This window comes from Streptomyces sp. NPDC032198 (genome assembly GCF_040636975.1).
Taxonomy (GTDB): domain Bacteria; phylum Actinomycetota; class Actinomycetes; order Streptomycetales; family Streptomycetaceae; genus Streptomyces.
The window spans coordinates 292,068-519,252 of sequence record NZ_JBEZVL010000006.1 but is presented as its reverse complement, the minus strand read 5'-3'; the positions used below and the strand labels follow the sequence as shown (position 1 = coordinate 519,252).

The 227,185-nt window shown below is 70.3% G+C and carries 209 protein-coding genes, 3 tRNA genes and 1 riboswitch (1 of these 213 running past the window's edge); of the genes, 93 read left to right on the top strand and 119 right to left on the bottom strand.

Going from position 1 to position 227,185, the window contains the following annotated elements:
• From scy to AB0E78_RS19090, 7 genes are all read left to right on the top strand, one after another.
• A protein-coding gene (gene scy / locus AB0E78_RS19120) for a polarized growth protein Scy (RefSeq protein ID WP_361833666.1) crosses the window boundary here: on the top strand, positions 1-3,725 show its 3' portion. 193 nt of this gene lie to the left of the window's left edge; 3,725 of the gene's 3,918 nt are visible here — the last part of the coding sequence; its start codon lies beyond the left edge, outside the window; the stop codon is at positions 3,723-3,725.
• Positions 3,726-3,907: 182 nt separating this feature from the next.
• Positions 3,908-4,843, top strand: a complete 936-nt coding sequence (locus AB0E78_RS19115; protein WP_361833664.1) for a cellulose-binding protein — start codon at positions 3,908-3,910, stop codon at positions 4,841-4,843.
• Between the two features lie 68 nt (positions 4,844-4,911).
• Positions 4,912-5,904, top strand: coding sequence for an ABC transporter ATP-binding protein (locus AB0E78_RS19110; RefSeq protein WP_361833662.1), 993 nt, complete (start codon positions 4,912-4,914; stop codon positions 5,902-5,904).
• Positions 5,905-5,907: 3 nt separating this feature from the next.
• Positions 5,908-6,678 carry an ABC transporter permease gene (locus tag AB0E78_RS19105; protein WP_361833660.1) on the top strand — a complete coding sequence of 257 codons (771 nt, stop codon included), beginning with the start codon at positions 5,908-5,910 and terminating at the stop codon, positions 6,676-6,678.
• A gap of 22 nt (positions 6,679-6,700) precedes the next feature.
• A complete protein-coding gene (locus AB0E78_RS19100) occupies positions 6,701-7,498 on the top strand; it encodes a hypothetical protein (protein WP_361833658.1) in 798 nt (265 codons plus the stop codon).
• Positions 7,499-7,606: 108 nt separating this feature from the next.
• A complete protein-coding gene (locus AB0E78_RS19095) occupies positions 7,607-8,797 on the top strand; it encodes an ABC transporter ATP-binding protein (RefSeq protein ID WP_361833656.1) in 1,191 nt (396 codons plus the stop codon).
• A 161-nt stretch (positions 8,798-8,958) separates the two neighbouring features.
• Positions 8,959-9,744 carry an ABC transporter permease gene (locus AB0E78_RS19090; protein WP_361833811.1) on the top strand — a complete coding sequence of 262 codons (786 nt, stop codon included), beginning with the start codon at positions 8,959-8,961 and terminating at the stop codon, positions 9,742-9,744.
• A gap of 3 nt (positions 9,745-9,747) precedes the next feature.
• Here AB0E78_RS19090 and AB0E78_RS19085 read toward each other — a convergent pair whose 3' ends face one another.
• A complete protein-coding gene (locus AB0E78_RS19085) occupies positions 9,748-10,080 on the bottom strand; it encodes an ATP/GTP-binding protein (protein WP_361833654.1) in 333 nt (110 codons plus the stop codon).
• A 209-nt stretch (positions 10,081-10,289) separates the two neighbouring features.
• Here AB0E78_RS19085 and AB0E78_RS19080 point away from each other — a divergent pair, with 209 nt between their 5' ends.
• Positions 10,290-11,342, top strand: coding sequence for an LLM class flavin-dependent oxidoreductase (locus AB0E78_RS19080; protein WP_361833652.1), 1,053 nt, complete (start codon positions 10,290-10,292; stop codon positions 11,340-11,342).
• A 70-nt stretch (positions 11,343-11,412) separates the two neighbouring features.
• Here the strand turns inward: AB0E78_RS19080 and AB0E78_RS19075 are convergent, their stop codons facing one another.
• Positions 11,413-11,805 (bottom strand): SCO5389 family protein, encoded by a 393-nt coding sequence (locus AB0E78_RS19075; RefSeq protein WP_361833650.1) that lies wholly within the window; start codon positions 11,803-11,805, stop codon positions 11,413-11,415.
• Between the two features lie 212 nt (positions 11,806-12,017).
• On the opposite strand from AB0E78_RS19075, the gene nucS reads away from it, so the two are divergent.
• A complete protein-coding gene (nucS, locus tag AB0E78_RS19070) occupies positions 12,018-12,689 on the top strand; it encodes an endonuclease NucS (protein ID WP_361833648.1) in 672 nt (223 codons plus the stop codon).
• Between the two features lie 92 nt (positions 12,690-12,781).
• Here the strand turns inward: nucS and AB0E78_RS19065 are convergent, their stop codons facing one another.
• The 4 genes from AB0E78_RS19065 to AB0E78_RS19050 form a co-directional block, all read right to left on the bottom strand.
• Positions 12,782-15,295, bottom strand: a complete 2,514-nt coding sequence (locus AB0E78_RS19065) for an ATP-binding protein (RefSeq protein ID WP_361833646.1) — start codon at positions 15,293-15,295, stop codon at positions 12,782-12,784.
• 215 nt (positions 15,296-15,510) lie between these two features.
• The gene (locus tag AB0E78_RS19060) at positions 15,511-15,834 is read right to left on the bottom strand and encodes an STAS domain-containing protein (protein WP_160507247.1); all 324 of its coding nucleotides are present in this window, start codon (positions 15,832-15,834) and stop codon (positions 15,511-15,513) included.
• Between the two features lie 163 nt (positions 15,835-15,997).
• Positions 15,998-16,846: a 3-hydroxyacyl-CoA dehydrogenase family protein gene (locus AB0E78_RS19055; protein ID WP_361833644.1), complete on the bottom strand. Its 849-nt coding sequence runs from the start codon at positions 16,844-16,846 to the stop codon at positions 15,998-16,000.
• A 203-nt stretch (positions 16,847-17,049) separates the two neighbouring features.
• Positions 17,050-17,691: a TetR/AcrR family transcriptional regulator gene (locus AB0E78_RS19050; RefSeq protein ID WP_361833643.1), complete on the bottom strand. Its 642-nt coding sequence runs from the start codon at positions 17,689-17,691 to the stop codon at positions 17,050-17,052.
• Between the two features lie 118 nt (positions 17,692-17,809).
• Between AB0E78_RS19050 and AB0E78_RS19045 the strand changes: the two genes are divergently transcribed.
• The 3 genes from AB0E78_RS19045 (at position 17,810) to AB0E78_RS19035 (ending at position 20,019) form a co-directional block, all read left to right on the top strand.
• Entirely contained in the window at positions 17,810-18,592 is a 783-nt protein-coding gene (locus tag AB0E78_RS19045; protein ID WP_361833641.1) for an ATP-binding cassette domain-containing protein, read from the top strand.
• Between the two features lie 85 nt (positions 18,593-18,677).
• Positions 18,678-19,433, top strand: coding sequence for an ABC transporter permease (locus AB0E78_RS19040; protein ID WP_361833639.1), 756 nt, complete (start codon positions 18,678-18,680; stop codon positions 19,431-19,433).
• Positions 19,434-19,446: 13 nt separating this feature from the next.
• Positions 19,447-20,019 carry a cob(I)yrinic acid a,c-diamide adenosyltransferase gene (locus tag AB0E78_RS19035; RefSeq protein ID WP_361833637.1) on the top strand — a complete coding sequence of 191 codons (573 nt, stop codon included), beginning with the start codon at positions 19,447-19,449 and terminating at the stop codon, positions 20,017-20,019.
• Here the strand turns inward: AB0E78_RS19035 and AB0E78_RS19030 are convergent.
• Entirely contained in the window at positions 20,016-20,591 is a 576-nt protein-coding gene (locus AB0E78_RS19030; protein ID WP_361833635.1) for a hypothetical protein, read from the bottom strand. The genes AB0E78_RS19035 and AB0E78_RS19030 overlap by 4 nt on opposite strands.
• Before the next feature lie 153 nt (positions 20,592-20,744).
• Between AB0E78_RS19030 and AB0E78_RS19025 the strand changes: the two genes are divergently transcribed.
• From AB0E78_RS19025 to AB0E78_RS19015, 3 genes are all read left to right on the top strand, one after another.
• A complete protein-coding gene (locus AB0E78_RS19025) occupies positions 20,745-21,971 on the top strand; it encodes a histidine kinase (protein ID WP_361833633.1) in 1,227 nt (408 codons plus the stop codon).
• Positions 21,968-22,624, top strand: coding sequence for a response regulator transcription factor (locus AB0E78_RS19020; RefSeq protein ID WP_361833631.1), 657 nt, complete (start codon positions 21,968-21,970; stop codon positions 22,622-22,624). The genes AB0E78_RS19025 and AB0E78_RS19020 overlap by 4 nt, the downstream gene beginning before the upstream one ends.
• A 193-nt stretch (positions 22,625-22,817) precedes the next feature.
• Positions 22,818-24,653, top strand: coding sequence for a glycoside hydrolase family 18 chitinase (locus tag AB0E78_RS19015; protein WP_361833809.1), 1,836 nt, complete (start codon positions 22,818-22,820; stop codon positions 24,651-24,653).
• 64 nt (positions 24,654-24,717) lie between these two features.
• On the opposite strand, the gene AB0E78_RS19010 is transcribed toward AB0E78_RS19015, so the two are convergent.
• The 25 genes from AB0E78_RS19010 to AB0E78_RS18890 all read right to left on the bottom strand — a co-directional run bounded on the left by AB0E78_RS19010 (position 24,718) and on the right by AB0E78_RS18890 (position 51,152).
• On the bottom strand, positions 24,718-25,167 hold the full coding sequence (locus AB0E78_RS19010) for a DUF2550 domain-containing protein (RefSeq protein ID WP_361833629.1): 450 nt from the start codon (positions 25,165-25,167) through the stop codon (positions 24,718-24,720).
• Positions 25,168-25,296: 129 nt separating this feature from the next.
• On the bottom strand, positions 25,297-25,671 hold the full coding sequence (locus tag AB0E78_RS19005) for a F0F1 ATP synthase subunit epsilon (RefSeq protein ID WP_361833627.1): 375 nt from the start codon (positions 25,669-25,671) through the stop codon (positions 25,297-25,299).
• Positions 25,672-25,781: 110 nt separating this feature from the next.
• Positions 25,782-27,224, bottom strand: a complete 1,443-nt coding sequence (gene atpD, locus AB0E78_RS19000) for a F0F1 ATP synthase subunit beta (protein WP_361833625.1) — start codon at positions 27,222-27,224, stop codon at positions 25,782-25,784.
• Complete coding sequence (locus tag AB0E78_RS18995) at positions 27,224-28,141, bottom strand: F0F1 ATP synthase subunit gamma (protein WP_361833623.1); 918 nt, start codon at positions 28,139-28,141, stop codon at positions 27,224-27,226. The genes atpD and AB0E78_RS18995 overlap by 1 nt, the downstream gene beginning before the upstream one ends.
• A gap of 20 nt (positions 28,142-28,161) precedes the next feature.
• On the bottom strand, positions 28,162-29,760 hold the full coding sequence (gene atpA / locus AB0E78_RS18990) for a F0F1 ATP synthase subunit alpha (RefSeq protein WP_361833621.1): 1,599 nt from the start codon (positions 29,758-29,760) through the stop codon (positions 28,162-28,164).
• Between the two features lie 126 nt (positions 29,761-29,886).
• On the bottom strand, positions 29,887-30,708 hold the full coding sequence (locus AB0E78_RS18985) for a F0F1 ATP synthase subunit delta (RefSeq protein WP_361833619.1): 822 nt from the start codon (positions 30,706-30,708) through the stop codon (positions 29,887-29,889).
• Complete coding sequence (locus AB0E78_RS18980) at positions 30,705-31,253, bottom strand: F0F1 ATP synthase subunit B (protein ID WP_361833617.1); 549 nt, start codon at positions 31,251-31,253, stop codon at positions 30,705-30,707. The genes AB0E78_RS18985 and AB0E78_RS18980 overlap by 4 nt, the downstream gene beginning before the upstream one ends.
• A gap of 38 nt (positions 31,254-31,291) precedes the next feature.
• On the bottom strand, positions 31,292-31,534 hold the full coding sequence (gene atpE, locus AB0E78_RS18975; RefSeq protein WP_361833615.1) for an ATP synthase F0 subunit C: 243 nt from the start codon (positions 31,532-31,534) through the stop codon (positions 31,292-31,294).
• Between the two features lie 76 nt (positions 31,535-31,610).
• Positions 31,611-32,378 (bottom strand): F0F1 ATP synthase subunit A, encoded by a 768-nt coding sequence (atpB, locus tag AB0E78_RS18970; protein WP_361833613.1) that lies wholly within the window; start codon positions 32,376-32,378, stop codon positions 31,611-31,613.
• Between the two features lie 276 nt (positions 32,379-32,654).
• Positions 32,655-33,092 (bottom strand): hypothetical protein, encoded by a 438-nt coding sequence (locus AB0E78_RS18965; RefSeq protein WP_361833611.1) that lies wholly within the window; start codon positions 33,090-33,092, stop codon positions 32,655-32,657.
• 259 nt (positions 33,093-33,351) lie between these two features.
• On the bottom strand, positions 33,352-34,686 hold the full coding sequence (locus AB0E78_RS18960) for an MraY family glycosyltransferase (RefSeq protein WP_361833610.1): 1,335 nt from the start codon (positions 34,684-34,686) through the stop codon (positions 33,352-33,354).
• Between the two features lie 130 nt (positions 34,687-34,816).
• Entirely contained in the window at positions 34,817-36,088 is a 1,272-nt protein-coding gene (glyA, locus tag AB0E78_RS18955) for a serine hydroxymethyltransferase (RefSeq protein ID WP_361833608.1), read from the bottom strand.
• Between the two features lie 121 nt (positions 36,089-36,209).
• Positions 36,210-36,851 carry a protein-tyrosine-phosphatase gene (locus tag AB0E78_RS18950; protein ID WP_361833607.1) on the bottom strand — a complete coding sequence of 214 codons (642 nt, stop codon included), beginning with the start codon at positions 36,849-36,851 and terminating at the stop codon, positions 36,210-36,212.
• A complete protein-coding gene (locus AB0E78_RS18945; protein WP_361833605.1) occupies positions 36,848-37,495 on the bottom strand; it encodes an L-threonylcarbamoyladenylate synthase in 648 nt (215 codons plus the stop codon). Before AB0E78_RS18945 ends, AB0E78_RS18950 begins: the two co-directional genes overlap by 4 nt.
• Positions 37,496-37,542: 47 nt before the next feature.
• Entirely contained in the window at positions 37,543-38,388 is an 846-nt protein-coding gene (gene prmC, locus AB0E78_RS18940; RefSeq protein WP_249587746.1) for a peptide chain release factor N(5)-glutamine methyltransferase, read from the bottom strand.
• Between the two features lie 48 nt (positions 38,389-38,436).
• On the bottom strand, positions 38,437-39,513 hold the full coding sequence (prfA, locus tag AB0E78_RS18935) for a peptide chain release factor 1 (RefSeq protein WP_361833602.1): 1,077 nt from the start codon (positions 39,511-39,513) through the stop codon (positions 38,437-38,439).
• A gap of 134 nt (positions 39,514-39,647) precedes the next feature.
• Complete coding sequence (gene rpmE, locus AB0E78_RS18930; RefSeq protein WP_361833600.1) at positions 39,648-39,866, bottom strand: 50S ribosomal protein L31; 219 nt, start codon at positions 39,864-39,866, stop codon at positions 39,648-39,650.
• A gap of 149 nt (positions 39,867-40,015) precedes the next feature.
• Positions 40,016-41,140, bottom strand: coding sequence for an LCP family protein (locus AB0E78_RS18925; RefSeq protein WP_361833598.1), 1,125 nt, complete (start codon positions 41,138-41,140; stop codon positions 40,016-40,018).
• A 327-nt stretch (positions 41,141-41,467) separates the two neighbouring features.
• A complete protein-coding gene (gene rho, locus AB0E78_RS18920) occupies positions 41,468-43,597 on the bottom strand; it encodes a transcription termination factor Rho (protein ID WP_361833596.1) in 2,130 nt (709 codons plus the stop codon).
• 373 nt (positions 43,598-43,970) lie between these two features.
• A complete protein-coding gene (thrB, locus tag AB0E78_RS18915; protein ID WP_361833594.1) occupies positions 43,971-44,888 on the bottom strand; it encodes a homoserine kinase in 918 nt (305 codons plus the stop codon).
• Positions 44,889-45,205: 317 nt separating this feature from the next.
• On the bottom strand, positions 45,206-46,264 hold the full coding sequence (gene thrC / locus AB0E78_RS18910; RefSeq protein ID WP_361833592.1) for a threonine synthase: 1,059 nt from the start codon (positions 46,262-46,264) through the stop codon (positions 45,206-45,208).
• Positions 46,265-46,270: 6 nt separating this feature from the next.
• Positions 46,271-47,563 carry a homoserine dehydrogenase gene (locus AB0E78_RS18905; RefSeq protein WP_361833590.1) on the bottom strand — a complete coding sequence of 431 codons (1,293 nt, stop codon included), beginning with the start codon at positions 47,561-47,563 and terminating at the stop codon, positions 46,271-46,273.
• 149 nt (positions 47,564-47,712) lie between these two features.
• Positions 47,713-49,104, bottom strand: a complete 1,392-nt coding sequence (gene lysA, locus AB0E78_RS18900) for a diaminopimelate decarboxylase (RefSeq protein WP_361833588.1) — start codon at positions 49,102-49,104, stop codon at positions 47,713-47,715.
• 121 nt (positions 49,105-49,225) lie between these two features.
• Positions 49,226-50,482 carry an ArgS-related anticodon-binding protein NrtL gene (nrtL, locus tag AB0E78_RS18895; RefSeq protein ID WP_361833586.1) on the bottom strand — a complete coding sequence of 419 codons (1,257 nt, stop codon included), beginning with the start codon at positions 50,480-50,482 and terminating at the stop codon, positions 49,226-49,228.
• 133 nt (positions 50,483-50,615) lie between these two features.
• On the bottom strand, positions 50,616-51,152 hold the full coding sequence (locus AB0E78_RS18890; protein ID WP_361833584.1) for a response regulator: 537 nt from the start codon (positions 51,150-51,152) through the stop codon (positions 50,616-50,618).
• Positions 51,153-51,330: 178 nt separating this feature from the next.
• Here AB0E78_RS18890 and AB0E78_RS18885 point away from each other — a divergent pair.
• Together AB0E78_RS18885 and AB0E78_RS18880 are read left to right on the top strand one after the other, a co-directional pair.
• A tRNA-Arg gene (locus AB0E78_RS18885) sits at positions 51,331-51,402 on the top strand.
• A gap of 402 nt (positions 51,403-51,804) precedes the next feature.
• Positions 51,805-52,383, top strand: coding sequence for a dihydrofolate reductase family protein (locus AB0E78_RS18880; protein ID WP_361833582.1), 579 nt, complete (start codon positions 51,805-51,807; stop codon positions 52,381-52,383).
• A gap of 676 nt (positions 52,384-53,059) precedes the next feature.
• On the opposite strand, the gene AB0E78_RS18875 is transcribed toward AB0E78_RS18880, so the two are convergent.
• A complete protein-coding gene (locus AB0E78_RS18875; protein WP_361833580.1) occupies positions 53,060-53,743 on the bottom strand; it encodes a response regulator transcription factor in 684 nt (227 codons plus the stop codon).
• Positions 53,743-54,732 (bottom strand): sensor histidine kinase, encoded by a 990-nt coding sequence (locus AB0E78_RS18870; RefSeq protein WP_361833578.1) that lies wholly within the window; start codon positions 54,730-54,732, stop codon positions 53,743-53,745. The genes AB0E78_RS18875 and AB0E78_RS18870 overlap by 1 nt, the downstream gene beginning before the upstream one ends.
• Before the next feature lie 327 nt (positions 54,733-55,059).
• On the opposite strand from AB0E78_RS18870, the gene AB0E78_RS18865 reads away from it, so the two are divergent.
• The 4 genes from AB0E78_RS18865 (at position 55,060) to AB0E78_RS18850 (ending at position 57,519) form a co-directional block, all read left to right on the top strand.
• Positions 55,060-55,386: a TraR/DksA C4-type zinc finger protein gene (locus tag AB0E78_RS18865; RefSeq protein WP_361833576.1), complete on the top strand. Its 327-nt coding sequence runs from the start codon at positions 55,060-55,062 to the stop codon at positions 55,384-55,386.
• Between the two features lie 73 nt (positions 55,387-55,459).
• On the top strand, positions 55,460-55,906 hold the full coding sequence (locus tag AB0E78_RS18860) for a TraR/DksA C4-type zinc finger protein (protein WP_361833574.1): 447 nt from the start codon (positions 55,460-55,462) through the stop codon (positions 55,904-55,906).
• Positions 55,907-55,962: 56 nt separating this feature from the next.
• Positions 55,963-56,808: a rod shape-determining protein gene (locus tag AB0E78_RS18855; RefSeq protein WP_361833572.1), complete on the top strand. Its 846-nt coding sequence runs from the start codon at positions 55,963-55,965 to the stop codon at positions 56,806-56,808.
• A 30-nt stretch (positions 56,809-56,838) separates the two neighbouring features.
• A complete protein-coding gene (locus AB0E78_RS18850; RefSeq protein WP_361833570.1) occupies positions 56,839-57,519 on the top strand; it encodes a hypothetical protein in 681 nt (226 codons plus the stop codon).
• A 25-nt stretch (positions 57,520-57,544) separates the two neighbouring features.
• On the opposite strand, the gene AB0E78_RS18845 is transcribed toward AB0E78_RS18850, so the two are convergent.
• The 3 genes from AB0E78_RS18845 to AB0E78_RS18835 form a co-directional block, all read right to left on the bottom strand.
• Positions 57,545-58,903 (bottom strand): DUF1254 domain-containing protein, encoded by a 1,359-nt coding sequence (locus tag AB0E78_RS18845; protein ID WP_361833568.1) that lies wholly within the window; start codon positions 58,901-58,903, stop codon positions 57,545-57,547.
• Between the two features lie 188 nt (positions 58,904-59,091).
• Positions 59,092-59,358 (bottom strand): type B 50S ribosomal protein L31, encoded by a 267-nt coding sequence (locus tag AB0E78_RS18840; RefSeq protein WP_361833566.1) that lies wholly within the window; start codon positions 59,356-59,358, stop codon positions 59,092-59,094.
• Positions 59,359-59,461: 103 nt separating this feature from the next.
• Positions 59,462-60,487, bottom strand: coding sequence for a Ku protein (locus tag AB0E78_RS18835; RefSeq protein ID WP_361833564.1), 1,026 nt, complete (start codon positions 60,485-60,487; stop codon positions 59,462-59,464).
• Positions 60,488-60,555: 68 nt separating this feature from the next.
• Between AB0E78_RS18835 and ligD the strand changes: the two genes are divergently transcribed.
• The 3 genes from ligD to AB0E78_RS18820 all read left to right on the top strand — a co-directional run bounded on the left by ligD (position 60,556) and on the right by AB0E78_RS18820 (position 62,931).
• Positions 60,556-61,500: a non-homologous end-joining DNA ligase gene (gene ligD / locus AB0E78_RS18830; protein WP_361833562.1), complete on the top strand. Its 945-nt coding sequence runs from the start codon at positions 60,556-60,558 to the stop codon at positions 61,498-61,500.
• A complete protein-coding gene (locus AB0E78_RS18825) occupies positions 61,497-62,378 on the top strand; it encodes an ATP-dependent DNA ligase (RefSeq protein WP_361833560.1) in 882 nt (293 codons plus the stop codon). The genes ligD and AB0E78_RS18825 overlap by 4 nt, the downstream gene beginning before the upstream one ends.
• A 124-nt stretch (positions 62,379-62,502) precedes the next feature.
• A complete protein-coding gene (locus tag AB0E78_RS18820; RefSeq protein ID WP_361833558.1) occupies positions 62,503-62,931 on the top strand; it encodes a nuclear transport factor 2 family protein in 429 nt (142 codons plus the stop codon).
• Between the two features lie 17 nt (positions 62,932-62,948).
• Here AB0E78_RS18820 and AB0E78_RS18815 read toward each other — a convergent pair whose 3' ends face one another.
• Complete coding sequence (locus AB0E78_RS18815; protein ID WP_361833556.1) at positions 62,949-63,752, bottom strand: NERD domain-containing protein; 804 nt, start codon at positions 63,750-63,752, stop codon at positions 62,949-62,951.
• Positions 63,753-64,054: 302 nt separating this feature from the next.
• Between AB0E78_RS18815 and AB0E78_RS18810 the strand changes: the two genes are divergently transcribed.
• The 7 genes from AB0E78_RS18810 (at position 64,055) to AB0E78_RS18780 (ending at position 70,615) form a co-directional block, all read left to right on the top strand.
• The gene (locus AB0E78_RS18810) at positions 64,055-64,348 is read left to right on the top strand and encodes a hypothetical protein (RefSeq protein WP_361833554.1); all 294 of its coding nucleotides are present in this window, start codon (positions 64,055-64,057) and stop codon (positions 64,346-64,348) included.
• A 77-nt stretch (positions 64,349-64,425) separates the two neighbouring features.
• Entirely contained in the window at positions 64,426-65,088 is a 663-nt protein-coding gene (locus AB0E78_RS18805; RefSeq protein ID WP_361833552.1) for a class F sortase, read from the top strand.
• Between the two features lie 102 nt (positions 65,089-65,190).
• Positions 65,191-65,943 carry a hypothetical protein gene (locus AB0E78_RS18800; RefSeq protein WP_361833550.1) on the top strand — a complete coding sequence of 251 codons (753 nt, stop codon included), beginning with the start codon at positions 65,191-65,193 and terminating at the stop codon, positions 65,941-65,943.
• Positions 65,940-67,241, top strand: a complete 1,302-nt coding sequence (locus tag AB0E78_RS18795; RefSeq protein WP_361833548.1) for a HAMP domain-containing sensor histidine kinase — start codon at positions 65,940-65,942, stop codon at positions 67,239-67,241. The genes AB0E78_RS18800 and AB0E78_RS18795 overlap by 4 nt, the downstream gene beginning before the upstream one ends.
• 129 nt (positions 67,242-67,370) lie before the next feature.
• Positions 67,371-67,730, top strand: a complete 360-nt coding sequence (locus AB0E78_RS18790; RefSeq protein ID WP_361833546.1) for an SH3 domain-containing protein — start codon at positions 67,371-67,373, stop codon at positions 67,728-67,730.
• A 63-nt stretch (positions 67,731-67,793) separates the two neighbouring features.
• The gene (locus AB0E78_RS18785; RefSeq protein WP_361833544.1) at positions 67,794-69,158 is read left to right on the top strand and encodes an FtsW/RodA/SpoVE family cell cycle protein; all 1,365 of its coding nucleotides are present in this window, start codon (positions 67,794-67,796) and stop codon (positions 69,156-69,158) included.
• On the top strand, positions 69,155-70,615 hold the full coding sequence (locus AB0E78_RS18780; protein WP_361833542.1) for a penicillin-binding transpeptidase domain-containing protein: 1,461 nt from the start codon (positions 69,155-69,157) through the stop codon (positions 70,613-70,615). Before AB0E78_RS18785 ends, AB0E78_RS18780 begins: the two co-directional genes overlap by 4 nt.
• Before the next feature lie 84 nt (positions 70,616-70,699).
• Here AB0E78_RS18780 and AB0E78_RS18775 read toward each other — a convergent pair whose 3' ends face one another.
• Complete coding sequence (locus AB0E78_RS18775) at positions 70,700-71,818, bottom strand: ferritin-like domain-containing protein (RefSeq protein ID WP_361833540.1); 1,119 nt, start codon at positions 71,816-71,818, stop codon at positions 70,700-70,702.
• 185 nt (positions 71,819-72,003) lie between these two features.
• Here AB0E78_RS18775 and AB0E78_RS18770 point away from each other — a divergent pair, with 185 nt between their 5' ends.
• From AB0E78_RS18770 to AB0E78_RS18755, 4 genes are all read left to right on the top strand, one after another.
• Complete coding sequence (locus tag AB0E78_RS18770) at positions 72,004-72,942, top strand: diiron oxygenase (protein WP_361833538.1); 939 nt, start codon at positions 72,004-72,006, stop codon at positions 72,940-72,942.
• Between the two features lie 59 nt (positions 72,943-73,001).
• The gene (locus AB0E78_RS18765; RefSeq protein WP_361833536.1) at positions 73,002-73,730 is read left to right on the top strand and encodes a TetR/AcrR family transcriptional regulator; all 729 of its coding nucleotides are present in this window, start codon (positions 73,002-73,004) and stop codon (positions 73,728-73,730) included.
• 10 nt (positions 73,731-73,740) lie between these two features.
• Positions 73,741-74,019 carry a hypothetical protein gene (locus tag AB0E78_RS18760; RefSeq protein WP_361833534.1) on the top strand — a complete coding sequence of 93 codons (279 nt, stop codon included), beginning with the start codon at positions 73,741-73,743 and terminating at the stop codon, positions 74,017-74,019.
• Between the two features lie 150 nt (positions 74,020-74,169).
• A complete protein-coding gene (locus tag AB0E78_RS18755) occupies positions 74,170-75,336 on the top strand; it encodes a C40 family peptidase (protein WP_361833532.1) in 1,167 nt (388 codons plus the stop codon).
• 61 nt (positions 75,337-75,397) lie between these two features.
• Here AB0E78_RS18755 and AB0E78_RS18750 read toward each other — a convergent pair whose 3' ends face one another.
• From AB0E78_RS18750 to AB0E78_RS18730, 5 genes are read right to left on the bottom strand one after another with little or no spacing between them, the layout of a single operon-like run.
• Positions 75,398-76,633 (bottom strand): styrene monooxygenase/indole monooxygenase family protein, encoded by a 1,236-nt coding sequence (locus AB0E78_RS18750; protein ID WP_361833530.1) that lies wholly within the window; start codon positions 76,631-76,633, stop codon positions 75,398-75,400.
• 40 nt (positions 76,634-76,673) lie between these two features.
• Positions 76,674-77,303: an ATP/GTP-binding protein gene (locus tag AB0E78_RS18745; RefSeq protein ID WP_361833528.1), complete on the bottom strand. Its 630-nt coding sequence runs from the start codon at positions 77,301-77,303 to the stop codon at positions 76,674-76,676.
• A complete protein-coding gene (locus AB0E78_RS18740; RefSeq protein WP_361833526.1) occupies positions 77,284-77,688 on the bottom strand; it encodes a DUF742 domain-containing protein in 405 nt (134 codons plus the stop codon). Before AB0E78_RS18740 ends, AB0E78_RS18745 begins: the two co-directional genes overlap by 20 nt.
• Positions 77,685-78,218 carry a roadblock/LC7 domain-containing protein gene (locus AB0E78_RS18735; RefSeq protein WP_361833524.1) on the bottom strand — a complete coding sequence of 178 codons (534 nt, stop codon included), beginning with the start codon at positions 78,216-78,218 and terminating at the stop codon, positions 77,685-77,687. Before AB0E78_RS18735 ends, AB0E78_RS18740 begins: the two co-directional genes overlap by 4 nt.
• An 8-nt stretch (positions 78,219-78,226) precedes the next feature.
• Positions 78,227-81,130, bottom strand: a complete 2,904-nt coding sequence (locus AB0E78_RS18730) for a nitrate- and nitrite sensing domain-containing protein (RefSeq protein WP_361833522.1) — start codon at positions 81,128-81,130, stop codon at positions 78,227-78,229.
• Between the two features lie 356 nt (positions 81,131-81,486).
• Between AB0E78_RS18730 and AB0E78_RS18725 the strand changes: the two genes are divergently transcribed.
• Entirely contained in the window at positions 81,487-82,332 is an 846-nt protein-coding gene (locus AB0E78_RS18725) for a protein phosphatase 2C domain-containing protein (RefSeq protein WP_361833520.1), read from the top strand.
• A gap of 172 nt (positions 82,333-82,504) precedes the next feature.
• On the opposite strand, the gene AB0E78_RS18720 is transcribed toward AB0E78_RS18725, so the two are convergent.
• Complete coding sequence (locus AB0E78_RS18720; protein ID WP_361833518.1) at positions 82,505-82,993, bottom strand: MarR family transcriptional regulator; 489 nt, start codon at positions 82,991-82,993, stop codon at positions 82,505-82,507.
• Between the two features lie 278 nt (positions 82,994-83,271).
• On the opposite strand from AB0E78_RS18720, the gene AB0E78_RS18715 reads away from it, so the two are divergent.
• Positions 83,272-84,114, top strand: a complete 843-nt coding sequence (locus AB0E78_RS18715; RefSeq protein WP_361833516.1) for a lysozyme — start codon at positions 83,272-83,274, stop codon at positions 84,112-84,114.
• Between the two features lie 110 nt (positions 84,115-84,224).
• On the opposite strand, the gene lon is transcribed toward AB0E78_RS18715, so the two are convergent.
• Positions 84,225-86,648 (bottom strand): endopeptidase La, encoded by a 2,424-nt coding sequence (gene lon / locus AB0E78_RS18710; protein ID WP_361833514.1) that lies wholly within the window; start codon positions 86,646-86,648, stop codon positions 84,225-84,227.
• Positions 86,649-86,807: 159 nt separating this feature from the next.
• Positions 86,808-87,602, bottom strand: a complete 795-nt coding sequence (locus AB0E78_RS18705) for a rhomboid-like protein (protein ID WP_361833512.1) — start codon at positions 87,600-87,602, stop codon at positions 86,808-86,810.
• Between the two features lie 169 nt (positions 87,603-87,771).
• On the opposite strand from AB0E78_RS18705, the gene AB0E78_RS18700 reads away from it, so the two are divergent.
• From AB0E78_RS18700 to AB0E78_RS18680, 5 genes are all read left to right on the top strand, one after another.
• Entirely contained in the window at positions 87,772-88,476 is a 705-nt protein-coding gene (locus tag AB0E78_RS18700) for a spermidine synthase (protein WP_361833510.1), read from the top strand.
• Between the two features lie 66 nt (positions 88,477-88,542).
• Positions 88,543-89,283: a response regulator transcription factor gene (locus tag AB0E78_RS18695; protein ID WP_190081978.1), complete on the top strand. Its 741-nt coding sequence runs from the start codon at positions 88,543-88,545 to the stop codon at positions 89,281-89,283.
• A 13-nt stretch (positions 89,284-89,296) separates the two neighbouring features.
• Complete coding sequence (locus tag AB0E78_RS18690) at positions 89,297-90,385, top strand: HAMP domain-containing sensor histidine kinase (protein WP_361833508.1); 1,089 nt, start codon at positions 89,297-89,299, stop codon at positions 90,383-90,385.
• Positions 90,386-90,645: 260 nt separating this feature from the next.
• Positions 90,646-94,446 (top strand): multifunctional oxoglutarate decarboxylase/oxoglutarate dehydrogenase thiamine pyrophosphate-binding subunit/dihydrolipoyllysine-residue succinyltransferase subunit, encoded by a 3,801-nt coding sequence (locus tag AB0E78_RS18685; protein WP_361833506.1) that lies wholly within the window; start codon positions 90,646-90,648, stop codon positions 94,444-94,446.
• 152 nt (positions 94,447-94,598) lie between these two features.
• Positions 94,599-94,781 carry a DUF6104 family protein gene (locus tag AB0E78_RS18680; RefSeq protein ID WP_003961784.1) on the top strand — a complete coding sequence of 61 codons (183 nt, stop codon included), beginning with the start codon at positions 94,599-94,601 and terminating at the stop codon, positions 94,779-94,781.
• Positions 94,782-94,820: 39 nt separating this feature from the next.
• Here AB0E78_RS18680 and AB0E78_RS18675 read toward each other — a convergent pair whose 3' ends face one another.
• On the bottom strand, positions 94,821-95,681 hold the full coding sequence (locus AB0E78_RS18675) for a hypothetical protein (RefSeq protein WP_361833504.1): 861 nt from the start codon (positions 95,679-95,681) through the stop codon (positions 94,821-94,823).
• A gap of 139 nt (positions 95,682-95,820) precedes the next feature.
• On the opposite strand from AB0E78_RS18675, the gene AB0E78_RS18670 reads away from it, so the two are divergent.
• Together AB0E78_RS18670 and AB0E78_RS18665 are read left to right on the top strand one after the other, a co-directional pair.
• Complete coding sequence (locus AB0E78_RS18670) at positions 95,821-96,723, top strand: DUF4097 family beta strand repeat-containing protein (RefSeq protein WP_361833502.1); 903 nt, start codon at positions 95,821-95,823, stop codon at positions 96,721-96,723.
• A 1-nt stretch (position 96,724) separates the two neighbouring features.
• Positions 96,725-97,834: a helix-turn-helix transcriptional regulator gene (locus AB0E78_RS18665; RefSeq protein ID WP_361833500.1), complete on the top strand. Its 1,110-nt coding sequence runs from the start codon at positions 96,725-96,727 to the stop codon at positions 97,832-97,834.
• 36 nt (positions 97,835-97,870) lie between these two features.
• On the opposite strand, the gene AB0E78_RS18660 is transcribed toward AB0E78_RS18665, so the two are convergent.
• The 4 genes from AB0E78_RS18660 to AB0E78_RS18645 form a co-directional block, all read right to left on the bottom strand.
• Positions 97,871-98,491 carry a Clp protease N-terminal domain-containing protein gene (locus tag AB0E78_RS18660; RefSeq protein ID WP_361833498.1) on the bottom strand — a complete coding sequence of 207 codons (621 nt, stop codon included), beginning with the start codon at positions 98,489-98,491 and terminating at the stop codon, positions 97,871-97,873.
• A complete protein-coding gene (locus tag AB0E78_RS18655) occupies positions 98,491-98,700 on the bottom strand; it encodes a helix-turn-helix domain-containing protein (protein WP_361833496.1) in 210 nt (69 codons plus the stop codon). The genes AB0E78_RS18660 and AB0E78_RS18655 overlap by 1 nt, the downstream gene beginning before the upstream one ends.
• Positions 98,701-98,782: 82 nt before the next feature.
• Positions 98,783-99,745: a zinc-binding dehydrogenase gene (locus AB0E78_RS18650; protein WP_361833494.1), complete on the bottom strand. Its 963-nt coding sequence runs from the start codon at positions 99,743-99,745 to the stop codon at positions 98,783-98,785.
• 173 nt (positions 99,746-99,918) lie between these two features.
• Positions 99,919-101,133, bottom strand: a complete 1,215-nt coding sequence (locus AB0E78_RS18645) for an NADP-dependent malic enzyme (RefSeq protein ID WP_361833492.1) — start codon at positions 101,131-101,133, stop codon at positions 99,919-99,921.
• A 539-nt stretch (positions 101,134-101,672) separates the two neighbouring features.
• On the opposite strand from AB0E78_RS18645, the gene AB0E78_RS18640 reads away from it, so the two are divergent.
• The 3 genes from AB0E78_RS18640 to AB0E78_RS18630 are packed head-to-tail and all read left to right on the top strand — an operon-like array spanning position 101,673 to position 104,373.
• Positions 101,673-102,635 carry an ABC transporter substrate-binding protein gene (locus AB0E78_RS18640; protein ID WP_361833491.1) on the top strand — a complete coding sequence of 321 codons (963 nt, stop codon included), beginning with the start codon at positions 101,673-101,675 and terminating at the stop codon, positions 102,633-102,635.
• Between the two features lie 35 nt (positions 102,636-102,670).
• A complete protein-coding gene (locus AB0E78_RS18635; protein WP_361833489.1) occupies positions 102,671-103,609 on the top strand; it encodes an amino acid ABC transporter permease in 939 nt (312 codons plus the stop codon).
• Positions 103,609-104,373: an amino acid ABC transporter ATP-binding protein gene (locus AB0E78_RS18630; RefSeq protein ID WP_361833487.1), complete on the top strand. Its 765-nt coding sequence runs from the start codon at positions 103,609-103,611 to the stop codon at positions 104,371-104,373. The genes AB0E78_RS18635 and AB0E78_RS18630 overlap by 1 nt, the downstream gene beginning before the upstream one ends.
• Positions 104,374-104,433: 60 nt before the next feature.
• Here AB0E78_RS18630 and AB0E78_RS18625 read toward each other — a convergent pair whose 3' ends face one another.
• Complete coding sequence (locus AB0E78_RS18625) at positions 104,434-105,195, bottom strand: class I SAM-dependent methyltransferase (RefSeq protein ID WP_361833485.1); 762 nt, start codon at positions 105,193-105,195, stop codon at positions 104,434-104,436.
• Positions 105,196-105,299: 104 nt separating this feature from the next.
• Here AB0E78_RS18625 and AB0E78_RS18620 point away from each other — a divergent pair, with 104 nt between their 5' ends.
• Positions 105,300-105,929, top strand: a complete 630-nt coding sequence (locus tag AB0E78_RS18620; protein WP_361833483.1) for a CGNR zinc finger domain-containing protein — start codon at positions 105,300-105,302, stop codon at positions 105,927-105,929.
• Here AB0E78_RS18620 and sodX read toward each other — a convergent pair.
• Positions 105,833-106,273, bottom strand: coding sequence for a nickel-type superoxide dismutase maturation protease (gene sodX / locus AB0E78_RS18615; RefSeq protein WP_361833481.1), 441 nt, complete (start codon positions 106,271-106,273; stop codon positions 105,833-105,835). The genes AB0E78_RS18620 and sodX overlap by 97 nt on opposite strands.
• A 144-nt stretch (positions 106,274-106,417) precedes the next feature.
• On the opposite strand from sodX, the gene sodN reads away from it, so the two are divergent.
• Positions 106,418-106,813 (top strand): superoxide dismutase, Ni, encoded by a 396-nt coding sequence (gene sodN, locus AB0E78_RS18610; RefSeq protein ID WP_160507177.1) that lies wholly within the window; start codon positions 106,418-106,420, stop codon positions 106,811-106,813.
• An 84-nt stretch (positions 106,814-106,897) separates the two neighbouring features.
• On the opposite strand, the gene AB0E78_RS18605 is transcribed toward sodN, so the two are convergent.
• Positions 106,898-107,191 (bottom strand): DUF3303 family protein, encoded by a 294-nt coding sequence (locus tag AB0E78_RS18605; RefSeq protein WP_361833479.1) that lies wholly within the window; start codon positions 107,189-107,191, stop codon positions 106,898-106,900.
• A gap of 213 nt (positions 107,192-107,404) precedes the next feature.
• Here AB0E78_RS18605 and AB0E78_RS18600 point away from each other — a divergent pair, with 213 nt between their 5' ends.
• Positions 107,405-109,426, top strand: a complete 2,022-nt coding sequence (locus AB0E78_RS18600) for a translation factor GTPase family protein (protein WP_361833477.1) — start codon at positions 107,405-107,407, stop codon at positions 109,424-109,426.
• Between the two features lie 7 nt (positions 109,427-109,433).
• On the opposite strand, the gene AB0E78_RS18595 is transcribed toward AB0E78_RS18600, so the two are convergent.
• The gene (locus tag AB0E78_RS18595) at positions 109,434-110,330 is read right to left on the bottom strand and encodes a sigma-70 family RNA polymerase sigma factor (RefSeq protein WP_361833807.1); all 897 of its coding nucleotides are present in this window, start codon (positions 110,328-110,330) and stop codon (positions 109,434-109,436) included.
• A 128-nt stretch (positions 110,331-110,458) separates the two neighbouring features.
• Between AB0E78_RS18595 and AB0E78_RS18590 the strand changes: the two genes are divergently transcribed.
• Positions 110,459-110,926 carry a pyridoxamine 5'-phosphate oxidase family protein gene (locus tag AB0E78_RS18590; RefSeq protein WP_361833475.1) on the top strand — a complete coding sequence of 156 codons (468 nt, stop codon included), beginning with the start codon at positions 110,459-110,461 and terminating at the stop codon, positions 110,924-110,926.
• Between the two features lie 25 nt (positions 110,927-110,951).
• On the opposite strand, the gene AB0E78_RS18585 is transcribed toward AB0E78_RS18590, so the two are convergent.
• The 7 genes from AB0E78_RS18585 to AB0E78_RS18555 all read right to left on the bottom strand — a co-directional run bounded on the left by AB0E78_RS18585 (position 110,952) and on the right by AB0E78_RS18555 (position 118,420).
• Positions 110,952-112,061 (bottom strand): HAD-IA family hydrolase, encoded by a 1,110-nt coding sequence (locus AB0E78_RS18585; RefSeq protein WP_361833473.1) that lies wholly within the window; start codon positions 112,059-112,061, stop codon positions 110,952-110,954.
• On the bottom strand, positions 112,058-112,582 hold the full coding sequence (locus AB0E78_RS18580) for a hypothetical protein (protein ID WP_361833471.1): 525 nt from the start codon (positions 112,580-112,582) through the stop codon (positions 112,058-112,060). The genes AB0E78_RS18585 and AB0E78_RS18580 overlap by 4 nt, the downstream gene beginning before the upstream one ends.
• A 107-nt stretch (positions 112,583-112,689) precedes the next feature.
• A complete protein-coding gene (locus tag AB0E78_RS18575) occupies positions 112,690-113,508 on the bottom strand; it encodes a hypothetical protein (RefSeq protein WP_361833469.1) in 819 nt (272 codons plus the stop codon).
• Between the two features lie 603 nt (positions 113,509-114,111).
• Positions 114,112-114,876: a GAF and ANTAR domain-containing protein gene (locus tag AB0E78_RS18570; RefSeq protein WP_361833467.1), complete on the bottom strand. Its 765-nt coding sequence runs from the start codon at positions 114,874-114,876 to the stop codon at positions 114,112-114,114.
• 56 nt (positions 114,877-114,932) lie between these two features.
• Positions 114,933-115,574, bottom strand: coding sequence for a GNAT family N-acetyltransferase (locus tag AB0E78_RS18565; RefSeq protein WP_361833465.1), 642 nt, complete (start codon positions 115,572-115,574; stop codon positions 114,933-114,935).
• 263 nt (positions 115,575-115,837) lie between these two features.
• Positions 115,838-116,896 (bottom strand): family 2 encapsulin nanocompartment cargo protein polyprenyl transferase, encoded by a 1,059-nt coding sequence (locus tag AB0E78_RS18560; protein WP_361833805.1) that lies wholly within the window; start codon positions 116,894-116,896, stop codon positions 115,838-115,840.
• Positions 116,897-117,013: 117 nt separating this feature from the next.
• On the bottom strand, positions 117,014-118,420 hold the full coding sequence (locus AB0E78_RS18555) for a family 2B encapsulin nanocompartment shell protein (RefSeq protein WP_361833463.1): 1,407 nt from the start codon (positions 118,418-118,420) through the stop codon (positions 117,014-117,016).
• A 254-nt stretch (positions 118,421-118,674) separates the two neighbouring features.
• On the opposite strand from AB0E78_RS18555, the gene AB0E78_RS18550 reads away from it, so the two are divergent.
• The 3 genes from AB0E78_RS18550 to AB0E78_RS18540 all read left to right on the top strand — a co-directional run bounded on the left by AB0E78_RS18550 (position 118,675) and on the right by AB0E78_RS18540 (position 120,650).
• Entirely contained in the window at positions 118,675-118,923 is a 249-nt protein-coding gene (locus AB0E78_RS18550) for a hypothetical protein (protein ID WP_361833461.1), read from the top strand.
• Positions 118,924-119,060: 137 nt separating this feature from the next.
• On the top strand, positions 119,061-119,651 hold the full coding sequence (locus tag AB0E78_RS18545) for an N-acetylmuramoyl-L-alanine amidase (RefSeq protein WP_361833459.1): 591 nt from the start codon (positions 119,061-119,063) through the stop codon (positions 119,649-119,651).
• 60 nt (positions 119,652-119,711) lie between these two features.
• Positions 119,712-120,650 carry a pyridoxal-phosphate dependent enzyme gene (locus AB0E78_RS18540; RefSeq protein WP_361833457.1) on the top strand — a complete coding sequence of 313 codons (939 nt, stop codon included), beginning with the start codon at positions 119,712-119,714 and terminating at the stop codon, positions 120,648-120,650.
• On the opposite strand, the gene AB0E78_RS18535 is transcribed toward AB0E78_RS18540, so the two are convergent.
• A complete protein-coding gene (locus tag AB0E78_RS18535) occupies positions 120,629-122,227 on the bottom strand; it encodes a Na+/H+ antiporter (RefSeq protein WP_361833455.1) in 1,599 nt (532 codons plus the stop codon). The two genes, AB0E78_RS18540 and AB0E78_RS18535, sit on opposite strands and share 22 nt — an antisense overlap.
• A 45-nt stretch (positions 122,228-122,272) precedes the next feature.
• Here AB0E78_RS18535 and AB0E78_RS18530 point away from each other — a divergent pair, with 45 nt between their 5' ends.
• The 3 genes from AB0E78_RS18530 (at position 122,273) to AB0E78_RS18520 (ending at position 124,254) form a co-directional block, all read left to right on the top strand.
• Positions 122,273-122,533 (top strand): UBP-type zinc finger domain-containing protein, encoded by a 261-nt coding sequence (locus tag AB0E78_RS18530; protein WP_361833453.1) that lies wholly within the window; start codon positions 122,273-122,275, stop codon positions 122,531-122,533.
• A gap of 246 nt (positions 122,534-122,779) precedes the next feature.
• Positions 122,780-123,193 (top strand): anti-sigma regulatory factor, encoded by a 414-nt coding sequence (locus AB0E78_RS18525; protein WP_135332116.1) that lies wholly within the window; start codon positions 122,780-122,782, stop codon positions 123,191-123,193.
• On the top strand, positions 123,190-124,254 hold the full coding sequence (locus tag AB0E78_RS18520; protein WP_361833451.1) for an RNA polymerase sigma factor SigF: 1,065 nt from the start codon (positions 123,190-123,192) through the stop codon (positions 124,252-124,254). Before AB0E78_RS18525 ends, AB0E78_RS18520 begins: the two co-directional genes overlap by 4 nt.
• A gap of 90 nt (positions 124,255-124,344) precedes the next feature.
• Here AB0E78_RS18520 and AB0E78_RS18515 read toward each other — a convergent pair whose 3' ends face one another.
• The gene (locus tag AB0E78_RS18515; protein WP_361833449.1) at positions 124,345-124,797 is read right to left on the bottom strand and encodes a hypothetical protein; all 453 of its coding nucleotides are present in this window, start codon (positions 124,795-124,797) and stop codon (positions 124,345-124,347) included.
• A 92-nt stretch (positions 124,798-124,889) separates the two neighbouring features.
• On the opposite strand from AB0E78_RS18515, the gene AB0E78_RS18510 reads away from it, so the two are divergent.
• Positions 124,890-125,858 (top strand): diacylglycerol kinase family protein, encoded by a 969-nt coding sequence (locus AB0E78_RS18510; RefSeq protein ID WP_361833447.1) that lies wholly within the window; start codon positions 124,890-124,892, stop codon positions 125,856-125,858.
• A gap of 320 nt (positions 125,859-126,178) precedes the next feature.
• The gene (locus AB0E78_RS18505) at positions 126,179-126,436 is read left to right on the top strand and encodes a WhiB family transcriptional regulator (RefSeq protein ID WP_016639615.1); all 258 of its coding nucleotides are present in this window, start codon (positions 126,179-126,181) and stop codon (positions 126,434-126,436) included.
• Positions 126,437-126,621: 185 nt separating this feature from the next.
• Here the strand turns inward: AB0E78_RS18505 and AB0E78_RS18500 are convergent, their stop codons facing one another.
• Positions 126,622-128,088 carry a PAS domain-containing sensor histidine kinase gene (locus AB0E78_RS18500; RefSeq protein ID WP_160510515.1) on the bottom strand — a complete coding sequence of 489 codons (1,467 nt, stop codon included), beginning with the start codon at positions 128,086-128,088 and terminating at the stop codon, positions 126,622-126,624.
• Positions 128,089-128,433: 345 nt separating this feature from the next.
• Complete coding sequence (locus AB0E78_RS18495) at positions 128,434-129,030, bottom strand: TetR/AcrR family transcriptional regulator (RefSeq protein ID WP_361833445.1); 597 nt, start codon at positions 129,028-129,030, stop codon at positions 128,434-128,436.
• A gap of 93 nt (positions 129,031-129,123) precedes the next feature.
• Here AB0E78_RS18495 and AB0E78_RS18490 point away from each other — a divergent pair, with 93 nt between their 5' ends.
• Together AB0E78_RS18490 and nagB are read left to right on the top strand one after the other, a co-directional pair.
• Positions 129,124-129,882 (top strand): SDR family oxidoreductase, encoded by a 759-nt coding sequence (locus tag AB0E78_RS18490; protein ID WP_361833443.1) that lies wholly within the window; start codon positions 129,124-129,126, stop codon positions 129,880-129,882.
• A 194-nt stretch (positions 129,883-130,076) separates the two neighbouring features.
• The gene (gene nagB / locus AB0E78_RS18485; RefSeq protein ID WP_361833441.1) at positions 130,077-130,862 is read left to right on the top strand and encodes a glucosamine-6-phosphate deaminase; all 786 of its coding nucleotides are present in this window, start codon (positions 130,077-130,079) and stop codon (positions 130,860-130,862) included.
• 128 nt (positions 130,863-130,990) lie between these two features.
• Here the strand turns inward: nagB and AB0E78_RS18480 are convergent, their stop codons facing one another.
• From AB0E78_RS18480 to AB0E78_RS18465, 4 genes are all read right to left on the bottom strand, one after another.
• Positions 130,991-132,484: a glycoside hydrolase family 3 protein gene (locus tag AB0E78_RS18480; RefSeq protein ID WP_361833439.1), complete on the bottom strand. Its 1,494-nt coding sequence runs from the start codon at positions 132,482-132,484 to the stop codon at positions 130,991-130,993.
• 7 nt (positions 132,485-132,491) lie between these two features.
• Complete coding sequence (locus tag AB0E78_RS18475) at positions 132,492-133,349, bottom strand: carbohydrate ABC transporter permease (protein ID WP_361833437.1); 858 nt, start codon at positions 133,347-133,349, stop codon at positions 132,492-132,494.
• On the bottom strand, positions 133,346-134,326 hold the full coding sequence (locus tag AB0E78_RS18470; protein WP_361833435.1) for a sugar ABC transporter permease: 981 nt from the start codon (positions 134,324-134,326) through the stop codon (positions 133,346-133,348). The genes AB0E78_RS18475 and AB0E78_RS18470 overlap by 4 nt, the downstream gene beginning before the upstream one ends.
• Before the next feature lie 107 nt (positions 134,327-134,433).
• Positions 134,434-135,708, bottom strand: a complete 1,275-nt coding sequence (locus tag AB0E78_RS18465; protein WP_361833433.1) for an extracellular solute-binding protein — start codon at positions 135,706-135,708, stop codon at positions 134,434-134,436.
• Between the two features lie 286 nt (positions 135,709-135,994).
• Here AB0E78_RS18465 and AB0E78_RS18460 point away from each other — a divergent pair, with 286 nt between their 5' ends.
• From AB0E78_RS18460 to AB0E78_RS18425, 8 genes are all read left to right on the top strand, one after another.
• Positions 135,995-136,768, top strand: coding sequence for a GntR family transcriptional regulator (locus AB0E78_RS18460; RefSeq protein ID WP_361833803.1), 774 nt, complete (start codon positions 135,995-135,997; stop codon positions 136,766-136,768).
• Positions 136,769-136,870: 102 nt separating this feature from the next.
• Positions 136,871-138,985 carry a carbon starvation CstA family protein gene (locus tag AB0E78_RS18455; protein ID WP_361833431.1) on the top strand — a complete coding sequence of 705 codons (2,115 nt, stop codon included), beginning with the start codon at positions 136,871-136,873 and terminating at the stop codon, positions 138,983-138,985.
• Positions 138,982-139,179, top strand: a complete 198-nt coding sequence (locus tag AB0E78_RS18450) for a YbdD/YjiX family protein (protein WP_361833429.1) — start codon at positions 138,982-138,984, stop codon at positions 139,177-139,179. The genes AB0E78_RS18455 and AB0E78_RS18450 overlap by 4 nt, the downstream gene beginning before the upstream one ends.
• A gap of 132 nt (positions 139,180-139,311) precedes the next feature.
• The gene (locus tag AB0E78_RS18445) at positions 139,312-139,581 is read left to right on the top strand and encodes a DUF3311 domain-containing protein (protein WP_361833427.1); all 270 of its coding nucleotides are present in this window, start codon (positions 139,312-139,314) and stop codon (positions 139,579-139,581) included.
• A complete protein-coding gene (gene mctP / locus AB0E78_RS18440) occupies positions 139,578-141,227 on the top strand; it encodes a monocarboxylate uptake permease MctP (protein WP_361833425.1) in 1,650 nt (549 codons plus the stop codon). Before AB0E78_RS18445 ends, mctP begins: the two co-directional genes overlap by 4 nt.
• A gap of 111 nt (positions 141,228-141,338) precedes the next feature.
• Positions 141,339-141,476: riboswitch (cobalamin riboswitch) on the top strand.
• A 136-nt stretch (positions 141,477-141,612) separates the two neighbouring features.
• A complete protein-coding gene (locus tag AB0E78_RS18435) occupies positions 141,613-144,015 on the top strand; it encodes a ribonucleoside-diphosphate reductase subunit alpha (RefSeq protein WP_361833423.1) in 2,403 nt (800 codons plus the stop codon).
• On the top strand, positions 144,015-145,037 hold the full coding sequence (locus AB0E78_RS18430; protein WP_361833421.1) for a ribonucleotide-diphosphate reductase subunit beta: 1,023 nt from the start codon (positions 144,015-144,017) through the stop codon (positions 145,035-145,037). Before AB0E78_RS18435 ends, AB0E78_RS18430 begins: the two co-directional genes overlap by 1 nt.
• A gap of 243 nt (positions 145,038-145,280) precedes the next feature.
• Positions 145,281-146,297: a helix-turn-helix domain-containing protein gene (locus tag AB0E78_RS18425; RefSeq protein WP_361833419.1), complete on the top strand. Its 1,017-nt coding sequence runs from the start codon at positions 145,281-145,283 to the stop codon at positions 146,295-146,297.
• Here the strand turns inward: AB0E78_RS18425 and AB0E78_RS18420 are convergent.
• From AB0E78_RS18420 to AB0E78_RS18375, 10 genes are all read right to left on the bottom strand, one after another.
• Complete coding sequence (locus tag AB0E78_RS18420) at positions 146,251-147,570, bottom strand: cytochrome P450 (RefSeq protein WP_361833417.1); 1,320 nt, start codon at positions 147,568-147,570, stop codon at positions 146,251-146,253. The genes AB0E78_RS18425 and AB0E78_RS18420 overlap by 47 nt on opposite strands.
• 26 nt (positions 147,571-147,596) lie before the next feature.
• Positions 147,597-148,718, bottom strand: coding sequence for an epi-isozizaene synthase (cyc1, locus tag AB0E78_RS18415; protein WP_361833801.1), 1,122 nt, complete (start codon positions 148,716-148,718; stop codon positions 147,597-147,599).
• Positions 148,719-149,023: 305 nt separating this feature from the next.
• Complete coding sequence (gene def, locus AB0E78_RS18410; RefSeq protein WP_361833415.1) at positions 149,024-149,674, bottom strand: peptide deformylase; 651 nt, start codon at positions 149,672-149,674, stop codon at positions 149,024-149,026.
• Between the two features lie 64 nt (positions 149,675-149,738).
• Positions 149,739-150,719 (bottom strand): hypothetical protein, encoded by a 981-nt coding sequence (locus AB0E78_RS18405; RefSeq protein ID WP_351163657.1) that lies wholly within the window; start codon positions 150,717-150,719, stop codon positions 149,739-149,741.
• 103 nt (positions 150,720-150,822) lie between these two features.
• Positions 150,823-152,088, bottom strand: coding sequence for an HD domain-containing protein (locus AB0E78_RS18400; RefSeq protein WP_361833799.1), 1,266 nt, complete (start codon positions 152,086-152,088; stop codon positions 150,823-150,825).
• 35 nt (positions 152,089-152,123) lie between these two features.
• Positions 152,124-153,473, bottom strand: a complete 1,350-nt coding sequence (locus AB0E78_RS18395) for an HD-GYP domain-containing protein (RefSeq protein ID WP_361833413.1) — start codon at positions 153,471-153,473, stop codon at positions 152,124-152,126.
• 185 nt (positions 153,474-153,658) lie between these two features.
• Positions 153,659-154,003 carry a mycothiol system anti-sigma-R factor gene (rsrA, locus tag AB0E78_RS18390; protein ID WP_361833411.1) on the bottom strand — a complete coding sequence of 115 codons (345 nt, stop codon included), beginning with the start codon at positions 154,001-154,003 and terminating at the stop codon, positions 153,659-153,661.
• The gene (locus tag AB0E78_RS18385) at positions 154,000-154,680 is read right to left on the bottom strand and encodes a sigma-70 family RNA polymerase sigma factor (protein WP_361833409.1); all 681 of its coding nucleotides are present in this window, start codon (positions 154,678-154,680) and stop codon (positions 154,000-154,002) included. The genes rsrA and AB0E78_RS18385 overlap by 4 nt, the downstream gene beginning before the upstream one ends.
• Positions 154,681-154,901: 221 nt before the next feature.
• The gene (locus AB0E78_RS18380; protein WP_361833407.1) at positions 154,902-155,543 is read right to left on the bottom strand and encodes an alpha/beta family hydrolase; all 642 of its coding nucleotides are present in this window, start codon (positions 155,541-155,543) and stop codon (positions 154,902-154,904) included.
• 1 nt (position 155,544) lies between these two features.
• Entirely contained in the window at positions 155,545-156,360 is an 816-nt protein-coding gene (locus AB0E78_RS18375; RefSeq protein WP_361833405.1) for an SOS response-associated peptidase, read from the bottom strand.
• A gap of 61 nt (positions 156,361-156,421) precedes the next feature.
• On the opposite strand from AB0E78_RS18375, the gene AB0E78_RS18370 reads away from it, so the two are divergent.
• The 4 genes from AB0E78_RS18370 to AB0E78_RS18355 all read left to right on the top strand — a co-directional run bounded on the left by AB0E78_RS18370 (position 156,422) and on the right by AB0E78_RS18355 (position 159,969).
• Entirely contained in the window at positions 156,422-157,144 is a 723-nt protein-coding gene (locus tag AB0E78_RS18370; protein WP_361833403.1) for a M50 family metallopeptidase, read from the top strand.
• A gap of 44 nt (positions 157,145-157,188) precedes the next feature.
• Complete coding sequence (gene aroA / locus AB0E78_RS18365; protein WP_361833401.1) at positions 157,189-158,505, top strand: 3-phosphoshikimate 1-carboxyvinyltransferase; 1,317 nt, start codon at positions 157,189-157,191, stop codon at positions 158,503-158,505.
• Positions 158,506-158,522: 17 nt separating this feature from the next.
• Entirely contained in the window at positions 158,523-159,536 is a 1,014-nt protein-coding gene (rsgA, locus tag AB0E78_RS18360; RefSeq protein WP_361833399.1) for a ribosome small subunit-dependent GTPase A, read from the top strand.
• A 109-nt stretch (positions 159,537-159,645) separates the two neighbouring features.
• Positions 159,646-159,969, top strand: a complete 324-nt coding sequence (locus tag AB0E78_RS18355) for a multidrug efflux SMR transporter (RefSeq protein ID WP_361833397.1) — start codon at positions 159,646-159,648, stop codon at positions 159,967-159,969.
• A 39-nt stretch (positions 159,970-160,008) separates the two neighbouring features.
• Here the strand turns inward: AB0E78_RS18355 and AB0E78_RS18350 are convergent, their stop codons facing one another.
• The gene (locus AB0E78_RS18350) at positions 160,009-160,614 is read right to left on the bottom strand and encodes a TetR/AcrR family transcriptional regulator (protein WP_361833395.1); all 606 of its coding nucleotides are present in this window, start codon (positions 160,612-160,614) and stop codon (positions 160,009-160,011) included.
• Between the two features lie 162 nt (positions 160,615-160,776).
• Between AB0E78_RS18350 and hisN the strand changes: the two genes are divergently transcribed.
• Together hisN and AB0E78_RS18340 are read left to right on the top strand one after the other, a co-directional pair.
• Positions 160,777-161,577 carry a histidinol-phosphatase gene (gene hisN, locus AB0E78_RS18345; protein ID WP_361833393.1) on the top strand — a complete coding sequence of 267 codons (801 nt, stop codon included), beginning with the start codon at positions 160,777-160,779 and terminating at the stop codon, positions 161,575-161,577.
• A gap of 147 nt (positions 161,578-161,724) precedes the next feature.
• Entirely contained in the window at positions 161,725-162,126 is a 402-nt protein-coding gene (locus tag AB0E78_RS18340; protein WP_361833391.1) for a CBS domain-containing protein, read from the top strand.
• Positions 162,127-162,217: 91 nt separating this feature from the next.
• Here AB0E78_RS18340 and AB0E78_RS18335 read toward each other — a convergent pair whose 3' ends face one another.
• Complete coding sequence (locus AB0E78_RS18335) at positions 162,218-163,687, bottom strand: catalase (RefSeq protein ID WP_361833389.1); 1,470 nt, start codon at positions 163,685-163,687, stop codon at positions 162,218-162,220.
• A 147-nt stretch (positions 163,688-163,834) separates the two neighbouring features.
• Between AB0E78_RS18335 and AB0E78_RS18330 the strand changes: the two genes are divergently transcribed.
• The 4 genes from AB0E78_RS18330 (at position 163,835) to AB0E78_RS18315 (ending at position 167,338) form a co-directional block, all read left to right on the top strand.
• Entirely contained in the window at positions 163,835-164,251 is a 417-nt protein-coding gene (locus AB0E78_RS18330) for a Fur family transcriptional regulator (protein ID WP_361833387.1), read from the top strand.
• Positions 164,252-164,413: 162 nt separating this feature from the next.
• On the top strand, positions 164,414-165,235 hold the full coding sequence (locus tag AB0E78_RS18325; RefSeq protein WP_361833385.1) for an ABC transporter ATP-binding protein: 822 nt from the start codon (positions 164,414-164,416) through the stop codon (positions 165,233-165,235).
• Entirely contained in the window at positions 165,232-166,110 is an 879-nt protein-coding gene (locus AB0E78_RS18320; protein ID WP_361833383.1) for an ABC transporter permease, read from the top strand. Before AB0E78_RS18325 ends, AB0E78_RS18320 begins: the two co-directional genes overlap by 4 nt.
• Positions 166,111-166,192: 82 nt before the next feature.
• Positions 166,193-167,338: an ABC transporter substrate-binding protein gene (locus AB0E78_RS18315; RefSeq protein ID WP_361833381.1), complete on the top strand. Its 1,146-nt coding sequence runs from the start codon at positions 166,193-166,195 to the stop codon at positions 167,336-167,338.
• A gap of 61 nt (positions 167,339-167,399) precedes the next feature.
• Here AB0E78_RS18315 and AB0E78_RS18310 read toward each other — a convergent pair.
• The 4 genes from AB0E78_RS18310 to AB0E78_RS18295 all read right to left on the bottom strand — a co-directional run bounded on the left by AB0E78_RS18310 (position 167,400) and on the right by AB0E78_RS18295 (position 172,686).
• Positions 167,400-167,473, bottom strand: a tRNA-Met gene (locus AB0E78_RS18310).
• 148 nt (positions 167,474-167,621) lie between these two features.
• Positions 167,622-169,427, bottom strand: a complete 1,806-nt coding sequence (locus AB0E78_RS18305; RefSeq protein WP_361833379.1) for a tetratricopeptide repeat protein — start codon at positions 169,425-169,427, stop codon at positions 167,622-167,624.
• Between the two features lie 219 nt (positions 169,428-169,646).
• Positions 169,647-169,720 (bottom strand) — tRNA-Met (locus AB0E78_RS18300).
• A 50-nt stretch (positions 169,721-169,770) separates the two neighbouring features.
• A complete protein-coding gene (locus tag AB0E78_RS18295; RefSeq protein ID WP_361833797.1) occupies positions 169,771-172,686 on the bottom strand; it encodes a UPF0182 family protein in 2,916 nt (971 codons plus the stop codon).
• Positions 172,687-172,832: 146 nt separating this feature from the next.
• Between AB0E78_RS18295 and AB0E78_RS18290 the strand changes: the two genes are divergently transcribed.
• Positions 172,833-173,375, top strand: coding sequence for a PPA1309 family protein (locus tag AB0E78_RS18290; RefSeq protein ID WP_361833377.1), 543 nt, complete (start codon positions 172,833-172,835; stop codon positions 173,373-173,375).
• 75 nt (positions 173,376-173,450) lie between these two features.
• Here AB0E78_RS18290 and AB0E78_RS18285 read toward each other — a convergent pair whose 3' ends face one another.
• The 4 genes from AB0E78_RS18285 to AB0E78_RS18270 form a co-directional block, all read right to left on the bottom strand.
• Positions 173,451-174,542: a PDZ domain-containing protein gene (locus AB0E78_RS18285; protein ID WP_361833375.1), complete on the bottom strand. Its 1,092-nt coding sequence runs from the start codon at positions 174,540-174,542 to the stop codon at positions 173,451-173,453.
• A 94-nt stretch (positions 174,543-174,636) separates the two neighbouring features.
• Entirely contained in the window at positions 174,637-174,807 is a 171-nt protein-coding gene (locus AB0E78_RS18280) for a hypothetical protein (protein WP_361833374.1), read from the bottom strand.
• Positions 174,808-174,967: 160 nt separating this feature from the next.
• Complete coding sequence (locus tag AB0E78_RS18275) at positions 174,968-175,432, bottom strand: molybdenum cofactor biosynthesis protein MoaE (RefSeq protein ID WP_361833372.1); 465 nt, start codon at positions 175,430-175,432, stop codon at positions 174,968-174,970.
• Positions 175,433-175,543: 111 nt separating this feature from the next.
• Positions 175,544-176,656, bottom strand: a complete 1,113-nt coding sequence (locus tag AB0E78_RS18270; RefSeq protein ID WP_361833370.1) for an SDR family oxidoreductase — start codon at positions 176,654-176,656, stop codon at positions 175,544-175,546.
• A gap of 191 nt (positions 176,657-176,847) precedes the next feature.
• On the opposite strand from AB0E78_RS18270, the gene AB0E78_RS18265 reads away from it, so the two are divergent.
• Positions 176,848-178,332 (top strand): zinc-dependent metalloprotease, encoded by a 1,485-nt coding sequence (locus AB0E78_RS18265; protein ID WP_361833368.1) that lies wholly within the window; start codon positions 176,848-176,850, stop codon positions 178,330-178,332.
• Positions 178,329-178,859, top strand: a complete 531-nt coding sequence (locus AB0E78_RS18260; protein ID WP_361833366.1) for an NUDIX hydrolase — start codon at positions 178,329-178,331, stop codon at positions 178,857-178,859. Before AB0E78_RS18265 ends, AB0E78_RS18260 begins: the two co-directional genes overlap by 4 nt.
• Positions 178,860-178,919: 60 nt before the next feature.
• Here AB0E78_RS18260 and AB0E78_RS18255 read toward each other — a convergent pair whose 3' ends face one another.
• From AB0E78_RS18255 to AB0E78_RS18240, 4 genes are all read right to left on the bottom strand, one after another.
• Positions 178,920-179,675 carry an AIM24 family protein gene (locus AB0E78_RS18255; RefSeq protein WP_361833364.1) on the bottom strand — a complete coding sequence of 252 codons (756 nt, stop codon included), beginning with the start codon at positions 179,673-179,675 and terminating at the stop codon, positions 178,920-178,922.
• Positions 179,676-179,691: 16 nt separating this feature from the next.
• On the bottom strand, positions 179,692-180,372 hold the full coding sequence (locus AB0E78_RS18250) for an AIM24 family protein (protein ID WP_361833362.1): 681 nt from the start codon (positions 180,370-180,372) through the stop codon (positions 179,692-179,694).
• Positions 180,373-180,383: 11 nt separating this feature from the next.
• Positions 180,384-182,069, bottom strand: a complete 1,686-nt coding sequence (locus AB0E78_RS18245) for a TerD family protein (protein ID WP_361833360.1) — start codon at positions 182,067-182,069, stop codon at positions 180,384-180,386.
• 117 nt (positions 182,070-182,186) lie between these two features.
• The gene (locus tag AB0E78_RS18240) at positions 182,187-182,783 is read right to left on the bottom strand and encodes a M48 family metallopeptidase (protein ID WP_361833358.1); all 597 of its coding nucleotides are present in this window, start codon (positions 182,781-182,783) and stop codon (positions 182,187-182,189) included.
• Positions 182,784-182,988: 205 nt separating this feature from the next.
• Here AB0E78_RS18240 and AB0E78_RS18235 point away from each other — a divergent pair, with 205 nt between their 5' ends.
• Positions 182,989-184,137: a ThiF family adenylyltransferase gene (locus AB0E78_RS18235; protein WP_361833356.1), complete on the top strand. Its 1,149-nt coding sequence runs from the start codon at positions 182,989-182,991 to the stop codon at positions 184,135-184,137.
• A gap of 41 nt (positions 184,138-184,178) precedes the next feature.
• The gene (locus tag AB0E78_RS18230; RefSeq protein ID WP_361833354.1) at positions 184,179-185,567 is read left to right on the top strand and encodes an AarF/ABC1/UbiB kinase family protein; all 1,389 of its coding nucleotides are present in this window, start codon (positions 184,179-184,181) and stop codon (positions 185,565-185,567) included.
• A gap of 33 nt (positions 185,568-185,600) precedes the next feature.
• Here AB0E78_RS18230 and AB0E78_RS18225 read toward each other — a convergent pair whose 3' ends face one another.
• The 5 genes from AB0E78_RS18225 to AB0E78_RS18205 all read right to left on the bottom strand — a co-directional run bounded on the left by AB0E78_RS18225 (position 185,601) and on the right by AB0E78_RS18205 (position 189,574).
• Positions 185,601-185,801 carry a hypothetical protein gene (locus tag AB0E78_RS18225; RefSeq protein WP_361833352.1) on the bottom strand — a complete coding sequence of 67 codons (201 nt, stop codon included), beginning with the start codon at positions 185,799-185,801 and terminating at the stop codon, positions 185,601-185,603.
• Positions 185,802-185,966: 165 nt separating this feature from the next.
• Positions 185,967-186,290 carry a hypothetical protein gene (locus AB0E78_RS18220; protein ID WP_361833350.1) on the bottom strand — a complete coding sequence of 108 codons (324 nt, stop codon included), beginning with the start codon at positions 186,288-186,290 and terminating at the stop codon, positions 185,967-185,969.
• Positions 186,287-186,655 carry a WhiB family transcriptional regulator gene (locus AB0E78_RS18215; protein ID WP_160507109.1) on the bottom strand — a complete coding sequence of 123 codons (369 nt, stop codon included), beginning with the start codon at positions 186,653-186,655 and terminating at the stop codon, positions 186,287-186,289. Before AB0E78_RS18215 ends, AB0E78_RS18220 begins: the two co-directional genes overlap by 4 nt.
• 167 nt (positions 186,656-186,822) lie before the next feature.
• Positions 186,823-187,203: a hypothetical protein gene (locus tag AB0E78_RS18210; protein WP_361833348.1), complete on the bottom strand. Its 381-nt coding sequence runs from the start codon at positions 187,201-187,203 to the stop codon at positions 186,823-186,825.
• A gap of 163 nt (positions 187,204-187,366) precedes the next feature.
• Positions 187,367-189,574 carry an ATP-dependent DNA helicase UvrD2 gene (locus tag AB0E78_RS18205; RefSeq protein WP_361833346.1) on the bottom strand — a complete coding sequence of 736 codons (2,208 nt, stop codon included), beginning with the start codon at positions 189,572-189,574 and terminating at the stop codon, positions 187,367-187,369.
• Positions 189,575-189,725: 151 nt separating this feature from the next.
• Here AB0E78_RS18205 and AB0E78_RS18200 point away from each other — a divergent pair, with 151 nt between their 5' ends.
• Entirely contained in the window at positions 189,726-189,968 is a 243-nt protein-coding gene (locus AB0E78_RS18200) for a mycoredoxin (protein ID WP_249587883.1), read from the top strand.
• Positions 189,969-189,999: 31 nt separating this feature from the next.
• On the opposite strand, the gene nudC is transcribed toward AB0E78_RS18200, so the two are convergent.
• The 6 genes from nudC to AB0E78_RS18170 form a co-directional block, all read right to left on the bottom strand.
• Positions 190,000-190,947: an NAD(+) diphosphatase gene (gene nudC, locus AB0E78_RS18195; protein ID WP_361833344.1), complete on the bottom strand. Its 948-nt coding sequence runs from the start codon at positions 190,945-190,947 to the stop codon at positions 190,000-190,002.
• A gap of 59 nt (positions 190,948-191,006) precedes the next feature.
• Positions 191,007-192,428, bottom strand: coding sequence for a dipeptidase (locus tag AB0E78_RS18190; protein ID WP_361833342.1), 1,422 nt, complete (start codon positions 192,426-192,428; stop codon positions 191,007-191,009).
• 10 nt (positions 192,429-192,438) lie between these two features.
• On the bottom strand, positions 192,439-196,026 hold the full coding sequence (locus AB0E78_RS18185) for a UvrD-helicase domain-containing protein (RefSeq protein ID WP_361833340.1): 3,588 nt from the start codon (positions 196,024-196,026) through the stop codon (positions 192,439-192,441).
• A gap of 122 nt (positions 196,027-196,148) precedes the next feature.
• The gene (locus tag AB0E78_RS18180; RefSeq protein WP_361833338.1) at positions 196,149-196,844 is read right to left on the bottom strand and encodes a hypothetical protein; all 696 of its coding nucleotides are present in this window, start codon (positions 196,842-196,844) and stop codon (positions 196,149-196,151) included.
• Positions 196,845-196,959: 115 nt separating this feature from the next.
• Positions 196,960-200,304 carry an ATP-dependent DNA helicase gene (locus tag AB0E78_RS18175; RefSeq protein WP_361833796.1) on the bottom strand — a complete coding sequence of 1,115 codons (3,345 nt, stop codon included), beginning with the start codon at positions 200,302-200,304 and terminating at the stop codon, positions 196,960-196,962.
• Positions 200,305-200,540: 236 nt separating this feature from the next.
• The gene (locus tag AB0E78_RS18170) at positions 200,541-200,960 is read right to left on the bottom strand and encodes an MGMT family protein (RefSeq protein WP_361833336.1); all 420 of its coding nucleotides are present in this window, start codon (positions 200,958-200,960) and stop codon (positions 200,541-200,543) included.
• 161 nt (positions 200,961-201,121) lie between these two features.
• On the opposite strand from AB0E78_RS18170, the gene AB0E78_RS18165 reads away from it, so the two are divergent.
• The 3 genes from AB0E78_RS18165 to AB0E78_RS18155 all read left to right on the top strand — a co-directional run bounded on the left by AB0E78_RS18165 (position 201,122) and on the right by AB0E78_RS18155 (position 207,332).
• A complete protein-coding gene (locus AB0E78_RS18165) occupies positions 201,122-204,019 on the top strand; it encodes a lysylphosphatidylglycerol synthase transmembrane domain-containing protein (RefSeq protein WP_361833334.1) in 2,898 nt (965 codons plus the stop codon).
• 90 nt (positions 204,020-204,109) lie between these two features.
• The gene (locus AB0E78_RS18160; RefSeq protein WP_361833332.1) at positions 204,110-205,648 is read left to right on the top strand and encodes an alpha/beta hydrolase; all 1,539 of its coding nucleotides are present in this window, start codon (positions 204,110-204,112) and stop codon (positions 205,646-205,648) included.
• 124 nt (positions 205,649-205,772) lie between these two features.
• Positions 205,773-207,332, top strand: coding sequence for an alpha/beta hydrolase (locus tag AB0E78_RS18155; protein WP_361833330.1), 1,560 nt, complete (start codon positions 205,773-205,775; stop codon positions 207,330-207,332).
• Between the two features lie 147 nt (positions 207,333-207,479).
• Here AB0E78_RS18155 and moeZ read toward each other — a convergent pair whose 3' ends face one another.
• The 12 genes from moeZ to AB0E78_RS18095 form a co-directional block, all read right to left on the bottom strand.
• Positions 207,480-208,658, bottom strand: a complete 1,179-nt coding sequence (moeZ, locus tag AB0E78_RS18150) for an adenylyltransferase/sulfurtransferase MoeZ (protein WP_361833328.1) — start codon at positions 208,656-208,658, stop codon at positions 207,480-207,482.
• 63 nt (positions 208,659-208,721) lie between these two features.
• The gene (locus tag AB0E78_RS18145; protein WP_361833326.1) at positions 208,722-209,471 is read right to left on the bottom strand and encodes a spherulation-specific family 4 protein; all 750 of its coding nucleotides are present in this window, start codon (positions 209,469-209,471) and stop codon (positions 208,722-208,724) included.
• The gene (locus AB0E78_RS18140) at positions 209,459-210,412 is read right to left on the bottom strand and encodes an NAD-dependent epimerase/dehydratase family protein (protein WP_361833324.1); all 954 of its coding nucleotides are present in this window, start codon (positions 210,410-210,412) and stop codon (positions 209,459-209,461) included. Before AB0E78_RS18140 ends, AB0E78_RS18145 begins: the two co-directional genes overlap by 13 nt.
• Before the next feature lie 154 nt (positions 210,413-210,566).
• Complete coding sequence (locus AB0E78_RS18135) at positions 210,567-211,814, bottom strand: hypothetical protein (protein WP_361833322.1); 1,248 nt, start codon at positions 211,812-211,814, stop codon at positions 210,567-210,569.
• Positions 211,811-213,577, bottom strand: a complete 1,767-nt coding sequence (locus AB0E78_RS18130; protein WP_361833320.1) for a DUF3492 domain-containing protein — start codon at positions 213,575-213,577, stop codon at positions 211,811-211,813. The genes AB0E78_RS18135 and AB0E78_RS18130 overlap by 4 nt, the downstream gene beginning before the upstream one ends.
• Before the next feature lie 201 nt (positions 213,578-213,778).
• Positions 213,779-215,416, bottom strand: coding sequence for an ABC transporter ATP-binding protein (locus AB0E78_RS18125; RefSeq protein ID WP_361833318.1), 1,638 nt, complete (start codon positions 215,414-215,416; stop codon positions 213,779-213,781).
• Complete coding sequence (locus AB0E78_RS18120; protein WP_361833316.1) at positions 215,413-216,411, bottom strand: ABC transporter permease; 999 nt, start codon at positions 216,409-216,411, stop codon at positions 215,413-215,415. Before AB0E78_RS18120 ends, AB0E78_RS18125 begins: the two co-directional genes overlap by 4 nt.
• Positions 216,408-217,400, bottom strand: coding sequence for an ABC transporter permease (locus AB0E78_RS18115; RefSeq protein ID WP_361833314.1), 993 nt, complete (start codon positions 217,398-217,400; stop codon positions 216,408-216,410). The genes AB0E78_RS18120 and AB0E78_RS18115 overlap by 4 nt, the downstream gene beginning before the upstream one ends.
• A gap of 20 nt (positions 217,401-217,420) precedes the next feature.
• Positions 217,421-219,148, bottom strand: a complete 1,728-nt coding sequence (locus AB0E78_RS18110; protein ID WP_361833312.1) for an ABC transporter substrate-binding protein — start codon at positions 219,146-219,148, stop codon at positions 217,421-217,423.
• A gap of 130 nt (positions 219,149-219,278) precedes the next feature.
• On the bottom strand, positions 219,279-219,371 hold the full coding sequence (locus tag AB0E78_RS18105) for an Ms4533A family Cys-rich leader peptide (protein ID WP_344520500.1): 93 nt from the start codon (positions 219,369-219,371) through the stop codon (positions 219,279-219,281).
• A gap of 78 nt (positions 219,372-219,449) precedes the next feature.
• The gene (locus AB0E78_RS18100) at positions 219,450-220,928 is read right to left on the bottom strand and encodes a DUF3152 domain-containing protein (RefSeq protein WP_361833310.1); all 1,479 of its coding nucleotides are present in this window, start codon (positions 220,926-220,928) and stop codon (positions 219,450-219,452) included.
• An 8-nt stretch (positions 220,929-220,936) separates the two neighbouring features.
• Complete coding sequence (locus tag AB0E78_RS18095) at positions 220,937-221,926, bottom strand: alpha/beta hydrolase (RefSeq protein WP_361833308.1); 990 nt, start codon at positions 221,924-221,926, stop codon at positions 220,937-220,939.
• Positions 221,927-222,094: 168 nt separating this feature from the next.
• On the opposite strand from AB0E78_RS18095, the gene AB0E78_RS18090 reads away from it, so the two are divergent.
• The 4 genes from AB0E78_RS18090 to AB0E78_RS18075 all read left to right on the top strand — a co-directional run bounded on the left by AB0E78_RS18090 (position 222,095) and on the right by AB0E78_RS18075 (position 223,939).
• A complete protein-coding gene (locus tag AB0E78_RS18090) occupies positions 222,095-222,310 on the top strand; it encodes a hypothetical protein (RefSeq protein ID WP_361833306.1) in 216 nt (71 codons plus the stop codon).
• Between the two features lie 144 nt (positions 222,311-222,454).
• Positions 222,455-223,096 (top strand): TetR/AcrR family transcriptional regulator, encoded by a 642-nt coding sequence (locus tag AB0E78_RS18085; protein WP_361833304.1) that lies wholly within the window; start codon positions 222,455-222,457, stop codon positions 223,094-223,096.
• A 163-nt stretch (positions 223,097-223,259) separates the two neighbouring features.
• Positions 223,260-223,487: a DUF3107 domain-containing protein gene (locus AB0E78_RS18080; RefSeq protein WP_055565193.1), complete on the top strand. Its 228-nt coding sequence runs from the start codon at positions 223,260-223,262 to the stop codon at positions 223,485-223,487.
• A gap of 179 nt (positions 223,488-223,666) precedes the next feature.
• Positions 223,667-223,939 (top strand): hypothetical protein, encoded by a 273-nt coding sequence (locus AB0E78_RS18075; protein WP_361833302.1) that lies wholly within the window; start codon positions 223,667-223,669, stop codon positions 223,937-223,939.
• A gap of 299 nt (positions 223,940-224,238) precedes the next feature.
• Here AB0E78_RS18075 and AB0E78_RS18070 read toward each other — a convergent pair whose 3' ends face one another.
• On the bottom strand, positions 224,239-224,976 hold the full coding sequence (locus AB0E78_RS18070) for a ferritin-like fold-containing protein (RefSeq protein ID WP_361833300.1): 738 nt from the start codon (positions 224,974-224,976) through the stop codon (positions 224,239-224,241).
• A gap of 463 nt (positions 224,977-225,439) precedes the next feature.
• Between AB0E78_RS18070 and AB0E78_RS18065 the strand changes: the two genes are divergently transcribed.
• Positions 225,440-227,185, top strand: a 1,746-nt coding sequence (locus AB0E78_RS18065; protein ID WP_361833298.1) for a DEAD/DEAH box helicase, incomplete at its 3' end; no start/stop codon positions are given.

Sequence of the window (227,185 nt, the reverse complement as noted above, 5' to 3'; positions counted from 1 at the left end):
ATGACGGCGCGGACATCGGCTACCAGGCCGAGCAGTTGCTCCGTAATGCCCAGATCCAGGCCGACCAGCTGCGCCAGGACGCCGAGCGGGAGCTGCGCGACGCACGTGCGCAGACCCAGCGCATCCTCCAGGAGCACGCCGAGCAGCAGGCCAGGCTCCAGTCCGAGCTGCACTCCGAGGCGGTGTCACGCCGTCAGCAGCTCGACCAGGAGCTGTCCGAGCGCCGCCAGACCGTCGAGTCGCACGTCAACGAGAACGTGGCGTGGGCCGAGCAGCTGCGGGCCCGCACCGAACAGCAGGCGCGCCGCCTGCTCGACGAGTCGCGCGCCGAGGCCGACCAGGCCCTGGCCGCCGCCCGTGCCGAGGCCGAGCGCGTGGCCGAAGAGGCCCGCCAGCGCCTGTCGAGCGACGCCGAGTCGGCCCGCGCCGAGGCCGAAGCGATCCTGCGCCGGGCCCGCTCGGACGCCGAGCGCCTCCTGAACGCCGCGTCCACGCAGGCGCAGGAGGCCACCGACCACGCGGAGCAGCTGCGCTCCACCACGGCCACCGAGTCCGAACAGGCGCGCCGCCAGGCCACCGAGGCGAGCCGGGCCGCCGAGCAGCGCATGGCGGAGGCCGAGACGGCTCTGCGCGAGGCGCGCGCGGAGGCCGACAAGGTCGTCGCCGAGGCCAAGGAACTGGCGTCCAAGCAGCTCTCGGCCGCCGAGGGTGCCAACGAACAGCGCACGCGCACCGCCAAGGAGCAGGTCGCCCGGCTGGTCGGCGAGGCCACGAAGGAAGCCGAGGCCACCAGGACCGAGGCCGAGCAGCTCGTCGCCGACGCCCGCGCCGAGGCCGAGAAGCTGATCAAGGAAGCCGCCGAGAAGGCGCGCACGATCACCGCCGAGGAGACCGCGGGCCAGCTCGCCAAGGCCGCCCGCACCGCGGAGGACGTACTCGACAAGGCGTCCAAGGACGCCAAGGAGACGACGAAGGCCGCCACGGAGGAGGCCGAGCGGATCCGCACCGAGGCCGAGACCGAGGCGGACCGGCTGCGCGCCGAGGCGCACGACATCGCCGAGCAGCTCAAGGGCACGGCGAAGGACGACACCAAGGAGTACCGCGCCAAGACCGTCGAGCTGCAGGAGGAGGCGCGCAGGCTGCGCGGCGAGGCCGAGCAGCTGCGGGCCGACGCGGTCACCGAGGGCGAGCGGATCCGCAGCGAGGCCCGGCGCGAGGCCGTCCAGCAGATCGAGGAGGCGGCCAGGTCCGCCGAGGAGCTGCTCGCCAAGGCGAAGGCCGACGCGGAGGAGCTGAAGTCGGCCGCGGCCACCGAGAGCGACCGGGTCCGCACCGAGGCCATCGAGCGCGCCACGTCCCTGCGCAAGCAGGCCGAGGAGACCCTGGAGCGCACCCGCGCGGAGGCCGACCGGCACCGCGAGGAGGCAGCCGAGCAGGCCGAGGCCACGAAGACCGAGGCAGAGGACGCGGCACGGGCCCTGCACGAGGAGACCGAGCGGGCGATAGCGGCACGTCAGGCGGAGGCCGCCGACGAGCTGGCGCGCCTGCACACGGAGGCCGAGGAGCGTCTCGCCTCCGCCGAGCAGGCGCTGACCGACGCCCGCGCCGAGGCCGAGCGCATCCGCAAGGAAGCGTCGGACGAGACGGACCGCCTGCGTGCGGAGTCCGCCGAGCGGATCCGCACCCTTCAGTCGCAGGCCGAGACCGAGGCCGAGCGGCTGCGCACCGAGGCCGCCGCCGACGCCTCGCAGGCACGCGCCGAGGCCGAGAACATCGCCGTGCGGCTGCGTTCGGACGCCGCCAACGAGGCCGAGCGGCTCAAGACCGAGGCCCAGGAGTCGGCCGACCGTCTCCGCTCGGAGGCGGCCGCCGCCGCCGAGCGCGTGGGTGCGGAGGCCGCCGAGGCGCTGTCCGCGGCCCAGGAGGAGGCCGCGAGGCGCCGCAGGGAGGCCGAGGAGACCCTCAGCTCCGCGCGTGCCGAGGCCGACCAGGAGCGCGAGCGGGCCCGCGAGCAGAGCGAGGAGCTCCTCGCATCCGCCCGCAAGCGCGTCGAGGAGGCCCAGGCCGAGGCCGTCCGCCTCGTCGAGGAGGCCGACCGCAGGGCGACCGAGATGGTCTCCAGCGCCGAGCAGACCGCCCAGTCCGTACGGGACTCGGTGGCGGGCCTGCAGGAGGCGGCACAGGACGAGATCGCGGGCCTGCGCAGCGCCGCCGAGCACGCGGCGGAGCGCACCAGGACCGAGGCACAGGAGGAGGCGGACCGCGTCCGCGCCGACGCGTATGCCGAGCGGGAGCGCGCCACCGAGGACGCGGGCCGCGTCAGGCGCGAGGCGCACGAAGAGACCGAGGCCGCCAAGTCCCTGGCCGAGCGCACCGTTTCGGAGGCGATCGCGGAGGCCGAGCGGTTGCGTTCGGACGCCTCCGAGTACGCCCAGCGTTCGCGCACGGAGGCCTCGGACGCGATCGCGTCGGCCGAGCAGGACGCGTCCCGTACGCGTGCCGACGCCCGCGAGGACGCCAACCGCATCCGCGGCGACGCGGCGAGCCAGGCCGACCAGTTGATCGGCGAGGCGCGCAGCGAGGCGGAGCGGCTGCAGAACGAGACGGTCGCGGAGGCCGAGCGGCTGCGGGCCGAGACCGCGGCGGAGGCCGAGCGGCTGCGCGGCGAGGCGGCTTCGGAGGCCGAGCGGGTGCGCTCGGAGTCGGTGGCCAAGGCCGAGAAGCTCATCTCGGACGCGACGGGCGACGCCGAGCGGCTGCGCGCGGACGCCGCCGAGACGGTCGGCTCCGCCCAGCAGCACGCCGAGCGCATCCGGTCCGAGGCCGAGCGCGTCAAGGCGGAGGCGGCGGCCGAGGCCGAGCGGCTCACCTCGCAGGCGCGGGAGGAGGCCGAACGGACCCTGGACGAGGCGCGCCAGGCGGCCAACAAGCGCCGCTCCGAGGCGGCCGAGCAGGTCGACACGCTCATCACGGAGGCGGCGGCCGAGGCCGACAAGCTGACGGCGGACTCCCAGGAGAAGGCGCTCAAGGCGACCACGGACGCCGAGGCGCAGGCCGACACGATGGTCGGCGCCGCCCGCACGGAGGCCGACCGTCTGGTGGCCGAGGCGCGGGTCGAGGGCAACTCCCTGGTGGAGAAGGCCCGTACGGACGCGGACGAACTGCTCGTCGGTGCCCGCAGGGACGCGACGGCCATAAGGGAGCGCTCCGAGGAGCAGCGCGACCGCCTCACCGCGGAGATCGAGGAGCTGCACGAGCGTGCGCGCCGCGAGTCCGCCGAGGCGATGAAGTCCGCGGGCGAGCGCTGTGACGCGTTGGTGAAGGCCGCGGAGGAGCAGCTCGCCGAGGCCGAGGCGAAGGCCAAGGAGCTGGTGTCGGACGCGAGTTCCGAGGCCGGCAAGGTCCGCATCTCCGCCGTGAAGCGGGCCGAGGCGCTGCTCAAGGAGGCCGAGACGAAGGTCGCCGAGCTGGTGCGCGACGCCGAGCGCGTCAAGGCGGAGGCGCAGGCCGAGGCGGAGCGTACGGTTGACGAGGGCAAGCGCGAGCTCGAGGTCCTCGTCCGGCGCCGGGAGGACATCAACGCGGAGATTTCCCGTGTCCAGGACGTGCTGGAGGCGTTGGAGTCTTTTGAGGCCCCACCGATCCCCGGCGCGAAGGACGGTGGCGTCAAGGCCGGTGCAGCCGCGGGGTCGACTCGATCGGGTGGCAAGCCGTCTGAGGGCTAGCCAAAGAACATCTCGCGTGCTTTGTAAGGACCTTCGGCACTGTCGCTGGCAAGTGCTCCGGCGGTTAGCCACTCAAAAGGGGTGTCATTCTCCAGATCAAACGGGCATCTGCTCGATGACACGCCGCTTGGACCCCTAGGATTCCCCCTATCACCTCACCGGTCTCATTCGACAGGAACCCCATGAGCGACACTTCCCCCTACGGCTTCGAGCTTGTGCGGCGTGGGTACGACCGCGCTCAGGTGGACGAACGTATCTCCAAGCTCGTCTCCGACCGTGACAGCGCTCTTGCTCGTATCACTGCTCTGGAAAAGCGCATTGAGGAACTGCACCTCGAGACGCAGAACGCGCAGGCGCAGGTAGCCGACGCCGAACCGTCGTACGCGGGCCTCGGTGCCCGTGTCGAGAAGATCCTCCGCCTCGCCGAGGAGGAGGCGAAGGACCTGCGCGAGGAGGCCCGTCGCGCAGCCGAGCAGCACCGCGAGCTCGCCGAGTCGGCGGCCCAGCAGGTGCGCAACGACGCCGAGTCGTTCGCGGCCGAGCGCAAGGCCAAGGCGGAGGACGAGGGCGTCCGGATCGTCGAGAAGGCCAAGGGCGAGGCGGGCACGCTGCGCAGCGAGGCCCAGAAGGACGCCCAGCAGAAGCGCGAGGAGGCGGACGCCCTCTTCGAGGAGACCCGCGCCAAGGCCGCCCAGGCCGCGGCCGACTTCGAGACGAACCTCGCCAAGCGCCGGGAGCAGTCGGAGCGTGACCTGGCCTCGCGTCAGGCCAAGGCCGAGAAGCGTCTCGCGGAGATCGAGCACCGTGCGGAGCAGCTGCGCCTCGAGGCGGAGAAGCTGCGTACGGACGCCGAGCGTCGCGCGCGTCAGACCGTCGAGACCGCTCAGCGGCAGGCCGAGGACATCGTCGCGGACGCGAACGCCAAGGCCGACCGGATCCGTTCGGAGTCCGAGCGGGAGCTCGCCGCTCTGACGAACCGTCGCGACAGCATCAACGCGCAGCTCACCAACGTGCGCGAGATGCTGGCCACCCTTACGGGTGCGGCCGTCGCCGCCGCGGGTACGCCCGCCGACGACGAGCCCGTCTCCCGTGGGGTTCCGGCGCAGCAGACCCGCTGACGTTCGGGACGCTTTCAGAGCCCTCTGCCCAAGTGGCAGGGGGCTCTGTCCCGTTTTAGCGTGGCCGCATGATCGAGCTCGAGGGGCTGACCAAGCGGTACGGCGAGAAGCTGGCCGTCAACGACCTCACCTTCACCGTGCATCCGGGCATCGTCACCGGCTTCCTCGGGCCGAACGGTGCCGGCAAGTCCACGACGATGCGGATGATGCTCGGGCTCGACAACCCCACGGCGGGCGCCGCGCGGATCGACGGCAAGCGGTACGCCCAGCTGAAGGAACCGCTCAAGTACATCGGCGCCCTGCTCGACGCCAAGGCCATGCACGGCGGGCGCAGCGCCTTCAACCATCTCCTCTGCCTCGCGCAGAGCAACGGCATCCCGCGCGCCCGCGTCCACGAGGTCCTCGACACCGTGGGCCTGACGCAGGTCGCCAAGAAGAAGGCCAAGGGCTTCTCGCTCGGCATGGGCCAGCGGCTCGGCATCGCTGGGGCGCTGCTCGGCGACCCCGAGATCCTGATGTTCGACGAGCCGGTCAACGGACTCGACCCCGAGGGCATCCACTGGATCCGCAACCTGATGAAGTCCCTCGCCGCACAGGGCCGTACGGTCTTCGTCTCCTCCCACCTGATGAGCGAGATGGCGCTGACCGCCGACCACCTCGTCGTCATCGGGCAGGGGCGGCTCCTCGCGGACACCTCCATGGCGGACTTCATCCAGCAGAACTCACGCTCGTACGTCCGGCTGCGCTCCCCGCAGCGCGAGCGGCTCCTCGACGTGCTGCATCAGGAGGGCGTCACCGCCGTCGAGGCGGGCAACGGCACCCTGGAGGTGGATGGGACCGATGCCGCGGACCTCGGTGAGCTCGCCGCCCGCCATCAGCTCGTGCTCCATGAACTGAGCCCCCAGCGGGCCTCGCTCGAAGAGGCCTTCATGCAGCTCACCGCGGAGTCGGTGGAGTATCACGCGCACGCCGACCACACGGGCCCCGGCGCCGCACCGCCACCCCCCGCGCGGGCCGCGGGCTGGGGCGAGAGCTGGCAGCAGCCGAAGAAGGGGTCCTGAACGATGGCCGCGGCACAAGTACTGAAGTCGGAGTGGACCAAGATCCGGTCGGTCTCGTCGACCGTGTGGACGCTGGGTCTCGCGCTGGTCGTCACGGTCGGGCTCGGCCTGTTGATCAGCATTCTGGCGAAGAACGACTACGACAGCCTCAACGCCCAGGACCGCCGGGTCTTCGACCCGACCTTCACCAGCTTCGCCGGCATGAGCCTCGGCCAGCTCGCGATGATCGTCTTCGGTGTGCTCGTCGTCTCGAACGAGTACAGCACCGGCATGATCCGCACCTCGCTCTCCGCGGTCCCGCAGCGCGCCACCTTCATGGCGAGCAAGGTCGCGGTCGCCACCGTGCTCTGTCTGGTGGTGGGCCTGGTCACGAGCTTCATCGCGTTCTTCGTGGGACAGGCGGTGCTCGGCGAGCACAAGGCCATGATCGGCGACCCGGGAGTGCTGCGTGCGGTGATCGGCGGCGGGCTGTACATGACGCTCATCGCGATGTTCTCGATGGGTGTCGCGACGATGCTGCGCAGTCCGATGCTGTCGCTCGGCATCCTGATGCCGTTCTTCTTCCTCATCTCCAGCATCCTGGGCAACGTCTCCGCGACGAAGAAGATCGGCCGCTTCCTCCCCGACCAGGCGGGGAACAGGATCATGCAGGTGAAGACACCATTGGACGACGACGTCCCGTACGGTCCCTGGGGCGGGCTCGCGATCATGGTGGTGTGGGTCGCGGTGGCCCTGATCGGCGGCTACGCGCTGCTGAAGAAACGGGACGCCTAGTCCCGCTCGGGGGGGGGATGCCATGGCCGTGGATCTGAGTCTGGCCGCGCTCGGGCTCGATGTCGTGCCCGCCCTGCGGCCGCTGGCCTACCCGGGGCGGCCGGTCCGGCAGCCGTCCCTCCTGGCCGGCGGTGAGCTGCTCCCCCTCGGTGTACGTCCGCTCCCGCTCGGTCAGTGGCTCGTGGCCGGGCAGCCGCTCGACGAGGCGCTTGCCGAGCGGGGCGCGGCCCCCGTCAGCGGCAGGCACCCCGTCATCGCCGTCGGGTCGAACGCCTCGCCCGCGCAAGTCGCGTACAAACTCCTGAGAAGCTCCCTCCCCGCCACGGTGCCGATGGTCCCGGTCCGGGTGCGCGGCATCGCCGTGGGCTGCTCGGCGCACATCGGGCGGGCCGGTTATGTGGCGGCGGCGCCCTACCTCGACCCGGCGGCCGAGACCTCCCTCGTGGTGAGCTGGCTCGACGAGGACCAGTTCAGGGCGGTCGACGAGACGGAGTTCCCCAACTACCGGCGCTCGCTCGTCCCGGGCGACGGCTTCGGGCTCACCCTGCCGTCCGGGGAGAGGCTCGGCAGTGCCTCGCTCTACGTCAGCTCGTACGGGGTCCTCATCGATCCGGAGTCCGGCCTGCCGCGCCCCGGCGGCGGTGACCAGGCGGCGCTCCTCGCCTCGCTCATCGGGGGTTCGGCGGCGCTGCGCGGGCTGCTCGGGCCCGGCCCCGCGGACTGGGTGCGCAAGGCCGCCGCCGACCGTGGGCTGCGTGAACTCGGCACCCGTGCCTTCGCCGACGCGGGCTGGGCGCTGCCGCAGCCGGGCTTCCCCTGACCGAGAGTTTTACCCGCTCTTGGCTGGAACCGTCAGCTCCCCGATATCCTCCTAACCCTTACGGGGGCGTGTGCCCCGACGTCCTGAACCATTCGATGGGTGCGGAGAATGATCGAGGCAGTCGGCCTGACGAAGCGCTACGGCGCCAAGACAGCCGTGTACAACCTTTCCTTTCAGGTGCGACCCGGCACGGTAACCGGCTTCCTGGGCCCGAACGGCTCCGGCAAGTCGACGACCATGCGCATGATCCTCGGGCTCGACCAACCCACCACGGGCCAGGTGACGATCGGCGGCTACCCGTACCGCAAGCTCCCCAACGCCCCCCGCCAGGTCGGCGCGCTGCTCGACGCCAAGGCGGTGCACGGCGGCCGGCACGCCCGCAACCACCTCCTGTGCCTCGCGCAGCTCTCCGGCATCCCGGCCCGCCGGGTCGACGAGGTGCTCGGCGTCGTGGGCCTCCAGGACGTGGCGAAGAAGCGCTCCAAGGGCTTCTCGCTCGGCATGGGCCAGCGCCTGGGCATCGCCGCGGCGCTGCTCGGCGACCCGCAGGTGCTGCTCTTCGACGAGCCGGTCAACGGCCTCGACCCCGAGGGCATCCTCTGGGTGAGGAACCTGATGAAGTCCCTCGCCGCCGAGGGCCGCACGGTCTTCGTCTCCTCGCACCTGATGAGCGAGATGGCGCTGACCGCCGAGCACCTGATCGTGATCGGCCGGGGGCAGATGCTCGCGGACATGAGCGTCAAGGACTTCATCTCGCACAACTCCGCCGACTTCGCCCGGGTGCGGGTGCCGGACGGCGAGGCCCAGCAGCGCGAGAAGCTGTCGGCCGCGCTGAGCGAGGCGGGCGGCCAGGTCATGCCCGAGCAGGACGGCGCACTGCGCGTGACCGGGCTCCCGCTCCCCCGCATCAGCGACCTCGCGCACGGCGCGGACGTCCGCGTGTGGGAGCTCTCCCCGCACCAGGCCTCGCTGGAAGAGGCGTACATGCGGATGACGCAGGGCGCCGTCGACTACCGCTCCACGGTCGACCAGCGCGCGGGACTACAGCAGCAGCTGCCGCCCGGTGCGATGCCGCAGCCGCCGATGCCGGTGCCCGGCCAGGGCCAGCCCGGGTGGTACGCACCGCCGCCGCCCCAGCAGGGCGGCCAGCCGTTCGCGATGCCGCAGGGCGCGCCCCAGGGCACTCCCAACCCGTACGCGGCCGCCGTCCCGCAGGCGCCCGCCGCTGCTCCTGCCCCCGCCCCTGCCCCTGCCCCTGCCCCCGACATGACCAAGCGCGACAGCGAGGACCCGCGATGACCACGCCTCCGACTCCGCAGCCGCAGGCGCAGCCCCAGCAGGCACCCCAGCAGGCATACGCACAGACCGGTGCTCCCGTGCCGCAGGGCGCCCCGATGCAGGGCGCCCCGATGGCGCCCCCGCCGGCCGCCCCCGCGCCGCCCTCCGCCTGGCAGCAGGCGATGAACAACGCCTACACCTCGCCGATCCCGGTCAAGAAGACCCACCTCGGCAACGCCCTCGCCTCCGAGTGGACGAAGATCAAGTCGGTCCGCTCGACCATGTGGACCCTGGGCGTCTTCTTCCTCCTGGTCGTCGGCATCGGCCTGCTCGTGGGCGTGAACACGCAGGACCGGGACTACGCGGACGTGCCGTTCACGATCCCGGCGTTCTTCGGTCTCGTGCTCGGCCAGATCTGCCTGATCACGCTCGGCGTCCTGGTGACGTCGTCCGAGTACGGCACGGGCATGATCCGTACGACGTTCACGGCGTCGCCGCAGCGCTACCGCGTGCTCGCCGCCAAGATCCTGATCTTCTTCGTGATCGCCTTCGTCGTCTCGGCGGGCTCCATCCTGCTGGTGGGCCTGATGACGTCGGGGATGCACAGCGGCCCCGAGGCCGGCGACGTCGACTGGGCGGGCACGGTCCTCAAGGGCGGGCTCTACGTCTCGCTCCTGGGCGTCCTCGCGCTCGTCGCAGGATCGATGCTGCGCCACTCGGCGGGGGCGATCACCGCGATGCTCGGCGTGGTCCTGGTGCCCGCGATCCTGCCCGTGTTCCTGATGATCTCCGAGGGCACGCGCCCGCTGGGCGAGAAGATGATGGACTACAACGCCATCAACTCGCTCGCCAAGATCTTCGAGATGGATGGCGAGGGCGGCGGCACCTCGCAGCTCATGCTGCTCGTCGGCGTGACCGCGGCCGCGATCGTCGGCGCCTTCGCCCTCCTGGAGAAGCGCGACGTGTAGCCCTCAGTACCTCGGCGCGTTACGGGACCGCTGCACCCGCGTGGTGCGGCGGTCCTTCGCGTTCCAGCAGGCCTTGTGCCAGTGCCTGCGCTCGTCCACACCCGAGTGCTCGGGCCAGGCCACCACGTGCGCGACCCCGGAGGGGATCTCCTGGTCGCAGCCGGGGCAGCGGTAGCTCTTGCCCGCCACGCCGGCCCCCGCCACGTGGCGCAGGCTCCACTGCTCGCCCTGCCAGGACTCGGTGGACTGGAAGCCGCCGTAGCGGCCCGTCGGGTCCCCGTCCGTGCGCGGGCTGTCTTCTCCGGCGCCCTTCGGGCGGTTGCGACGCGGGGACACGGGACACCTCACGGGATGTACGGGGGCGGGGTACGTCCAGCCTACGCGGCGCGGACCCGGGTAGGCGTCCGTCACCAACCCCCACAGATCCCCCCTGCATTTCGCAGAAAATCCGTCAATCTTCATGCCAAGCCGTGCCTTTGGCACGTGTCATGCGTTGTTGCCCGTAGGGGGAGTGCCTGCGTCGGCGCCAAGGAGGCAGGAGTGCGATGCGTGTAGGTAGTTTTGTTCTGGCCGCCCAGTTCCCCGGACAGGGGCAGGGGGAGGCGCTGCACCGTGCGGTGCGGTCCGCCGAGGTGGCCGAGGAGGCGGGCCTGGACTCGGTCTGGCTCGCCGAGCACCACTTCGTGCCGTACGGCACGTGTCCGTCCGCCGTGACCCTCGCCGCGCTCCTTCTCGGGCGTACGCGGCGCATCGGGGTCGGCACCGCCGTCAGCGTCCTGCCGACCGTCCACCCCGTGGCCCTGGGCGAGCAGGCGGCGCTGCTGCACCTGACGTCCGGCGGGCGCTTCTCGCTGGGCGTGGGGCGCGGCGGGCCGTGGGTGGACCTGGAGGTCTTCGGGACCGGCCTGGACGCGTACGAGAAGGGCTTCCCGGACTCGCTCGACCTGCTGCTGCGGTGGCTGAGCGAGCCGCGCGTCGCGAGCGAGGCGGGGCGTTTCCCCTTCCGTGAGGTGGCCGTGGTGCCACGGCCGCAGGAGGCGCTGACCGGCTCGCGCGAGGACGCCGGGGAGGCGTCCGGCGGCCCCGAGGTGATCGTCGCCTGCACCTCGCCGTCCAGCGTGCGGCTCGCGGCGGAACGCGGTCTGCCGATGCTGCTCGGCATGCACGTCGGTGACGAGGAGAAGGCCGAAATGGTGGCGTTGTGGCAGCGACACGCGCGCGCCGCGGGGCGCACGCCGGAGGAGGTCCACCGCGCCGCGCACGTCTCGGCCGGGGTCGCGCAGATCGCGGACCGGCGCCTGGACGCGGCGGAGACGCTGCAGAAGGCGATGCCGGGGTGGCTCAAGCAGGGGCTCGACGCGCACGTCACGGTCGACGGCCGCGCCCGGGCCGTGCGGGACCCGCTCGCGTACACGGAGCTGCTGTGCGGACTGCATCCGGTGGGCACCCCGCAGCTGTGCGCCGACCGGATCGCGGCAACCTCGGAGCGCACGGGGATCACACGCTTCGCGCTGCTGGTCGAGGGCTCGGGCGATCTGGCGACGACGGAGGAGAACGTCCGAAGGCTGGGTGCCGAAGTGCTGCCCCAGCTCGGGTGAGCGTGAGGGCGGGGGAGCTGCCGCTCCGGTACTAGAACACCTCCCGCGTACGGAGCGGCAGCAAAAGGCTTCAGCAGTCCCGCAGTTCGGGCGACTGGTTGAGCAGCTGACCCCGGATCGATGTGAACCGGGCGAGCCTGTCGTCCACGGACGCGTCCAGCGGGAAAACCGCCACACGGTGGCAGTTCTGGAATGCGAGCCGCACTCCGAAGTGGCGCTGCAGAGCGCCGCGAATCGCGTCACTCGCCAGCGCCCGCAGGAGCTGGCCGCGCGCCTGCTCGGTGGGTGGCGGCGTCTGGTTGTCGGCGAACTCTCCGCCGTCAACCTTCAGCTGGGCCACCAGGGAGCTGATCATCTCCCATGCGTAAGGCAGGGAGGTCCGGACGCAGTCGACGAATTCCGCTTCATCGACCTCGCCTCGCTCGGCCTGTTCCAACAGCGCCGGTGAGACGTCGAGCGACATGGGTTCTCCTCTCGCGCCCCCGGGGAGCGGGGGCTTCCGGACAGGGCGGGAGTCCGCACACGCAGCGTGCACGCACGGCGACCTCCTGCTTATACGTTAAGCACCGGACCCGCGCTGCACCAGGAGATTGGGAACATAACCGGCCAGGATCGAACAGGACCATCGATGGAGGAATCGCGCGGACCACCCGGGGTCGAGTAGCGTTGCGCACCATGCGTCTCGTCATTGCCCGTTGCTCCGTGGATTACGCGGGCCGGCTCACCGCCCATCTCCCGTCGGCCCCCCGCCTGATCCTCGTGAAGGCGGACGGCAGTGTCTCGATCCACGCGGACGACCGGGCCTACAAACCCCTCAACTGGATGTCCCCGCCCTGCACCTTGAAGGAGGGGACGGGGGACGACGCGGGCGTCTGGACCGTCGTGAACAAGGCGGGCGAGAAACTCATCATCACGATGGAAGAGATCCTGCACGACTCCTCGCACGAGCTGGGCGTCGATCCCGGCCTCATCAAGGACGGCGTGGAAGCGCACCTCCAGGAGCTGCTCGCCGACCGGATCGAGACGCTCGGTGAGGGCTACTCGCTGATCCGCCGTGAGTACATGACGGCGATCGGCCCGGTGGACATCCTCTGCCGTGACGCCGACGGGCAGACCGTCGCGGTGGAGATCAAGCGGCGCGGCGAGATCGACGGCGTCGAGCAACTCACCCGCTACCTGGAGCTGTTGAACCGCGACCCGCACCTGGCCCCCGTCAAGGGCATCTTCGCCGCCCAGGAGATCAAGCCGCAGGCCCGCGTGCTCGCCACGGACCGCGGCATCGGCTGCGCCGTCCTGGACTACAACGCGATGCGCGGCATCGAGGACGACAAGCTGCGGCTGTTCTAGAAGTTCTCCGTACAGCTTCCCCCTACGCGAGAGGGCCGGGTCCACCAGGACCCGGCCCTCTCTTTCGTACCTGCGTCAGTCCGTCACATGCCTCAGATCGTCGACTCCGAGCCCGACGCGCTGTCGCTCGTCGCCGGGCTGCTCGCGGGGCCGCTGGCCGAATTCGAGGTGACCGGGGACGACGGCGGGTCCGGCGTCGGATCCGTGGTCGGCGGCGGGGTCGTCGGCGGCTTCGTCGTGGGCGGCTTGGTGGTCGGGGGCTTCGTGGTCGGGGGCTTGGTCGTCGGAGGCTTCGTCGTGGGCGGCTTCGTGGTGGGCTTGTCCGTCGGCTTCGTCGTCGGCTTGCCCGAGGTGTCGTCGGACGGCTTGCCGCTGTCGCTCGGCTTGTCCGACGGTCCGCCGCTCTCACCGGTCCCGCCGTCGTCCGCGGTGCCGGGAATGTTGTCCGCGCCGTCGTCGTCCGGGCGGCTCGTCGAGTCCTTCGCGGGCTTGTCGGCGGTCAGGCCGTCGTCGCCCTGGTCCTCGGTCGCCGACTGCTCCGTCTTGACCTTGTCGGGCGGGTTGTCGTTCTTGTCCGACGTGGCCCCGAGGGTCACCACGGTGCCGAGCACGGCCGCGAGCAGGGCGCCCGCGCCCGCCGCGACGAGGTTGCGCCGGGTGCCGTTGACGATGGAGCGGCGGGTCGGTGCCGGGCCGACGCCCACCGCAGGCGCCGCCTTGCGGGTGACCAGGGTCTCGGGCTCCGGGGGCGGTGTGGGCAGCGCGAACGCCGCCGGTACGCCGCCCGGGGGCGACGCCGACTCCTCGTGGCGCGCGTCGGGCATCTCCTCGCCGGCGGCTGCGGTGCTTCCGCCGGGCATCACGCCGCCCGAGCGGTCGGCGACCAGGGCGAGAGCCCTGCGCCCCGCGATCATGCCCCGCTTGTCGGCGAGCGCGCCACGCAGGCCGATGGAGGCCTCCAGCTCGACGCGGGCCCGGTCGAGCTGTCCGCCGCAGAGCGCGAGGACGCCGAGCTCATGGTGGAAGTACGCCTCTTCGGCGACCTCTCCCGCGGTCCGTGCCGCCTCCTGGCCCGACCGCAGGGCACGCTCCCAGGCGCCCCAGTCGAGCCCTCCCGCGAAGGCGGGCGCGACGGTGCGGGCGAGCAGCACGGCGGCGCTCTCCTCGCTGCCCATGGACCCGCCGCCGGCCGGTGCCCCCGAAGCGGACTGTCCCGCGACCAGGACGCCCAGCGCCGCGAGCACGGCGTCCGCCTCGGCCACGACCCGCTCCGGGCCGACCGAGGGGTGCCCCGCCCACCAGGCGTAGTGCCGGGCGGCGCTCTGGGCGTGCTCCGCGGTGTCGTCCCCGTACCCGGACGCCACTAGCTGGGTACGCACCCCGGCGGCGAGCCGGTAGTGCGAGCCGACGGCCGTGACGAGCGCGGTGGAGACCAGCTCGGCGAGGGCCGCGTCCGCGTGGGTGTCCCCCACGAGGGCGGGCAGATGGGCCTGGTGCGGCAGTTCCCCGCCGAGTGCGACGGCGAACCGCAGCGTGGTGCGTGCCGACGGGCTCAGCCGTGAGGCGAGCAGCGCCGCGGGCGCCGCGCCGTCGGCGAGCGAGGGCAGCGGGACGTCGTGCCCCTCGGCGTCGAAGGGCGCGTCGACCGGTCCCTCGGCGAAGTAGCCGTACTCGTCGAAGGCGTTCGGGTCGGCGCGCAGCTGGTCGCGCTGGCGCAGCAGGGCGCCCGCCTGGACGAAGCGCAGGGGCAGCCCCTCCGACTCGAACCAGAGGTCGCCCGCCCAGCCCGCCTCGTCGTCCGTCAGGACGCGGCCGACGGCGCGCTCCAGGAGTTCGAGGCCGCCGCTGCGGCCGAGGCCGCCGAGGAAGACCTCTTCGAGGTGCGAGTCGGGGGACGGCGCCGCGACCTCGGGGGTCGCGGAGATCAGGAAGGCGCACTCGGGTGTGGCGTCGAGCAGCTCTTCCAGGGCGGCCGCGCCGAACTCCAGGTCGTCCAGGACGACGACCGCGCCGATGTCGTGGACCAGTTCGAGCAGCAGTGCGCGGTCGGGGCGGTGCAGCGGGGCGTTGTAGACCGCGGCGAAGAGATCCTGGAGCAGGTCGCCGGGCGACTTGTGATAGCCGGAGAGCCGGATGACGCCGTCCGGGGCGAGGTCCGCGCAGTCCTCGGCGACGGCGTTCAGGAGCGAGGTGCGCCCCGAGCCCGCGGGACCCGTGAGCCGCACCGAGCGCCCGCGTGCGAGCAGGCGCACGAGCCGCTCGCGCTCCTCCTGCCGCTCCAGGAGCGGCATCCGGGGCAGTGCGGGACCCGGCGGCACGGGCGGCGCCGATGAGCGGCGCAGCTCGGCACGCTCGGCGGCGGTGCGCTTGACGGGCCGTGCGGGACGTTCGCCGGGCGGGCAGGGCTCGATCTCGCTGCCGTCGACGGGGTTCACGGTGAGCAGGAAGTCGCCCGAGACGAGCTGGACGGTGCGGGCGAGCGTGGGCGCGGGCTGACCGAAGTCCGGTGTCAGGGGATCGCGCGGTGGCCGCACGGGACGCGCCGAATCGTCGTCGTTGATGCCGTCATGGCCGTACTCTTCCGGTCCCCGGTTCATCGGGTCCATGGTCAAAGCCCCCCAGATGCGTCGTGTACACAGCCCCCTCCGGCCTTGTGCACACTGCGCTGTCGCTTCTGGTCCGGTGCCCCCGCTCGGGCGTCTGTCTTCGTCATGACGGTGGGCGACCGAACCCTAGACCTTCGCTCAGTATCTCCGAACGGGCGGGGTACCGCTCCGTCCGAGACGTCACAGTCTCGTGAGGATTGCGCGCGAAATGCGTTTCACACCCGCGGAAGCGATTCCACCCCGATGCCGCCCTCGATGGCGAGGATGCGGTGGAGCCGGGTGGCCACCAGCAGGCGCTGCATCTGGGGCGGCACACTGCGCAGCACGAGACGGCGTCCGCACCGTCCCGCGCGCCGGTGCGCGCCCATGATGACGCCGAGTCCCGTGGCGTCCCACGAGTCGAGTTCGGAGAGGTCGAGCACCAGGTCACCGGCTCCGTCGTCGACGGCCGAGTGCAGGACCGTTCGGGCGTCCGCCGCGCTGCGTACGTCGAGGCGTCCCCCGACGACCAGCTGGGCCTGGTCGCCCCTGATGTGCATATGCGCTCCCCGAGAGTGCTGAGTTTCCTGTGACGTCTGTTCCGTATGGCGTCTGCGTATGTCACTGCAACTGACTGCCGCATGGGCAAGGAAGTTGCCGTCTGTAAGCGAACCGATACCGAATTCACTCCGAGGGGTGACCCCGCACGGGTGGAAGCAGACTTCAGTGCTTGTAGAAGCCCTGCCCGCTCTTGCGGCCGATGTCACCGGCGTCAACCATCCGGCGCATCAGCTCGGGCGCGGCGAACTTCTCGTCCTGGGACTCCGTGTAGATGTTGTCCGTGGCGTGCAGCAGGATGTCGACGCCCGTCAGGTCGGCGGTCGCGAGCGGTCCCATGGCGTGCCCGAAGCCGAGCTTGCAGGCGATGTCGATGTCCTCGGCGGTGGCGACGCCCGACTCGTGGAGCTTGGCGGCCTCGACGACGAGCGCCGAGATCAGACGGGTCGTCACGAACCCGGCGACGTCGCGGTTCACGACGATGCAGGTCTTGCCGACGGACTCGGCGAACTCACGCGTGCGGGCGAGGGTTTCGTCGCTGGTCTTGTAGCCGCGCACCAGTTCGCACAGCTGCATCATCGGCACGGGCGAGAAGAAGTGCGCGCCCACGACCCGCTCCGGACGCTCCGTCACGGCCGCGATCTTCGTGATCGGGATGGCCGAGGTGTTGGAGGCGAGCACCGCGTCCTCGCGCACGATCTTGTCGAGCGTACGGAAGATCTCGTGCTTGACCTCGAGCTTCTCGAAGACGGCCTCGACGACGATGTCCGCGTCGGCGACGGCGTCCATGTCGGTGCTCGTCGTGATGCGCCCGAGCGCCGCCTCCGCGTCCTCGGCGGCGAGCTTGCCCTTGCTCACGAACTTGTCGTACGACGCCTTGATCCCGTCGGTGCCACGGGTCAGGGCCTCATCGGTGACGTCGCGCAGGACGACGTCCCAGCCCGCCTGGGCGGAGACCTGAGCGATGCCGGACCCCATGAGTCCGGCTCCGATGACGGCGAGCTTCCGTGCCACTGTTACGACTCCCCTACCGCTTATCACGCCTGGCTTACACGCTGTTTACGTAAGCCCTTCCGGCGGACATTAGCGGTCGTGAGCACGACTGTGGCCGTGAAGAGATGCGCGTCACGCCCACCCGTCACCCGACCACCGCCCCTCAACGAGGCCCTTCGGGCCAAAGCGCCCATTTTCAATGACGGACATCACACTGGTACGGGTCATTCGGCGCCGCGCACCGCGTAGTTGAGGACCTTTTCGCCGAGCAGGTCCTCCATCTCGTCCAGCAACGCGAGGGCATCCCGGGACACTTCGGCGGGCTTGCGGCACTTGACCATCTCGTCGCCGATCCACGCCATGAGCGTGCTGTGGACCCAGGAGAGCTGACCCGCGATCAGACCGGGCATGGGGTCTCCGTCGGCGGCCCCCGTCTCGTCGGCGAGGGTCTTCGTGAGGTGGTCGAGCGCCTCCTGCTGGATCTCCCAGAGCCGGGAGCGCAGGGCGTGCGCGTCGGTGATGACCTTCATGAAGTCGGCCCAGCCGGTGAAGAGACCGATGGAGGGCGAGACGCCCTCCACGTCCGCGCGCAGCTGGCGCAGGACCGCGGCGGCGGCGGACTCCCCCACGCGCCGTCCGCGCACGTAACCGGAGAGCCGGTCGACGACGGCCTCGCCCCGGTCGAGGAAGAGGTCCTCCTTGGCCGGGAAGTAGTTGTAGACGGTGTTCACGGAGACGTCGGCGGCCTCCGCGACGTCCGCGACGGTCACCGTGACGAAGCCGTGCTCCAGGAAGAGCCCGGTCGCGATGTCCGAGATCCGCTGCTTCGTCTGCCGCTTCTTGCGCTCCCTGAGCCCTTCAGCCATGCCCTCACCCTACGGCCACTGGCTAGGGCGACTGAAAACTTGGCCCCATGTAAAACTTGCCCACATGAAAAACTTGGGGCGGTTGCAAAATTTAAGAGGCTCTGTTTTTGTGGTCGCCATGGCAATCATCAGCACGGCCGGCCTCACCCGGACCTTCCGGACCAAGCGCGCCACCGTCGAAGCCGTGCGCGGCATCGACCTCACCGTCGCCCCCGGCGAGATCCTGGGCTTCCTCGGACCGAACGGCGCGGGCAAGACGACGACGCTGCGCATGCTCACCACCCTCCTGCCGCCCACCGGCGGCGCCGCCACCGTCGCGGGCATCGACCTGGCCCGCGACCCGGCCGCCGTACGGCGCAGGATCGGGTACGTGGCCCAGTCCGGCGGTGTCGACCTCACCATCTCCGTACGCGAGGAGCTGGTCACCCAGGGGCGGCTCTACCGTCTGACCAAGCCCCAGGCCACCGCCCGCGCCGAGGAGTTGGCCACCGATCTGGGCCTCACCGAGTTCCTGGACCGCAAGTGCGCGAGCCTCTCCGGCGGCCAGCGGCGGCGCCTCGACATCGCCATGGGCCTGATGCACCGGCCCGAGGTGCTCTTCCTCGACGAGCCGACCACGGGGCTCGACCCGGGCAGCAGGGCCGACCTGTGGGCGCTCGTGCGGCGGCTGCGCGACGACCACGGCACCACCGTCGTCCTGACCACCCACTACCTCGACGAGGCCGACGCGCTCTGCGACCGCCTCGTCGTCATCGACAAGGGCGTCGTGGTCGCGGAGGGCACCCCGAGCGCGCTCAAGCTCCGGTACGGCGGCTCCATCGACGCCTCGCTCCAGGACACGTTCCTGGCCGTCACCGGACGCGACCTCACCCCCAAGGACACGGCGCCCGTCGCCGTCTGAAGCGTCTGAACCCCCAGGACCTCAATCCTCAGGACCTCGACCCCCAGGACCTCGACCCCCAGGACCTCAACCCCCAGGACCCGACATGTCTGCGTTCCTCTCCGACACCGCGCTGATCTTCGGGCGGTACGCCCGCCAGACCCTGCGCTCCAAGTTCCAGATCCTCTTCGGCGTCCTGATGCCGCTGCTCTACCTGCTCTTCTTCGGCCCGCTCCTGACCGACCTGCCGCTCGGCTCGCGCGGTGACTCCTGGCAGGTGCTCGTACCGGGCCTGCTGCTCCAACTCGGCCTCTTCGGCGCCTCGTACAGCGGATTCGCGATCATCATCGAGAAGCAGTTCGGCGTGGTGGAGCGGATGCGGGTGACGCCGGTCAGCCGGCTCGCGCTCCTTCTCGGACGGGTCCTGCGCGACGCCGCGCTCTTCGTCTTCCAGGCCGTGCTGCTGGTCCTCGCGGCCGTGGTGATGGGGCTGCGGGCACCGCTCGCGGGCATCCTCATCGGCTTCGCGTTCGTGGGGGTCCTCACCGTCGTCCTCGCGTCCCTCTCGTACGCGCTCGCGCTGCTCGTCTCCAAGCCGCACGAGTTCGGGCCCGTCATCAACGCGGTCAGCATGCCCTCGATGCTGCTCTCCGGTCTGATGCTGCCGATGGCGCTCGCGCCGGGCTGGCTGGACGTGCTCTCGCACTTCATGCCGTTCCGCTATCTCGTGGACGCGGTGCGGGCCGCCTACGTGGGCGAGTACGCGAGCACGGCGATGCTGTACGGCGTCCTGATGGCCGCCGCGCTCACCCTCGGGTCCGTGACGGTCGGCACACGTGTCTTCCGGAAGGCGGGCGCGTAACTAGGCTGACCTCATGGTCAATCTGACGCGCATCTACACCAGGACCGGCGACAAGGGCACGACGGCCCTCGGCGACATGAGCCGCACTGCCAAGACCGATCCGCGGATCTCGGCGTACGCCGACACGAACGAGGCCAACGCCGCGATCGGCACCGCGATCGCGCTCGGTCAGCTCGACGAAGAGGTCGTGAAGGTCCTGTTCCGGGTCCAGAACGACCTCTTCGACGTGGGCGCCGACCTGTCCACACCGGTCGTGGAGGACCCCAAGTACCCGCCGCTGCGCGTCGAGCAGTCGTACATCGACAAGCTGGAGAAGGACTGCGACCGCTTCCTCGACGAACTGGAGAAGCTGCGCAGCTTCATCCTGCCGGGCGGCACGCCCGGTGCGGCGCTGCTGCACCAGGCGTGCACGGTCGTGCGGCGGGCCGAGCGGTCCACCTGGGCGGCGTTCGAGGCGCACGGCGAGGTCATGAACCCGCTGACGGCCACCTACCTCAACCGCCTCTCCGACCTGCTGTTCATCCTGGCCCGTACGGCGAACAAGGCGGTCGGCGACGTGCTGTGGGTGCCGGGCGGCGAGCGCTAGAGCTTGCTCAGGAAGCTCGGCTTCTCCTCGTCGTCCCGCACGGCCGGCGCCTTCTTCGGGAAGACCGTGTAGGTCGCCGCGATGATCACGTTGATGCCGATCAGCCACAGCATCCTCTGCTGCCACATCCGCAGGGAGTCGGCGTCCCCGTCGCCCCCGACGTACCAGACCGCTCCCTGCAGCAGCGCCATGGCGATCAGCGCCGCAAGGACCCAGCGGGCGGCGATCTTCCACTCGTGGACGGCGCGGGGCGTGCCGTACTTGGGGGTCGAGGGCGGCGGGCCGCCCGCGAAGCGGTGGGCGACGCGGACGTCCACCCACTTGATCGTGTAGTGCCCGAGCGCGATGGAGTAGCCGATGTAGACGGCGGCGAGGCCGTGCTTCCAGTCCGGCTCCGCGCCGTTCTTCAGGTCGATCGCGGTGACGACGAAGAGGATGACCTCCAGGACCGGCTCGCACAGCAGCACGGCGACACTCGCGCGCGGCATCTTCGCCGCGTAGCGCAGGGCCAGGCCGCCGGCCAGCAGCACCCAGAATCCGACCTCGCAGATGATGATCAGTGTGACGATCACGGTTCGCTCCTCTCGGTCACCTCTCCAGGCTCCCGCCGGACCGGCCGCGGATCATCGTCGCCAGTGACGAAGTGGCACTGCATCCTTCGATGTAGCGCGCGGTTCCTCCCTCAGGATCAGGCACGGCCCCCGCGCGCCGTGTTGGATGGAGGCATGGCCCTGTCCCTCCCCCGCCCGCACCGCGTCGACGTGCAGATCTCCGTGGGCAGCACGCTCGCCGGGCTCGCGTTCTGGGGGCTCGGACTGCACATGCAGACCGACCGGCTGCTGGGCGCCACCTGGGCGCTGATCCCGCTCTTCGTCCTGGCGGGGCTGGAACTGCTGCGCAGGAGCAGGCCGCGGATCGCCCTGATCATCGGCACGTTCGCGCTGATCGCCGATCAGTTCACGGACGGCAATCTCGCGTCGGTCATGATGTTCACGGACATCATGTACGCGGCCGTGGTGTACGGCACCCCGGCCGCCGCCCGGCGGCTCCCGGTCACCACCGGCCTGATCACGGTGGCCGTGACGATCGGCTTCCTGGCCTGGTGGCGCGACCCGGAGGCGATCCTCATCGGCGTCGTCACCGGCCTGGTGTCCTTCGGCCCCGCGACCACCGGCGTCCTCGTGCGCACCCACCGCGAGGCCGCCGTCGCCGCACGGCTGCGGGCCGAACAGACCGCGCTGCTGGCCGAGATGGACCGCGTACAGGCCATCACGGCGGAACGCGCCCGGATGGCCCGCGAGCTGCACGACATGGTCGCGGGCCACCTCTCGGCGATCGCCATCCACTCCACGGCCGCGCTCTCCCTGGACGACCCGAAGACCACCCGCGACGCCCTCGCCGTCATCCGCGAGAACAGCGTCGAGGGCCTGGCCGAGATGCGCCGCCTCATCGGCATCCTGCGGGACTCCAGCGACGACCGGGAGCCGACGGCCTCACCCACCCTGGACGGCCTCGCCGCCCTCGTCGGCAACGCCCGCACCAATGGTCTGGACGTCACCCTCGTCGACACCCGCGCCCCGGACGACTCCAAGCTCCCCGCCCCGGTCGAACTCGCGGCGTACCGCATCATCCAGGAGTCCCTGACCAACGCCCTGAAGCACGCCTCCCCCGGCCCGGTGACGGTGACGCTCACCCAGCGGCGGCTCGCTCTCGAAGTCGGCGTGACCAGCCCTTACGGCTCCCCGTCCGGCCCCCGCGCACCGGGCTCGGGAGCCGGCCTCGTCGGCATGCGGGAGCGCGTCGAACTCCTGGGCGGCGCCTTCGAGTCGGGGCCCGAGAGCAGCGCTTCCCCCCGTGGCGGCGGCAGTGACGGGAAGGTCTGGGTCGTGCGCGCGACCCTGCCCGTCGACCCCTTGGACCTCGACCCCTCAGATGAAGGAGTGACCGAATGATCCGCGTGCTCGTCGCCGAGGACCAGTCCGCCGTACGGGCGGGGCTCGTCCTGATCCTGCGCAGCGCGCCGGACATCGAGGTGGTCGGTGAGGCCTCCGACGGCGAGGAGGCGGTGGCGCTCGCCCGTGAACTGCGGCCCGATCTGGTGCTCATGGACATCCAGATGCCGCGCCTGGACGGGGTCTCCGCGACCCGTCAGGTCGTCGCCGAGGGGCTCTCGGACGTGCTCGTCCTGACCACCTTCGACCTGGACGAGTACGTGTTCGGGGCGCTGCGCGCGGGCGCCTCCGGGTTCCTCCTGAAGAACACCGAGGCCAAGGACCTCCTGGAGGCGGTCCGTACGGTCGGCAGCGGCGAGGGCCTCATCGCCCCCGCCGTCACCCGGCGGCTGATCGCCGAGTTCGCGGCCCCCAGGACCACGCGGGCCGCCCGCCGTGCGAACGGACCCGATCCCGCCATCCTCGACGCCCTCACCCGCCGCGAGCGCGAGGTGCTCGCCTGCCTCGGCGAGGGACTCTCGAACGCGGAGATCGCGGACCGCCTCGACATGGCGGAGGCGACGGTGAAGACCCACGTCAGCCGCCTGCTCGGCAAGCTGGAGCTGCGCAGCAGGGTGCAAGCGGCCGTCCTCGCGCAGGAGTTGGGTGTATGAGCCCGGCCCCGGTGCGCCCGACCGACATAATCCGGCCAATGGTTCAGACCTCTTGACCGCTGGTCCAGACCTTTCTATTCTCACCGGCACTGCGGTGAGCACTCCCCCACGTGTTCCACGTGCTCACGGGCGGCGCAGGGATCCACCCCCTCTGACCCCCCGGATCTCACCCGAGGAGCACACCTTGCGCACCTTGCGCTTCAGACACCGAGCCGTGGCAGGCCTCACCACCCTGCTGCTCCCGCTCGCCACCCTGGTCGCACTCGGCGGTCCCGCCGAGGCCGCGCCGGAAGCCGCCCCCGCGGCCACCGCCACGTACGCCAAGACCCAGGACTGGGGCAGCGGCTTCGAAGGCAAGTGGACCGTCAAGAACACCGGAACCACCACCATCAGCTCCTGGGCCGTCGCATGGGACTTCCCCACCGGCACGAAGGTGTCCTCCGCCTGGGACGCCACCGTCACCAACTCCGGCAACCGCTGGACCGCCAAGAACCTCGGCTGGAACGGGACGCTCGCCCCCGGCGCCTCGGTCTCCTTCGGGTTCAACGGCGCCGGGCCAGGATCCCCCTCCAACTGCACGCTGAACGGCGCCAGTTGTGACGGCGGCAGCGTCCCCGGCGACAACCCGCCCTCGGCACCCGGCACCCCCACCGCGTCCGACATCACCAACACCTCGGTGAAGCTGGCCTGGAAGGCGGCCACCGACGACAAGGGCGTCAAGAACTACGACGTCCTGCGCGACGGCTCCAAGGTCGCCACGGTGACCGGCACCTCGTACGCCGACAGCGGCCTCACCGCGGGCACCGACTACTCGTACACCGTCCAGGCCCGCGACACCGCGGACCAGACGGGACCGGCCTCCGGCGCCGTCAAGGTGCACACCACGGGCGGCGGCGACCCGGGCCCCGGCCCCGGTGACAAGGTCAAGCTCGGCTACTTCGCCCAGTGGGGCGTCTACGGACGCAACTACCACGTGAAGAACATCGACACCTCGGCCTCCGCCTCCAAGATCACCCACATCAACTACGCCTTCGGCAACGTCCAGGGCGGCAAGTGCACCATCGGTGACGCCTACGCCGACTACGACAAGGCCTACACCGCCGACCAGTCCGTCGACGGCGTCGCCGACACCTGGGACCAGCCCCTGCGCGGCAACTTCAACCAGCTGCGCAAGCTCAAGGCCAAGCACCCCAACCTCAAGGTCCTCTGGTCCTTCGGCGGCTGGACCTGGTCCGGCGGCTTCACCGACGCGATGAAGAACCCGGCGGCCTTCGCCAAGTCCTGCCACGACCTCGTGGAGGACCCGCGCTGGGCCGACGTCTTCGACGGCATCGACCTGGACTGGGAGTACCCCAACGCCTGCGGCCTGACCTGCGACACCAGCGGCCCGGCCTCGATGAAGAACATGATGCAGGCCTTCCGCACCGAGTTCGGCAAGGACGCCCTGGTCACCGCGGCGATCACCGCCGACGGCTCCAGCGGCGGCAAGATCGACGCGGCCGACTACGGCGGCGCCTCGCAGTACGCCGACTGGTTCAACGTCATGACGTACGACTTCTTCGGCGCCTGGGCGGCCAAGGGCCCGACGGCCCCGCACTCCCCGCTCACCTCCTACCCCGGCATCCCGCAGGACGGCTTCAACACCGCCGACGCGATCACGAAGCTCAAGGCGAAGGGCGTCCCCGCCGCGAAGCTCCTGCTCGGCATCGGCTTCTACGGCCGCGGCTGGACGGGTGTCACCCAGAAGGAGCCGGGTGGCACGGCCACCGGCGCGGCGCCTGGCACGTACGAAGCGGGCATCGAGGACTACAAGGTCCTCAAGAACAGCTGCCCCTCGAACGGCACCATCGCCGGTACGGCCTACGCCCACTGCGGCACCAACTGGTGGTCGTACGACACCCCGGCGACGGTCAAGAGCAAGATGGCCTGGTCGAAGCAGCAGGGCCTGGGAGGCGCCTTCTTCTGGGAGTTCAGCGGCGACACCACCAACGGCGAGTTGGTGAGCGCCATCAATGACGGCCTGAAGTAGCCCGTCCCAGAACGAAGCCGGGGAGAACAGGAACGCCCCCTGTTCTCCCCGGCTTCTTCATGCGTTACGCGACGTTGACCCGTTGCCCCGGAGGCGCCGCCTCAAGCCACGCCAGGAAACCGGTGAGCGCGTCCTCGCCCATCGCGAGTTCGAGGCGGACACCGCGGTGCAGACAGCCGAGGACGATCGCGTCGGAGAGCAGCGCGAGCTCCTCCTCGCCGTCCGGGGCTCGGCGGTCGACGACCTCGATGGCCGAGCGCTCCAGGGTCCGGCGCGGACGGGGAGCGTACGAGAAGACGCGGTACCACTCGATCCGGTCGCCGTTGTAGCGGGCGACGCCGTACCCCCAGCCCTTGCCGGAGGTGTCGCCCTTCTCCGGGGCGTTCCAGCGCAGGCTGCAGTCGAAGGTGCCGCCGGACCGCTGGATGAGCCGGCGCCGCAGTCCGAAGACGAAGAGCCCCACCAACACCAGAACGACCAACACGAGTCCGCACACGAGCAGAGTGAGGATCATCGGCACCGACCTCCTCGCCTCTTCGAAACGGACCAACAGAATTGCACCCGCATTGCCTCAGCCGCGACCCGGTCCGGATTGCTCCGGACCTGGCCGCGGCTGAGTCACGTCAACGCCGTCGCGCAGGTTTCAGCGCGACGAAACCGCCCGCAGTCGGACGTCCGCGCGACGCTCGGCGGAGGCGTCGGCCTCCGACTTCGCGCGCTCGAGCGCCCGCTCCGCACGCTGTACATCGATCTCGTCCGACAGCTCGACGATCTCAGCAAGCAGTGACAGCTTGTTGTCCGCGAAGGAGATGAATCCTCCGTGGACGGCGGCGACGACAGTGTCGCCGTCGCTCGTACGAATGGTCACCGGGCCCGATTCCAGCACACCGAGCAGCGGCTGGTGACCGGGCATGACGCCGATGTCGCCGGACGTGGTGCGCGCGACGACCAGGGTGGCCTCGCCGGACCAGACACTGCGGTCCGCGGCGACCAGCTCGACATGCAGCTCAGCAGCCAAGGGTGGCTCCTCGGGTCACCACCCGGCGGCTTCGCCGGGTGTTGGGTCAAATTCTAGTGGGCGTATCGGGAGGGGCGGGACGCACCCACCCCTCCCGGGGAGAATCGGGGTCAGGAGACGCCGAGCTCCTTGGCCTTCGCCTTCAGGTCCTCGATGCCACCGCACATGAAGAACGCCTGCTCGGGGAAGTGGTCGTACTCACCGTCGATGATCGAGTTGAACGCGGCGATCGACTCGTCGAGCGGCACGTCCGAACCGTCCAGGCCGGTGAACTGCTTGGCGGCGTGGGTGTTCTGCGACAGGAAGCGCTCGACGCGACGGGCGCGCTGAACGACCAGCTTGTCCTCTTCGCTGAGCTCGTCGATGCCGAGGATCGCGATGATGTCCTGGAGGTCCTTGTACTTCTGCAGGATTCCCTTGACGCGCATGGCGGCGTCGTAGTGGTCCTGCGCGATGTAGCGCGGGTCCAGGATGCGGGACGTCGAGTCCAGCGGGTCGACCGCCGGGTAGATGCCCTTCTCCGAGATCGGACGCGACAGCACGGTCGTCGCGTCGAGGTGCGCGAAGGTCGTGGCCGGGGCCGGGTCGGTGAGGTCGTCCGCGGGGACGTAGATCGCCTGCATCGAGGTGATCGAGTGACCACGCGTCGAGGTGATGCGCTCCTGGAGGAGGCCCATCTCGTCGGCCAGGTTCGGCTGGTAGCCCACCGCGGAGGGCATACGGCCGAGCAGGGTCGAGACCTCGGAACCGGCCTGCGTGAAGCGGAAGATGTTGTCGATGAAGAACAGCACGTCCTGCTTCTGCACATCGCGGAAGTACTCCGCCATGGTCAGACCGGCCAGGGCGACGCGCAGACGCGTGCCCGGCGGCTCGTCCATCTGGCCGAAGACCAGGGCGGTCTTGTCCAGAACGCCCGACTCTTCCATCTCGTCGATGAGGTCGTTGCCCTCACGGGTGCGCTCGCCGACACCGGCGAACACGGAAACGCCCTCGTGCAGCTTGGCCACACGCATGATCATTTCCTGGATGAGGACGGTCTTGCCGACGCCCGCTCCACCGAACAGACCGATCTTTCCACCCTTGACGTACGGGGTGAGAAGGTCGACGACCTTCAGGCCGGTCTCGAACATCTCGGTCTTGGACTCGAGCTGGTCGAAGGCCGGGGCCTTGCGGTGGATCGGCCAGCGCTCGGTGACGTCGGCCTCGGCCTCGGGGTGGTTCAGGATCGCGCCGAGGGTGTTGAACACCTTGCCCTTGGTGATGTCACCGACGGGGACGGTGATGCCCTCGCCCGTGTCGGTCACCGCGGCCTGGCGGACCAGACCGTCGGTGGGCTGCATCGAGATGGCGCGGATGATGCCGTCGCCGAGGTGCTGGGCAACCTCGAGCGTCAGCGTCTTCTTCTCGCCGTCCTTGGCCGGGTCGGCCACCTCGACGTGCAGGGCGTTGTAGATCTCCGGCATCGCGTCGACGGGGAACTCCACGTCGACGACCGGGCCGATCACCCGGGCGACGCGGCCCGTGGCAACGGCCGTATCAACAGTGGTCGTCATTACTTGTCACTCCCCGCGGAAGCGTCGGCCAGGGCACTGGAGCCACCGACGATCTCGCTGATTTCCTGGGTGATTTCGGCCTGGCGGGCCGCGTTGGCAGAACGGGTGAGAGCGTTGATCAGGTCACCCGCGTTGTCGGTCGCCGACTTCATCGCGCGGCGCGTGGCGGCGTGCTTGGAAGCAGCCGACTGGAGCAGCGCGTTGTAGATACGGCTCTCGACGTAGCGCGGCAGCAGGGCGTCGAGGACGTCCTCCGCCGACGGCTCGAAGTCGTACAGCGGACGGGCCTCGTCACTCTGGCCCGCCTCTTCCGCGACCTTGTCGAGGCTGAGCGGGAGCAACCGGTCACCGGTTGCTTCCTGCGTCATCATCGAGATGAACTCGGTGTAGACGATGTGGAGTTCATCCACGCCGCCCTCGGCCGTGTCCGTCTCGATGGCCTCGATCAGGGGTGCGGCGATCGCCTTGGCGTCCGCGTAGGAAGGGGCATCGGTGAAGCCCGTCCACTGCCCGGAGATCTTCCGCTCACGGAAGTTGTAGTGCGCGATGCCACGGCGGCCGACGATGTACGTGTCGACCTCCTTGCCCTCGCGCCGCAACGTCTCCGTGAGCTTCTCCGCACCCTTGATGGCGTTGGAGTTGAAGGCACCGGCCAGACCGCGGTCGCTCGAGAGGAGCAGAACAGCGGCCCGGGTCGGCGCCTCGGCCTCGGTGGTCAGCGGGTGCTTGTTGTTGGCACCCGTGGCCACCGCGGTGACCGCGCGCGTGAGCTCGGTCGCGTACGGAGTGGAGGCGGTCACCTTGCGCTGTGCCTTGACGACACGCGAGGCGGCGATCATCTCCATCGCCTTGGTGATCTTCTTGGTCGCTGTGACGGATTTGATGCGACGCTTGTAGACCCGGAGCTGGGCTCCCATGAGTCAGGTCCCTTCCGTCGTCACTTGGACGCGTCGACGGCAGCCGGAGCGTCCTCGCCGAGCAGCTTGCCGTCCGAGGTCTCGAACTGCTTCTTGAACTCGGCGACGGCGTCGGCGATGGCCGTGATCGTGTCGTCGGTCATCTTGCCGCCCTCCTTGATGGAGGTCATCAGGCCCTGCTCCTTGCGGTGCAGGTAGTCGAGCAGCTCGCGCTCGAAACGCCGGATGTCGTTGACCGGTACCTCGTCCATGCGGCCCGTGGTGCCGGCCCAGATGGAGATGACCTGGTCCTCGGTGGCCATCGGCTGGTACTGAGCCTGCTTGAGCAGCTCGACCATCCGCTGACCGCGCTCGAGGGAGGCCTTCGACGCGGCGTCCAGGTCGGAACCGAAGGCGGCGAACGCCTCCAGCTCGCGGTACTGGGCGAGGTCCACGCGGAGCCGGCCGGACACCTGGCGGATCGCCTTGTGCTGGGCGGAGCCACCGACACGGGAGACCGAGATACCGACGTTCAGGGCCGGACGCTGGCCGGCGTTGAACAGGTCGGACTCCAGGAAGCACTGACCGTCGGTGATGGAGATGACGTTGGTCGGAATGAACGCCGACACGTCGTTCGCCTTGGTCTCGACGATCGGGAGGCCCGTCATCGAGCCCTTGCCCATCTCGTCCGACAGCTTCGCGCAGCGCTCGAGCAGACGCGAGTGCAGGTAGAAGACGTCACCCGGGTAGGCCTCGCGCCCCGGCGGGCGGCGGAGCAGCAGGGACACGGCGCGGTAGGCGTCGGCCTGCTTCGAGAGGTCGTCGAAGATGATGAGGACGTGCTTGCCCTCGTACATCCACTGCTGGCCGATGGCCGAACCGGTGTAGGGCGCCAGGTACTTGAAGCCCGCCGGGTCGGACGCCGGGGCGGCGACGATGGTCGTGTACTCAAGCGCGCCGGCCTCTTCGAGGGCACCGCGCACGGAGGCGATGGTGGAGCCCTTCTGACCGACGGCGACGTAGATGCAGCGCACCTGCTTGTTCACGTCGCCCGAGCGCCAGTTGTCGCGCTGGTTGATGATCGTGTCGACGGCCAGGGCGGTCTTGCCCGTCTGGCGGTCGCCGATGATCAGCTGACGCTGGCCACGGCCGATCGGGGTCATGGCGTCGACGGCCTTGTAGCCGGTCTCCATCGGCTCGTGGACCGACTTGCGGTCCATGACCGTGGGGGCCTGCAGCTCGAGGGCGCGGCGTCCGGACGTCTCGATCTCGCCGAGGCCGTCGATCGGGGCGCCGAGCGGGTCGACGACGCGGCCGAGGTAGCCCTCGCCCACCGCGACGGACAGGACCTCGCCGGTACGGGTGACCGGCTGGCCCTCTTCGATGCCGCTGAACTCGCCGAGTACGACGGCGCCGATCTCGCGCTCCTCAAGGTTGAGGGCGAGACCGAGAGTGCCGTCCTCGAACTTCAGCAGCTCGTTGGCCATGGCCGAGGGGAGGCCCTCGACCTTCGCGATACCGTCACCGGCAACGGTGACCGAACCGACCTCCTCGCGCGAGGCCGCGTCCGGCTTGTACGCCTGGACAAAGTTCTCCAGTGCGTCCCGGATCTCCTCCGGCCGGATCGTGAGCTCCGCCATCTGGGTTCCCTGCTCTCCTTGTTGGGCCCGAAGTTTCACTTTGGGGGTCTGGGGACTCCCCCCAAGTAAGGGTGAATCCTCTGCACGGCCCAACTAGGGCCGTCATTCCTACGTTTTGAGTTACTGCTAGCGCGCCATGCGGCGGTGCGCGTCCTCGAGGCGGTCCGCGATGCTGCCGTTGATGATCTCGTCGCCGACCTGCACCGTGATCCCGCCGAGGACCTCGGGGTCCACGTCGAGGTTCAGGTGCATCTGTCGGCCGTAGACCTTCGCGAGGGCGGCACCGAGGCGCTGCTTCTGCCGGTCCGAAAGCGGAACGGCGGAAGTGACGACGGCGACCATCCGGTCCCGGCGGTCCGCGGCCAGCTTGGAGAGGGACTCGAGTCCCGCTTCCAGGCTACGTCCACGGGGCGCGGTCACGAGGCGCTCGACGAGCCGCTCCGTGACCTCGTTGGCCCGGCCACCGAGCAGGCTGCGCAGCAGCTCGCTCTTGGCCGCACCCGTGGCGGCGCGGTCGGTCAGCGCGGACCGGAGACCGGTGTTCGAGCCGACGATCCGGCCGAACCGGAACAGCTCGTCCTCGACGTCGTCCAGCGCGCCGGACTTCTGCGCACCGGTCAGGTCGGCGAGGTTGGTGAGCTCCTCGAGGGCGTCCACCAGGTCACGCGACTGCGACCAGCGCGAGCGGACCATGCCGGCCACCAGGTCGGCACTCTCGCCGCTCACCTGCCCGCCGAGCAGCCGCCCGGCGAGCTCCGCCTTGGCCTCACCGGACTGCGACGGGTCGGTCAGGACCCGGCGCAGGGAGACCTCACGGCTGAACAGCGCGGTGACCGAGGCCAGCTCGTCCGCGAGCCGCTTGACGTCGACCGACGTGTTGTCGGTCAGCGCGTCAAGACGCTCGCGCGCGGCGGCCAGGGCCTCGCGGCTAGCTCCGTGGGCTGTCATCGAGCAGCCTCGGCCTTCTCCTCGAGGTCATCGAGGAAACGGTCGATGGTGCGGCTCTGCCGTGCGGAGTCCTCCAGGGACTCACCGACGAGCTTGCCGGCCAGGTCGGTGGCCAGCTGGCCCACGTCCTGACGCAGCGACTGCGCGGCGGCCTTGCGGTCGGCAGCGAGCTGCGCGTGACCCGCGGCGACGATCTCCTCGCGCTGCCGCTGGCCTTCGGCACGCATCTCAGCGATGAGCTGGGCGCCCTGCTCCTGCGCCTCCTGGCGCAGACGCGCGGCCTCGTGCCGTGCCTCGGCGAGCTGAGCCTTGTACTGCTCGAGCACGCTCTGGGCCTCGGTCTGAGCGGCCTCGGCCTTCTCAATACCGCCTTCGATCGCCTCCCGGCGCTCTTCCAGAACCTTGTTGATGTTCGGGAGGAGCTTCTTCCAGAAGAAGAAGAAGACGATGGCGAAGGCGATGGCGCCGACGAGCAGCTCGGGGCCCGGCGGGACGAGCGGGTTCTGCTCTTCCTCGGCCGCCAGCTGAACCAGGTTGGCGATCACATCAATGCCTTTCGTCGAAAAGTGTCAGTAAGCAGTGACTACTTACCGAACACGAACGGCATAACGATGCCGATGAGGGCGAGCGCCTCACAGAAGGCGAAGCCGAGGATCTGGTTCGAGCGGATCAGGCCGGCAGCTTCGGGCTGACGGGCCAGGGCCTCGGTGCCCTTACCGAAGACGATGCCAACACCGATGCCGGGGCCGATCGCAGCGAGGCCGTAACCGATGGAGCCGGTGGAACCGTGGAGGCCTTCGGCGGCGAGGGTCTGGAGAGCGGACATGCCGGTTCTTCCTTCTCTTTCAAGGACCGGTGGGGGTTGGCCACCGGGCGATCTGGGGGTTAGGGGGTCAGGGAGCTCAGTGATGCTCGGCGACAGCGCCCTGGATGTACGAGCAGGCGAGGAGTACGAAGACGTACGCCTGGACGGCCTGCACGAAAAGCTCGAAGAGGATCATGACCATCGTCATGACGAACGAGACGCCCGCAGCCGGGATCATGACGCTGTTCAGCAGGTACCAGGAGGCGACGGTGAACATCACCAGCATCAGGTGACCCGCGAACATGTTGGCGAAGAGTCGCACCGCGTGCGTGAAAGGACGCACGAGCAGGTTCGAGAAGAGCTCGATGAACGAGACGAGCCACTTGATCGGACCGAGCGAGTTGTCGTAGCCGGTGATGTTCTTCCAGCCGCCGACAAAGCCGTGGCGCTTGAACGTCAGGGGCACCCAGATCAGATATACGACGAGTGCCAGCACGGCCGGGTACGCGATGACCGACGAGACCGGGAACTGGGTCAGCGGGATCACGGACCAGATGTTCATGATCCAGATGAAGAAGAACATCGAGACCATCAGGGGGACGTACTTCTCGCCCTCCTTCTTGCCCATCGTCTCGTAGACGATGCCGCGGCGTACGAAGTCGTAGCCGGCCTCGGCTGCCATCTGCAGCTTGCCCGGGACGACCTTCGCCTTGCCGAAAGCGGCGTAGAAGAAGCTGACGACGACGAGCGTGGTCAGAAGGGCGAGCAGCATGACCTTGTTGAACTCGAACCCGCCGACTTCGAACATCGGCTTGAAGAGGAACGAGTGCAGGCCCGGAGCCGGGAAGCCGCATCCGTCGGACATGATCCGACAGCTCCAGTCAAAGGCGAGCTCAGTTTGGTCAGCACTCACCGCGGGCTCCTTCGGCGTGACGCATAGGTACGGCAACCTCGTTGTCGTGTCGGCGCGGCGCGCAGCCGCGGTTCGGCACCAGACTGGTGTTTCGGATGTGGGCGCGGCGTTCAGGCATCGAGCCTCGCGATCGTGCAGGCGTCAGCTCGGATGCCCGCGCCAGCAGTGCCGCAGTTGGCACCGGACGATAGCAGCATCTCGAACGCGCATTTATCCCGGCCCTACCCATCACGTCGAAGACCCCGACTTCTCCGGCTTGTCCTTCTGCTCGGAGTCGGGTTCGACGTAGAGGATCTTGGCTTTCATGTGCGCGCGGGCCTGCGTGGCCATCCAGACGACGGTCGCCAGCACAAGCCCGACGGCGAATGCCTTCGGGTTGAACAGGGTGGTGTCCTTGAACAGGCCCACGAAGATGAGAAGCAGCAGGAGTTGGGCGACGTAGAGCAGCAGGCCCATCATCTGGAACAGATGAGGGAGCGCCTTCGCCGTGCGCTGCAGCACGAACATCCCGACGCCCATGAAAGCGATGACCACCAGGGTGCCGACGACAGCACCGATAGCCCCCTTGCCGCCCGCGACCACACCACTGACCACTGCGGCGATCGCGCCGACGGCAGCGGTGGGTACGGCGGACTGAAGGAGAGTTCGGGTGTCTTGAGACGGCATGGCGGCGCTCCGCTTACTGAAGGGGGCAGGGTGTCGTCATGGACGAGCGTAGTCCGGGGTCGAGAGTGTCCCTCGGGCCAATGGACCGTCGCACTACGGTCCTTCGGCTCTATCCCCTGGTTTCGTGAACGGTATCACAAACTATTTGATGAGGTCTTTACCTGCTAGGTGTGCTCGCTGTCACACATGAGAGTTAATCCGCGCGTCTGTGCACGCAGCGCGGCAACTTGTCTGGTATTGGGCGAGTTTGGCGATCGCTTCAGCTCGACGAGCCGGCCTTGCGCCGATCCTCGAAGCGCGAGCGAGTGCCAACGGCCGTCGCCCCGTTGACGCCTGACCCGACCGGAGGACGGTCGTCAGCTTCCGCGTCCGCCTCATCCGTCACGGCGGCCCCGTCGCTCGCGGACTCCTCCGCGGTGGCCCGCTTGCGCCGCCGGTATCGCGGCGGCACGAAGGACTCCGCCCAGCGCGGGATGTGCGGCCGGAACCGCGGCAGCATGAGCAGCACCAGACCCACCGCGCTCAGGGCGACGATGGCGAACAGGATCCACATGCTGGCGGAGTGCACCGAGTAGGCGACCGTGCCGAAGCCGATCAGCGCCGACCAGAAGTACATGATCAGCACCGCGCGGCTGTGTGAGTGGCCGATCTCAAGGAGGCGGTGGTGGAGGTGGCCGCGGTCGGCGGCGAACGGCGACTTGCCGTTCCACGTACGCCGGACGATCGCGAGGACCAGGTCGGCGAACGGGATGGCGATGATCGTCAGCGGCATCAGGAGCGGGATGAAGACCGGGAGCATCGCGTGCGTGGCATCGCGGCTGCCCCCGAAGTTCAGGCTCAGGGCGTCACCGTCGATCTGCCCCGTGGCGGAGATCGCACCCGCCGCGAGGACCAGGCCGATCAGCATCGAGCCCGAGTCCCCCATGAAGATCCGGGCGGGATGGATGTTGTGCGGCAGGAAGCCCAGGCACATGCCCATCAGGATCGCGGCGAAGAGCGTGGCAGGGGCCGCTGCCTCGATGCCGTAGCCGTACCAGATGCGGTAGGCGTAGAGGAAGAACGCCGTCGCCGCGATGCACACCATGCCCGCGGCGAGCCCGTCGAGGCCGTCCACGAAGTTCACCGCGTTGATGGTGATCACGACGAGCGCGACCGTCAGGAGCGTGCCCTGTCCCTGGTCCAGGAGGACCATGCCGTAGCCGGGAACCGGGATCCACAGGATCGTCAGGCCCTGGAGGACCATCACGCCGGCGGCGATCATCTGGCCGCCCAGCTTGATCAGGGCGTCGATCTCGAACTTGTCGTCCAGGACGCCGATGATCCAGATCAGGGCGGCGCCGGAGAGCAGTGCGCGCGGTTCGTTGGACCGCTCGAAGACGTCGTTCAGGTTCGGCAGGTGGTCGGCGACAAGGAGACCGGCGCACAGCCCGAAGAACATCGCGATACCGCCGAGCCGGGGCGTGGGCTCCCGGTGTACGTCGCGGGCGCGGATCTCCGGCATGGCGCCGGCCACGATCGCGAACTTCCGCACCGGGCCGGTCAGCAAGTAAGTCACCGCGGCCGTGATGCAGAGCGTAAGGAGGTATTCACGCACGGGCTTCCCCACAGGTATCGCTGGCCATCTCAGCCCCACACCCTAGCTCTGCGTGCATATGGTTGGGGACTTCCGGGTAGCGACGATGGTTGCACGAGTACGCGCCTTCCCCTGACGCACCTACCCCGACCTAGGCCGTATACGGCGGAAATCTGCCCACCAGTTCACGCACTTCCTCTCGTGCCTTCGAGCCGTTCGCCTCCTTGGACTGGTCGCGCACCGCGTCGGCGAAGAGGCCCGCGATGCGCACCATCTCCGCGTCCCCCATGCCCTGGGTGCTCACGGCCGCGGTGCCGAGGCGCAGTCCCCGTCCGTCGGCGTAGGGCAGGGCGCAGGTGTCGAGGACGATTCCGTGGGCGGCGAGTCTGCCGCGGGCGGTGTGCGCGTCGACGCCGAGGGGCGTGGGGTCGGCCAGGATCAGGTGCGTGTCGGTGCCGCCGGTGGTGATCGCGCAGCCCGCGGCGCCGAGGGCCTGGGCGAGGATGCGGGCGTTGGCGACGACCTGGTGGGCGTAGGCCGTGAAGGCCGGGGTTTCCGCCTCGCCGAACGCGACGGCCTTGGCGGCGATCGTGTGCATCTGCGCACCGCCCTGCGTGAAGGGGAACACGGCCCGGTCGATGCGGGAGGCGAGCTCCGTGCCGCACAGGATCAGGCCGCCGCGCGGGCCGCGGAGCACCTTGTGGGTCGTGGCGCAGACGACGTCGGCGTACGGCACGGGGTTGGGGGCCGCTCCCCCGGCGATCAGGCCCATCGGGTGGGCGGCGTCCGCGATGAGGTACGCGCCCACGTCGTCGGCGATGTCGCGGAAGGCCGCGTAGTCGATGTGCCGGGGGTAGGCGATGGAGCCGCAGACGATCGCCTTCGGCTGGTGTGCGCGGGCCAGCGCACGGACCTCGTCGTAGTCGATGAGGCCGGTCTCCGGATCGATGCCGTAGCCGACGAAGTCGAACCAGCGCCCCGAGAAGTTCGAGGGCGAGCCGTGCGTGAGGTGCCCGCCGTAGGGCAGGCCCATGGCCAGGACGGTGTCACCGGGGCGCAGCAGCGCGGCATACGCGGCGAGGACGGCGGAGGAACCGGAGTGCGGCTGTACGTTCGCGTGCTCGGCGCCGAAGAGTGCCTTGGCGCGGTCGATGGCGATGCGCTCGGCGACGTCCACCAGCTCGCAGCCGCCGTGGTGGCGGGCGCCGGGGTAACCCTCGGCGTACTTGTTGGCCAGGGGCGATCCCAGCGCGGCGAGCACGGCGGGCGAGGTGAAGTTCTCCGCGGCGATGAGCTGGAGGCTGGACGCCTGCCGGTCCTGCTCGGCGAGGAGGATCTCCGCCATCTGGGGGTCCGCACGGCGGAGCGCGCCGAAGTCAGCGGGCGCCGTCGGGGCGGCGGTGGGTGCGGTGCTGACCGGCATCTTGGGCTCCGGGCCTCGCGAGGGGTGAGGGTCCCTCCAATGTAGGCCTGCCACACGGTGCCCGCGCGGTGTCGGGCCGGATCTTTCGCGTACGGCCCGCGCCGGGAGCGTAGAGAAAGGTTTAAGCCTTGGCGCGCACGCCCGTCAGCGCCGTCACCACGGGGTCGAGCGCCTCATGGATCTCGTCGCCCACCGAGCGGAAGAACGGCAGCGGCGCACCGTAGGGGTCGTACACCTCGTCCGCCTCCGCCGTGGGTGCCAGGAGCCATCCCCGCAGCGCCGCGGCGGCCCTCACCAGGGCCCTGGCGCGCTCGATCACGCCACCCTCGGGATCAGGCAGCGTCGCCGGGTCTATGGCCCGTACGAGACGCGTGAACTCCTTGAGCGTGAACGTGCGCAGCCCGGCCGAGTGCCCCATCGAGATGACCTGCGCCCGGTGGTCCCGGGTCGCCGTCAGGACGAGGTCGGCGCGGATGACGTGCTCGTCGAGGAGCTCGCGTCCTTTGAAGCCGGACGCGTCGGCGCCGAAGTCCGCGAGCACCGCCTCGGCGTTGGTCTCCATGGGGGCGCCCTCGTGCCCCCACGTGCCCGCGCTCTCCACGATCAGACCGCCGGTGAAGGGATCACCCAGGCGGTCGGCCAGGGCATGCCTGGTGAGCCGCTCAGTGATCGGCGAGCGGCATACGTTGCCGGTGCTGACGTGGAGGATGCGGAACGAGTCGGGATAAGCCGCTATGCCACGCCCCGTCTCAGGGGCTGTCAATTCGCCACCTCGAGGTCGGGTACCACCTTGCGGAGCTCCTCCGCGTCGAGGGCACCCGCGCGCAGCAGGACCGGCACCTTCCCGGTGACGTCCACGATCGACGACGGGACGATGCCCGGCGTCGGACCGCCGTCGAGGTATACGGAGACGGAGTCGCCGAGCATCTCCTGCGCGGCGTCACAGTCCTCGGGGGCCGGGTGGCCCGTGAGGTTCGCCGAGGAGACGGCCATGGGGCCCACCTCGGTGAGCAGTTCGATGGCGACGGGGTGCAGCGGCATCCGGATCGCGACGGTCCCACGGGTGTCCCCGAGGTCCCACTGGAGCGACGGCTGCTGCTTGGCGACCAGGGTCAGCGCACCGGGCCAGAAGGCGTCGACGAGCTCCCAGGCCGACTCGGAGAAGTCGGTGACCAGGCCGTGCAGCGTGTTCGGGGAGCCGATGAGGACGGGCGTGGGCATGTTGCGGCCACGGCCCTTGGCGTCGAGCAGGTCGGCGCACGCCTCCGGCGAGAAGGCGTCGGCACCGATCCCGTAGACGGTGTCGGTGGGCAGCACGACCAGCTCGCCACGACGGACGGCCGACGCGGCCTCGCGCAGACCGGTCGTACGGTCGGTCGCGTCGTTGGTGTCGTATCGCCGTGCCATTTAGCTGGCCTCCTCGTACACGTACAGCTGACTTGAAGTGGATGTGCTCACGGCATTGCCTTGCGGGCCGTCGCGAACCTCGGCCGGTTGTTCAGGTCGGGGTGGTCGGCCGCGTCCGCCCAGCCCCGCTCCTCGGTGAAGATCCACGGCACCTGGCCGCCCTGCGTGTCCGCGTGCTCGATGACGACGACGCCGCCGGGCCGCAGGAGACGGTGGGCGGTGCGCTCGATGCCGCGGATCAGGTCGAGGCCGTCCTCGCCGGAGAAGAGCGACAGCTCCGGGTCGTAGTCGCGGGCTTCCGGAGCGACGTACTCCCACTCGGTGAGCGGGATGTACGGCGGGTTCGAGATCAGCAGGTCGACCTGGCCGTCGAGCTCCGGAAGGGCGTCACGCGCGTCGCCCTGGGAGAGCTTGACCCTGGACCCCTCGACGTTCTTCCGCGTCCACTTCAGGGCGTCCTCGGAGAGCTCCACGGCGTGCACACGCGAGCGCGGGACCTCCTGGGCCATGGCGAGGGCGATGGCGCCGGAACCGGTGCAGAGATCGACGATGAGCGGCTCGACGACGTCCATCGCGCGCACGGCGTCTATGGCCCATCCGACGACCGACTCGGTCTCGGGGCGTGGCACGAAGACACCGGGGCCGACCTGCAGTTCGAGGTAACGGAAGAAGGCGCGCCCGGTGATGTGCTGGAGCGGTTCGCGGGCCTCACGGCGCGCGATCGTCTCCCAGTACCGGGCGTCGAAGTCCGTGTCCTTGACGGAGTGCAGCTCGCCCCGCTTCACGCCGTGCACGAAGGCGGCGAGCTCCTCCGCGTCGTTGCGCGGCGAGGGCACGCCGGCGTCGGCCAGCCGCTGGGTGGCCTGGGCCACTTCCGCGAGCAGCAGGTTCACGCTGGTCCTCCGGGGCTGAGCTGAGCGATGGGCGGGTGCGGTCGGGGCTCAGGCCGCGGCGAGCTTGGCCGCGGAGTCCGCGTCGACGCAGGCCTGGATGACCGCGTCGAGGTCGCCGTCGAGCACCTGGTCCAAGTTGTACGCCTTGAAGCCGACGCGGTGGTCCGAGATCCGGTTTTCCGGGAAGTTGTACGTCCGGATCTTCTCGGAGCGGTCGACGGTGCGGACCTGGCTGCGGCGGGCGTCCGCGGCCTTGCTCTCCGCTTCCTCCTGAGCCGCGGCAAGGAGCCTGGAGCGCAGGATACGCATCGCCTGCTCCTTGTTCTGCAGCTGGCTCTTCTCGTTCTGGCAGGAGGCGACCACGCCGGTCGGCAGGTGCGTGATGCGCACCGCGGAGTCGGTCGTGTTGACGGACTGGCCGCCGGGGCCCGACGAGCGGTACACGTCGATGCGCAGGTCGTTGGCGTGGATCTCCACGTCGACCTCCTCGGCCTCGGGCGTCACCAGGACGCCGGCCGCGGAGGTGTGGATCCGGCCCTGCGACTCGGTGGAGGGCACGCGCTGCACACGGTGCACGCCGCCCTCGTACTTCATCCGCGCCCAGACGCCCTGGCCGGGCTCGGTCGCGCCGTTGCCGCCCTTGGTCTTCACGGCGACCTGGACGTCCTTGTAACCGCCGAGCTCGGACTCGGTGGCGTCGATGATCTCGGTCTTCCAGCCGACGCGCTCCGCGTACCGCAGGTACATGCGAAGCAGGTCGCCGGCGAAGAGCGCCGACTCGTCGCCGCCCGCGCCCGCCTTGACCTCGAGGATGACGTCCTTGTCGTCGTTGGGGTCCCGGGGCACCAGGAGGAGCCGCAGCTTCTCGGTGATGTCCTCGCGCTGCTTCTCCATGTCCTTGACCTCGGCGGCGAACTCCGGGTCCTCGGCGGCCAGTTCACGGGCCGTCGCGATGTCCTCGCCGGTCTGCTTCCAGGCGCGGTACGTCGAGACGATCGGGGTCAGCTCGGCGTAGCGCTTGTTGAGCTTGCGCGCGTTGGCCTGGTCGGCGTGGACCGAGGGGTCCGCGAGCTTCGTCTCCAGATCGGCGTGCTCGCCGATCAGTTCCTCGACCGCCTCGAACATCGGGGTCTCCTGAGTTTTCTACGCGAAGGTGCTGCGCAAGGGTTCTACGCGAAGGTGGCTGCTGCGTCAGACGGCAAAGCGCCGGTCCCAACCGCCCCCTCCCGGGAGCGGCCGAAGACCGGCGCAGTGGCTCGCTACTTGTTGGCTGCAGCCTTGCCGAAGCGGGCCTCGAAGCGGGCCACGCGGCCACCGGTGTCGAGGATCTTCTGCTTGCCCGTGTAGAACGGGTGGCACTCGGAGCAGACCTCGGCACGGACGGTGCCGCTGGCGATCGTGCTGCGGGTGGTGAACTCCGCGCCACAGGTGCAGCTGACCTGGGTCTCGAAGTACTCGGGGTGGATGTCGCGCTTCAAGGTGTCTCCTAGTTTCGGGAGGGCGCCGGGTCGTACGCGCGGATTGCTCATACGTGAACCGGGGCCGACGGACCAGTCTGCCAGGACTGGTCGCATCTGCCCAAACCGGGGTGGGTTCCGTTCTATTCCCGGCGGGGCCGGGAACGCCCTCAGTCGCTGGTCACGACGTCGCGCGCGTCACCCTTGTCGCCCGCGGACTTTTCCGTGGCGGACTTGGGGATGGCCTTGTCGGCCTTGAGCGCGTCCCAGACCTGCTGGTCGGCCTTCTCCAGGGGCAGGACCCGGTTGGGGTCCGCCGGGTCGTACTGGATGGGCAGCGTGACCATCTTCATGTCGCCCGCGCCGATGCCCTTGAGGCCGCCCGCGAAGCCCGCCAGGCTCTTGACGTCGTTCAGGTCGGAGTCGGTGGTGATGGCGCTGGTGGCGTCGTTCGCGAGGTCGTAGAGCTTCTTCGGGTTGCTGAAGACGCCTACGTCCTTGACCTGGTTGATCAGGGCCTTGATGAAGGCCTGCTGCAGCTGGATGCGGCCGAGGTCGCTGCCGTCGCCGACGGCGTGCCGGGTGCGGACCAGGCCCAGTGCCTGCTCGCCGGTGAGCTGGTGCGTGCCGGCCTTGAGGTTGAGGTGGCTGTCCTTGTCGTTGATCGCCTTCTTGGTGGTGATCTCGACGCCGCCGAGGGTGTTGATGAGCTTCTTGAAGCCCGTGAAGTCCACTTCCACGTAGTGGTCCATCCGGATGCCGGACATCTTCTCCACGGTCTTGACGGCACAGGCGGGGCCGCCGACCTCGTACGCCGTGTTGAACATCTGCCGCCGGCCGCCCGGGTCCGTCTCACCGTCGTCCGTCTTGCACTCGGGACGGGATATGAGGGTGTCGCGGGGTATGGAGACGACGCTGGCCGACTTGTGACCCTTGTTGACGTGCACGATCATCGCCGTGTCCGAGCGGGCGGCGCCCTCGTCCCTGCCGTACTTGGCGTTGTCGCCGGAGCGGGAGTCGGAGCCGAGGACGAGGATGTCCTGCGAGCCGTTGTCGACGTCCTCGGGGCGGTCCGTGCCGAGGGCAGCATTGATGTCGACGCCCTTGATGTTGCCGTTGAGCTTGAAGTACACGAAGCCGAGACCGGCACCGCCCAGGACGACCACCGACGCGGCGGTCCACGCGGTGACGACGAGGACCTTGCTGCGCTTTTCGCGCGGCTTACGCCGCCGGCCGCCACCACCCCGGGAGCGCTTCGGTGCCGTATCCGCCGCAGGTGCGCTCTCGTCGCTCATGTGCTCCTCGGTCCTCGTCTGGGGTCGGGTACCCCCTGCTTTCAGGGTCAGGCGCGGTTTGTCGTCACTTGTCAGACGTGGAAACCGAAAGAAGGGTTGCACGACGCTTTGTGAGCGCCCCGGCGCGCGCTCGTGACACTTCGTGCACTCCTTCCCCGCTCTTCCAGCTTCTCACCTGCGGTTTTTACCGCCATGGGGCTACTGCCCGTGACCGTAAGAATCTCTTAGGTGTGTGGCCAAGGTCATTCACCGCCCCCTTCACGCCCCCCGTCCACGCAAAGGGCCGCCCCCGTCGGATGACGGGGGCGGCCCTTTGCGGCGCGGTGACTAGTCGTTGCCGTTGCCCGGCGTCGGGGTCGTCTTCGCGATCTGCATGAGGAACTCGGCGTTCGACTTCGTCTGCTTCATCTTGTCGAGAAGCAGCTCGATGGCCTGCTGCGAGTCGAGCGCGTGCAGCACCCGGCGCAGCTTCCAGACGATCGCGAGCTCTTCCGCGTTCAGCAGGATCTCTTCCTTGCGGGTGGAGGACGCGTCGACGTCCACCGCCGGGAAGATGCGCTTGTCGGAGAGCTTCCGGTCGAGCTTGAGCTCCATGTTGCCGGTGCCCTTGAACTCCTCGAAGATCACCTCGTCCATGCGCGAGCCGGTGTCGACGAGCGCGGTGGCCAGGATGGTCAGCGAGCCGCCGTCCTCGATGTTGCGCGCCGCACCGAAGAAGCGCTTCGGCGGGTAGAGCGCGGTCGAGTCGACACCACCGGACAGGATGCGGCCGGAGGCCGGGGCCGCCAGGTTGTACGCACGGCCCAGACGGGTGATCGAGTCGAGGAGCACGACCACGTCGTGACCCAGCTCGACGAGACGCTTGGCGCGCTCGATGGCCAGCTCGGCGACGGTGGTGTGGTCCTCGGCGGGACGGTCGAAGGTCGAGGAGATGACCTCGCCCTTCACCGACCGCTGCATGTCGGTGACCTCTTCCGGACGCTCGTCGACCAGGACGACCATCAGGTGGCACTCGGGGCTGTTGACGGTGATCGCGTTCGCGACCGCCTGGAGGATCATGGTCTTGCCGGTCTTCGGCGGTGCCACGATCAGGCCTCGCTGGCCCTTGCCGATCGGCGCGACGAGGTCGATGATCCGGGTCGTGAGCACGCCCGGGTCGGTCTCCAGGCGGAGCCGGTCCTGCGGGTAAAGGGGCGTCAGCTTGTTGAACTCCGGTCGCCCGCGCCCGGATTCGGCCGCCATGCCGTTCGCCGAGTCGAGGCGGACGAGCGCGTTGAACTTCTCGCGGCGCTCGCCGTCCTTGGGCTGACGGACGGCGCCGGTGACGTGGTCACCCTTGCGCAGACCGTTCTTGCGGACCTGGGCCAGCGACACGTACACGTCGTTCGGGCCGGGGAGGTAGCCCGACGTCCGGATGAACGCGTAGTTGTCGAGGATGTCGAGGATGCCCGCGACGGGGATCAGTACGTCGTCGTCGGCGACCTGCGGCTCGTTGGCGCCGCCGAACTCGTCGCGGCCACGACGGCCACGGCGATCGCGGTAACGGCCACGGCGGCCGCGACGGCCCCCCGCCTCGTCGTCGAAGTCGTCCTGCGGGCCGTTGTCGCGCTGGTCCCGCTGCTGGCGGTCGCCGCGGTCCTGACGGTCGCCCCGCTCCTGGCGGTCCTGACGGTCTCCCCGCTCCTGGCGGTCCTGACGGCCGCCCCCCTGCTGGCGGTTGCCGCCCTGCTGCTCGTCGCCCTTGTTGCCACGGCGGTCGCGGTCGCGGCCACGGCCCTGGCGGTCACGGCGGTCGCGGCGGCCGTCGGCGTTGTTGTCGCCGGAGCCGTCGCCCTTGGCCTCGGACGACGCGTCCGTCCTGGCGTCGCCCTTGTCGTTCTTGTCGTTCTTGGCGTCGCTCTTCGGCTCGTTCTTCGCCTCGGCGGTGACCGTCTCCGGGCTGCCCGCGTCGGCGGTGGCACGACGACGGCCGCGGCGCTCGCCCTTGTCGGCACCCGCGGGCTGGCCCGGGATGTCGATCTGCTGCTGGGCGGCCTCTTCGGCCTTGGCGCTCGCCGGCTGCTCGGCCTTGTCGGCCTTGCTCGCCTTGGCGGCCTTGTCCGTGCCGGTCGAGCTTGCTGCGGTGTCCTCACCCGTCCGGGCCTTCGAGGTCGCGCGGCGCTTGGGCTTCGTCTCGGCCTCGGCCGACGAAGCGGAGGGCGCGGCAGCCTTCGCGGGGGCGCCCCCGCCGGCCTGCGCCTCCTTGATGACCTCGATCAGCTGGCTCTTGCGCATCCGCGCAGTGCCCTTGATACCGAGGCCGGATGCGACCTGCTGCAGTTCCGCCAGCACCATGCCATCGAGGCCGGTGCCGCGGCGCCGCCGGGACCCGGCCGAAGCACCGGTGGCAGGCGCCGCAGAGGCGTCCGTGGCGGGCGTGTCGGCAGTCACGCCCATCAGATCGGTGGTGTCGCTCACGAAGGGTCCTTCCCTGGAGCGGACGTCGGCCTGTCTGGCTCGGCGACCGGTTGTGCTGTCCGGAGGTCCTTTGGTGTGTGGACCGTGCCGGGGCGGTGGTCCGCCAACGCGCGGCGGAAGAATTCACTGGTGATGACGATTCCCGGTGCGGTGCCACTGAGGTGCGGTGTCACTCGGCTCGGTCACGCCGGTTCCGGAGCGTGCTCGGCACCGCTCAGTGCGGGGCACAGAGCAGTTTGGGAGGCTCCCGGAAGGATGGATGTCCCGGACGGGGACACAAAGCACCTCGCCATGGTGGGGTCGGGTGCAGACTTGAGGTTAACACTACCGGATCCAACAAACATTCCCCCTCTCTCATCCGGCTACCAGCTGTTCAAGGCGCAAGCGGCAGCACGCTCGCGCCGGTCGCGTCGAGTGCCAGACGGTTGGCCGCCCAGCCCTCTCCCGCGAGGCGTGCGACCTTGTCCGCCGCGCTCTCGTCGGCCAGCGCGAGGACCGTGGGTCCCGCGCCGGAGATCATCGCCGGGACACCGTCCGCGCGCAGGCGTTCCACCAATGCGGCGCTCTCGGGCATGGCGGGTGCGCGGTACTCCTGGTGGAGCCGGTCCTCGGTTGCGGGGAGCAGCAGCTCGGGGCGCCTGGTCAGGGCCTCTACGAGCAGTGCGGCCCGGCCCGCGTTGGCGGCCGCGTCGACGTGCGGGACGGTGCGCGGGAGCAGTCCGCGCGCGGTCTCGGTGAGGACGGGCTTTCCCGGTACGAAAACCACCGGAACGATGGAATCAGCGGGCTCCATCCTGATCGCCCGCGCCGCTCCCCCGTCCATCCAGGAGAGCGTGAAGCCGCCGAGCAGACAGGCGGCGACATTGTCGGGGTGGCCCTCGATCTCGGTGGCGAGCTCGAGCAGGGCGTTGTCGTCGAGCCGGGCGTCACCGCCTATCGTCACGGCGCGCGCGGCGACGATGCCCGCGCAGATGGCGGCGGACGACGAGCCGAGGCCCCGGCCGTGCGGAATGCGGTTGGCGCAGACGATTTCGAGCCCGCGCGGCTGTCCGCCGAGCAGGTCGAAGGCGGTGCGCAGGGAACGTACCAGCAGATGCGACTCGTCGCGCGGGAGCGTCTCGCCGCCCTCACCTGCGATGTCGATGTTCAGTCCGGTGTCGGCCACCCGCACGACGACGTCGTCGTACAGACCCAGCGACAGGCCGAGGGCGTCGAAGCCCGGGCCGAGGTTGGCGCTGGTGGCGGGGACGCGCACCCGGACGGCGGCGGCGCGGAACGCGGGACCGGCCATCGCTCGATGACTCTCCTTGAGCTGCGATCTTTTGAGGACTTGCCACGTGATGAGGCACTACCCGAAGGCCGCTCTGCGGCAGCACCGCGGCATATGCGGCGGGGCGGGTTCGGTACAGCCTATCGAAGGAAGGTTCTGTGGCGACATAGGGCGCACAGGAGGCGCACGATGCGTGTCGTAAGCCCCCTGTGCACCCCCTATGCGGAGTTGCGGGTTTTCCAGGCGGTTATGCCCGCCGTCCGGTGGCGGTTATCCCCGACCGGGACGGTTATGCCAGATCCGGCGGAGTTCCACCAGGCCGGACCCGGCCAGTCCGGCTAGGCCAGACCCAGCCGCTCGGCCGCGGCGGCCGAGTCGACGGGGACCGTGACCGGCTGCGGTGCGCCCGCGACGGCCCAGTCCGGGTCCTTGAGGCCGTTTCCGGTGACGGTGCAGACGATCTTCTGCCCCTTGTCGACCTTGCCCTGCTCGGCCGCCTTCAGCAGACCGGCGACGGAAGCGGCCGACGCCGGCTCGACGAAGACACCCTCCTGGGACGCCAACAGCTTGTAGGCGCGCAGGATCTCACGGTCCGTCACCTCGTCGATGAAGCCGTCCGACTCGTCGCGCGCGTCGAGGGCGTACTGCCACGACGCGGGGTTGCCGATGCGAATCGCGGTGGCGATCGTCGAGGGGTCCTTGACGATCTCGCCGCGCACGATGGGCGCGGAACCGGAAGCCTGGAAGCCCCACATACGAGGAGTGCGCGTCGAGATCTTGTCGGCGGCGTACTCCTTGTAGCCCTTCCAATAGGCCGTGATGTTGCCCGCGTTACCCACCGGGAGCACGTGGATGTCGGGGGCGTCACCGAGCGCGTCCACGATCTCGAAGGCACCGGTCTTCTGGCCCTCGATGCGGAACGGGTTGACCGAATTGACCAGCGCCACCGGGTAGTTCTCGGAGAGGGCGCGGGCCAGGTTCAGGCAGTCGTCGAAGTTGCCGTCGACCTGGAGGATCTTCGAGCCGTAGACGAGCGCCTGGCCCATCTTGCCGAGCGCGATCTTGCCCTGCGGCACGAGGACCGCGCAGACCATCCCGGCGCGTACGGCATAGGCGGCGGCCGAGGCCGACGTATTGCCGGTGGAGGCGCAGATGACGGCCTTGGCGCCCTCCTCCTTGGCCTTCGTGATCGCCATCGTCATGCCGCGGTCCTTGAAGGACCCGGTCGGGTTGGCACCCTCGACCTTGAGATGGACCTCGCAGCCCGTGCGCTCGGAGAGCACCTGCGCGGGGACGAGCGGTGTGCCGCCCTCGCGGAGCGTCACGACCGGCGTCGTGGCGGAGACGGGGAGACGATCCCGGTACTCCTCGATGATTCCGCGCCATTGGTGGGTCATTGCTGACTACTCCCCTTCAACCCGCATGATGCTGGCGACACCACGCACGGTGTCGAGATTCCGCAGTGCCTCGACGGTGCCGGTGAGGGCGGCGTCGGGCGCGCGGTGGGTGACGACGACGAGAGAGGCCTCGCCGTCCTTGCCCGTCTGACGGACCGTATCGATCGATACGCCGTGCTCGGCGAAGACCGTCGCGACCTGGGCGAGAACACCCGGCTTGTCGGCTACGTCGAGGCTGATGTGATAGCGCGTGACGACCGCGCCCATGGAGCTCACGGGCAGCTGGGTGTACGCGGATTCGCCGGGCCCGGTGGCTTCGCCGAGCTTGTTCCGGCAGACGGCGACGAGGTCACCGAGAACGGCCGACGCGGTGGGGGCGCCGCCCGCACCGGGGCCGTAGAACATGAGCTGGCCCGCGGCCTCCGCCTCGACGAAGACGGCGTTGTACGCCTCGCGGACCGACGCCAGCGGATGGCTGAGCGGAATCATCGCGGGGTGCACGCGCGCGGTGACGGAACCGCCGTCGGCGGCCCGCTCACAGATGGCGAGCAGCTTGATGGTGCAGCCCATGCGCTTCGCGGACGCGAAGTCGGCGGCCGTCACCTCGCTCATTCCCTCGCGGTAGACGTCGTCGAGACGCACGCGCGTGTGGAAGGCGATGCCGGCGAGGATCGCGGCCTTGGCGGCGGCGTCGAAGCCTTCGACGTCGGCGGTCGGGTCGGCCTCGGCATACCCGAGGGCGGTGGCCTCGTCGAGGGCTTCCTGATAGCCGGCACCGGTGGTGTCCATGGCATCGAGGATGAAGTTGGTCGTGCCGTTCACGATCCCGAGAACGCGGTTCACCTTGTCGCCGACGAGGGACTCGCGCAGCGGCCGGATCAGCGGAATGGCACCGGCGACGGCGGCCTCGTAATAAAGATCCCGCCCGTGCTCCTCGGCGGCGGCGTGCAGCGCGGCGCCGTCCTGCGCGATGAGCGCCTTGTTGGCGGAGACGACGGAGGCGCCGTGCTCAAAAGCGGTGGTGATGAGGGTCCTGGCGGGCTCGATGCCGCCGATGACCTCGACGACGACATCAATGTCACCGCGTTTGACCAGGGCGGTCGCGTCGGTGGTGACGAGGGAAGGAGCGATTCCCTCGCGCACCTTCGACGGGCGCCGGACAGCGACCCCGGCGAGCTCCACCGGGGCGCCGATCCTGGCCGTGAGGTCGTCGGCGTGCGTCGTCATGATGCGCGCCACCTCTGAGCCGACAACCCCACAGCCCAGCAGCGCCACCTTCAGCGGACGCGTACGCATCATCCGACCTCACTTCTCATACATCTACAGTGGGACCAGTCTCACCCACCGGATCGCAGTTTCTGTCCACGGTCCGGATGATGAGACATCTATTTCACTGGCCGATACTCTGCCAGACGCCGTCGACGACGTCCTCGCGGCCGGTTCTTTCCTCAGCCGACATCGAGACGCAGGAGATCTTCCTCCGTCTCGCGCCGGACGATGACCCGCGCCTCACCATCCCGCACGGCGACGACCGGCGGCCGGAGGGCGTGGTTGTAGTTGCTCGCCATGGAACGGCAGTACGCGCCGGTCGCGGGCACGGCGATCAGGTCACCGGGCGCCAGGTCGGCGGGCAGGAAGGCGTCCTTGACGACGATGTCCCCGCTCTCGCAGTGCTTGCCGACGACGCGGACGAGCATCGGCTCGGCGTCGGACGTCCGCGAGACCAGCGCGACGCTGTACTCGGCGTCGTAGAGGGCTGTACGGATGTTGTCGGACATGCCGCCGTCGACGGAGACGTACGTACGCAGTCCTTCGAGCGGCTTGACGGTGCCGACCTCGTACAGGGTGAAGGCGGTCGGCCCGACGATGGCGCGCCCCGGCTCGACGGAGATACGAGGGGTGCGGAGGTTGGCGGCCTCGCACTCCCGCGTCACGATCTCGCCGAGCGCCTTGGCGATCTCGTGCGGCTCGCGGGGGTCGTCGTCGGAGGTGTAGGCGATGCCGAGGCCGCCACCGAGGTCGATCTCGGGCAGCTCGACGCCGTGCTCGTCCCGGATCTCGGCGAGCAGCTGGACGACGCGCCGCGCGGAGACCTCGAACCCGGCCATGTCGAAGATCTGCGACCCGATGTGCGAGTGCACGCCGATGAGCTCGAGCCCGTCGAGCTGCAGGGCCCTGCGCACGGCCTCGGCGGCCTGTCCCCCGGCGAGCGCGATGCCGAACTTCTGGTCCTCGTGGGCGGTGGCGATGAACTCGTGGGTGTGCGCCTCGACGCCGACGGTCACGCGGATCTGCACGCGCTGCCGGACACCGAGCCGGTCGGCGATGTGCGCGACACGCACGATCTCCTGGAAGGAGTCGAGCACGATGCGCCCGACACCGGCCTCGACGGCCCGCTCGATCTCGTCCTCGGTCTTGTTGTTGCCGTGGAAGGCGATGCGGTCGGCGGGCATCCCGGCGGCGAGGGCGGTGACAAGCTCACCACCGCTGCACACGTCGAGATTGAGCCCTTCCTCGTGCAGCCACCGGACGACGGCACGCGAGAGGAAGGCCTTCCCGGCGTAGAAGACGTCGGCGTCGGTCCCGAAGGCGCCGCGCCAGGCGTGGCAGCGGGCGCGGAAGTCGGCCTCGTCGAGGAAGTAGGCGGGGGTGCCGAACTCCTCGGCGAGCCGGGTCACCGTCATCCCGCCGACGGTGACGACACCGTCGGTGTCGCGGCCCACGGTCTGCGCCCAGACCTTCGGGTCGAGGGAGTTCAGGTCATCGGCCGGGGCGGTGTAGTGCCCTTCGGGCACTACGTCGGCGTGGCGGGGCCCGGCGGGGTGTGCGGAACGGCTCATGTCGCGGTCGTCTCTCTCACTTCGTTCACGTCATGCACGTCAGTCACGTCTGGGACGTCCGTTGTGTCTGGCACGGCTGGCACGTCTGTTGTGTCTGGCACGTCAGTCGCTTCTTCATGTGTCACAAGTACTCGGGGGCGCTGATGCCGAGCAGGGACAGGCCGCCTGCGAGCACCGTCCCGGCGGCTTCGGCGAGGGCGAGCCGGGCGCGGTGGGCGGCCGAGGGTTTCTCGTCGCCGAGCGGAAGCACGGCGGGCTGAAAGGCGAGGAAGGCATCAGCGACAACGACGAGATGCCGGGCAAGCCGGTCGGGCGCACGGTGACGGGCGGCTGCGGCGAGGATGCGGGGGTGGTCGGCCAGGGCGTCGAGGAGGGGCCGGCCGGGTGAGGGTATGCGGCTGGGGAGGGCTGTTACGTCACCGGGGGCGCTGGTGAAACCGAGCGCGGCGGCGTTGCGGGTGAGGGCGCGGGTGCGGGAGTAGGCGTACCGCACCCGGAAGAGGGGGTTGCTCGCGCGCTGGACCAGATGCTCGTCGCTGATGCGGGGCCGGTCGTGGGCGGCGGGATACAGCAGGGCCCAGCGGGCGGCGTCGGGGCCCAGGGAGAGGAGGGGGTCGGGGGCGGCGGCTGGGGCGGGGAGGGGGACGGGGACGGGGACGGGGACGGGCCGGATGATCTCCACGGCTGCGTCTGTGTCTGCGTCCGTGCCTGCGTCCGCTGGTGGGGTCCCGTGGGTGTCGACGTGTACGCCGAGGCCGGCTGCCGCCCAACGGGGGTCCGGGGCTTCGTCGCAGGTGAGGCGGACGAGGGTGCCCTGGGAGCGGAGGATGCGGCGGAGGGAGTCGGCGAGGACGGCGGCGCGGGGCTCGCACGGGAAGCGGAGGGTGTGGAGTGCGAGGGGGGCTCGGGGAGCGTCCACGGGCTCGGGGTCAACGTGCCCGTAACGGGGGCCGCGCTCCAGTACGTCACGCACGAGGGCGGCACTGCCACTGCTCCCGAGGTGGCTTGCGGTGTCGGTGCCGCGGTCCAGGGTGATGTTGAGGAAACCGGGCCCGGTGATGTCGATGGCCGCGATGCCGGGCTCCCCGGCGAGTCGCGGGGAGAGCACTTCGGCCACCTCCCGGGGCGACTGCCCGGCGGCGCGGGCGACCTGCAGGGCGACGTTGGTGGCGTAATCCCCACACCCGCCGGGCCGAGGCCGCTCGACGACGACCCGCCAGGGGGTGGGGGCAGTGCCGTCACTCTCACCACCGCCGGGGCCGCCGAGGCCTCCGGGCTCGCCGAGATCACTCAGCTCGCCAAGGCCCCTGAGCTCGCCGTCATCGACGGCACGACGCATGGCGCGCAGCACGGTGCGGGAGAGCTCGACGGGGGTCACGGGTCAAGCGTATGGGAGGAGGGGGGTGGGGACGCGACCTGGTTTCCCCGATGGTCCGGGATGTGGACGGTGGCGGGCCGGCCGGAGGCAGCCACGGGGTCACCGGGGGCAGCCACGGGGTCATGGGTGAGACTCAGCCGCTGGGGCGACCGGCGCGCTCGGCTTCTCCAGTGGCTCCGGCGGCACCGGCGGTTCCACGCTCACCACTGAGCGCACCCCCGCCACTCCCACCCGCACCACCGCTACTGCCGCCCTCCATCAACTGCCGTACGATTCCCAGCAGTTCGGAAGGCTCAAAGGGCTTGGCAAGGAAGGCGTCCACCCCGACCTCGAGCCCGCTCTCCACCTCGTACTGGGTGCAGGCGCTGACAATGACGAGGGGCAGATGCCGGGTCCTCGGATCGGAGCGCAGCCGAGCGGCGGTACGCAACCCGTCGAGGCGGGGCATCACCACGTCGAGCGTCACGACATCAGGTCTGACCTGGTTCACCACGTCCAGGCACTCGACACCATCGGCCGCGGTCACGACCTCGAAGCCCTCCAGCTCGAGGTTGACCCTGATCAGCTGCCGGATGACCTTGTTGTCGTCCACAACAAGCACGCGGCCTGACACGCCTGACACAACTCGAGAGTAGGTCCGCGCCCGCCACCGCGTCCGGGTTTTCCCCACTTCCGCCCCGTGCGGGGCAGCGCACGACGGAACAGGCGACGAAGCCGAGGGTGCCCCCTGGGACGCAGGGTGCGGATGCGGCGGACCTGACAGCCATGGAGTGCGGAAATACCTGTTCATGGGGAGCCGTTCGGAGCTGGTAGGGTTCTACACGTCGCCGCGCAAGCCGCGCCGATACGCCCCCGTAGCTCAGGGGATAGAGCAACGGCCTCCGGAGCCGTGTGCGCAGGTTCGAATCCTGCCGGGGGCACCTTGTATTGGGTGCCCAAGACCCCGTCACCAGCGGAAACGCTGAGGCCGGGGTCTTCGCGTATGCCCAGGCCTTCCTGCGAGCCGCCGAACGTGGCCGCCTCATCGCCGGGCTCGACGCTCGACACCTGACGCTCAGAGAGATGAAAGCGCCAGCGCACCCTTCTGTGGGTGAGGACTGAGTGAGTGAGCGAGCTAGCGAATTGCAGATTTCTTTCGCGATGGTTCGCGTGATGCTCCTGCTGTGCTGGTCATGGGCTCCAGTGGGGGCGGATCTTGGGAAAGATTTGTAGTCGATCAAGGCGTTCGGGGGTTATCTGGATCCAGGGTCGCGTGGGCGATGAGTCTCGGCGGGGTTGTCGGTCTGTATTTACGACATGCGATCAACCGTGAGGAGAGCGTCATGACCGCCACCTACACCTTCGACGTCTTTTCCAGCCTCGACGGCTTTGGGGGTGCCAGCGGCAATTGGACCGGTTACTGGGGCAAGCAAGGGCCCGAGCTCCTCGACCACCGTCTCGATCTGTACCGCGAGGAGCAGCGGATGGTTTTTGGGGCCAATACGTATCGGGCGTTCGCGGAGATGCTGGCCTCGAGCAGCGCGGAGTCCGAGGTGCGTGACCCGTGGGTCACGCGGATGAGGAGCCTGCCGGCCATCGTCGTGTCGAGCACGCTGGAAGGCCCCCTGGACTGGCCGGATGCGAGCGTCGCGCCTGGTGATGCCGTCGACGTCGTCGCTCGGCTCAAGAAGGAGTCCGACGTGCCGCTGCGCTCGCACGGCAGCCTGTCGATGAACCGGGCGCTGATGGCCGCCGGTCTGGTCGACCGCGTACAGGTGACGGTCTTCCCGGTGATCACCGGTCAGAGCGGTCTTGACCCGATCTTCCAGGGTGCGGCCGATTTCGACCTCGAACTGATCGAGCAGAGGACGCTCGACGGCCGCACCCAAGAGCTCATCTACCGGCCCGCTCTGCATGTCTGATGGAAGGGGGGTGTTCAGGTGCCGGGAGGTGGGGGTGGTGCGCGTACACCGGGAGAGCCCGCTGCCCCTGGGGAGGAGCCGGGGCCTTGAGGCGGTCGGGAGGGGCAGGCCGTGGCCGGGTTCGGTCGGGCTGCCAGCCGTTGGGGGCGGGTGCGTCGGATGTGCCGGGTGGCAGGGGCCTTCGTACGAGTCAGGCGGGTAGGCAGGCCGTGCTGATCGGGCGGCGGGTCCGGCGGAGTTGCTGCGTCGGGCCTCCGGGGAGGAGGTCAGGTCGGGGCAGACGGGCTGGTCGGGGCGGCAACAGGTCTAAGTCAGCGGACCAACTGAGCAGGGAGACAGGGCAGGTGGGTGAGGTAGGGCCGTCGGGCGGCAGGTCAGGACCGGCGTACCGATGGAGCTGGGCAGGGTGGAGCCCGCAGGTGGGTGCGTAGCCCGCCGGGCGGCCTACGGGGGTGGGTCGGGGCCGACAAGCCAGCGGGGCGGGGTGGGGTGCTGGGTGAACGGGCAGGGGCCTCGTGCCTGTCGAGTTGGGCAGGGTGGTCGAGCCCCGTGGAACCGACGCGTTCGGTGGTGGCAGGGCGGGCAAGGTTGGTGGGGCTCGGGCAGCGGGGCGATGGAGAGCGGTGGAGCGACCTAGCGTGGGTGGGGTGGTGAGTGCCACGGGCGCAGGGGGAGGTCAGGGTTCGATCAGGCCTGCTCTGATTGCGTAGCGCGTTAGTTCCAGGCGGTTGCGCAGGCCCAGTTTGTGCAGCAGGTTCGCCCGGTGTCTGTGGACCGTCTTGATGCTGATGAACAGCATTTCCGCGATCTCCTTGGACGAGTGGCCCTCCGCCACCAGCTTGAGGACCTCCTCCTCCCTCGCCGTCAGCACCTGGTCCGGCGGCTCCTCGCCCTGCCGGACCCGGTCGAGGTAGTTGCGAATCAGCGCGGTGACCGCCCCCGGGTACAGGAACGGCTCGTCCCGCATCGCCGCCCGGCACGCGGCGACCAGGTCCCGGTCGGCCACCGACTTCAGTACGTATCCGCTCGCGCCCGCCTTCAGCGCCTGGAAGAAGTACTGCTCGTTGTCGTGCATCGTCAGCATCAGCACGCGTACGCCGGGCTTCAGCGCGGACAGTTCGCGTGCGGCCTGCAGGCCGGTCATCCGGGGCATCGCGATGTCCAGGACCGCCAGGTCGACCTCGTTCGTGCGGGCCAGGGCGATGGCCTCCGCCCCGTCCCCGGCCTCGGCGACGACCTCGAGGTCCGGCTCACCGTCGAGGATCAGCCGCACCCCGCGACGCACCAGCGCGTGGTCGTCCGCCAGGAGGATGCGGGTCCTGGGTGATGCGGTGTTGGTCGTGGTGTGCGTCGTGCTCATTACTGGTTCCCAGGGGTGGGCGGGGTCGAGGGAGTGGGCGAGGGCTGGGTCGGCGTTGGCACCTTCAGTCTGACCCTCGTTCCTGCCCCCGGCCGTGATGTGACGTCCAGTGCCGCCCCGATGAACAAGGCCCGTTCGCGCATCCCGCGGATCCCCGCCCCCTCGTGGGCGATCCCGGTCCCCCGGCCGTCGTCCTCGACGGACAGCACGACCGCGCCGTCGGACCGGGACAGGCTCACCTCGACCCGGCCCGCATCGGCATGGCGGGCCGCGTTGGTCAGGGCCTCCTGGGCCACCCGGTACAGGACCAGTTCCGCCTGCTGATCCAGCGGCGGCAGATCGGAGTCGAAGCGGCGTACCACCCGCAGTCCCGCGTGCGTGGCGAACTCCGTGGTCAGCGAGGTCAGGGCGCTGATCAGACCGAGGTCGTCCAGCACGCCCGGCCGCAGCCTGCGCACCAGGCGGCGTACTTCGTCCAGGCTCCCCCGGGTGATCTCCTGCGCCTGCCGCAGCTCGCCGCGCAGGGGTTCGTCCGCCCCGTCCGACGCCCGTTTGAGGGCCAGCAGGACCGCGGTCATGGTCTGGCCGACCTCGTCGTGGAGCTCCTGGGCGATACGGCGCCGTTCGGATTCCTGGGCGAGCAGCACGCGGGCACTGCTGGCTGCCCGTTCCTGCTCCAGCCGTTCGAGCATCGCGTTGAAGGTGCGGATCAACTCGGCGGTCTCACCACCGCCCTGCTCCGGCAGCCTGTGCCCGGGGCGCAGCAGGTCGACGGTCGTCATCAGCCGGGTGAGCCGCTCCAGCGGGGCCAGGCCTATCCGCAGCAGGGCCGCGTTGGCGACCAGCATGACGGCCAGGCCTCCCACGAGGATGACCGCCTCGGTCAGTACCACCGGCACGGAGACGGTCACCGGCGCCCACAGCAGCAGGGCGGTGGCGCTCCCCAGCACCACCGCGTTGAGCGCGAAGATCCGCCAGAACAGGGACAACGGGGTGGCGCCTTTCTCTCGTAATCGCTCGTAATCGGTCGTAATCGCTTGTGCTTGCTCGTGCTTGCTCGTGCTTGCTCGTGCTTGCTCGTGCTTGTGGGCTCGATCTTGATCGGCTGCCGTCCAGCCTGCCCGTTTCCGTTCCGTCCGTCGATGGGGTCCAATGCCCATTTCCTGACCTTGGACCGCCCACGCCCGGATGGGCCTCCGGCCCCGCCACAGATGGGTATCGCGCCCGATGGGTTTTACGTCGCGTACGGGCGACGGTGGGGGCATCCAGGCCCCGCCCCCCTGGCGGCGGCCACCTTGCCGGAAGAAGGACCCGCCATGTCGCTCGACACTCCCGCGATCGAAGCCCGCACCGAGCGTCTGACCCCGCACGACGCGCGCCGGCGCCTGGAACACGAACGTGCCTCCCGGCTGACCCAGTTGCAGGCCATCGACCGGGCCGGGCACGAAGCCGATGAACAGGTGATGTCTGCGCAGAAAGACACCATCGAGCGGGTGCTCGGAGAGATCGAGGCCGCTCTCGCCCGCGTCCGGGACGGCAGTTACGGGACCTGTCCTGGCTGCTCCAAGTCCATCCCGGTCGAGCGCCTGGAGATCCTGCCCTACACGCAGTTCTGCGTCCCCTGCCAGCACAGGGCCGCCTGACCGGCCTGCCCCCGCGACCGACTGTCGCCCGCTCTCCGTCTCCCGCCCTGCCAGGCCCTGCCCGAGGGGTGAAGTGGTGAACCAACAGATCATTCAGCTCGCCGACGACCGAAGTACGCAGCCGTCTCACCCGTCCTGCCCATCCCCCCTGGTCCAGCTGCCCCAGCTGTCCCACCTGTCGCTCGAGGACCTCGCCTCCCTGCGCGAGAACCTGCGCGAGCAGTCCCTGTTCCGCCGCGAACAACTGCAGCAGCTCTCCCCCTCCGCGCTGACCCGTACGGACGCGCTCCTCGACCGGCAGAGCCCTTCGCGGATCGAGGTCCGGGTGAAACTCGCCGCATCCGCCCGCATGGTCCTCGCCGACGTCGAGGCGGCCCTCGTACGCATGGACCGCGGCGACTACGGTGCCTGCCACCTGTGCCGGCACCCCATCGACCGCGAGCGCCTGCTGATCGTGCCGCAGGCCCGCTACTGCGCTCGTTGCGCCCGCTGCCAGCAGGCCCGAGGAGCCGACCGATGACCTCGACACCCACGCCACGCACGCCACCCACGCCACGCACGCCACCCATGGCACCCATGGCACCCACGACACCCGTGCCGGGCCGGCACCGCTCCTGGCCCTGGTGCCGCCAGTGCTCCGGCATCGCACTCGACCTCGGCAGCGCCCGGACCCGCGCCTGGACGTCCGGACGGCGGATGATCCTCGACGTCCCCACGGTGACCTTTCACGGCGGCGGTGCCGTGTACCCCATCCGGCGCGGCGCCATCGTCGACACCCCCGGGACCGCCCTGATGCTCGACCGGCTGCTCGGCCACCGGCTGCCCCGCTTCGGACGCCCGTTGCTCATCCTGACCGCCCCCGTCCTGGGCGGAGTCGCCTACCGGGCCGAAGCCCGCGTCGCCGTCGAGGTCCTCCGTCCGCGCGCCGTCCTGACCATCCCCACCGCGCGCGCCGTGGCCTCGGCGGTGGACGCCGATCTGTCCCGCCCCCTGCTCGTCGTGGACATCGGCGCCCACCTCACCGAGGTCGCCCTCCTCTCCGACGGCGATGTGATCGACGCACGGCACACCGCCCTGGGCACCAGCGACGGAGACGGGCCTGCTGCGTCCGCGCCCACCCGGATCACCGACTGCGTCCTCGCGATGGTGACCGCGATGCTCGAACAGGACCGCACCTCCCGGACCTTGGAAGCCGTACGGAGGGGTGCGCTGCTGGCCGGCGGCGGCGCACTGCTTCCCGGCATCAGCTGCGGTCTCGCCGGTGTGCTGCACGCTCCCCTCCAGCCCGTGCCCGCCCCGCACACCGCAGCGGTCCGCGGAGCCTCGAAACTCCTCCGGGCCGCCCACGCCCACCCCTCCGCGACCGACAGCCGCACTGACACCAACACAGACACCGACACCGACACCGCCCGCCCCCGTTAGCCCCATTGACCCTTATCTAAGGAGCCTCCCGTGGCCGGCCACATCCCCCCGGCACAGCCGCCCCCCGAAGAACACGACGACCACGACAAGCACGACAAACACCAAAACCCCCGCACTCCCCGCTCACGGCCCCGCCCACTCCTCTGGCGCTGGCGGCGCAACCCCCTGCGCCGCCGCAACGACCTCGTACAGGGGTGGATCGCCGTCGGTCTCTTCCTGGCCGTCCTCACCGCCACCCCGGCCGCCGTCGTCCTGGTCGGTGACACGGCCCGCCGCCACTTCGAACAGGCCGCCCGGCACCAGGCCGACACCCGCCACCGCACCACCGCCGTCCTCGTCCACGACGCGCCCCGCCACCCCGACCCCGGTTCGGCCGAGGCGAAGAAGGCCCGGTACCCGGTCACGGTCCGCTTCACCGACCGCCACGGGCACAGCCACACCGCGCAGGCGGACGTCGAACCCGCCCTGCCCGCCGGGAACTCCGTCCGCGTATGGGTGAGCGACGACGGGAAGGTCACCGAGCCGCCCCTCACCAAGGACGAGGTCCGTGACCACACCATGGGTTACGTCGTCCTGGCCGCCCTGGCCGTCCCGATCCTGGGCGCCGCCGCATACGCCTGCGCCCACCGCAGGCTGGAGCGGCACAACCTCGCCCGCTGGGAAGCGGCTTGGGCCCGTACCGCCCCTCGGTGGACCACCACTCCCCCCTGACGACGACGGGCCGGGCCGGGAAGTCTTAACTCCGTTGGATCGGCGGCAGCTCGTACGTCCCGTCGAAGACCGCCGCGCGGGGCGTGTACATCCGCAGGACCGGGCGGAAGCGGCCCTCCGGTGTGGGCAGCCAGTTCGCGGCCGTCTTGTCGTCGGCGGGGCGCTGGGCCTGGAGGCGGAGGGTGAGGGAGCCGTCGTCGTCGTAGCTCAGGCCCGGGGTGCGGTCGCCGATGGAGTAGCGCTCGACGGGGTTCTCGACCAGGTTCCGGTCCGGCAGGCCGTACATCGTCACCGCCCAGAACGCGTCCACGGGCGGCGGCTTCTCGAAGCGCAAGGTGTAGGAGTGCTCGCCCTCCAGGGGCCGGCCGTCGCCGTCGTCCCACGCCATCGCGTGCGCCTCTTCGTACCCGTGTCTGCCCCAGAGCGCGGTGTGCGCCGAGGTGGCGCGCAGCATGCGGCCCAACTCCCTGTCGGCGCAGATCCATTGGGGATCCTTGAGCGTGCCGACCTCGAAGTGATCGGCGTTGTAGTCGAAGGCGTGATACGTGAGCTGCCAGCCGTTCTGCCGCTGCGCGCCCTCCCCGCGGGCGGCCTCCTGCTCGACCTGCTCCTTGCCCGCGGCGAACCCCGCGCGCAGCGCTTCGGCGAGCTCCGGTTCGGGGTGGGTGTAAGGGCTCTCGGCGTCCAGCAGACCCAGCGGCGCGAACCGCTTCTGGTACGTGCTGTCGGCCGGCGCGGGCGGGAAGGCGGCCATGCGGGCCCGCAGCTTCTCGTAGAAGAGGGTCTCCGGTTCCTCACCGGGGATGTACGTGTGGGTCGGCAACCCGCGGAGCTCTCCGGACGCCGTCCAGTACGGCTCCAGGTGCGTGTCCTCCTGGAGCTCCCGCACCGCCGCCACGTCGTCCGGACCCGCGCAGGCCCATCGCCCGACGATCGTCGCCATCTCGGTCGGCGCGGCGATCCGGGTGGCGCCCGGCGGGACCTCCTCGTCCCAGCCGGGGGGTGTGAGCAGGTAGCTGGCCGCGCCGGTGCCGGTGGCGCGGCGGCCCACGTAGGCGAAGTTGTTGGTCCATGCGTCCACGAACTGCAGGACGTAGTAGCGACCGTCGGTGTCCGGCACGGTCAGGAGCAGGGCTCCGCCGGAGAGGTCGAGCTGTGCCAGCGAGTGGATGACGTCGTTGTTGGCGTCAGCCGCGGTCGCCGGGGAGCCGTCGGGGCTTGCGGGCTTGCTGCCGTGGCTGAACTCGTTGAACGGCGCGGGGGCCACCGAGCCCATGCCCTTGCGGGAGACGTGGTCGACTTCGTCGAGGTTCCGCACCATCGGGTAGCCGTAGATGTACGCCTCGGCCGCCAGCGCCTGGAGATCGGTCGTGCCGTCGGTCATGCCCGCCGCCTTCTCGTGATCAAGCTCGCTCGTCGTTCTTCGTTCGTTGCTCGTCGTTCGTTGCTCGTCGTGCGCAGTTCGTGATCAAGGTTCTAGGGCCATGGTCGGGCCGCCGTGCCCCTCCTGCCACTCCTGCCGCTCACGCGGCGTGGCGCGGGCGGGGGGCCCGGGGGGTGTCGGCTGGTCGCTCACTCCTGCGCGTCCGGGGGTGCCTGGTCGCCGTAGCGGCGCTCGAACTTGGCCACCTGGCCCTCGGAGTCCACGACGCGGGCGCGGCCCGTGTAGAAGGGGTGGCTCTCGGAGGAGATCTCCACCTCCACCAGCGGGTACGTCTCTCCGTCGTCCCACTCGATGGTCTGGTCGCTCTCCGCGGTGGAGCGGGTGAGGAAGGCGTAGCCCGCCGAGCGGTCACGGAAGACGACGGGCCGGTAGTTGCTGTCCTTGTCCTGGGTCATGCCTCCAGGTTCCCCGCGTACGGGCGCTGCGGCGAGCCTGGACGGCCACGCGGGCTACGGGCCGCGGGCCCCGTTCACCGCCCGAACAGCCCTCCCCAGCAACCTAAGCCGGAGCCCGCTTCTTGGCGGAGGGCTTCTTCGCCGTCGTTGTCTTCGCCGTCGTTGCCTTCGCCGCCGCCGTCTTCGCAGTCGTCTTCTTCGCCGTCGACGCAGTCGACTTCTTGCCCCCCACCTCCTTCGGCGTCGTCCGCGACCCCGTCGTCTTCTTCGCCGTCTTCTTCGCCGCAGCCCGCTTCCGTTGGCCGCCGCCCGCCAGTGGTGTCACCTCCGCCACCGACCCGTCGCCCCGGTCCTTCTTCTTCGCCGCGCGCACGCTCTTCTCCAGCGCCGCCATCAGGTCGATCACCTTGCCCTCGCCCGAGTCACCCTCAGCGGCGGGCTCCGTGGGAGCGGTGCCGGAGGCCTTCGCGGTGATCAGTTCCTCCACCGCCGCGCGGTAGTCGTCGTGGAGGGCGGACACATCGACCTCCCCCAGCGTGTCCATCAGCGCGTCCGCCAGGTCCAGCTCCGCGTCCCGCACCTTGACCCGGGCGTCCGGGGCCACGCCCTCCGGTGCCCGGATCTCGTCCGGCCACAGCAGTCCGTGCATGGCGATGACGTCGTCCACCACCCGCAGCATCCCCAGCCGCTCCCGCCCCCGCAGCGCGTACCTGGCGATCGCGACCTTCTCGCTGCGCTTCAGCGCCTCCCGCAACAGCGTGTACGGCTTCGCCGCAGGCACTCCGTTGGCCGACAAGTAGTACGCCGTGTCCATCTGCATCGGATCGACCCCGTCCGCCGGCACGAAGGCGACGATCTCGATCGTCTTGGCCGTCGGGAGGGGCAGGGCCGCCAGATCCTCGTCCGTGATCGGGATGATCGAGCCGTCCGCGTCCTCGTACCCCTTGCCGATCTCGGCGGACGGCACCTCCCGCTCCTCCAGCTCGCACACCTTGCGGTAGCGGACCCGGCCCCCGTCCTCCGTGTGGATCTGCCGGAAGGAGACGGAGTGGTTCTCGGTGGCGTTCATGAGCTTGATCGGGATGCTGACCAAACCGAAGGAGATCGCACCGTTCCATATGGATCGCACGTCAGGCACCTCTCAGCAGCCGAGCATCGATTTATCCATATTCGACACATTCGTGGGATTCTCATCGTATGACGCCGATCACCGAGGTGGAGGGGCGGCGGCTGGCCCTCAGCAATCTCGACAAGGTCCTCTACTCCGCATCCGGCTTCACCAAGGGCGAGCTGCTGCACTACTACGCCAGCACGGCCGAGGCCCTCCTGCCGCACCTCCGCAACCGGCCCGTCTCCTTCCTCCGTTTCCCGGACGGGCCGGACGGCCAGCGCTTCTTCTCCAAGAACGTTCCCCCGGGCACCCCCGACTGGGTGCACACCGCCGACGTATCGCGCTCGGACGGCAACACCCGGCAGGTCGTCGTGGACGACCTGGCCACCCTGATGTGGGCGGGCAACCTCGTCACCGAGTTCCACACCCACCAGTGGCAGGCCGCCGCCCCCGCCATGGCCGACCGGCTCGTGCTCGACCTGGACCCCGGCGAGCCCGCCACCGTCGTCGAATGCTGCCGGGCGGCCCTCTGGCTGCGCGAGCGCCTCCGAGCGGACGGCCTGCAGGTCTACGCGAAGACCTCGGGCTCCAAGGGGCTGCATCTGCTCTGCCCCCTGGAGCCCACGCCCTCCGAGCAGGTCACCGCGTACGCGAAGAAGCTCGCCCAGGACGCCGAGGCCGAGCTGCCCGCCCTGGTCGTCCACCGGATGACCCGCAGCCTGCGTCCCGGCAAGGTCTTCGTCGACTTCAGCCAGAACGCCGCCGCGAAGACGACCGCCACCCCCTACACCCTCCGCGCCCGCCGGGACCCCACCGTCTCCACCCCCGTGACCTGGGACGAAGTCGAGGAGGCGGCCTCCCTCGCAGACACGCCTCCAGCCAATCGGGCAAGCGACACCGCAGGTGCCCCGCCACCGCTCGTCTTCCTGGCCTCCGACATCGCCCCCCGACTCGCGCGCCACGGCGACCTGCTGGCCCCCCTCACCGATCCGGACCGGGCCCGCCCCCTCCCCGACGCGACCGGCCCATGATCAATCCACCCCTCCGGGTCGCCCTCGCCGATTCCGTGACCGCTCTGCCGCAGGGTGGCGGCTGGGCCTACGAGCCGAAGTTCGACGGTCACCGCCTGGTCGTCTTCGCCGACGGCCATCGCGTACGGCTGCAGGCCCGCTCCGGACGCTTCGTCACCACCGCGTTCCCCGATCTCGCCGAGGCCGCGGCACGGCTGCCCGCCGGGACCGTGCTCGACGGCGAAGTGGTCGTCTGGGCCGACGGACGCATCGATTTCGGCGCCGTCCAGCAACGCGCCGCCGCCACCCGCGCCCGCTCCAGGCACCTCGCGCGCACGCTCCCCGCTTCGTACGCCGCCTTCGATCTGCTCGCCGACGGGGGCGAGGACTGCCGCGCCCTGCCGTACGAGGAACGGCGCGCACGCCTCGTACGCGTCCTCGAACCACTCGGCCCGCCGCTCCAGCCCGTACCGATGACGACCGACCGCGAACTGGCCCTGACCTGGTACGAGACCCTGCCCGCCACCGGCATCGAGGGACTCGTGATCAAGCGGCTCGACGGGGCCTACCGGGGCGGCACGCGCGCGTGGCTGAAGCTGCGGCACAGCGGCACGCGGGACGCGGTGGTCGTCGGGTTCACCGGGAGCGGCGCACGGCCGCAGGCCCTCGTGCTCGTCCTGCCGGGGGACGGAACGCCCGTGGTGTCGTCACCGCTCTCCCCCGCGCTGCGGACGGCGGCCGGGGCCGCGCTGCCGGAGGCCAGGGGCGAGGGGACCGCGATCGCCGCCGGGATCGGCGAGGTCTCGTATGCCGCCTTGCCGTCCGCGCCGCCCGTCACGGTGGAGGTGCGGCAGAACACGACCCGGCACGCGACAGCGGTGGTCGTCCGCTTCCGCTGAGCTTCGCACGCCCCCCCAGGCGAGAAGGCGTGACCGGCATCACATCTAATCAAGTTTGACTAGCAGCGCCATCGAGCATAACTTTCCTTGCGCACCCCGTAGTCAAACTTGATCAGGAGACCGCATGACCGTTGTGCCCGAGACCGGATACGTCCCGACCGACGAGGACCGCGCGAGCCTGGCCGCCTGGTTCGCCGAATACGACGCACACAGCGCCAAGCGCGATGTGGAGCGCATGGCCGACCTGGCCGTCTTCCCGCTCAACCTGGTCAGCGACGACTCCGCGGGCGACGGGCGCTCCGCGCAGTGGGACCGGGAACAGTTCGTCGCGACCATGACGCACGTGATGGGGGACGGGAGCGAGGACATCACCTTCGAGTCCACGCGTACGCCCGTCTTCCTCTCCCCCGCCATGGCCGTGGTCTTCACCGACTCGGCGATGACCGCGAACGGCGAGACACAGCAGCTGCGGTACGCCGACATCCTGCTGAAGCGGGGCGGGGCCTGGGCGTTCCAGACCATGATCCAGGGCGGCTGGGGCGACAACCTCTAGACCCGCAGCCGCAACGCCTATACCCGCAGCCACGTACGCCGGTCGCGGGCCATCGCGTGCAGCGCCTCCACATCGGCCGGTTTCAGTACGCCGCCGTTGCGCGCGAGGGCCGACACCTCCCCGTCGCGCACGATCCGCACCTCGCGCGGCGGGGACGTGACGTCCAGGTCCGTCGCCCCGGAGAGGGCGAGGACCGGACGGATCTCGGCGGTCAGCGCGAAGGACGCCCGGTCGGCCTCGGCGCGTAGCTCCCGCAGAAGTGGACGCGGGTCCGCGCGGCCGACCGCGACCATCGGGTCGGCGACGCGCACCCGCTGCTTGCGGGCGGGGAGCGTGTGGACGCTGAACAGGCCGCCGGGCCCGATCAGGAGGTGGTGGAGGCGGGCGCCGCCCGGCAGCGGCACCGAGTGCAGGGTGTGCCAGCCCGCGCCTTCGAGGCCGTCGAGCACCTCGCCGATGGACTGCTCGGCGGTGAGCGCCCGCTGCCGCGGGTCGGCGCGCAGCCTGCGGGCGGGGGCCGGGTCGCGGTCCAGCGCGATCAGGAGTGCCTCGCCGGGGCGGTTCGGGGCCAGGTCGTCGTCCGGGTGGAGGGCGAGGCGGGCCAGCTCGGCGGGGGTCGGGACGGGTGGTGGGCCGACCGAGTAACCGCCGGTCAGGAAGGGGGCGAGGGCGCGCAGGACGGCTTCCCTGTGCTCCTCGCCGAGAAGGTTCACGCGGGACGACTCCCTCTCGTACCACGCCACGTTCCTGCCGTCCGCGAGGCAGACGTACAGCCGCTCCTGTCCGTGCCGCCAGGCCGGTATGACGCGCAGTCCGCTCATGCACCATCACCCCACGGACCATGGGAGCAGCAAGGACATGCCTTGGGCAAGAACCTGGGCGCCGCGGAAGGAAGTTGAGCCACTCGTAGCCGGGCGAAGTTGAGCCACTCGCCGCCGGGTGGAGTCGGGACACTCGTAACAGCACCGCCTCCGCAGTTACGGCCCGCTGTTACATAGACGACTAAAGGCCGCAATAGCGGACACATAGCTTCGGAGGTGTCCCCTTCGCTCCCTCACAGCGATCCGCCTCCGTCAGGCTCCGTCAGGCTCCGTCAGCCTCCAGCCGTAAGGAACGACCGCTCATGAGCAGCCACCGCCGTCGCACCCTTCTCCGTTCCGCCGCCGTGACCACCGTCGTCGGCGGCGCGCTCCTCATGCCGGCCGTGGCCGCCGTCGCGGACACGCCGGAACACTCCGAGGGCACGCGGACGGTGGCACCACTCGCCCCCGGCACCCCCGAGGGCGGGGTCAAGGCCGGTACCGAGGGGTTCCACAGCGGTGACCCGGTGTTCATCGCCGCCGGTGGCGCCATGGCGGCGGCCGGTGCGGCCGGTCTCGGGTACGCGATGCTGCGCCGCGGCCGCACCGACGCCTGAGCCCGCCGCCCCCTCCGCGACCAGCCGCACCCAGACGCACCCAGGCGCGCGACCAAGGCGCCACCCCAGGAGCCCCCATGAGCACCCCCACCGAAGAAGCCCCCACCCCCGCACCCGCGCCCACCCCCGCAAAGCCCCGCCACACCACCCGCATAGCAGCCGCCGCCACGCTGACCGTCGCCCTCGGCATCGGGCTCATCGCCTGCGGTCAGGGCTCCGGCGACCCCGCGCCCGACGTCAAGGTCGACAACGCCACCGCCGCACCGGCGGCCGACCCGCACGCACCGCTGGGCAAGTCCCGGCCGACGGGCCTGCGGATCCCGGCGGCCGATGTCGACGCGAAGTCGATGCTCGACCTCGGCGTGGGCGCGGACGACGCGCTGGAGGTGCCGCCCGTGGACAAGGCGGACGAGCCCGGCTGGTGGACCGGCGGCGTCACTCCCGGGCAGAAGGGAGCGGCCGTCCTGGTCGCGCACTACGACACCGTGCGGGGGCCCGCGCTGATGAAGAACGTGGCGAAGGTGAGAATGGGGGACGAGATCGAGGTGCCGCGAGCGGACGGGAGTACCGCGACGTTCAAGGTGCGCGAGATTCAACAGGTGGACAAAAAGAACTTCCCCACCCATAAGGTATATGGGGCGACCGATCGTCCCGAGCTGCGCCTGCTGACCTGTGGCGGGCCGATCAAGGACGGTCACCGCACCGACAACATCATTCTCTACGCCGACCTCGCGCCGTAGCCGGACCCGGGCAACGGGACCCGGACCCTGCGGCGCCGCAACCGAACCTCGCGCCGCAGCCGAGCAGCCACCCGGGCCGCTCCACCGGCAGGCAGGAGTGCAGTGCACCGGAGCCGTCTCGCGCTCGCCGCGGTCCTCGTGCTGCCCGCCGTCCTGCTGGCCGGCGGCTGCGGCGACCCGGGCGGCCTGCGCGGCGCGGGATCCACTCCCACCGCCGAGGCCCCCACGCGCCTGTGGCCGAAGCTGCCGCCCCCGTCGGCGCCCGCCGAGGACTACGGCACGATAGAGAGCGTGCCGGTCAAGGGCGTGGACGTACCGGGCGGGGACCTGCACAAGGTGAATCCGGTGACCGTCGTCAAGGCCGACTTCGACAAGAATCCGGGGATGTACGACCGTTCGGACGCGGTCTACAAGCAGACGGCCGCCCAGCTCGCCAAGTGCGGCACCGCGCACGCCGACGACGAGTGTCCCGTCCTGAACGCCTACTACCGCGACCTCACCGGCGACGGCGAGGACGACCTCATCGTCGGCATCCGGCTGGCCAAGGGGCACGCCGAGAATCTCGACATACGCGCCTACGCCGTGGAGAAGCGCCAGCTGACGCAGATCATGGAGATGGGGGACGCGGTGCTCGGTGTCGAGCTGGCCGGTCATGAGGTGATCGTCCGCGCCGTGTCCGGCATGGCGGGGTACGAGTACCGCACCGTCTGGTCCTGGGACTCCCACCAGAAGTCCATGCTGCCGACGACCGACGAGATCGTGCGCTCCCCGAACGCGCCCAAGAGGAAGCCCTCTCGCAAGCCCGAGCCGGCCGCGAGCGCCCGCCCGCTTCCCTCCGCGAGCTCGGGCCGATGAGCCACCGGCTGCCGCGCGGGCCGCGGCTCCCCGCCTGGACGGCGACGCTGACCTGGAAGGCCGCGGTCTTCATCACCGTCATGTGCTGCGCGCTCGCCGCGCTGCTCGGCGCGCTCGTGCATGTCTCGGTGACCAACCAGACCGTGGGCCAGGCCCGTGAGCACGCCCTGGCCCGGCTCGACGACGCCACCGAGGCGTTCGAGGCGGGCGACGACCTCGGCCCCGGCGCGGGCGTCGATCCGCCGGGGCTTCCCGCGGGGCTGCGGAAGCTCGCGGCGGGCGGGGAGCGCGGGACGATGGTCGACGCGCGGGACTCCCGGCCGACGATGTGGGCGGCGGGGCCGGCCACGGGCCGGCGTGCCGTGGCCGTGCAGGTCGACTACGCCCAGGGGGCCCGCACCATCGACGGGCTCGACCGCGCGATCCTCGGCTCGTCGGCGCTCGCGATCGGGGCGACGCTCCTGGTCGGGGCGTTCGCCGTGACGCGCGTGACGCGGCGCCTGCACCAGACGGCGACGGTGGCCCGCCGGATCAGCGCGGGTGACCTCGACGCCCGCGTGAACGACCCGCGCACCCGTGAGCCGTCGCGCCGCCAGGACGAGGTGGCGGCGGTCTCCGGGGCGCTCGACACGATGGCGTCCTCGATGCAGGGCAAGCTGCAGAGCGAGCAGCGGTTCACCGCGGACGTGGCGCACGAGCTGCGCACGCCGCTGACCGGTCTGCACGCGGCGGCCGAGCTGCTGCCGCCGGGCCGCCCCACGGAGCTGGTGCGCGACCGGGTGGCCGCGCTGCGGACCCTCACCGAGGACCTCCTGGAGATCTCCCGGCTCGACGCGAAGAGCGAGCGCGTCGACCTGGACGACCACCATCTCGCCCCACTGGCCGAGCGTGCCGTGCGGGGTTCGGCGGTCGCCGCCGAGCTGGTCGTCGTACGCGATGTCTGCGTGGTGACCGACCGGCGGCGCCTGGAGCGGGTGCTCGGGAATCTCATCGCCAACGCGGCCAAGCACGGCAGGCCGCCGATCGTGGTGACCGTCGACGGGCCGGTGGTCTCGGTGCGCGACCACGGCGACGGATACCCGGATTACCTGGTGGAACACGGCCCGCAGCGGTTCCGCACGGAGGGCACGTCGCGGGGGCACGGGCTCGGTCTGACCATCGCGTTGGGCCAGACGGCGGTGCTCGGCGCACGGCTCACGTTCGCGAACGCGGCGGACGGCGGGGCGGTCGCGACGCTGACGCTGCCGTACGAGGAGTCCGCGGACGACTGCGCCAGGGGCGCCGACGGGGCGGCTTGAGGGGCAGTTTGACGCCGCGTGACCTTTTGCGCGCTCAGCATGCCGATTTTACTGTGAATTGCGGCCTATGACCCGGATTGCAGGGAGTCGAGGGCTGCATCGCATCCGCCCTTTCCCAGAGGAGACCCCATGTCCCTTCGGCCCACCGCTCTCAGCACCCGGCTCGGCATACTCGCCGCAGGCGGTGCGCTCGCCGCCCTCACCCTCAGCGGCCCCGCCTTCGCGGCCGACGACGCCAACAGCGGGAACCCGCGCATCTACAAGGGCCGCGTGACCGCCAAGAGCGGGCTGCTGCTGCGCACCGCCCCCACCCGGGGCAGCAAGGTGATCCGCAGCGTGCCGTACGGCAGGGTCGTCTCCATCTACTGCAAGACGACCGGCGACCACGTGGCGGGCAACAACCGCTGGTACCTGCTCACCAACGGCACCTGGGCCTGGGGTGCCGCGCACTACATCTCCAACATCGGGCCCGCCCCGCGCTGGTGCTGACGCACCACCAGCACACGGTGACATAAACGGACATTGAGGCCTATCGCTTGCTACGTTCCGGGCATGACCGGAACAGCAGCGGCGCCCCCGTCCGTACCCGCTGTTCGCGTGCCCCGACGCCGTGGCACCGAAGCCGCCCTGATCGTCGTGGCCGTCCTGCTCTCGGTCTACGGCTACTGCGACGTCGGCCTCGCCAAGAACGGCACCGTCCCGCCCGGCGCCGCCGGTTACGGCGCCGGGCTCGGCGTGCTCGCGCTGCTTGCCCATCTCGCGGTCCGCTTCCGCGCGCCCTACGCCGATCCGCTGCTCCTGCCGATCGCCGTGCTCCTCAACGGCCTGGGCCTCGTCCTGATCTACCGGCTCGACCTGGAGACCCCGGGCGACGAGGCGGCGCCCACACAACTCGTCTGGTCCACCGTGGGCGTGGCCCTCTTCATCGCCGTCGTGGTCTTCCTGCGCGACCACCGGGTGCTCCAGCGGTACGCGTACATCTGTGTCGTCGCCGCGCTGGTCCTGATGATCGTGCCGATCTTCTTCCCCGCCGTGAACGGCGCCCGGATCTGGATCCGGGTCGGCGGATTCTCCATCCAGCCCGGCGAGTTCGCGAAGATCCTGCTCGCGATCTTCTTCGCCAGCTATCTCTCCGCCAACCGCAACGCCCTCGCCTACACCGGCCGTACGGTCTGGAAGCTGACGAAGCTCCAGCTGCCGACCGGCCGTGTGCTCGGCCCGATCGTCGCGATCTGGCTCCTGAGCGTCGGGGTCCTCGTCCTGGAGCGGGACCTCGGCACCTCGCTGCTCTTCTTCGGCCTCTTCGTGGTCCTGCTGTACGTCGCCACCGGACGCACCGGCTGGATCGCGGTCGGCCTGGTGCTGGCCGGGGTCGGGGCGTTCGTCGTCGGCTCGCTCGAACCCCATGTGCACGGCCGGGTCGAGGACTGGCTGCACCCCTTCGCCTCCATCGACGCGGGCGATGGGCCGAACCAACTGGCCCAGTCCCTCTTCGCGTTCGCGGCGGGCGGGATGCTCGGGACCGGGCTCGGCCTCGGGCACTCCATCCTCATCGGCTTCGCCGCCAAGTCCGACTTCATCCTGGCCACGGCGGGCGAGGAGCTCGGCCTCGCCGGGCTCGCCGCGATCTTCCTGCTGTACGCGCTCCTGGTGGAGCGCGGCTACCGGGCGGGGCTCGCGCTGCGGGACTCCTTCGGGCGGCTCCTCGCGGTGGGGCTCGCCTCGATCGTCGCGCTGCAGGTGTTCGTGATCGCGGGCGGGGTGACCGGGCTGATTCCGCTGACGGGCATGGCGATGCCCTTCCTGGCGCAGGGCGGATCGTCCGTCGTCACCAACTGGATCATCGTGGCGCTGCTCATCCGGGTCAGCGACTCGGCGCGCAGCCAGCCGGTGGGGCCCGCCAGGGAGGACGCGTGACCAGGTACATCCGGCATGCCGCCGCGTTCTGCGCGCTGCTCCTGATCGCCCTGCTGGTGAACGCGACCCGCGTCCAGGTCGTCCAGTCCGAGTCCTTCGACAAGAACCCCGCCAACCGCCGCCAGGCCATCGCCCGCTTCGGCCAGCCGCGCGGCGACATCATGGTCGACGGCCGCGCGGTCACCGGCTCCAAGGACACCGGGGAGCAGCTCCGCTACGAACGGACGTACCTGCACGGCCCGTTGTACGCCCCGGTGACCGGGTACGCCTCGCAGGTCTACGGCACGACCCTCCTGGAGAGCGCCGAGGACGACATCCTCTCCGGCACCGATCCGATGCTCGCGCCGCTCCCCCTGTGGAACGACATCAGCCGGGCGCAGAACCCCGGCGGCATGGTGCGCACCACCGTCAGGGCGGCGGCGCAGCAGGCCGCGTACACCGGGCTCGGCGGCAAGAAGGGCGCGGTGGCCGCGATCGAGCCGTCCACCGGGAAGATTCTCGCCCTGGTCAGCACGCCCTCGTACGATCCCGAGCGGCTCTCCGGTACCAATGGGTCGGTGGCCAGGTCCTGGGCGGCGCTGAACGCCGACCCCGACAAGCCGATGCTGAACCGGGCGATCCGCCAGACGTACCCGCCCGGTTCGACGTTCAAGGTGGTGACGGCGGCCGCCGCGCTGGACGCCGGTGCGGTCACCGACCTGGACGCGGCCACCAAGTCGCCCAACCCCTACACGCTGCCCGGCACGAGCACGGAGCTGACGAACGAGGTCGACGGCTGTACGAACGCGACCCTCCGCTACGCCTTCGAGTGGTCCTGCAACACGGTCTTCGCCAAGCTGGGCGCGGACACCGGTCTGAACGACATGCTGGGCACGGCACGGAACTTCGGCTTCAACGACGGCGGCCTGAAGATCCCGTCGTCGGTGGCGGCGAGCAACTTCGACACGTCGATGGACAAGGCGCAGCTCGCGCTGTCCTCCATCGGGCAGTTCAACACCCGGGCGACACCCCTGCAGATGGCGATGGTCTCGGCGGCGGTGGCCAACGGCGGTTCGGTCGAGGCACCGCACCTGGTGGACGAGACCACCACCGACGACGGCGACGTGGTGCGGAACACCGGCAACGAGTCCCTGCACCAGGCGATGAACCCGGCCACGGCGATGCAGCTGCGGGAGATGATGACCGACGTCGTCGAGGAGGGTACCGGCGGCAACGCGGCGATCCCCGGCGCGACGGTGGGCGGCAAGACGGGCACGGCCCAGCACGGCATCGACAACTCCGGAACGCCGTACGCCTGGTTCATCTCCTGGGCCCAGAAGTCCGGCGAGGCACAGCCCTCGGTGGCGGTGGCGGTGGTGGTCGAGGACGCGTCGGCGGACCGGGGGGACATCAGCGGCGGCGGCAGTGCGGCGCCGATCGCGAAGGCGGTGATGGAGGCGGTGCTCGCCGGCTCCTGAGCCCGATGAGCGGCCCGGCGGCGTCACCGGACTCCCGGCAGCGCCTCCCTGCGCCGCGGCCATGGGGCCATGGGGCGTGGTTCCCTATTTTCCGTCGGCCGTCCGGCCACCCGCGGCGATCATGTCCTCGACCTCCGCCACGCGCTCGTGCTCCTCGGCCGCGAAGCGTTCCGCGTCCAGCTTCTCGGCGATCTCCTCGTCCTGGGCCATCAGCTGGTCGAGGTTGGCGTTGCCCATCTCGAAGACGCCCATGTCGACGTACGCCTCCTGCAGGCGCTTGCCCCACAGGCCGATGTCCTTGACGCACGGCACGATGCGGCTGAAGAGCAGCTGCCGGAAGAGGGCGAGGAACTCGGAGTTCTCGGTGTACTCCTCGGCCTCCGCCTTCGGGATGCCGAAGTTCTCCAGGACCTCGACGCCGCGCAGCCGGTCGCGCATCAAGTAGCAGCCCTCGATGACGAATTCCTCGCGCTCGCGCAGTTCCGCGTCCGAGAGCTGTTTGTAGTAGTCGCGCAGGGCCATGCGGCCGAAGGCCACGTGCCGGGCCTCGTCCTGCATGACGTACGCGAGGATCTGCTTCGGCAGGGGCTTGTCCGTCGTGTCGCGGATCATGCCGAACGCGGCGAGCGCCAAGCCCTCGATGAGGACCTGCATGCCGAGATAGGGCATGTCCCAGCGGGAGTCGCGCAGGGTGTCGCCGAGCAGGGACCGGAGATTGTCGTTGATCGGGTAGAGCATGCCGATCTTGTCGTGCAGGAAGCGGCCGTAGACCTCCGCGTGCCGCGCCTCGTCCATGGTCTGGGTCGCCGAGTAGAACTTCGCGTCCAGGTCGGGGACGGATTCCACGATGCGCGCCGCGCACACCATCGCACCCTGCTCGCCGTGCAGGAACTGGCTGAACTGCCAGGAGGCGTAGTGCTTGCGCAGCTCACCCTTGTCCCGTTCCGTCATCTTCGCCCAGTGGCGGGTGCCGTAGAGGGAGAGGGACTCGTCGGGGGTGCCCAGGGGGTCGTACGGATCGACCTCCAGATCCCAGGCGATGCGCTTGGCGCCGTCCCACTGCTTGTCCTTGCCCTTCTGGTAGAGGGCGAGCAGCCGGGCGCGGCCCTCGTCGTACTCCCAGCTGAAGCGGGCCGCGCCGTTCGCCGGTATCTGCCAGGTGTTTCCGTCCGGTGCGTGGGTGTACAGCTCATGCGTGGACACTGACGGCTCCTAAGAATTGGCCTAGGTCTCTCCGTAATCGCCGCGAACTGCCGGTAGTTGGCAGGCTCACACGTTCGTAGACGCGGGGTCAACAAGTCGTGCGCAAGGGATTGACGCCCTTGCTGACAGGCAGTCTCATAAGTCGTGACCGCCGGTAACTCTGACGACGAGGCAGGGGCAGAGTCATGACGACCATCACGGAGGACGCGGCGATCGAAGGGCTGCGGGACGCGCTCGGACTGCTGAAGGACCGGGAGCAGGTGGCCGAGCGGCTGCTCGACTCCTCCGCCAAGCACTCCTTCGATCCCGACAAGGAGCTGGACTGGGAGGCACCCTTCGAGGAGGGCAAGTGGTTCTGGCCCCCGGAGCTGGTCTCCCTGTACGGCACGCCGATGTGGCGGCGGATGAGCGAGGAGCAGCGCATCGCGCTCTCCCAGCACGAGGCCGCCGCGCTCGCGTCGCTCGGCATCTGGTTCGAACTGATCCTGATGCAGCTGCTCGTACGGCACATCTATGACAAGCCGGCCACGAGCGCGCACGTACGGTACGCCCTCACCGAGATCGAGGACGAGTGCCGGCACTCGAAGATGTTCGCGCGCCTCATCTCGCGCGGGGACACCCCGTACTACCCGGTCAGCGCCGTGCACCGGAACCTGGGCCGCCTCTTCAAGACCATCTCGACGACACCCGGTTCGTTCACGGCGACGCTGCTCGGCGAGGAGATCCTCGACTGGATGCAGCGCCTGACGTTCCCGGACGAGCGCGTCCAGACCCTCGTGCGCGGCGTCACGCGGATCCACGTCGTGGAGGAGGCGCGCCATGTGCGGTACGCCCGTGAGGAGCTGCGCCGCCAGATGGTGACCGCCCCGCGCTGGTCCCAGGAGTTCACCCGCCTCACCTCGGGTGAGTTCGCCCGCGTCTTCTCCATCGCCTTCATCAACCCCGACGTCTACACGAACGTCGGCCTGGACAAGCGCGAGGCCATGGCCCAGGTCAAGGCGAGCGCCCACCGCCGCGAGATCATGCAGACGGGAGCCAAGCGCCTGACGGACTTCCTGGACGACATCGGGGTGCTGCGGGGTGCCGGACGGCGGCTGTGGAAGAGCTCGGGCCTGCTGGCGTAGCGAAGAGGGTACGCAGGGTTCCGGGGCGCTTGTTCGACAGGGCGGTTACGCTGCGAGGCATGACCTCGCCTGCTCCCACCCGCGCGTACCGGCGCCTCAGTGTCGAAGAGCGGCAGCGGCAGCTCAAAGAGGCCGCCCTGACCCTCTTCGCGGTGCGCGCACCCGACGAGGTCTCCCTCGACGACGTCGCGGAGGCGGCCGGGGTCTCCCGGCCGCTCGTCTACCGCTACTTCCCTGGCGGCAAGCAGCAGTTGTACGAGGCCGCACTGCGGTCCGCCGCCGACGAGCTGGAGCAGTGCTTCGCCGAGCCGCCCGAGGGCCCGCTCACCCAACGCCTGGCGAACGCCCTCGACCGCTACCTCGCCTTCGTCGACCAGCACGACGCGGGGTTCAGCGCGCTGCTCCAGGGCGGCAGCGTCGTGGAGACCTCACGCACCACCGCCATAGTGGACGAGGTGCGCAGGACGGCCGCCGAGCACATACTCGCCCACCTGGAGGTCGTGGGCGCCACGGGCCCGCGGCTGCGGATGACCGTGCGGATGTGGATCACCTCCGTCGAGGCGGCGTCCCTGATCTGGCTGGACGAGGAGAAGCAGCCGCCGCTCGACGAGCTGCGGGACTGGCTGGTCGAGCAGTTCATGGCGGTCCTGGTGGCCTCGGCGGGCCGCGACCCGCAGTCCGCGGAGGCGGTACGGGGCGCGCTGGCCATGGAGACGTCCGACGGACCCGCGGGCTCGCTCGCCCGGCGGGTGCTGCCCGTGGTGAGCGACGCGGCGCACCTCCTGTGACACTGGCCGGGTGAAGAGCGAAGAGACCCCCTTCGTGGGTGGCCCCCTGGACGGCCGCGTACTGCCCATCCTGCTGGGCCCGACCGGCCACCCCCCGAAGGTGTACCGGGTCCCGGTGCCGGACGAGGCGGGCGGCCCGCCGACCGTGCTCGTGTACCGCCGGGTGGCCAGGGCCGCGGGGAAGCGGTTCGGGCTGCATCCGGGCTGGAAGTTCGAGTACGACCCCGAGGGCGACAAGGCCGGGTCCGGCCTGAAGTGGCCGTGGTCGAAGCCGGGCGGGGCGGGCTGAGGGCCGTCCCGGCAAGGGCGACGCGCCGTGGGGCCCTGGACGAGTGACCGCATTGCGCCAACCCGCGCACCTTCCGGAGGCGGGCCGCGCCGGGGCGGCTGATGCTCACGGTGCGGGGCGGAGCGGCCGCCGCGCGCCGGAGGTGATGGCATGTCAGGCAGGCTGCTGCGATGGGTGTGTACGGGTGCGGTGGTCGGCGCGCTGCTCGCGCCCGCGTCCCCCGCGTACGCCGTCCCGGGGCCCGACGGCACCGGGGAGCGGCCGGTCTCCGAGCTCCTGACGGAACTCCAGGAGCTGTACCGGAAGGCCGAGGAGTCGACGGAGACGTACAACGCGACCGCGGAGAAGCTGAAGGACCAGCGCGCCGAGGTCACCCGGCTGAACGCCGGCCTGGCCCGCGCCCGGACCTCGCTGCGTGACAGCCGGGGCGCGGCGGGCCGCTTCGTCCGCCAGCAGTACCAGGGCACGTCACAGATCTCCCCCTACGTACGCCTCCTCCTCGCCCGCAACGCGCAGCAGGCCCTCGACCAGGGGCATGTGATCGGGCGGGCGGCGGCGGAGCGGGCCGCGACGGTGAAGCGGCTCGTCGGCGGCGAGAAGACGGCGTCCGGGCTGGCGGCCGGGGCGAAGAGTGCCCTGGAGACCCAACTGGCGCTCGCCGCGCGGCAGAAGAAGGCACGGGACACGGTCAAGGGGCAGCTCAAGGAGGTCGAGGAGCTGCTCGCCGGGCTGAGCACGGAGCAGTTGGCGGAGCTGGCTCGGGCCGAGGAGGAGGGGATGGCCGCGGCGCAGCGGAAGTTCCTCGCGTCGGGCTCACTGAGCGGCTCCGCGGGCTCTGCGGGGTCCGCGCCGTCACGGCCGCCGTCCCGGCGGGGGGACGAGGCCCTCGACTACGCCGTGCGGCAGATCGGGAAGCCGTACAAGTGGGGCGCGGAGGGGCCCAAGGCCTTCGACTGCTCGGGGCTCACCTCGCAGGCGTGGGCGGCGGCGGGCAAGGAGATCCCCCGCACGTCGCAGGAGCAGTGGGCGAAGCTGCGGCGGGTCTCGCTGCGCAAGCTGCGGCCGGGCGACCTGATCGTGTACTTCCCCAAGGCCACGCATGTGGCGCTGTACCTGGGCGACGGCATGGTGATCCAGGCGCCGCGCCCCGGAGCCCGGGTCAAGGTCTCCCCCATCGCGGCGAACCCCCTCCTGGGAGCGGTACGCCCCGACCCCGCGGCGAAGCCCATGAAGAACTACACCCCACCGAAGCTGCCCCGCGGGGCGACGAAGGGCGGCGACGCGGGCAACAACCGGGCAGCCGCCCTCCGGCACTGACACGGGCGGCCGCCCCGACTCTCCTGTCGGTGGGATTTCAGATCACGGTAGCTGCCGACCGTCAGCTGCCAGAGATGGAGGCCAGATACGCGCCCGTCTTGTCCGGCTCGTAGAAGAAGTTCTCGAAGTCCGACGGGTCGTTGAAGCCGTTGGCGAAGCGGTTGGCCGCAGGCTGGAGCTGGCCTGCCGCGCCGATCAGGTTCAGGACGTGCTCCGGCGGCGGCGACAGCATGGCGTTCGTCCACTTGGTGACGTGCTGGGCCGTCTCCCAGTACCGGTCGAACGTGGCCTGCATCCACGCCTCGTCGAACGGCTTGTCGCCGTGCGAGACGATCGAGGAGAGGTACGCGGCGGCGCACTTCGACGCCGAGTTGGAGCCCTGTCCCGTGATCGGGTCGTTGGCCACGACCACGTCGGCGACACCCAGGACGAGCCCGCCGCCCGGCAGCCGGCCCACGGGCTTGCGCACAGTCGGGGCGTACCGCCCGGACAGCGTGCCGCCCGCATCCGTCAGTTCGACCTTGGTCGCCCGCGCGTACTCCCACGGCGTGAACTTCTCCAGGAGTTCGAGCGTCAGCGCCAGGTGCTCCGAGGGGTCCTTGACGCCCTGGAAGACGTCCAGCGGGCCACCCGGTACGCCCTCCCAGAAGAGGATGTCCGCACGCCCGGACGTCGTCAGCGTCGGCATGACGAAGAGCTCGCCCACGCCCGGCACGAGATTGCACCGCACCGCGTCGAACTCGGGGTGCTCGGGCCGCGGCCCCATCCCGTGGACGTACGCGACGGCCAGCGCGCGCTGCGGGGTGTCGTACGGGGAGCGCGAGGCGTCGCGCTCGAACATGGAGACCAGCTCGCCCTTGCCCGCGGCGACGAGCACGAGGTCGTACGTACGGGAGAAGTAGTCGAGGTCGGAGACCGCCGCGCCGTGGATGACCAGCTGGCCGCCCCGCTGCGCGAACGTCTCCATCCAGCCGGCCATCTTCACGCGCTGGTCCACGGACTGGGCGAAGCCGTCCAGCTTGCCCACCCAGTCGATGACGCGGGAGGAGTCCGGGCCGGCGACCGAGACGCCGAGGCCCTCGATCTTGGGGGCCTGGGACTCCCAGAAGTTCAGCTGCAGCTCACGCTCGTGCTCCAGCGCCGTGTCGAACATGCACTGCGTGGACATCACACGGCCGGACCGGACCTCGTCCGCCGTGCGGTTGGACATCAGGGTGACCTCGTACCCCTGCGACTGGAGTCCGAGAGCGATCTGGAGCCCGGCCTGACCGGCTCCGACGACGAGTATCTTCCGCATGCGGCGCTTCTCCTACGTACTAAAAAGCTTAAGGGTAAAGCTATTCGGGGGTTGCTGCGAGGGCATGGCCGACCAGCGAGAGCAGGGACTCGATCACCGAGATCCGCTGCCTCGCGTCCATGATCAGCACCGGTATGTGCGACGGGATCGTCAGCGCCTCACGGACGTCCGCGGGCTCGAACTCCTCGGTGCCGTCGAAGTGGTTGACGGCCACGATGTACGGCAGCCCGCAGCTCTCGAAGTAGTCGAGCGCGGGGAAGCAGTCGGGGAGCCTGCGGGTGTCGGCGAGGACGACGGCGCCGATCGCGCCGCGCACCAGGTCGTCCCACATGAACCAGAAGCGCTGCTGCCCCGGCGTACCGAAGAGGTAGAGCACGAGGTCGTCGTCGAGCGTGATCCGGCCGAAGTCCATGGCGACCGTGGTCGTGGTCTTGTCCGGGGTCGACGTGAGGTCGTCCGTGTCCTCGCTCGCCTGCGTCATCAGCGCCTCCGTCTGGAGGGGCGTGATCTCGGAGACCGCGGAGACCAGGGTCGTCTTGCCGACGCCGAAGCCGCCCGCCACCACGATCTTCGTCGCGATCGGGGCCCGGGTGCGGTCCGTCTGCCAGGCTTGGAGGTTCTCGTCCGGGTCGGGGCCCGGGTGGCGGAGTTCAGAGACGGCGGAGTCCACTCAGCACCCTTTCGAGCAGTGCGCGGTCCGGCTGTCCCGGGCCGTGGCCCGTTCCGTACACGCGGATCTTTCCCTGGTCTGCGAGGTCGCTGAGCAGTACGCGGACCACGCCGAGCGGCATCTTCAGGAGCGCGGCGATCTCCGCGACCGTACGCATGCGGCGGCAGATCTCGACGATGGCCCGCATCTCCGGCATGACACGGGCGATGGCGTTGCCCTGCGGCAGTTCGCGGCGCTCCTCGGGGGCGTCGAGCGCCGCCACGAAGGTCTCCACGAGCAGGACGTGGCCGAAGCGGGTGCGCCCGCCGGTGAGCGAGTACGGACGCACTCGGGCGGGTTTGCGCGCGCCACCCCGCTGGGGCAGCTTGCCGGGCTTACTGCTCATCGGACGCTCTCCATCGACTGGCGCAGCTCACTGCGGAGTTCGGGGGTGAGGACATGCCCGGCGCGGCCGACGAAGAGCGCCATGTGGTACGCGACGACGCTCATGTCGCAGTCCGGGGTGGCGTGCACGCCGAGCAGCGAGCCGTCGCTGATCGACATGACGAAGAGGCTGCCCTCCTCCATCGCGACGACGGTCTGCTTGACGGACCCCGCGTCCATCAGCTTGCCCGCGCCGATGCAGAGGGAGCCGAGGCCGGACACGATGGTGGCGAGGTCCGCGCTGGAACCCTTGGGGCCCGAACTGTTGTCGACCGCCTGCTCGCTGTTGCGCGCGGGGTCGGAGGAGAGCAGGAGCAGCCCGTCGGAGGAGACCACCGCGACCGACAGGAGACCTGGCACCTCCTCGACGAGATTCGTCAGCAGCCAGTGCAGGTTGCGGGCTTCGCTGCTCAGTCCGAACCCGGCCGGTCTGCCGTCGGCGGTGGAGCTGCCGGTGGAAGAACTGCCGGTGGAAGAACTGGGCGAGCGCATGGGCGCAGTCAACTGCTTGCCTCCTCGACTGTGTCCCCCATGGTTTCGGTACGTTCGTTCTGCTCGTTCTGTTCGGTACGTTCGGTCAGCTCGGCCTCTACGTCGCGACGGCCGCTGATGGCTCCCTGGTGGAAGCCCCCGAGCCGCTTGCGCAGCGCTTGGGCGTCGACGGAGCCGCTGCGCGCCTTGGGCACGGTGGGCTCGGGCGCGGTGATCTTGGGCGTGCGCTTGGGCAGCCCCTTGTCGGTGACGCGCTCCCACTTGGGGGCGGGGGCGGCTTCGGGGGCCGCCGCTTCCGGCTCCTCGGGGGCCTTCGGCTCCTCCGGGGCGGGCGGAATGGCGAGTTCCATGGTCGTCTCGGGCGAAACCTCGGGCTCCGGGGCCGGCTCGGGCTTCGGGGCCAGCTCGGGCTTCGGGTCGGGCGCGCGCTCGGGCTCGCTCTCGGCTTCCGGTGCGGCCGTGGGCTCCGCCTCCGCCTCCGCGTCACGCACCGTCTGCTCGGCGGCCGCGATCAGCGGATCAGCGCCGGCCGTCACGTCCGGCGCGTCCGTCGCTTCCGGCGCGGTCGGCACGGCGGTGGTCCCCGCCGCACGCCCCGGCAGCACGTTGGAGTTCGCCTCGGCCTCCGAGCCGGGCAGGTGCACGGCGGGCGCGGCCCCCGCGACCGGGACACCGGCAGGCGGCGCACCCACCGCGGGCGCCGCGGCGAGGATCAACTTCGGCAGGACCACGACCGCCGCGACACCGCCCTGCTTCTGCTCGCGCAGCCGCACCCGTGCACCGTGCCGCGCGGCGAGCCGGGCCACGACATAGAGGCCGAGTCCCAGCCCGTCCCCGCTCTCCTGGTCGTACGCGTCGTCCGGACGGAACTCCGCGAGGCGGGAGTTGAGCTCCTCCATGCGGTCCTCGGTCACCCCTATGCCCTCGTCCTGCACGGAGAGCATGACCTCGCCGCTCTCCAGGAGCCATCCGGAGACCTCCACAGAGGCGTCCGGCGGCGAGAACGAGGTCGCGTTCTCCAGGAGTTCGGCGACCAGGTGGCTGATGTCGTCCGCGGCGAAGCCCGCGACGTGCGCGTGCGGCGGCAGCGTGGCGATGCGCACCCGCTCGTACCGCTCGATCTCGCTGACGGCGGCGCGCACGACGTCGACCAGCGGGACCGGTCCGGGGTGCTGGTGGCCGTGCTCGGCGCCCGCGAGGACCAGGAGGTTCTCGCTGTGGCGGCGCATGACCGTGGCGAAGTGGTCGAGCTTGAAGAGCGTGGCGAGGCGGTCGGGGTCCTGCTCGCGGTCCTCGAGGTTCTCGATGACGGCGAGCTGCCGCTCGACCAGGCCCAGGGTGCGCAGCGCCAGATTGACGAACGTGCCGTGGATGGACTGCCGCACCCGCTCCAGGTGGGCGGAGGCCTCGGCCAGTTCGGCGCGCAGCTTCTCGCGCTCGTCGGCCATGGACTGCCGCTTGCCGATGAGGTGCTTGCGGTCGGCCTCGAGCGTGGTGAGGCGCTCGGTGAGGGCTGCCGCGTGCTCGTGCAGCGCGTTGACGGACCGTACGACCTGGGCGAACTCGTCGTCGCGCCCCGTGAAGCGGATCGGCTCCTGGGGCGCGGGCTCGGTGGCGAGGCGGGCCGAGCCGATGCGCAGAACGGCGAGCGGGCGGGTCAGGCTGCGGGCCATCGCCATGGAGACGCCGACCGCGACGAGCAGCGTGACGCCGATGAGCGCGACGCGGGCCTCCAGCGCCGTCACGTCGTCGTCGCGCAGCTGGGCGAGGTCCTTGGTGCGCTGCACGGTGAGCGCGGACTCGGCGCCGCGCATCATCTCGATGCGGGCGGAGAGCGCGGTGTCGAGCTTCTTGCGGTCGTAGCCGCGCTCGGCGACGGAGAGCGAGGGCTGGTCGGTGAGGCGGGAGAGGTACTTCTCGGCCGTGGTCACCTCACTGCCCGTGACCGTCGAGTCGTACGTGGCGCGGGCGCCGTCCGTGGCCGCGTCCCGGAAGTCGGCGAGGGCCGCCTGCGCGCGGACGTGGGCCTCCTGGGCCGCGGCGGTGAGGGCGTCACGGCTCTTGCTGCCCGCGGGGGACTCCTCGACCACCGTGGTGGGCAGTCCGGTGACGGGGTCGACGCCGGTGCTCGTCTCCGTGGAGCGCGGGACGGCGAGGGTGGCGAGGAGCAGGCCGCGGGCGCTCGCGGCCTGTTCGACGGCGTGGTCCAGGTCGGCGAGGGCGTCGGCGCCGGAGCCCGCGCGGGGCGGGGTCTTCTCGGCGAGCTCGCGGGTGAGGCCGTGCAGTTCCGTGATGACGTTCGAGTACGCCGTGTGGGCTTCCAGAGCAGTGCTCTTGCCGGTGAGCGCCGCTCTGCGCACGGCGGCGATGTCGGCGAGGTCCGCGCGCAGGCCGGCCGGGGCGTCGGCGGTGCGCAGCTCCTCGATCTGGCGGTCCACGCGGGCGCTGCGGTTTTCGGAGAGGCCCTTGCCCTGCGGGCGGCCCGCCGCGATGAACGAGGTGACCTCGTCGCGCTCGTCGGCCAGCGAGTGGCCCAGGGACACGGCGTCCTGGGTGTGCTCGGCGAGGGTCACGAGCCGCTGTGCGTCGCTCAGTTGCCCGGAGGCGGCGACGATCGCGGGCGCGCCTGCCCCGGCGATCGCGGCGGCCACGACGGCGACGGCGACGATCAGCCGATTGCGCACGCGCGCGGTGGGCTTGGACTGGACGGACTTCAGGGGCTGCACGGGCTTCGAGCCGTCAGGAGCCGTCACGGCGGGGGCGTTCTGCCCTCCCGCCGCGGGCTCGGGGCCCTCTCCCGCTGTGGGCTCGGGCGCGCGCTCCGTAGGGGTGGTCGCGCCCGGCGTGGCCCCTTCGGGAGCCGTCTGCTTGCCCTTGCGCCCAGGCCGCATCTTCTGCACCGGTGCTCGCATTCTTGTTTTCCGTCTGCCCAGGGCCCCGGGTGACGATCCGTCAACACACGCGCCCCCCGGTACGGCTCCAGACCCTTCCAGTGCCGATGGGTGGCAGTCGTGCATCACATGCCTGGCCACCCGAAGGAGTGAACATCGGCGGGGAGTTGGCGAGCAAGTCCCGCCCCTGGCCGAAAGTCTCGGCCACGGTGCGCCGGTTGGACGTCGACCGCAGGCTTTGGCAGGATGCGCCGCCACACGCCGACGGAAGCGATCATTCCGACTGAATTCCGGCTTCTGACCTGCTGGTCCGGGCCAACCCTCGCGTTTTCGCCACCTCCGGATGACCTTGTGAAGGCCTCGTGCAGACTGGCTGAATGCGCATCGAACTCGCCACCGAGCCCGGCGACCCCGCACGCCCCAATGAGGACTATGCCTCGGTGATCCTTCCCGCGGCCGGACAAGGCGGTTCGCTCGTCCTTCTGGATGGGGTGACCCCGCCTGCCGGAGATGACGGCTGTCTGCATTCCGTCCCTTGGTTCACGGCGCGACTCGGGGGCGCGCTGGGAGAACTGTCCGTTTCGCGACGGGATATGACGCTCTCTGAGATCCTCGCGGCGGCGATCGTGCGCACCGCGGAGGCCCATTGTCAAACTTGTGACCTTTCTCACCCGCGTACGCCTCAGGCCACCGTGATTCTGGTGCGTTGGGACGAGGAGCAGGTCGAACACCTCGTCCTGTCCGACTCCGCGCTCCTGGTGGCGGGCCCGGACGGCCGGGTCACGCCGGTCCTCGACGAGCGCCTCGCCGAACTGCCCCCGAGGATCCGCGCGATGCGCGACGCGGTCCGCGCGATGCCGCGCGGCTCGGCCGAACGTGAGGTGGCGGGCCGCGCGTACGGGGTCGCCGTGGAGGCCCTGCGCAACGCGGAGGACGGCTTCTTCACCGCGGCGGCGGATCCCTCGGCGGCATCCCGCGCGGTCACGGGCACCTGGCCCCGCTCCGAGGTGACGGCGGTGGCGGCCCTGACGGACGGGGTGGGCCGCTGGGTGGAGACGTTCCGCCAGGGCGACTGGACGGAATGCTTCACGCTCCTGCGCAAGGACGGCCCGCAACGCCTGGTGGACCGGGTCCGAGACCTGGAACGAGCGGACCCCGAGGGCACGACATACCCCCGAGGAAAGCGCCACGACGACGCGGCGGTGGTGTACGCGGAGCTGTGAAAGCCCCTCAAGGGTCTCGGTGAACGACGCGGGCAGCCCCGTAAGGGGCGCGAGCAACCACGACCGGCCCGCGGACGACACCCGGTGGACGTCCCCCAAGGGGCGCGGGGAACGGCGCGACAAGCCACAGCCCACCCGCAGACAGAATCGCGCCCCAACTACCCCCCGCCCCTCAAGACTCCGGCGACTCGTTCAGCTGGCGGAGCAGGCGGGCCAGCTCGGCCACCTCCACCCGGTCCCAACCGGCCAGCTTCCGCACGTACTGCTCCCGGCGCCCCGCCCGCACCGTACGGAACCGCGTGCCGCCCTCCTCGGTGAGGCGGACCAGCCACGCCCGACCGTCGGCCGGGTCGGGCTCGCGGGCGACGAGACCGAGCTCCTCAAGAGCCCGCAGCTGACGACTCATCGTCGCCTTGCCGACGCCGATGTACGCGGCGAGATCCGTGGCCCGCTGCGGACCCGAGTCGTCGAGGCAGACCAGGAGTCCGTACGCGGCGGGCTCCAGATCGGGGTGGACCTGGCGCGCCATCTCTCCGGAGGAGGCCCGCGCCCGGCGCAGCAGCAGCGTCAACTCCCGCTCCAGGGAGAGGAACTCACGGTCGACCCCCCTGTTCACGTCGGCTCCACCGTCGTTCTCGCCCTCGTGCACTTCAGCACCCATGGCACGCTTTCTTTCCGGATCAGAGAAGTTTTCCGCCCCGCACGGCGGCAGACACCCGCGTCGGCCCATCGCCGCAGCTCGACCAGTATTTCGTAACGCCCCCAGGGGCCACGCCGCGGACACCGCCGCAGGAGTAGACCAACGGCAGACACCGGACCCCCTTCCCAGCCACAGGTCTACGTGCGTAGCGTCGTACATGACATGTTCACACCACGTCATGTCGACAGGTCCCCCCACGAGCTCCATCGAGCTCAATCGAGGCCTACGGAGGCACGCACATGCCCGTGCACAGACCCGGAACCCCCCGCCGCTCGCGCCGGTCAGCGGCCGGAATCCTGCTCTCAGTCCTCTCCGCGCTCTCCCTCCTCCTCACGCTGCCGGGCGCCGCACAGGCCACCGGCGGCGATGACACCCCGCCCCGCGGCTCCGCCCGGATGGGACAGGGCGTCATCGAGCACGACGGGCAGGGCAGTCTGCCGCCCAGCAACGACGCCGTACAGACCGAGGGCGTGGACGTCAGCAGCCACCAGGGCAACGTCGCGTGGTCGACGCTCTGGAACAGCGGTGTGAAGTGGGCCTACGTGAAGGCCACCGAGGGGACGTACTACAAGAACCCCTACTTCGCCCAGCAGTACAACGGTTCGTACAACGTGGGCATGATCCGCGGCTCCTACCACTTCGCCACGCCCGACACCACGAGCGGCGCCACCCAGGCCAACTACTTCGTGGACAACGGCGGCGGCTGGTCGCGCGACGGCAGGACGCTGCCGGGCGCGCTCGACATCGAGTGGAACCCGTACGGGGCGGCCTGCTTCGGCAAGTCCCAGTCCGCGATGGTCACCTGGATCCGTGACTTCCTGAACCAGTACAAGGCGCGCACCGGGCGTGACGCGGTGATCTACACGGCCACCAGCTGGTGGAAGCAGTGCACCGGCAACTACGGGGGCTTCGCCGCCAACAACCCGCTCTGGATCGCCCGTTACAACACCTCTCCGGGTGAGCTGCCGGCCGGCTGGGGCGTGCAGACGATCTGGCAGTACACGTCGACCGGCCCGACGGTCGGTGACCACAACAAGTTCAACGGGGCGCTGGACAGGGTGCAGGCACTCGCCAACGGCTGAGCCAACGACTGAGTCCGCCCCCCGTCGCACAAGGGCCCGGAACCCCTCTCGGGGTCCCGGGCCCTCACGCACCGGCCTCCGCGGGCGGAGCCCGCTGATGGCCCCAGCCGTCACGCGGCGGCCGGGACCCTCACCTCGGCCTCCGTCAGGGCCAGTTCGAGCACCTGGCGGACATCCGTCACCGGGTGGACGTCCAGCTTCTCCAGGATCTCCGCCGGGACGTCGTCCAGGTCGGCCTCGTTCCGCTTCGGGATGATCACCGTGGTGATCCCGGCGCGGTGCGCGGCCAGCAGCTTCTGCTTGACGCCGCCGATCGGCAGGACGCGCCCGGTCAGCGAGACCTCACCGGTCATGGCCACATCCGTACGGACGAGACGGCCGCTGAGCAGCGAGGCGAGGGCGGTCGTCATGGTGACGCCCGCGCTCGGCCCGTCCTTGGGGACCGCGCCCGCCGGGAAGTGGATGTGCACGCCGCGTTCCTTCAGGTCCGCGACGGGCAGCTCCAGTTCGGCGCCGCGCGAGCGCAGGAAGGAGAGCGCGATCTGCGCGGACTCCTTCATCACGTCGCCGAGCTGACCGGTCAGGGTCAGTCCCGCGGCGCCGGTCTCCGGATCGGCGAGCGACGCCTCGACGAAGAGCACGTCGCCTCCCGCGCCGGTGACCGCGAGCCCGGTGGCCACGCCCGGCACCGCCGTGCGCCGCTCGGCCGGGTCCTGCGCCGACTCGGGCACGTGGTGCGGGCGCCCGATGAGACCGCGCAGATCCTCGTCGCCGACGGTGAACGGCAGGTCCCGCTCGCCCAGTTCGTGCTGCGCCGCGACCTTGCGGAGCAGCCGCGCCACGGACCGCTCCAGGTTCCGTACACCGGCTTCCCGGGTGTACTCCCCCGCGAGCTTGCGCAGCGCGCTCTCGTCCAGGGTCACCTCGTCCGTCTGCAGACCGGCCCGCTCCAGCTGGCGCGGGAGGAGGTGGTCGCGGGCGATGACGACCTTCTCGTCCTCGGTGTAGCCGTCGAGCCTGACCAGCTCCATGCGGTCGAGCAGCGCCTCCGGGATGGCCTCGATGACGTTCGCCGTGGCCAAGAACACCACGTCGCTGAGGTCGAGCTCGACCTCCAGGTAGTGGTCGCGGAAGGTGTGGTTCTGCGCCGGGTCGAGGACTTCGAGGAGGGCGGCGGCAGGGTCGCCCCGGAAGTCGGAGCCCACCTTGTCGATCTCGTCGAGGAGCACGACCGGGTTCATGGACCCGGCCTCCTTGATGGCCCGCACGATCCGGCCGGGCAGCGCCCCGACGTACGTACGACGGTGGCCGCGGATCTCCGCCTCGTCGCGTACGCCGCCGAGCGCGACCCGCACGAACTTGCGGCCCATCGCGTGCGCCACGCTCTCGCCGAGCGAGGTCTTCCCGACGCCGGGCGGGCCGACGAGGGCCAGCACCGCGCCGCCGCGACGGCCGCCGACGACCCCGAGGCCTCGGTCGCTGCGCCGCTTGCGCACCGCGAGGTACTCGGTGATGCGCTCCTTCACGTCCTGAAGGCCCGCGTGCTCGGCGTCGAGGATGTTCTGGGCGCCCTTGATGTCGTACTCGTCCTCGGTGCGTTCGTTCCAGGGCAGTTCGAGGACGGTGTCGAGCCAGGTCCTGATCCAGGAGCCCTCAGGCGACTGGTCACTGGACCGCTCCAGCTTGTCGACTTCCTTGAGGGCGGCCTCGCGGACGTGTCCGGGGAGGTCGGCGGCCTCTACGCGGGTGCGGTAGTCGTCGGACTCCTCACCGTCTTGCTCGCCGTTGATCTCGCGCAGCTCCTTGCGCACCGCGTCCAGCTGGCGCCGCAGCAGGAACTCGCGCTGCTGCTTGTCGACGCCTTCCTGGACGTCCTTGGCGATGGACTCGGCGACGTCCTGCTCGGCGAGGTGCTCGCGCAGCTGCTGGGTGGCGAGCTTCAGGCGGGCGGCCGGGTCGTCGGTCTCCAGGAGCTCGATCTTCTGCTGGGTGGAGAGGAAGGGGGAGTATCCGGAGTTGTCGGCAAGGGCGGAGACGTCGTCGATCTGGGTGACGCGGTCGACGACCTGCCAGGCCCCGCGCTTCTTCAGCCAGCTGGTCGCGAGCGCCTTGTATTCGGTGACGAGCTCGGCGACAGCTCCGGGCAGCGGGTCGGGCACGGTCTCGTCGACCTTGACCCCCTCCACCCAGAGCGCGGCACCGGGCCCGGTCGTCCCGGCACCGATCCGCACCCGGGAACGGCCGCGGATGAGGGCGCCGGGGTCGCCGTCGGAGAGGCGGCCGACCTGCTCCACGGTGCCGAGGACGCCGGTCGCGGCGTACGTCCCGTCGATGCGCGGAACAAGAAGGACCTGCGGCTTGCTGCTCCCGGTGGAGCGGGCCGCCGCCTGGGCCGCCTCCACCGCGGCGCGCACGTCGGCATCGGACAGGTCGAACGGAACCACCATGCCGGGCAGGACAACCTCGTCGTCGAGCGGCAGCACGGGCAGTGTGAGAGGCGTGGACGCCTTCGGCTCAGTGGACTCAGCAGACATGATCTCCCCTTCGGCATTCAAGTTGAGCTATGTGGGCTCAATGCTCGTGAGTCCATGATTGTTCCCCAAGGGGTGTTCGCTGTGAGCGATCACGTCAGTACGTGCGGAAACACCGCAGGGCGAAGGGTGACACCGCACGGCGAAGAGTGATGGGGAAGGTCAGGCGGGAAGGCGCCAGCGGCGCACCAGCGGCCATGTGGCGACACCGAGCGACAGGGCGAGCAGATGGCCCCAGTTGGTCATCGGGTCCGCGAACGCGATCAGGTCGTCGATCAGCATCCCGCCGAACCCGGCGAGCACCAGCCACCGCAGCCACGGCCTGAACAGTCCCGCGAGGGCGCCGACGCTCGCCGCGACGCCGAAGCTGATGCCGTAGTCGAGGCGGTGCAGGGAGCTGTGGGGCAGGTGGCCCGCGAGGACGGAGAGCCCGACCGGGACCTCGGTCGCGAGGGTGGCCACGACATGGCCGAGCAGAAAGACGCCCGCCGCGCGGAGCGCGCCTATGCGGCGCTCCAGGGCGGTGAGGACCAGCAGGAAACCGATCGCGTACGGCGACGCGATGCCGCCGGCGATCCACAGGGCGCTGGCCACCAGGACGAGCAGCGGCTCCTGCGCCAGGTGCGCGACGTCCGTGCTGGAGTACCGGTGCAGCGCCGAGATCAGGGACGGGTCCGCGTACGAGGTCAGGAAGGACGTCACGGCGAGGATCGCGGCGAAGCCGAACGTGAAGGGCGTGCCCGTGGGAGTCGGCAGCAGCCGCCAGGGGCGCGGACGGCGCAGGTGTGCGGCGACACCGCCGGGCGCGGGTAGGGCACCGGGGGCGGCGGACGCCTCATGGACCGGTTCCGGGACGACCGCCCCGGGCCCTCGCTCCCTCTGACGCGGAATGCCGTCGAGGCCGGGCTCGGCGATTCCCTCGGGTGCCGTGGTGGCAGCCGACGCACTCCGGTTCACGGTGAGGCGCTCCTTCCGTCACGTCCACCCTTTGACGATTTTTCCGGTGCTGTCTATGACCGGCGCCACGTGAGACACGAATCACATCAACCTCACAGGTCAAAAGCGCGTCCGCGTCAGCCGGCACATCCTGAGTCTCCCCCGATCCCGCGCCCCTACGCTGGCCGCCATGCACACCCACACCACCACCCCCGTCGTGATCGACCGGCGTGAGGGGCCGTACGGCGAGGTCGTACTGCGGCGCCATGGTGCGCTTCTGCAGATCATCGCCAACGGCTGTTTCCTCATGGACACTTCGGACGGCCGCTCGGAGCGGCTGCTCGTCGACGCGGCGTACGACGCGCTCGACGCCCCCCGGGAACCCGCGCTGCTCATCGGCGGTCTGGGCGTCGGCTTCTCCCTCGCCCACGCGGCGGCCGACCCGCGCTGGGGCCGCATCACGGTCGTCGAGCGCGAGCGGGCCGTCATCGACTGGCACTGCTCGGGCGCGGATGCCCCGCTGGCCGCGCTCTCCGGGGCCGCGCTCGCCGATCCGCGCACGGAGATCCTGCACACAGACCTCGTGGCGCATCTCGGCGGTGCCGACGCTACGGACGGCACCCCGAAAACGTACGACGCGCTCTGTCTCGACATCGACAACGGCCCCGACTGGACGGTGACCGAGGACAACAACTCCCTCTATTCACCGGCCGGTCTGGCCGCCTGCCGGGCCCGGCTGAATCCGGGCGGGGTGCTGGCCGTGTGGTCCGCCCAAGCCTCGTCCGCTTTCGACTTCGCTCTACGGAATGCCGGGTTCCAGTCGGTACGGACGGAAGAGATCCCCGTTGCCCGAGGCGTACCCGACGTGGTGCATCTCGGCGTAAGGGCTGCGTAGCCGAGGTGCCTTCGCGACCCGTACCCTGCTGACCGAACACAAGCGATCAGTGTCAGGGGCGGGGCGATGGAGCAGACACACACCTCCCACAACGGTGCGACGGCGGCGATGCCAGGCGCCCAGCGCCGGGTTCTGGTGGTCGAGGACGACCCGACGATCGTCGACGCCATCGCCGCCCGGCTACGCGCCGAGGGTTTCGTAGTGCAAACGGCGATGGACGGTCCTTCGGCCGTCGACACCGCGCAGGCTTGGCAGCCCGATCTGCTGATCCTGGACATCATGCTGCCGGGCTTCGACGGGCTTGAAGTGTGCCGTCGGGTGCAGGCCCAGCGGCCGGTCCCGGTCCTCATGCTGACGGCCCGCGACGACGAGACGGACATGCTGGTCGGGCTCGGCGTCGGTGCCGACGACTACATGACCAAGCCGTTCTCCATGCGGGAGCTCGCGGCCCGCGTGCACGTCCTGCTGCGCAGGGTCGAGCGGGCCGCGCTGGCCGCGACCACCCCGCGCAGCGGGATCCTGCGGCTCGGCGAGCTGGAGATCGACCACGCCCAGCGGCGGGTCAGGGTCCGCAGCGAGGACGTCCATCTGACGCCGACGGAGTTCGACCTGCTCGTCTGCCTGGCCAACACCCCGCGTGCGGTGCTCTCGCGTGAGCAGCTGCTCGCCGAGGTGTGGGACTGGGCTGACGCGTCGGGCACCCGTACCGTCGACAGCCACATCAAGGCGCTGCGCCGGAAGATCGGCGCCGAGCGGATCCGCACGGTGCACGGCGTGGGATACGCCCTGGAGACCCCGACCCCGTGAGGTGGGCCGTCCGATGAGTGGTCCCTTCGGGGGGCTGCGGCCCTTCTCCATCAAGACCAAGCTGGGCACCCTCGTGGTCGTCTCGGTCTTCATCACCACGGGTCTGCTCATGGTGGCGATGAAGACGGAGACGGAGCTGCGCTTCATCACCGTCTTCTCGGTGATCGCCACCCTGCTCATCACGCAGTTCGTGGCCCACAGCCTCACCGCGCCCCTGGACGAGATGAACTCCGTGGCGCGCGCCGTCTCGCACGGCGACTACACGCGCCGGGTGCGCGGCGCCGATCGCCGTGACGAGCTGGGCGACGTGGCCACCACGATCAACCGCATGGCGGACGACCTGGAGGCCCAGGACCAGCAGCGCAAGGAACTGGTCGCCAACGTCTCGCACGAGCTGCGCACCCCCATCGCGGGCCTGCGCGCGGTCCTGGAGAACGTCGTGGACGGAGTCTCCGCCGCCGACCCGGAGACCATGCGCACGGCCCTGAAGCAGACGGAGCGGCTCGGGCGCCTCGTGGAGACCCTGCTCGACCTCTCCCGCCTGGACAACGGCGTCGTACCGCTGCGGGCCCGCCGCTTCGAGGTGTGGCCGTATCTGTCGGGCGTCCTGAAGGAGGCCAACATGGTCGCCTCGGCGCGCGCGGGGATCGCTTCGGGCTCCGGCAGCCACACGCGTACGGACGTGCATCTGCACCTGGACGTCACGCCGCCCGAGCTGACCGCGCACGCGGACGCCGAGCGGCTGCACCAGGTCGTGGCCAACCTCATCGACAACGCGGTCAAGCACAGCCCACCGCACGGCCGCGTCACCGTGCGCGCCCGGCGCGGCCTCTACCCCGAGTCCCTTGACCTGGAGGTCCTCGACGAGGGCCCCGGCATCCCGGAGTCGGAGTGGCACCGCGTCTTCGAGCGCTTCAACCGGGGCAGCCACGCCAACGCCGCCCCGCAGGCGGGCCCCGGCAGCGACGGCGGCACCGGCCTCGGGCTCGCCATCGCGCGCTGGGCGGTCGATCTGCACGGCGGGCACATCGGTGTGGCCGAATCCCCTCGTGGCTGCCGCATCCAGGTCACCCTTCCGGGCCTGCCCGAAGTGCGAAGTTGACGTAGGGTTCGAAGAGGAAGCGATTCGCGGGCGCATCCAACTGCGCGCCCGGGTGACGCCACCGCGCTGGGCATGGCCCGCGCGGCCGTCCGGCGTTGCGGAACCTCGCTTGTTTCCCGCCATTTACACCGCCGAAACCCTCCATCCAATGTGACTTACGCGACGGATGACGGGGCCGGTCTGCACCTGGCGGCAATGGAGGCGTAGCCTTAATTCCCGCTGTCCATCACCTTGTGAAGCGGAAGAGGGCGGTTACCGCCGTGTCGTCACAGTCCCCCAGTAGCTCGAGCATCTCGACCGACCAAGACGGGCAAGGCAAGAGCCCTGCTGCTGCCTTCGGTCCCAATGAGTGGCTCGTCGACGAGATCTATCAGCAGTACCTCCAGGACCCGAATTCGGTCGACCGAGCCTGGTGGGACTTCTTCGCCGACTACAAGCCGGGAGCGGCCGCGTCACCTGCCGCCGCCCCGGCCAAGCCGGCGGGTGACGCAGCCGCGGGGGCTGCGGCCACCACGTCCCCCGCAGCTCCTGCCGCACCCGCACCTGCACCTGCCGCCCCCGCGGCTCCCGCAGCGCCTGCCGCGCCCGCAGCCCCGGCTGCGAAGCCCGCGGCCGCGGCACCGGCCCCCGCCGCGAAGCCCGCAGCCGCGAAGCCCGCCGCCAAGGCGGAGCCCGCGACGGAGGCCCCGGCAGGACCCGAGTACGTGACGCTGCGCGGCCCCGCCGCCGCGGTCGCGAAGAACATGAACGCCTCCGTGGAGGTCCCGACGGCGACGTCGGTCCGCGCGGTCCCGGTGAAGCTGCTCTTCGACAACCGCATCGTCATCAACAACCACCTCAAGCGCGCCCGCGGCGGGAAGATCTCCTTCACGCACCTCATCGGGTACGCGATGGTGCAGGCCATCAAGGCCATGCCGTCGATGAACTACTCCTTCGTGCAGAAGGACGGCAAGCCGACGCTGGTCAAGCCGGAGCACATCAACTTCGGCCTCGCCATCGACCTCGTGAAGCCCAACGGCGACCGCCAGCTGGTCGTCGCGGGTATCAAGAAGGCCGAGACGCTGAACTTCTTCGAGTTCTGGCAGGCCTACGAGGACATCGTCCGCCGCGCTCGCGACGGCAAGCTGGGCATGGACGACTTCACCGGCGTCACGGTCTCGCTGACCAACCCCGGCGGCCTCGGCACGGTCCACTCGGTCCCCCGCCTGATGCCCGGACAGTCGGTCATCATGGGCGTCGGCTCGATGGACTACCCCGCGGAGTTCCAGGGCACGTCCCAGGACACCCTGAACAAGCTCGGCATCTCGAAGGTCATGACGCTCACGTCGACCTACGACCACCGGGTGATCCAGGGCGCCGCCTCCGGCGAGTTCCTGCGCATCGTCGCGAACCTGCTGCTCGGCGAGAACGACTTCTACGACGAGATCTTCAAGGCGCTGCGCATCCCCTACGAGCCGGTCCGCTGGCTCAAGGACATCGACGCCTCGCACGACGACGACGTCACGAAGGCCGCCCGCGTCTTCGAGCTGATCCACTCCTACCGCGTCCGCGGCCACGTCATGGCCGACACGGACCCGCTGGAGTACAAGCAGCGCAAGCACCCCGACCTGGACATCACCGAGCACGGCCTCACCCTGTGGGACCTGGAGCGGGAGTTCGCGGTCGGCGGCTTCGCCGGCAAGTCGATGATGAAGCTGCGCGACGTCCTGGGCGTCCTGCGCGACTCGTACTGCCGCACCACCGGCATCGAGTTCATGCACATCCAGGACCCGAAGCAGCGCAAGTGGCTGCAGGACCGCATCGAGCGCACGCACGCCTCGAAGCCCGAGCGCGAGGAGCAGCTGCGCATCCTGCGCCGGCTGAACGCCGCCGAGGCCTTCGAGACGTTCCTTCAGACGAAGTACGTCGGCCAGAAGCGCTTCTCCCTGGAGGGCGGCGAGTCCGTCATCCCGCTGCTCGACGCCGTCATCGACAGCGCCGCGGAGTCCCGCCTGGACGAGGTCGTCATCGGCATGGCCCACCGTGGCCGCCTGAACGTCCTCGCGAACATCGTGGGCAAGTCGTACGCCCAGATCTTCCGCGAGTTCGAGGGCAACATGGACCCCAAGTCCATGCACGGCTCCGGCGACGTCAAGTACCACCTGGGCGCCGAGGGCACCTTCACCGGTCTGGACGGCGAGCAGATCAAGGTCTCGCTCGCGGCGAACCCGTCCCACCTGGAGACGGTCGACCCGATCATCGAGGGCATCACCCGCGCCAAGCAGGACGTCATCAACAAGGGCGGCACGGACTTCACGGTCCTGCCCGTCGCCCTGCACGGTGACGCGGCCTTCGCGGGCCAGGGTGTGGTCGCCGAGACGCTGAACATGTCGCAGCTGCGGGGTTACCGCACCGGCGGCACGGTCCACATCGTCATCAACAACCAGGTCGGCTTCACCGCCGCCCCGGAGTCGTCGCGCTCCTCCATGTACGCCACAGACGTGGCCCGCATGATCGAGGCGCCGATCTTCCACGTGAACGGCGACGACCCCGAGGCCGTCGTCCGCATCGCGCGGCTCGCGTTCGAGTTCCGTCAGGCGTTCAACAAGGACGTCGTGATCGACCTCATCTGCTACCGCCGCCGCGGTCACAACGAGTCGGACAACCCGGCGTTCACGCAGCCGCTGATGTACGACCTGATCGACAAGAAGCGCTCGGTGCGCAAGCTCTACACCGAGTCCCTCATCGGTCGCGGCGACATCACCCTGGAAGAGGCCGAGCAGGCCCTGCAGGACTTCCAGGGGCAGCTGGAGAAGGTCTTCACGGAGGTCCGCGAGGCCATCTCGCAGCCCGCCGAGGCCGAGGTCCCGGCCCCGGAGGCCGAGTTCCCGGTGAACGTCGACACGTCGATCACCCAGGAAGTCGTCAAGCGGATCGCCGAGTCCCAGGTCAACATCCCCGACCGGGTCACCGTCCACCCGCGTCTGCTGCCGCAGCTGCAGCGCCGCGCGTCGATGGTCGAGGAAGGCACGATCGACTGGGGCATGGGCGAGACCCTCGCCATCGGCTCGCTCCTCCTGGAGGGCACGCCGGTCCGTCTGTCGGGCCAGGACTCGCGTCGTGGCACGTTCGGTCAGCGCCACGCGGTCCTCATCGACCGTGAGACGGGCGAGGACTTCACGCCGCTCCTGTACCTCTCCGAGGACCAGGCGCGCTACAACGTCTACGACTCGCTGCTCTCCGAGTACGCGGTGATGGGCTTCGAGTACGGCTACTCGCTGGCCCGTCCCGAGTCCCTCGTCATGTGGGAAGCGCAGTTCGGTGACTTCGTCAACGGCGCGCAGACGGTGGTGGACGAGTACATCTCGGCCGCCGAGCAGAAGTGGAACCAGCACTCCGGCGTCACGCTGCTGCTGCCCCACGGCTACGAGGGCCAGGGACCGGACCACTCGTCCGCCCGCATCGAGCGCTTCCTCCAGCTGTGCGCGCAGAACAACATGACGGTCGCGATGCCGACCCTTCCGTCGAACTACTTCCACCTCCTGCGGTGGCAGGTGCACAACCCGCACCACAAGCCGCTGGTGGTCTTCACCCCGAAGTCGATGCTGCGCCTCAAGGCAGCGGCCTCGAAGACGGAGGAGTTCACGTCGGGCGGCTTCCGCCCGGTCATCGGCGACGACTCGGTCGAGGCGTCGGCGGTCCGCAAGGTCGTCTTCTGCTCCGGCAAGCTGTACTACGACCTGGAGGCCGAGCGGAAGAAGCGCGAGGTCAAGGACACCGCGATCATCCGCATCGAGCGCCTGTACCCCCTGCCGGGTGCCGAGCTCCAGGCGGAGATCGCGAAGTACCCGAACGCCGAGAAGTACCTGTGGGCGCAGGAGGAGCCGGCGAACCAGGGCGCATGGCCCTTCATCGCCCTCAACCTCATCGACCACCTGGACCTGGCGGTCGGCGCGGACATCCCGCACGGCGAGCGCCTGCGCCGCATCTCGCGGCCGCACGGCTCCTCCCCGGCGGTCGGCTCGAAGAAGCGCCACGAGCAGGAGCAGGAAGCTCTCCTGCGCGAGGTCTTCGAGGCGTAAGCCTGAGGGTTCGTACGTTGGTGGGCCCGGTCCCGAGTGCTTGTCACCAGGGGCCGGGCCCACCGGCGTACCGGCTTATCCTGGATGTCCGTCCGGAACACATCCCAGAACACAACGTTCGTCAGCAACGTTCTTGAATCGCGGAGCCTGTCTTGTACTTCACCGACCGTGGCATCGAGGAGCTGGAGAAGCGGCGCGGCGAGGAGGAAGTCACCTTCGAGTGGCTCGCCGAGCAGCTCCGCACCTTCGTGGACCTCAACCCCGACTTCGAGGTCCCGGTCGAACGCCTGGCGACGTGGCTGGCCCGTCTGGACGACGAGGACGAGGACGAGTAGGGCGCGTCAACCGCTGATCCCCCCTCGCGGGTCCGGGCGTCAGCCGCCCGCAGGGCCCGTGTCGGCCGCGCGCACTCTGTCGTACGCCAGTCCCAGGGAGCCGTGGACCAGCAGTAGCGCCCCGGCCGCGGCCCATCCGCCGCTGCGTCGCCGCACGGCCCAGGCCGCGAGCGGCAGCCCCACGGCCATCTGGGCCACGGCCAGCGCGCGCGCCTTCGGGCCCCGTAGCCAGGGCCCGAAGGGGCCCCGCTCGACCACGTCCAGCTCCGCGCGCACCGCGTCGCGCCATCCGGACCACTCGATCTCCCGCACCCCCGGCACCACGCGCGCCACCGCCCGCAGCCTGTCCGCGGGTTCGCCGGGGCCGAGGCCGGCCGGGAGAGCCACTCCTGCCCGCGCGAGGACGGCCAGCAGCCCCAGGAGCCGGGCGCGGGCGTCGGACCCCGTGTCGGGGCGTCCCAGGGCCTCCAGGGACTGCAGGTCCAGGACGGGGTCGAGGCCGAGCCGCGCGGCGAAGGTCCGCAGCGCCTCGTCCTCGCCGACGGGCGTTCCGTTCGCCAGCCACACGTACTCCACGGTGCGCCGGAAGCCGGCGGCGAGGGTGCAGCCGGAGCGGTCCGAGTCCCACCACAGCGCGAGCACGGGCCAGGCCGCCCCGACGGCGAGCGCGGTGGCCCAGCCGGTGAGCACCCGGTCCACCGGTTCGTCACTGTGCACCCAGGGCTTGCCCTCGGGCACGAGCACGCTCCACTCGTGACCCGCCGGAGCGAGCAGCATCCGTTCGCGCAACAGGCGGGCGGCGGGCTCGACCGCGTGGGGTTCGGCCCGGCAGAGCAGCAGCGCGCCGGCGGCGGGGTGTTCGGGAGCCGCTTCGGCGTGCTCGAAAGCTTCGGACGACATGGCCCCACGCTAGGTCAAATCGCCATATTTAGCGCAGAGAAGGGTGGGTGTCTTGACTTTCCGCAACCGCGATATATCGTGTATCTCAGAGACGCGATATGGCGCGTTGTCGTCCAGCTCGCCCGAGGAGGTCAGCCCGATGTCAGAGTGGTCCGTCGCCGAGCCCCAGAAGCTCACGTTCGACGCCCCCGTGGAGAACCTCCGTGTGCGCGTCGTCAACGGAACAGTGAACGTCGTGGGCACCGACGAAGTTTCCGCCCGGCTGGAGGTCTCCGAGATCGAGGGGCCGCCGCTGACCGTCACCCAGGAGGACGGCACCCTGACCGTCGCCTATGACGACCTGCCCTGGAAGGGCTTCCTGAAGTGGCTCGACCGCAAGGGCTGGCGACGCAGTGCCGTGGTCTCCCTGGCCGTCCCCGCGGGCACCCGCGTCGAGGTGGGCGTGGTCGGGGCGGGCGCCGTGGTCTCCGGGATCGAGGGGAGCACGGAGGTCAGGGGCGTCACCGGCGACACCACCCTCGTCGGCCTCTCGGGCCGGATCCGCGCCGACACGGTCTCGGGCAGCCTGGAGGCGCAGGGCATCACCGGCGACCTGCGGTTCAACTCCGTCTCCGGCGACCTGACCGTCTTCGAGGGCGCGGGCTCGTCCGTTCGGGCCGATTCGGTGAGCGGCTCGATGATCGTGGACCTGGACCCGGCGGGCGCCCCGGCCGACATCGGTCTGACGAGCGTCTCGGGCGAGATAGCGATCCGGCTGCCTCATCCGACGGACGCGGACGTCGAGGCGAACACCACGAGCGGTGCGGTGTCCAACGCCTTCGAGGATCTGCGGGTCAGCGGCCAGTGGGGGGCGAAGAAGATCACCGGCCGTCTCGGGTCGGGCAGCGGAAAGCTCAAGGCGACGACGGTCTCGGGGTCCATCGCGCTGCTGCGCAGGCCACCGGCGGAGGAAGAGCCGACGGACACTCCCCTGACGGACACTCCCCCGGCCGACGCCGCCCCGACCGACGACGCCGCCCCGACCGACAAGAAGGTGCTCTGAGATGGCCCCCGTGTTCGCCCACGGCCGACTGCGCCTGTACCTGCTCAAGCTCCTCGACGAGGCGCCGCGCCATGGCTATGAGGTGATCCGCCTCCTGGAGGAGCGCTTCCAGGGGTTGTACGCACCTTCGGCCGGGACGGTCTACCCGCGCCTGGCGAAGCTGGAGGCCGAGGGCCTGGTCACGCACACCACGGAGGGCGGCCGGAAGGTGTACGCCATCACGGACGCGGGCCGCGCCGAACTGGCCGACCGCAGCGGTGAGCTGGCCGATCTGGAGCTGGAGATCCGCGATTCCGTCGCCGAGCTCGCCGCGGAGATCCGGGACGGTGTGCGGGGCGCGGCAGGTGAGCTCCGCCGTGAGATGCGGGAGGCCGCCAAGGAGGCTCGCGCGTCCGGCGGCATGCCCGAGGGCAAGAGCGGCGCCGGCGGCGGATCCAGCACCGGTGCGGGTGCCCGTACGGGCAAGCCCTTCCCCGACCCCTCGGACTTCTTCGACGGATCCTGGGGTGACAAGGAGGGCTGGCGCCAGGCCAAGGAGGAGTTCAAGCGCGCCAAGCAGGAGTGGAAGGAGCAGACCAGGCGGGCTAAGGACGAGACCCGCAGGGCACGCGAGGAGGCCCAGCGCGCCCGCCGCCAGGCCCAGGACGCGCAGGACACCGCGCGCGCCCAGGCCCAGGAGGAGGTGCAGCGCATCGCACGGCGCGTCCAGGCCCAGGTGCAGGACCACTTCACGCGGGGCGACTGGCCGACGGGGGTCCGCGAGGGGCTGACGGAACTGGCCAAGGAGTTCGGCGACTTCGGGAAGGACCTGGGCAAGGACTTCGGCAAGGAGTTCGGCCGCAAGGGCCCGCGGTCCACCGCCGAGGAGCCCAGGTTCACGGCCGCCCCAGAGGACGGGGTCCCCACGGAGTACGTCCCGGGGTGGGCCCAGGAGGACACCACCGGCGATCCGGCACGTGACCTGGACCGCCTCCTGGACCGCTTCCGTGACGACATCCGTGACGCGGCCCGGGACCAAGGCGTGACGGAGGACCAGCTCCGCGACGCCCGCCGTCACTTGTCGTCGGCGGCGGCCCACATCGCCGGGGCACTGCGCACACCGAAGGGGTGACGGAGGGCTGACCCCGGGGCGGCCGGCACCAAGGACCTACTCGGCGTCGGAGCCGTTTCCACCAGTGCCGTTGCCGGTGCCGCCGCTTCCGGTGCCGCCCTCGCCGTACAGCACCCTCTCCACGGACTCGTGGGTCACGCCATGGTCCGCGAGGACCTCGCCGACGGGGCCGGGGCGGACGGTCAGGGCGAACAGGATGTGCTCGTCGCCGATGTGCCGGTCCCGGCGCGCGGTGGCGATGCGCAGGGACTTCTCCAGGGTGTCCTTGGCCTCGCGGGTGAAGGGCCGGTGGCCGCTCCAGCCTCGGCCGGAGCGGCGCCCGCCCGCTTTGCCGCCACCCGCCAAGGCGCCCACGCCGTGGGCCTCTTCGACCCGGGAGACGATCTCGGACACGTCGATGCCGAGTCCGGCCAGCGCCTCCGTGTCGGCCTGCGAGAGACCCCCGCGGCGCCGCGCCTCGCCCAGTGCGTCCTGGATCGAGTCCCGGCGGCGCGTGGCCCCGAGCGAGGCCAGGGCGAAGGACGCCCGGCTCGCCTCGCGGTCGAGCAGCGCGAGAAGCATGTGCCCGTCGTCGACGGATGCGGCGCCCTCGCCCTCGGCATGCTCGACCGCGCCTTTGACCACGGCGCGGGCGTCCTTCGTGAACCGCTCGAACATCACTGCCTCCCGTACTTCTTGTGCACGGCCTGCCTGCTCACTCCGAGCTCCGCGGCGATCCCCTGCCACGACCAGCCCTGCCGGCGCGCACTGCGCACCTGCACGGCCTCCAACTGCTCCACCAGCCTCCGCAGCGCGGAGACGGCTCGCAGTCCGACTCGTGGGTCACGGTCACCCGCACGCTCGGCGAGATCCGTAGCTTCGGTCATGCACGTCAACTTACGTTGACAGGGAGCCGATGTCAACCACAGTTGACATCGGACGGTGGCGGTCGCGGTGGCCGTAGCGGGGTCAGACCTCCAGCACGACCTTTCCGAACACGTCGCCGGACTCGATGCGCTCGAAGCCCTCACGTGCCCGGTCCAGCGGGAGGACCTCGTCGATGACGGGGCGCACGCCCGTGGCCGCGCAGAAGGAGAGCAGGTCCTCCAGTTCGTCCTTGGATCCCATCGTCGAACCGACGATCTTCAGCTCCAGGAAGAAGACCCTGGTCAGCTCCGCGTGCGAGGGCCGGTCGCCACTGGTCGCGCCGGAGATCACCAGAGTGCCGCCCGGCTTCAGGGACTTGATGGAGTGCGACCACGTCGCCGCCCCCACCGTCTCGATGACGGCGTCCACCCGCTGCGGCAGCCGCGCGCCGGACTCGACGGCCTCCACCGCACCCAGCTCAAGGGCCCGCTTCCGCTTGGCCTCGTCACGGCTCGTGGCGAAGACCCGCAGGCCCGCCGCCTTGCCGAGCACGATCGCCGCGGTGGCGACGCCGCCGCCCGCGCCCTGGACGAGTACCGAATCCCCCGGTCGCACACCGGCGTTGGTGAAGAGCATGCGATACGCGGTGAGCCATGCGGTCGGCAGGCAGGCCGCCTCGGCGAACGACAGCTCCTTCGGCTTCGGCAGCACGTTCCAGGTGGGCACGGAGACCTGCTCGGCGAACGTCCCCTGGTACTTCTCGGTGAGGATGGAGCGGCCCTCACGGTGGCCGACCCCGTACCCGCTCTGGCCGATGACGGAGTGCAGGACGACCTCGTTGCCGTCCTCGTCGATCCCCGCGGCGTCACAGCCGAGGATCATCGGCAGCTTGTCCTCGGCGAGGCCGACCCCGCGCAGGGACCAGAGGTCGTGGTGGTTGAGGGAGGCGGCCCGGACGTTCACGGTCGACCAGCCGGTGCGGGCCTCGGGGGCGGGACGCTCCCCCAACTCAAGGCCGCTGAGCGGCTGGTCACGGTCGATGCGGGCGGCGTAGGCGGCGAACATGAGGCAGACGATAGGCGCGCGCCCTACCCGCACGTAACCAGCAGCCCCTGTGACACGCGTCCCGCTCCAAGAGCACGCCCACCCGGTCAAGCGACAGAACGGGTGGGCGGATGGGAAAGCGGTGGGCCCCGCCACAGCAGTGACGGGGCCCTGGGCCCAGGGGCCAGAAAAAATCAGCGGCGAGCCACACCTTCGGCACGAGCGGCCGCCGCAACAGCCGCGGTGACCGCCGGGGCGACCCGCTCGTCGAACGGCGAGGGGATCACATAGTCGGCGGAGAGCTCGTCGCCCACCACGCCGGCCAGCGCCTCGGCGGCGGCGATCTTCATCGTCTCGGTGATGCGGGAGGCCCGCACCTGCAGCGCGCCCGCGAAGATGCCGGGGAAGGCGAGCACGTTGTTGATCTGGTTCGGGTAGTCCGAACGGCCCGTCGCGACGACCGCCGCGTACTTGTGGGCGATGTCCGGGTGCACCTCGGGGTTCGGGTTGGCCATGGCGAACACGAACGAGTTCGGCGCCATGGAGGCGACCGCGGGCTCGGGGACGGTGCCGCCCGAGACGCCGATGAACACGTCGGCACCCGCGAGGGCGCTCTCCAGCGAACCGCTGAGCCCCGCCTTGTTGGTGATCTCCGCGAGCTCACGCTTGACCGGCGTGAGGTCGTCGCGGTCCCGGCTCACGACGCCCTTGCGGTCCGCGACCGCCACATCGCCCAGGCCCGCCTCGAGCAGGAACTTGGCGATGGCGACCCCGGCCGCACCGGCACCGGAGATCACGGCACGCAGCTCGCCGAGCGTGCGCCCGGTCAGCCGTGCCGCGTTCCGCAGCGCGGCGAGCGTCACGACAGCCGTGCCGTGCTGGTCGTCGTGGAAGACGGGAATGTCGAGCCGCTCCTGGAGCTTGCGCTCGATCTCGAAGCAGCGCGGGGCCGAGATGTCCTCGAGGTTCACACCACCGAAGGACGGCGCGAGCCGCACCACGGTCTCGACGATCTCGTCCGCGTCCGTCGTCGCGAGCGCGATCGGAACCGCGTCCACGCCGCCGAACTGCTTGAACAGAATGGCCTTGCCCTCCATCACGGGGAGGGAGGCCTCGGGACCGATGTCACCGAGACCGAGCACGGCCGTGCCGTCGGTGACCACGGCCACGACGTTCGACTTCCATGTGTAGTCGTTCACCAGCTCCGGCTGCTCGGCGATCGCGGTGCACACTTTCGCGACGCCGGGCGTGTACGCCAGGGACAGGTCGTCCTTGTCCCGCACGGGCACGGTGGCCTGCACGGCCATCTTGCCGCCACGGTGCAGCGCGAACGCCGGATCGAAGGGCTCTTCGGCGCCTTCGTGACCCGTAGTGCTGTCGCTGCGAGGATTGACGATCTCCGCTGCCACTTGTCTTACCCCTTAAGTCTTAAATCATCAGTTGAGGGTGTCCACTCCTGGTTGAGAAGTGGGCGGGCACCGCGTCTGTTCCCCGCCTGTCGGCGGAGGGAGGTACAGACACGCGAGCGCGCCGCACACGCGCTCTGGGCCCCGGATGAGGGGTGTAACGCACCTTTCTACCTGACGGTGCTCGGCATGGGCGAGTGGGATTGGTTACCTGAGGTGCCCGTGGCCGTTGTAGTGGTCCAACAAGAACGGATGACGGGCCATGCCCGAATTTTCCGTGGAGCGCCCGCCACCGGTCCACATCGCGAGATTCATCCGAGATTCACGGAAGATCTCAAATGGCGGTACTTCGTTCCGGGCCGGTACGGCCCTGTTGTCCCGGCCTGTCTGGGTACCGGGATCACCCGTTATCCGATTTTGACATCTCTGGCACCCAGAATCGGACGGTCCGAATGGCAAGATGCCGTCATCACACGAGGTCGCGACACCCGAAGGTGTGTGCACGACCGCTCGGCAACTCCCTCATCCGCCGGAGGACCCTCATGACCGCACGCTCCATCTGTCGTACCACCGCCGGTACGTCCGCGAAGTCCCGGATGGCCACGGTCGGCGCGATCGCGGTCGCCGGCGCGCTGCTGCTGACCGGCTGCGGTGACCAGACCAAGAGCAAGGACGAGGGCGGCGAGAAGGTGAGCAACGCTCCGCTCGCCGACAAGCTCCCCAAGGAGATCCGGGACGCCGGCGTCATCAAGGTCGGTTCGGACATCGCGTACCCGCCCGTCGAGTTCAAGGACAAGTCCGGCAAGACGGTCGGCATCGACCCCGACCTCGGCGACGCCCTGGGCAAGCAGCTCGGCGTGGAGTTCCAGTTCGACAACGGCACCTTCGACACCCTGCTCGGCGGCCTGCGCTCCAAGCGCTACCAGATCGCGATGTCGGCCATGACCGACACCAAGAACCGCCAGGAAGGCGTCGACGAGGAGACCGGCAAGAAGATCGGCACCGGCGTCGACTTCGTCGACTACTTCACGGCAGGCGTCTCGATCTATACCAAGAAGGGCGACGACCAGGGCATCAAGACCTGGGCGGACCTCTGCGGCAAGAAGATCGTCGTCCAGCGCGGCACCGTCTCGCACGACCTGGCCAAGGCCGAGTCGAAGAAGTGCAAGGGCGGCAAGAAGATCGCCATCGAGTCCTTCGACAACGACCAGCAGGCCCAGACCCGCCTGCGCTCGGGCGGCGCGGACGCGGGCTCGTCCGACTTCCCGGTCGCCGCGTACGCGGTGAAGACCTCGGGCGGGGGCAAGGACTTCGAGCTGGTGGGCGAGCAGGTCGAGGCCGCTCCGTACGGCATCGCGATCTCCAAGAAGAACCCCGAGCTGCGTGACGCGATCAAGGCCGCACTCGACGCGATCATCAAGAACGGCGACTACGACAAGATCATCTCGAAGTGGGGCGTCGAGGACGGCGCGGTCAAGGAAGCCAAGGTCAACGGCGGCAAGTGACCGCGCACCCGTCTCGCCGCTGAAAGGCCACTCCCGTGACTACCGACATCTCCAAGAAGGGCCCGGAGGACACACCCCCGTCCTCCCACCCTGAGGCCATCAAGGCCATCCCGGTCCGGCACTACGGCCGGTACGTCGCCGCTGTCGTCGCCATCGCCGCTTTCGCCGCGATCGTCTACGCGTTCTCCCAGGGCGACATCAACTGGGACGCGATCCCCGACAACTTCTTCGACGACCGCATCCTGCGGGGCGTCCGCGAGACCCTGATCCTGACCGCCCTGTCGATGCTCATCGGCGTGGTCGGCGGCGTCATCCTCTCCGTGATGCGCATGTCGAGGAACCCGGTGACCTCCTCGATCGCCTGGTTCTACATCTGGTTCTTCCGCGGCACGCCGGTCCTGGTCCAGCTCTTCGTCTGGTTCAACCTCGGCTTCGTCTTCGACTACGTGAACCTCGGCCCCGTCTACAAGGACGAGTGGTCGGACTTCATGACGCCGTTCCTGACGGCGCTGCTCGGCCTGGGTCTCAACGAGGCCGCGTACATGGCGGAGATCTGCCGCGCCGGTCTGCTCTCGGTCGACGAGGGCCAGACCGAGGCGTCCCAGGCGCTCGGCATGAGCCACGGCAAGACGCTGCGCCGGGTCGTGCTCCCGCAGGCGATGCGCGTGGTCGTGCCGCCGACGGGCAACGAAGTCATCAACATGCTGAAGACGACCTCGCTGGTCGCGGCCGTCCAGTACTACGAACTCCTGCGGTACGCGCAGGACATCGGTACGTCGTCCGGCGCGACGGTGGAGACCCTGCTGCTCGCCGCGTGCTGGTACCTGATCATGACGTCGATCCTCAGCGTCGGCCAGTTCTACCTGGAGCGTTACTACGCACGCGGTTCGTCGCGCTCCCTGCCGGCCACGCCGTTCCAGAAGATCAAGGCCAATATGTTGTCCCTTGGCAACCGCTCGGGAGTTGGTCACTGATGACGACCGCCATGGTGAAGTCCGAAGGCGTCCACAAGTCGTTCGGCAACGTCGAGGTCCTCAAGGGCATCGACCTGGAGGTCAAGTCGGGCGAGGTCTTCTGCCTCATCGGCCCGTCCGGCTCCGGCAAGTCGACGTTCCTGCGCTGCATCAACCACCTGGAGAAGATCAACGCCGGGCGCCTGTACGTGGACGGCGAGCTGGTCGGCTACCGGCAGAAGGGGGACAAGCTGTACGAGCTCAAGGACAGCGAAGTCGCCCTCAAGCGCCGGGACATCGGCATGGTCTTCCAGCGCTTCAACCTCTTCCCGCACATGACGGCGCTCGAAAACGTCATGGAGGCGCCGGTCCAGGTCAAGGGCGAGACGAAGTCGGCGGCGCGGGACCGCGCCGGGCAGCTCCTGGAGCGGGTGGGCCTCGCCGACAAGGCGAAGAACTACCCCTCGCAGCTCTCGGGCGGCCAGCAGCAGCGTGTGGCCATCGCCCGCGCGCTCGCGATGGAACCGAAACTGATGCTCTTCGACGAGCCGACGTCGGCGCTCGACCCGGAGCTGGTCGGTGACGTCCTCGACGTCATGCGCGACCTCGCGGAGTCCGGCATGACGATGATCGTCGTGACGCACGAGATGGGCTTCGCGCGCGAGGTCGGCGACAGCCTCGTCTTCATGGACGAGGGCGTGGTGGTCGAGTCCGGCCACCCGCGTGACGTCCTGACGAACCCGCAGCACGAGCGGACGCAGTCGTTCCTCTCGAAGGTGCTGTAACGCGTACATGCGGAAGGGGCGGTACGGATCCTGGATCCGTACCGCCCCTTCGCGTATCCGCTACTTGAGCCCCAGCACCATCGCATCCGAAGGCGAAGCCCACACCGTCCGGGCCTCGCCGAAGCCCGCGTCGCGCAGGGTCCGTGCGTGCCACTCGGGCGAGGGGGTGTCGCCGTCCGCGTGCTCGCCGTAGATCTCGAAGCGCTTGGCGGTGGGCCCGGCGAGGACCGGGTCCTTGGCGGCCAGCTCCCACCAGTCACGCCAGTCCAGGGCGCCCTCGGCCTTCGCCCGGTCCATGCGGGCATGCCGCTGGGCCCGGTCGGCGTCGTTCAGGCGGGGCGTCGCGGGGTCGGGCATGTGGTCGGCGTTCATGAAGACGCCGCCGTCCCTGACGAGCCCCGCGATCTGGCCGTAGAGGGTGGTGAGGGGCTCGCTGTGCAGCCAGTGCAGGGCGGTGGCGGTGAGGACGGCGTCATAGGAGTCGTACGGGAGCTGCGCCGTCCACCCGGGGTCCTTGAGGTCGGCGGTCACGAACGTGACGCGGTCGTCCCCGGCGAAGGTGCCCTCGGCGATGGCGAGGAGCGCGGGGTCGAGGTCGACGCCCGTGCTGACCGCGTCCGGGAACCTCTTGAGCAGCCGGTCCGTAATACTCCCCGTACCGCACGCGAGGTCGAGGACGCGCGGCTCGGTGCCGGCGACGGCCTCGACCATGTCCAGCATCACCCGGAACCGCTCCTCGCGGTCGGGCAGATACCACTCCTGCTGCCGGTCCCAGCTGTCCTGCCAGCCACGCCAGTCGGTCCCGGACACCGTTTCCGTCATGAGAAGCCCTCCCGTACGTAATACGCTCTCGTAATACCCTAGAAGCACGCGCAACTGTTACTCACGCACCCGACGAAGATAGCCCGCCCCGGTAAGGACTACAAGTGGAACTGGCCTATTACTCGGACTACGCCGTACGTCTCGTCAACAGCGAGGAGCCGGGTCGCAACAAGGACACGCTGACGTCGGTCGAGGCGGTCCGTGAGCTGTTCGGAGGCAGTTCGCAGGCGGCCCGTCGCGCGACGGACTCCGACGTCACCCGCTTCCGCTCGGTACGGGCCAGGCTCAGGTCGGTCTTCGAGGCGGCCGACGGCGGCGACGAGACCCTCGCGGTCGACCTGCTGAACTCGCTCCTGATGGAGTTCCCGGTCAGCCCGCAGATCTCTGGCCACGACGACCGGGACGACGAGGGCAACCCGCTGTGGCACATGCACCTGGCGGACCACCCGTCGAACGCGACGTCGGGGTACGCCGCGATCGCCGCGATGGGCCTCGCCTTCCACCTCACCGAGCACGGGGTGGACCGTCTCGGCCTGTGCGAGGCAGCGCCCTGCCGCAACGCCTATCTCGACACGTCGACCAACCGCTCCCGACGTTACTGCTCGGACCGCTGTGCGACCCGCGCCAATGTCGCCGCCTACCGCGCCCGCAAACGCCTGGAGACGGAGCGGTCGGGCAGCACCGGCCGCGCGGCCGACACGGCCCAGCGCAGCAGGCTGAACGGCGAGCGCTGACCGGACCCGAACTGGGGCGGGCGGTAGCGGAACCACACCTTCCCCAGGACGAGTTCCTCGGGCACCGTGCCGTAATCCGTGCTGTCCCCGCCCGCGTACGTGTTGTCCCCGAGCACCCACCAGCCACCGTCACGCCGCCCCGCGGCGCGCTTGACGACCAACAGGTCCTGCTGGAACGGATGGCGGAGCACCACCACGTCACCCGCTCGGACCCGTGCGCCCCACTGCACCACCAGACGGTCCCCGTGGTACAGCGTGGGCACCATCGAAGGGCCGGTCACCTCGGCCGCGCCCAACGGCAAGATGGCCCTTCTCCGTTCGCCCTCCTGCGACAGCTCCGGCATCACCGCACCTCCCCGGTCCTATCCTCCACGAGTCCCAGTCTGACCCTGGACTTTTGTCCTAAGCCCATGGGGGCACTCGCGAAAAGCCGCCTCTCACGGAGTAATGTCCCACCTGAGAAGACGATCACGAGGAAGGACCGCTGCATGCTTTCCCGCCTGTTTGCCCCCAAGGTAAAGGTCAGCGCCCACTGCGACCTCCCCTGCGGCGTGTACGACCCGGCCCAGGCCCGCATCGAGGCGGAGTCGGTCAAGGCCGTCCAGGAGAAGATGGCCGCCAACGACGACGCGCAGTTCCAGACGCGCGCCATCGGCATCAAGGAGCAGCGCGCGGAGCTCGCCAAGCACCACGTGTCGGTGCTCTGGAGCGACTACTTCAAGCCCCCGCACTTCGAGAAGTACCCGGAGCTGCACCAGCTGGTCAACGACACCCTGAAGGCCCTCTCGGCCGCCAAGGGCTCGTCGGACCCGGCCACGGGCCAGAAGGCGCTGGACTACATCGCCCAGATCGACAAGATCTTCTGGGAGACCAAGAAGGCCTGACCCACCGGTCAGCCTCTGTCACAGAGCGCACACGAGAGCACCCGGCATCCGCGCGGAGCCGGGTGCTCTCTGCGTTGCGTCGCGTCAGCCCTGCAGGGCCGCGAGGCCCTTGTGCAGGTCCTCCGCGTTCATCACCGGGTAGATCTCGATCTCCGCGCCGAGCTCCAAGAAGAACGGCTCGGCGATCGACGGGATCTGCGAGCTGTCCTCCATGTCGAAGACGAAGGTGGCGGTCCGGCCACCGTCACCGGGCCCGAAGTACGCGGCCTCCGGTTTGAGCTGTTCCGTCACCGACTGCACGATCTTCGGCAGTGTGCCGTTCTTGATCGCCTCGTTCGAGATCTGTGTGTCCAGACGCGCTCTCAGCATGACCCTCATGGCTCTCACTCCTCCCCTCCAGCATCCCGCCGGACGCCCCGGCTCGCATCCAGACACGTCGGCCCGTCCCGCCGCCCCATAAATCGGTTGCCGCCGCACACCGCCCCCTGCTCCACTCTGCGTACACCCAGACCCGTCAAGGAGACGCAATGCGCCGTTGGTTCATGTCCAGCCAGAAGGGAATTGCCATCAACCCAGAGGACATGACACTCAGTGCATACGTCGAGCACGTCCACCACCCTGAACCTGGGGATCCTGGCGCATGTTGACGCCGGCAAGACCAGCCTGACCGAGCGGCTGCTGCACGCCGCCGGTGTCATCGACGAGATCGGTCGCGTCGATGCGGGGAACACCCAGACCGATTCACTGGCCCTGGAACGGCAGCGCGGGATCACGATCAAATCCGCCGTCGTCTCCTTCGCCGTCGACGACGTCACCGTCAATCTCATCGACACTCCCGGCCACCCGGACTTCATCGCCGAGGTGGAACGGGTCCTGAGCGTGCTCGACGGCGCCGTACTCGTCCTTTCCGCGGTCGAGGGCGTCCAGGCGCAGACCCGCGTGCTCATGCGGACGCTGCGGCGGCTCCGCATCCCCACGCTCGTCTTCGTGAACAAGATCGACCGCCGCGGCGCACGCCACGAGGATCTGCTGCGCGACATCTCCGAGCGGCTCGTCCCGGACATCGTGCCCATGGGGTCGGCTCGCGGCCTCGGCGGTCGCGACGGGGCCTTCGTGCCCTTCGACGGCGGTGATCCCTCCTTCACCGCCCGCCTCGTCGACGTACTGGCCGCGCACGACGACGCCCTGCTCTCCGCGTACGTCGACGACGAGGCGGAGCTCTCCTACCGGCGGCTCCGCGCCGAACTCGCGGCGCAGACCAAACAGGCGCTGGTGCACCCGGTGTACTTCGGTTCGGCCGCCACCGGCGCGGGCGTCACCGAACTCATCGCGGGCATCCGGGAGTTGCTGCCCTCCGAGGACGGCGCCCCGCTCGCCGGCGAACCGGCCTCCGGCACCGTCTTCAAGGTCGAGCGTGGGGACGCCGGGGAGAAGATCGCGTACGTACGGATGTTCGCGGGGACGGTCCGCACGCGCGACCGGCTGCCGTTCGGCGGCGGGCGCGAGGGCAAGGTGACCGCGGTGAGCGTCTTCGACCGCGGGTCCGCCACCCCGCGCGAGGGAGTCACCGCGGGGCAGATCGGGAAGCTGTGGGGGCTCGGCGACATCCGGATCGGCGATGCCGTCGGCGTACCGCACAAGGGCGTGCCGGGCGGCGGCCGGCACCACTTCTCGCCGCCCACCCTGGAGACCGTCGTCGTCCCCACCCGCCCCGGCGACAAGGGCGCGCTGCATCTCGCGCTCGCCCAGCTCGCCGAGCAGGACCCGCTGATCGACCTGCGGCAGGACGACCTCCGCCAGGAGGTGTACGTGTCGCTGTACGGCGAGGTCCAGAAGGAGGTCATCCAGGCGACCCTCCTCGACGAGTACGGGATCGACGTCGATTTCCGCGAGACCACGACCCTCTGCGTGGAGCGCGTGACCGGCAGCGGGTCCGCCTTCGAGATCATCGACAAGGACGACAACCCCTTCCTGGCCACCGTGGGGCTGCGCGTCGATCCCGGTGCGCCCGGTTCCGGCGTGGAGTTCCGCCTGGAGATCGAGCTCGGTTCGATGCCGTACGCGTTCTTCCGCGCCGTCGAGGAGACCGTGCGGGAGTCCCTGCACCAGGGGGTGCACGGGTGGGAGGTCAGCGATTGCGTCGTCACCATGACGCACTCCGGGTACTGGCCCCGGCAGAGCCACGCGCACGGCACCTTCGACAAGAGCATGTCGAGCACCGCCGGGGACTTCCGGCAGCTGACCCCGTTGGTCCTGCTGAGCGCGCTGCGGCGGGCGGGCACCCAGGTGCACGAGCCGCTGCACCGCTTCCGGCTCAGTGTTCCGGACGATGTGTTCGGGCAGCTCCTGCCCGCGCTCTCACGGTTGCGGGCGGTCCCGCACACCCAGACGGCGCGCGGGGCCTCGTACGTCGTCGAGGGCGAGATCCCGGCGGCCCGCGTGCACGAACTGGAGCAGCTGCTTCCCTCGCTGACGCGCGGCGAGGGCGAGCTGGAGTCCGCCTTCGAGCGGTACCAGCCGGTCCGGGGCGAGGCCCCCGACCGGCCGCGGACCGACCGCAACCCGCTCTGCCGCAAGGAGTACCTGCGGGAGGTGGCGGGTGTCCGGCGCTGATTCCCGGTCAGCGCCGGAACGCGGGCAGATTGAGTGCGCGCACGCGGGCGGGGTCGACGAGGATGTTGAGTTCGACGATCCTGCCGCCCGCGATCGTGAACTCCATGACCGAGACGACCTCGCCGTCCGGCACTCCGACCGCGCCGAGACGGCCGTTGATGAACGCCAGCTCGGTGGTCGGCGCGCCCTTCGAGAACATCGCAGCCTGCCCGGCCACCACCGACGCGCCCCGCACCAACTTCGAGAGCCCGGAGGCAAGTTCGCCGGTGTCGGCCCGCAACACCACATCCGGGTCGAGCAGTTCGAGCAGCGCGTCAAAATCGCCGCCCCGCGCCGCCGCGAGGAACGCGCCGACGACCTCGCGCTGGCGTACGGGATCGTTGTCGGGGGCGGGCGCGGAGTCCTGCACCCGGCGGCGGGCCCGGCTCGCGAGCTGCCGGGTCGCGGCAGGGGTGCGCTCCACGATCGGGGCGACCTCGTCGAAGGGCACGGCGAACATGTCGTGCAGCACGAAGGCGAGGCGTTCGGCGGGCGCCAGCGTCTCCAACACGACGAGCAGCGCGAGGCCGACCGAGTCCGCGAGCAGCACCTCCTGCTCGGGGTCGACCACGTCGCCCCAGCTCACCACCGGGTCCGGCACATGCGTGTCGAGGGCGAGCGAGAGGGAGTCCTCGCGCCGCGACTGCCGCGTACGCAGCATGTCGAGGCAGATCCGGCCGACGACCGTGGTCAGCCAGCCCCCCAGGTTCACCACCTCGCTGATGTCGGAACGGCTGAGCCGGATCCAGGACTCCTGGACCGCGTCCTCGGACTCGTTGAGCGAACCGAGCATGCGATAGGCGACGGCCTTCAGATGCGGCCGGTGCTCCTCGAAGCGGGCGGCCAGCGCCTCGCCCTGCTCCATGGCCGCTTTCCCGCCTACGGCTGCTTTCTGGTCCACCGCTGCTTCATTCTGGTCCATCTGTCACATTCCCTCGTCGCGATACGTCATGGAAGTGACGCACCGTGCCAGCGCACTTGGAGGAAACAGTAATGAACGCGGAGACGGCAGCCCCCCGCACGCCCGAGCAGCGCAAGCGCGACACCCTGCACCGCCTCACCCACGACATCGACGCCTGGGTGGCCACGGCCGACGCGGACAGCGGCACCCCCTACCTGATCCCCCTGTCCTTCCTCTGGGACGGCGAGAGCCTTCTCGTGGCCACACCGGACGCCAGCGTCACCGGCCGCAACCTCCGCGCGGCCGGCAAGGCGCGGGTCGGCGTCGGGCCGACCCGCGACGTCGTGCTCATCGAAGGGGCCGTACGCGCCCTGGGCGAGGACGAGTTGACCCGCGAGGTCGCTGACGCCTTCGCCGAGAAGACGGGCTTCGACCCGACCAAGCTCACCACCCTGTACACGTACTTCCGCATCACCCCGCAGCGGCTCCAGGCCTGGCGCGAGGCCGATGAGCTGGAGGGCCGGGAGCTGATGCTGGGCGGGCGGTGGACGGTGCGGTGAGCCGGGGGTTCCGGGGCCTGGCGGTTCAGTCCCGGCCGAGCAGCGGGGCCAGTGCCGCACGGAGGTCGTCGGGGCCCGTGTAGTGCAACCCCGCCATGCCGAGCGCGACGGCCGCGTCCACGTTCTCCTTGCGGTCGTCCACGAAGAGGCAGCGCTCGGCGGGGACCCCGGTGCGCTCCACGGCGATCTCGTAGATCCGGGGATCGGGCTTGACGATGCCGACGTCCGCGCTGCTGACCACGGTGTGTGCCAGGTCGGCGATGCCGAGCTCGGCCAGGTCCTGGTCGAGCCAGGGGGTCGCGTTCGTCACGAGCGCCACATGCAGGTGCGCGCGGGCCCGCCTGAGCAGGTCCACCACGGTGGCGTCGGCGGAGAAACCGGCCTCGGCGAGGGCGGTGCCCAGGGCGTGCCCGCGCTCGTGGGGCACCCGGTCCGCGAGGCCGTGCGCGATGGCCTCCACCCACTCCTTCTTGCCGCTGTGCCCGAGCATCAGCGGCATGTCGGTCTCGGGCGCGAAGGCGATCTCGGTGGTGCTGCCGTGGGGAAGACCGGCGGCGCGCTCCATCTCCTCGAGCCCCGACATGTCGTAGAAGCGGATCACGCCGTCGAGGTCGCAGAGCACGGCGTCGAACGGAAGCGGCGACGCCTGCGGCTCCGGCTGCGTCGCCGGGGCCACCTGCCAGGCGAAACGCAGCTTCTCCTTGGCCTCGGCGCCGATGCGGCCGTAGAAGCGGATCGCGCCCTCGTTCCACGCGGGCGTCTGCCACTGGACCTCGGTGAGGCCAAGGGCACGGGCCTGTTCCGCCACCGCGTCCGTCAGGCGCTCGCCGAGGCCGAGGCCCCGGTGACCGTCCCGCAGGAAGAGGCAGTCCATGTGGAGGTACTCGGCTCCATCCCAGGTGGAGATCTCCGGCGCACAGGTGGCGTAGCCGACGACGTCGCCACCGGGCAGCTCGGCCACCAGACAGCGCAGACGCGGGTCCGGCACCTCGAAGAGGAGGGAGTGCAGGCGCTGTTCCAGGCCGGGGGCGGGCGGGGCGCCCTTCTCGTACGCGGCGTGCTCGGCGACGAGTTCCACGATGCGGGGGAGGTCGGCGGGGCGGGCGTGGCGCACGAGGGGCGCGTCGTACGTCATCGCAGGTCCCCCTCGATGACGTCCCGGCCCCACGCGGTGAGCCGCTCCGGGAGGGTTCCGCTCCCGTCGAGCACACACCGGACGTACGCGTCCCGCTCATGCGTGAGCACGGCGGCCTCCCACACGCAGGGCGCGAGCCCCGCTCGGCCCGGCCGCAGCTCACCGGGGTCGTCGACGGGGCCGACGAAGACGGCGAGGTCGGACATGTAGCCCTCGATCCAGCTGTGCACGAGGACGTAGTCCCCGTCACCACCCGCGTGCACGATCAGCACGGCGAGCCCGGCCGACCCACGGGCGCCACCGAGCCCCAGGTGCGCCCCTGCGATCGCGAGCGCGGACTCCTCGGCCCGCGCGGTCACCTTCCGTCCGGGCGCCTCGACGGCGTATGTCTTCACGAGATGCCCGCCGGCCTCCCAGACGCCCAGAGGCCGTGCGGTGCGTGCGTGATGGCCGTCGGCGAGGGCGAGCAGCCGCCCGGTGTCGACAGCCGAAGGGAGCTGGTCCAGCTCGGTCATGTCCATGAGCCCATGATGCAGATGTCCCCTGCTTCTCGTGAGGCGGGTGTGGGCTATCGCACGGGCCACTCCTCAAGCAGCGACTGCATCGTCGGTCTCCGCCCCGCTACCCGCTACTTCTCGGCGAGTACGTGCTTCACGTTGGCCCGCAACCGTTCCTGGTCCGCGCGCACCGCGTCGTACGCGTCCCTGTGGCGGGCCACATCCGCGCGCTGCTTCTCCTCGCGCACCGCCCACCACACACCGGCCGTGTTGTGCTCGCGCTTGCACTCGACGTCGGCGGTGGCCGTGGCCCGCTCCCTCTTCGTCCGGTCGGTGTTGCCGCCGTGGTCGTTCCCCCGGCCCCACGCCTTGTCCCGGAACGCGTCCTGCGGAGTCTTGTAGTGCTTGATCCCCTTGCTCTCCAGGCATGCGGACCAGGTGTCGAGGGCCTTGCGCACCCGCTCGTCCTTGATGACCGCCTTGTCCACGGCCTGGCTCCGCTTGGAGGCGTACGTCCACATGCGCGTCTTGTTCCGCACGCCTTCGGTGAGACGATCGGCACCGCTGCTCGCGCAACCGCCTCTCTCGCCGGGCTCGCGGCCCAGTTCGTACAGCGCCTCGTACTCGTCATCCGTCATGACGCGGCCCTTCGGTCGCGCGGGATCGGTGAAGGACCGCTTCGGGTCCCAGCCGTAGCCCCAGCGGCGGGCACCGTCGAGGTCGAGCTGCCCGTACGGATACGACGTCATCGCCACGGCGATCAGCGAGTAGGACGATGCCATCTTCCGCTGCCCGGGATAGAGGGGGAAGTCCTCGAAGCCGAGCTTCCGCATGCAGCGCCGCGTCATGCGCGCCTGCGCCTCGGTGTGGCGGCGGCTGTCGCGATCACTGAACTCGTAGCGGTCGAGCGGCAGTTCAGGGATGTCCTTGTCCTCCTTCACGGAGGGCACGCCGGGATCTCCCGAGCTTCCCCCTGGCGACCCGGATCCGGCCCCGCATCCCGCGAGCCCCACGACCACCAGCCCCGCAACAGCCCACCGGGTCATCACACTCCGCGTCGGCCCCCACAGCCCCATCGCTCCGTCCCCTCCCCAGGTGACCCACGTACCGGAACCGTCGGACCATACATCCCGCCCCGCCTCAGCCTCTCAACGCCCCTTGACAGCCCGCCCTGTTGGGAGCGCACCTCGTCTTCCGAGAGGCCGAGCTCCAGCGCGTCGGCGACGAACGCCCGCACTCGCTGGCCGAGTTGGGGTACGTATCGATGACGAGCTCGTCGACCTCGTCCCGCGGCTCCCCCGCGATCCTCGCGCCACCGCACAGCCAGATGTCGAACTCGCTGCCCTCCCGTTTGAGTTCGCGGCCCGTCCACATACGACATGAGGGATTCCAGGTCGCCACCCCGGTCACTGATGAAGCCGTCGATCGACACGGCGACGAGGTATCCGAGCTTTCGCAAGGGATGCTACTCACTCGGATTACTTCTTCTTGGAGCCGGCGGGCTCAGACCTTGCCGGGAGAGCGCCGGGCGCCGAGGTGCGGGAACCGCCGCGTCACCCCCGGCGGATTCCCTCCGTGTCGAGCTCCCCCGCCACCACCTGCCGCGCGCACTCCGCGAGCCGCAGGCGGTTCGCGCGCGCGTGGCGCCGCAGCGCCCCGAACGCCTCGTCGACCGTGCACTTCCAGCGCTCGGCGAGCACGCCCTTCGCCTGCTCGATGTCGATCCGGCTGGTGAGCGCCTCCTGCAACTGGCCGCGCTCCACCTCGCTCTGCTCCAGGGAACGCCGCTGCAGTATCGCGATGGTGGCGACGTCCGCGAGGGCCTGCGCGAGCGCGATCTCGTCGGGACCCATCACCTGCGGCTTCGCCTGGAAAAGATTCAGCGTGCCGAGCGTCTGATCACCCTGGCGCAGGGGCAGCACCTGCGTCATCGCGTAACCGGCCTCCCTGGCGCGCGTCGCGAACCGCGGCCAGGTGGTGGTCGCCTCCAGGCCGTTGAGCGCGATGTTCACGTGCGCCACGCCGGAGTGGTAGCAGTCCAGGCACGGTCCCTGTTCCCGCTGCAGGGCGAACAGATCGAGCACCCACACGTGCTCGCCGGACGCAGCGACGAGCTCCAGCTCGCCCTCGGGATCCGCCAGCAGGACGCCCGCGACCGAGACGCCGAGAAGTTCCACGCAACGCACGGCCAGGCTCTGCAAGAACTCGGCGACGTCGAACTCCTCGGTCAACGAATCAGCCATCTCCACGAATGCCTCCGCCAGAAGTCGCTCGCGGGACGTAGCGCCGGACACCTCACGGGTCATTTCGTGGGACACGGAGCTCGCCCCTCCTTCGTTGTGTCCATGGACAACACAGCGGTGCTTCAACGACTTTATGCGAATCGGCCGGTGTCGCCACCGTCCGTGCCGGAACGTTCGGGTTCCCGCCACATCGGCCACAGCTGCGGGCCGTCCGGAAGATTTATGGCGTTCCCGGTGAACCGGAATCCGAGCCGTGAGTAGAGCGTGCGGCTGCGGCTGTTGCTCGCCTCCAGATAGGCGTGCAGCCCTTCCCGGTCACAGCGTTCGAGTACGGCGCCGATCAGCGCCGAGCCGAGCCCCTCGCCCTGCCGCTCCGGGCTCACGCCGATCATGTGCAGGTACTGGTGGGGCCGGTCGGTCGGGTGCGCCTCACCGGTCAGCCGGGCGATCTCCTCGATCCGCGCGTTGTCCGGGTCCACGGCCTCGCGCAACTGCGCGGGCCCTTCCTCCCCGGTCTCGTCCGCGCTCTCGTCCCCGCCCGCGGGGACGGACCACCACAGGGCGACGGCCGAGCCGTCCTCCGCGATGTCGACGTAGCCCTCGCTCAGCGCGAGGCCGAAGAAGCCGTCCATCAGCGCGCCGTGCCTGCGGCGGCGGTGCTCCGCGTCGGGGAAGACCCAGCTGCTCACCGGATCGTCCCGGAACGCCTCGTCGAGCAGCCGGACCACGTCCGCCCTGTCGCTCTCCCCGGCCCTCCGGATGACTACGCCCACAGCCCGCCCCTTTGCCCCTCGCCCACGCTCAACTGCGTGTAGCGCCCCACCGGTTGCCTCGGTTGCAGCCTAGGCGATCGGGCCCCGGCACACCGGCGAGCCCCGCACCCTGACCGGATCTCGGCAGAATGCGGGGCTCGCAGTTGTGTTCGACCGCCCTGTCCGCCCCTGCTCGCCGGGCCGGTCCCTTCTCCGCGGGCAGCCGTACGCCCCCGTGTGCCGCCGTACACCGCCGTACGGCAGATGCGTGTGCCTCCCTACGGTCAGTGCGTGCGCCGCGTGACGAACTCCGCGAGCGTCAGCAGGCTGCCCGCGGCCTCCGGGACCGGCACCGCGCCGGCGAGCTGGTTGATCGCGCGGGACATCCGGTCGCCCGCGTGCAGCAGCGCCCAGTCCCGGCCGCCCGCCGCCTCGACGGCCCGCGCCATGCGGTCCAGGTCGCCGTCGGCCGGCGGGCGTCCGTACAGCTCGGCCAGTTCGGCGGCGGCCGGGGTGCCCGAGGCCAGGGCCGCCACCACCGGCAGGGACTTCTTGCGGGCCGCGAGATCGGCACGGGCCGGTTTGCCGGTGTGCCCCGGATCGCCCCAGATGCCGATCAGGTCGTCGATGAGCTGGAAGGCGAGCCCCGCCTCACGGCCGAACCCGTCGAGCGCCTCCACCTCTCGCCGCCCCGCCCCCGCGTACAGCGCCCCCAGTGCGCAGGCACAGCCGAGCAGCGCCCCCGTCTTGGCCTCGGCCATGGCGAGGCACTCGTCGAGCGTGACCTCGTCGGGGCCGCGCCTCTCCAGCGCGGCGTCGGCGTGCTGGCCCGCGCAGAGCTCCACCACGCAGGAGGCCAGCCGGGCGGCCGCCGCCGGGGCCCCGGGGTGCGGGTCCTCGGCGAGCAGCCGCTGCGCCAGTGCCTGGAGCGCGTCACCGGCCAGGATCGCGTCGGCTTCGCCGAACACGGTCCATGCGGTGGGCCGGTGCCTGCGGGTCGTGTCCCCGTCGATGACGTCGTCGTGCAGCAGGGTGAAGTTGTGGGTCAACTCGACCGCTGTCGCGGCCCGGACGGCCAAGGCCTGGTCCCCGCCGAGCGCCCGCACCGCGGCGAGCACGAGCGCGGGCCTGATCGCCTTGCCCGCGTGCCCGGCCGCCGGCGAGCCGTCCGCGTGTTCCCAGCCGAAGTGGTAGAGCGCGATGCGGCGCATCGCCCCGGGCAGCGAGTCGATCGCCCGGCGCAGCTCCGGGTCGACGCGCAGCCGCGCCGCCGCCAGGATCTCCGCCGCTTCGGGCGCATCGTGCCCCGCGTGCCCCTCGTACTCTTCGGGCTTCTCCGTCATGTCCGTCGTCGTGTCCGTCATGGACTCACCCCGGGGAGGATGCGGACGGTGGCGGTTCCTGGGCCTGCGGGCGCGTACGGAAGGGGTGTACCCGGCGGCGCGCCCGCAGACACGGCCTCATCGCCAGCGGCCGATCTCGACGTTCTCCAGCACGCCCAGCGCGTCCGGCACCAGGACCGCCGCGGAGTAGTAGGTCGACACCAGGTACGAGATGATCGCCTGCTCGCTGATGCCCATGAAGCGCACGGACAGGCTCGGCTCGATCTCGTCCGGGATACCGGTCTGGTGCAGGCCGACGACGCCCTGCTCCTCCTCGCCCGTACGCATGCAGATGATCGAGGTGGTGCGGGCCTCGGTGACCGGGATCTTGTTGCACGGGTAGATCGGCACCCCGCGCCAGGTGGGAATGCGGTGGCCGCCCATGTCGATGGTCTCCGGCACGAGACCGCGCTTGTTGAGCTCGCGGCCGAACGCGGAGATGGCGCGCGGGTGGGCCAGGAAGAGTTTCGAACCCCGCCTGCGGCTGAGCAGTTCGTCCATGTCGTCCGGGCTCGGCACGCCGTCGTGCGGCTGCAGTCGCTGCTCGTACTCACAGTTGTTGAGCAGGCCGAACTCGCGGTTGTTGATCAGCTCGTGTTCCTGGCGCTCCTTGAGCGCCTCGACCGTGAGCCGCAACTGCTGCTCGGTCTGGTTCATCGGCTGGTTGTAGAGGTCGGCCACGCGCGTGTGGACGCGCAGCACGGTCTGGGCGACGCTCAGTTCGTACTCACGCGGCGCCGATTCGTAGTCCACGTACGTGCCCGGGAGCACGGCCTCGCCCACGTGTCCCGAGGAGAGGTCGATGGGCGCCTCGCCGAACTTGTTGGTCCGCTGGTGCGGGATGGACCGCAGCCGCCGCAGATGCTCGCGCAGCGAGTCCGTGCGCTCGGCGACCTGCTCCAGGTCCTGGCGGGGCAGGGTGAGCACGGTGCACGCGGTCACCGCGCGCGTCGTGTACTCCCAGATGGCCTCCGGGTCGAGCAGTGCCTGCTCGCCGAAGTACGCCCCGTCGGCGAGCGAGCCGAGGACCGTGTCGTCCCCGTACGGACCGGTGCCGATCTTCTCGACCCTGCCGTGCGCGAGCAGGAACACCTCGTCGGCCTGGCTGCCGAAGGAAGTGATGACCGACCCCGCGGCGAACTCCCGCTGCTGGCAGCGTCCGGCCAGCTCCCCCAATACCTCGATGTCCTCGTAGTCCCGCAGGACCGGCAGCTCGCCGAGCTCCGCCGGGATGACCTGCACCCGGTCCCCGGTCTTCACGAACGTCACCCGGCCGTCGCCGACCGAGTAACTCAGCCTCCGGTTCACCCGATACGTGCCGCCCTGCACCTGCACCCACGGCAGCGTCCGCAGGAGCCAGCGGGAGCTGATCTCCTGCATCTGCGGCGCGGACTTGGTGGTGGTGGCCAGATTCCGCGCGGCCGATGTACCCAAGCTCTGCTGCGGCTCGGACCGTTCCGCACGGACCTCTTCGCCTACCGACATTGGCAATGCCCTCCCGATCAAGCGCTGATCTGCGCCGACAACCCTTCCAGCACGGAGAGTGCGGGCGCCATTACACAAACGAGCGGGAATGGATCAGGCGATACGGGGCACTCACCCGCGTACCAGGAACGGGGTCGCCGGGGGTGGGGAACTCCAAGATCGGTGCATCCGTTGAACAGGACACAACGGCCGATACCCTTCGTACCGACATGCACCAATCAGCACCATTCCGCACCAATTCGTAGGAGACGGCAATGGCAGGCTTCCTGGATCGCGCCAAGGAACAGGCGCAGCGCGGACTCACTCAGGGCAAGCAGAAGATCGACGAGGTCCAGGCGCAGCGCACCGGCGGCGACCTCCTGAAGAAGCTGGGCGCCGCGTATTACGCGCAGCAGCACGGCACGGGAACCCCTCAGGCCACGCAGCAGGCCCTGCAGGCAGTGGAGGCGCACATCGCGACGAACGGCGACGCGTTCCTGCACAGCGGCGACCACCGCGGCTGACCAAATCGGCTCGCACGGTGCCCGAACAGCAACGGAATACGTCCGAACAGCTGGTCCGGGCACCGTGGTTCCGGTAAAAGCGGACATACAAGACGGTCCGCGACCGGCGGCCGTCGTGCTCCGCAAAGGAGTCGGCCATGGCCCCACCCATGTCCGCGGGCAGCTTCCTCGACGCGCTCAAGGACGAAGGGGTGACGGTCGTCGAAGTCGGCGACTGGCGTCACCACAACCGCAACCACAAGGGGCCGTGGGGGCCCATGCACGGCGTGATGATCCACCACACGGTCACCTCGGGCAGCGAGCGGACGGTGGAGATCTGCCGTGACGGGTCTGCCTCGCTGCCCGGCCCGCTCTGCCACGGCGTCATCACCAAGGACGGCCGCGTCCACCTCGTCGGGTACGGCCGCGCCAACCACGCGGGCCTGGGCGACGACGACGTCCTGCGGGCGGTCATCGCCGAGAAGGCGCTCCCGCCGGACAACGAGGCGAACACCGACGGCAACCGCCACTTCTACGGCTTCGAGTGCGAGAACCTCGGCGACGGCGACGACCCGTGGCCCGACGCGCAGCTGGACGCCATCGAGAGGGTCTCGGCGGCCATCTGCCGCCATCACGGCTGGACCCAACGCTCGGTGATCGGCCACCTCGAATGGCAGCCGGGCAAGATCGACCCCAAGGGCTTCACCATGAAATCCATGCGGGAGCGCATCGAGGAACGCCTCAAGTAAACCCCTCCCCCCAGTGACCGTGACCGTGCCCGTCGGCATGGCGCCGGGCAGAATGGCGGGGTGAGCACCACCCCGCCGACCACCCCGCGCCCCCGGCTCCCGTCCCCGCTCCAGGAGCTCAGGGACGACCGGTTCGCGCGGCATGGCGTCACCCTCACGCTCAAGCGGGACGACCTGATCCACCCGGACCTCCCGGGCAACAAGTACCGCAAGCTCTTCCTGAACCTGGACGCCGCCGTCGCGGCGGGGCACACGACCCTGCTGACCTTCGGCGGCGCCTACTCCAACCACCTCAGGGCGACCGCCGCGGCGGGCCGCCTCCTCGGCCTGCGCACCATCGGCATCGTCCGCGGCGACGAACTCACGGGCCGCCCCCTGAACCCGTCGCTGACGCGATGCGCCGCCGACGGGATGCGCCTGCACTTCGTCGACCGGACGACGTACCGCAGGAAGACCGACCCCGAGGTCCTTGCCGCCCTCCTGCGCACGACAGGCGCCGAAGATTCCTACGTCATCCCCGAAGGGGGCAGCAACTCCCTGGCCGTGCGGGGCTGCACGGCCCTGGGCGAGGAACTGCGCGGCCGCACCCACACGGCGGCCGTGGCCTGCGGCACCGGCGGCACCCTGGCCGGCATGGCCGCGGGCCTCGCCCCGGGCCAGCGCGCCCTCGGCATACCGGTGCTCAAGGGCGGCTTCCTCGGCCCGGAGATACGGGCGCTGCAAGAGCGGGCCTTCGGCGCCCCCACCGCCAACTGGCACCTGGACGAGCGCTTCCACTTCGGTGGCTACGCCCGCACCTCCCCCGAACTCAGCGCGTTCGCGGACGACTTCGAGGACCGGCACGGCCTCCCCGTGGAGCGCGTCTACGTGGCCAAGCTCCTCTACGCGCTGACGGCCCTCTCCGAAGAGGGCGCCTTTCCCCCCGGCGCCGAGGTCACGGCGGTGATCACCGCGACGGAGCCGGCGACCGCCACGGATCAGTCCTCGACCTCCCGATAGGCCGCCGCCTCCTCCAGGTCCAGCTTCCGCAGCAGCGTCCGCATCATCTCGTCGTCGATGCGCCGGTCGTCCCGCATCTTCACGAACACCTCGCGCTCCGCGGCGATCGCCTCCCGGGTGAGCCTGCGGTAGGTCTCGTCCGCCGACTCCCCCGTCACGGGGTTGGGTTGCCCGAGTCGCTCCCACACGGAGTTGCGACGCCGCTCCAGGACGGTGCGCAGACGGTCCTGGAGGGGCTGTGGGAGGCAGTTGCGCTCGTCCCGCATGAGTTCGTCCACCCGCCGCTCCGCAGCCTCGGAGGCGGCGTTCTGGGCCTGCGCCTCCGCGAGCGTCTCCGCCTGCGCGTCACGCCCCGGCAGCTTCAGGACCCGGATCAGCCACGGCAGCGAGAGCCCCTGCACGACCAGCGTGCCGATCACCGTGGTGAAGGTCAGGAACAGGACGAGGTTGCGTGCCGGGAACGGCTCCCCGTCGTCCATGACGAGCGGGATCGAGAAGGCGATCGCCAGCGACACCACTCCGCGCATCCCGGCCCAGCTGACGATCAGCGGACGCCGCCAGTCCATGTCGCTCTCCCGCTCCTTGATGCGCTTCGAGAGCATCCGCGGCAGATAGGTCGCCGGATACGACCACACGAAGCGCGCGAGGACGACCAGGAAGAAGACCCCCAGGGCGTACCAGGCCGCCTGGATGCCGCTGTACTCGCCGAGCCCCTTGAGCACGAGCGGCAGTTGGAGGCCGATGAGCGCGAAGACGGCCGACTCCAGGATGAACGCGACCACCTTCCACACCGCGGCCTCCTGGAGCCGCGTCTCGAAGTCGACCTCCCAGGAGCGGTGCCCGAGGAACAGGGCGACGACGACCACGGCGAGCACTCCGGAGGCACCGACCTGCTCGGCGGCGGCGTACGCGACGAAGGGGATCAGCAAGGAGAGGGTGTTCTGCAGCATCGCCTCCTTCATGTGCCTGCGCAGCCAGTGGAGCGGCACCATGAGGACGAGCCCGACGCCGACCCCGCCGACCGAGGCGACCAGGAACTCCTGGATCCCGCCCGCCCAGCTCGCGCCCTCGCCGACCGCCGCCGCCAGGGCGACCTTGTAGGCGGTGATCGCCGTCGCGTCGTTCACCAGCGACTCGCCCTGCAGGATCGTGGTGATCCGTGACGGCAGTCCCACCTTCCGCGCGACGGCCGTGGCCGCCACCGCGTCCGGCGGCGCGATCACCGCGCCGAGGACCAGCGCGGCGGTCAGCGGCAGATCGGGGATCAGCAGATACGCGAGATAGCCGACGGCGAGGGTCGCGAACAGCGTGTACCCGACCGAGAGCAGCGCCACGGGTCTGATGTTGGCGCGCAGATCGAGGTACGAACTCTCCAGGGCCGCGGTGTGCAGCAAGGGCGGCAGGATCAGCGGCAGCACGATGTGCGGGTCCAGGTGATAGTCCGGGACCCCGGGCACATACGCGGCCACGAGACCCACCGCGACGAGCAGCAGCGGCGCGGGCACCGGCGTCCAGCGGGCGGCGCCGGCCACCGCGGCACTCGCCGCGATCAGCGCCACCAGGGGCAGTACGTCCATCGGTCAGGCCTCCGCGACACGTGTTCCCGTCGTAACCTGGCAATCATGAACGAGTGCCCGCACGTCGCAACGCTGCCGCACCCCGAGCCCGCACCGCTGAGCGAGACCTGCCTGGAGTGCCTCGCGGTCGGCAGTCACCCGGTGCAACTGCGGCTCTGTCTGGACTGCGGCCACGTGGGCTGCTGCGACTCCTCGCCCTTCCGGCACGCGACGGAGCACTTCAAGGACACCGGACACGCGGTGATGAGGACGTTCGAACCGGGCGAGAGCTGGCGTTGGTGCTTCGTCGACGGTTCGATCGTCTGAGGCCTGGGTACGTCAACCCGACGCCCGTACTCTCCAATTGGGACCGTGAGACCCCTAGCCACTCTCCGTACCCTTAGGCTTACTATGAGTGACAGCAACGGAGCGGGGTCCCCGGGACACGGAACTGGGGAGCGCGGTAGCGTCACCGCAGAACTACGTGGTGCGTTACCCGTGTGACGCAGTCCGGACCGCCGCTCACGGCGGACCTGGAGCCCCGAAAGTGCTTGTACCACCTTGGAGGTGAGGGTGTCCCAGATCGCAGGCGAGCCCGGGAATCAGGACTTCGTCGAGGTCCGCCTTCCGGCTGCGGGTGCCTACCTGTCGGTGCTGCGTACGGCCACGGCCGGTCTCGCGGCGCGTTTGGACTTCACTCTCGACGAGATCGAGGACCTGCGCATCGCGGTCGACGAGGCCTGCGCGATCCTGCTCCAGCAGGCCGTGCCCGGTTCGGTGCTCAGCTGCGTCTTCCGGCTCGTCGACGACTCCCTGGAGGTGACCGTCTCGGCGCCGACCACCGACGGCCGGGCCCCTGAACGGGACACCTTCGCCTGGACTGTGCTGTCCGCCCTCGCGGGTCAGGTCGACTCCTCCGTGGCCGAGGACAACACCGTCTCGATCAGTCTCTACAAGAAGCGCGGCGCGGGACCCGGGCCGGCGTGAGGGGCGGGGAGGGACCGGTGCGGGACGAAGAGCGCGGCACACGGGGTCTGTCCGGTGGCAGGAGAGGGACGCCGACGAGGGGGCGCGAGGCTCCGGTGGAGCCGGCGCTCACGGGCATCCCCGAGCAGCAGGCCAGGCCGCACCCGGAGGACCCGGAGCAGCCGGGTCCGTCGACTGTGGCTGATGCGTCGGAGCAGGCAGAGCCGACCGCCCAGGAGGAGCGCGCAAAGCCCTCCGTCCGGGGCGGCGCGCAACGGGCGGGATACATGAGCGAACACGGTGAGCAGCAGCACACCCGGCACAATCCGCAGGACCGCAGCGGCGCACGCGCGATGTTCATCGAGCTGCGCGAGCTGAAGGACGGCAGCCCTGAGTACGCGGAGCTGCGCAACAAGCTGGTCCGCATGCACCTGCCGCTCGTCGAGCACCTGGCCCGCCGCTTCCGCAACCGCGGCGAGCCCCTTGACGACCTGACGCAGGTCGCCACCATCGGCCTGATCAAGTCCGTCGACCGCTTCGACCCGGAGCGCGGCGTGGAGTTCTCCACGTACGCGACACCCACGGTCGTCGGCGAGATCAAGCGTCACTTCCGCGACAAGGGCTGGGCGGTCCGGGTCCCGCGGCGTCTCCAGGAGCTCAGGCTCGCGCTGACCACGGCGACCGCCGAGCTGTCCCAGCTGCACGGCCGCTCCCCCACGGTGCACGAGCTCGCCGAGAAGCTGGGCATCTCCGAGGAGGAGGTCCTGGAGGGCCTGGAGTCGGCCAACGCGTACTCCACGCTGTCCCTGGACGTCCCGGACACGGACGACGAGTCCCCGGCGGTCGCGGACACCCTGGGCGCGGAGGACGAGGCCCTGGAGGGCGTCGAGTACAGGGAATCCCTCAAACCGCTCCTGGAAGACCTTCCACCGCGCGAGAAGCGCATCCTGCTGCTGCGGTTCTTCGGCAACATGACGCAGTCGCAGATCGCCCAGGAAGTCGGCATCTCCCAGATGCACGTCTCCCGGCTTCTCGCCCGCACACTCGCGCAGCTGCGCGAGAAGCTCCTCGTCGAGGAGTGACGAAGGAGCAGACCGCCCCTCCTGGTCTGCTCCTTCGGTACGTCTGCCCCCGCGTTCGGTACGTCTGCCCGCGCGGGACGGCGGGAAAAGCTACTTCACGTCGTCCGGTGCGTTCCCCGGGCCCCGGATGCCGAGGGCCTCGGTGGTGGCGGGGTTGACCAGCAGGACGAGCGCGGTCACCGCGACGGCGGCGAGCGCGATGCCGCCCGGGATGGCCATGCTGTCGGCCTGCAACAGCTGCCAGGCCACGGGAAGCGCCATGATCTGCGTGATGATGGCGGGCCCCCGGCTCCAGCTGCGGCGGCGCAGGAGACCGCGGGCGGCCAGCAGGGGCAGCAGCGCGAGGACGATCAGCGTGATGCCGCCCGTCGTGGCCTGCTCCGGGTTGTCGGGGTCACCCGCGAGGCCCATCACGAGCATGTAAACACCGGCGGCGATGAGTGCGACGCCCTCCAGCGCGGCAAGGGCCGCGGCGGCCGTCAGACGTCCGGGACGCGGGCCGGGCTCCGGGGCTTCAGGGGTGGGATTCCGCTCAGTGCTCACCCTTGCAGGGTAGCTGTGCGTATCCGTGCTCCGGCCCCCGGTCCGCCCCCTCGGTCTGTGCCGGTCAAAGAGCGCTAGGTACGCTGCTTCGCATGCGTGCACTCCTTGTGGTCAACCCGGCGGCAACCACCACCAGCGCGCGCACGCGTGACGTACTGATCCACGCGCTGGCGAGCGAGATGAAACTCGAGGCGGTCACCACGGAGTACCGCGGTCACGCCCGGGACCTCGGCAGACAGGCCGCGGAGAGCAAGGACATCGAGCTGGTCGTCGCCCTCGGCGGGGACGGCACGGTCAACGAGGTCGTCAACGGTCTGTTGCACAACGGCCCCGACCCGGCCCGTCTGCCGCGCCTCGCGGTCGTCCCCGGCGGTTCCACCAACGTCTTCGCGCGCGCCCTCGGTCTGCCCAACGACGCCGTGGAGGCGACCGGCGCCCTGCTCGACGCGCTGCGTGAGGGAAGCGAACGGACAGTGAGCCTGGGACAGGTGTCGGGCACACCCGGCACGGAGGACGAAGCCGTCCCCGCGCGCTGGTTCACCTTTGCCGCCGGATTCGGATTCGACGCCGGAGTGGTGGGACGGGTCGAACAACAGAGGGAACGCGGGAAGCGGTCCACCCATGCGCTCTATTTGCGCCAGGTGTTCCGTCAGTTCCTCGACGAGCCGCACCGCAGACACGGAATGATCACGCTGGAACGGGCCGGCGAGGACCCGGTGACCGACCTCGTGCTCTCCATAGTCTGCAACACCTCTCCGTACACCTACCTGGGCAATCGCCCGATGTACGCCTCCCCGCAGGCCTCCTTCGACACCGGCCTCGACGTGCTCGGTCTGAGCAAGCTCTCCACCACCGCGGTGGCCCGGTACGGGACGCAGCTCCTGACCTCGACACCCGATCGCGGACCCCACGGCAAGCACGCGGTTACGCTCCATGACCTCACCGACTTCACCTTGCATTCCAAGGTGCCGCTCCCCCTTCAGATGGACGGTGACCACCTGGGGCTGCGCACGAGCGTGACGTTCACAGGCGTACGCCGTGCACTGCGTGTGATTGTGTGAGTAGAAGGGCCCAAAGTCCTTTCACTCGAACGTTTAGGCCAGGGTCCACCCCATGGAAGTACGGCTGTGACCCAGTCGACACTGAGGAATCAAAAAAAACTTGCCGGAAGGGGTTGTATCCGCCGCCGAGGTTTGCGAATCTCTACATGGCGATCGGGACGGCCCGCAACATCGGCCCCACAGAAAGCCAGAACCCCCTCCTCAACACATAGGACATCGTCGCGTTATGTGACGTACGTCCCTTCCGTTGTCGGGGGATTCGTGAAAGCGTTCACATTCACAAGCAACCTTGCATGTAATACCAAGGAGAGGTAGCAGCCATGGACTGGCGTCACAACGCCGTTTGCCGCGAGGAAGACCCCGAGCTCTTCTTCCCCATCGGCAACACCGGTCCTGCGCTGCTGCAGATCGAGGAAGCCAAGGCCGTCTGCCGCCGCTGCCCCGTCATGGAGCAGTGCCTGCAGTGGGCGCTCGAGTCCGGCCAGGACTCCGGCGTCTGGGGTGGCCTCAGCGAGGACGAGCGCCGCGCAATGAAGCGCCGCGCCGCTCGCAACCGTGCACGCCAGGCAAGCGCCTGACGCTCACGCCCCCTACGAGCCTGAGCCCGGCGGCGCGTACAGCGAGTACGCATCTCCCGCCCCCGAGCCGCAGCCGCGCAGTACCCCCGATGCGCAACGCAACGTGAGCAGTGAGCCCCGGACCACTTTGGTCCGGGGCTCACTGCTTTCTGTTTGCAGGTGCGGCGAACTGTCGTGCTACAGCGCTACTTGTCGGCGCGCACCGGGATGTCGAGGACGACCTGCGTGCCGCGCTCCGGTGCCCGCACCATGTCGAACGTGCCGCCCATCTCGCCCTCGACCAGAGTGCGGACGATCTGCAGGCCGAGGTTGCCCGAGCGGTGCGGATCGAAGCCGTCGGGCAGACCGACGCCGTCGTCCTGGACGGTGATGAGGAGCCGGGCGTCCTTGCTGGTCCCGCCGCGCACCGCGGAGACCTCGACCGTGCCGGTGTCGCCTTCCTGGAAGCCGTGTTCCAGGGCGTTCTGCAGCACTTCCGTAAGGACCATCGACAGCGGGGTCGCGACCTCCGCGTCCAGGATGCCGAAGCGTCCGGTGCGCCGGCCGGTGACCTTGCCCGGCGAGATCTCCGCCACCATCGCGAGGACACGGTCGGCGATCTCGTCGAACTCCACGCGCTCGTCCAGGTTCTGGGACAGCGTCTCGTGCACGATGGCGATGGAGCCCACGCGGCGTACGGCCTCTTCGAGGGCTTCGCGGCCGGTGGCGGAGTCGATGCGGCGCGCCTGCAGGCGCAGGAGTGCGGCGACCGTCTGGAGGTTGTTCTTCACCCGGTGGTGGATCTCCCGGATGGTCGCGTCCTTGGTGATCAACTCCCGCTCGCGGCGACGCAGTTCGGTGACGTCGCGCAGGAGTACGAGCGATCCGATGCGGGGCCCCTTCGGCTTGAGCGGGATCGCGCGGAGCTGGATCACGCCGTCGCCGCCCTCGATCTCGAACTCGCGGGGCGCCCAGCCGCTGGCGACCTTGGCGAGCGCCTCGTCCACCGGGCCGCGGGACGGGGCGAGTTCGGCGGTCGCCGTGCCGAGGTGATGGCCGACCAGGTCGGCGGCGAGGCCGAGGCGGTGGTAGGCGGAGAGCGCGTTCGGCGACGCGTACTGGACGATGCCGTCGGCATCGAGCCGGAGCAGACCGTCGCCCACGCGCGGGGACGCGTCCATGTCGACCTGCTGGCCGGGGAACGGAAAGGACCCGGCGGCGATCATCTGGGCCAGGTCGGACGCCGACTGGAGATAGGTCAGTTCCAGCCGGGACGGGGTGCGCACCGTGAGCAGGTTCGTGTTGCGGGCGATGACCCCCAGGACACGGCCTTCCCTGCGTACGGGGATGGACTCGACCCGCACCGGGACCTCTTCGCGCCACTCGGGGTCGCCCTCGCGCACGATGCGGCCCTCGTCCAGGGCGGCGTCGAGCAGCGGGCGGCGGCCGCGCGGGACGAGGTGGCCGACCATGTCGTCCTGGTAGGAGGTGGGCCCGGTGTTGGGCCGCATCTGCGCCACGGAGACATAGCGGGTGCCGTCGCGCGTGGGGACCCACAGCACGAGGTCGGCGAAGGAGAGGTCGGAGAGCAGTTGCCACTCCGAGACCAGCAGATGCAGCCACTCGAGATCGGAGTCACCGAGAGCGGTGTGCTGGCGTACGAGGTCGTTCATGGAGGGCACGTGTGCGAGCGTACCTGGCACGTCCGGCGGGCCCGCTCCGGGAGATCCCCGACGAGCCGCGGCGCCAGGGCGGGACCCTCAACCCACCCACGGCACCGCAGCCCTTCAGGAACACCGACCACCGGAATGTGCGGTACCGGACGGTCGATCGGAGGATCCGACACGGTCAGGGCAGAGAGTGCCGGTTCCTCGGTCCGCCCTCCTGTGCGGGAAGGACGGATGCTTTACCAACGCATTGTGGACTAGACCATTCTCCTGTGTCTACGCGTCGGCAGATGTTTGTTGTTGTCTCTTTCTCTCACTCGCCGCTCGGCGGACTCCTGCCGCCCAGCGGACTTATACACCGGGCCAGACCCGCATGGCCAGCTCGGCGACCGCCTCCAGCTGCTGTCGGCTCGCGCCGTCGCGGGACTGCTGGGACATGCCCTGCAGCACGGCTCCGGTGTAGTGGGCCAGGGCAGGGGCGTCGGTCTCCGGGGGGAGCTCGCCGGTGGCGACGGCGGCCCTGATGCGGGACTCGATGGCGCTGACATTGGCGTTGCGCCGGTCACGCAGGGCGGCCTCGACCTCCGGCGTCGCGCAGTTCGTCGCGGCGCAGATGACCAGGCAGCCGTGGGGGTGGCCGGCTTCCGTGTACTTGTCGGCGGCCTCGAACAGCATCCGCTCGACTCCGCCGCGGACGGTGGGTTCCTCCGCGAAGGCGCGGTCACTGAAGGAGCCGTGCGTCTGCCCGTACAGCAGCACGACCTCCTCGAACAGTGACTGCTTGTCACCGAAGGCCGCGTACATGCTCGGGGCGCCGATGCCCATCGCGCGGGTGAGGTCCGTGACCGATGTCGCCTCGTACCCCTGATCCCAGAAGGTGCGAAGCGCCTGCTCCAGCGCGGTCTCGCGGTCGAAGGAGCGGGGGCGCCCGCGCTGTTTCGTCGCCATGGAGTGAATTATATAGCGGCCGCTAGAAAAACGGCCGGGAGTCCGCTACGGTTCTTTCTGTAGCGACCACTAGAGAAATAGGGGGCGGCTCTCATGAGCGCACTTGCGGGGAACCTGGCGGGGAAGACGGCGCTGGTCACGGGCGGTAGCCGCGGCATCGGGCGGGGCATCGCCGAGCGGCTGGGGCGGGACGGCGCGCGGGTCGCGGTGCATTACGGCAGCAACGAGACGGCGGCGAAGGAGACGGTCACCGCCATCGAGGAGGCGGGCGGCTCCGCCTTCGCGTTCGGCACGGAGCTGGGCGTCCCCGGCGACGCCGAGGCGCTCTGGGCCGAGTTCGACCGGCATGCCGACGGACTGGACATCCTGGTGAACAACGCGGGCATCGGGCTGTACGGCCTCGTGGGCGAGGTCCAGGAGGCGGATTACGACCGGGTGTTCGCGGTCAATGTGAAGGCACCCTTCTTCATCATTCAAAAGGGACTCGACCGGCTGCGCGACGGCGGCCGGATCATCAACATCTCCTCGGGCGTCACCCGCATCGCCTTCCCGATCACGATCGGTTACTCGATGACGAAGGGTGCGCTGAACGTCCTGACGCACACCCTGGCGCAGGACCTGGGCCCGCGCGGAATCACGGTCAACTCGGTGGCGCCGGGGATCATCGAGACCGAGATGATGGACGGGCTTCCCGAGGAGCGGCGCGCGGAGATGGCCGGTTACTCGACCTTCGACCGCATAGGCCAGCCCCGGGACGTGGCGGACATCGTCGCCTTCGTCGCCTCGGACGACGCGCGCTGGATCACCGGTCAGCTGATCGACGCGACGGGAGGGTCGGTCCTGGGAGTGTGAGGAGCTTCGGGGGCGCCTGTGCCGTGCCGACGGGCGGGGGCGGGCCGGAGAGCCGAGCATGGAAGGCGGGAACTTGAAGCCCGGGAACCTGGGGCTCGTACGGGCCAGCTCTGCTAGATTGGTCTATACCACATAGTCCCCCGTGGGTTCTCTCTCCAGACCCGTGAGCCCCCCTCCAGATCGGCAGGCCCAGCGTGGAAGTTGTCATCGTCCCGGACGCCAAGGCAGGCGGCGAGCTCATCGCGGAGGCCATGGCCGCCCTGGTGCGCCGTAAGCCTGACGCCCTGCTCGGTGTCGCCACCGGATCCACCCCGCTGCCCATCTACGAAGCCCTGGCCGCCAAGGTCGGCTCCGGTGCCGTGGATGCCTCGCGGGCGCGGATCTGCCAGCTCGACGAGTACGTGGGGCTGCCCGCCGGGCACCCCGAGTCCTACCGCTCCGTGGTGCTGCGTGAGGTCGTCGAGCCGCTGGGGCTCAGCGAGAAGTCCTTCATGGGGCCCGACGGCAGCGCGCAGGACGTGCAGGCGGCGTGCGAGGCGTACGACCAGGCGCTCGCGGACGCCGGGGGTGTGGATCTCCAACTGCTCGGGATCGGCACGGACGGGCACATCGGGTTCAACGAACCGTGCTCCTCGCTCGCCTCGCGCACGCGGATCAAGACGCTGACGAACCAGACGCGGGTGGACAACGCGCGGTTCTTCGACGGCGACATCGAGCAGGTGCCGCACCATGTGATCACGCAGGGGATCGGGACGATCCTCGAGGCGCGGCACCTCGTGCTCCTCGCCACCGGTGAGGGCAAGGCGGACGCGGTCGCCGCGACGGTGGAGGGGCCGGTGGCCGCGGTGGTGCCGGCTTCGGCTCTGCAGTTGCACCGGCACGCGACCGTGGTCGTGGACGAGGCCGCCGCTTCCAAGCTGAAGCTTGGGGAGTACTTCCGGGCCACGTATGCGGCGAAGCCGGCCTGGCAGGGGATTTAGGCGGAAGCGGCGTGACGGAAGGTGCCGGGGACCCCCTGCTGGGGATCCCCGGCACCTTTCGTTTGTGGTCTCTCCGCGAGTGAGTGGGGGCTGGGCTCGCAGTTCCCCGCTCCCCTTCGGGGCGCTTGCTAGGCCCCTGTGATGACCTCTGCCGCCGCCAGGCCGCAGACCCGTGCCGCGCCGTGTGTGGCGATGTGGAGGGAGCCCGTCGGGGCTGACTGCGGGACGCCCATCTCGACCACGATCGTGTCCGGGCGGGTGGTCAGCAGGGTGTTCAGGGACTCCGCCATCCACGCGTGGCGGTGGGCGTCGCGGACGACGGCCACGATCCGCCGCTCCCCCGCCTCCGCGAGGGCCAGCGCACCCGCGTCCGCGCCCGTGAAGCTGCCCGTCTCGGTGCCCGGGAGCAGGCGCTCCAGCTCCGCGGCCACACCCCACGGGGTCTCGTCGCCCACCGCGATGTTGGCCAGCGGGGTGAAGGCGGCGACGAACGGAGCCTCGGTGAGCGGGGCCGCGTAGGACTCGCCCCGGGTGACCGTCAGGGCGCGGCGGGCCGCGACCAGGCCGATCTCGGTGCCGGGCGCGCCCCCCGAACGCTCGGCCGCGCCCGACACCGAAGTCCAGTGGGCAAGGGCCCGCACCCGCGTGGCCGCGTCGGCGAGGCGCTCCTCGGAGAGCTCGCCCGTGCGGACGGCGCCGACCAGCGCGTCGCGAAGCCGCAGGACCGTCTCGTCGTCCGCGAGGCCGCCGCCCACGCAGATCGCGTCGGCGCCCGCGGCGATGGCGAGGACGCTGCCGCGCTCGATGCCGTACGTGGCGGAGATGGCCTGCATCTCCATGCCGTCCGTGACGATCAGGCCGTCGAAGCCGAGTTCCTCGCGCAGGATGCCGGTCAGGATGCGGCGGGAGAGCGTCGCCGGGTACTCCGCGTCCAGGGACGGCACGAGGATGTGCGCGCTCATCACGGCCCGCGTGCCCGCGGCGATCGCCGCCCGGAACGGCGCCAGGTCACGCGCCCGGAGCACCTCCGGGTCCACCCCGATGCGCGGCACGTCATGGTGCGAGTCGACCGCGGTGTCGCCGTGCCCGGGGAAGTGCTTGGTGCAGGCGGCGACGCCCGCGGACTGCAGGCCCTCGACGTACGCGGCGGTGTGCCGGGCCACCAGGAGCGGGTCGGCGCCGAAGGACCGTACGCCGATCACGGGGTTGTCGGGGTTGGAGTTGACGTCGGCGGACGGCGCCCAGTTGAGGTTGACGCCGCACGCGGCGAGCCGGCGGCCCAGCTCGGCGGCCACGTCACGGGTGAGCGCCGTGTCGTCGACCGCGCCGAGGGCGTGGTTGCCGGGGAAGGAGGAGCCGGAGCGGACCTCCAGGCGGGTCACGTCACCGCCCTCCTCGTCGATGGCGACCAGGACGTCGTCGCGCTCGGCGCGCAACTGTGCCGTCAGTGCGGCCAGCTGTTCGGGCGAGGCGATGTTGCGGCCGAAGAGCCCGACCGAGGCGAGGCCTTCACCGATCCTGCGGAGCAGCCAGTCGGGCGCGCTTGTCCCGACGAAGCCGGGCTGCAGGACGGTCAGGGCATCCCGGGTGAGGGTGTCGGTGGGGCTGGTGAGTGTCGTCATATGGCGGTTATCCCTTCACGGCGCCGTCGGTCAGACCGCTGACGGCCCTGCGCTGCAGGAAGACGAAGAGGACGAGGATCGGGATGGCGAAGAGCGAGGCGGCGGCCATGGTGGCACCCCAGTCGTCGCCGTAGACGGACTGGAAACCGGAGAGCCACACCGGGAGCGTCTTGGCCTCCGCCTCCTTGTTGAGGACAAGGACGAGCGGGAATTCGTTCCAGGCGGTGATGAAACCGAAGAGCGAGGTCGACATCAGGCCCGGCGCGAGCAGCGGCAGGATCACCCTGCGGAACGCCTGCATCCGTGAGCAGCCGTCGACCATCGCCGACTCCTCCAGCTCACGCGGCACCGCGGCGACGAAGCCGCGCAGCGTCAGGAGCGTGAAGGGCAGGATCATCACCATGTAGAAGAGGGTGAGCGGAACCAGGCTGTTCAGCATGTCGGCGTCGCGCACGATGATGTAGATCGCGATGACCATGACTTCCCAGGGCGCCATCTGGGCCAGCATGAAGCCGATGATGAAGCCCTTGCGGCCCTTGAAGCGCATGCGGGCGAGCGCGAACGCCGACGCGAGGCCGATGATCAGCGAGAAGATCACGGCGAGCACCGTGACGGTGACGGAGTTGCCCACCATCGTCCAGAAGTGATCGGCGTTGACGGCCGTCTTGAAGTGCTCGAACGTCGCGTCGGTCGGGATCCATACCGGGTCCTCGCTGATGATGTCGCCGGTCGGCTTGAAGGCCGTGGCGAACATCCAGTAGACCGGGAAGACGAGGCCGATGAAGAGAACGACGGCCACCGCGTTGGGCCAGATGCGACGGACCACCGACGAACGCGACGACCTCGACGAAGCGATGCGGTTCACAGCTCGTCCTCCTCTTGCTTGAGCACGATCCGCAGGTAGAACGCGGTCAGGGCCAGCAGGATGACGATGGTGAGCAGCGCGATCGCCGCACCCATGCCGAAGTGCTGGTTGCCCATGCCCTCGATGTAGGCGTAGACGGGCAGGATCTCGGTGAGCCGGTCCGGGCCGCCCTCGTTGAGCGCCATGACCTGCGCGAACGCCTTGAAGACCCAGATGATCTCCAGGAACGTCGTCGCGTAGAGGAAGGGCCGCAGATAAGGCAGCGTGACGTTCGTGAAGCGCTTCCAGGCGCCGGCGCCGTCGAGCGACGCGGCCTCGTAGAGCTCTTTGGGGATCGTCGTCGTCGCGGCGTACAGATTGATCGCCACGAAGGGGATCGACTGCCAGACGATCAGGACGATGACCACGAAGAACGTGGAGTACTGGCTGCCCATCCAGTCGTAGTCGGCCATCGAGTGCCAGCCGGCCTTGTCGAGGACCCAGTTGACGACGCCGAAGCGCTGGGCGAACAGCCACTGGTAGACGGTCGTCGCCGCGATGACCGGCATGGCCCAGGCGAGCACGAGTCCGACCAGGAGGAACGTCCGCATCCGCTTGCCGAGCCGCGCGAGCAGCAGGCCTATCAGCGTGCCGAGCAGCATGATCAGCGCGACGTTGACCGCGGTGAAGGCGATCGAGCGGCCTGTGACCCGCCAGAAGTCCTCGCCGCTGAGGACCTCCTTGAAGTTGTCGATCCCGTTCCACTCCGTGAGGTGGAGGATGAACTGCCTCATGTTGAGGTTCTGGAACGACAGGATCCCGTTGTTGACCAACGGCCAGCCGAGGAACAGCAGGGTGGCCGCGACCGCGGGAAGCAGTAGCAGGTAGGGCCCAAGCGACCGGGCCCGTGTGCGGGGCTCGCCCGGATCCTTCGGCCTACTGTCCGATTTCAGATCCTCCGTCGGGCCGGAGGGCGGCCGTTCGGTCTGCACGGTCATGCTTGCCATCTCTTTCGTGGGCATCGCGGAACGCAGCGCTGAGCCGGGGCAGCGGGCCCGGGGGCGGATGACACCCCGGGCCCGAAGTCCCCGGCGTAAGCGCGTCCTTACTGCTTCTGCGACAGGCGCTTGTTGAACTCGCCCTCGACCTGCTTGGCGGCTTCGTCGTTCGACTTACCGTTCAGCACCGCGGTCATGTAGTTCTTGATCGGGTTCGGCGGGTTCTCCACCGCGGCCCACTCGGGGATCAGCGGGGTCGTGCCGCCGCCGGCGGTGGCGGGCGCCGCGGCCTCGGCGGCCGCGTTGCCCTTGAGCTGAGCCTCCAGGGCCTTCTTGTTCGGGATGACGCCGCTTTCCTTGGCGAGCGCGCCCTCGAACTTGTCCGACAGCGCGATCTTCAGGAACTCCTTGGCGAGGTCCTGCTTCTTGCTGGTCGCGGCGACGGCGAGGTTCGAGCCGCCGAGGAAGACACCCTCGGGCTTGGCGGCGGTGGCGCCGGGGATCGTGAAGTAACCGATGTCCTTCTCGATCTTCGGGTTGGCCTTGATCGCCGTCGCGGCCTCCCAGCTCATGCCGATGAAGGCGCCGGTCTTGCCCTTGGCGAAGACCTCGGCCTGCTGCGGGGTGGCCTCGTCCTTGTTCTTGGGAGCCTTGGAGAGGTCCGCGAACTGCTTGTACGTCTTCATGGCCTTGGCGACCTTGGGGTCGGCCAGGTTGGAGACGTACTTGTCGCCGTCCTTCTTGACCAGCTCGGCGCCCTCACCGATGGTCAGGCCGACGAAGTGGTACCAGTTCTGGCCGGGCAGGTAGATCGGCTCGGCCTCGGTCTTGGAACCGATCGTCTTGAGGTCCTTGAGGAACTCCGCGCGGGTCTTGGGGGTCTCCTTGATGCCGGCGTCGGCCCAGACCTTCTTGTTGTAGATCACCACGCGGTTCAGGACGAACCACGGGGCGGCGTACTGCTTGCCGTCCACGACCGAGGACTTGTTGATCGACTCGGTCCAGTCGGCGCCGAGCCCCTCCTTGAGGTCACCGAGTTCGGCGAGGCCACCCGTCTTGGCGTAGGCGGCGGTCTGGGTGTTGCCGATCTCGAAGACGTCCGGCGGGTTCTCCTCGGAGAGGGCCGTGGTCAGCTTCTGCTGGATGCCGTTCCACTGCTGGACTTCGAGCTTCAGCTTGGCGCCGGTCTTCTTCTCGAAGGCCGCCTTGACGTCCTTGGTCCAGCCTTCGGGCGTGGAGCCGTCCATCGCCCAGAGCGTCAGGGTCTCCCCCTTGAAGCCGTCCGCTCCGGCCTTCTTGTCGTCGCTGTCGTCGCTGCCACAGGCCGCGATCGAGACCAACATGCCCGCGACACCGATGGCCGCTATGAGCTTGCGCTTCACGTCACCCTCCTCAAGGGATGCCAGTCAACCCCCCACCCGCAGCGACCAAATGGACCGAGATCTGCCCGTGGGACTGGAACCTGGTCTTTAATGGTGTAGACCAGTACGGGGAGCTTGGCCTAGACCTTTAGGGGTGTCAAGGGTGTATAAGAAGGGCTGTCAGGTCCGTTATCGGACCGACACCTGAGCGGGCACAGTCTGCTCAGCCCGGTACGTGCCACGATGTGAGCCGCGACAGACGGAGGAGCCGGTGACGGCAGCAGCACAGGAGCCGGGAAGGCAGAGCATGGGCACCGAGGCAAGCAGTACAGAGACCGACGCGGGCGCGGCCCCGAGCGTCGGCCGCACCGCGCGCGTGCCCAAGTACTACCGCCTGAAGCGGCACTTGCTCGACATGACGGAGACGCTGCCGCCCGGTACCCCGGTCCCGCCGGAGCGCACGCTCGCCGCCGAGTTCGACACCTCGCGCACGACGGTGCGCCAGGCCCTGCAGGAGCTGGTCGTCGAGGGCCGCCTGGAGCGGATCCAGGGCAAGGGCACCTTCGTGGCCAAGCCGAAGGTCTCCCAGGCGCTCCAACTCACCTCGTACACCGAGGACATGAGGGCCCAGGGCCTGGAGCCGACCTCACAGCTCCTGGACATCGGCTACATCACCGCCGACGACACCCTCGCGGGGCTCCTCGACATCAGTACGGGCGGCCGGGTGCTCAGGATCGAGCGCCTGAGGCTCGCCAACGGCGAGGCGATGGCCATCGAGACGACGCACCTGTCGGCCAAGCGCTTCCCGGCCCTGCGCCGCTCCCTGGTGAAGTACACCTCGCTCTACACCGCACTCGCCGAGGTGTACGACGTCCACCTCGCGGAGGCCGAGGAGACCATCGAGACCTCCCTGGCGACCCCGCGCGAGGCGGGCCTGCTCGGCACGGACGTGGGCCTGCCGATGCTGCTCCTGTCGCGGCACTCCCTGGACGGCGGCGGCCAGCCCGTGGAGTGGGTCCGTTCGGTGTACCGCGGCGACCGCTACAAGTTCGTGGCCCGCCTCAAGCGCCCCACGGAGTGATCCGGCACCCGGCGGCCTGATCCTCTTCCGGGGGTCTGGCGCCGGGAACCGTGCTGCTCTACGTTCCTCCCGTCATCGCATGATGAACGGGAGGACGACCCGGTGCGCACAGCGAATCCCCGATCCATCGTCATCTGGTCCCTCGTCGCGCTGGTGGGCGCCGCGGGGTGGACCGTGCTCGCGCTCGCGCGGGACGAGGAGGTGTCGGCGGCCTGGATGGTGGCCGCGGCCCTCGGCTCGTACGCCATCGCCTATCGCTTCTACTCCAAGTTCATCGTCGAACGCGCCCTGAAGGTCGACAAGAAGCGGGCCACCCCGGCCGAGCGCCTGGACAACGGCATCGACTTCCACCCGACCGACCGCCGCGTCCTGCTCGGCCATCACTTCGCGGCGATCGCGGGCGCGGGCCCGCTGGTGGGGCCCGTACTGGCCGCGCAGATGGGGTATCTGCCGGGCACGATCTGGATCATCGTCGGGGTGATCTTCGCGGGCGCCGTACAGGACATGGTTGTCCTCTTCTTCTCCACCCGGCGCGACGGCAAGTCGCTCGGCCAGATGGCGCGCGAGGAGATCGGCCCCTTCGGCGGGGCCGCCGCGCTGCTCGCCGCGTTCGCCATCATGATCATCCTGCTCGGGGTACTCGCCCTCGTCATCGTCAACGCGCTCGCGGACTCACCCTGGGGCACCTTCTCCATCGCGATGACCATTCCGATCGCCCTGCTCATGGGCTTCTACCTGCGGGTCCTGCGGCCGGGGCGGGTCAGCGAGGTCTCCCTCATCGGGATCGCGCTGCTGCTCCTCGCGCTCGTCGCCGGGCGCTGGGTCGCCGAGTCGTCCCTCGCGGACACCTTCACGCTCGCGCCGTCGACGCTGGTCATCTGGCTGGTGGCGTACGGATTCATCGCCTCGATCCTGCCGGTGTGGATGCTGCTCGCGCCGCGCGACTACCTCTCCACGTTCATGAAGATCGGCACGATCCTGCTGCTCGCGCTCGGCGTCGTCATCACGCTGCCGACCCTCAAGATGGACCCGGTGACCGACTTCGCCTCGCGCGGCGACGGGCCCGTCTTCGCGGGCTCGCTCTTCCCGTTCGTCTTCATCACCATCGCCTGCGGGGCCCTGTCCGGCTTCCACGCGCTGATCTCCTCGGGCACGACGCCGAAGATGATCCAGAAGGAGACGCAGGTCCGGATGATCGGCTACGGCTCCATGCTGATGGAGTCGGCCGTCGCGGTCATGGCACTCGTCGCGGCCAGCATCATCGACCCGGGGCTGTACTTCGCGATGAACGCGCCCGCGGGCGTCATCGGGGACAACGTCCAGGCCGCGAGCCAGGCGGTCGCCGGCTTCGGGTACTCCATCTCCCCCGCCGATCTCGCGCAGGCCGCCAAGAACGTCGAGGAGTCCTCGCTGCTCTCGCGGACCGGTGGCGCGCCCACGCTCGCGGTCGGCGTCTCCGAGATCTTCTCGAAGGTCACCGGCGGCTCCATGCGGGCCTTCTGGTACCACTTCGCGATCATGTTTGAGGCGCTGTTCATCCTGACCGCGCTCGACGCGGGCACCCGCGTGGGCCGCTTCATGCTCCAGGACATGCTCGGGAACGTCTACAAGCCCTTCAAGAGGGTCAGTTGGAAGCCCGGACTCATCATCACCAGCGCGGTGGTCACGGGTCTGTGGGGTTACTTCCTGTGGGTCGGCGTGCACGAGCCGCTCGGCGGGATCAACCAGCTCTTCCCGATCTTCGGCATCTCCAACCAGCTCCTCGCCGCGGTCGCCCTCGCCGTCTGCACGACGCTCCTGGTGAAGTCCGGACGCCTCAAGTGGGCCTGGATCACCGGGATTCCACTCGCCTGGGACGCGACGGTGACGCTCACCGCGAGCTGGCAGAAGGTGTTCTCCAGCGACCCGCGCGTGGGCTTCTTCCAGCAGCGCGCCAACTACCAGGACGCCATCGACGCGGGCAAAGTCCTGCCGCCCGCCAAGACCATGGACGACATGCACACCGTCGTCACCAACTCCACCGTGGACGGCGTCCTTTCGGCCGTGCTCGCCCTGCTCATCGTCATCGTGATCGCGGACGCCGCCCGGATCTGCGTGAAGCACGTCCGCAACCCGCAGTCGACGCAGCTGAGCGAGGCCGAATACGTGGAGTCCAGACTGACCGCACCGGCCGGGCTCATCCCGACCCGGGAGGAGAAGGCGGAGCTCACGAAATGACCTGGGTGCTGCGGGGGCTGCGCTGGGTCCGGTGGTACGCGCGGGAGTTGACCGACGAGTCCGCGTACGACCGGTATGTGGAGCACGCACACAAGACGCATCCGGGGGCATCCGTACCCTCCCGGAGGGAGTTCGAGCGAATGCGGACGGACCGGCAGGAGTCAGACCCGCGACAGGGGTTCCGCTGCTGCTGAGCAGGCGCGTTGACCCATCCGGCACCCATTCGGCACCCGTCCGGTATCCGGACGGGGGTTCCATAGATCAATCCTCTCGCTTAGATTTCCCGCACGTTAAAGGTGGGATAAGCGAGGGAGCGGAGCCGCGAAGTGTCAGATGCGCCTGAAGTGAGCAGACCGGTGATCACGCCGGTCCGCGTGGTCATTGCCCTCTGTCTCGTCGCGCCGTTCGTGGCGATGCTCTGGGTGAGCTCCTACGCGAAGGTCGACCCGACCTTCATCGGCATCCCGTTCTTCTACTGGTACCAGATGCTGTGGGTCCTCATCTCCACCGTGCTGACGATGATCGCCTACAAGCTGTGGCAGCGTGACCAGCGCGTCCGCAAGGCCGAGCAGGCCCAGGGGGGTGCGACCCGATGAACGTGCTCGCAGCGGACACAGGCGGCGTCAACGGCATCGCCCTCGCCGTCTTCATCTTCTTCTTCGCCGCCGTCACGGCGATGGGCTTCCTGGCCGCGCGCTGGCGCAAGGCCGAGACCGAGAGCCTGGACGAATGGGGCCTGGGCGGCCGGTCGTTCGGCACCTGGGTCACGTGGTTCCTGCTCGGCGGTGACCTGTACACGGCGTACACCTTCGTGGCCGTCCCGGCGGCGATCTACGCGGCGGGCGCGGCCGGCTTCTTCGCGGTGCCGTACACGATCCTCGTCTACCCGCTGATCTTCACCTTCCTGCCGCGCCTCTGGTCCGTCTCGCACAAGCACGGCTACGTGACCACGTCCGACTTCGTGCGCGGGCGCTTCGGCTCGAAGGGGCTCTCGCTGGCCGTCGCGGTCACCGGCATCCTCGCCACGATGCCGTACATCGCGCTCCAGCTGGTCGGCATCCAGGCCGTGCTCGACGTCATGGGCGTCGGCGGCGGTCCGGACACCAACTGGTTCATCAAGGACCTGCCGCTCCTGATCGCGTTCGCGGTGCTCGCCGCGTACACCTACTCGTCCGGTCTTCGCGCCCCCGCGCTGATCGCGTTCGTGAAGGACGGTCTGATCTACCTCGTCATCGCCGTCGCGATCATCTACATCCCGATCAAGCTCGGCGGGTTCGACGAGATCTTCCGGGCGGCGAGCGACAAGTTCTCGGCGACCAACGAAGCCGCGGGCAAGCCCGTCGCGGGCCTCGCGCCGGGCGAGGCCGGGCAGTGGACGTACGCCACGCTCGCGCTCGGCTCCGCGCTCGCGCTGTTCATGTATCCGCACTCGATCACGGCGACGCTCTCCTCCAAGAGCCGCAACGTGATCCGCCGCAACACCACGATCCTGCCGCTCTACTCGCTGATGCTGGGCCTGCTCGCGCTGCTCGGCTTCATGGCGATCGCGGCCGGGGTGAAGGTGGAGAACGGGCAGCTGGCGATTCCGCAGCTGTTCGAGAACATGTTCCCCGACTGGTTCACGGGCGTCGCGTTCGCGGCGATCGGCATCGGCGCGCTCGTGCCGGCGGCCATCATGTCGATCGCGGCCGCGAATCTCTTCACCCGGAACATCTACAAGGACTTCCTCAAGCCGGACGCGACCCCGCAGCAGGAGATGAAGGTCTCCAAGCTGGTCTCGCTCCTGGTGAAGGTCGGCGCGCTCGCCTTCGTCCTCACCATGGACAAGACGGTCGCGATCAACTTCCAGCTCCTGGGCGGCATCTGGATCCTCCAGACGATGCCCGCGCTGGTCGGCGGCCTGTTCACGCGGTGGTTCCACCGCTGGGCGCTGCTCGCCGGCTGGGCGATCGGCATGATCTACGGCACGGTCGCCGCGTACGGTGTCGCGTCGCCGACGCAGAAGCACTTCGGCGGCTCGTCCGACGAGATCCCCGGCATCGGTGAGATCGGTTACATCGGCCTCACGGCGTTCGTCCTGAACGTGGTGGTCACCGTGGTCATGACCTTCGTCCTGCGCGCCATGAAGGCCCCTGACGGCATCGACGAGACGTCTCCCGGGGACTACACGGCGGACGCGGGCGACCCGGGTGTCGTGGAGGAGCTGCCGCCGGCCACGGCGGGAGCGCCGGGCGGGCACTGAGCCTCTCTCCGAACGCGGTACCCAACACGCGGCGCGGGCCGCCGGATTCCTCCGGCGGCCCGCGCCGCGTATGTGTGCACCGACACAAGATGTGGGGCTGCCGCTCAGAGCCAGCACAAGATGTATGCTCGTGCTCGCTGTCGCCGCAGGGGAATCCGGTGCAAGTCCGGAACTGTCCCGCAACGGTGTACGAGTACGCATTTGTCGTGCTCTCCAGTCCGAAGACCTGTCGGCAGCGCGCCCGTTCCGACCGGTCCGGGTGCCAACGTCGTCCGGGCCTCGTGGAATGGGCTGGTGGACGCGGAGCGCAGCCCTGCCCAGGGGCGGGCGCCCGTGTGTCACTCATCCCTCCGCGGGCCCAGAGCCGAGCGAGGGAGTGCTCCACGTGACCATCGCGCCAGCCGAACCTGCGTCAGCGCAGACCACCGACGGTCAGCAGACCGCCGACGGCCCAGGAACCGCGCTGCTGCGTACCCTGACCGACCTCACCGCCGACCTCCCCGACGCCGACCCCGGCAGAGTCGCCGCCGCCGCGCTGCGCGGCCGCTCGGCCCGCGCGGACCTGGCGGAGCTGCGGGAGCTGGCGACCGAGGCGGCCGCGGGGCTCATCTCCGAGGACCCGACGTACTCGCAGCTCGCGGCCAGGCTGCTCAGCCTCAGCATCCGTGACGAGGCCGCGTCGCAGGGCGTGCGCTCCTTCTCCGACTCGGTCGCCGTGGGACACCGCGAGGGCCTGATCGCGGACCGCACCGCCGCGTTCGTCACCGACCACGCGGAGCGCCTCGACGGTCTCGTGGAGGCCGCCCTGGAGGACGGCGCCGACTTCCGGTTCGGCTACTTCGGCCTGCGCACCCTGCACAGCCGCTATCTGCTCCGGCACCCGATCACCCGGCACGTCATCGAGACCCCGCAGCACTTCATGCTGCGCGTCGCGAGCGGCCTCGCCGAGGACGGCAGCGTCCGCGCCCTGGACGAGGTCGCCTCCCTGTACCGCCTGATGAGCCGTCTGGACTACCTGCCGTCCTCGCCGACGCTCTTCAACTCCGGCACCCGGCACCCGCAGATGTCCTCCTGCTACCTCCTCGACTCGCCCCTGGACGAGCTGGACTCCATCTACGACCGCTACCACCAGGTCGCGCGCCTCTCCAAGCACGCGGGCGGCATCGGCCTCTCGTACTCACGCATCCGCGCCCGCGGTTCGCTGATCCGCGGAACGAACGGCCACTCCAACGGCATCGTGCCGTTCCTCAAGACCCTGGACGCCTCCGTCGCCGCCGTGAACCAGGGCGGGCGGCGCAAGGGCGCGGCCGCGGTCTACCTGGAGACCTGGCACTCCGACATCGAGGAGTTCCTGGAGCTGCGCGACAACACGGGCGAGGACCAGCGGCGCACGCACAACCTCAACCTCGCGCACTGGATCCCGGACGAGTTCATGCGCCGGGTCGCCGCCGACCAGGACTGGTCGCTGTTCTCGCCGGCCGACGTGCCCGAGTTCGTCGACCTGTGGGGCGACGCGTTCGACGCCGCCTACCGCAAGGCCGAGGCCGCCGGGCTCGCCCGCAAGACCATCCCGGCCCGCGACCTCTACGGCCGCATGATGCGCACCCTCGCGCAGACCGGCAACGGCTGGATGACGTTCAAGGACGCCGCCAACCGCACCGCCAACCAGACGGCGGAGCCCGGCCACACGGTCCACTCCTCCAACCTCTGCACGGAGATCCTGGAGGTGACGGACGACGGGGAGACGGCCGTCTGCAACCTGGGCTCGGTGAACCTCGGCGCGTTCGTGGACACGGACGCCGGTGACATCGACTGGCAGCGGCTCGACGAGACCGTCCGCACCGCCGTCACCTTCCTCGACCGGGTGGTCGACATCAACTTCTACCCGACCGAGCAGGCCGGGCGCTCCAATGCCCGGTGGCGTCCGGTGGGCCTGGGCGCCATGGGTCTGCAGGACGTCTTCTTCCAGCTGAAGCTGCCCTTCGACTCCCCCGCCGCGCGTGCCCTCTCCACCCGCATCGCCGAGCGGATCATGCTCGCCGCGTACGAGGCGTCCGCCGACCTCGCCGAGCGCAATGGCCCGCTGCCCGCCTGGGAGAAGACCCGCACCGCGCGCGGCGTCCTGCACCCCGACCACTACGGCGTCGAGCTGACCTGGCCGGAGCGCTGGGCCGCGCTGCGGGAACGTATCGCCGCGACCGGCATGCGCAACTCGCTGCTTCTCGCCATCGCGCCGACCGCCACCATCGCGTCCATCGCGGGCGTCTACGAGTGCATCGAGCCGCAGGTCTCCAACCTCTTCAAGCGCGAGACGCTGAGCGGTGAGTTCCTCCAGGTCAACTCCTACCTGGTGCAGGAGCTGAAACGGCTCGGCGTCTGGGACGCCCAGACCCGCGAGGCGCTGCGCGAGGCCAACGGCTCCGTGCAGGGCTTCAGCTGGATCCCGGCCGAGGTGCGCGACCTCTACCGCACCGCGTGGGAGATCCCGCAGCGCGGCCTGATCGACATGGCCGCCGCGCGCACGCCGTTCCTGGACCAGGCGCAGTCCTTGAACCTGTTCCTGGAGACGCCGACCATCGGCAAGCTCTCCTCGATGTACGCGTACGCCTGGCAGCAGGGTCTGAAGACCACGTACTACCTGCGTTCGCGCCCGGCGACCCGCATCGCCCGCGCGGCGGCCGGCCAGACCGCCGAAGCCGCCCCCGCCCCTGTACCTGCGCAGGCAACAGCCGAAGAAGCCGTCGCCTGCTCCCTGGAAAACCCCGAGTCCTGCGAGGCCTGCCAGTAATGAGCTCCACCACGAACGCCGAGAAGAACCTCCTCGACCCGGGCTTCGAGCTGACCCTGCGCCCCATGCGCTACCCGGACTTCTACGAGCGCTACCGGGACGCGATCAAGAACACCTGGACCGTCGAGGAGGTCGACCTCCACTCGGACGTCGCCGACCTCGCCAAGCTCTCGCCGGGCGAGCAGCACATGATCGGCCGTCTGGTCGCGTTCTTCGCGACCGGCGACTCGATCGTCTCCAACAACCTGGTGCTCACGCTCTACAAGCACATCAACTCCCCCGAGGCGCGGCTCTACTTGAGCCGTCAGCTCTTCGAGGAGGCCGTGCACGTCCAGTTCTATCTGACGCTGCTCGACACCTATCTGCCCGACCCGGAGGACCGCGCCGCGGCCTTCGACGCGGTGGAGGAGATCCCCTCCATCCGTGAGAAGGCCGAGTTCTGCTTCCGGTGGATGGACTCCGTCGAGAAGATGGACCGCCTGGAGAGCAAGGCCGACCGGCGCCGCTTCCTGCTGAACCTGATCTGCTTCGCCGCGTGCATCGAGGGGCTCTTCTTCTACGGTGCCTTCGCGTACGTCTACTGGTTCCGCTCACGCGGTCTGCTGCACGGCCTGGCCACCGGCACCAACTGGGTGTTCCGCGACGAGACGATGCACATGAGCTTCGCCTTCGACGTCGTCGACACCGTCCGCAAGGAGGAGCCCGAGCTCTTCGACGACGCGCTGCAGACGCAGGTCACGGACATGCTCAAGGAAGCCGTGGAGGCCGAGCTGCAGTTCGCGCGCGACCTGTGCGGCGAGGGCCTGCCGGGCATGAACACCGACTCGATGCGTGAATACCTGCAGTGCGTCGCCGACCAGCGGCTCCAGCGCCTCGGCTTCGCGCCGGTCTACGGCTCCTCAAACCCGTTCTCCTTCATGGAGCTTCAGGGAGTCCAGGAGCTGACCAACTTCTTCGAGCGGCGCCCTTCGGCCTACCAGGTCGCGGTCGAGGGTTCGGTCTCCTTCGACGACGAGTTCTAGGGCCGCCCGCCCCTCCGGGCTGCGCGGGGCGCGTTCCGCCTCGCGCAGCTCGCGGTCGATCCGGCGGTCGTGGACGTACCCGACGAGCGAGGGTGCGGCCAGCAGGAGGAGGACGGTCAGGACGGTCGCGTAATCGGTGATTGCGTTCATGTCCTCACTGTCCTGCGGGCCGGACGGAAGCGTCAGTGGCAGGACTGCCACACAGCATCGACTTACTGCCAACCCTGCGGCAGACTGGCAGGCATGCTGAGGACCGGCGCTCTGAAGAACGTGGCCGTCGTGCTGCTCGACGGCGTGAATCCCTTCGAACTCGGTGTCGTCTGCGAGGTGTTCGGCCTCGACCGCAGCGACGAGGACCTGCCCGTGTACGACTTCGCGGTGGTCGCCGCGGAGAGCGGGCCGCTGCGCAACCACGCCGGGTTCTCGATCTCCACCCCGTACGGCCTCGACCGGCTCGAAGAGGCCGATCTCATCGCCGTTCCCGCAGGTCAGTCGTTCGTGGACCGCGACTTCCCGGAGGAGCTGCTCGACGCCCTGCGCCGCGCGGTGGACCGTGGGGCGCGCGTCCTCTCGGTCTGCTCCGGCGTCTTCGTCCTCGGCGCGGCGGGCCTGCTCGATGGCCGCCGCTGCGCCGTGCACTGGCGGCACGCCACGGAGCTCGCGGTGCGCCATCCACGCGCCGAGGTCGAGCCCGACGTCCTGTACGTCGACGAGGGCCCGGTCATCACCTCGGCGGGCACCGCGGCCGGCATCGACGCCTGCCTGCACATCGTGCGCCAGGAGCACGGCACCGAGGTCGCCAACGCCATCGCCCGGCGCATGGTCGTACCGCCCCATCGCGATGGTGGCCAGGCCCAGTTCGTGGAGCGTCCGCTGCCGCGCACGGCGTGCGACACCGTGGGCGGGGTGCTCGCCTGGATGGAGCGCCATCTGGACGCGGACATCACCATCGAGCAGCTCGCCGACCGCGCCCACATGTCGCCGCGCACCTTCGCGCGCCGTTTCCAGCAGGAGACGGGCACCACGCCCTACCGCTGGCTCCTGCGCCAACGCGTGCTCCTGGCGCAGGAGTTGCTGGAAGGCTCGGACGAGACCGTGGAGGCGATCGCCGGGCGTGCCGGCTTCGGCAACGCGGCGGCGATGCGCCACCAGTTCCTGCGGGCGCTCGGCACCACGCCGAACGCCTACCGCCGCACCTTCCGCGGACCGGCCGTCAGCGCCTCTCGGCCCGGAGAACGGCCCTCTTCGGCTGTAGCGTGATGCCGATCCTCGCGTCGGCGTCGGTCTCCGCGACCGGCGTCAGGTGCCACTTCGGGGCCACCGTCGCCAGGATGATGGCGAGTTCCGCCAGGCTGAAATGGTCTCCCGGGCACTTGCGGTTACCGGTACCGAACGGCATCATCGCGAACTCCGGTACGTCGCCCGCGCGTTCCGGATTCCAGCGGTCCGGGTCGAACTCCAGGTGCTGCTCGAAGGAACGCGGATCGCGTTGCATCGCGTACACGCTGTAGACGATGTCGGCTCCGGCCGGAATGCGGTAGCCGCCCAGGTTGGTTTCTCCCACCGACCTGCGGGTGAATATCCAGGCGGCCGGTTGTATGCGCATGGCCTCGGTGACGACATTCCGGGTGTGCGGAAGGTCGCTCAGGTCGGCGAATGTGATCTCCCGATCCGGCGCGACGGCATTTACTTCTTCAACCAATCGCCTTTCCTGCGCGGGGTGTTCGGCCAGCAGCTGGAACGTCCACGCCAAGGTCGACGCGATATTCTCGGCACCCGCCACGACAAGCGAGATCACATGGTCGTGAACCTCCTGATCGCTGAGCGGCTGCCCTGATTCATCGCGCGCCCGCAGCATTTCGGCCAACAGATCGTCCTGGCCCTCACCCGCCGCCCTGCCTTCGGCGATGATCTCGTCGACCAGGGAGTGCAGATCGGCGAGCGCGCTCTGGAAGCGGCGGTTCCCCTGGGTCGGCACGCGGTACAGCGGCCCGACCGAGAGGACCATCCTGCGGTAGAGCCCCTCGAAGACGGTGTGCAGTGATTCGGCGATGCGGTCCGCCTTCTCACTGATCGCGTCGACCTCAAGGAGCGAGCGGGACACGATGCGCACGGCGGTGCGGAACATCTCCGCGTTGATGTCGACCGTGTCGCCCGGCCGCCACCGCGCGGCCGTCATACGGGCCTCCTCCTCCATCACCTTGGCGTAACCGGCGATCCGCTCGGGCCTGAACGCGGGCTGCATCATGCGCCGCTGCCGCCGGTGGGTCTTGCCGTTGCTGGTCGCCACGCCCTTGCCGAGGAGGACCTCCAGGGTCTCCCAGAGCGGCCCTCCGACGATGTAGTCGGGGCTCCGCAGCAGCTGCCCGACCAGCTCCGGGTCGCAGACCGCGTACGCCGTCTTGGGTCCCAGCCTGATGCGTACGAGATCACCATGATCCCTTAGCGCGGCGAGGAAGCCGAGGGGGTCGCGCACCAGGTTCCAGGCGTGGCCGATGAGCGGTGCTCCGCCGCTGACGAGCGGTGGAGTCATTGTCGCGGGTATGGCGGATTCGACGCTCATTCCTCACCTACCAAGTCAGTTTCGGCCAAGTCACTGATTGCCGCGTCGCTCACATACGGGGGAATGGACCGGTCGTCCCAGGAGTCCACCCGATAGCGTCCGGATTCGTGATGGAACCAGTACACGGAAGAGAACCAGTTCCGCATGTTGGCGATGCACGATTCCACCGCGTCCGCGAGCGTCCTGCCCTGCACGCTCCCGTCGGCCAATTGCCCGGCGAGACTCAGCACTTCCTTTTCCGCGACGAGGAAATCCGAAATGCATCGGGTCACTCGCCGGTGAACCTCGGCCACGGCTTCTTCGAGGGAAAGCCCCTCGTGCTGGATCAGACTGATCCCGAGATTGTGCAGTTCATCTCCCGCGAGTTCTTTGGGGAGTGAACACAGGTCGTTGTACCAGGCGGAGAAATCCTGTGTGGCGAGCGCCGCCCGCCGGTATGCGGGATGCTTGCGCACCGCCGTCGGCAGCTCGTGGCGCGCCGTGGGCTCCAGCAGGTCGATCCACGTCCAGTGGGCGAACGTCAGCCTGCGCAGCTCGATGTAGGCCTCGACCGTCGGGACCGTGCCGGTCCTGCGGTTCCTGAACTCCAGGTCGTACGCCTCGATCACGCTGTGGAAATGCCGGGCGAACCGGGCGTTCCAGCTGGCCCCGAGGTGCGAGTACAGCCGGAGGACACAGTCCGCGAACCCCGCGACCAGAGGGTCGCGGTGGCGCAGTTGTTGCCGGGGGGACCGGAGCGTCTCGTGGAGCCCGCGGCACAGTCTGCGCCACTGCGCGGCCCTGCCGTGCACCGAGTCGCGGTCGTGCCGGTCGTCCCACGCGAAGAACCAACTGCTGAGGTCGGCTATCGCGCTGAGCAACTCGTCGGGGGCGCCAATGTAGTAGCCGGCGACCAGGTCCGTGTAGCAGAGGCTGTCCGCGTACCGCTCGACCTTGTCCGCGGGCATGAGGCGCATTTCGCGCAGCCACGTCCTGGACTTCTCCTGGAGCTGCGGCCAATACGGATGCAGTTGTCGAGGAAACTCTGACTCGATCACCGGAAGCACCAACGCCGGTGGCACAGATACCGCCCGTGCATGTGTCTGTGTCGGTGAAATGCCATGTGAATATGCAGGCACGGACAAACCCCTCTCAGCCGCGTGAGGACGTACGCCCCTCCCGCCGTACCGGGCGCGCGCCGTTGTGTATCCCCGCGCTTTCCATTCAGCACCACAACTGACCGTTCAGGGAACAGATTTGCGCCATTCACTACCCCCCAGTGCCGAGAAAATCCCTGTACGTGACTGATTCTGGATCATCAGACGCCTGTTTCGATCGCACAGCTGACCGGTTCCGGTCGGTTCATGCGAACGGCCCCTGGCCGGGAAGGAGTTCCCGGCCAGGGGCCGCAGGTGACTCGCGGGGCGCGCGAGTGAGGAGTCGACTAGGCGTTCGGCACCACGGGGTAGCGCGGAGTGCCTTCCTCCATCTGCCGCAGCGCGTCCTTGCGGTCGCGCTTGGAGAGGCGGTCGATGTAGAGGTAGCCGTACAGGTGGTCCGTCTCGTGCTGGAGGCAGCGGGAGAAGTAGCCGGTGCCCCGCACCTTGACGGGGTTGCCCTTCTCGTCCTGCCCGGTGACCTCGGCGTAGTCCGGGCGGGCCAGGTCGGCGTAGGCCGTCGGCACGGAGAGGCAGCCCTCGCCCGCCTCGTCCAGACGGCGCCTGTCGGCGGGGAGCTCGCGCACCACGGGGTTGCAGACCACGCCGACGTGGCGCACGCCCTCGTCGTCCATGCAGTCGTAGACGAAGACCTTCAGGTCGACGCCGATCTGGTTGGCCGCGAGGCCCACGCCCTGGGCGGTCCGCTGGCTGGCGAACATGTCGTCGACGAGCTTCGCGAGCTCGTCGTCGAAGGCGGTGACGTCCTTGCACTCCTTGTGCAGCACAGGGTTGCCGACGACCGTGATGGGCCGGGACGTGCCGCGCTCGCGGTAGGCCGTCTCACGCTCCTCGCAGTCCTCGGTGTCGATGACGAAGCCCTCGTCGTCGACGGGGAGCACCCCGCCCGAGAACTGCTGCTCAGTGTCCTGCGCCATTGTCCGACGTACGCCTTCCTGGGAACCCACAAGAGATGGTGCCGGTACAGCCTACGGCCAGGAGTCAGCAGACCTCTTCCAGATCCCGCCAGTCACGGGAGTCCGGGCTGTCCGCGACCCAGCCGTCGAGCAGCCCGCGCACCAGGGCGGCGGGCGCCGCGATGCCGCACTCGCGCTCGGGCACCCACAGGGCGCCGGGGCTGCGGTGGCCGAGCGGCCCGGGGTGACCCGGTTCGCTGTGGTCGTGCGGGTCCAGGTGCTCGCCGTCGCCCTCGTCGCTCGGCATGCGGCTCTCGGAGCACATGCGGCAGAGCAGCCGGACGGACGACGACCAGTCCTCGGCGGCGAAGCCCGCGTCCGCCGCGAGCTTCTCCAGGGCGTCACGGTCGTCCTCGGTGGCGGCCTCCAGGAGAACCACCCAGGTCGGGACGGGTGAGGGAGCCCACAGCTCGATCTCGTCGAAGACGGGATACGAGTCCCCCGCCCCCGTCGTCCGCTCGCCGTGCGGAACGCCGTCGTGCAGCACGACCTCGCCCCAGCGGCGCCCGGAGGAGGGCAGCGGGATGGAGAGCACCTCGATCCGGGCGGGGTCGAGCCTGCGCCCCCACACGACCTCGGCCTCACCCTCGGGCGAAAGGCGCACGGCGGCGCTGCCCAGGTCCATGCCGGTGGGCTCCCCGGAGGCGGCCACGCCACCGGGCACCTTCAGGCCGTACGCCTGCCAGGCGCGCCGGGCCAGCGGCCAGTCCTGGAGGGCGGTGGCGGCGATCCCCACGTTCCACCAGTCGGGGGCGCCCGCCGACCGGTCGAGCAGCGCGACGGCCCGCAGGCCCGCGGCGCGCGCCTGCTCCCAGTCGTGCCGGAACTTGTGGAGCAGCGCGAGGTTGAACCAGGACTCCGAGAGCCACGGCTCGAGATCCGCCGCGCGGGTAAGGAGTGCGCCCGCGTCCTCGTACCGCCCGTCACCGATCAGCGTGAAGGCGCGGTCGGTGGCCTGCCGCCATGAGGCGGAGGGCCGGTGCCGTCCCTTGCCGAAGATCCTCACGATTCCCGCCTGCCGGTTACTGAGTTCTTGAGTTCCGCTGTGCCCTGAGGGCCCTCTTGGCATCCAACCACGTACGGTCGGACGGCCGCTCATTACCCATGGGTTACCCAACCGGGGGCAAGCTATGACCGCCCCGTGCAAGCACCCGGGCCAGGGCTTCCACCACTTCGGGCTGATAGTCGCGGCCCGTGCCCAGACGGAGCCGCTCCAGGGCGTTGAGAGGGCCTCCGGGACCTTCTCCCCGCGCCATCTCGTCGTACGCGTTGGCGGCTCGCACGATACGGGCGGTGAGCGGCTGGTCGCGGTACGGGTCCGCCTGCCGCTCCACGACCACGGCGACGTCGCCGTTCACCCCCGTCTGACGCACCACGGCGCCCCCGAGCAGGGCGATCCGCCGCTGTTCCGCGTCCGACAGGGCGGCCGTGGCGCCCGCGGGCACCGGATCGACGAGGGAGAGCTGCCCGATGTCGTGCATCAGCGCCGCGTGCTCCAGGACGGCGAGGTCCGGCGCGGAGAGCCCCAGCTCACGCCCGACGGCCCGGCTGAGGGCGGCCACGCGGCGCGCGTGGCCCTGCGGGGTGTACCCGGCGATCTCGGTGGACCGGGCGAGCGAGGTGATGGTCTGCCGGTAGGTGGTCCGCACCGCGGCGTACCGCCCGAACGACAGCTGGGTCAGGAGCAGCGGCAGGCTGAACACCGGCAGCGCCCAGAGCCCCGCCACGGCCACCGCGAGCGCCATCACGGCCCCCGTCGCGCACACGGCGGACCCGATGCCGAGCATGGCCCGCAGCTCGTCTCTCAGGATGGGTCCGAAGGGGATGGGGGTACCTCCCATGCCTTTGAGGCCATGGGGGAGGGTCCTGGCGTGCGCCATGGCGGCGGCGAGCACGGCGTCACAGAGGGCGGTCAGGACGAGCAGCGCGGCGATGACGGCGGCGAAGCCGGGGCCCTGCCCCACCCACTCCTCCAACTTGCCCGCGTTGTAGAGCGGCTGGAAGCAGGCGGCGGCGAATCCGACGGTGAGCACGCGCCGCGCCACGTGGTCGAGGGCGGGCCCCTTGCCCAGCGCCACATGCGGCACCGCCCCGACGAGCGCGGCGCCGACGACCACGGCGATCACCTGGAACACGCCGTGGTGCGTGGTGTGCCCGCCGGCCTCCCCCAGCAGCGCGTACGCGAGCGCCCCCGCGGCCCCGAGCGGCGCCGGCTCCCGGTCGCTCCCCCCGGTGCCCCACCGGGCAAGCTCCCCCACGGCGACGAGCCCCCCGAAGGCGAGCGCGATCCCTCCTTCGGCGATGCCGTGCCAGAGGGTCCAGCCGAGGCCGAGCAGGGTGAGCAGCCCCGCGGAGCCGTACACGAGGACCGTCACCGCTGTGGGCAGGCGTTCCGCGCGGCGGGCGGCCCTCACCGCGGCGCCGTCCCCTGGGCGGCGGGAACTCCGGGCTCCCCCTGCCGCGGCCCCGGCACCTCGCCGGTGTCCGACGTGACCGCGGGGTGCCACCCGTGCCGGTCGAGGGCCCGCCGCAGGGCGGTGACCATGACGGGGTCGAACTGCGACCCCGCGCACCGGGACAGCTCGGCCACGGCGGCCTCGACGGGCCTGCCCCTGCGGTAGGACCGCGTGGACGTCATGGCGTCGAAGGCGTCCGCGACGGCCACCACCCGGGCGAACTCCGGGATCTGCTGCCCCACGAGCCCGTAGGGATATCCGCTCCCGTCGATCCGCTCGTGGTGGTGGAGGATCGCCGCCCGCGCCTCGCCGAGGAAACCGATCCCGCGCACCATCTCGTGCCCGTACTCGGGATGCAGCTCGATGACCCGCCGCTCCTCGGGGGTCAGCGGCCCGTCCTTGCGCAGCAGCCTGGTCGGTACGCCGAGCTTGCCGACGTCGTGCAGGATCCCGGCGAACCGCAGGCTCTCCACCCGCTCGTCCGCCATTCCCAGCTCCCGCGCGATCAGCACGGAGGCCTGTCCCACGCGCTCGCTGTGCCCGCGGGTGTACCGGTCCTTGATGTCGACGGCCTGGACGAGCGCCCGGATGGTGGCCTGGTGGGCGGCGCGCTCGCGGTGGTACTGCGCGAAGACCCAGCAGGAGACCCCCATCGGGAGCAGCACGAGGAGCGCGGCGAGCGGCCCGTACGGGCTGCGCCACAGCACCGCCATCATCAGTCCGGCGAGGCCGTGCACGGCGACCGGCGCGAACGACCGCAGGAAGAGCCCCCGCCACGCGGTGCGCACCGGCACCCGTTCCGCGGTGGCCAGGATGCCGCCGTCCAGGACGGTCAGCACGGCGGCGAAGGCGAGGACGGCCGCTCCCGCCGGCGCGAGCGCGTACGGAAAGTCGGGCGCGGCCACGGCCTCGTGCCCGCCGAGCGCTCCGTACGCCCACGCCGAGACCCAGGCGGCCAGGGCGAGTTGGGACGCGCGCCAGACCCTGCGCACCCACCGGGGGCTCCGCTCGACGCGGGCGAGCAGCGCCCCCGGCAAGGCGACGAGCGCGGCGGCGGCGGGCGGCAGCAGGAAGACGGCGGCGAGCAGTACGGGGAAGAAGGTGCCGAGGCCGTTGAGGTGGGTCCCCGCGCGGCGGCCGATGATCCGGCAGCGCGTGATCTGCTCGCACCCGGCGTAGAGCACGGCGAGCAGCGCGAGCGCGGCCCAGGGCGTGCGCGCGGTCAGCGCGGGCGCGGCACAGGCGGCGCCGGCCAGGGCGGCGCACAGGATGTAGGCGCGCGCCCATGGAGCGATGGACCGCATGGCGCTGCCTCCTCCCCCGTGACCGTCCCCAGGGACCACGTTCCAAGGTCCGGAGACTAGAACGGCGGCCCCGTGCTCAGCGCCCCTCTGGCGGAAATTGGCACCGTACGAGTGACGGTGAACAGAAAAAAAGCAGGCCGCGACGGTCTCCCGTCACGGCCTGCTCACACTCAACTACCGCGCGTTCAGGCTTCCTTGGCCCGCAGCCCCTTGGCGGGCACACCGCCATCGGCGGTCACCGTCTCCACCGTCACGTCGTGGTCGGGCACGGCCTCGCCCGACCGGATCAGATCGATGCGTCCCATGACCTTGGCGCGCAGGTCGACGGGGACGTCGTCCTGGCCGCAGCAGCGCTTCACCAGCTTCTTGACCGCCTGCTCGAGGCCGTACTTCTCCAGGCACGGGGAGCACTCCTCGAAGTGCGTCTCGAACTTGGTGCAGTCGCTGTCCGGCATCTCGTGGTCCAGGAACTCATAGAGATGGTCCAGGACTTCACTGCAATCCGTCTCGTGCGGCTCTCCGCAGCTCATGAGCCTGAGCCTTTCGCTTCGTTCGACGACTCTGACGCGGCTCCGGCGGGGACGAGGCCGCGGTCACGGGCGTAGTCCTCGAGCATGCCGCGAAGCTGGCGACGGCCGCGGTGCAACCGGGACATCACCGTACCGATGGGTGTCCCCATAATGTCCGCGATCTCCTTGTACGCAAAGCCCTCGACATCGGCGAGATAGACGGCGATGCGGAATTCCTCGGGGATCGCCTGCAGCGCCGACTTCACGTCGGAGTCGGGCAGGTGATCGAGCGCCTGCGACTCGGCCGAGCGCAGACCGGTGGACATGTGCGACTCGGCACGCGCGAGCTGCCAGTCCTCGATCTCCTCGGCGGCGCTGCGCTGGGGCTCGCGCTGCTTCTTGCGGTACGAGTTGATGAACGTGTTGGTAAGGATGCGGTACAGCCACGCCTTGAGGTTGGTGCCCTCACGGAACTGGTGGAACGACGCGTACGCCTTGGCGTAGGTCTCCTGCACCAGGTCCTCCGCGTCCGCCGGGTTGCGCGTCATGCGCAGCGCCGCCGAGTACATCTGGTCGAGGAAGCCCAAGGCGTCCCGCTCGAAGCGGGCCGTGCGCTCCGCCGACGTCTCAGCGCCTCCGTCGGGTCGCTCCGCCTGGCCGTTCTCGGCCCCTGCGTCGGTCCCAGTGACCGGACCCACCTCCTCCAAAGACGTGGTGAGACCGAAAGCAGTCCCACTCGAATCGGAGGATAGACGACGATCCGGTCCCGCCGCCGCTCGAATAGGAGCGGTCTTGGGCGCGCTCAGCACCGTCCACTCCAGGTCAGGGGCGCTGGAGCGAGCCGGGCAGATGGTCGAACCCATGCGGCTGACTTCCTCTCGTACCAACAGCGTTTAGCTTCTGTTCGGCACAACAGAGGTCATGCACCCAACATTCCCGCCCATCGCGTGACGCCATTCGTGACGATCGTCATGGCATCCGCCTCGCTGATGTCCGCCTTTTTGGGAATAGCGAAGCCATGATCACCGAAGGGCACCTCGACCAGTTCGTACGGCCCGTCGGGGAACTCCGCGGGCTTCCCGAAGGGGTCGTTCCCGCCCTGCACGACGAGGGTCGGCACCCCGGCGCCGAGGAGCTCGTCCGCGCGGGACTTCTCCGGCTTGCCCGGCGGGTGCAGCGGGAAGCTGAGGGCGAGCACGGCGGCGGCGCCCAGCTCGGTGGCCGTACGGCAGGCGACGCGGGCTCCCGCGCTGCGGCCGCCCGCGATCACCGGGAGGCCCGGCTTCGCCAGCGCGGGCCACAGGCCGCGCCATCCCACGTCCAGCGTCTTGGGGGCGGGCGCCAGCTTCTTGCCCGCGACGCGCCAGGGCTGCTCCACGAGGGCGACGGTGACGCCGTGCGCGGGCAGGGCGGCGGCGATGGCCCGCAGGTCGCGTGCCTCGATGCCGCCGCCCGCGCCGTGGCTGAGGGCCAGGATCAGCCGCGCCTTGGTCTTGGGCGCCGGGTGCCAGGTGACGCGTGCCTCACCCGTGTCGGTCGAAACGATCTCACTCTTGGTCACGTCAGAAGAGTGTGCCTTCTTCGGGCCCCTCCAGCTCCTTCAGCAGCTCCGGCCCGTTGTTGCGTACGTTGCTGACCGCCGTCGACACCGGATAGGCCCGCATCAGGCCGGGCGGGGGCGGCTCCAGGAGGGGGCGCAGGTCCTCGACGTCGGTGCGCGAGGGGTCGAGCCAGGCGTCCCAGCGGTCCGGCGTGAGCATCAGGGGCATCCGCGGGTGGATCTCGGCCAGCGTGTGCGGGCCCTCCTTGGGCGGAACCGCGAGGGGCGAGGTCTCCGCCTCCGTCGTGATCACCGTGCACGTCACCCACCAGGCCAGGGGGTGCTCGTCGGGGAGCGTCTTGTCGCGCCAGAACTCGTAGAGCCCCGCCATCGCGAAGACCGAGCCGTCGGCGGGCGTCACGAAGTACGGCTGCTTGCGGGGCCGCTTCTTCTTGCCCTCGACCTCCAGATCGCGCTCGCCGGAGCCGGTCACCCACTCGTAATAGCCGTCGGCCGGGATGACGCAGCGGCGGGAGGAGAAGGCACGGCGGTACGAGGGCTTCTCGTGCACGGTCTCCGCGCGGGCGTTGATCATCCGGGCGCCGCCCTCGGGCGTCTTCGACCAGGACGGCACGAGCCCCCACTTGAGCGTGCGGAGCTGGCGAACCGGCCGGGGGTCTTCCGCGTCTTTCACAGGACGGTCGAGGACCGCGTAGACCTCCTTCGTGGGAGCCACGTTGAAATCGGGGGCGAGCGCCTCCTCCGGCTCCCACTTCTCGATCTCAAAGACTCCCGCGAGATCCTCGGGCCTACGACTCGATGCATACCGTCCGCACATACGTGCCAGACTGCCAGACCCCGTACGACCAGAGGAGCCGGTCCAGACAATGGCCCACGCAATGGAAAGCACCGCGAACGCCGGCCTGACCGACCTCTGGGACCGCGTCTTCGGCACGCAGGCCGCCCCCGACGAGTGGCTGGTGATCATCACCGGTCTCGTGGCGCTCGCCGTCGTCGTGCCGCACGGCGTCTGGCGCGTGGCCCGCAACGCCATCACCATCGCGCACGAGGGCGGCCACGGCCTGGTGGCCCTCCTGACCGGCCGCCGCCTCGACGGCATCCGGCTGCACTCCGACACCAGCGGCCTCACCGTCTCCCGCGGCAAGCCCACCGGCCTCGGCATGATCCTGACCGCGGCGTCGGGCTACACCGCGCCGCCCCTGCTCGGCCTCGGCGGGGCCGCGCTGCTGGCCGCCGGCCACATCACGGCGTTCCTGTGGCTCGCGACGGCGCTGCTCATCGTGATGCTCGTCATGATCCGGAACGCGTACGGCGCCCTCACGGTGGTCATCACCGGCGGCACCTTCCTGCTCGTCTCCTGGCTGACCAGCTCGCAGGTGCAGGCGGCGTTCGCGTACGCGGTGGTGTGGTTCCTGCTCCTGGGAGGCGTACGTCCCGCCTTCGAGCTGCAGTCCAAGCGCAGGCGCGGCGGCGCGGGTGACTCGGACGCGGACCAGCTCTCCCGGCTCACGCACGTTCCCGCGGGAATGTGGCTCTTCCTCTTCCACGCCGTCTCACTGTGCTCACTGATAGGCGGCGGTCGCTGGCTGCTCGGCCTCTGAGCAGCGCCGACTGCGCCATTACCGTGAGCCACTAAAGTGTGGGCATGACCGTTAACCCCGCGCACAGCACCCTCTGGCCAGCCCCGCACGCGAGCGGAGCCGTCGCCGCGACGGTCCATGTGCCCGGGTCCAAATCGGTCACCAACCGCGGCCTCGTCCTGGCCGCCCTCGCCGCCGAGCCCGGCTGGCTGCGCCGCCCGCTGCGCTCCCGCGACACCCTCCTGATGGCGGGCGCCCTGCGCGCACTGGGCGTCGGCATCGAGGAAGGCGTGGGCCCGGACGGCTCCGGTGAGGCCTGGCGGGTCATCCCCTCCGGCCTGCACGGCCCCGCCACGGTCGATGTCGGCAACGCCGGCACGGTCATGCGCTTCCTGCCCCCGGTCGCCACCCTCGCCGACGGCGCGATCCGCTTCGACGGCGACCCCCGTTCGTACGAGCGGCCGCTGCACGGGGTGATCGACGCCCTGCGCGCGCTCGGCGCCCGTATCGACGACGACGGCCGCGGCGCGCTGCCGCTGACCGTGCACGGCGCCGGCGCCCTGGACGGCGGCACGGTCGAGATCGACGCCTCCTCGTCCTCCCAGTTCGTGAGCGCCCTGCTGCTCTCGGGCCCGCGCTTCAACCAGGGCGTCGAGGTACGGCACACCGGTTCCGCGCTGCCGTCCATGCCGCACATCCGGATGACCGTCGACATGCTCCGCGCGGTCGGCGCCCAGGTGGACACCCCGGAGTCGGGCGGCGAGCCGAACGTGTGGCGGGTCACCCCCGGCGCGCTGCTCGGCCGCGACCTGACCGTCGAGCCGGACCTCTCCAACGCCCAGCCGTTCCTGGCCGCGGCCCTGGTCACCGGCGGCGCCGTGACCGTCCCGGACTGGCCCGCGCACACCACGCAGCCCGGCGACCGGCTGCGGGAGATCTTCACCGAGATGGGTGGTTCCTGCGAACTGACCGGGCAGGGCCTGGTGTTCACCGGCTCCGGCTCGATCCACGGCCTCGACGTGGACCTGAGCGAGGTCGGCGAGCTCACCCCTGGCATCGCGGCCGTCGCCGCCCTCGCCGACTCCCCCTCGACCCTGCGCGGCGTCGCCCACCTGCGGCTGCACGAGACGGACCGCCTGGCGGCCCTCACCAAGGAGATCAACGAACTCGGCGGCGACGTCACCGAGACCGCCGACGGCCTGCACATCCGGCCGCGCCGCCTGCACGGCGGGATCTTCCACACGTACGACGACCACCGCATGGCCACCGCGGGCGCCATCATCGGTCTGGCGGTGGAGGGCGTGCAGATCGAGAACGTCGCGACGACGGCGAAGACGCTGCCCGACTTCCCCGATCTCTGGACCGGAATGCTCGGGAACTGACGGGCGGATCCCAGAACATGCGCCGTTACGGAAAGAACCCCGACGAGGACGACATCCGCGTCCGCCCCAACCGCAAGGGCAACCGCCCGCGCACGCACATCAGGCCCAAGCACGAGGACGCGTCGGACGGCATGGTCCTCACCGTCGACCGGGGCCGCCTGACCGTCCTGGTCGGCGACCAGGTCGTGATGGCCATGAAGGCCCGCGAACTGGGCCGCAAGGCTGCCGTGGTGGGCGACCGCGTCTCGCTCGTCGGGGACCTCTCCGGCAAGAAGGACACCCTCGCGCGCATCGTGCGCATCTCGCCGCGTACATCGGTCCTGCGGCGCACGGCCGACGACGACGACCCCTACGAGCGGGTGGTCGTCGCCAACGCCGACCAGCTGGCCATCGTCACCGCCCTCGCCGATCCGGAGCCGCGCACGCGCTTGATCGACCGCTGCATCGTGGCGGCGTACGACGGCGGTCTCACGCCGCTCCTCGTCCTGACCAAGTCCGACCTGGCGTCCGCGGACAAGATCCTGGAGACCTACTCCACCCTCGACATGCCCTATGTCGTCACCAGTCGCGAGGAGTTCACCGACGACGCGGAGCTCACCCGGGTGCGCGAGGTGCTCGACGGCAAGGTCACCGCGTTCGTCGGCCACTCCGGTGTGGGCAAGACGACGCTGGTCAACGCCCTGGTCCCGGAGGACCGCCGACGCATCACCGGGCACGTCAACGCCGTCACGGGCCGCGGCCGCCACACCACCACGTCGGCGCTCGCGCTCCCCCTGGCGGGCTCTCCCGGGGGGTGGCTGGTCGACACGCCCGGCGTGCGATCCTTCGGCCTGCACCACGTCGACCCGTCCCGCGTCATCCTCGCCTTCCCCGACCTGGTGCCGGGGACCGAGGGCTGCCCGCGCGCGTGCAGCCACGACGAGGCGGACTGCGCGCTCGACGCCTGGGTGGCGGAGGGGCACGCGGATCCCGCCCGGCTCTACTCGCTGCGCAGGCTCCTCTCGACGCGTGAGCGACGCGACGACGACTGACCTGGCCGTTGTTTGCTCCCGAGGCGCGGCGGCAAAGGCATAATCGCACCAGGCCTGATCCAAGCCAGGCGAAGCGGTCACCGGACGTACGGTTGCGGGAGGCAGAGACATGGCGTGGCTGCTGGTCATCGTCGCGGGGTTCCTGGAGACAGGCTTCGCGGTCTGTCTGAAACTCTCGCACGGCTTCACCCGGCTCTGGCCGACCATCACCTTCGCGGCCTTCGCCCTGGGCAGCTTCGGTCTGCTCACGCTCGCCCTGCGCAAGCTCGACGTGGGGCCGGCGTACGCGGTCTGGACGGGCATCGGCGCCGCGGGCACCGCGATCTACGGAATGATCTTCCTCGGCGACGTGGTGTCCACGCTCAAGCTCGTGTCGATCTCGTTCGTGATCATCGGCGTCATCGGCCTGCAGCTCTCGGGCTCCGCCCACTGACCCGCGCGCCCAGCGAGCGTCTCAGTCGCCTTATGCGTCTCAAGCGTTGATCCAGCGCCCCAGGGTCCCGCGCACCAGCTCCACGGGGTCCACACCTGTGGGCGAGGGCGCGACGATGTACGACAACGCCATCCGCACGGCACTCTCGCAGGCCATGGCCAGCTCCTCCGTGTCCTTCGGCCTGGCCCTGCCCTTCAGCGCGTTCACCGCCTTGTCCCGGACCAGGGCGAGCAGTTCGGCGGGCGACGGAACACCCGCGTCCGCGCGCCGCTGTGCCGGTACGGGCGATGCGGAGATCCCGGGCCTGCTCGGCGCGGGCAGGCGTTCGCTCCAGCAGCCGGTGAGCATGGCCCGGGTGAGGTCGTTCCCGCGGGCCGCGGCGATCGTCCACGCGCTCACGGCGGCGAGCCGGTCCACCGGACCGCCCTCCACGGCCAACGCCCGTTCCACACCGTGCAGATACGCGTCGGTCTCGCGCCGGAGCAGGGCGCGCGCGAGGCCGTCCTTGCTGCCGAACTCGTTGTAGAGGGTCTGCCGGGACACCCCGGCGGTGGCCGCGACATCGACCATGCGGACGCCTGGCCATGGTCGGCGGCCAAGTGCCGTGCCGGCCGCGTCAAGTAAGGAATCCCGTGCTGCAGGCATCGTCGCCTCCCGGGGCCGGAGCGGCTCTGCGGCCAGAGTTGACGTGCTCGGGAGCGCTGTCAATAGCCCCGGCGCGAGGTGGCACGGTATGCGTCATGTCCCGGAATGGCCCGGACATCGGGCGCTGTGGCTCAGGCACAACGAGATCGATACTGTTCACTCATGCCCGACTACCACGATGATCTGCGTCTTGCCCATGTCCTCGCGGACGCCGCCGACGCCGCGACGATGGACCGGTTCAAGGCTCTCGACCTCAAGGTCGAGACCAAGCCGGACATGACGCCGGTGAGCGAGGCGGACAAAACGGCCGAGGAACTGATCCGGTCGAACCTGAAGCGGGGGCGGCCGCGGGACGCGATCCTGGGCGAGGAGTTCGGAGTCGAGGGCACGGGCCCCCGCCGCTGGGTGATCGACCCGATCGACGGCACCAAGAACTACGTGCGCGGAGTGCCGGTCTGGGCCACGCTGATCTCGCTGATGGAGGCGGGCGAGGGCGGCTTCCAGCCGGTGGTGGGCGTCGTGTCGGCGCCCGCGCTCGGCCGTCGCTGGTGGGCGGCGAAGGGGGCCGGTGCCTACACCGGACGCAGCCTGACCTCCGCGACCCGGCTCAAGGCCTCCAAGGTCTCACGGCTCCAGGACGCCTCCTTCGCGTACTCCTCGCTCACGGGCTGGGAGGAGCAGGGCCGCCTCGACGGGTTCATGGACCTCACGCGCGCGGTCTGGCGCACCCGTGGCTACGGCGACTTCTGGCCGTACATGATGGTGGCCGAGGGCTCGATCGACATCTGCGCGGAGCCCGAGCTCTCACTCTGGGACATGGCGGCGACCGCGATCATCGTGACCGAGGCGGGCGGCACCTTCACGGGCCTCGACGGCGCTCCCGGCCCGCACAGCGGCAACGCGGCGGCGTCGAACGGTCTGCTCCACGACGAGCTCCTGGGATACCTCAACCAGCGCTACTGAGGCGCGCGTCCCACGCGTACACGCCCCGAACCGGAAGCACGCGCCCCCTTGTTGACTGCGGACATCGCTGCGACTCTGAGAGTTCCCCCACTTGTGAACTTGTGAATCGCTTCTCTTGCGGTTCCACTCAGGAGGTGGCTCAAGCCCATGCTCGTCCGCGACGCCATGAGCACGGTGGTCCTCACCATCGGTCCCGCCCACACACTGCGCCAGGCGGCCCGTCTGATGTCGGCGCGCCGCGTCGGCGCGGCCGTCGTCCTCGACTCCGACACCTGCGGCCTGGGAATACTGACCGAACGCGACGTCCTGATCTCACTGGGACTCGGCCAGAACCCGGACACCGAGACCGCCGGCACCCACACCACGACCGATGTCGTCTTCGCCACCCCGTCATGGACCCTGGAGGATGCGGCCGACGCCATGACGCACGGCGGCTTCCGGCACCTGATCGTGCTGGACGGGAACGAACCGACCGGCATCGTCTCGGTCCGCGACATCATCCGCTGCTGGGCCCCGAGCAGGAGCCACGCGACGGCTCTCACGGTCTGAGCACCGTCCGGCCCGAGCACCGTCCGGAACGGCGGGCGGGCCGGACCCCCGAAGGGATCCGGCCCGCCTTTCCTCCCTGCGACAAGCGATCTCAGCCGCGAAGGGCCTGGACCGCGGCCTCGAGGCGCTTGCCGAAGTCACCGTCCGCCTGACGGAAGTTGTTGATCGCGCGCTCGGCGATGTCGTCGCGCGAGACGCCCGCGATGTTGCCCGCGAGGTTCTCGATCAGGCGTGCCTTCTCGTCGTCGGTCATCTTGCGGTAGAGGTTGCCCGCCTGCACGAAGTCGTTGTCCTCGGCGTGTGACGGGGCCTCGTGGTTGCCGGTGCCACCGCTGACGGGGGTGGTCACCCAGAGCGGCCGGTCCGTCTGGAACGGGCCGCCGAAGGAGTTCGGCTCGTAGTTCTTCGCACCCTTGTGGCGGCCGTCGTACAGCGCGCCGTCACGCGAGTTGGTGCGCGCCTCGGTGGCGTGCGGGCGGTTCACCGGCAGATGGTCGGCGTTGATGCCGACGCGGTAGCGGTGGGCGTCGCCGTACGCGAAGAGGCGGCCCTGGAGCATCTTGTCCGGGGAGGGACCGATGCCCGGCACGAAGTGGGCGGGGCTGAAGATGGACTGCTCGACCTCGGCGAAGATGTTCTCCGGGTTGCGGTTGAGCTCCAGCTTGCCGATCTCGATCGGCGGGTAGTCCTCGTGCGGCCACACCTTGGTGAGGTCGAACGGGTTGAAGCGGTACGTCGACGCGTCGGCCGCGGGCATGATCTGCACCTGCACGGTCCAGGACGGGAACTCGCCGCGCTCGATGGCCTCGCGCAGGTCACGCTGGTGGGAGTCGGGGTCCTCACCGGCGAGGACGGCCGCGTCGGCCGCCGTCAGGTTCTTGATGCCCTGGTCGGTCTTGAAGTGGTACTTGACCCAGAAGACCTCGCCGGCCTCGTTGTTCCACTGGTACGTGTGCGAGCCGTACCCGTTCATGTGGCGCAGCGTCGCCGGGATGCCGCGGTCGCCGAAGAGCCAGGTGACCTGGTGCGTCGACTCGGGGCTCAGGCCCCAGAAGTCCCACACGTTGTCGGCTTCCTGCGAGCCCGTGTACGGGTCGCGCTTCTGCGTGTGGATGAAGTCGGGGAACTTGATGGCGTCCTTGATGAAGAAGACGGGGGTGTTGTTCCCGACCAGGTCGTAGTTCCCCTCCTCCGTGTAGAACTTCAGCGCGAAGCCACGGGGGTCGCGCACGGCGTCGGCGGAGCCGAGGTTGCCGGCGACGGTGGAGAAGCGGAGGAAGGTCTCCGTCTGCTTGCCGACCTCGGAGAGGAACTTCGCACGCGTCCACTGCGAGACGTCGCGGGTCAGCGTGAACGTGCCGTACGCACCGGCGCCACGCGCGTGGACGATGCGCTCCGGGATGCGCTCGCGGTTGAAGTGCGCGAGCTTCTCGAGCAGCGCCTGGTCCTGGACCAGAACCGGACCGCCGACACCAGCGGTCTCGCTGTTCTGGTTGTCGGCGACCGGCGCGCCGGCCTCCGTGGTGAGCGGTCCCTGCGTCACGTGCGCCTCCTGCGTCATTTCCTGCAAGTCCTGTCCCTGTGGCGTAGGCCGATTCCCTTGGCGTCTGCCGAACTCGATCCTACAATGGACATTGTCTAAGTCAAGCAAACATCCAAAGTCACACCTGTTCGGGACTTGGTCCCCTCGCCTGCTAGGCTGGTTCTCATGAGTGACCTGTTGGAACGACTGCGCGGACGCGGCTGGCGTATGACCGCGCAGCGCCGCGTCGTGGCCGAGGTGCTCGACGGCGAACACGTCCACCTCACGGCGGACGAGGTGCACTGCCGCGCCGTGGACAAGCTCCCGGAGATCTCCCGCGCGACCGTCTACAACACCCTGGGCGAGCTGGTGACCCTCGGCGAGGTCCTCGAGGTCTCCACGGACCGCAGGGCCAAGCGGTACGACCCGAACGCCCACCGCCCCCACCAGCACCTGGTGTGCGCGCAGTGCGGCGCGATCCGCGACGTCCACCCCACGGGCAACCCTCTGATGAGCCTCCCCGAATCAGAGCGCTTCGGCTTCACGGTCGAGGGCGTCGAGGTCACGTACCGAGGCACCTGCCCGAACTGCGCGGCGGCGTAGCAACCCCTCTCACGTTCGCGAAGGCCCCCGGCGCCCCCAGGCGCCGGGGGCCTTCGTGTGCCCTGCGCATTTCAGCCACGGCGCACCCCCTTCCCCAATCTGACGGGTCGTCATATCGTCGGCGGCGCCCGAGCAACCACCAGCACTCCGCAAGGAGAGACCGTGGGAGATCCGCACCCCAAACTCGAAGCCCACGCAGTGACAAGAACGTTCGGCCGCGGCGCCAAGGCCGTTCACGCCCTGGGTCCGGTGGACCTGGAGATCGCCCCAGGCGAATTCACCTGCATCGTCGGCCCCTCCGGCTGCGGAAAGTCGACCCTGCTCCGGATAGCCGCCGGCCTCCTGCGGCCGAGCAGGGGTGAGCTGCTCATCCGCACCACCGCGCAGCGCCCGGCCGCGATGATCTTCCAGGACTACGGCATCTACGACTGGAAGAGCGTCCAGGCCAACGTCCGCTTCGGCCTGGACATCCAGAAGGTCCCCCGCCGCGAGGCGAACGCCCGCGCGACCGACTGGCTGACCCGCCTGGGCCTGGCGGACTTCGCCGACGCCTACCCCGCCACCCTCTCCGGCGGCATGCGCCAGCGCGTGGCCATCGCCCGCGCCCTGGCCGTGGAGCCCGAGATCCTCCTGATGGACGAGCCGTTCGCGGCCCTGGACGCCCAGCTCCGCACGATCCTCCAGGACGAGCTCCTGGACCTCACCCAGACCACCCGTACCACCACCCTCTTCATCACCCACAGCCTCGAAGAGGCGATCGTCCTCGGCGACCGCGTCCTGGTGATGTCCGCCCGGCCGGGCCGCATCATCGCCGAACACCGCCCGCCGTTCCCCAGGCCCCGCACCGGAGACGTCCGCACCACGCCCGAATTCACCGCACTCAAGGGTGAGTTGTGGGGCCTCCTGCGCGGCGAGGTGGTCCGCGAGGACTCACAGGACGAGGCGGTCCGCGAGGACTCACAGGACGAGGCGGTCCCGGCATGACGACGGCCACCTCCCCCAAAGCTCCCGAGGAGCCCCAGGAAGGCGTCATCGCCCGCAGGCCCGGCCCCCAGGAACTGCACCCCGCCCGCACCCACCGCAGGCGCCGCGCCCTGGAGATCGGCCTCGCCGTCGCCGTCCCCCTGGCCCTGGTCCTCCTCTGGCAACTGGCCGCCGCCCAGGGCTGGATCGACGACCGCGTCTACCCCGCTCCCCAAACCATCCTGGAGGACGGCTGGCAGCGCGCGGCGGACGGCGACCTGTGGCCCGACGTCCGGGCCACGCTCAAGCGCGTGCTCGCCGGCTACGCGATCGGCACGGTCACCGGCTACGCACTCGGCCTCCTCATGGGCTCGCTCTCCCTGGTGCGCGCGGCACTCGAACCACTCCTGGACGCGCTGTACGTCGTGCCGAAGCTGGCCCTGCTGCCCGTCTTCCTGAACATGTTCGGCCTCGGGGAGGGCCCCCAGATCGCGCTCGTGGCGGCCACCGTCTTCTTCTTCGTCTGGATCTCGACGATGGCCGCGGTGCTCGCCGTGCCGTCCGGGCACCGCGACGCGGGCCAGGTCTTCGGTGCGTCGCCGTGGCAGATGTTCCGCCATGTCCTGCTGCCCGCGTCGCTGCCCGCCGTGCTCGTGGGGGCGCGGATCGCGGCGGGCGTCGCGGTCCTGGTGATCGTGGCCTCCGAGCAGATCGCGGCGTCGAACGGCCTCGGCCACCTGATCTTCGACTCCCGGGCGCTCTTCCAGAACGACGTGATGTTCGTCGGCATCGTCTGCGTCGCCGTGCTCGGCGTCGTCTTCTCCGAACTGGTGCGGATCGCCGGACGGCTGCTCACCCCATGGGCCCCACGCGACCGCGGCAGAAGCCAGTCATGAACCACCGGTCACGAACCATCCATGCCGGACCACCAGTCACGAACCACCGGTCATGAACCATTCGTACGCGTACGGAGGCTCCATGCACACCCGCACCCGGCTCTCCGCCCTGGCCCTGCTCGCGGCGGGCTCGCTGCTCGCCTCCGCGGGCTGCGCGAAGGAGGACGACACCACGGACCCGGCGGCGTCCGCGAAGCCCCGCACCGTCAAGGCGGTCCCCGGCTGCGGCAAGGGCAGCTGGACGGACCCGTCCGACCTCGCCAAGGACCGCGCGCCCGCCCGCTGCGACAAGGGCGCCCCCGCCCCGCGCCCGCTGCCCAAGGAACGCAGCCTCACCATCGCGACCGGCACGCTCAGCGCCGAGTACGTCGCGCCCCTCCAAATGGCCGTCAAGAAGGGAGAGTTCAAGAAGGAGGGCCTCGACGTCCACCTCAAGGTGCTCCCCACCCCCGACGCCCTGCCGCTCCTGGCCAAGGGAGACATCGACGCCCAGTGGGCCGCCCCCGAGGCCGCCGTCATGAACGGCATCACCGGCGGCTTCACCATCAAGTGGGCGGCCGGGAACTTCTCCCCCGACCCGAAGTCCATGAGCGGCCTGTGGGTGAAGCTGAAGAAGGGCGAGAGCGCGGACCACGTCCCGATGGCGGGCCGCAGACTCGGCACGATGATCGGCAAGGGCTCGGTCATCTCGTATCCCATGGGCACGACCCTGAAGAAGCACGGCGGCGGCCTCGACAAGATCCAGTTCCAGCAGCTGGGTTCGGCGGACGTCCTGACGGCGCTCCAGAACGGCGGCACCGACTCCGCCTGGCTCCTCGACCCGGTCTGGCGCAAGGTCGACGGCGACAAGCAGTACGCCTTCCTCGGCGGCCAGCCGCAGGGCGAGCCGCTCGGCGGCCTCCTGTTCGGCCCCAACCTCCTGACCAAGGACCCGGACGCGGGCGTCGCGCTGCTGCGCGCGTACATCAGGACCGTGAACACGTACTTCGCCGGTGACTACAAAGCCGACAAGGCCTTCGTGTCCGACCTCGCGAAGCTCCTGAAGACCGACGAGGCGGTCCTGAGGTCGACCCCGTCCCTGCGCATGGACTGGGAGATCCGGGCCGGCACGACGGACCGGCTCCAGGCGGCGTACGAGGCCGCGGGCGTCGCCGAGGGCGACAGGGTCCCGGAGGAGAAGGCGGTGGACCGCAGGCTGTACGAGGAGGCGGTGGGCCACAAGCGGTAGTGGCCGCCCCTGGACACACCAGAGGCCGGGAAGCTAATGCTTCCCGGCCTCTGGCCTTTAGTAGCGGGGACAGGATTTGAACCTGCGACCTCTGGGTTATGAGCCCAGCGAGCTACCGAGCTGCTCCACCCCGCGCCGTTGTGTTGTAACCGTACGTCAATCGCTACGACCAGCGCAAATCAGTTCCCGGCCCGGCTGTGGGCAGGCGTTTCCCCCGCTGTGGGCAGGCGTTCCCCACTGCTGTGGGCAGGCATCCCGCAGGGCGCCCGCCCACAGTCCGGGGCTACGCGGTCAGCTCCTGCTGAAGCGCTTCCCGCAGCCTCGCCGCCCGCTCGGAGACCTCGGCGGGCCCCAGCTCGGCGGCACGCGAAGCCCACCGCTGGCCCTCGACCAGCTGCCCGCGCCGGGCGTAGAGCAGCGCAAGCCGCAGCGCGGCCCGCCCGTGCCCCGCGTCGGCGGCTCGTGTCCACCAGAGCGCCGCCTCCGGCTCGCTGCCCTCGCGGGCAAGGAGCAGCCCGAGGTTGAACGCGCCGTTGCTGCTGCCCGCGTCCGCCGCGAGGCGGTACCAGTGGGCCGCCTCGACGACATCCCCGCGCCCGGCGGCCAGCATCCCGACCCGCACCTGCGCACGCCGGTGCCCCTGCTTGGCCGCCCGCTCGTACCACTCCTCGCACTCGGTCTTCTCGGCGGCGGGCTCCCCCAGCGCGGGCGGGCCCGCGGCGGACCGCCGCGCGTCGAGCACGGTGCCCAGGCGGTACGCCGCCTCCGCGCTGCCGCCGCCCGCCGCGCACCGCAGATGCCGCTCGGCGTCCAGCTCGTCGCCCTCCCGCAGCCGCGCGGTGCCGACCTGGAGCGCGGCCTCGGTGTGCCCGGCGGCCGCCGCACGCTCGTACCACGGCAGGGCGGAGTCCTCGTCGTCCCGGGACGCGTACAGGATCCCGAGGTTGAAGGCCGCGTCCACGCTGCCCGCCTCGGCCGCCTTGGAGAACCACGGCTCGGCGCCCGCGGCGTCGCCCCCCTGGAGCAGCAGCACGGCAAGCGCGTTGGCGGCCTCGCGGTGACCGGCGTACGCGGCACGCCTGTACCACTGGTCGGCCTGCACGGTCCGCCCCTGTTCGGCGCAGAGCAGCCCGAGGTTGTACGCGCCGTTCACGTCGCCCGCGTCCATGGCGGCCCTGTACCACCGCTCGGCGGTCTGGGTCTCGCCCCGCTCGGCGTGCAGCGCGCCCAGGGCGTTCGCGGCGTTCCCGTCGCCGTCCTGGGCGGCTTTCAGCCACCAGACGGCGGCGCTCTCCTCGTCGCCCGCGTCACGCAGCAGGAAGCCGAGGGCGCAGGCGGCCCGCGCCTCCCCGTCCTTCGCGGAGTTCAGGTACCAGCGCCCCGCCTCCTTCAGCTCGCCGCGCTGCTCCAGGATCGCGCCGAGGTGCAGCGCGGCCCGCCGGTGACCGCGCGCGGCGGCCTGGCGGTACCACTGCTCGGCCTCGGCGGCAGCGGAACGTACGCCTCCGTCACGAGCGCTCTCGGTGCGGTCGGCGGTGGCCCGGCGGTCGAGCTGACGGGCGATCCGGTACGCGGCCTCGCGGTGGCCGCGCTCGGCCGATGCCCGCATCCAGCGCTCGGCGCCGACGTCACCGCGGTGCTCCAGAAGATCGGCGAGGGCGTACGCGCCCAGGGCGTGGCCCTGTTCGGCGGACTGCCGCAGCCAGTACTCCGCGGCGGGCTCGTCGCCGCGCTCGCGGTGGTGGCGCCCGAGCGCGTGCGCGGCCGCGGCGGAACCGGCGACGGCGGCGACGCGCCACCAGCCGGCCGCCTCGTCGGCGTATCCGCGCTGGTGGAGGAGGACGCCGAGGTTGTTGGCAGCGGCGCGGTCGCCCTCGGCGGTCGCAGCGCGCAGCAGAGATTCGGCCCCGTCGAGATCACCGCGGCGCAGCAGAAGGCTCCCGAGGACGCTCATCGCGTCGACGTCTCCGGCCTCGGCGGCCAGTCGATGACGCAACTCCTCGGCGGCCGTCCCGGGATCCTCCCGGTCGGCCGGCTGCACAAACCGCCCTGTCTCCAACAGAGTTGCCTTGTCCCCCATAACGTCCATCGTCGCACCACCTGCAACCTGGGTACACCTGGTATACCGCAGCCAGTGAGGTCACTTCAGCGTTTTGTCGACTTGCCCACAGAGAGATAAGTCAAACCCGATTTCCCCAACTGCCCCCGGGCGGAGCACGGTTCGCACAGACCAGCGCACGACGCCACGGACCCCGGTCACACACGACGAAGGCCCGGATCCGATAAGGATCCGGGCCTTCGTCTTTAGTAGCGGGGACAGGATTTGAACCTGCGACCTCTGGGTTATGAGCCCAGCGAGCTACCGAGCTGCTCCACCCCGCGCCGTTGTGTTCAAACCGTACCACGGCGCGGAGGGGGTGTTTCGCAGCTGGTCAGCCGCCCTTCTTGGCGCCGTCCTTGTCGGCGTTCTTGTCACCGCTCTTGTCGGTCTTCTCGCCCGCCTTGTCCTGGGCGTCCTCGGCTCGCTGCAGGGCTTCCTCGAGCTTGTCCTGCGCTTCGCCGTAGGCCTTCCAGTCGCCGTCCTTCAGGGCCGTCTGCCCGTCCTCGAACGCCTTCTGGGCGTCGTCGAGGGCAGCCTGCACCGTCGGGTCCTTCGACTTGGGCGGCTGGGTGGGCTCGTCCGTGCCGTCGGCCGGCGGCTTGGTGGTCCCGTCGGCCCCGAAGACCTGGTTGAGGCCGTCGCTCAGGGAGTCCGCGAAGGCGGTCTCCGTGCCGTACGACACAGCGACCTTCTTCAGGAGGGGATACGCCGACTTGCGCCCCTGTACGTAGACGGGCTCGACGTACAGGAACCCGTCGTCCAGTGGCACGGTCAGCAGATTTCCGTAGAGGACGTCGGAGTCGGCGCCCTTCATGTCCCGGACGAAGTTACCGACCTCGGTCATCGAGTTCAGCTTGTTCTGGACCTGTTCCGGGCCGTCCACGTCGCCCGTGACTCTCAGCAGCTTCATCGTGCCGAAGTTCTCACTTCTGGCATCGGCGTCGACCGTCATGAAGGCGCGCAGATTCGGCCGCCCGCTGGGGGTGAACGTCGTCGTCAGGGAGAACTGCTGCTGCGTCTGGCCCGGCGCCTTCATGGACAGGTAGTACGGCGGAACCGCGCTGTTGTCCTTCTTCGTCGGGTCGTTCGGCACCTGCCAGGCGTCACTCGCGTTGTAGAACTGGCCGGGGTCCGTGACGTGGTAGAGCGTCAGGAGCTCGCGCTGCACCTTGAACATGTCCTGCGGGTAGCGCAGGTGGTCCATCAGCGCCTTGGGGATGTCGCCCTTGTCCTTGACGGTGCCCGGGAACGCCTTCTTCCAGGTCTTCAGGACCGGGTCCTTGTCGTCCCAGGTGTAGAGCTTGACCTCACCGGTGTACGCGTCGACGGTCGCCTTCACCGAGTTGCGGATGTAGTTGACCTGGTTCTGCTGGGCCACCACCGCGCGCGCGTCGTCGGACTCGGACAGCGAGTCGGCCGTGGTGTCGCCGAGCGTGGTCCGCGAGGCGTACGGATAGCCGTTGCTGGTCGTGTAGGCGTCGACGACCCACTGGATCCTGCCGTCGACCACCGTCGGATACGTGTCGCCGTCGATGGTCAGCCAGGGAGCCACCGACTCGACGCGCTCCTTGGGAGTGCGGTTGTAGAGGATCCGCGACCCGTCGCCGATCGCGCCCGAGTACAGCATCTGCGGCTCTCCGAAGGAGACCGCGTAGGCGGCGCGGTTGATCGGGTTGGAGAGGTTGACCCCGCTGTCGCCCTTGTAGCTGTAGGTCTTCTGGCCGCCGCCGTCCTCTTCGTAGTCGAGCTCCTTCTGGGGCCCGCCCACGATCGAGTACTGGGTGGTCTTCTCGCCGTAGTAGATCCGCTGCTCGTACTCACCGAGGTTGCCCTTGGTCGGCAGGCCCGACTCCGTGAAGTCCGGGGCGCCCTTGGAGCCCTTCTTCGTCTCCGTGCCCTTGGCGGTGACCATGCCGTAGCCGTGGGTGTAGGCGAAGTGGTCGTTGATCCAGTTGCGCTTGTCGAGCTTGTCGAGGCTGAGCTCACGCAGACCGACGATGGTGTCCTGGCCGTTGTAACGGTCCACGTCCAGGGTCTTCGGGAAGCGGTAGTACTCGCGCTCCTGCTCCAGCTGCTGGAACGTCGGCGAGACGATGTTCGGGTCGTTCAGCCGGTAGTTGGCGGCCGAGTCCGCGTCGTCGCGCTTCTTCTTGGGGTCCTCGTCGGCCTTGCCGGCGCCCTTGTAGTCCTCGGGCTTCACGCCGCTGATGCCGTACGCGTTCCGCGTCGCCTCGATGTTCTTCTCGATGTACGGCGCTTCCTTGGCCTGCTCGTTCGGCTGGACCTGGAACTTCTGCACGATGGCCGGGTACAGACCGCCGATGAGGATGGCGGAGAGGACCATCAGGCCGAAGCCGATGACCGGCAGCTGCCAGGTGCGGCGCCAGAGCGTCCCGAAGAAGAGCAGCGCGCAGATGACGGCGATGCAGAACAGGATGGTCTTCGCCGGGAGGTACGCGTTCGCGTCCACGTAGCGAAGGCCCGTCCAGTTGCCCGTCGCCTTGAAGTCACTGGACTTCACCGCGAGGCCGTACCGGTCGAGCCAGTACGCCACTGCCTTCAGCGTCACGAAGACGCCGAGCAGCACCGACAGATGCCCGGTGGACGCGGCCGTGGCACGCGCACCGGGGCTGGTGATCCGCAGCCCGCCGTACAGGTAGTGCGTGAGGGCGGCGGCGATCAGGGAGAGCACGGTGGCCGCGAAGCCGAAGCCGAGCAGGAAGCGGTACCAGGGCAGGTCGAACGCGAAGAACGACACGTCCAGGTGGAACTGCGGGTCCTTCTGGCCGAAGGAGACGCCGTTCACCCACAGCAGCCAGGTGCGCCACTGGCCCGCCGCGGACGCGCCCGCGATCAGGCCGACGAGCGTGGCGATGCCGAGCAGCAGCCACTTCTTGTACGGCGCGATGCTCATGCGGTACCGGTCGAGGCTCTGCTGCTCCATCGACATGGCACTCAGCGGCGGGCGCAGCCGGTGCGCCAGCCAGATGTTCAGTCCGACCGCGGCCGCCATCAGCAGGCCGAAGACGAAGAACAGGCCGATCTTGGTCCACAGGGTCGTCGTGAAGACCGACGAATAGTTGACCGAGCGGTACCAGAGCCAGTCCGTCCAGAACCCCGCGAACATGACGAACACCATGGCGAGAACAGCCAGGATGCCCAATGTCATGAGCAGGGTCCGGACGCGACGGGAGGGTCGGCCCACTCTGATCCGTGGCCCCGTCGGGCCTCCGCCGCGGTCCGGCATCTGGAAAGCCAAGGTGCGCACCTCGAAGTTCGATGTTGATTCTGTTGATCCGTCAGGGTCCTGTGATCGTGGACCCACACCTATGCAACTTACTCACGCTTTACTCGGTTCCCGTTTCCGGGGACTAACGAGGCAGGATTGTGACCATGTCCAACACTCCCATGGCAGCGAGCCCCCTCACCCGTGCCGTACTCGAGATCGATGAGTACGCGTCCGGCCTCGGCTGGGACCGGCCCGCACGCCTCTTCGCGCTCGTCGACACGGCGCGACTGCGCTCCCAAGAACCCGGCCTCGCCAACCAGCTCGGCCTCGACAACTCCCCCGAGGAAACCGGCCTCACCCCCATCGAGCAGGAGGAGATCCCGGAGGGCAAGCCGCTGGACGAGTTCCTCGGCACCATCGCCTGGCCGGACGCCGTCGTGGGCTGCGCGCTCACGGTGGAGCGCCTGATGCTGCCGCCGTCGGCGGAGACGTCCGTCCCCGAGGGGCTCGGCGAGGCTCAGCTCGCGAAGTGGGTGGCCGAGCACCCGGACCGCCAGGAGGTCCGCATGACGGTCGCGGTGCTCCGTGACGGTGCGCGTGAATCGGCCCTGCGGCTGCGCGAGAAGGACTCGCCCACCGAGGTCCTCACCGGGTCCGACCTGGTTCCGGGGCTGGCCGAGGCGCTGGCGGCCACGTTCGCCGACTGACACCACGCGGTGCTCGTACGCGGGTGGGGTCGTCCTCACCCGCGTACGGCTGTCTGAGTGCTGCCGCTGCTTCGTCTACTTCTTGGCCGTGCACTGCGGCAGGTCCGCGGTGTCGCCCTTGCGGATGTCGTTGAGGGAGTCGACCGCGTCGTCGATCGTGTCCACCTTGACCAGCGTCAGGCCGTCCGGGATGTCCTTGGCCGCCGTGGCGCAGTTGTCCTTCGGCGTCAGGAAGTACTTGGCGCCCTTGGCGCGCGCGCCGACCGTCTTCATGCCGATGCCGCCGATCGGGCCGACCTTGCCGTTGTCCTCGATCGTGCCGGTGCCGGCCACGAAATTGCCGCCGGTGAGGTCGTTCGGGGTCAGCTTGTCGACGATGCCGAGCGCGAACATCAGTCCGGCGCTGGGGCCGCCGACGTCGGCGAGCTTGATGTCGATGGTGAACGGGAACGTGTGGTCGGTGCCCGCCTTGATGCCGACGACCGCGCGGCCGTCGTCCTCGGCCTTCTCCGTGGTGATCTTGATCTCGTCGGTCCGGGTCGGCTCCTTGCCGGCCTTCTCGGCTGCGGCTGCCTCCTTGACGGGGACGACGCTGAAGACGACTTCCTGGCCCGCCTTGCGCTTGGTGACCAGCTTGGCGACGTCCGCCATCTCCTTGACGGGCGTGCCGTCCACCTTCCGGATGACGTCGCCCGCGTGGAGCTTGCCCTCGGCGGGGCTGTCCTTGAAGACGGTGGAGACGACGACCTGGGACTTCACCGGGATGTCCAGCTCCCTGAGCGCCGCGACCTTGGCGCTCTCCTGGGACTGGCTGAACTCCTCGGCGTTCTCCTGGCTCGACTGCTGCTCGGTCTTGCCGTTCGGGTAGAGGGTGTCGTGCGGCACCACGATGTTGTCGTGGGCCAGCCAGCCGTACACGGCCTCCGCGATGTTCATGTTGTAGTCGGCACTCGTGACCCGGACCGTCGTCATGTTGAGGTGACCGGTCGTCGGATACGTCTTGTGGCCGGAGATCTGCAGCACCGGCTCGCCGCCGTGGTCGCCGAGGGTGTTCACCGTGGGCCCCGGGGACATCTCCGAGTACGGCACTTTGATGAGCACTCCGGCGCAGAGCAGCGCGATCAGCATCAGGGTGGAGGCGAGCATCGTCGCGGTGCGGCGTGGCATGGAACGACAGTACGGGACCTGCCTGTCAGTGCACCGCTGGGGCCAGTCCGTACGGGGCTCACAGGGCCCTCAGAGGCCTTCGGAGCCCGTGACCTCAGGTTCCCGAGTGGGACTTGTCCATCGCCTCGCGGAAGGCCGCGTAGCCGTTCAGCTCGCTGTGGTCGCCGGTCTTGCCGGACTTGCGGTTGCGCGCCGCCCAGCCGCCCCACAGCCCCGCACCGACAGCTGCCGCAAGCGGAATCAGCAACCAGGCAAGTGATGCCATGTCGACCTCCCGACCCCTTGAGCGACCACAACTGACTGATCAGCAGATTAACCATCCGTTGCGACAACGCTCACGCCAGGGGTCGGGTTACGCAACTGGAAGCTCTTGGGGCCAACTGGCCGGGTGGGACGGCACGAGGCCATCGGCCCGCCCGAAGCGCTCAGCAGGCGCCGACCCACTCCTCCTGGCCGTCGGAGAAGCGCTGGTGCTTCCAGATCGGCACCTCGTGCTTGAGGTCGTCGATCAGCTTGCGGCAGGCGGCGAAGGCCTCCGCGCGGTGCGGGCAGGAGACCGCCACGACGACCGCGAGGTCGCCCACCGCCAGGTCGCCGACGCGGTGGACGGCGGCCAGCGCACGCACCGGGTACTCGGCGACGACCTTCTCGGCCACCCGGCGCATCTCGGCCTCGGCCGTCGGGTGGGTCGAGTAGCCGAGCTCGTCGACGTCCGCACCCCCGTCGTGATTGCGCACGGTCCCCACGAAGAGCGCCGTGCCGCCCGCGGCGTCGTCGCCGACGGCCCGGAAGACCTCGTCCAGCGAGAGCGGTGCGTCGCGGATCGCGAGGAGCCTGACGGGGTCCTGTGCGGCCTGCTCGCCGGGGTGGTCATTCGTGGTGCGTGCCATGCGGCCATGGTGCCGCACGGCACGCACATCATGGAATAGCGCTTTCGCCCGGCACACGCGCGTGCCGGGTTGGAGCTCTCTACAGGCCCACGGGCGGGCCCCCGCCGCGTCTCAGATCCGCCGCCGCGCCTTCCGCGCGCGTCGCACCACCGCAGCGGCGCCCAGCAGCGCGACCGTCGCACCCGCGGCGCCCGCGGCCGTCGCGTCCTTGCGGCCGAGCCTGCGGCCCGCCACGGTCCGGCGTCCCGCGACCTCCTCGAGCAGCTCCGCGAGGACCTCCTCGTTGGTCCACTGCGGCCGCCAGCCCGCGTCGTGCAGCCTGCTGACGCTGACCACCCACGGGTACATCGTGTACGCGAGGTCACCGGCCGGCGAGGGAGTGAGACCGATCCGGTGCAGCCGCGCGGCGGCACCCAGGGCCACCGTGGAGGGCAGCTCCATGCGCCGGATCTCGCTGAGCTCCTCGACCTCTTCCTGTTCGAGCCAGCCGTCGCAGCCGACGGCCAGCTCCCCGTCGACCTTCTCCAGGACGGCGTACTCGAGGGCGCTGCACAGGTCCTCGACGTGGCAGAACTGCCAGGCGGGCCGCGAGCCCGCCACCACGAGCAGCCGGGGCGACTCGAAGTACCGCGTGAGCGCGGTGTCCGTGCCGCCCACCAGGATCGCCGGCCGCACCACGGTCACGTTCAGACCGGGGTGGGCCCGGGGCGCGCGCCGGGCGAGGCGCTCCACCTCCAGGAGGTCACCGACGCCGGTCGCCTCCGCGGTGGCGCGCAATTCGGAGTCTTCGGAGAGGGGCAGTTCGTTGTCGGACAGCGCTCCGTAGACCATCGCCGACGTGCAGAGCACGACGCGGTGGACACCGGCAGCGGCGGCGGCCGTCAGCACGGTCTGCGTGCCCCGCACGTTGTACGCCGTACGGGCCGCGGCGTCCGTCTCCAGGTCGAGATCGAGCGCGAGGTGGACGACGACGTCCGCGCCCCGCAGCTTCTCGGCGATGGCCGGGTCCCTGACGTCCAGGATGTGCCACTGGGCCTGGGCGCACTCGCCCCGCCGCTCGTCGATGGCAATGACCTGCTTGATCTCCTCGGACGCGGCCAGGCGCTCGGTCAGGAGCGCGCCCACGCCGGAGGCGGCGCCGGTGACGGCGACCACGGGCCCGCGGACGGGGGCCGGAGTAGAAAGGTTTCGCGCTGCGCGAACCTGTGGATCTGGGGAACTCACCAGGCGTCTCCAGCGGTTGTCTTCAGTAGATACGCGAATGACGCGTACGTACCAGGTGGCATCCATCCTGCCGCAGGCCATGAGTCGGCGGAGCACTGAGGCCCGATCCCGTCACGGTGTCTACGCTGGGTGGTGTTGTAAGGCAGCCGCCGCCGGAACCGTACCGGCGGCCTGACGAGCCGAGGAATCCCGTGAGTGACACCCCATTCGGATTCGGCCTTCCGCCGGAGGAGCCGGAGAACGGCGACGAGGGCAAGAAGAAGGACACCCCCGGAGGGGGCCAGGGCGGGGGACAAGGTTCCGGCGGCCCTGCGAACCCCTTCGGCTTCGGCCTGCCCGGCGCGGGCGGCCCCGGCGGACCCGGTGGCTCCGGCGGTGACAATCCGTTCGCCGCGATGTTCGGTTCGATGAACCCGAACGACCTGGGCGCCGCGTTCCAGCAGCTCGGCCAGATGCTCTCGTACGAGGGCGGCCCGGTGAACTGGGACATGGCCAAGGACATCGCCCGCCAGACCGTCTCCCAGGGGACGCCTGACGGGACCAAGGACGCGAGCGTCGGCCCGACGGAGCGCGGCGCGGTCGAGGAGGCCATCCGCCTCGCCGACCTGTGGCTGGACGACGCTACGTCGCTGCCCTCGGGCTCCGGCCTCGCCGTGGCCTGGAGCCGCGCGGAGTGGGTCGAGGCGACCCTCCCGGTGTGGAAGGAGCTGGTCGACCCGGTCGCCGAGCGCGTCGGCCTCGCCATGGGTGACGTGCTCCCCGAGGAGATGCAGGCCATGGCGGGCCCGCTGATCGGGATGATGCGCTCCATGGGCGGCGCCATGTTCGGCCAGCAGATCGGCCAGGCCGTGGGCGTGCTCGCGGGCGAGGTCGTCGGCTCCACCGACATCGGCCTGCCACTCGGCCCGGCCGGCAAGGCCGCCCTGCTTCCGGTGAACGTCGAGGCCTTCGGCAAGGACCTGGGCGTCCCGCAGGAGGAGGTCCGGCTCTACCTGGCGCTGCGCGAGGCCGCCCACCAGCGGCTCTTCGCCCACGTGCCGTGGCTGCGCTCGCACCTGTTCGGCGCGGTCGAGGGGTACGCCCGCGGCATCAAGGTCGACACGGCCAAGCTGGAGGACGTGGTCGGCCAGCTCGACCCGCAGAACCCGGAACAGCTTCAGGAAGCACTCCAGCAGGGCATGTTCCAGCCGGAGGACACTCCCGCGCAGAAGGCCGCCCTGGCCCGTCTGGAGACGGCTCTCGCGCTCGTCGAGGGCTGGGTGGACGCGGTCGTGCACGCGGCGGCCAAGCCCCGCCTGTCGTCCGCCGACGCCCTCCGCGAGACGCTGCGCCGCCGCCGGGCGACGGGCGGCCCCGCGGAGCAGACCTTCGCCACGCTCATCGGTCTGGAGCTGCGCCCGCGGCGGCTGCGGGACGCCTCGCGCCTGTGGGCCTCGCTCACGGACGCGCGCGGCGTGGACGGGCGTGACGGCCTGTGGGCTCACCCGGACATGCTGCCGACGGCCTCGGACCTGGACGACCCGGACGGCTTCGTGCACCACGAGCAGCTGGACTTCTCCGAGCTGGACAAGATGCTCGGCGAGGCGGCGGGCGGCTCCGCCAAGCCGGACCTCAAGAAGGACACCGAGGACGACGGCGGCACCCGGGACGACTCCGAGGGCGACAGCGACAAGTGACCCTTCACGACGACGCGGTCCTCGTACTGAAGGGCTACGAGGACCAGGAAGAGCTGCGCCAGTACTACCTGGACCATCTCGCCGCCCACCCCGAGGACGGCCTGTGGAAGGCCTGCACGGACGGCCATGTGACGGCCAGCGCCCTGGTGATCGACGCGGAGCGCGGGCGCGTGCTGCTGACCCTCCACAAGAAGCTGCGGATGTGGCTGCAGATGGGCGGCCACTGCGAGCCGGGCGACCCGACCCTGGCCGCGGCCGCGCTGCGTGAGGCGACGGAGGAGTCCGGGGTGCCGGGCCTGACCCTTCTTCCGGGTGGCCCCGTCCGCCTGGACCGGCATCCGATTCCAGGCCCCTGCACGCAGCATCTGGACGTGCAGTACGCGGCGCTCGCGCCCGCCGATGCCGTCGAGGCGATCAGCGACGAGTCCCTGGACCTGCGCTGGTTCGCGTACGACGAGGTGGCGGGGGTGGCCGACGAGTCGGTCGTACGCCTGGTGGAGGCGACGAGGGCGCGGCTCCAGGGGTGACACCACGGCGTGGGTAAGGGGCGGTCCCCATTGGCGACCGCCCCTTACGCGCGCACCGCCTCAACTCCAGACGTTGCCCTGGTTCTGCCCGCGGGCACCCTGCTGGCCCATGCCGTACTGGGCACGGGCGCCCTGCCCGATGACCGCGTTCTGGGGCGGCAGCATCTCGCTGGGCTGGACGAGGGCATAGCCCTGGCCCATGAAGCTGAGTTCCCAGCCCTCACCGGTGTTGCCGCGGCGCCGCCACACTCCGGAGGAGTGTGTCTGGGCCTGCATCTGCACCCGCAGACCGTTCGACCAGGCGACGATCGCGTCGGCGTCGGCGTTCACGTACTGGTCCGGCGTGACCTGCAGCATCAGCGGCTGCCCCGAGGTCATCAGGGCGACCTTGCCGCGGCCCGTGATGTTGAGCTGGTACTTCCCGGAGCCGGAGATGCCGTACTGGCTGTCCACCGCGATGACCTGATGGGTCAGCGACGAGTCGAGCGCGAGGACATAGCTGCTGTCCACGGTCAGGCCGTCCTGGTCCACATCCACCATGTGGATGTACTGGGCGAGGTTGGCGAGATAGACCGTGCCCTGGCCGTGGCAGCGCATGAGGTCGAGGCCCTCGCCGGTGTGCGCGCGGGCCCGCTGGTTGCCCTGGCTCTGGTACTCGGCGTCGAACTCGATCAGACCCTGGTAGGCGACCATGGCGCCCTTGCGGGCCAGGACGTCGTCGCGGCCCGCGAGGGCGACCCGCAGCAGCTGCGGGTTCTGGACGGTGTAGCGCTCCTGAGTCTGCTGCTCGGTGTGCGCGAAAAGTGGGCTCTGCATGGTGTGTTGCTCCCCCTCAGCCCCGGGCTCGGAGACGGTCGGTGCTGTCCTCGCTGGGCTGTACGACGACGATGCCCTCGCCGGAGAAGCCCATCTGATAGGCCTCGCCGCTGCCGCGCCCGATGAGCGAACCGGCCTTGAAGCTGCGCTTGCCCTTCACCTTGAGGTTCGGGGACCAGGCGATCAGGGCGTCCGGGTCGACGTACGTCTCGTCCTCGCCGCGTCCGCAGTCGACGACGATCGGGGTGCCGCGGGAGGTGAGCGCCACCCAGCCCTGGCCGGAGATCTTGATGTTCCACAGGCCCTGACCGGCGAACTTGGCCATGCCCTTGACCCGCTCGACGCCCCACTGCAGGGACGTGTCGAAGGCGAGCAGGTTCGTGCCGTTCACCGAGAGCGAGTCGCCCGCCAGATTGATGACGACGACGTCGGCACCGTAGTCGGCGAGATAGAGCAGGCCGTCTCCGGAGCACTTCATCAGAGGCGCGCCCTCGCCGGTCATCCACTCCCGCGCGATCTGCCGCACGGCGGGCGGGTTGGGCTCGTACTGCACGAACCCTTCGTAGGCGACCATCGAGCCCACGCGCGCGAGGAGGTCGTTTCCGGTCTGCATCGCCACCTTGAGCATGTGGTGGCCGTGGTTCTCCATACGGGCGGCGACAGGCGCCGGGGCAAAGCCCACGAGTTGCTGATTCATGACGGGCTCCCTCAGACCTCGAACGGCTGGACGATGATGAAGTTCCCGGGCGCACCCCGGAACTGGAGGTTCACGCTCTCCCCCGTGGAGCCCGCGTACGCGTTGCTGCGCGCCCGGACCTGGCTGGAGACGATCGCCTGGGCCGCTGCCGACCAGGCGACCACGGCGTGGCAGTCGGCGAACGTCGTGGGCGTGACGGGCAGGACGACGGGCACGCCGTGCGTCTTGACGATGACCGTGCCGCTGCCCTGGAACTGCATGACGAACAGCGCGCCACCGGGGATGCCGTGGCCCTCGATCCTGCGCACCTCGTGCTGGAGCGACTCGTCGAACGCGAGGACGTTCTCCGCGGAGACGCAGATCGCGTCCCCCTGGAGCTCGATGGGGTGCAGATGGGTGGCTTCCTCGGCGAGGAAGACCTGGCCTCGGCCGGAGCAGCGCATCAGCTGCATCTCCTGGCCGGTCGCGTTGCCCACGACGCGGCCCGCGAAGCCCGCGCCCTTGTAGCTGAACTCGACCTTGCCCTGGTAGAGCACCATGCTGCCCTGCCGGGCGAGCACGGCCTGCTCGCTGACGCCGAGGTCGACGCGGACCAGCTTCTCGTTCTGCTGCGTCCAGCGCTGCCCGGTGGGGGCCTCGCGGTACGCGGCGAGGGCCGCTGCCACGCCGCCGGCCTGCGGAGCACCCTGGGGGGCACCGGCTCCGTACGGGGACGGGGCGGCGGGCTGACCGGGGAACTGGCCGGGGGTCTGCTGGCCGTAGCCGGGAGGCATCGGGGCGCTCGGCTGCTGGCCGTAACCGGGTGGCGGGGGCGCCGACTGACCGGGGACCTGGCCGAACTGCGGCTGCTGCGGCTGCTGGCCGGGCTGACCGTACGGCGCGGGGGCCGGCGGGGGCGGCACGGTGCCGCCCTGCGGCGGGGTCATCGGCGCGATGATCGTCTGCGCCGCGTGCACCGACGGGTCGGGGGCCGGGGCGGGCGGCGGAGTGGCGCCCTGCGGCGGCGCGAAGTTCTGGGCGGGCGCGGGGGCAGGGGCAGGGGCGGGAGCCGGGGCCGGGGTCTGCGCGGGTGTCGCCGGAGCTCCGAACGCGGGCGGCGCGGTGGCCTGGGCGGGCGGCGCGAACGACGGGGCGCCGGTGGCCTGCGGTGCCTGCGGCGCGGGCTCTTCCTCGGCGACCTCGCCGCCGAAGTTCTTCAGGAGCGCGTCGAGACCGCCGTCGAAGCCCTGGCCGATCGCGGCGAACCGCCAGACGTCCTTCAAGTAGAAGTCGCCCAGCATCACGGCACGCTCCGTGGAGAACTCGGCGCCGTTGAAGGAGTAGCGGGCCACTTCCTCGCCGCCGGCGACGATCCGGATGTACCCGGGAGCGACCTGCGACATCTGTCCTGCGCCGTCGATCGTCGCGGTGAACGACAGCTTCTGGATCTGCGCCGGGATCCGGTCGAGCGTGACCCGGAAGGACTCGGTGTCGCCTGCCTGCGCGCCGAGGAGCTGGATGGACTCCTCGGGCGACTTCGGCTGGTTGAAGAAGATGAAGTAACTGTCGTCCGACAGGCGCTCGTCCGCGTCCAGGCCGAAGCAGCTGATGTCGAAGCTCAGCCCGGGGGCGGAGATCTGCACACCTACGTACAGATCGGTCCCTGCGGTGAGGTCACTGATCTTGGCCTTGTGGCCGCGTTGGAATTCCCTGGCCATACGTAACGACCGTCCCCCATCCCGAATGTAAATGCGTCGCGTCAGGCTAACCGCAATCTCTGACAGCGGACCAAGCCGGTACAGACCCGGTACACAACCTCCGCGCCCGGCGGAAGTTCACTCGTCGCGGGCGGCGGGCAGATGGGGCAGTCGGTCGGCCGCGACCACACCTTCGAGGTACCCGCGAGCCCGCTCCGTACGGGGATAGGCCTCGAGGAGCTGCCAGAAGTCGGGGCCGTGACCGGGGACGAGGAGATGCGCGAGCTCGTGGACGAGGACGTAGTCGACGACGTACTCGGGCATGCCCTGCAGCCGGTGCGAAAGACGGATGCTGCCCTCCGACGGGGTGCAAGAACCCCAGCGGGTGTTCTGGTTCGTGACCCAGCGAACGGACGTGGGCCTGGCCCGACCACCGAAGTGCTGCTCGGAAAGGCGCTCGGCGCGCTCGGCGAGCTCCGCGTCGCCCAGGACCCGCTTGCTCTCCTGGGCCGCGAGCTTGTCGAGCATGACGTTGACCCAGCGCTTCTCCTCGGCCTCGGACATCCGGGCGGGGATGAGCACGACGGTGCGATCGCCCTCTCGGTACGCGGAGACCGTTCTGCGGCGGCGGGCGCTCCGTCTGACCTCGACCGCGCTCGTCCCCGAGCCGGGTGACGGCGGGCTGGTCGTGCTGCGCTGTGGGTTTCCGGCGCGGTGCAGTGGGTCGGCGGGCACGCCCCGACGTTACCCGCTGGGTGTGGGGGAAGTCCCGCCTCCGGGACGGTTCGGCGGGGTATCGCTCCCCGCGCGATCGATTAGTACGACGAATACCCCCTGCCTGTGGACAACGTTCCGCGACTGTTCGCCGGGGCGGGCATTCTGGCTGATGACCGGTGATGCGGACGGGGACGGAGCCGGCGAGACACGGGGGACGAAGACCATGCATCCGATCTTGAAGCCGGCGCTGCGGCGCGGCTGGCGCGATCTGAACACGATCCAGTTCGGCGTGGCGCCCGCCCATGCCCTGGTGCTCGGACCGGTGGACACGGCGACGGGCAGCTTTCTCCAGCTCCTGGACGGGACGCGCGGGCTGCCGCTCCTGCGTGCCGAGGGCAAGCGGATGGGCCTGCCCGGCGATCACGTGGACAAGCTCGTGCGGCGGCTGTCCAGAGCCGGGCTCCTCGACGACGCGACGGGCGGCGGCGCGGCGGCCGACTCCCTGCGCAGGAGGACATCGGCCATGGACCGGCTGCGCCCTGATCTGGCCACCCTGTCGGTCGTGACCCGCGAACCGGGGGACGGGATGCGGAGGCTGGCGGCGCGTCGCGCGATGCGGGTGCAGGTGCGGGGAGCGGGCCGGGTGGGGGCGGTGGTGGCTTCGGTCCTCTCCGGTGCCGGCGTGGGGCAGGTCGACGTGCTGGAGGGAGGGGTCGTCGAACCCTGGGACGTGGCGCCGGGCGGCCTGCCCGCCGAAGCGGTCGGCGACCGCAGGGACGCGGCGGCGCGGCGGATCGTGCGGCAGTCGGCTCCGGACCGGCCGCCCCGCCGGGGCCGGAAGGAAGCGGGGGTGCCGGTCGAAGGTGAGCCGGGTCTCTCTCTCGTGATCATCGCCCCGCGGGACGGCCTCGCCGTGCACGCGCCCGACCCGCTCACCGCCGAGCCGCTCGTCGCATCGGGGACGCCTCATCTCTATGCGGGGGTGATCGAGGGAACCGGAGTGGTGGGGCCGCTCGTCTTGCCGGGGACGACAGCCTGCGCGAACTGTCTGGCACTGGATCGCGCCGACCGGGATCCGACCTGGCCGCGCATGCTGGCGCAGTGGCGTTCGGGACGCGCGCGCCATGTGCACGCCTGCGATCTGGCGCTGTCGACCACCGTCGCCGGCCTCGCCGCGGCGCATGCCCTGGCCTTTCTGGACGGGGCGGCACCGGCGAGTGCGGGGGTCCGCTGGGAGGCGTCCGTGCCCGGATTCGACTGGCATGCACGGCCGGTGCCACCCCATCTCACGTGCCCGTGCGGGGCGGGTGTGGTGGATAAGGGGGAACACCCCGTCGGGGACGAGGAGCCGCACGACACAATGGCCGGGTAACCGCCTGCGAGGGCGCGGCTGTCTGGGACTTGGAGGGGCGCATGTCTGATCTTCCCCGGAAGGCGGTAACCCGTACCGCCAAACTGGCCGCGCTGCCACTTGGCTTCGCCGGGCGGGCGACCTGGGGGCTCGGCAAGCGGATCGGGGGCAAGTCGGCGGAGATCGTCGGCCGCGAGCTGCAACAGCGCACGGCGGATCAGCTGTTCAAGGTCCTCGGCGAGCTCAAGGGCGGGGCCATGAAGTTCGGCCAGGCTCTGTCGGTCTTCGAGTCTGCGCTGCCGGAGGAGGTCGCGGGGCCCTATCGCGCCGCGCTGACGAAGCTGCAGGAAGCGGCTCCACCGATGCCTACCCGCACCGTGCACGCCGTGCTCGCGGAGCGGCTCGGCGAGGACTGGCGCGAGCTGTTCCTGGAGTTCGAGGACAAGCCGGCCGCCGCCGCCTCGATAGGCCAGGTCCACCGGGCGGTATGGGCGGACGGGCGCGAGGTCGCGGTCAAGGTGCAGTATCCGGGGGCGGGCGAGGCGCTGCTCTCGGACCTGAACCAGCTCAGCCGGTTCGCCCGGCTCCTGGGGCCGCTGATTCCGGGCATGGACATCAAGCCGCTCATCGCGGAGCTGCGCGACCGGGTCTCCGAGGAGCTCGACTACAGCCTGGAGGCCCAGGCGCAGCACGCGCACGCCGAGGAGTTCGCGGACGATCCGGATGTCGCGGTACCCGATGTGGTGCATCAGTGCGAGCAGGTCCTGGTGACCGAGTGGATGGACGGGATTCCACTCTCGGACGTGATCGCGGACGGCTCCCAGGAGCAGCGGGACCGGGCGGGACAGCTCCTTGCCCGCTTCCTCTTCTCGGGTCCGGCGCGTACGGGCCTGCTGCATGCCGACCCGCATCCGGGCAACTTCCGTCTGCTGCCCGACGAGAAGGACGGCTGGCGGCTCGGGGTTCTCGACTTCGGCACGGTGGACCGGCTGCCCGGCGGGCTCCCGCCGACCATCGGCCGCTCGCTGCGGATGACGCTCGACGGCGAGGCCGACGCGGTCTACGCGATGTTGCGCGAGGAGGACTTCGTCCAGGAGTCCGTGGAGCTCGAACCGGACGCGGTGCTCGACTATCTGCTGCCGATCATCGAACCGATGCTGGTGGAGGAGTTCACCTTCACTCGCGGCTGGATGCGCGGCCAGGCCGCGCGGGTGGCCGATCCCCGCTCCCCCGCCTATCAGTTGGGCAAACGGCTGAATCTCCCGCCGTCGTATCTGCTGATCCACCGTGTGACGCTGAGCACGATAGGGGTGCTCTGTCAGCTCGGGGCGACGGTGCGGATGCGGGACGAGCTCGAGGAGTGGCTGCCGGGCTTCCTGGAGGAGGAGCCCGAGGAGCCCGAGGAGCAGGAGCAGGAGCCTCAGGAGGAAGACCCGGCGGCCGAGGCCTGAGGTCCGGGACCGGCCGTCACCACCCGGTGGGCGTCACCACCAGGAGGAGTCGAGCCTGGACTCGATGGCTCTGAGGTTCTCGCGGGCGCAGGAGTCGCAGAAGTAGTGACGGGCGCCGTTCTCCACGGAGCAGGTCCAGGTGGGCGGCGCGCCTTCGGCGACGGTGCCGCAGCGGGAGCACACGAGATTCTCGGCATTCTCGCTGCCCGCGGGCTGAGGAGTCTGCTGGTCCACCCGGCGACCATATCGCCGCTCCCGGAGGTTCGCCCGGCACAACGCACCGCGGGGGCCGGTCCGTTCGGACCGGCCCCCGCGGGCATCGTGGTGAAACTCCGTCAGCTCCGTCAGTCCGTCAGCTCCGACAGCTCTGTCAGCTTCGTCAGTGCGTCTGACGGCTCGTCACTGCATGACGGCCATGGCGAGCGCGCGCCTGGCGCGCAGCGACGCGCGCTCGGCGCGGCGCTGCATCCGACGGGCCGCCATCACACGGGCGGCGGGGCGTTGGGCCTCGGCCTCACGCATGCGTTCGTGCATATGCGCACGAGCCAAGGCTTCTGGGATGAGTTGCATCTCGCGGGTCCTGTTCTGACGCGAGTCGTTCGCGCCGGTGGTGGTGAAGTCCGGGGTGGCGGAGCCTGCGGGCTCGGCGGTGGCTGCCTTCATCGGGGCCTGCTTCTTGGGGTCGTGCGTCAGGGGGCGATCGATTGTTCCGGCGGTGTTCATGCGGCGACCGGGTTCTTGCGCGGACGGCCACGCGGACGCTTGCGGGCAACGACCACACCCTGGACGAAGAGCTCGCCGCCCCAGACGCCCCACGGCTCACGCCGCTCCTTGGCGCCGGCCAGGCAGGCCTCCATCAGCGGGCAGGTACGGCAGAGGGACTTGGCGTACTCGACGTCGGCGGGCGACTCGGCGAAGAAGACCTCCGGGTCGTAGGCACGGCACGGGACGGGTACGCCGAGGTTCTCGATGGCGTCGTCGAGCGCGGTGAGCGCAGTGAGGGGAGTCAAGGTCGGGTCCTCCGTGGGAGCGGGCGGGGGGAGAGTCTCTGAAGGCGGTACGGACGGGGCGTGCGCTTCGAGTTGCACGGTGGTGTTTTCCTCGTCTGGTCGTGCCGGCCTGGGTCGGCCGGTTGGCGGCTGGTACCGGGTCTTGCTCGGCCCCTTCGCTCCGTCATCCCGTTTTGGGGAAAACAGAAGGGCCGCGGATCCCGGGTGGGGTTCCGCGGCCCTGAAGGCGCCGGTCTGATCGAGGATCAGACTGGATCACTCCAGGGTTCGAGCCCACGGAAGGCCCACATCGTGTGGTGCTGGTGCTGCTTCGTCTGCTTCTTGGATCCGGCACCGGCTGCGGCAAAGGCATAGGCCTGCGCCTGTGCCGTCACTACTGCTTCCGGTGCCTTGGTCGCTCGTCCGCTGCCTTCATTGACCTCACGCATCGGCTGCACGTTGAGAGCGGTGCGAGCGTTCCGCGGGAGGGACAGAGGCAGGACGGAGGACTCCGGACGGACGGCGGCGGCAGCGATGCCACCGGACAGACCGGTGCCCAGGTTCGAGAAGCCGAGCAGGCAGGAAGCGACGACCGAGCGATCGGTCATTTTCACGGTGCTGATGAAGCTCTCGTTGATGCTGATCACTGGAATCGCCTCCTCTCGGCGTCTATGGGATCGGTCGGGACCGATCCTGCGGGCTATTAAGTACAGCACGGGGCGAGGGCTTCGGAGAAGCCGCCGTTCCCGTGCTTAAGAACCTATGGGTCTTCCTTGCGCCTGCGCAAACTATTTTTTCGACGAGTTTGAATCAGTTGCCATCGGCGCCCCTTACACGCTCCTCACCTGCACAGATGGCGAGGACATCAGATCCGAAGCGGTTGAGCTTGCGCACGCCGACGCCCGGGATCCGGGCGAGCTCGCCCTCCTCGTCGGGCGAGGCCTCCGCGATGGCGATCAAGGTCTTGTCCGTGAACACGCAGTACGCGGGCTGTCCGAGGAGCTCCGCCTGGCCCGAGCGCCACTCCCGGAGCCGTTCGTAGAGTCCTTCGTCCATGTCGGACGGGCAGTCCTCGCAGCGCATCAGCTTCATCTCGCCCGCGTCGGTCAGGGACCGCCCGCAGACCCGGCACCGGGCCGGTGACCTGCCCGTCCTTCGACGGCTCCGGGTGCCGCCGCTCTCCTCGCCGCCGGTGCCGCGCTCGACGCCGCCGGGTCCGCCGCCCGCGGCGCGCGCTCCGGTGCCCGCCCCCGAGCCCGGGCGCAGCCCGTCCAGGAAGCGGCTGGGGCGGCGTCCGGCGCGACCGCCCGGTGAACGCGACAGGGCCCAGGAGAGGGAGAGGTGGAGACGGGCCCGGGTGACGCCCACGTACAGGAGGCGGCGCTCCTCCTCCACCTGCTCGTCGGTCTTGGCGTACGTGATCGGCATCATGCCCTCGGCGAGACCGACCAGGAAGACGGCGTCCCACTCCAGGCCCTTGGCGGCGTGCAGCGAGGCGAGGGTGACGCCCTCGACGGTCGGCGCGTGCTGGGCGTTGGCGCGCTCGTCGAGCTCCCCCACGAGGTCGGAGAGCGTCGCGTCGGGCTTGGCCCGCGCGAAGTCCTCGGCGAGGCGCACCAGGGCCGCCAGGGACTCCCAGCGGTCGCGGGCCGCACCGGAGCCCGCCGGGGGCTGGGTCGTCCAGCCCTTCGTGGAGAGGACGGCCCGCACCTGCGAGGGCAGGTCGACGACGTCGTCGAGCAGGGAGTCGTTGCCTCCGAAGCGGGCCGCGCCGCGCAGCGCGGCGCCCGCCTCCCTGACCTCGGTGCGCTCGAAGAAGCGCTCGGCGCCGCGCAGCTGGTAGGCCACACCGGCGTCGGCGAGGGCCTGCTCGTAGATCTCGGACTGGGAGTTCGTGCGGAACAGGACGGCGATCTCGCTCGCCGGGGTGCCGTCGGCGATGAGGGCGCGGATGCGGCGGGCGGCGCCTTCGGCCTCGGCGGGCTCGTCCGCGTACTCCGTGTAGAACGGTTCGGCTCCGGCGTCGCGCTGGGAGATCAGTTCGAGGCGGTGGTCCGCTGCGCGACCGCGGGCCTGGGAGAGCAGGCCGTTGGCGAGGTGGACGACCTGGGGCGTGGAGCGGTAGTCCCGGACGAGCTTGACGACCGTCGCCCCGGGGTGGCGGGTGCGGAAGTTCAGCAGGTGGTCGGGGGTCGCGCCGGTAAAGGAGTAGATGGTCTGGCTGGCGTCGCCGACGACGCAGAGGCTGTCGCGGTCGCCGAGCCACAGCTCCAGGAGGCGCTGCTGGAGCGGGCTGACGTCCTGATATTCGTCGACCACGAAGTGCTGGTACTGGGCGCGCACCTGATCGGCGATGTCGTGGCGGTCCTGGAGGATGCCGACGGCCAGGAGCAGGACGTCCTCGAAGTCGATGACGGAGCGGTCGCGCTTGAGGTCTTCGTACGCCCCGTAGATCTGGGCGATCTCCGCCGCGTCCCGGGGAATCAGGCGGCCGGACTTCGCGGCGGCGGCCGCGTAGTCCGCGGGGACGGTCTGGGTGACCTTGGACCACTCGATCTCGCTCGTCACGTCGCGCAGTTCATTGCGGTCGAGGCGGATGCGGGAGGCGGCCGCGGCGTCCGCGACGAGCTTGATCTTGCGGTCGACGATCCGCGGCAGCTGGCCGCCGACTGCTTTCGGCCAGAAGAACTGGAGCTGACGCAGGGCGGCGGAGTGGAACGTACGTGCCTGGACCCCGGAGGCGCCGAGCTGGCGGAGGCGGCCGCGCATCTCGCCCGCCGCGCGGTTGGTGAACGTGACGGCGAGCACGCTGGCTGGCTGGAGGATTCCGGCGCGCACGCCATAGGCGATCCGGTGCGTGATCGCCCGGGTCTTGCCCGTGCCGGCGCCTGCCAGGACACACACCGGCCCGTGCAGGGAGGTGGCCACCTCGCGCTGCTCGGGGTCGAGCCCGGCGAGCACCGCGTCGGCAGAGTCCGGGACCTGCGGGAAGAGGGTGGAGTGCGTTGCTGCTGTCACCCCGCCATGCTGCCAGGTCGCCGGAGGCGCGTGAGCCCGGTTGTCCACAGGGGGGCCGGTGCGGTCGTACTAATGCGGGAATGGTGGCCGGGTCACGTACGTTCAGGTCATTGCGATGACGCACCCCGAGCAACAAAGGAGCGCGAGACACATGCCGGGCACTGTGACGATGTACAGCACCACGTGGTGCGGCTACTGCCGCCGGCTCAAGGGCCAGATGGACCGCGAGGGCATCACGTACAACGAGATCAACATTGAGCACGACCCGGATTCCGCGACCTTCGTCGAGAAGGCGAACGGCGGAAACCAGACGGTTCCCACCGTTCTCTTCCCGGACGGCTCGACGCTGACGAATCCGTCGCTGGCCCAGGTGAAGCAGAAGCTGGCCGCCTGAGCGGCCGGGGCCCGGTCCGCCGGACGGGCCCCTAGCCGACGGTGCCCGGCTTCGGCAGGGGCTTGCCGTACCAGAGCTCGATCAGCCGGGCCGCAATCGAGATCCCGTAGGGAGGCAGGACCTCCCCGGACTCGAATGCGGCCCGCAGGTCTTCCCGGGAGAACCAGCGGGCCTCGGAGATCTCCTCGCCGTCCACGTTGATCTCGTACGTCGTGGCGCTGGCCATGAAGCCCAGCATCAGACTGGAGGGGAACGGCCAGGGCTGGCTGGCGACGTACTCGACGTCGCCGACCGTGACACCGGCCTCCTCCCAGACCTCGCGCCGCACCGACGTCTCGATGGACTCGCCCGGCTCCACGAAGCCCGCGAGCGTCGAGAAACGGCCCTCGGGCCAGTGCACCTGGCGGCCGAGGAGCGCACGGTCCTGGTCGTCCGTCACGAGCATGATCACGGCCGGGTCCGTACGCGGGTAGTGCTCGGCGCCGCACGCCTGGCAGCGGCGGATGTGGCCGGCCGCCGCGATGACGGTGCGCTCGCCGCAGCGCGAGCAGAAGCGGTGCAGGCGCTGCCAGTTCTCCAGGGCGACGGCGTGCACCATCAGGCCCGCGTCACGGGGCGACAGGAGGAGTCCCGCCTCGCGCAGGCCCGCGGGGCGCGCCTGCTGGTCCATGCGGCCCGGCAGGGAGTCCTTCTGCAGCGCGAAGTAGCTGACGCCGTCGTCGTCCGTGCCCAGGAAGTAGCGGTGCGCCTCGGTGAGGGGCGCCTCGAAGGACGGGGTCATCACCAGTTCGGTGCTGCCGTCCGGTGTCTCGTCGATCAGTACCTGGCCGCCGGAGACGACGAAGACCCGTGTCGTGGGGTGGCTCCAGGCGGCGGCGAGCCAGGCCTCGTCGAGGCGGTGGTGGGCTGCGCGATCGATGCCGCTCGGTGCGGTGAGCGAGACGGGACGGTCAGCGGTGCGGTCGGTCCAGGTGGTCACAGGTGCTTCCAACTCCCCCGATGGAATGGGTGGTTCAGCAAGGCTCGGCAGGGCGGTGTTCAGTGTGCGTCGCGCCAGTTCTCGGCGAGATCGCCCCACAGGTAGGCCGTCGTCTCGACTCCCTTGAGGAGCAGATCGAGTTCGACCTTCTCGTTCGGCGCGTGCCAGCCGTCGGACGGCACGGAGATGCCCAGGAAGAGCACGGGGGCGTCGAGCACGTCCTGGAGGTCGGCCGCCGGTCCCGAACCGCCCTCTCGGGTGAAGCGGATCGGCTGCTCGAAGGCCTGGCCCATCGCCCGTACGACGGACTGCAGGGCGGGGTGGTCGAGCGGCGTCAGGCACGGGCGCGTGGCGGCGCCGAAGGTGATCGTGTGGCTGATTCCGGCCGGTAGCTGGTCGCCGACCCAGGTGCGCACGGCCTCTTCGACGCGGTCGGGGTCCTGGCCCGCGACGAGCCGGAAGGAGAGCTTCAGGAAGGCGGACGACGGAACGATCGTCTTGCCGCCGGGCCCTTGGTAGCCGCCGCCGATGCCATTGACCTCGGCGGTCGGACGGGCCCAGATGCGCTCCAGGGTGGTGTGGCCCGCCTCTCCGTGGGTCGCGTGTGACTTGGCCGTACGCAGCCAGCGCTCCTCGTCGAAGGGCAGCTCGGCGAAGAGTTCGCGCTCGCGGTCGGTGAGTTCGGTGATGCCTTCGTAGAAGCCCGGGACGGCCACGCGCGCGTGCTCGTCGTGCAGCGCGGCGACGAGGCGGGCGGCGGCGGTCGCCGGGTTCGGGACGGCGCCGCCGAAGGAACCCGAGTGGATGTCCTGGTCGGGGCCGCGCAGCTCGATCTCGCAGTCGGCGAGGCCGCGCATGCCGGTGCAGACCGTGGGGGTGTCCTCCGCCCACATGCCGGTGTCCGAGACGATCACCGCGTCGGCGGCGATGCGCTCCTTGTGCTCCTCGATCAGCGCGCGGAAGTGCGGGGAGCCCGACTCCTCCTCGCCCTCGATCAGGAGCTTCAGGTTCACCGCGGGGGCGGTGCGGCCGGTGGCGGCGAGGTGGGCGCGGACGCCGAGTGTGTGGAAGAACACCTGGCCCTTGTCGTCGGCCGCCCCGCGCGCGTAGAGGCGGTTTCCCTGGACGACGGGCTCGAAGGGGTCCGTGTGCCAGCCGTCCTCGCGGGCCGCGGGCTGCACGTCGTGGTGGCCGTAGACGAGGACCGTGGGGGCCTGGGGGTCCCCGGAGGGCCATTCGGCGAAGACGGCGGGAGCCCCGGCCGTCTGCCAGACCTCGACGGTCGGGAAGCCGGTCTCCTTGAGCTGCGCGGCGAGCCAGTCCGCGCTGCGCCGCACGTCCTGTGCGTGGTCGGGCTGTGCCGACACGGACGGGATGCGCAGCCACTCGGCGAGATCATCGAGAAAGGCGGCACGGTGGGTCTGGATGTACGTACGAACGGCGCTGACGCCACTGACGTCACTGTCAACGGACTGGCTCATGGTCACGAGCCTAGCCGCCCCAGGGAGCCGGATCGTCCGGTGGTTCGTCACCCGGTTGCCCGCCCGGTTCCTCCAGCAGGATCCGCTCGAGCTCGGCCCGGCCCGGCAGGTGCGCGGGGCGTGCGGTCTCGCCGCTGCGCACGTACAGGAACGACGCCTTCACGGACTCCGGGGGCAGGTCGTGCAGCTCGGCCCAGGCCAGGCGGTAGACGGCGAGCTGGAGGGGGTCGGCGGTGCGGGTGCGGCTGGTCTTCCAGTCGACGATCTCGTACGTCACATCCTCGCCGTCGACCTCCTTGTAGACCGCGTCGATGCGGCCGCGGACGACCCGGCCCGCGAGCGTCAGCTGGAAGGGCACCTCGAGGCGGTGCGGGGAGCGGTGGGCGTACTCGGTGCGCTCGAAGGCTTCCTTGAGGGCGTCCAGGTCGCGTTCGTCGGCGATCTCGGCCTCGCCGGGGCCGCCGCCCGGCAGGTCCTCGGGGGCGAGCAGCGGGAGGCGCAGTTCCTCGAAGCGGGTCTCCACCCAGGCGTGGAAGCGGGTGCCGCGCCGGGCCGCGGGCTGCGGCGGGCGTGGCATGGGGCGCGCGAGCTCCTGGGCGAAGCCTTCCGGGTCGGCGGCGAGCCGCAGCACCTCGGACGCGGTGAGCGATGCCGGTACGGGGATGTCCCTGATCGCCTCCCGGGCGCGCAGGAGTTCGCCGGTGAGGGCGTCCAGGTCACGGTCCCAGGACGCGAGGGTGCGGGCTTCCTCAGGGGTCAGACGGGGGTGCTCCGGGGCGGCCTCGCGCTCGTGCGGCGGGGTGACCTCCGGCGGGTGCGGACGGGCGTCGGGTGCGGGGGCCTGGTGGGGCACGCGCGCGTGCCCCACGTCGCCCGGCGGACGCTCCGGGCGTTCCTGGGGCAGGGCGTCCCAGTCGTCCGGGGTGACGTCGGGGAAGTCGCCCTCTCCGTAGGGCGGTTCCTCGTCCTCCGGAGGGGGCGGCCAGTCCGGGTCCTCGGCCGGGGGCACGTCGTCGTACGCCGACGGGTGGGCCTCCTCGTGCGAGCGGGCGTCGTCCGGCGCGCCCTCCCCCGTCACGCCCGCCGGCTCCCCCGTCAGCCGGTCCAGATGCGTGAGGACCGTCTGGGCGGCGGCCCTGCGGCGGGCCAGGGACGTGTCGTCCAGCGGGAGCGGCCACGCGTGCTCGGCGGCGCCCTCCACCAGGGCGGGGTTCTCCTCGTCCTCCTCCGGTTCGTCGGCCCAGGCCTCGATCTCGCCGTGGCCGACCGCGCAGTGGTCGTACAGCGCCAGGAGGAAGTCCGAGGGGCCGCGCGGCTTCTTCTGCGACGGGCCCCACCAGTGGCCGGAGCCCAGGAGCAGCGAGCGGGGGCGGGTGAACGTGACGTAGCCGAGGCGGAGCTCCTCGGTGCGCTGGTGCTCCTTCATGTCCTCGTGGAACGCCTTCATGGAGCGGGAGTCCCACGCCTCGATGTCGGGCAGGGTCGCCGCGTCCCCGCGCAGGGCGTGCGGGATGACCTTCCCCTGGGCCGTCCACTTCTCGCGGCCCTGGGTGCTGGGGAACGTCCCGGTGACCAGGCCGGGGACGGCCACGACGTCCCACTCCAGGCCCTTCGACTTGTGGGCGGTGAGCACCTTGACCGTGTTCTCGCCGCCGGGCAGGGCGTTGTCAAGGCCCTTCTCGTACTGCGCGGCCGTCCGCAGGAAGGCGAGGAAGGCCAGCAGGCTCGCCCCGCTGTCGTTCGCGGCGAAGGACGCGGCGACGTCCAGGAAGTTCGAGAGCGTCTCGCGGCGGCGGGCCGCGAGGGCGTGCGGTGACGCGGAGAGTTCGACCTCGAGGCCCGTGACGGCGAGCACCCGGTGCAGCACGTCCATCAGCGGGTCGGCCAGCGAGCGGCGCAGATCGCGGAGTTCGGCAGCCAGGCGCGCGAAGCGCACCCTCGCCTCCGGCGAGAAGGGCAGCCCGTCGTCCGCCGTGTCCTCCTCCAGCGGCGTCTCCAGGAACGTGTCGAGCGCGTCCGCGAGCGATATCACCTCGGAGGGGTCGACCCCCTCGACCGCTTCGGCCAGACGCCGGTCCGGGTCGTCGTCCGGGGCCGCGTGCCCATGCCGTACGAGCAGGCGTGCGCGGCGCCCCAGGAGGGCGAGGTCGCGCGGGCCGACGCGCCAGCGCGGGCCGGTCAGGAGGCGCACCAGGGAGGCGTTCGCGCCCGGGTCCTGGAGCACCTCGCAGACGGCGACCAGGTCGGCGACCTCTGGGAGATGCAGAAGTCCGGAGAGGCCGACGACCTCCACGGGGACGTCCCGGGCGACCAGCGCCCCCTGGATCTGCGCGAAGTCCGTCGCCGTGCGGCACAGGACCGCGATCTCCCCGGGGGCCTTGCCGGTGCGCACGAGGTGCGCGATCGAGTCGGCGAGCCAGTCGATCTCCTCGGCGTGCGTGCGCAGCAGGGCGCAGCGCACCATGCCGTCGCGCTCGGCGCCGGGCGCGGGCCGCAGGGCCTCCACGCCCGCGTGCATCGCGCGCAGCGGCTCCGCGAGGCCGTTCGCGAGGTCGAGGAGCCGGCCGCCGCTGCGGCGGTTCTCGCTGAGCGCGTGGCGGGCCGCGGGGCGTCCGTCGGCGTGCGCGAAGTGCTCGGGGAAGTCGTCCAGGTTCGCCACGGACGCGCCGCGCCAGCCGTAGATCGCCTGGCAGGGGTCGCCGACCGCCGTCACGGGGTGGCCCGTGCCGCCTCCGAAGAGGCCCGCCAGGAGGATGCGCTGGGCGACCGACGTGTCCTGGTACTCGTCGAGCAGGACGACGCGGAACTCCTCGCGCAGGATTTCGCCCACCTCCGCGCGGGTGTCGGCCAGCGTCGCGGAGAGGGCGATCTGGTCGCCGAAGTCGAGGAAGTCGCGGGAGCGCTTCGCCTCCCTGTAGCGGCCGACGAGCTCGGCCAGTTCGAGCCGGGCCGCCACCGTCTCCGGCACCTTGCGCAGATCGGCGTTGGAGAGCTTGGCGCCCTCCAGGGCGTGCAGCAGATCGGTGTCGTACGCGCGCAGCCTGTCGGGCCGTACGAGGTGTTCCGCGAGCTCGCTGTCGAGCGCGAGGAGGTCGCTGACGAGGTCGGGGAAGGAGCGGGTCAGCGCGGGATAGGGGCCCGGTGCCTCGCGCAGCACGCGTGCGGCGAGCTGGAAGCGGGTGGCGTCGGCGAGCAGCCGGGAGGTGGGTTCGAGCCCTATGCGCAGCCCGTGGTCGGTCAGGAGGCGGCCCGCGAAGGCGTGGTACGTGGAGATGACCGGCTCGCCCGGAGGGTGGTCCGGGTCCAGCGCCTCGGGGTCGGTGACCCCGGCCTTGACGAGCGCCTGGCGCACCCGCTCGGCGAGTTCACCCGCCGCCTTGTTCGTGAACGTCAGGCCCAGGACCTGCTCGGGGGCGACCTGACCGGTGCCGACCAGCCAGACCACGCGGGCCGCCATCACCGTCGTCTTGCCCGACCCGGCTCCGGCCACGATCACCTGCGGGGCGGGCGGCGCGGTGATGCAGGCCGTCTGCTCCGGGGTGAATGGGATGCCGAGGAGCTCTTTGAGCTGCTCGGGGTCGGTGATACGAGGTGACACGTCAGAGAGGCTAGCGGCGGCCACTGACAAACGGGGCACGCCCGGTCGTCAGTGGCCGCTGTCACTCATGGCGCCCCAGGGCTTTCAGGCATGAGGGCCTTCGGGCACCGGGGCTTTTCGGGTCAGGACTTCATGAGCTCTTGCATGTCCATGACGTCGCCCGGCGCCGGCGCCTTGACGGTGACCGACTTGCCGTAGTCGCTGAAGTTCATCGTGCCCGGGTCTTCCGAGCCCGAGGTGACGACCTTCAGGAAGTACGGCTTGCCCTCGGCGGCGACGTAGAAGGTGGTCTTCTTGCCGGACTCCTTCTTCGTGAGGACGGCCGCCTTCTTGCCGTCGACCTCGGAGTCCTTCTCGCGCTCGAGCTTCTTGAGCTCCTTCGACTGGAACATGCTGTCCGGGTCGCAGACGCCTTCCTTCTTGGAATTCGGCGACTTGACCCACTTGCCCTTGAGGGCCGCGGCCTTGCCGCTGCCCCCCATGGCCTTCTTCCAGAACGCCTCGTCACCCTTCATGTACTGGGTATCGCCGGACACGAGCAGCTCGGCGGTACCATCCGCGCCGCCGCCGATCTTGCCCGTGCAGTCACCGGACTTGCCGACCGAGAAGTCGACGTTGACCGCCTTGCCGCCCTGCTTGCCCTCGCCGGTCACGCGGAAGGAGCCCGCGCCCTTGGACGCGTCCGACGCCTTCTTGGCGATCTTGTCGGCACTCATGCCGTCGAAGGGGTCTTTCTCCTCGCTGGAGCAGCCCGTGATGCCGACGAACACGGCGGCACAGGCGACTGCCGCGGTCAGGAGCTTCCGGTTGGCTGCCATGTGTGTTTCTCCTCGAGAGACGTTGAGCTTTGCCGCGACTTTAGATGGCCTGTGAGGCTGCTATGAGCGTGGGGCGCACAGAGGTGACGTTGACCACTGGCACCTTTGGGGCGGGTCAGTCCACGACCTGCCGGCCCTCCGGCCGTGCGCTGCACGAGGCGCGGAAGGCGCAGTGCGTGCAGTGCTGGCCCGTGGTGGGCGAGAAGCGTTCGTCGAGGACCTTGCCGGCCGCGGTGGCGAGGAGGTCGCCCACCCACTCCCCCGAAAGCGGCTCCTGGGCCTGCACCTTGGGGAGGGTCTCGCCGCCGTCCTTCTTGGCGGCGCCCTGGCGCAGCTGCACGAGTTCCGCGCCGCCCGCCTCCGGACGTACGCCGTCGAAGGCGTCGTCGACCGCGCCCTCCCGGAGAGCGAGCTGATAGACGGCGAGCTGCGGGTGGCGGGCCACTTCGGCGGCCGTGGGGGTCTGTTTGCCCGTCTTGAAGTCGACTACGTAGGCACGCCCCTGCGCGTCCTGCTCGACGCGGTCCATGGAGCCGCGCACGCGCACTTCGTAGGGGCCCGCTTCGAGGGTCACGTCGAAGTCGTGCTCACTGCTGACGGGGGTGCGGGTCGCGCGGTCCATCACATGCCACTGGAGGAAGCGTTCGAGCGCCACGCGCGCGTGCTCCTTCTCCTGCGCCGACTTCCAGGGGGCGTCGAAGGCCAGCGCGTCCCAGACCGAGTCGAGGCGTTCCATGAGGACGGCGAGGTCGGCGGGTGTCCTGCCGGACGCGACCTCGTCGGCCAGGACGTGCACGACGTTGCCGAAGCCCTGGGCGGCGGTCGCCGGGGCGTCCGCCTTCACCTCGCGGCCCAGGAACCATTGCAGGGAGCAGGTGTTGGCGAGCTGGTCCAGGGCGCTTCCGGAGAGCACGACGGGCTTGTCGCGGTCCCGCAGGGGGACTTCGCTCGCCGTCGGCTCATACATGCCCCACCAGCGGTACGGGTGCGCGGACGGCACCAGGGGGCGCCCGTCGGCGTCGCTGAGCGCGGCCAGCCGGGCCAGGCGGTGGGCGGCGGCCTCGCGCAGGGGCTCCGAGACGCGGGGGTCGACGGTGGTGGAGCGCAGCTCCGCGACGAGCGCGGAGACGGACAGCGGGCGGCGTGGACGGCCCGTTATGTCCTTGGGCTCGACCCCGAGTTCCGTGAGGAAGCGGGACGGCTGGTCGCCGTCGTCCGCGGGCGCCTTCACGGCGGTGACGACGAGGCGCTCACGCGCGCGCGTGGCGGCCACGTAGAACAACCGGCGCTCTTCGGAGAGGAGCGCTCCGGGGGTGAGGGGCTCGGCGAGGCCGTCGCTTCCGATGCGGTCGGCCTCCAGGAGGGAGCCGCGGCGGCGCAGGTCGGGCCAGAGGCCCTCCTGGACACCGGCGACGACCACGAGCCGCCACTCCAGGCCCTTGGAACGGTGCGCCGTCATCAGGCGTACGGCATCGGGGCGTACCGCCCTGCGCGTGAGGGTGTCCGCGGCGATGTCCTGCGCCTCGGTCTCCTCCAGGAAGTTGAGGGCGCCGCGCCCCCCGGAGCGTTCCTCGGCGCGGGACGCGTACGCGAACAGGGCACAGACCGCGTCGAGATCGCGGTCCGCGTTGCGCCCGGCGGCACCGCCCCGGCGCGCGGTCCGCTCCAGGCGGCGCGGCCACGGCGTGCCGTCCCACAGCTCCCAGAGCGCCTCCTCGGCGGTACCGCCGCCCGCGAGCCGCTCCCGGGCCTTGCGGAGCAGCGCACCGAGCCGCTGGGCGCCACGGGCATACGCGGGGTCATGCGCGACGAGCCGCTCCGGTTCGGCCAGCGCACGGGCCAGCAGCTCGTCGGAGGGCGCCGGGAGATGGTTCCCCGCCGCACGCTCCTCCGCGCGAAGGGCCCGCCCGAGACGGCGGAGGTCGGCGGCGTCCATGCCGGCGAGGGGCGAGGTGAGGAGGGTCAGCGCGGTCTCGGTGTCGAGCCAGGCGGGAGCCGTGGCTTCGTGGACGGCCTCCCCCTCAAGCTCGCCGTCCCCCTCAAGCTCACCCTCACCCTCGGGCCCGGGACCACCCTCAGCCCCACCCCCAGGAGACGCCGCCTCCGACACCACCGCCGTAGCCACCGCCCGCAGTGCCGTCAGCAAAGGCGTGACCGCCGGCTCGTGGCGGAGGGCGATGTCGTCGCCGTCGATGTCCAAGGGGACGCCGGATGCCGTGAGGCTGCGGCGGACCGCCGGGATCGTGTGGGCGCCCGCGCGGACCAGGACCGCCATCTCGCCCCAGGGGACACCGTCCTCCAGGTGTGCGCGCCGCAGGATGTCCGCGATGTTGTCGAGTTCGGCGCCCGGCGTCGGATAGGTGTAGGTCTCCACGCGGCCGCCCTCCCTGACCGCGGCCAGCTCCCGGTGGGCCCGTACCTTCTCCGCGGGCAGCCTGGTCAGCGGCATGCGCCGGGTGAGCAGCCGGGTGGCGGCGAGGAGTCCGGACCCCGCTCTGCGGGACGTCGTCAGGACCTCGACCGGCGCCGGAGTGCCGTCCGCGCGCGGGAAGTCGGAGGGGAACTCCAGGATGCCGTTCACGTCGGCGCCCCGGAAGGTGTAGATCGACTGGTCCGGGTCGCCGAACGCGACGAGGGAGCGCCCGCCGCCGGCCAGCGCGTGCAGCAGCCGTACCTGCGCCGGATCCGTGTCCTGGTACTCGTCGACGAAGACCGCGTCGTACTGCGCTCCGAGCGCCCGTGCGACCTCGGGGCGCCGTGCGAGCAGCACCGCGCGGTGCACCAGTTCCGCGTAGTCGAGCACTCCTTGCATGTCGAGGACGTCCAGGTACTCCGCGAGGAACGCCGCCGCCGCGCCCCAGTCCGGGCGCCCGGCGCGGCGGGCGAAGGCATCCAGGGCAGCGGGGCCGAGGCCCAGTTCACGGCTCCGGGCGAGCACCGCGCGGACCTCGTCGGCGAAGCCCCGCGTCGTCAGGCAGGCGCGCAGCTCGTCCGGCCAGCGGACGTGGGAGCGCCCCTCGCCCGCCAGGTCGATCTGGCCCGCGAGGAGTTCCCGTACGGCCACGTCCTGCTCGGGACCCGAGAGCAGCCGGAGCGGCTCCACGAACAGGTCCGCGTCCTGGTGGGCGCGGATGAGGGCGTAACAGAAGGAGTGGAAGGTCGTCGCCTGCGGGGCGTTGGCCGCCCCTATGCGCAGCGCCATGCGGTCGCGCAGTTCCACCGCGGCCTTGCGGCTGAAGGTGAGGACCAGGACCCGCTCCGGCTCGGTGCCCTTGGCGATCCGCGCGGCGACGGACTCCACCAGCGTCGTCGTCTTGCCCGTGCCGGGCCCCGCCAGGACGAGCAGCGGCCCTCCGGGGTGGTCAACCACCGCACGCTGCCGTGCGTCAAGACGAGGGGGATCCACGCGAACCGGCGGGGTACGCACCAGTCGATAGGCGCCCTGGGCCCCCTGTCGCACCTGGGGGTGCGACGGGTGCCGAGTGTGCCGGGCGGAAGAAGTGGAGCTCACGTGGGTCGCCGGTCCTGGTGGGTGTACGGGGTGAAAAGCGGCTGCGCGACGGCTGCGGGGACTGCAGGGTCTGTGGGGTGAGAGAAATGCGTGCTGTCGACGCTACGCCAGCGGGCGTGCGGGACGCGTGGCTTCCCCCGTACGGGCCACCGGTCCCCCGCGACGCCGCGGGATGGCCGAAGCTGTCAGGTGTGAGCCTCCGGAGCCCGCGGCGGGGCGGCCTCGCCTCTTCCCGCCGTGTCGTCGACAGCCGCCGCCCCGTCCCAGCGCGCCCGCCGCATGTCGAGGCGCGGCACATGGCCCTCGGACGCGCGGCCCGCCGCACGCAGCGGTGTGGCCTCCGCACGGTAGTGGCCGAGCGCCCGCAGCTCGTGGCCCGGCAGCAGCCGACCGTCGGCGCGCACCACACGCCACCACGGAACCGCGTCCCCGTAGAGGGCCATCACCCGGCCGACCTGCCGGGGGCCGCCCTCCTCCAGCCACTCCGCGATGTCCCCGTACGTCATCACGCGGCCCGGAGGGATCAGTTCCGCAACCTCGAAGACCCGCTCGGCGTACTCCGGGTACGCCGACAGCTCCTGCTCCGGTCCGCTCTCCTCGCTCATCCGAACCATCCTGCCGTACCGCACCGACACCGTGAGCGGCCCGCGACAGAGTGTGCGGTACGAGACAAACTGGAGCCCGGTGAACACTTTGCGCCCCCGCATTGCACCCTGATGCCCCCCTCTGTCGGCGGGGCATGCCACCATCGTGCGGGCGGTGACTGGTGATACGAGATCAAGAAGAGGCGACGGAGCAGCAGGATGTGCACCCCGATGAGACGGCGGGCACCCCTGCGGCCGAGGCGCACCCGGACACCGGTGGGCACCCCCTGAAGAAGCACGAGAAGAAGCACGAAACGCCCGAGAAGCACGAGGAGGCCGGCGGGGACGAGGCCGCCTTCGTGCCCCTGGCAGGGCAGGACGTCCACGACGCCTTCGTGCCCGATGACGGCGCTGACGACCGCGCTGACGACCGCGCCGACGCCTGCACCGACGAGGAGGCGCACACCGACCGCGTCGCCGGTGACGAACCGCTGCTCGCCGCGCGCGTGCACCGTCCGTCGGACCTGATGCGGCTGCTCGTCGGCGTCCTCGGGATCGTCATCGTCCTGGCCATCGCCGCGTTCGCCCACGGCACGACGTCGGGCCTCGCCCAGGACATCGACAAGGGCACGGAGCAGGCGCCCGACCTCCTGATCAAGTTCGCGGGCCTCACCGCGAGCATCGGCGTCCTGCTCGTGCCCGTCGCCTTCGCGATCGAGCGCCTGGTCAAACGGGACGGGCTGCGCATCGCCGACGGCGTCCTCGCGGCCGTCCTCGCGCACGGCGTGACGCTGGCCACCGACCTCTGGGTCGCCAAGGCCGCCCCCGGCTCCATCCAGGAGGCGCTGACCCGGCCGTCCCCCGGTGATCTGCACGCGCTCACCGACCCCGTGCACGGCTATCTCGCACCCGTCATCGCGTATATGACCGCCGTGGGGATGTCCCGCAGACCGCGCTGGCGCGTGGTGCTGTGGGTGGTGCTGCTGCTCGACGCCTTCACCATGCTGGTGACGGGCTACACGACGCCGTTCTCGATCATCCTGACGGTGCTCCTCGGCTGGAGCGTCGCCTACGGAACGCTGTACGCGGTCGGCTCGCCGAACGTCCGGCCCACCGGCCAGACACTGCTCGCCGGTCTGCGGCACGTCGGCTTCCACCCGGTGAGCGCGGCACGCGAGGACTCCCCGGACAGCGAGCACGGCGACCGGGGCCGCCGCTACTTCGTCACCCTTGAGGACGGCCCGCCCCTCGACGTCACGGTCATCGACCGCGAACAGCAGGCGCAGGGCTTCTTCTACCGCGTGTGGCGCAGGCTCACGCTGCGCGGCATCACCCAGCGCCGCAGCCTGCAGTCGCTGCGCCAGGCCCTGGAGCAGGAGGCGCTCCTGGCGTACGCGGCGATCGCGGCCGGGGCCAACGCGCCCAAGCTGATCGCCACCTCCGAGCTCGGCCCCGACGCGGTGATACTCGTCTACGAGCACACGGGCGGCCGCACCCTGGACTCCCTGCCGGACGACGTCATCACCGATGAACTGCTGTGCGACACCTGGCGGCAGGTGCAGGCGCTCCAGTCGCGGCGGATCGCGCACCGCAGGCTCGCGGGCGACGCGGTTCTGGTGGATCGTTCCGGCACGGTGATCCTGACCGACCTGCGGGGCGGTGAGATCGCCGCGGGCGACCTGGTCCTGCGGATGGACATCGCCCAGCTCCTGACCGCCTTCGGGCTGCGCGTGGGCGCCGAACGCGCGGTCGCGACGGCGGTCGACGTGCTCGGCCCCGACTCCGTCGCCGACTGTCTGCCGCTGCTCCAGCCCATCGCGCTGACCCGCTCGACCAGGGCGACCCTGCGCAAGCTGGCCAGGGAGCGGTCGCAGCGCGAGCGCGAGGCGGTCCTCGAAGCGTCCCGCAAGGACAAGCTGGCCCGCGCGGCGGAGGCGGACGCCGAGGCGGCCGCGGAAGCGGTGGAGGCCGCCGAGGTGGGTGCCAAGGGGCCCGACCGCAAGGCCGTGCGCGCGGAGAGGCTGGCCGAGAAGCAGGCCATAGACGTCGCGCTCGACCAGGCCCGCGAGGAGGATCTGCTCACCCAGATCCGCCACCAGGTGCTGCTCATCCGGCCGCAGGCGCCCGTCGAGCCGGCCCAGCTGGAGCGGATCAGGCCGCGCACGCTCATCAGCTTCATCGCCGGTGCCATCGGCGCGTACTTCCTGCTCTCGCAGCTCACCCACGTCGACTTCAACACGATCGTCGGCGAGGCCGAGTGGGGCTGGGTCGCCGTGGCGGTGGCCTGTTCGGCGCTGAGCTACTTCGCGGCGGCGATGAGCCTGCTCGGCTTCGTGCCGGAGCGGGTGCCGTTCCTGCGGGCCGTGCAGGCGCAGGTCGCGGGCTCGTTCGTGAAGATCGTGGCGCCCGCCGCGGTGGGCGGCGTGGCGCTGAACACGCGCTTCCTGCAGCGCTCCGGGGTGCGCTCCGGCCTCGCGGTGGCGAGCGTCGGCGCCTCGCAGCTGTTCGGGCTCGGCTCGCACATCATGCTGCTGATGATCTTCGGTTATGTGACCGGCACGGAGAAGACGCCGTCCCTGTCGCCGTCCCGGACCGTCATCGCCGGTCTCCTGTCGGTCGCGGTGCTCGTGCTCGTGGTGACCGCCGTCCCGTTCCTGCGGAAGTTCGTCGTCACGCGCGTGCGCTCGCTGTTCGCGGGCGTCGTGCCGCGCATGCTCGACGTGCTGCAGCGCCCCCAGAAGCTGCTCACCGGCATCGGCGGCATGCTGCTCCTGACGCTCACGTTCGTGCTCTGTCTCGACGCTTCGGTACGGGCCTTCAGCACCACGGAGATGAAGCCGCTGACCCTGGCCAGCGTCGCCGTGGTCTTCCTCGCCGGCAACGCGCTCGGCTCGGCGGCGCCCACGCCCGGCGGTGTCGGCGCGGTCGAGGCGACGCTCACCTTCGGTCTGATCGCGGTGGGGGTGCCCAAGGACGTGGCGGCCCCGGCGGTCCTGCTGTTCCGGCTCCTGACGCTGTGGCTGCCGGTGCTCCCGGGGTGGCTGTTCTTCAACCACCTGACAAGGAAGGGCCTTCTCTGAGGGAAGGGCCCTCTTCTGTAGAAGGACACCGGTCCACGGAAGGGCGAGCCAGCCGTGCGCCCCGTCTGCGCCCCCCGCAGGATGGGAAGTATGCCCAACCTCAAGGCGCGTGCCGCCGCCACCGTCGTCCTGCTGTCTGCGACCCTCGCGGCCTGCGGCGGTGACGACTCCAAGGACTCCGAGGACCTGTCGGCCCAGGAGCTCAGCTGGAAGGACTGCCCCGCACCCGCCGCCTCCGAAGGAGGGGGCGAGGCCCCGTCCCCGCTGCCCGGCGGCGCCGCATGGCAGTGCGCCACCATGAAGGCCCCCGTCGACTGGGGCAAGCCCAAGGGGGACACCCTCGACATCGCCCTGATCCGTGCCGGGACGAGCGGCGACAAGGACAAGAGGGTCGGCTCGCTCGTCTTCAACTTCGGTGGCCCCGGCGGCTCGGGCATCACCACGCTGCCCGCCTTCGGGGAGGACTACGCCAAGCTGCGCACCCGCTACGACCTGGTGAGCTTCGACCCGCGCGGCGTCGGCCGCAGCGCGGGCGTGCGGTGCGAGGACGACGAACAGCTCGACACGTACTTCCAGCAGGACGCCACACCCGACGACGGCGCCGAGCGGAAGAAGCTCGTCGAGAACGTGAAGGGCTTCAACGGAGCCTGCGAGAAGAACTCCGGCAAGGTGCTCCCCCACGTCCGCACCACCGACGCGGCCCGCGACATGGACCTGATGCGTCAGGTGCTCGGCGACGACAAGCTGCACTACTTCGGCATCTCGTACGGCACCGAACTCGGCGGCGTCTACGCCCATTTGTTCCCCAAGAAGGTGGGCCGTGCCGTCTTCGACGCGGTCGTCGACCCCACCGAGACGGCGGAGCAGGGCTCGCTCGGCCAGGCCGAGGGCTTCCAGCTCGCGCTCGACAACTACGCCAAGGACTGCACGTCCAAGGTCGAGGACTGCCCCGTCGGCGACACCGAGCAGGACGTCAAGGACAAGATCGCGAAGCTGCTCAAGGATCTGGACGCCAAGCCGCTGCCCGCCCTCGCCCCCCGCGACCTGACCCAGACCGCCGCCACCAACGGCATCGCGCAGGCGCTGTACTCCAAGGACTTCTGGCCGTATCTCACCGAGGGCCTCGACGAGGCGTACGACGGCGACGGCAAGATCCTGATGACGCTCTCCGACTCCATGAACGGCCGCAACCAGGACGGCACGTACAGCAACATCCAGGCGGCCAACATCTCCATCAACTGCGCGGACGACAAGGCGCGCTACACGCCGGACTACGTCGAGAAGAAGCTCTCCGGGTTCCGTGCGGCGTCGCCGCTGTTCGGCGACTATCTGGCGTGGGGCATGGTCGGCTGCACCGACTGGGCCGTGGACGGAGCCGCCGACCACCCGGACGTCAGCGCGCCCGGCGCGCCGCCCGTCGTCGTCATCGGCAACACCGGCGACCCGGCCACGCCGTACGAGGGCGCGAAGAAGATGGCGGACGCGCTCGGCAAGGACGTCGGCGTCGAGCTGACGTACAAGGGCCAGGGGCACGGGGCGTACGACAGCAAGAACAAGTGCGTGCGGAACGCGGTGAACGGCTATCTGCTGGACGGCACGGTGCCCAAGGAGGGCACGGTCTGCTCGTGAGGCGAGAGCGGACCGGCGGGCGGCCGGGCCCGCTCGGCCTCGTCGGCTCCCGCGGCCCGCCAGGGCCGTTGTCCGAGGTCCCGCCTACTATGGCTTGACTGTCTTCCGAGGGGGGAAGCGCTCCATGCCGCGTTTCGTACGGTCAGCAGCTCTGGCCGCCGCAGGAGTTCTGGTGGCGGGGCTCGCCGTCGGCTGCGGTGGTTCCGACGGGGGCGAGGACGACGCGAAGCCCGCGCCGACCAGCCCCGAGCAGTCACCGAAGCCCGACCCCTCCTCCACCCTGCCCGCCTCGCTCACCTCCCAGAAGCTCCACTGGGGCGCCTGCAAGGCGACCGGCAGCGACCCCGCGCCCGGCTCCGAGTGGCAGTGCTCGACCCTCAAGGTCCCGTTGGACTACGCGAAGCCGGACGGCGAGACCATCGGCCTCGCGCTGATCCGCGCCAGGTCCACCGGCGAGGGCAAGCGCATCGGCTCGCTCCTGTTCAACTTCGGCGGACCCGGCGGCTCCGGCGTCTCCATGCTGCCCTCGTTCGCGGACATGTACGACAAGCCGCGCGAGCGGTACGACCTGGTGAGCTTCGATCCGCGCGGAGTGGCCGGCAGCGAGGGCGTGCACTGCCGCAGCGACAAGGAGACGCAGGCCGCGGAGGCCGTCGACCTCACCCCGGACACCCCGGCCGAGGAAGCGGCGTACTTCAAGGACGCGGCCGATTTCGGCGCGGGCTGCGCCCGTGAGTCGGGCAAGCTCCTTGGCCATGTCTCGACGGTCGAGGCCGCCCGGGACATGGACGTGATGCGCCAGGTGCTCGGCGACGACAAGCTGCACTACATGGGCATCTCGTACGGCACCGAACTCGGCGGCACGTACGCCCACTTGTTCCCCAAGAAGGTGGGACGCCTCACCCTGGACGCGGTGGTCGACCCGAGCGCGGACTCGGTGGGCCACGCCAAGAACCAGGCACGCGGCTTCCAGCGTGCCCTGGAGAACTACCTGAAGTCCTCGGGCCAGGACCCCAAGGCGGGCTCGCAGAAGATAGTGCGCCTCCTGAAGCGCCTCGACGCCAAGCCCCTGCCCGGGACGGGCGACCGGAAGCTCACCCAGTCCCTGGCGCTCACCGGCATCACGGTCACCCTGTACAGCAGGGACAGCTGGCCCTCCCTGACCCGCGGCCTGGAGCAGGCCGAGAAGGGCGACGGCGCGGCGCTGCTGCAGCTGGCCGACCTCTACAACGAACGGGACGCGTCCGGGCGTTACAGCACGCAGAGCCACTCGCAGCGCGCGATCGGCTGCCGCGACGGCAAGGCACGGACGACGCCCGCGGAGGCGAAGGCGCAGCTGGCGGACTTCCGTGCGATATCGCCCGTCTTCGGCGAGTTCATGGGCTGGGACACGGCGGGCTGGTGCCACAAGTGGCCGGTGGCCGGGCTGCACGACTCCCCCGACGTGAGCGCTCCGGGCGCGCCGCCGGTCCTGGTCGTCGGCAACACCGGAGACCCGGCGACGCCCTACGAAGGCGCCCGCAAGATGGCCGACGAGCTGGGCAAGGGTGTCGGCGTCGAGCTGACCTGGAAGGGCGAGGGCCACGGCGCGTACGGCAGCGGCAGCAACTGCGTGGACGACACGGTCAATGACTACTTGCTGAACGGAAAGGCCCCGAAGGACGGCAAGGTCTGCGAGACCTGAGGGGTTCGGCCGACAGGTGGCATTTCAACCCGTCCGGCGTTGAGGACGAGCCGTCAAGGCGATGCGGTGAGGCCGTCCCAGAACGAGCCGCAGGCAAGATGGGCCCGCACCAAGAGGTGCGGGCCCATCTCCGTTCAGGCGCTACGCCTAGTAGATCGGCTTCTCGGGCTCGATCTGGTTGACCCAGCCGATCACGCCGCCGCCCACGTGCACCGCGTCGCTGAAGCCCGCGGACTTCAGTACGGCGAGGACCTCCGCGGACCGGACACCCGTCTTGCAGTGCAAGACGATCTTCTTGTCCTGCGGAAGGTTCTCCAGGGCGGTGCCCATGAGGAACTCGTTCTTCGGGATCAGCTTGGCGCCGGGGATCGAGACGATCTCGTACTCGTTCTGCTCGCGTACGTCGATGATCTCGATCTTCTCGTCCCCGTCGATCCACTCCTTGAGCTGCTTGGGAGTGATCGTCGAGCCGAGCGCCGCCTCCTGGGCCTCGTCCGACACGACGCCGCAGAAGGCCTCGTAGTCGATGAGCTCGGTGACGGTGGCGTTCGGGCCGCAGACCGCGCAGTCGGGGTCCTTGCGGACCTTGACCTGGCGGTACTGCATCTCCAGGGCGTCGTAGATCATCAGGCGGCCGACCAGCGGGTCTCCCACGCCGGCCAGGACCTTGATCGCCTCGGTGACCTGGATGGAGCCGATCGACGCGCAGAGCACGCCGAGCACGCCGCCCTCGGCGCAGGACGGGACCATGCCGGGGGGCGGGGGCTCCGGGTAGAGGCAGCGGTAGCACGGGCCGTGCTCGCTCCAGAAGACGGAGGCCTGGCCGTCGAAACGGTAGATCGAACCCCACACGTACGGCTTGTTGAGCAGCACGCAGGCGTCGTTGACCAGGTAGCGCGTGGCGAAGTTGTCCGTGCCGTCGACGATCAGGTCGTACTGGCTGAAGATGTCCATCACGTTCTCGGCCTCGAGCCGCTCTTCGTGGAGGATCACGTTCACGTACGGGTTGATGCCGAGGACCGAGTCCTTCGCCGACGCCGCCTTGGAGCGGCCGATGTCGGCCTGACTGTGAATGATCTGGCGCTGCAGGTTCGACTCGTCGACCTCGTCGAACTCCACGATGCCGAGGGTGCCGACACCTGCCGCGGCGAGGTACATCAGCGCCGGTGACCCGAGGCCGCCGGCGCCGACACACAGCACCTTGGCGTTCTTCAGCCGCTTCTGCCCGTCCATCCCGACGTCGGGGATGATCAGGTGGCGGGAGTACCTGCGAACCTCGTCGACGGTGAGCTCAGATGCTGGCTCGACCAGGGGTGGCAGCGACACGGGGACTCCGTTGGTCGGTATTTTCGGAACGGTGTTCTGCCTGTAACACTGCCACGCCCTTCTTCATTCCGAGACACCTGTTCCGATGCGCGAGACGATTTCGTCCCAGTACCCGGGCATGGACTCCCACGGGTCGTCCGCCCCCCGGCCGTCGACCCGGTCGGTGAAGTAGATCGTCGACGCGCCCTGCCAGCGTGCGATGCGCAGCGCCTCGTCGAGGTGACCGCGCGGCATGCCGTGCACGAAGTGGCAGAAGCGCTCGGGCGGATAGTCGGCGGTCCACTCGGCCACCTGCGACCAGCGGTAGTCGCTCCAGGGACCGGAGAAGGTCACCAACTGGTCGGCGGATTCGGCGTATCCGGGGTACGGATGGGTGCCGTGCCCCAGGACGATGTGCGCGTCGTCGCAGAGCGCGCGCAGCGTCGTGACCGTCCTGCGCACCTCCGGGAGCGCCGCGCGCTCCGTGGGGCAGCGGTCCAGCGAGAAGCCGTCGACCTGGTACCAGTCGAGGTAGCGGTGGGCGTCGGAGATGAGCTCCCCGAAGCTGCGGGCGCCGTACGTCACGTCGAGGTGACCGAGAACACGCACGCCCGCGTTCCGCAGCCGTCCTGCCGCCTCCAGGCAGTGCGGGTCGGGCCGGTCCCCCGGCCCCCTGCTCACATTCAGGACGACCCAGTGCAAAGGGGTACTGGGGCGGGTGAGTTCGGACCATTCGGCGGGCGCGACGAGGGGGTGCGCGAAGCCGGGGATGCCGAAGCCGAGTCGTACGTCGGTGTGTGCGGTGCCCGTGCCGGTCCTTGTCAGATGCGGCATGCCGCCTCCATCCAGATGTCGGCGAGTGATTCTTCGAGGTTGATCCGGGGGCGCCAGCCGAGCCGGTCGCGCGCGGTGCGCACGTCGGCCTGCTGCCAGCTGCCGCACCCGTCGGGATAGGGGTAGGCGGCCGGGCTCCCGTGGTCGGATTCGGTGCGGGGGTGCCCGATGGATTGCCGCAGGGCGCCTTGGTCGAGCTCGTGCAGGGCTCCGCCGTACCCGGCGACGCGCGCCAGGACGGCCGCCGCGTCCCGCAGCCGCACGGCACGGCCCGCGCCGATGTTCACGACTCCCTGGGCGGCGGAGAGCGAGGCGGCGTGCACGGCGCGCGCCACGTCGCGTACGTCGATGAAGTCCCGCTGGACACCGAGCCCCCCGAGCTTGAGCTCGCCGTCCCCGGCCTGCATGGCGCGCCGCATGGCCTCGGCGAGCCGCCCGAGCGGCGAGCCGGCCGGGGTGCCGGGTCCTGCGGGCGAGAACACCCGCAGGACGACGGCGTCGAGACCCGATCCGAGGACCAGTTCGGTGGCCGCGAGCTTGCTGACGCCGTACGGTCCGCCGGGCCTGGGCACGGCGTCCTCGGCGGTCGAGGACCCGGGCTGGCTCGGCCCGTACTCGGCGGCGCAGCCGAGCTGCACGAGCCGGGCCCCGCATCCGCTGCGGCGCAGGGCCTCGCAGATCGTGGCGACGGCGACGGTGTTGTGCCGGGTCAGCTCGCGGGCGCCGCCGCGGGTGGCGCCCGCGCAGTTGATGACGACGCCCGGGTGCACGGCGTCCAGGAAGCGGGTGAGCGCGCCGGGGCTGCCGCTCGCGAGGTCGAACCGTACGTCCGAGTCGTCGCCGCGGCCGAGCGCGGTGAGCTGCACCGCCGGGTCGGCGAGCAGCCGGTCGGCGACGAACCGGCCGAGGTATCCGTTGGCTCCGATCAGCAGCACCCTCATCGGGCGGCTCCCGGGTCGGACTCTCGGATGCTGGGGGTGCTCATCTGGCTTTCTCCTTCAGGGGGTTGCCGTAATTCACGGGGGAAGGCCCGCGGTGTCGGCCCCGCGGGAGAGAGAGTTTTCGCATCGGGCCGGGAGGGACCGGCGCGCATCTTCAGGACGCCCCGTCGCCATGCGCGGAGGCCCGGCTGAGCACCCGCAGCGAGTGGAGCAACAGCACACCGGCGGCCGCGCCGCACGCGACGACGGGCACGGCACCGGGCCCCCAGGCCCGGACCACCCCCTCGACGGGCGCCGCGAGCCATGCGCACCCGGGCAGGCGCCCCGCGAACACGGATGCGAGCGAGGCCGCCTCCACCGCACCCGCGGCGCCCAGCATCAGCAGGGGCGCCCGCATGAAGCCGTACGAGGAGAGCAGGCGGGCGAGGAGCAGCAGCGCGCCCAGCGCCCCGGCCCCGGCGGATGCCGGTACGCCATAGGCGGCCCCGGCCCCCACGAGGAGGACCCCGAGGGCGCACAGGTACAGCGCGACGCTGCCCAGCAGCAAGGGCCGTACGGCGGAGGTGAATTCAGCGAGCCCCCGGCTGAGCGCGAGCCGTCGCCGTGCTCCCACGGCGAACAGCCGCACGCACCACACGGCGGGCGCGACGGCGAGCGAGAGCCCCAGCGCCGCGGCGGTCGACGGCGCCCAGGGGCCGTCGGGCCCGCCCGAGACGGCGGCCCGCATCAGCCCGTCGCCGAAGAGGGCGTACGCGATGAGGAAGCACACCCACGCGCGCGTGGCCGGCACGACGTGGTGCGCGCAGCGCAGCGGCCCGCGCCGGAGGGCGAGCCGGAGCGCGACGGCCACGGCGAGGGCTCCGCCGATCCCCACCGCGTACCGCGCGTGCCCCTCGCTCAGCTCGATCCCCACGGCGGCGAGTGCGCAGGCCACGCCCGGGAGCAGGGCGAACAGCGCCCACCCGGCGGGCACTTCGGGGGCTCCGCGCGACGAAGTGCCCGTGGGGGCGCCGCGCTCTTCCTCGTCGCGGGGCACGCGCGCGTACATCTCCTCGGCGAGCGCGAACACGTCCCGGTGCCGGAACCGCGCGGCGGTCCTGTCGGTCACTCCGTGCGCCTCAAGGCCCGCGGCGATCTCCAGCGGGTCGACGGCGCGCTCGCACAGTTCGCGGTGCCGGTGCATCAGCGCCTTCACGGGGTCCACGGCACCGCGGCGCGCGGGCTTGGCGGGGACGGCCCCGCTCGCACTGCCCGCAGCCGCAACCACATCCGCACCCGCACTCCGCCAGGCCGTGGGCTCGCGCACCAGTGCCGCGTCGGCCACCAGTTCCTCGGACCGCTCGTCCCAGCCGCCGGGGCTCCCCGGCGCCTGGGGGGCGTCCACCTGCTGCTCCTTGCTCATACCCCCGCCCCCTTCAACCGCTCCGGACCGTCCGCCTCTTGCGCCCAGCGGGGCGCGCCGCCCGAGCCCGCGCCCGCGTCCGCGCCGCCCGCGCCGCCCGCGCCGCCCGCGGCGACCGCGGCGACCGCCCACCGGCCCGGCATGCGGGCCTCCGCCGGATTGCCGAACGGCACGGGCTCGCCCGCGTCGTCGAGCGCTTCCCTGCGCACCGGGCAGTGCGAGACGATCTCCAGGTAGATGGCGCGGAAGGCTTCGGTGTTCTGCTCCACGGTGAACAGTTCGAGCGCCCGCGCACGCGCCGCGGCGCCGAGCCGGTCGCGCCGCCCGGCGTCGCGCAGCAGCGCCACGCACGCCTCGGCGAGCGCCCTCGGATTGCGGGGCGGCACCACCAGGCCGGTGCCGCCGATGACCTCGACGACCGCGCCGACATCCGTGGACACCGTCGCGCGTCCGCAGAACATCGCCTCGACCAGGCTGATCGGGAAGCCCTCGACGACGCTCGACAGGACGACGACGCTGCCCGCGGCGTACGCGTCGGCGAGGTCGGGCACGTCGGGTGTGCCGATCTCCTCGAAGGACACGGGGTTGTCGCCGACGGCGTGTACGCCCTCCGCCTCGTCGGGGAAGAGCTGCGCGGCGAGCGCTCGGCAGTGCGCGAGGTACGCCGTCGCCTCCGCGCCTTCCGCGGGCGCCCCGACGATGCGCAGCCGCGCCTTCGGCTCCTCCTTGCGGATCTCCGCGAAGGCGTGGAGCAGGGAGATCAGGTCCTTGGCCGGTTCGATGCGGCCGACCCAGAGGAGCGTGTCGGGGTCGCCCGGGTCCTCACGCTCGCCGACCTCCGCGAAGCGGGACGCCTCCATGCCGGGGTAGACCGTGCGCAGCTTCGCCCGCTCGGCCCCGCACCGCTCCTGCCAGCGGCGGGCGTGCGTGTTGCCGGGGGTGATGATCGTGGCCTTGCCGTACACCTCGGCGGCGAGCCTGCCGTGGAAGGAGGTGAGCAGCGCGCGCGCCGGCGCGCTCAGTGCCTCGTCGCCGGTCGCGAGGTAGTGCGCCCGCAGTTGCACGCCGTACTCGGTGACCAGGAGCGGCACTCCGGAGAAGTGCTGGGCGAGGAGGCCGGGGATCGCCGCCGGGCCGCCGGACGTGGCGTGGCACAGGTCGACCGCGCCGAGGCCGTCGTCGCCGTACCAGTCGAGGGAGAGCGGTCGCAGGGCGCGCTCCAGGAGGCCCGCCACGACGAGCAGGTCGGACACTCGTGCGGTGCGCGCGGCGCGGAGTGCGCCCGGCGCGCGGCACGCGCCCTCCAGGGCGCGCACGGCCGCTTCGGAGCGCAGTGCGGCGACGAGGCCGCCCTGGTCCCTGGCGAGTTCGGCGAGGCCGTAGAGCGCACTGCCGAAACGGTCCGCCAACGCGTCGGCGTCGCCGGATTCCCTCGCGGCGCCCGCCGCGGACGCCGCTCCGGAGTCGCACACCACCGCGGCCAGTTCGCCGAAGCACTCGGCGAAGCGCCGCCGCGCCCGCCGTCCGTACCCGGCCCCGAAGGCCACGCCGTCGTCGTCGGCCGTCCACAGGGGCGCCGTCCGTACGCGGTTCACCTGGGGCGGCAGCTCGATCCAGCCCTGCGCCTCCTGCCGCGCGCTGCGGCTGAGGGCGTAGATGTCGAATTCGTGCTGCCCGAGCCCGCGTACGAGCCGGTCGCACCAGAGCCTGGCGTCACCGCTCACATACGGATAGCCACCCTCCGTAAGCAGTCCGATGCGCACGCGCACACCCCCGATCTCCCATGTGGAGAGCCGCCGTTGGACCGGCGGCTCGCAGCGGGACGAACGTATGCGGACATGCCGGTGGCGTGATGGACGGTTGTCCATCACGCCACCAAAAGGGGTGAACGGCAGTAACTTTCCCGCGCCGGTAGCGTTCTGTCGCGCTATGGCGGCGAGAGAGCGCTCTTCCGCTACGGAGCGTTAAGCTGCGGCCAGCTCCCTGCGGGCCGTGCGGCGCCGCGCCGCGGCCTCCGGGTCGAGTGCGGGCACGGCCGCCAACAGCTGCTGGGTGTACGCCTGTTGCGGCGCCCCGTACACCTCGTCGACGGTTCCGTGCTCGACGATCCGCCCCTGCCGCATCACCGCGATCCGGTCGCTGACCTGGCGTACCACCGCGAGGTCGTGGGCGATGAAGACGAGGGCGAGTCCGTGCTCCCGCTGGAGTTCGGCGAGCAGCCCGGTCACCTGCGCCTGCGTCGTCACGTCGAGCGCCGAGACCGGCTCGTCGCACACGATGACCCGGGGCTCGGCGGCGAGAGCACGCGCGATCCCGACGCGCTGCCGCTGGCCGCCGCTGAACTCGTGCGGATAGCGCCCGTAGTACGCCGGATCGAGCCCGACGCGCTCCATGAGGTCCCGCACGCGTGCGCGCACGACGGAATCGTCCCTCCCCCACTCTCGGCTCCGCTCGAGCGGGGGGACCCCCATGCCCCGTGCGCGCAGCGGATCGGCGATGGACTCCCCGATGCTGCGGCGCGGGTTGAGCGAGGAGACGGGGTCCTGGAACACCATCTGCACGCCGGCCCGTACACCGCCACCCGGCGTCCTCTCACCCCCGTGCCGGATCTCCCCGGCCGAAGGGTCGAGCAGCCCCACGAGCATCCGCCCGAGGGTCGTCTTGCCGCTGCCGCTCTCCCCCACGATCCCGAGCGTCTCGCCCCGGCGGACCGTGAGCGAGACGCCGTCCACCGCGGCGAAGGCACGCTTGCCGCGGCCGAACTCCTTGCGCAGGTCCACCGCTTCGAGGACGACGTCACCCTCTGCGGGCGCCGACACCTCCCGCGGCGCGTCCACCCGCGGCACCGCCCCGAGCAGCTCCCGCGTATACGTGTCCGCGGGCGCCCCGAGCACCTCCCGCACCGGCCCTCGCTCGACGGCCCGCCCGTACCGCATGACCAGGACGTCGTCGACGCTCTCCGCCGCGACGCCCACGTCATGGGTGACCAGGAGCAGCCCCATCCCCGTCTCGGCCCGCAGCACGTGCAGCAGGTCGAGGATCTGGGCCTGCACGGTGACGTCCAGGGCGGTCGTCGGCTCGTCGGCGATCAGGAGCTCGGGCTCGCAGGCGAGGGCCATGGCGATGAGCGCGCGCTGCCGCATGCCACCGCTGAACTCGTGCGGCCTTGACCGCGCCCTGCGTGCGGCGTCCGGGATGCCCACCCGGTCGAGTACGTCGACGGCACGCGCGCGTGCCGCCCTGCGCGAGGCTCCGGTGTGCACGCGGTACACCTCGGCGATCTGGTCGCCCACCGCGTAGTACGGGTCCAGGGACGACAGCGGGTCCTGGAAGACCATCGCCGCCTTCCCGCCCCGCAGCCGCCGCAGCTCGTCACCGGACGCCTTCTGTACGTCGATGCCGCCGACGAGGACCTCACCGCCGACGCCCGCGCCGGTGCCCCGGTGGAGCCCGAGCAGCGCGGACGCCACCGTGCTCTTGCCGGACCCCGACTCGCCGACGATGCCGAGCGCGGCGCCCTTCTCCAGCGTGAAGGAGAGCCGGTCGACGGCGCGCGTGTCCCCGAAGTCGACCACCAGGTCGGTCACTTGGACGAGGCTCATGACAGGACCACCCTTCGGTCGGCCACCGCGTACAGGACGTCCGCGACGGCGTTGGCGAGCACCACGAAGAAGCCGGTCACCAGGACCATGCCGACCACGACCGGCAGATCGACGACCTTGACCGCGTGCACGAGTTCACGCCCCATGCCGGGCAGCCCGAAGAGCGTCTCGCTGAGCACCGCGCCGCCGAACATCGACCCGAAGTCGTTGGCGCTGAGCGCGATGACCGGCGCGACCGCGCCCCGCAGGGCGTGCTTGCCGATGATCGAGCGCTCCCCGACGCCGTACGCGCGAAACGTGCGTACGTGGTCGTCGGCGAGGGTCTCCAGCATCGAGGAGCGGGTGAGGCGCGCGTACTTGGCGGCCTCGATCAGGGCGAGGGAGAGCCAGGGCAGCAGCAGGTTCCACGCCCACTGCTGCGGGTCGTCGGTGAACGGCACGTACTGCGGGAAGGGCAGCCAGTTGAGCTGGCCGCAGACCACGATCATCAGCAGCAGGCCGATGACGAAGACGGGCGTGGCCGTGCCCGCGAGCGTGACGGCCGTCAGGACCCGCTCGGTGACGCGCCCGCGCCGCCAGGCGGAGAGCACCCCGGTGCCGACCCCGAGGATCAGCCACATCACCATGGCGCCGAGCGCGAGCGACCCGGTGACCGGCAGCTTCGCCAGGATCAGCTGGGTGACCTGCTGGTCGCTCTGGTAGGAGAGCCCGAGGCAGGGGGCGTCGCAGTGCTCGACGCCGGTACCCGTCGAGTAGTCCTGGCCGACGAAGATGCCCTGCAGGAAGTTCCAGTAGCGGACGTACACCGGGTCGTCGAGCCGCAGATGCTCGCTCACCTGGGCCACTTGAGCCGGTGAGCAGCGCGGCCCGCAGGTGATCTGGGCGACGTCGCCGGGAGCGACGTAGAAGACCGCGTAGATGATCACGGAGATGGCGAGCAGCGTGACGAGGGCGCCCACCGAGCGCCTCAGGAAGAAACCCGGGAAGCCGGTCATGCCTTGCCCTCCCGCTTCCGCCCGGTCCCGATGCTCAGCCGCGACGCGGCCCGTGGATCGAGCGCGGTCCGCACGCCGTCACCGAGGACGGTCAGCGCGAGGACGGTCACGAACAGTGCCCCGGCGGGCAGCAGTAGGTACTGCGGCGCGGCCTGGTACCAGATGTCGGCCGCGGTGAGCATCTGTCCCCAGGACGCGGTCGGCGGTTTGACGCCGACGCCGAGGAAGGAGAGCGCGGCCTCCACCGTGATGTTCATGGGGACGAGCAGCGCCGCGTAGGTGATGACGGGGGCGGCGAGTCCCGGCAGGAGTTCGCGACGCGCGATGCGCCAGGTGCTCCAGCCGCTGAGCCGGGCGGCGGCCACGTAATCGAGCTCCTTGAGGGTGATGGTCTGCGCGCGCACGATCTTGGCCGTGCCGCCCCAGGCGATGAGCCCGATGACCAGGGCGACCAGGACGGGGCGCGGGAAGCCGCTGGGCACGATCGCCATCAGGGCGAGCGAGAGGACCATCAGCGGCATGGCGACGATGACGTCGGTGGCGCGGCTGAGCACCTGGTCCACCAGGCGGTTGCCGAGCCCGGCGGCGATACCGACGCCGACGCCGAGCACCACCTGTACGACCGTCGCGGCGAGCGCGACACCGAGGGAGACCCGCGCGCCGTACACGAGCCGGGCGAACAGGTCGCGCCCGGTCTGCGGTTCGACGCCCAGCCAGTGCTCGGCGCTGATCCCGCCGAACGAGCCGATGGGCACGCCGCCACGGCCGGAGTCGATGAGGTCGGGGTGGTACGTGCTGGGGTCCTGGCCCTCGATGGCGGTGAGCAGCGGCGCGGCGAGCGCGACCAGGACGAGAAGCGCGACGACGGACGCCGCGACGAGGGCGGCACGCTGCGTGCGCAGCCGCCGCCAGAACTGACGGGCACCGGAAGCCGGGGCGGGCGCCGTGACGCCCGTCCCCGCTCCCGAGGCCAACAGGGCCTCGCTCATGGTGATGTGACCGGTAATCCTTACTTGACCGCGACCTGGGAGACGTCGAGGACGCCCGTCCAGTCGCTGATCACGATGTTCTTGACGTCCTTGCCGTAGAGCCGCTTGTAGACCGGGTGGAAGAGCGGCACGGTCAGGGCCTGCTCGCCGATCTTCTTGTCGAGGGCGCCCCAGCGCTTGGCCGCCGCGTCGAGGTCGGTGAGCTTGTTGATCTCGTCGATCTCGTCGTTGACGGCCTTGTCGTCCAGGAAGCCGGTGTTGAAGTTGGCGCCGTCCTTCACGATCTGCCGTCCGTCGAAGATCGGGGCGAGGAAGGGGCCGCCGGAGGGCCAGTCGGCACCCCAGTGGGCGAGGAAGAGACCCGGCTCGGACTTGGCGCTGTGCACCTTGTCCTTGTAGTCGTTGTCCTCAAGGCCCTCCAGCTTGACCTTGATCCCGGCCTTCTTCAGGGCGTCCTGGATCGCGGTCGCGATCTCCGGGCTCGTCTCGAAGTCCTTGGCGTTGGAGTGGGTCAGCGTGATGGTGAGCCCGTCCTTGTGACCGGCCTCCTTCAGGAGCTCCCTGGCCTTCTTCGCGTTGCCGGACTTGCCTGCCGGGAAGTGGTCGTACTTCGTGTATCCGAAGGACTTCTGGTTCGGCAGGTACGTAGTGGCGGGCTCGGCGAGCGACGAGCCGCCTGCCGCGTTGACCACGGAGGAGCGGTCGACGGCGTACGAGATGGCCTGGCGCACCTTCGGGTCGTCGAAGGGCTTCACCTTCGGGTTGAAGGCGAGGTAGTTCGTGTATCCGAAGTGCCCGGTGCCGACGCGCGAGGCCAGTGCCTTGTCGCCGGTGACCTTGGCGAGTTCGGCGGGGCCGAGGTTGGTGTCGGTGGTCACGGCGGCGGCGTCCGCGCCCTGACCGGCCGAGAGCCGCTGGTTGATGACGGAGGAGTTGAGGCCGGACCGCACGTCGATCTTGTCCGGGTAGGCCTTGCGCTCCGGGTCGGTCTTCGCCGACCAGTGCGGGTTGCGCTCCAGGGTGAGGCGCTCGCCGTCGTTCTCGTTCTTCACGACCTTGTACGGGCCCGAGGAGACCGGGTGCTCCTCGTACTTCGTGCCCTTGTCCTTACTCTTGGGGACGGGCGTGAACTGCGTCTGCGTCGCCAGATAGGGGAATTCGCCCTCGGGCTTGTTCAGCCGGAAGACGATGGTCCGCTCGTCGGGCGTCTCGATCGACTTCAGCCCCTTGCCGCTCTTGTCCTTGTAGGGCCCGGCGTACTTGTCGCCGCCGATCAGCCAGTCCCGCAAATAGGGCGCGCCACCGGAGAGTTCACCGGCGAAGGAGCGCTCGATGCCGTACTTGATGTCGGCGGAGGTGATCGGCGAACCGTCCTCGTACTTGAGCCCCTTCTTCAGGGTGTACGTCCATACCGTGGCGTTCTTGCTCGACTTGCCGAGGTCCGTGGCGAGGTCCGGCACGACCTCCGAGCCCTTGGCGCCGTCCTCGCGGTTGCGGGTGGTCAGGGTGCGGAAGACGAGCGAGGGAACGTTGCCGCCGCCGGAGGTGTAGAGCCGCGCCGGGTCGAAGTCGACCTGCGGCTCGCTGTTGAGGACGGTGAGCGTGCCGCCCTTGGCGGGCTTGCCGTCGGCGCCGCCGCCCCCGGCGTCGTTGTCCTCGGGGCCCGCGCAGGCGGCGGCGCCCGCTGCCAGGACGAGGCTGACGGATGCCGCTGCCACGCGGCGGGCTATGACGGACGGTTGGCGCATGGGAAAGGGGCCTCTCGGGGAATCAAGCAGGGGACAGCAGGAAATGAGCAGAGCTCGCCCCGGGGTCGCCGAAAGAGGTCAGGACCACAGAAAGGTCATGCGAAAGCGACGCACGCGCCAGGGGCGGGCGTCAGCAACAGTGAATGTCGGACACGCAGAGCGCGGTCACGCCGAAGAGCGCCAGCTCAAGGGCGGCGCGCGAGGAGGCGTGACGAGGCGACATGCGGAGAAATATGTACGAACTTTCGACGGATGTCAAAGCTGTCGACTCATAAAAGACCACATGCCGAGCAGATCCGTCTCAACTCTTGGGAAACGCCCAGGGGTTGGCCTTGCACTTGATTCCGTCGTGGTCGAGGAACTTCGTCTGCTGCTGCATGACGGGCGCGAGCTCGCCGTCCTTCGTGCAGTCCGTGTGGTTGAAGCCGAGCCGGTGACCGACCTCGTGGTTGATCAGCATCTGCCGGTACGGGTGGATGCGGTCGCCGTAGGTCTTGGCGCCCTGCGCCCAGCGATAGGCGTTGATCATCACGCGGTCCGTGGCGGCGGAGTCACAGGAGACGTTCTGCGCCATGGTGTCGAGCCCGGACTTCGCGCACCACTTCGCGGTCGTCCCGGGGCTCGCGAGCGTGATGACGAAATCGGGCTTCCCCGAAGAGATCCGCTCGAAGGTCCTGCCGTCCTTGTGCGCCCAGCTCCGGTCGTCGTTCAGGGTCTTCTGCACGGCCGACGCGAACAGCTCGCCGTCCAAGCCCATGCCCTTCTCGACGTCGACGCGGTAGCGGAACAACTGCCCCTTGCCCGGCGCCTTGTCGAACCCAGCCATGGCGTCGAAGTCGCCGGACGCCGTGAGCTTGGCGTCGAGCGGGTACTTCTTCGCCATCTTCGTCTCGTACGTCGCCGGGGCGGACTCGGGGGGCGTGGGCCGGTCGTCCGAGCGGGACGCGTCCTCGCCCGCGGCGCGGCCGTCCTGGCCCTTCGCGGCCTGGGTCCTGGGAGCGGCGGAGTCCTTCGGCCCGCCGGTCACCTGGCCGGCCACCACGACCGCGAGGACGGTGGTGACAGCGGCGGCGGCGATCCCGGTGAAGGTGCGGCCCTTGCCACCCCCCTTGCCCTCCTTGGCGTCGCCGTCCGCGGGGGCTCCGGGGCCGCCGTCGGCTCCATCCGCTCCGTCGGCCGCGTCGGCCCAGAGCTCTCCCTGCGCTTCCTCTTCCTCGTCGACCGAGCGGTCCCAGTCGGTGACGGAGGCGTACGGGTCGCGGGGCGGGGGCGTCCGCAGGGGCGGGCCCCCGGTCGCCCTGGGCGCCGGACCGGTCACCGTGGGCGTGGCGCCGGTCGCGCCGCCCCCGAAGAGGTCCTCCTCCGCGAACTCGTCGCCGAACGCGTCCACATACTCGCGGCGTGGCCCCGGCACGCGGGGCGGCGCGGTCCGCGCTCCCGGCGTCCCGTAGGCGGCACCCAGCCGCGGCCCGGCACCCCACGCCCCGCCCGGCTCACGCTGCTCGGGATGCCCGCCACGGACGTGCGGCGAGCCGTGCGGCGGGGTGGCCTGGGGCATGCCGTGCGGCGGGGTGGCCTGCGGAACCCCATGCGGAGGAGTGGCCTGCGGGAAGCCGTGCGCGGGCGTGCCGGGGTCCCCGGGGGCTCGTCTGCGGCGTCCCGTGCCGGGGGCCGGCGGACGTGTGCCCTGCGGTGCCGGTACGTCGTCGGTGTCTGTGTTGCCCGCGCTGCCCGTGTTGTCTGCGAGGTCGGCCGAACCCCGGCGGCTATGACGTCCCACTCGCCGCCTCAGCTCCCCGCGCCCGCATGACCGGATGCACTCAACTCGCCCGTGTCCGCGAGCAGTTCGCGGAATGCCGTGGCCACCGTATCCGGATACTCCATCATCGCCACATGCCCCGCGTCCGGCAGGGTGAGCAACCGTGAGTCACGGAACGCGGCAGCGGCCTTCTGAGCCATTCGGTACGAGACGAGCAGGTCCTTTCCTCCATAGATGAGCAGGGTCGGCGCGAGCACCCGCTCCGCCTGACGCCACAGTCCGTGCTGCCCGCCCAGTGTGTACGCGTTCACGATGCCGCGCGCCGAGCGTGCCATCGCGTCCCACATGTACGGAAGGGCGAGCCTGCGCTCCATCTCCCGCACCGCGGCGCTGTAGCCCTCCGGCGAGACCCGGCCCGGGTCCCCGTAACAGAGTGCCATGACGCCGCTGACCCGCTGCTCCGCGGTCCAGTCCTTGGTGAGCCTGGTGAACAGGCCCGCGACGCCGGGCACCGCGAGGAGCCCGGTCGGCAGTGCCGTGCGCTGCACCCGGAGTTCAGGGAGCGCGGGCGAGATCAGCGTGAGGGTGCGGACCAGGTCGGGGCGGACGGCGGCGACGCGGGTGGTCACCGCGCCGCCCAGCGAGTTCGCGATCAGATGCACGGGCCCGTGTTCACGCGTGTCCAGATAACGGATCACGGCACGCGCATGCCCGGTGACCGAGTAGTCACCGTCGTCCGGCGGCGGCGAGTCGCCGAATCCCGGCAGATCCACCGCCGCGCAGTCCACGACGTCCTCGAGCAGCGGCATCAGGCCCGACCAGTTCTGCGAGGACCCGCCGAGCCCGTGCACGTACAAGGCGGGCGGCAGCCCCGCACGCACCGACGGCCTGGAACGCACCGAAAGCGTGAGCCCGGGAAGGGTGACCGAGTCGAGCCGCTCGCCCGCCGCGACGCCGACGGCACCCGGCTTGGGCGCGACGGAGGCGGCGATCACGTTCGGCAGCTCGGTCGAAGACATGCGGGCAATGTTACGAGACGATCACGCGGTGGTTCATGTGTTCGCCGTCACAGATCCGGCCGATGTCACCCGGAGATCGCGTAGCGCCCGGATCGGCAAGCTCCTAGGCTCATAAGTGAGGGCGAACAGGGCACTCGCACCACTAGTCCTCCAGGGAAGAGAGCCACGATGACCGTCGACCCGTCCGACCCCGAGACCTTCGAGGCCGAGGAAACCGCCGACACCAGCACCGAAGCGCCCGAGGCCGATACCGCGGAGCAGCAGACCGAACTCACACCTCGCGAGGACGACTCCTTGCAGGACCTGAACACGGACGCGGCGAACGAGGCGGACCTGGCCGAACAGGCCCGCGTCGTCAGTCTCGACGAAGACGACTATCGCTGAGCTGCCCGTGTTTGCCCTGCTACGCACGGCTTTCACGGTCATCCAGTCCGTGAAATTCTCCGCTCGTACCGCGCACATCACGGTTACCGAAAAGTACGATGGCCGCGCGGCGCACACCGCACATTCACGATCATGGGAGGCGGCGTGACAGCCATCGAGCAGACAGAGGCAGCGCGCCCGCGGGGCACACGCCTGCCGCGTCGTGCCCGACGCAATCAGTTGCTGGGCGCGGCGCAGGAGGTCTTCGTCGCGCAGGGTTACCACGCGGCGGCGATGGACGACATCGCCGAGCGGGCCGGAGTCAGCAAGCCGGTGCTCTACCAGCACTTTCCCGGCAAGCTCGACCTGTATCTCGCGCTGCTCGACCAGCACTGCGAATCACTCCTGCAGTCCGTCCGTACGGCGCTCGCGTCCACCTCGGACAACAAACTGCGCGTCGCGGCCACGATGGACGCGTACTTCGCGTACGTGGAGGACGAGGGCGGCGCGTTCCGCCTCGTCTTCGAGTCGGACCTGACGAACGAGGCCGCGGTCCGCCAACGTGTGGACCGGGTCACCCTCCAGTGCGCGGAAGCGATCTGCGAGGTCATCGCCGAGGACACGGGCCTGCCCCGTGACGAGGCGATGCTGCTGGCGGTGGGCCTCGGCGGCTACTCCCAGGTGGTCGCCCGGTACTGGCTCGCCAGCGGCAGCACGGTCCCGCGCGACAAGGCCGTGGAGCTGCTGACGTCCCTGGCCTGGCGCGGTATCGCGGGCTTCCCGCTGCACGGCCTGGAAGGCCACTGACACCGATCGGGGACGCCGCTTTCCCGTTCCCGCATTCTGTTCCCGATCTCTGTTCGCTACTGGCGTGCAGCGGCGGAAGCATGCGCATCGCCTCACCGGGCTAATGTGTGCTGAGTACGGCGCGGACACCGCGCACATCACTGACCGTCGGAGGGACAAAGCCGTGGAGGTCAAGATCGGCGTGCAGTACGCGCCCCGCGAGATCGTGCTGGAGAGCGGCCAGAGCGCCGAGGAAGTCGAGCACGCGGTGTCCGAGGCGCTGACCGGCAAGTCGCCGCTGCTGAGCCTCGTGGACGACCACGGCCGCAAGGTCCTGGTTCCGGCCGACCGCCTCGCGTACGTCGAGCTCGGCGAGCCGACCGCACGCAAGGTGGGCTTCAGCGCCCTGTAGTTCAAGGACGCCGCACGTAGGACGAAGAACGAGAACGGCCCGGTGGTCACAACCACCGGGCCGTTCTCGTGCGTTGACGCGCCCCTCGCGGGAAGGCTCTGGAGGATTGCATTCCGGCCGCCACGGGTAAGACCGGCTACGACCGTTTTGCACCTGGCCGCGAGGGAGGGAACACCCCTGTGATTCTGGAAGCGCTCGGCTCCGCACTGCTCGGTTTCGCCCTGGCATGGGCGGCGGCCCACCGACTGCCCCACCGACTGCCCGCACGCAACCTGGTCCTGTCGACCGGGGCCGCCGGCGCCGTGATCGGTTCCTTCGTCACGCACATGGCCCTGGGAGCCGGCCACGCCCCCGGCACCATCATCGGCGCGGTGGCCGTAGCAGCAGCCCTGCTCTCACTCCTGCTCCGCCCCAACAGGAGCCACCTACGCCGTCGCTCAGCGACGGCGTAGCGGGCGGGAACGACGCGCCAAGCCACGGGGCCCTTAGGGGCGCGAGGAACCGCGCGACAAGCCCCAACGCACCCGCAAGGGACCTCGGCACACCCGCCCCTCCAAGGGGCGCGGGGAACGGCGCGCGCAACCCCAACCCACCCGCAGGAGAACCCAGCACACCAGCCTCCCAAGGGGCGCGGGGAACTGCGCGACAAGCCCCAACGCACCCGCAGCAGACCCGACGCATCAGGCCCCCAGGGAAACGCGGCAAGCCACAGCGCACCCGCAGGTGAATCCAGCCCCCGGAGCCCCAGCGACTACGCCGCCAAGCCCAGCGCAGCCATCCGCTTCGTGTGAGCCTCGGTGATCCGCGAGAACATCCGCCCGACCTCGGCCAGGTCGAAGCCATCGGCCACGCCCCCGACCAGCATGGTCGACAACGCGTCCCGGTCGGCAACGACCCGCTGCGACTGCGAGAGCGCCTCGCCCATCAGCCGCCGCGCCCACAGCGCGAGCCGCCCGCCCACCCGCGGGTCCGCGTCGATCGCGGCGCGCACCTTCTCCACCGCGAAGCTCGCGTGCCCCGTGTCGTCGAGGACGCCGAGGACGAGACGACGGGTGTCCCCGTCGAGCCGCGCCGCGACCTCGCGGTAGAAGTCACTGGCGATCGAGTCACCCACGTACGCCTTGACCAGGCCTTCGAGCCAGTCGGAGGGCGCCGTCTGCCGGTGGAAGCCGTCCAGGGCGGCCACGAAGGGCTCCATGGCGTCGGTGGCGTCCGCGCCGATCGCCGAGAGCCGGTCCCGAAGCTGCTCGAAGTGGTGGAACTCGGCCGACGCCATCTTCGCCAGCTCCGCCTTGTCGCCGAGCGTCGGCGCCAGCTTCGCGTCCTCCGCGAGCCGCTCGAACGCCGCGAGCTCTCCATAGGCGAGCGCTCCGAGCAGGTCGACCACCGCGGCGCGGTAGTGCGGGTCGGCGGCGGCGGTCGTCCAGTCCTGGGCGGCGATTCCCTTGGGTTCGGCAGGTGTGTCAGCGGCGGTGTCAGGCGTCTCCATAAACCGCACAATAGCCCGCTCGCAGCAACGTGTAAGGGCCTGGTCAGTGACTGTGACGACGACTACGTGACCAATTCGCCAGACACGGCTGCGAGATTCCGGGGTACAGTGGTAATGCGCCTGCCGAATATTCGACGGGCCGTACGAATGAGGATGCCCGGTCGGAGGCCCGATCGGCTCCGACCCGACAGCCCTCCAGGCAGTACGCACAGTGCGTACGGCATGAGGAGGGAACCTCAGCGGTACGAGCGCTCGAGCGCAGGCAGTGGTCCCGCGCCCCCGGCCCCGCCCCCCAAGCAGCCGGCGGTAGTGGCACGGTCACGACCCCCAGCGTTCGCCTCGGACTGCGTCTCACAGAAGAGGCAATGCCCTGACTACGACTTTCCGCGATCTCGGAATTCTCCCCGAGACGGCCGAGGCCCTTGAGGCCGTCGGCATCATCAGCCCTTTCCCCATCCAAGAGATGACGCTCCCCGTTGCCCTCTCCGGCAGCGACGTCATCGGCCAGGCCAAGACCGGCACCGGCAAGACGCTCGGCTTCGGACTCCCGATCCTGGAGCGCGTCACCGTCCCCGCGGACGTCGAGGCGGGCCGGGCCAAGCCCGAGCAGCTGACCGACGCCCCGCAGGCGCTCATCGTCGTCCCCACCCGTGAGCTGTGCCAGCAGGTCACGAACGACCTGCTGACCGCCGGCAAGGCGCGCAACGTCCGCGTCCTCGCCATATACGGCGGCCGGGCGTACGAGCCGCAGGTCGAGGCCCTCAAGAAGGGCATCGACATCGTCGTCGGCACGCCGGGGCGTCTGCTCGACCTCGCGGGCCAGAAGAAGCTCAACCTCAAGCACATCAAGTGCCTGGTCCTCGACGAGGCCGACGAGATGCTCGACCTGGGCTTCCTGCCGGACGTCGAGCGCATCATCAACATGCTTCCGGCCAAGCGCCAGACGATGCTCTTCTCGGCGACCATGCCGGGCGCGGTCATCGGCCTGGCCCGCCGCTACATGTCGCAGCCCACGCACATCCGCGCCACCGCGCCGGACGACGAGGGCCAGACCGTCGCGAACACGAAGCAGCACGTGTACCGCGCGCACAACATGGACAAGCCCGAGATGGTCTCGCGCATCCTGCAGGCCGACGGCCGCGGACTCGCGATGATCTTCTGCCGTACGAAGCGGACCGCCGCGGACATCGCCGAGCAGCTAGAGAAGCGCGGCTTCGCCTCCGGCGCGGTGCACGGCGACCTCGGCCAGGGCGCCCGCGAGCAGGCGCTGCGTGCCTTCCGCAACGGCAAGGTGGACGTGCTCGTCTGCACGGACGTCGCCGCACGCGGCATCGACGTCGGCGGCGTGACGCACGTCATCAACTACCAGTCCCCCGAGGACGAGAAGACCTACCTGCACCGCATCGGCCGCACCGGCCGCGCGGGGGCCAAGGGCATCGCGATCACGCTGGTCGACTGGGACGACATCCCGCGCTGGCAGCTGATCAACAAGGCTCTTGACCTGGGCCTCAGCGACCCGGTCGAGACGTACTCCAGCTCGCCTCACCTGTACGAGGAGCTGAGCATCCCGGTGGGCACGAAGGGTGTGCTGCCGCGTGGGGAGCGGACCCGTGCCGGCCTGCGCGCCGAGGAGGTCGAAGACCTCGGCGAGACGGGCGGCAAGGGTGGCTCGCGCGGGCGGGACCGCGATCGTGGCGGCCGTGACGGTGGTCGTGACGGCGGCCGTGACCGTGACCGTGGGCGCGCTGCCGAGCCGGAGCGCGAGCCGCGTGAGGCGCGTACGCCGCGTCGTCGTCGCCGCACCCGGTCGGGTACGCCGCTGGAGACTCCGGCGGTGGCAGTGGCCGAGGCCACCGCACCGTCCGCCGCAGCCGTGGCTGTGGCCGCCCCGGAGCCCGAACTGACGGAGCCGCGCACGCCGCGCCGCCGCCGCCGGACGCGGACCGGTGCCGAGGCCGCGGAAGCCGTGGTCGAAACGGTCGAGGCCGTGGAGCCGACGCCCCCGGCGGAGCCCGCGGAAACGAAGCCGCGCCGCAGGACCCGCAAGGCGGCCGAGCCCGTGGTCGAGACGGTGGAGGCCGAGGCCCCCGCCACGAAGCCGCGCCGCCGCACCCGCAAGGCAGCGGAGACGGTCGTCGACACGGTCGAGGCCGTCGAGACGGCCGAACCGGCAGAGCCCGCGGAAGCGAAGCCCCGCCGCAGGACCCGC

Excerpts from the sequence above, each read along its gene's own strand:
- AB0E78_RS19115 (WP_361833664.1), top strand. The coding sequence starts at position 3,908 with ATGAGCGACACTTCCCCCTACGGCTTCGAGCTTGTGCGGCGTGGGTAC.
- AB0E78_RS19110 (WP_361833662.1), top strand. The coding sequence starts at position 4,912 with ATGATCGAGCTCGAGGGGCTGACCAAGCGGTACGGCGAGAAGCTGGCC.
- AB0E78_RS19105 (WP_361833660.1), top strand. The coding sequence starts at position 5,908 with ATGGCCGCGGCACAAGTACTGAAGTCGGAGTGGACCAAGATCCGGTCG.
- AB0E78_RS19100 (WP_361833658.1), top strand. The coding sequence starts at position 6,701 with ATGGCCGTGGATCTGAGTCTGGCCGCGCTCGGGCTCGATGTCGTGCCC.
- AB0E78_RS19095 (WP_361833656.1), top strand. The coding sequence starts at position 7,607 with ATGATCGAGGCAGTCGGCCTGACGAAGCGCTACGGCGCCAAGACAGCC.
- AB0E78_RS19090 (WP_361833811.1), top strand. The coding sequence starts at position 8,959 with ATGAACAACGCCTACACCTCGCCGATCCCGGTCAAGAAGACCCACCTC.
- AB0E78_RS19080 (WP_361833652.1), top strand. The coding sequence starts at position 10,290 with ATGCGTGTAGGTAGTTTTGTTCTGGCCGCCCAGTTCCCCGGACAGGGG.
- AB0E78_RS19075 (WP_361833650.1), bottom strand. The coding sequence starts at position 11,805 with ATGTCGCTCGACGTCTCACCGGCGCTGTTGGAACAGGCCGAGCGAGGC.
- nucS (WP_361833648.1), top strand. The coding sequence starts at position 12,018 with ATGCGTCTCGTCATTGCCCGTTGCTCCGTGGATTACGCGGGCCGGCTC.
- AB0E78_RS19065 (WP_361833646.1), bottom strand. The coding sequence starts at position 15,295 with ATGGACCCGATGAACCGGGGACCGGAAGAGTACGGCCATGACGGCATC.
- AB0E78_RS19060 (WP_160507247.1), bottom strand. The coding sequence starts at position 15,834 with ATGCACATCAGGGGCGACCAGGCCCAGCTGGTCGTCGGGGGACGCCTC.
- AB0E78_RS19050 (WP_361833643.1), bottom strand. The coding sequence starts at position 17,691 with ATGGCTGAAGGGCTCAGGGAGCGCAAGAAGCGGCAGACGAAGCAGCGG.
- AB0E78_RS19045 (WP_361833641.1), top strand. The coding sequence starts at position 17,810 with ATGGCAATCATCAGCACGGCCGGCCTCACCCGGACCTTCCGGACCAAG.
- AB0E78_RS19040 (WP_361833639.1), top strand. The coding sequence starts at position 18,678 with ATGTCTGCGTTCCTCTCCGACACCGCGCTGATCTTCGGGCGGTACGCC.
- AB0E78_RS19035 (WP_361833637.1), top strand. The coding sequence starts at position 19,447 with ATGGTCAATCTGACGCGCATCTACACCAGGACCGGCGACAAGGGCACG.
- AB0E78_RS19025 (WP_361833633.1), top strand. The coding sequence starts at position 20,745 with ATGGCCCTGTCCCTCCCCCGCCCGCACCGCGTCGACGTGCAGATCTCC.
- AB0E78_RS19020 (WP_361833631.1), top strand. The coding sequence starts at position 21,968 with ATGATCCGCGTGCTCGTCGCCGAGGACCAGTCCGCCGTACGGGCGGGG.
- AB0E78_RS19010 (WP_361833629.1), bottom strand. The coding sequence starts at position 25,167 with ATGATCCTCACTCTGCTCGTGTGCGGACTCGTGTTGGTCGTTCTGGTG.
- atpD (WP_361833625.1), bottom strand. The coding sequence starts at position 27,224 with ATGACGACCACTGTTGATACGGCCGTTGCCACGGGCCGCGTCGCCCGG.
- AB0E78_RS18995 (WP_361833623.1), bottom strand. The coding sequence starts at position 28,141 with ATGGGAGCCCAGCTCCGGGTCTACAAGCGTCGCATCAAATCCGTCACA.
- atpA (WP_361833621.1), bottom strand. The coding sequence starts at position 29,760 with ATGGCGGAGCTCACGATCCGGCCGGAGGAGATCCGGGACGCACTGGAG.
- AB0E78_RS18985 (WP_361833619.1), bottom strand. The coding sequence starts at position 30,708 with ATGACAGCCCACGGAGCTAGCCGCGAGGCCCTGGCCGCCGCGCGCGAG.
- atpE (WP_361833615.1), bottom strand. The coding sequence starts at position 31,534 with ATGTCCGCTCTCCAGACCCTCGCCGCCGAAGGCCTCCACGGTTCCACC.
- atpB (WP_361833613.1), bottom strand. The coding sequence starts at position 32,378 with ATGTCCGACGGATGCGGCTTCCCGGCTCCGGGCCTGCACTCGTTCCTC.
- AB0E78_RS18965 (WP_361833611.1), bottom strand. The coding sequence starts at position 33,092 with ATGCCGTCTCAAGACACCCGAACTCTCCTTCAGTCCGCCGTACCCACC.
- glyA (WP_361833608.1), bottom strand. The coding sequence starts at position 36,088 with ATGCCGGTCAGCACCGCACCCACCGCCGCCCCGACGGCGCCCGCTGAC.
- AB0E78_RS18945 (WP_361833605.1), bottom strand. The coding sequence starts at position 37,495 with ATGGCACGGCGATACGACACCAACGACGCGACCGACCGTACGACCGGT.
- prfA (WP_361833602.1), bottom strand. The coding sequence starts at position 39,513 with ATGTTCGAGGCGGTCGAGGAACTGATCGGCGAGCACGCCGATCTGGAG.
- AB0E78_RS18925 (WP_361833598.1), bottom strand. The coding sequence starts at position 41,140 with ATGAGCGACGAGAGCGCACCTGCGGCGGATACGGCACCGAAGCGCTCC.
- thrB (WP_361833594.1), bottom strand. The coding sequence starts at position 44,888 with ATGGCCGGTCCCGCGTTCCGCGCCGCCGCCGTCCGGGTGCGCGTCCCC.
- thrC (WP_361833592.1), bottom strand. The coding sequence starts at position 46,264 with ATGACCCACCAATGGCGCGGAATCATCGAGGAGTACCGGGATCGTCTC.
- AB0E78_RS18905 (WP_361833590.1), bottom strand. The coding sequence starts at position 47,563 with ATGATGCGTACGCGTCCGCTGAAGGTGGCGCTGCTGGGCTGTGGGGTT.
- lysA (WP_361833588.1), bottom strand. The coding sequence starts at position 49,104 with ATGAGCCGTTCCGCACACCCCGCCGGGCCCCGCCACGCCGACGTAGTG.
- AB0E78_RS18880 (WP_361833582.1), top strand. The coding sequence starts at position 51,805 with ATGACCGCCACCTACACCTTCGACGTCTTTTCCAGCCTCGACGGCTTT.
- AB0E78_RS18875 (WP_361833580.1), bottom strand. The coding sequence starts at position 53,743 with ATGAGCACGACGCACACCACGACCAACACCGCATCACCCAGGACCCGC.
- AB0E78_RS18865 (WP_361833576.1), top strand. The coding sequence starts at position 55,060 with ATGTCGCTCGACACTCCCGCGATCGAAGCCCGCACCGAGCGTCTGACC.
- AB0E78_RS18855 (WP_361833572.1), top strand. The coding sequence starts at position 55,963 with ATGGCACCCACGACACCCGTGCCGGGCCGGCACCGCTCCTGGCCCTGG.
- AB0E78_RS18845 (WP_361833568.1), bottom strand. The coding sequence starts at position 58,903 with ATGACCGACGGCACGACCGATCTCCAGGCGCTGGCGGCCGAGGCGTAC.
- AB0E78_RS18840 (WP_361833566.1), bottom strand. The coding sequence starts at position 59,358 with ATGACCCAGGACAAGGACAGCAACTACCGGCCCGTCGTCTTCCGTGAC.
- ligD (WP_361833562.1), top strand. The coding sequence starts at position 60,556 with ATGACGCCGATCACCGAGGTGGAGGGGCGGCGGCTGGCCCTCAGCAAT.
- AB0E78_RS18825 (WP_361833560.1), top strand. The coding sequence starts at position 61,497 with ATGATCAATCCACCCCTCCGGGTCGCCCTCGCCGATTCCGTGACCGCT.
- AB0E78_RS18820 (WP_361833558.1), top strand. The coding sequence starts at position 62,503 with ATGACCGTTGTGCCCGAGACCGGATACGTCCCGACCGACGAGGACCGC.
- AB0E78_RS18815 (WP_361833556.1), bottom strand. The coding sequence starts at position 63,752 with ATGAGCGGACTGCGCGTCATACCGGCCTGGCGGCACGGACAGGAGCGG.
- AB0E78_RS18810 (WP_361833554.1), top strand. The coding sequence starts at position 64,055 with ATGAGCAGCCACCGCCGTCGCACCCTTCTCCGTTCCGCCGCCGTGACC.
- AB0E78_RS18805 (WP_361833552.1), top strand. The coding sequence starts at position 64,426 with ATGAGCACCCCCACCGAAGAAGCCCCCACCCCCGCACCCGCGCCCACC.
- AB0E78_RS18795 (WP_361833548.1), top strand. The coding sequence starts at position 65,940 with ATGAGCCACCGGCTGCCGCGCGGGCCGCGGCTCCCCGCCTGGACGGCG.
- AB0E78_RS18790 (WP_361833546.1), top strand. The coding sequence starts at position 67,371 with ATGTCCCTTCGGCCCACCGCTCTCAGCACCCGGCTCGGCATACTCGCC.
- AB0E78_RS18785 (WP_361833544.1), top strand. The coding sequence starts at position 67,794 with ATGACCGGAACAGCAGCGGCGCCCCCGTCCGTACCCGCTGTTCGCGTG.
- AB0E78_RS18770 (WP_361833538.1), top strand. The coding sequence starts at position 72,004 with ATGACGACCATCACGGAGGACGCGGCGATCGAAGGGCTGCGGGACGCG.
- AB0E78_RS18765 (WP_361833536.1), top strand. The coding sequence starts at position 73,002 with ATGACCTCGCCTGCTCCCACCCGCGCGTACCGGCGCCTCAGTGTCGAA.
- AB0E78_RS18755 (WP_361833532.1), top strand. The coding sequence starts at position 74,170 with ATGTCAGGCAGGCTGCTGCGATGGGTGTGTACGGGTGCGGTGGTCGGC.
- AB0E78_RS18750 (WP_361833530.1), bottom strand. The coding sequence starts at position 76,633 with ATGCGGAAGATACTCGTCGTCGGAGCCGGTCAGGCCGGGCTCCAGATC.
- AB0E78_RS18740 (WP_361833526.1), bottom strand. The coding sequence starts at position 77,688 with ATGAGCAGTAAGCCCGGCAAGCTGCCCCAGCGGGGTGGCGCGCGCAAA.
- AB0E78_RS18735 (WP_361833524.1), bottom strand. The coding sequence starts at position 78,218 with ATGCGCTCGCCCAGTTCTTCCACCGGCAGTTCTTCCACCGGCAGCTCC.
- AB0E78_RS18730 (WP_361833522.1), bottom strand. The coding sequence starts at position 81,130 with ATGCGAGCACCGGTGCAGAAGATGCGGCCTGGGCGCAAGGGCAAGCAG.
- AB0E78_RS18725 (WP_361833520.1), top strand. The coding sequence starts at position 81,487 with ATGCGCATCGAACTCGCCACCGAGCCCGGCGACCCCGCACGCCCCAAT.
- AB0E78_RS18720 (WP_361833518.1), bottom strand. The coding sequence starts at position 82,993 with ATGGGTGCTGAAGTGCACGAGGGCGAGAACGACGGTGGAGCCGACGTG.
- AB0E78_RS18715 (WP_361833516.1), top strand. The coding sequence starts at position 83,272 with ATGCCCGTGCACAGACCCGGAACCCCCCGCCGCTCGCGCCGGTCAGCG.
- lon (WP_361833514.1), bottom strand. The coding sequence starts at position 86,648 with ATGTCTGCTGAGTCCACTGAGCCGAAGGCGTCCACGCCTCTCACACTG.
- AB0E78_RS18700 (WP_361833510.1), top strand. The coding sequence starts at position 87,772 with ATGCACACCCACACCACCACCCCCGTCGTGATCGACCGGCGTGAGGGG.
- AB0E78_RS18695 (WP_190081978.1), top strand. The coding sequence starts at position 88,543 with ATGGAGCAGACACACACCTCCCACAACGGTGCGACGGCGGCGATGCCA.
- AB0E78_RS18690 (WP_361833508.1), top strand. The coding sequence starts at position 89,297 with ATGAGTGGTCCCTTCGGGGGGCTGCGGCCCTTCTCCATCAAGACCAAG.
- AB0E78_RS18675 (WP_361833504.1), bottom strand. The coding sequence starts at position 95,681 with ATGTCGTCCGAAGCTTTCGAGCACGCCGAAGCGGCTCCCGAACACCCC.
- AB0E78_RS18670 (WP_361833502.1), top strand. The coding sequence starts at position 95,821 with ATGTCAGAGTGGTCCGTCGCCGAGCCCCAGAAGCTCACGTTCGACGCC.
- AB0E78_RS18665 (WP_361833500.1), top strand. The coding sequence starts at position 96,725 with ATGGCCCCCGTGTTCGCCCACGGCCGACTGCGCCTGTACCTGCTCAAG.
- AB0E78_RS18660 (WP_361833498.1), bottom strand. The coding sequence starts at position 98,491 with ATGTTCGAGCGGTTCACGAAGGACGCCCGCGCCGTGGTCAAAGGCGCG.
- AB0E78_RS18655 (WP_361833496.1), bottom strand. The coding sequence starts at position 98,700 with ATGACCGAAGCTACGGATCTCGCCGAGCGTGCGGGTGACCGTGACCCA.
- AB0E78_RS18650 (WP_361833494.1), bottom strand. The coding sequence starts at position 99,745 with ATGTTCGCCGCCTACGCCGCCCGCATCGACCGTGACCAGCCGCTCAGC.
- AB0E78_RS18640 (WP_361833491.1), top strand. The coding sequence starts at position 101,673 with ATGACCGCACGCTCCATCTGTCGTACCACCGCCGGTACGTCCGCGAAG.
- AB0E78_RS18630 (WP_361833487.1), top strand. The coding sequence starts at position 103,609 with ATGACGACCGCCATGGTGAAGTCCGAAGGCGTCCACAAGTCGTTCGGC.
- AB0E78_RS18625 (WP_361833485.1), bottom strand. The coding sequence starts at position 105,195 with ATGACGGAAACGGTGTCCGGGACCGACTGGCGTGGCTGGCAGGACAGC.
- sodX (WP_361833481.1), bottom strand. The coding sequence starts at position 106,273 with ATGCCGGAGCTGTCGCAGGAGGGCGAACGGAGAAGGGCCATCTTGCCG.
- sodN (WP_160507177.1), top strand. The coding sequence starts at position 106,418 with ATGCTTTCCCGCCTGTTTGCCCCCAAGGTAAAGGTCAGCGCCCACTGC.
- AB0E78_RS18605 (WP_361833479.1), bottom strand. The coding sequence starts at position 107,191 with ATGAGGGTCATGCTGAGAGCGCGTCTGGACACACAGATCTCGAACGAG.
- AB0E78_RS18595 (WP_361833807.1), bottom strand. The coding sequence starts at position 110,330 with ATGGAGCAGGGCGAGGCGCTGGCCGCCCGCTTCGAGGAGCACCGGCCG.
- AB0E78_RS18590 (WP_361833475.1), top strand. The coding sequence starts at position 110,459 with ATGAACGCGGAGACGGCAGCCCCCCGCACGCCCGAGCAGCGCAAGCGC.
- AB0E78_RS18585 (WP_361833473.1), bottom strand. The coding sequence starts at position 112,061 with ATGACGTACGACGCGCCCCTCGTGCGCCACGCCCGCCCCGCCGACCTC.
- AB0E78_RS18580 (WP_361833471.1), bottom strand. The coding sequence starts at position 112,582 with ATGGACATGACCGAGCTGGACCAGCTCCCTTCGGCTGTCGACACCGGG.
- AB0E78_RS18560 (WP_361833805.1), bottom strand. The coding sequence starts at position 116,896 with ATGACGGAGAAGCCCGAAGAGTACGAGGGGCACGCGGGGCACGATGCG.
- AB0E78_RS18555 (WP_361833463.1), bottom strand. The coding sequence starts at position 118,420 with ATGTCGGTAGGCGAAGAGGTCCGTGCGGAACGGTCCGAGCCGCAGCAG.
- AB0E78_RS18550 (WP_361833461.1), top strand. The coding sequence starts at position 118,675 with ATGGCAGGCTTCCTGGATCGCGCCAAGGAACAGGCGCAGCGCGGACTC.
- AB0E78_RS18545 (WP_361833459.1), top strand. The coding sequence starts at position 119,061 with ATGGCCCCACCCATGTCCGCGGGCAGCTTCCTCGACGCGCTCAAGGAC.
- AB0E78_RS18535 (WP_361833455.1), bottom strand. The coding sequence starts at position 122,227 with ATGGACGTACTGCCCCTGGTGGCGCTGATCGCGGCGAGTGCCGCGGTG.
- AB0E78_RS18530 (WP_361833453.1), top strand. The coding sequence starts at position 122,273 with ATGAACGAGTGCCCGCACGTCGCAACGCTGCCGCACCCCGAGCCCGCA.
- AB0E78_RS18510 (WP_361833447.1), top strand. The coding sequence starts at position 124,890 with ATGCGTGCACTCCTTGTGGTCAACCCGGCGGCAACCACCACCAGCGCG.
- AB0E78_RS18505 (WP_016639615.1), top strand. The coding sequence starts at position 126,179 with ATGGACTGGCGTCACAACGCCGTTTGCCGCGAGGAAGACCCCGAGCTC.
- AB0E78_RS18500 (WP_160510515.1), bottom strand. The coding sequence starts at position 128,088 with ATGAACGACCTCGTACGCCAGCACACCGCTCTCGGTGACTCCGATCTC.
- AB0E78_RS18495 (WP_361833445.1), bottom strand. The coding sequence starts at position 129,030 with ATGGCGACGAAACAGCGCGGGCGCCCCCGCTCCTTCGACCGCGAGACC.
- AB0E78_RS18490 (WP_361833443.1), top strand. The coding sequence starts at position 129,124 with ATGAGCGCACTTGCGGGGAACCTGGCGGGGAAGACGGCGCTGGTCACG.
- AB0E78_RS18480 (WP_361833439.1), bottom strand. The coding sequence starts at position 132,484 with ATGACGACACTCACCAGCCCCACCGACACCCTCACCCGGGATGCCCTG.
- AB0E78_RS18470 (WP_361833435.1), bottom strand. The coding sequence starts at position 134,326 with ATGACCGTGCAGACCGAACGGCCGCCCTCCGGCCCGACGGAGGATCTG.
- AB0E78_RS18460 (WP_361833803.1), top strand. The coding sequence starts at position 135,995 with ATGGGCACCGAGGCAAGCAGTACAGAGACCGACGCGGGCGCGGCCCCG.
- AB0E78_RS18450 (WP_361833429.1), top strand. The coding sequence starts at position 138,982 with ATGACCTGGGTGCTGCGGGGGCTGCGCTGGGTCCGGTGGTACGCGCGG.
- mctP (WP_361833425.1), top strand. The coding sequence starts at position 139,578 with ATGAACGTGCTCGCAGCGGACACAGGCGGCGTCAACGGCATCGCCCTC.
- AB0E78_RS18430 (WP_361833421.1), top strand. The coding sequence starts at position 144,015 with ATGAGCTCCACCACGAACGCCGAGAAGAACCTCCTCGACCCGGGCTTC.
- AB0E78_RS18425 (WP_361833419.1), top strand. The coding sequence starts at position 145,281 with ATGCTGAGGACCGGCGCTCTGAAGAACGTGGCCGTCGTGCTGCTCGAC.
- AB0E78_RS18420 (WP_361833417.1), bottom strand. The coding sequence starts at position 147,570 with ATGACTCCACCGCTCGTCAGCGGCGGAGCACCGCTCATCGGCCACGCC.
- def (WP_361833415.1), bottom strand. The coding sequence starts at position 149,674 with ATGGCGCAGGACACTGAGCAGCAGTTCTCGGGCGGGGTGCTCCCCGTC.
- AB0E78_RS18395 (WP_361833413.1), bottom strand. The coding sequence starts at position 153,473 with ATGCGGTCCATCGCTCCATGGGCGCGCGCCTACATCCTGTGCGCCGCC.
- rsrA (WP_361833411.1), bottom strand. The coding sequence starts at position 154,003 with ATGAGCTGCGGAGAGCCGCACGAGACGGATTGCAGTGAAGTCCTGGAC.
- AB0E78_RS18375 (WP_361833405.1), bottom strand. The coding sequence starts at position 156,360 with ATGTGCGGACGGTATGCATCGAGTCGTAGGCCCGAGGATCTCGCGGGA.
- AB0E78_RS18370 (WP_361833403.1), top strand. The coding sequence starts at position 156,422 with ATGGAAAGCACCGCGAACGCCGGCCTGACCGACCTCTGGGACCGCGTC.
- aroA (WP_361833401.1), top strand. The coding sequence starts at position 157,189 with ATGACCGTTAACCCCGCGCACAGCACCCTCTGGCCAGCCCCGCACGCG.
- rsgA (WP_361833399.1), top strand. The coding sequence starts at position 158,523 with ATGCGCCGTTACGGAAAGAACCCCGACGAGGACGACATCCGCGTCCGC.
- AB0E78_RS18355 (WP_361833397.1), top strand. The coding sequence starts at position 159,646 with ATGGCGTGGCTGCTGGTCATCGTCGCGGGGTTCCTGGAGACAGGCTTC.
- AB0E78_RS18350 (WP_361833395.1), bottom strand. The coding sequence starts at position 160,614 with ATGCCTGCAGCACGGGATTCCTTACTTGACGCGGCCGGCACGGCACTT.
- hisN (WP_361833393.1), top strand. The coding sequence starts at position 160,777 with ATGCCCGACTACCACGATGATCTGCGTCTTGCCCATGTCCTCGCGGAC.
- AB0E78_RS18340 (WP_361833391.1), top strand. The coding sequence starts at position 161,725 with ATGCTCGTCCGCGACGCCATGAGCACGGTGGTCCTCACCATCGGTCCC.
- AB0E78_RS18335 (WP_361833389.1), bottom strand. The coding sequence starts at position 163,687 with ATGACGCAGGAGGCGCACGTGACGCAGGGACCGCTCACCACGGAGGCC.
- AB0E78_RS18330 (WP_361833387.1), top strand. The coding sequence starts at position 163,835 with ATGAGTGACCTGTTGGAACGACTGCGCGGACGCGGCTGGCGTATGACC.
- AB0E78_RS18320 (WP_361833383.1), top strand. The coding sequence starts at position 165,232 with ATGACGACGGCCACCTCCCCCAAAGCTCCCGAGGAGCCCCAGGAAGGC.
- AB0E78_RS18315 (WP_361833381.1), top strand. The coding sequence starts at position 166,193 with ATGCACACCCGCACCCGGCTCTCCGCCCTGGCCCTGCTCGCGGCGGGC.
- AB0E78_RS18305 (WP_361833379.1), bottom strand. The coding sequence starts at position 169,427 with ATGGACGTTATGGGGGACAAGGCAACTCTGTTGGAGACAGGGCGGTTT.
- AB0E78_RS18295 (WP_361833797.1), bottom strand. The coding sequence starts at position 172,686 with ATGCCGGACCGCGGCGGAGGCCCGACGGGGCCACGGATCAGAGTGGGC.
- AB0E78_RS18290 (WP_361833377.1), top strand. The coding sequence starts at position 172,833 with ATGTCCAACACTCCCATGGCAGCGAGCCCCCTCACCCGTGCCGTACTC.
- AB0E78_RS18285 (WP_361833375.1), bottom strand. The coding sequence starts at position 174,542 with ATGCCACGCCGCACCGCGACGATGCTCGCCTCCACCCTGATGCTGATC.
- AB0E78_RS18280 (WP_361833374.1), bottom strand. The coding sequence starts at position 174,807 with ATGGCATCACTTGCCTGGTTGCTGATTCCGCTTGCGGCAGCTGTCGGT.
- AB0E78_RS18275 (WP_361833372.1), bottom strand. The coding sequence starts at position 175,432 with ATGGCACGCACCACGAATGACCACCCCGGCGAGCAGGCCGCACAGGAC.
- AB0E78_RS18255 (WP_361833364.1), bottom strand. The coding sequence starts at position 179,675 with ATGCAGAGCCCACTTTTCGCGCACACCGAGCAGCAGACTCAGGAGCGC.
- AB0E78_RS18250 (WP_361833362.1), bottom strand. The coding sequence starts at position 180,372 with ATGAATCAGCAACTCGTGGGCTTTGCCCCGGCGCCTGTCGCCGCCCGT.
- AB0E78_RS18245 (WP_361833360.1), bottom strand. The coding sequence starts at position 182,069 with ATGGCCAGGGAATTCCAACGCGGCCACAAGGCCAAGATCAGTGACCTC.
- AB0E78_RS18235 (WP_361833356.1), top strand. The coding sequence starts at position 182,989 with ATGCATCCGATCTTGAAGCCGGCGCTGCGGCGCGGCTGGCGCGATCTG.
- AB0E78_RS18230 (WP_361833354.1), top strand. The coding sequence starts at position 184,179 with ATGTCTGATCTTCCCCGGAAGGCGGTAACCCGTACCGCCAAACTGGCC.
- AB0E78_RS18220 (WP_361833350.1), bottom strand. The coding sequence starts at position 186,290 with ATGAACACCGCCGGAACAATCGATCGCCCCCTGACGCACGACCCCAAG.
- AB0E78_RS18200 (WP_249587883.1), top strand. The coding sequence starts at position 189,726 with ATGCCGGGCACTGTGACGATGTACAGCACCACGTGGTGCGGCTACTGC.
- AB0E78_RS18190 (WP_361833342.1), bottom strand. The coding sequence starts at position 192,428 with ATGAGCCAGTCCGTTGACAGTGACGTCAGTGGCGTCAGCGCCGTTCGT.
- AB0E78_RS18180 (WP_361833338.1), bottom strand. The coding sequence starts at position 196,844 with ATGGCAGCCAACCGGAAGCTCCTGACCGCGGCAGTCGCCTGTGCCGCC.
- AB0E78_RS18170 (WP_361833336.1), bottom strand. The coding sequence starts at position 200,960 with ATGAGCGAGGAGAGCGGACCGGAGCAGGAGCTGTCGGCGTACCCGGAG.
- AB0E78_RS18160 (WP_361833332.1), top strand. The coding sequence starts at position 204,110 with ATGCCCAACCTCAAGGCGCGTGCCGCCGCCACCGTCGTCCTGCTGTCT.
- AB0E78_RS18155 (WP_361833330.1), top strand. The coding sequence starts at position 205,773 with ATGCCGCGTTTCGTACGGTCAGCAGCTCTGGCCGCCGCAGGAGTTCTG.
- AB0E78_RS18145 (WP_361833326.1), bottom strand. The coding sequence starts at position 209,471 with ATGCCGCATCTGACAAGGACCGGCACGGGCACCGCACACACCGACGTA.
- AB0E78_RS18140 (WP_361833324.1), bottom strand. The coding sequence starts at position 210,412 with ATGAGGGTGCTGCTGATCGGAGCCAACGGATACCTCGGCCGGTTCGTC.
- AB0E78_RS18135 (WP_361833322.1), bottom strand. The coding sequence starts at position 211,814 with ATGAGCAAGGAGCAGCAGGTGGACGCCCCCCAGGCGCCGGGGAGCCCC.
- AB0E78_RS18125 (WP_361833318.1), bottom strand. The coding sequence starts at position 215,416 with ATGAGCCTCGTCCAAGTGACCGACCTGGTGGTCGACTTCGGGGACACG.
- AB0E78_RS18120 (WP_361833316.1), bottom strand. The coding sequence starts at position 216,411 with ATGACCGGCTTCCCGGGTTTCTTCCTGAGGCGCTCGGTGGGCGCCCTC.
- AB0E78_RS18115 (WP_361833314.1), bottom strand. The coding sequence starts at position 217,400 with ATGAGCGAGGCCCTGTTGGCCTCGGGAGCGGGGACGGGCGTCACGGCG.
- AB0E78_RS18110 (WP_361833312.1), bottom strand. The coding sequence starts at position 219,148 with ATGCGCCAACCGTCCGTCATAGCCCGCCGCGTGGCAGCGGCATCCGTC.
- AB0E78_RS18105 (WP_344520500.1), bottom strand. The coding sequence starts at position 219,371 with ATGTCGCCTCGTCACGCCTCCTCGCGCGCCGCCCTTGAGCTGGCGCTC.
- AB0E78_RS18095 (WP_361833308.1), bottom strand. The coding sequence starts at position 221,926 with ATGTCTTCGACCGAGCTGCCGAACGTGATCGCCGCCTCCGTCGCGCCC.
- AB0E78_RS18090 (WP_361833306.1), top strand. The coding sequence starts at position 222,095 with ATGACCGTCGACCCGTCCGACCCCGAGACCTTCGAGGCCGAGGAAACC.
- AB0E78_RS18070 (WP_361833300.1), bottom strand. The coding sequence starts at position 224,976 with ATGGAGACGCCTGACACCGCCGCTGACACACCTGCCGAACCCAAGGGA.